The organism is Flavobacterium sp. I-STPP5a (assembly GCF_009764685.1).
Classification (GTDB): domain Bacteria; phylum Bacteroidota; class Bacteroidia; order Flavobacteriales; family Flavobacteriaceae; genus Flavobacterium.
Genome location: NZ_VHLM01000047.1, coordinates 1 through 215703, shown reverse-complemented (window position 1 = coordinate 215703; position 215703 = coordinate 1). Strand labels below are relative to the sequence as shown.

At 35.8% G+C, this 215703-nt stretch carries 168 protein-coding genes, 1 tRNA gene and 4 pseudogenes; 110 read left to right on the top strand and 63 right to left on the bottom strand.

Annotated features, from left to right (window positions below; genetic code table 11):
* Positions 1-475: 475 nt before the first annotated feature.
* On the top strand, positions 476-1030 hold the full coding sequence (locus FJV36_RS09095) for a transposase (protein ID WP_158728883.1): 555 nt from the start codon (positions 476-478) through the stop codon (positions 1028-1030).
* Between the two features lie 308 nt (positions 1031-1338).
* Here the strand turns inward: FJV36_RS09095 and trpS are convergent, their stop codons facing one another.
* On the bottom strand, positions 1339-2313 hold the full coding sequence (gene trpS, locus FJV36_RS09090) for a tryptophan--tRNA ligase (protein ID WP_158728182.1): 975 nt from the start codon (positions 2311-2313) through the stop codon (positions 1339-1341).
* Between the two features lie 247 nt (positions 2314-2560).
* Here trpS and FJV36_RS09085 point away from each other — a divergent pair, with 247 nt between their 5' ends.
* Entirely contained in the window at positions 2561-3322 is a 762-nt protein-coding gene (locus FJV36_RS09085; RefSeq protein WP_158728181.1) for a 1-acyl-sn-glycerol-3-phosphate acyltransferase, read from the top strand.
* Here the strand turns inward: FJV36_RS09085 and FJV36_RS09080 are convergent.
* The 7 genes from FJV36_RS09080 to FJV36_RS09050 form a co-directional block, all read right to left on the bottom strand.
* Positions 3306-4709 (bottom strand): hypothetical protein, encoded by a 1404-nt coding sequence (locus FJV36_RS09080; RefSeq protein ID WP_158728180.1) that lies wholly within the window; start codon positions 4707-4709, stop codon positions 3306-3308. The genes FJV36_RS09085 and FJV36_RS09080 overlap by 17 nt on opposite strands.
* Positions 4699-5247, bottom strand: coding sequence for an RNA polymerase sigma factor (locus tag FJV36_RS09075; RefSeq protein ID WP_158728179.1), 549 nt, complete (start codon positions 5245-5247; stop codon positions 4699-4701). Before FJV36_RS09075 ends, FJV36_RS09080 begins: the two co-directional genes overlap by 11 nt.
* 15 nt (positions 5248-5262) lie before the next feature.
* Positions 5263-5673, bottom strand: coding sequence for a hypothetical protein (locus FJV36_RS09070; protein WP_158728178.1), 411 nt, complete (start codon positions 5671-5673; stop codon positions 5263-5265).
* Positions 5674-5826: 153 nt separating this feature from the next.
* Positions 5827-6834 (bottom strand): recombinase RecA, encoded by a 1008-nt coding sequence (gene recA, locus FJV36_RS09065; RefSeq protein ID WP_086454890.1) that lies wholly within the window; start codon positions 6832-6834, stop codon positions 5827-5829.
* A gap of 183 nt (positions 6835-7017) precedes the next feature.
* Positions 7018-7527, bottom strand: a complete 510-nt coding sequence (locus FJV36_RS09060; protein WP_158728177.1) for an acyl-CoA thioesterase — start codon at positions 7525-7527, stop codon at positions 7018-7020.
* A gap of 36 nt (positions 7528-7563) precedes the next feature.
* Complete coding sequence (locus FJV36_RS09055; RefSeq protein ID WP_158728176.1) at positions 7564-7947, bottom strand: DoxX family protein; 384 nt, start codon at positions 7945-7947, stop codon at positions 7564-7566.
* Between the two features lie 5 nt (positions 7948-7952).
* Positions 7953-9101: a DNA polymerase III subunit delta' gene (locus FJV36_RS09050; RefSeq protein ID WP_158728175.1), complete on the bottom strand. Its 1149-nt coding sequence runs from the start codon at positions 9099-9101 to the stop codon at positions 7953-7955.
* 784 nt (positions 9102-9885) lie between these two features.
* Here FJV36_RS09050 and FJV36_RS09045 point away from each other — a divergent pair.
* The 10 genes from FJV36_RS09045 (at position 9886) to FJV36_RS09000 (ending at position 39779) form a co-directional block, all read left to right on the top strand.
* On the top strand, positions 9886-10326 hold the full coding sequence (locus FJV36_RS09045; RefSeq protein ID WP_158728174.1) for a hypothetical protein: 441 nt from the start codon (positions 9886-9888) through the stop codon (positions 10324-10326).
* 53 nt (positions 10327-10379) lie between these two features.
* The gene (locus FJV36_RS09040) at positions 10380-11678 is read left to right on the top strand and encodes a hypothetical protein (protein WP_158728173.1); all 1299 of its coding nucleotides are present in this window, start codon (positions 10380-10382) and stop codon (positions 11676-11678) included.
* 44 nt (positions 11679-11722) lie between these two features.
* Entirely contained in the window at positions 11723-13180 is a 1458-nt protein-coding gene (locus tag FJV36_RS09035; RefSeq protein ID WP_158728172.1) for a gliding motility-associated C-terminal domain-containing protein, read from the top strand.
* Position 13181: 1 nt separating this feature from the next.
* Complete coding sequence (locus FJV36_RS09030; RefSeq protein WP_158981035.1) at positions 13182-18884, top strand: type IX secretion system membrane protein PorP/SprF; 5703 nt, start codon at positions 13182-13184, stop codon at positions 18882-18884.
* A gap of 150 nt (positions 18885-19034) precedes the next feature.
* On the top strand, positions 19035-33548 hold the full coding sequence (locus FJV36_RS09025; RefSeq protein WP_158981033.1) for a T9SS type B sorting domain-containing protein: 14514 nt from the start codon (positions 19035-19037) through the stop codon (positions 33546-33548).
* 38 nt (positions 33549-33586) lie between these two features.
* Complete coding sequence (locus FJV36_RS09020; RefSeq protein WP_158728169.1) at positions 33587-34549, top strand: type IX secretion system membrane protein PorP/SprF; 963 nt, start codon at positions 33587-33589, stop codon at positions 34547-34549.
* Between the two features lie 237 nt (positions 34550-34786).
* On the top strand, positions 34787-35974 hold the full coding sequence (pgk, locus tag FJV36_RS09015; protein ID WP_158728168.1) for a phosphoglycerate kinase: 1188 nt from the start codon (positions 34787-34789) through the stop codon (positions 35972-35974).
* 285 nt (positions 35975-36259) lie between these two features.
* The gene (locus FJV36_RS09010) at positions 36260-38272 is read left to right on the top strand and encodes a LysM peptidoglycan-binding domain-containing protein (RefSeq protein WP_158981031.1); all 2013 of its coding nucleotides are present in this window, start codon (positions 36260-36262) and stop codon (positions 38270-38272) included.
* 47 nt (positions 38273-38319) lie between these two features.
* Positions 38320-39306, top strand: a complete 987-nt coding sequence (locus tag FJV36_RS09005) for a DUF4837 family protein (RefSeq protein ID WP_158728166.1) — start codon at positions 38320-38322, stop codon at positions 39304-39306.
* A 26-nt stretch (positions 39307-39332) separates the two neighbouring features.
* Positions 39333-39779 carry a GNAT family N-acetyltransferase gene (locus tag FJV36_RS09000; RefSeq protein WP_158728165.1) on the top strand — a complete coding sequence of 149 codons (447 nt, stop codon included), beginning with the start codon at positions 39333-39335 and terminating at the stop codon, positions 39777-39779.
* A gap of 1 nt (position 39780) precedes the next feature.
* Here FJV36_RS09000 and FJV36_RS08995 read toward each other — a convergent pair whose 3' ends face one another.
* Genes FJV36_RS08995 through rnpA form a run of 3 tightly spaced genes read right to left on the bottom strand, consistent with a single transcriptional unit; the run spans position 39781 to position 42673 of the window.
* Positions 39781-41418, bottom strand: coding sequence for a S41 family peptidase (locus FJV36_RS08995; RefSeq protein ID WP_158981029.1), 1638 nt, complete (start codon positions 41416-41418; stop codon positions 39781-39783).
* 4 nt (positions 41419-41422) lie between these two features.
* Entirely contained in the window at positions 41423-42250 is an 828-nt protein-coding gene (locus tag FJV36_RS08990) for a DUF4349 domain-containing protein (RefSeq protein ID WP_158728163.1), read from the bottom strand.
* 42 nt (positions 42251-42292) lie between these two features.
* Positions 42293-42673, bottom strand: a complete 381-nt coding sequence (gene rnpA / locus FJV36_RS08985; protein ID WP_158728162.1) for a ribonuclease P protein component — start codon at positions 42671-42673, stop codon at positions 42293-42295.
* Between the two features lie 115 nt (positions 42674-42788).
* On the opposite strand from rnpA, the gene FJV36_RS08980 reads away from it, so the two are divergent.
* The 3 genes from FJV36_RS08980 (at position 42789) to FJV36_RS08970 (ending at position 45265) form a co-directional block, all read left to right on the top strand.
* Complete coding sequence (locus FJV36_RS08980; protein ID WP_158728161.1) at positions 42789-43523, top strand: 1-acyl-sn-glycerol-3-phosphate acyltransferase; 735 nt, start codon at positions 42789-42791, stop codon at positions 43521-43523.
* Positions 43524-43533: 10 nt separating this feature from the next.
* Positions 43534-44523: an acyl-ACP desaturase gene (locus FJV36_RS08975; RefSeq protein WP_158981027.1), complete on the top strand. Its 990-nt coding sequence runs from the start codon at positions 43534-43536 to the stop codon at positions 44521-44523.
* 88 nt (positions 44524-44611) lie between these two features.
* Positions 44612-45265, top strand: a complete 654-nt coding sequence (locus tag FJV36_RS08970) for an HD domain-containing protein (protein ID WP_158981025.1) — start codon at positions 44612-44614, stop codon at positions 45263-45265.
* A 167-nt stretch (positions 45266-45432) separates the two neighbouring features.
* Here the strand turns inward: FJV36_RS08970 and FJV36_RS08965 are convergent, their stop codons facing one another.
* The 7 genes from FJV36_RS08965 to FJV36_RS08935 form a co-directional block, all read right to left on the bottom strand.
* The gene (locus tag FJV36_RS08965) at positions 45433-45837 is read right to left on the bottom strand and encodes a hypothetical protein (protein ID WP_144893552.1); all 405 of its coding nucleotides are present in this window, start codon (positions 45835-45837) and stop codon (positions 45433-45435) included.
* Between the two features lie 144 nt (positions 45838-45981).
* On the bottom strand, positions 45982-46764 hold the full coding sequence (locus FJV36_RS08960; RefSeq protein ID WP_158981023.1) for an enoyl-CoA hydratase/isomerase family protein: 783 nt from the start codon (positions 46762-46764) through the stop codon (positions 45982-45984).
* 9 nt (positions 46765-46773) lie between these two features.
* Positions 46774-48246: a PAS domain-containing sensor histidine kinase gene (locus FJV36_RS08955; protein ID WP_370514400.1), complete on the bottom strand. Its 1473-nt coding sequence runs from the start codon at positions 48244-48246 to the stop codon at positions 46774-46776.
* A 53-nt stretch (positions 48247-48299) separates the two neighbouring features.
* Positions 48300-48848, bottom strand: a complete 549-nt coding sequence (locus FJV36_RS08950; protein ID WP_158730151.1) for a CopD family protein — start codon at positions 48846-48848, stop codon at positions 48300-48302.
* 7 nt (positions 48849-48855) lie between these two features.
* Positions 48856-50190: an MATE family efflux transporter gene (locus FJV36_RS08945; RefSeq protein ID WP_158981021.1), complete on the bottom strand. Its 1335-nt coding sequence runs from the start codon at positions 50188-50190 to the stop codon at positions 48856-48858.
* Entirely contained in the window at positions 50191-51240 is a 1050-nt protein-coding gene (gene hemH, locus FJV36_RS08940; protein WP_086452797.1) for a ferrochelatase, read from the bottom strand.
* A gap of 98 nt (positions 51241-51338) precedes the next feature.
* The gene (locus FJV36_RS08935; RefSeq protein WP_158981019.1) at positions 51339-52214 is read right to left on the bottom strand and encodes a helix-turn-helix transcriptional regulator; all 876 of its coding nucleotides are present in this window, start codon (positions 52212-52214) and stop codon (positions 51339-51341) included.
* A gap of 227 nt (positions 52215-52441) precedes the next feature.
* Here FJV36_RS08935 and hemA point away from each other — a divergent pair, with 227 nt between their 5' ends.
* The 14 genes from hemA (at position 52442) to FJV36_RS08865 (ending at position 65905) form a co-directional block, all read left to right on the top strand.
* Positions 52442-53698 (top strand): glutamyl-tRNA reductase, encoded by a 1257-nt coding sequence (gene hemA / locus FJV36_RS08930; protein ID WP_158730148.1) that lies wholly within the window; start codon positions 52442-52444, stop codon positions 53696-53698.
* A gap of 64 nt (positions 53699-53762) precedes the next feature.
* Positions 53763-54683 (top strand): hydroxymethylbilane synthase, encoded by a 921-nt coding sequence (gene hemC / locus FJV36_RS08925; protein ID WP_158730160.1) that lies wholly within the window; start codon positions 53763-53765, stop codon positions 54681-54683.
* Complete coding sequence (locus tag FJV36_RS08920) at positions 54683-55363, top strand: uroporphyrinogen-III synthase (RefSeq protein ID WP_158730147.1); 681 nt, start codon at positions 54683-54685, stop codon at positions 55361-55363. The genes hemC and FJV36_RS08920 overlap by 1 nt, the downstream gene beginning before the upstream one ends.
* 54 nt (positions 55364-55417) lie before the next feature.
* Positions 55418-56443 (top strand): uroporphyrinogen decarboxylase, encoded by a 1026-nt coding sequence (gene hemE / locus FJV36_RS08915; protein WP_158730146.1) that lies wholly within the window; start codon positions 55418-55420, stop codon positions 56441-56443.
* Positions 56444-56554: 111 nt separating this feature from the next.
* Entirely contained in the window at positions 56555-57322 is a 768-nt protein-coding gene (locus FJV36_RS08910) for an META domain-containing protein (protein WP_199250930.1), read from the top strand.
* Positions 57323-57330: 8 nt separating this feature from the next.
* Positions 57331-57858: a GNAT family N-acetyltransferase gene (locus FJV36_RS08905; RefSeq protein WP_158730144.1), complete on the top strand. Its 528-nt coding sequence runs from the start codon at positions 57331-57333 to the stop codon at positions 57856-57858.
* The gene (hemF, locus tag FJV36_RS08900) at positions 57848-58753 is read left to right on the top strand and encodes an oxygen-dependent coproporphyrinogen oxidase (RefSeq protein ID WP_158730143.1); all 906 of its coding nucleotides are present in this window, start codon (positions 57848-57850) and stop codon (positions 58751-58753) included. The genes FJV36_RS08905 and hemF overlap by 11 nt, the downstream gene beginning before the upstream one ends.
* Positions 58754-58983: 230 nt before the next feature.
* Positions 58984-59445, top strand: a complete 462-nt coding sequence (tnpA, locus tag FJV36_RS08895) for an IS200/IS605 family transposase (RefSeq protein ID WP_158730142.1) — start codon at positions 58984-58986, stop codon at positions 59443-59445.
* A gap of 95 nt (positions 59446-59540) precedes the next feature.
* Positions 59541-60539: a porphobilinogen synthase gene (gene hemB, locus FJV36_RS08890; RefSeq protein WP_158730141.1), complete on the top strand. Its 999-nt coding sequence runs from the start codon at positions 59541-59543 to the stop codon at positions 60537-60539.
* On the top strand, positions 60539-60925 hold the full coding sequence (locus FJV36_RS08885) for a c-type cytochrome (RefSeq protein WP_158730140.1): 387 nt from the start codon (positions 60539-60541) through the stop codon (positions 60923-60925). Before hemB ends, FJV36_RS08885 begins: the two co-directional genes overlap by 1 nt.
* Before the next feature lie 170 nt (positions 60926-61095).
* Positions 61096-61566, top strand: coding sequence for a methylated-DNA--[protein]-cysteine S-methyltransferase (locus FJV36_RS08880; RefSeq protein WP_158730139.1), 471 nt, complete (start codon positions 61096-61098; stop codon positions 61564-61566).
* Positions 61567-61649: 83 nt separating this feature from the next.
* On the top strand, positions 61650-62363 hold the full coding sequence (locus FJV36_RS08875; protein WP_158730138.1) for a 3'-5' exonuclease: 714 nt from the start codon (positions 61650-61652) through the stop codon (positions 62361-62363).
* A gap of 118 nt (positions 62364-62481) precedes the next feature.
* Complete coding sequence (locus FJV36_RS08870; protein WP_158730137.1) at positions 62482-63921, top strand: nucleoside recognition domain-containing protein; 1440 nt, start codon at positions 62482-62484, stop codon at positions 63919-63921.
* Positions 63922-64303: 382 nt separating this feature from the next.
* Positions 64304-65905, top strand: a complete 1602-nt coding sequence (locus FJV36_RS08865) for a fumarate hydratase (protein ID WP_158981017.1) — start codon at positions 64304-64306, stop codon at positions 65903-65905.
* Between the two features lie 373 nt (positions 65906-66278).
* On the opposite strand, the gene FJV36_RS08860 is transcribed toward FJV36_RS08865, so the two are convergent.
* Positions 66279-68342, bottom strand: coding sequence for a M13 family metallopeptidase (locus tag FJV36_RS08860; protein WP_158981015.1), 2064 nt, complete (start codon positions 68340-68342; stop codon positions 66279-66281).
* Between the two features lie 228 nt (positions 68343-68570).
* On the opposite strand from FJV36_RS08860, the gene FJV36_RS08855 reads away from it, so the two are divergent.
* The 5 genes from FJV36_RS08855 to FJV36_RS08835 all read left to right on the top strand — a co-directional run bounded on the left by FJV36_RS08855 (position 68571) and on the right by FJV36_RS08835 (position 74268).
* Positions 68571-69236 carry an SCO family protein gene (locus FJV36_RS08855; protein WP_158981013.1) on the top strand — a complete coding sequence of 222 codons (666 nt, stop codon included), beginning with the start codon at positions 68571-68573 and terminating at the stop codon, positions 69234-69236.
* A 146-nt stretch (positions 69237-69382) separates the two neighbouring features.
* Positions 69383-69622, top strand: coding sequence for a FeoA family protein (locus FJV36_RS08850; RefSeq protein WP_158981011.1), 240 nt, complete (start codon positions 69383-69385; stop codon positions 69620-69622).
* Positions 69622-71721, top strand: a complete 2100-nt coding sequence (feoB, locus tag FJV36_RS08845) for a ferrous iron transport protein B (RefSeq protein WP_158730159.1) — start codon at positions 69622-69624, stop codon at positions 71719-71721. The genes FJV36_RS08850 and feoB overlap by 1 nt, the downstream gene beginning before the upstream one ends.
* A gap of 100 nt (positions 71722-71821) precedes the next feature.
* The gene (locus FJV36_RS08840) at positions 71822-74050 is read left to right on the top strand and encodes a TonB-dependent receptor (protein WP_158730132.1); all 2229 of its coding nucleotides are present in this window, start codon (positions 71822-71824) and stop codon (positions 74048-74050) included.
* Positions 74051-74139: 89 nt separating this feature from the next.
* On the top strand, positions 74140-74268 hold the full coding sequence (locus FJV36_RS08835; RefSeq protein ID WP_158730131.1) for a FeoB-associated Cys-rich membrane protein: 129 nt from the start codon (positions 74140-74142) through the stop codon (positions 74266-74268).
* Between the two features lie 420 nt (positions 74269-74688).
* Here the strand turns inward: FJV36_RS08835 and FJV36_RS08830 are convergent, their stop codons facing one another.
* The 3 genes from FJV36_RS08830 to FJV36_RS08820 all read right to left on the bottom strand — a co-directional run bounded on the left by FJV36_RS08830 (position 74689) and on the right by FJV36_RS08820 (position 76680).
* Positions 74689-75507, bottom strand: coding sequence for a ZIP family metal transporter (locus FJV36_RS08830; RefSeq protein WP_158730130.1), 819 nt, complete (start codon positions 75505-75507; stop codon positions 74689-74691).
* Positions 75508-75509: 2 nt separating this feature from the next.
* Complete coding sequence (locus tag FJV36_RS08825) at positions 75510-76157, bottom strand: metal-dependent transcriptional regulator (RefSeq protein ID WP_158730129.1); 648 nt, start codon at positions 76155-76157, stop codon at positions 75510-75512.
* Between the two features lie 121 nt (positions 76158-76278).
* Positions 76279-76680 carry a Fur family transcriptional regulator gene (locus FJV36_RS08820; protein WP_158730128.1) on the bottom strand — a complete coding sequence of 134 codons (402 nt, stop codon included), beginning with the start codon at positions 76678-76680 and terminating at the stop codon, positions 76279-76281.
* A gap of 88 nt (positions 76681-76768) precedes the next feature.
* On the opposite strand from FJV36_RS08820, the gene FJV36_RS08815 reads away from it, so the two are divergent.
* The 7 genes from FJV36_RS08815 (at position 76769) to FJV36_RS08785 (ending at position 84417) form a co-directional block, all read left to right on the top strand.
* Positions 76769-77113 (top strand): MerC family mercury resistance protein, encoded by a 345-nt coding sequence (locus FJV36_RS08815; protein WP_158730127.1) that lies wholly within the window; start codon positions 76769-76771, stop codon positions 77111-77113.
* Positions 77113-78348, top strand: a complete 1236-nt coding sequence (locus FJV36_RS08810; RefSeq protein WP_158730126.1) for a GTP-binding protein — start codon at positions 77113-77115, stop codon at positions 78346-78348. The genes FJV36_RS08815 and FJV36_RS08810 overlap by 1 nt, the downstream gene beginning before the upstream one ends.
* Positions 78349-78555: 207 nt before the next feature.
* Complete coding sequence (locus FJV36_RS08805) at positions 78556-79098, top strand: type 1 periplasmic binding fold superfamily protein (protein WP_158730125.1); 543 nt, start codon at positions 78556-78558, stop codon at positions 79096-79098.
* 27 nt (positions 79099-79125) lie between these two features.
* Positions 79126-80340 carry a hypothetical protein gene (locus FJV36_RS08800; RefSeq protein WP_158730124.1) on the top strand — a complete coding sequence of 405 codons (1215 nt, stop codon included), beginning with the start codon at positions 79126-79128 and terminating at the stop codon, positions 80338-80340.
* Positions 80341-80461: 121 nt separating this feature from the next.
* Positions 80462-82723, top strand: a complete 2262-nt coding sequence (locus FJV36_RS08795) for a TonB-dependent receptor (RefSeq protein ID WP_158981009.1) — start codon at positions 80462-80464, stop codon at positions 82721-82723.
* Between the two features lie 31 nt (positions 82724-82754).
* Positions 82755-83906, top strand: a complete 1152-nt coding sequence (locus FJV36_RS08790) for a lycopene cyclase family protein (RefSeq protein ID WP_158730122.1) — start codon at positions 82755-82757, stop codon at positions 83904-83906.
* A gap of 100 nt (positions 83907-84006) precedes the next feature.
* Positions 84007-84417 carry a BrxA/BrxB family bacilliredoxin gene (locus tag FJV36_RS08785; protein ID WP_086452817.1) on the top strand — a complete coding sequence of 137 codons (411 nt, stop codon included), beginning with the start codon at positions 84007-84009 and terminating at the stop codon, positions 84415-84417.
* 325 nt (positions 84418-84742) lie between these two features.
* Here the strand turns inward: FJV36_RS08785 and FJV36_RS08780 are convergent, their stop codons facing one another.
* From FJV36_RS08780 to FJV36_RS08770, 3 genes are all read right to left on the bottom strand, one after another.
* Entirely contained in the window at positions 84743-85162 is a 420-nt protein-coding gene (locus tag FJV36_RS08780; RefSeq protein WP_158730121.1) for a hypothetical protein, read from the bottom strand.
* Positions 85163-85164: 2 nt separating this feature from the next.
* Positions 85165-85395, bottom strand: a complete 231-nt coding sequence (locus FJV36_RS08775; RefSeq protein WP_158730120.1) for a hypothetical protein — start codon at positions 85393-85395, stop codon at positions 85165-85167.
* Positions 85396-85805: 410 nt separating this feature from the next.
* Positions 85806-86114, bottom strand: a complete 309-nt coding sequence (locus tag FJV36_RS08770; protein WP_158730119.1) for a hypothetical protein — start codon at positions 86112-86114, stop codon at positions 85806-85808.
* Between the two features lie 529 nt (positions 86115-86643).
* Here FJV36_RS08770 and FJV36_RS08765 point away from each other — a divergent pair.
* From FJV36_RS08765 to FJV36_RS08740, 6 genes are all read left to right on the top strand, one after another.
* The gene (locus FJV36_RS08765; RefSeq protein ID WP_158730118.1) at positions 86644-88011 is read left to right on the top strand and encodes a rhodanese-related sulfurtransferase; all 1368 of its coding nucleotides are present in this window, start codon (positions 86644-86646) and stop codon (positions 88009-88011) included.
* Between the two features lie 185 nt (positions 88012-88196).
* Positions 88197-89552, top strand: coding sequence for a regulatory iron-sulfur-containing complex subunit RicT (locus FJV36_RS08760; protein WP_158730117.1), 1356 nt, complete (start codon positions 88197-88199; stop codon positions 89550-89552).
* On the top strand, positions 89536-90015 hold the full coding sequence (locus FJV36_RS08755) for a gliding motility lipoprotein GldH (RefSeq protein ID WP_158730116.1): 480 nt from the start codon (positions 89536-89538) through the stop codon (positions 90013-90015). The genes FJV36_RS08760 and FJV36_RS08755 overlap by 17 nt, the downstream gene beginning before the upstream one ends.
* Before the next feature lie 9 nt (positions 90016-90024).
* Positions 90025-92334 (top strand): penicillin-binding protein 1A, encoded by a 2310-nt coding sequence (locus FJV36_RS08750; RefSeq protein WP_158730115.1) that lies wholly within the window; start codon positions 90025-90027, stop codon positions 92332-92334.
* A 133-nt stretch (positions 92335-92467) separates the two neighbouring features.
* On the top strand, positions 92468-93166 hold the full coding sequence (locus FJV36_RS08745; protein ID WP_158730114.1) for a CoA transferase subunit A: 699 nt from the start codon (positions 92468-92470) through the stop codon (positions 93164-93166).
* 99 nt (positions 93167-93265) lie between these two features.
* Positions 93266-93925: a 3-oxoacid CoA-transferase subunit B gene (locus tag FJV36_RS08740; protein WP_158730113.1), complete on the top strand. Its 660-nt coding sequence runs from the start codon at positions 93266-93268 to the stop codon at positions 93923-93925.
* Between the two features lie 651 nt (positions 93926-94576).
* Here FJV36_RS08740 and FJV36_RS08735 read toward each other — a convergent pair.
* From FJV36_RS08735 to FJV36_RS08715, 5 genes are read right to left on the bottom strand one after another with little or no spacing between them, the layout of a single operon-like run.
* Positions 94577-95506 carry a DMT family transporter gene (locus FJV36_RS08735; protein ID WP_233264611.1) on the bottom strand — a complete coding sequence of 310 codons (930 nt, stop codon included), beginning with the start codon at positions 95504-95506 and terminating at the stop codon, positions 94577-94579.
* A 1-nt stretch (position 95507) separates the two neighbouring features.
* Positions 95508-96311 carry an SDR family oxidoreductase gene (locus FJV36_RS08730; RefSeq protein WP_158730112.1) on the bottom strand — a complete coding sequence of 268 codons (804 nt, stop codon included), beginning with the start codon at positions 96309-96311 and terminating at the stop codon, positions 95508-95510.
* 10 nt (positions 96312-96321) lie between these two features.
* Positions 96322-98715: a M28 family peptidase gene (locus tag FJV36_RS08725; RefSeq protein WP_233264610.1), complete on the bottom strand. Its 2394-nt coding sequence runs from the start codon at positions 98713-98715 to the stop codon at positions 96322-96324.
* Between the two features lie 31 nt (positions 98716-98746).
* Entirely contained in the window at positions 98747-99097 is a 351-nt protein-coding gene (locus FJV36_RS08720; protein WP_158730111.1) for a hypothetical protein, read from the bottom strand.
* Positions 99094-100623 (bottom strand): bifunctional GNAT family N-acetyltransferase/carbon-nitrogen hydrolase family protein, encoded by a 1530-nt coding sequence (locus FJV36_RS08715; RefSeq protein ID WP_158730110.1) that lies wholly within the window; start codon positions 100621-100623, stop codon positions 99094-99096. The genes FJV36_RS08720 and FJV36_RS08715 overlap by 4 nt, the downstream gene beginning before the upstream one ends.
* Positions 100624-100808: 185 nt before the next feature.
* Between FJV36_RS08715 and FJV36_RS08710 the strand changes: the two genes are divergently transcribed.
* Positions 100809-101132: a single-stranded DNA-binding protein gene (locus FJV36_RS08710; RefSeq protein WP_158730109.1), complete on the top strand. Its 324-nt coding sequence runs from the start codon at positions 100809-100811 to the stop codon at positions 101130-101132.
* Positions 101133-101240: 108 nt separating this feature from the next.
* Here the strand turns inward: FJV36_RS08710 and FJV36_RS08705 are convergent, their stop codons facing one another.
* The 5 genes from FJV36_RS08705 to metG form a co-directional block, all read right to left on the bottom strand.
* On the bottom strand, positions 101241-102140 hold the full coding sequence (locus FJV36_RS08705) for a histone deacetylase (protein ID WP_158730108.1): 900 nt from the start codon (positions 102138-102140) through the stop codon (positions 101241-101243).
* Between the two features lie 50 nt (positions 102141-102190).
* Positions 102191-102820: a chloramphenicol acetyltransferase gene (locus FJV36_RS08700; protein WP_158730156.1), complete on the bottom strand. Its 630-nt coding sequence runs from the start codon at positions 102818-102820 to the stop codon at positions 102191-102193.
* 141 nt (positions 102821-102961) lie between these two features.
* Positions 102962-104218 (bottom strand): OmpA family protein, encoded by a 1257-nt coding sequence (locus FJV36_RS08695; RefSeq protein WP_158730107.1) that lies wholly within the window; start codon positions 104216-104218, stop codon positions 102962-102964.
* 282 nt (positions 104219-104500) lie between these two features.
* Complete coding sequence (locus tag FJV36_RS08690; protein WP_158730106.1) at positions 104501-105190, bottom strand: HAD family hydrolase; 690 nt, start codon at positions 105188-105190, stop codon at positions 104501-104503.
* Between the two features lie 67 nt (positions 105191-105257).
* Entirely contained in the window at positions 105258-107315 is a 2058-nt protein-coding gene (gene metG, locus FJV36_RS08685; protein ID WP_158730105.1) for a methionine--tRNA ligase, read from the bottom strand.
* 397 nt (positions 107316-107712) lie between these two features.
* Between metG and FJV36_RS16350 the strand changes: the two genes are divergently transcribed.
* Positions 107713-107883 (top strand): hypothetical protein, encoded by a 171-nt coding sequence (locus FJV36_RS16350; RefSeq protein ID WP_199250929.1) that lies wholly within the window; start codon positions 107713-107715, stop codon positions 107881-107883.
* Positions 107884-107988: 105 nt separating this feature from the next.
* Positions 107989-108528 carry a hypothetical protein gene (locus FJV36_RS08680; RefSeq protein WP_158730104.1) on the top strand — a complete coding sequence of 180 codons (540 nt, stop codon included), beginning with the start codon at positions 107989-107991 and terminating at the stop codon, positions 108526-108528.
* A gap of 107 nt (positions 108529-108635) precedes the next feature.
* Here FJV36_RS08680 and FJV36_RS08675 read toward each other — a convergent pair whose 3' ends face one another.
* Together FJV36_RS08675 and FJV36_RS08670 are read right to left on the bottom strand one after the other, a co-directional pair.
* Entirely contained in the window at positions 108636-110243 is a 1608-nt protein-coding gene (locus FJV36_RS08675; RefSeq protein ID WP_158730103.1) for a DUF1501 domain-containing protein, read from the bottom strand.
* Between the two features lie 12 nt (positions 110244-110255).
* On the bottom strand, positions 110256-112076 hold the full coding sequence (locus FJV36_RS08670) for a DUF1800 family protein (RefSeq protein ID WP_158730102.1): 1821 nt from the start codon (positions 112074-112076) through the stop codon (positions 110256-110258).
* Positions 112077-112431: 355 nt separating this feature from the next.
* Here FJV36_RS08670 and serS point away from each other — a divergent pair, with 355 nt between their 5' ends.
* The 7 genes from serS to FJV36_RS08635 all read left to right on the top strand — a co-directional run bounded on the left by serS (position 112432) and on the right by FJV36_RS08635 (position 119578).
* Positions 112432-113703 carry a serine--tRNA ligase gene (gene serS / locus FJV36_RS08665; protein ID WP_158730101.1) on the top strand — a complete coding sequence of 424 codons (1272 nt, stop codon included), beginning with the start codon at positions 112432-112434 and terminating at the stop codon, positions 113701-113703.
* Between the two features lie 78 nt (positions 113704-113781).
* The gene (locus tag FJV36_RS08660; RefSeq protein ID WP_158730100.1) at positions 113782-115572 is read left to right on the top strand and encodes a hypothetical protein; all 1791 of its coding nucleotides are present in this window, start codon (positions 113782-113784) and stop codon (positions 115570-115572) included.
* A gap of 116 nt (positions 115573-115688) precedes the next feature.
* Positions 115689-116003 (top strand): DUF4286 family protein, encoded by a 315-nt coding sequence (locus FJV36_RS08655; protein ID WP_158730099.1) that lies wholly within the window; start codon positions 115689-115691, stop codon positions 116001-116003.
* Positions 116004-116119: 116 nt separating this feature from the next.
* Positions 116120-116899: a 16S rRNA (adenine(1518)-N(6)/adenine(1519)-N(6))-dimethyltransferase RsmA gene (gene rsmA, locus FJV36_RS08650; protein ID WP_158730098.1), complete on the top strand. Its 780-nt coding sequence runs from the start codon at positions 116120-116122 to the stop codon at positions 116897-116899.
* Entirely contained in the window at positions 116889-118241 is a 1353-nt protein-coding gene (gene mgtE / locus FJV36_RS08645; protein WP_158730097.1) for a magnesium transporter, read from the top strand. Before rsmA ends, mgtE begins: the two co-directional genes overlap by 11 nt.
* An 88-nt stretch (positions 118242-118329) precedes the next feature.
* Complete coding sequence (gene proC, locus FJV36_RS08640) at positions 118330-119106, top strand: pyrroline-5-carboxylate reductase (protein WP_158730096.1); 777 nt, start codon at positions 118330-118332, stop codon at positions 119104-119106.
* A 34-nt stretch (positions 119107-119140) separates the two neighbouring features.
* Complete coding sequence (locus FJV36_RS08635; RefSeq protein WP_158730095.1) at positions 119141-119578, top strand: hypothetical protein; 438 nt, start codon at positions 119141-119143, stop codon at positions 119576-119578.
* A gap of 70 nt (positions 119579-119648) precedes the next feature.
* Here FJV36_RS08635 and nhaA read toward each other — a convergent pair whose 3' ends face one another.
* The gene (gene nhaA / locus FJV36_RS08630; RefSeq protein WP_158730094.1) at positions 119649-120809 is read right to left on the bottom strand and encodes a Na+/H+ antiporter NhaA; all 1161 of its coding nucleotides are present in this window, start codon (positions 120807-120809) and stop codon (positions 119649-119651) included.
* Between the two features lie 135 nt (positions 120810-120944).
* Here nhaA and FJV36_RS08625 point away from each other — a divergent pair.
* A pseudogene (locus FJV36_RS08625) lies at positions 120945-121883 on the top strand (2-hydroxyacid dehydrogenase); the annotation flags it as partial.
* 454 nt (positions 121884-122337) lie between these two features.
* On the top strand, positions 122338-122619 hold the full coding sequence (locus FJV36_RS08620) for a TM2 domain-containing protein (protein ID WP_158730093.1): 282 nt from the start codon (positions 122338-122340) through the stop codon (positions 122617-122619).
* 62 nt (positions 122620-122681) lie between these two features.
* Here the strand turns inward: FJV36_RS08620 and FJV36_RS08615 are convergent, their stop codons facing one another.
* Positions 122682-124484 (bottom strand): lysophospholipid acyltransferase family protein, encoded by a 1803-nt coding sequence (locus FJV36_RS08615; protein ID WP_158730092.1) that lies wholly within the window; start codon positions 124482-124484, stop codon positions 122682-122684.
* 206 nt (positions 124485-124690) lie between these two features.
* On the opposite strand from FJV36_RS08615, the gene FJV36_RS08610 reads away from it, so the two are divergent.
* The 3 genes from FJV36_RS08610 to FJV36_RS08600 all read left to right on the top strand — a co-directional run bounded on the left by FJV36_RS08610 (position 124691) and on the right by FJV36_RS08600 (position 127734).
* The gene (locus FJV36_RS08610; protein WP_158730091.1) at positions 124691-125452 is read left to right on the top strand and encodes an exodeoxyribonuclease III; all 762 of its coding nucleotides are present in this window, start codon (positions 124691-124693) and stop codon (positions 125450-125452) included.
* Between the two features lie 188 nt (positions 125453-125640).
* On the top strand, positions 125641-126582 hold the full coding sequence (locus FJV36_RS08605) for an OmpA family protein (RefSeq protein ID WP_158730090.1): 942 nt from the start codon (positions 125641-125643) through the stop codon (positions 126580-126582).
* 114 nt (positions 126583-126696) lie between these two features.
* On the top strand, positions 126697-127734 hold the full coding sequence (locus FJV36_RS08600) for an aldo/keto reductase (protein WP_158730089.1): 1038 nt from the start codon (positions 126697-126699) through the stop codon (positions 127732-127734).
* A 147-nt stretch (positions 127735-127881) separates the two neighbouring features.
* Here FJV36_RS08600 and FJV36_RS08595 read toward each other — a convergent pair whose 3' ends face one another.
* The 9 genes from FJV36_RS08595 to panC all read right to left on the bottom strand — a co-directional run bounded on the left by FJV36_RS08595 (position 127882) and on the right by panC (position 136836).
* Positions 127882-129849 (bottom strand): transglycosylase domain-containing protein, encoded by a 1968-nt coding sequence (locus tag FJV36_RS08595; RefSeq protein WP_158730088.1) that lies wholly within the window; start codon positions 129847-129849, stop codon positions 127882-127884.
* 137 nt (positions 129850-129986) lie between these two features.
* Positions 129987-130517 (bottom strand): hypothetical protein, encoded by a 531-nt coding sequence (locus FJV36_RS08590; RefSeq protein ID WP_158730087.1) that lies wholly within the window; start codon positions 130515-130517, stop codon positions 129987-129989.
* Positions 130518-130726: 209 nt separating this feature from the next.
* On the bottom strand, positions 130727-131128 hold the full coding sequence (locus FJV36_RS08585) for a heme-binding protein (protein ID WP_158730155.1): 402 nt from the start codon (positions 131126-131128) through the stop codon (positions 130727-130729).
* Between the two features lie 215 nt (positions 131129-131343).
* Positions 131344-131892, bottom strand: coding sequence for a YbhB/YbcL family Raf kinase inhibitor-like protein (locus FJV36_RS08580; RefSeq protein ID WP_158730086.1), 549 nt, complete (start codon positions 131890-131892; stop codon positions 131344-131346).
* A gap of 87 nt (positions 131893-131979) precedes the next feature.
* Positions 131980-132819, bottom strand: coding sequence for an AraC family transcriptional regulator (locus tag FJV36_RS08575; RefSeq protein WP_158730085.1), 840 nt, complete (start codon positions 132817-132819; stop codon positions 131980-131982).
* A gap of 33 nt (positions 132820-132852) precedes the next feature.
* On the bottom strand, positions 132853-134214 hold the full coding sequence (radA, locus tag FJV36_RS08570) for a DNA repair protein RadA (protein ID WP_158730084.1): 1362 nt from the start codon (positions 134212-134214) through the stop codon (positions 132853-132855).
* The gene (locus FJV36_RS08565; protein WP_158730083.1) at positions 134214-135362 is read right to left on the bottom strand and encodes an alpha/beta hydrolase; all 1149 of its coding nucleotides are present in this window, start codon (positions 135360-135362) and stop codon (positions 134214-134216) included. Before FJV36_RS08565 ends, radA begins: the two co-directional genes overlap by 1 nt.
* Positions 135363-135622: 260 nt before the next feature.
* Entirely contained in the window at positions 135623-135973 is a 351-nt protein-coding gene (panD, locus tag FJV36_RS08560) for an aspartate 1-decarboxylase (protein WP_086453096.1), read from the bottom strand.
* Positions 135974-135987: 14 nt separating this feature from the next.
* Positions 135988-136836 carry a pantoate--beta-alanine ligase gene (panC, locus tag FJV36_RS08555; RefSeq protein WP_158730082.1) on the bottom strand — a complete coding sequence of 283 codons (849 nt, stop codon included), beginning with the start codon at positions 136834-136836 and terminating at the stop codon, positions 135988-135990.
* A 108-nt stretch (positions 136837-136944) separates the two neighbouring features.
* On the opposite strand from panC, the gene FJV36_RS08550 reads away from it, so the two are divergent.
* The 7 genes from FJV36_RS08550 (at position 136945) to FJV36_RS08520 (ending at position 148173) form a co-directional block, all read left to right on the top strand.
* Positions 136945-137751 carry a glycogen/starch synthase gene (locus FJV36_RS08550; protein WP_158730081.1) on the top strand — a complete coding sequence of 269 codons (807 nt, stop codon included), beginning with the start codon at positions 136945-136947 and terminating at the stop codon, positions 137749-137751.
* A gap of 74 nt (positions 137752-137825) precedes the next feature.
* Positions 137826-139439, top strand: coding sequence for a DUF4270 domain-containing protein (locus FJV36_RS08545; protein WP_233264609.1), 1614 nt, complete (start codon positions 137826-137828; stop codon positions 139437-139439).
* Positions 139440-139448: 9 nt separating this feature from the next.
* Complete coding sequence (gene glmS / locus FJV36_RS08540; protein WP_158730079.1) at positions 139449-141296, top strand: glutamine--fructose-6-phosphate transaminase (isomerizing); 1848 nt, start codon at positions 139449-139451, stop codon at positions 141294-141296.
* Positions 141297-141664: 368 nt separating this feature from the next.
* Positions 141665-144424, top strand: a complete 2760-nt coding sequence (locus FJV36_RS08535; RefSeq protein ID WP_158981007.1) for a TonB-dependent receptor domain-containing protein — start codon at positions 141665-141667, stop codon at positions 144422-144424.
* Positions 144425-144455: 31 nt separating this feature from the next.
* Complete coding sequence (locus FJV36_RS08530) at positions 144456-146051, top strand: SGNH/GDSL hydrolase family protein (RefSeq protein WP_158730077.1); 1596 nt, start codon at positions 144456-144458, stop codon at positions 146049-146051.
* Between the two features lie 259 nt (positions 146052-146310).
* On the top strand, positions 146311-147822 hold the full coding sequence (gene atpD / locus FJV36_RS08525; protein WP_158981005.1) for a F0F1 ATP synthase subunit beta: 1512 nt from the start codon (positions 146311-146313) through the stop codon (positions 147820-147822).
* Between the two features lie 69 nt (positions 147823-147891).
* Entirely contained in the window at positions 147892-148173 is a 282-nt protein-coding gene (locus FJV36_RS08520) for a F0F1 ATP synthase subunit epsilon (RefSeq protein WP_158730076.1), read from the top strand.
* Positions 148174-148218: 45 nt separating this feature from the next.
* Here the strand turns inward: FJV36_RS08520 and FJV36_RS08515 are convergent, their stop codons facing one another.
* Entirely contained in the window at positions 148219-148761 is a 543-nt protein-coding gene (locus tag FJV36_RS08515; RefSeq protein WP_158730075.1) for a GNAT family N-acetyltransferase, read from the bottom strand.
* A 154-nt stretch (positions 148762-148915) separates the two neighbouring features.
* Here FJV36_RS08515 and FJV36_RS08510 point away from each other — a divergent pair, with 154 nt between their 5' ends.
* The 5 genes from FJV36_RS08510 (at position 148916) to FJV36_RS08490 (ending at position 154424) form a co-directional block, all read left to right on the top strand.
* Positions 148916-150052: an 8-amino-7-oxononanoate synthase gene (locus FJV36_RS08510; protein WP_158730074.1), complete on the top strand. Its 1137-nt coding sequence runs from the start codon at positions 148916-148918 to the stop codon at positions 150050-150052.
* Between the two features lie 75 nt (positions 150053-150127).
* A complete protein-coding gene (locus FJV36_RS08505) occupies positions 150128-151006 on the top strand; it encodes a TraB/GumN family protein (RefSeq protein WP_158730073.1) in 879 nt (292 codons plus the stop codon).
* A 189-nt stretch (positions 151007-151195) separates the two neighbouring features.
* Positions 151196-151813, top strand: a complete 618-nt coding sequence (gene bioD, locus FJV36_RS08500) for a dethiobiotin synthase (RefSeq protein WP_158730072.1) — start codon at positions 151196-151198, stop codon at positions 151811-151813.
* 57 nt (positions 151814-151870) lie between these two features.
* Positions 151871-153142, top strand: a complete 1272-nt coding sequence (bioA, locus tag FJV36_RS08495) for an adenosylmethionine--8-amino-7-oxononanoate transaminase (protein ID WP_158730071.1) — start codon at positions 151871-151873, stop codon at positions 153140-153142.
* 127 nt (positions 153143-153269) lie between these two features.
* Entirely contained in the window at positions 153270-154424 is a 1155-nt protein-coding gene (locus FJV36_RS08490; protein ID WP_158730070.1) for a beta-ketoacyl synthase N-terminal-like domain-containing protein, read from the top strand.
* Here the strand turns inward: FJV36_RS08490 and FJV36_RS08485 are convergent.
* A complete protein-coding gene (locus FJV36_RS08485) occupies positions 154410-154880 on the bottom strand; it encodes a regulatory protein RecX (RefSeq protein ID WP_158730069.1) in 471 nt (156 codons plus the stop codon). The two genes, FJV36_RS08490 and FJV36_RS08485, sit on opposite strands and share 15 nt — an antisense overlap.
* Positions 154881-155348: 468 nt before the next feature.
* Here FJV36_RS08485 and FJV36_RS08480 point away from each other — a divergent pair, with 468 nt between their 5' ends.
* The gene (locus FJV36_RS08480; RefSeq protein ID WP_158730068.1) at positions 155349-158513 is read left to right on the top strand and encodes a LamG-like jellyroll fold domain-containing protein; all 3165 of its coding nucleotides are present in this window, start codon (positions 155349-155351) and stop codon (positions 158511-158513) included.
* An 87-nt stretch (positions 158514-158600) separates the two neighbouring features.
* On the opposite strand, the gene bioB is transcribed toward FJV36_RS08480, so the two are convergent.
* From bioB to FJV36_RS08445, 8 genes and pseudogenes are all read right to left on the bottom strand, one after another.
* Positions 158601-159686, bottom strand: a complete 1086-nt coding sequence (bioB, locus tag FJV36_RS08475; protein ID WP_158730067.1) for a biotin synthase BioB — start codon at positions 159684-159686, stop codon at positions 158601-158603.
* Between the two features lie 197 nt (positions 159687-159883).
* Positions 159884-160339 carry a hypothetical protein gene (locus FJV36_RS08470; protein WP_158730066.1) on the bottom strand — a complete coding sequence of 152 codons (456 nt, stop codon included), beginning with the start codon at positions 160337-160339 and terminating at the stop codon, positions 159884-159886.
* A gap of 89 nt (positions 160340-160428) precedes the next feature.
* Positions 160429-161355, bottom strand: a complete 927-nt coding sequence (locus FJV36_RS08465) for a bifunctional riboflavin kinase/FAD synthetase (RefSeq protein ID WP_158730065.1) — start codon at positions 161353-161355, stop codon at positions 160429-160431.
* Between the two features lie 101 nt (positions 161356-161456).
* Positions 161457-161924 (bottom strand): T9SS type A sorting domain-containing protein, encoded by a 468-nt coding sequence (locus FJV36_RS16655; RefSeq protein WP_370514401.1) that lies wholly within the window; start codon positions 161922-161924, stop codon positions 161457-161459.
* A gap of 528 nt (positions 161925-162452) precedes the next feature.
* Positions 162453-163409: pseudogene (locus FJV36_RS16650) on the bottom strand (zinc metalloprotease); the annotation flags it as partial.
* 246 nt (positions 163410-163655) lie between these two features.
* A complete protein-coding gene (gene pth, locus FJV36_RS08455; protein WP_158730063.1) occupies positions 163656-164282 on the bottom strand; it encodes an aminoacyl-tRNA hydrolase in 627 nt (208 codons plus the stop codon).
* Between the two features lie 285 nt (positions 164283-164567).
* Positions 164568-165179, bottom strand: coding sequence for a 50S ribosomal protein L25/general stress protein Ctc (locus FJV36_RS08450; RefSeq protein ID WP_158730062.1), 612 nt, complete (start codon positions 165177-165179; stop codon positions 164568-164570).
* A 120-nt stretch (positions 165180-165299) separates the two neighbouring features.
* Positions 165300-166241, bottom strand: a complete 942-nt coding sequence (locus FJV36_RS08445) for a ribose-phosphate pyrophosphokinase (RefSeq protein WP_158730061.1) — start codon at positions 166239-166241, stop codon at positions 165300-165302.
* 287 nt (positions 166242-166528) lie between these two features.
* Here FJV36_RS08445 and FJV36_RS08440 point away from each other — a divergent pair.
* Positions 166529-166608: transfer RNA gene (locus FJV36_RS08440), tRNA-Leu, on the top strand.
* A gap of 39 nt (positions 166609-166647) precedes the next feature.
* On the opposite strand, the gene FJV36_RS08435 is transcribed toward FJV36_RS08440, so the two are convergent.
* On the bottom strand, positions 166648-167646 hold the full coding sequence (locus FJV36_RS08435) for a GntR family transcriptional regulator (protein WP_158730060.1): 999 nt from the start codon (positions 167644-167646) through the stop codon (positions 166648-166650).
* Positions 167647-167751: 105 nt separating this feature from the next.
* Here FJV36_RS08435 and FJV36_RS08430 point away from each other — a divergent pair, with 105 nt between their 5' ends.
* The 7 genes and pseudogenes from FJV36_RS08430 (at position 167752) to FJV36_RS08400 (ending at position 177519) form a co-directional block, all read left to right on the top strand.
* A complete protein-coding gene (locus FJV36_RS08430; protein ID WP_158730059.1) occupies positions 167752-168804 on the top strand; it encodes an aldose epimerase family protein in 1053 nt (350 codons plus the stop codon).
* Between the two features lies 1 nt (position 168805).
* Positions 168806-169909 carry a glycosyl hydrolase 53 family protein gene (locus FJV36_RS08425; protein WP_158730058.1) on the top strand — a complete coding sequence of 368 codons (1104 nt, stop codon included), beginning with the start codon at positions 168806-168808 and terminating at the stop codon, positions 169907-169909.
* A 2-nt stretch (positions 169910-169911) separates the two neighbouring features.
* A pseudogene (locus FJV36_RS16475) lies at positions 169912-170949 on the top strand (arabinogalactan endo-beta-1,4-galactanase).
* Between the two features lie 16 nt (positions 170950-170965).
* Positions 170966-173392 carry a DUF4982 domain-containing protein gene (locus FJV36_RS08415; RefSeq protein ID WP_158981003.1) on the top strand — a complete coding sequence of 809 codons (2427 nt, stop codon included), beginning with the start codon at positions 170966-170968 and terminating at the stop codon, positions 173390-173392.
* Positions 173393-173499: 107 nt separating this feature from the next.
* Positions 173500-174669 carry a galactokinase gene (gene galK, locus FJV36_RS08410; RefSeq protein ID WP_158730055.1) on the top strand — a complete coding sequence of 390 codons (1170 nt, stop codon included), beginning with the start codon at positions 173500-173502 and terminating at the stop codon, positions 174667-174669.
* A 108-nt stretch (positions 174670-174777) separates the two neighbouring features.
* The gene (locus FJV36_RS08405) at positions 174778-175836 is read left to right on the top strand and encodes a UDP-glucose--hexose-1-phosphate uridylyltransferase (RefSeq protein WP_158730054.1); all 1059 of its coding nucleotides are present in this window, start codon (positions 174778-174780) and stop codon (positions 175834-175836) included.
* A gap of 12 nt (positions 175837-175848) precedes the next feature.
* A complete protein-coding gene (locus FJV36_RS08400) occupies positions 175849-177519 on the top strand; it encodes a sodium/sugar symporter (protein WP_158730053.1) in 1671 nt (556 codons plus the stop codon).
* Positions 177520-177713: 194 nt separating this feature from the next.
* Here FJV36_RS08400 and FJV36_RS08395 read toward each other — a convergent pair whose 3' ends face one another.
* Positions 177714-178058 (bottom strand): toxin-antitoxin system YwqK family antitoxin, encoded by a 345-nt coding sequence (locus tag FJV36_RS08395; protein ID WP_086453174.1) that lies wholly within the window; start codon positions 178056-178058, stop codon positions 177714-177716.
* 226 nt (positions 178059-178284) lie between these two features.
* Here FJV36_RS08395 and aspS point away from each other — a divergent pair, with 226 nt between their 5' ends.
* The 19 genes and pseudogenes from aspS (at position 178285) to istB (ending at position 197486) form a co-directional block, all read left to right on the top strand.
* On the top strand, positions 178285-180030 hold the full coding sequence (gene aspS, locus FJV36_RS08390) for an aspartate--tRNA ligase (protein ID WP_158730052.1): 1746 nt from the start codon (positions 178285-178287) through the stop codon (positions 180028-180030).
* Positions 180031-180160: 130 nt separating this feature from the next.
* Complete coding sequence (locus tag FJV36_RS08385; protein ID WP_158730051.1) at positions 180161-180355, top strand: cold-shock protein; 195 nt, start codon at positions 180161-180163, stop codon at positions 180353-180355.
* 294 nt (positions 180356-180649) lie between these two features.
* Positions 180650-181015, top strand: coding sequence for an NADH-quinone oxidoreductase subunit A (locus tag FJV36_RS08380; RefSeq protein WP_158730050.1), 366 nt, complete (start codon positions 180650-180652; stop codon positions 181013-181015).
* A 127-nt stretch (positions 181016-181142) separates the two neighbouring features.
* On the top strand, positions 181143-181691 hold the full coding sequence (locus tag FJV36_RS08375; RefSeq protein WP_086453177.1) for an NADH-quinone oxidoreductase subunit B: 549 nt from the start codon (positions 181143-181145) through the stop codon (positions 181689-181691).
* 3 nt (positions 181692-181694) lie between these two features.
* Complete coding sequence (locus tag FJV36_RS08370) at positions 181695-182216, top strand: NADH-quinone oxidoreductase subunit C (RefSeq protein ID WP_086453178.1); 522 nt, start codon at positions 181695-181697, stop codon at positions 182214-182216.
* A 36-nt stretch (positions 182217-182252) separates the two neighbouring features.
* The gene (locus FJV36_RS08365; RefSeq protein ID WP_158730049.1) at positions 182253-183491 is read left to right on the top strand and encodes an NADH-quinone oxidoreductase subunit D; all 1239 of its coding nucleotides are present in this window, start codon (positions 182253-182255) and stop codon (positions 183489-183491) included.
* Positions 183492-183572: 81 nt separating this feature from the next.
* Positions 183573-184103 (top strand): NAD(P)H-dependent oxidoreductase subunit E, encoded by a 531-nt coding sequence (locus tag FJV36_RS08360; protein ID WP_158730048.1) that lies wholly within the window; start codon positions 183573-183575, stop codon positions 184101-184103.
* A gap of 1 nt (position 184104) precedes the next feature.
* Complete coding sequence (nuoF, locus tag FJV36_RS08355; RefSeq protein ID WP_158730047.1) at positions 184105-185472, top strand: NADH-quinone oxidoreductase subunit NuoF; 1368 nt, start codon at positions 184105-184107, stop codon at positions 185470-185472.
* A gap of 71 nt (positions 185473-185543) precedes the next feature.
* Entirely contained in the window at positions 185544-186593 is a 1050-nt protein-coding gene (locus FJV36_RS08350; RefSeq protein WP_158981001.1) for a 2Fe-2S iron-sulfur cluster-binding protein, read from the top strand.
* On the top strand, positions 186586-187638 hold the full coding sequence (gene nuoH / locus FJV36_RS08345) for an NADH-quinone oxidoreductase subunit NuoH (protein ID WP_158980999.1): 1053 nt from the start codon (positions 186586-186588) through the stop codon (positions 187636-187638). The genes FJV36_RS08350 and nuoH overlap by 8 nt, the downstream gene beginning before the upstream one ends.
* A 155-nt stretch (positions 187639-187793) precedes the next feature.
* Positions 187794-188339: an NADH-quinone oxidoreductase subunit I gene (locus tag FJV36_RS08340; protein ID WP_086453184.1), complete on the top strand. Its 546-nt coding sequence runs from the start codon at positions 187794-187796 to the stop codon at positions 188337-188339.
* Positions 188339-188851, top strand: a complete 513-nt coding sequence (locus FJV36_RS08335) for an NADH-quinone oxidoreductase subunit J (protein WP_144893352.1) — start codon at positions 188339-188341, stop codon at positions 188849-188851. The genes FJV36_RS08340 and FJV36_RS08335 overlap by 1 nt, the downstream gene beginning before the upstream one ends.
* 1 nt (position 188852) lies before the next feature.
* Positions 188853-189173 carry an NADH-quinone oxidoreductase subunit NuoK gene (gene nuoK, locus FJV36_RS08330; protein WP_066079401.1) on the top strand — a complete coding sequence of 107 codons (321 nt, stop codon included), beginning with the start codon at positions 188853-188855 and terminating at the stop codon, positions 189171-189173.
* A 6-nt stretch (positions 189174-189179) separates the two neighbouring features.
* Positions 189180-191060: an NADH-quinone oxidoreductase subunit L gene (gene nuoL / locus FJV36_RS08325; RefSeq protein ID WP_158980997.1), complete on the top strand. Its 1881-nt coding sequence runs from the start codon at positions 189180-189182 to the stop codon at positions 191058-191060.
* An 82-nt stretch (positions 191061-191142) separates the two neighbouring features.
* Complete coding sequence (locus FJV36_RS08320; protein ID WP_158730042.1) at positions 191143-192582, top strand: NuoM family protein; 1440 nt, start codon at positions 191143-191145, stop codon at positions 192580-192582.
* A gap of 121 nt (positions 192583-192703) precedes the next feature.
* Entirely contained in the window at positions 192704-194074 is a 1371-nt protein-coding gene (locus FJV36_RS08315) for an NADH-quinone oxidoreductase subunit N (RefSeq protein WP_158730041.1), read from the top strand.
* Positions 194075-194269: 195 nt separating this feature from the next.
* Complete coding sequence (locus FJV36_RS08310) at positions 194270-194986, top strand: DsbA family protein (RefSeq protein WP_158730040.1); 717 nt, start codon at positions 194270-194272, stop codon at positions 194984-194986.
* Between the two features lie 197 nt (positions 194987-195183).
* On the top strand, positions 195184-196731 hold the full coding sequence (gene istA, locus FJV36_RS08305; RefSeq protein ID WP_158730039.1) for an IS21 family transposase: 1548 nt from the start codon (positions 195184-195186) through the stop codon (positions 196729-196731).
* A gap of 17 nt (positions 196732-196748) precedes the next feature.
* Positions 196749-197486, top strand: a pseudogene (gene istB / locus FJV36_RS08300) (IS21-like element helper ATPase IstB).
* Between the two features lie 304 nt (positions 197487-197790).
* Here istB and FJV36_RS08295 read toward each other — a convergent pair.
* Positions 197791-198345, bottom strand: coding sequence for a hypothetical protein (locus tag FJV36_RS08295; RefSeq protein WP_158730038.1), 555 nt, complete (start codon positions 198343-198345; stop codon positions 197791-197793).
* Positions 198346-199022: 677 nt separating this feature from the next.
* On the opposite strand from FJV36_RS08295, the gene FJV36_RS08290 reads away from it, so the two are divergent.
* From FJV36_RS08290 to FJV36_RS08270, 5 genes are all read left to right on the top strand, one after another.
* Positions 199023-201200, top strand: a complete 2178-nt coding sequence (locus FJV36_RS08290) for a sensor histidine kinase (RefSeq protein ID WP_158730037.1) — start codon at positions 199023-199025, stop codon at positions 201198-201200.
* Positions 201200-201949 carry a response regulator transcription factor gene (locus FJV36_RS08285; RefSeq protein WP_158730036.1) on the top strand — a complete coding sequence of 250 codons (750 nt, stop codon included), beginning with the start codon at positions 201200-201202 and terminating at the stop codon, positions 201947-201949. The genes FJV36_RS08290 and FJV36_RS08285 overlap by 1 nt, the downstream gene beginning before the upstream one ends.
* Positions 201950-202248: 299 nt before the next feature.
* Entirely contained in the window at positions 202249-209151 is a 6903-nt protein-coding gene (locus FJV36_RS08280) for a gliding motility-associated C-terminal domain-containing protein (RefSeq protein WP_158980995.1), read from the top strand.
* A gap of 50 nt (positions 209152-209201) precedes the next feature.
* The gene (locus FJV36_RS08275) at positions 209202-210131 is read left to right on the top strand and encodes a type IX secretion system membrane protein PorP/SprF (protein WP_158730034.1); all 930 of its coding nucleotides are present in this window, start codon (positions 209202-209204) and stop codon (positions 210129-210131) included.
* Positions 210132-210145: 14 nt separating this feature from the next.
* Positions 210146-212104 (top strand): OmpA family protein, encoded by a 1959-nt coding sequence (locus FJV36_RS08270; RefSeq protein ID WP_158730033.1) that lies wholly within the window; start codon positions 210146-210148, stop codon positions 212102-212104.
* Positions 212105-212223: 119 nt separating this feature from the next.
* Here the strand turns inward: FJV36_RS08270 and FJV36_RS08265 are convergent, their stop codons facing one another.
* On the bottom strand, positions 212224-212883 hold the full coding sequence (locus tag FJV36_RS08265) for a hypothetical protein (RefSeq protein ID WP_158730032.1): 660 nt from the start codon (positions 212881-212883) through the stop codon (positions 212224-212226).
* Positions 212884-213239: 356 nt separating this feature from the next.
* On the opposite strand from FJV36_RS08265, the gene FJV36_RS16645 reads away from it, so the two are divergent.
* From FJV36_RS16645 to FJV36_RS08255, 3 genes are read left to right on the top strand one after another with little or no spacing between them, the layout of a single operon-like run.
* Positions 213240-213755 (top strand): hypothetical protein, encoded by a 516-nt coding sequence (locus FJV36_RS16645; RefSeq protein WP_370514399.1) that lies wholly within the window; start codon positions 213240-213242, stop codon positions 213753-213755.
* A 27-nt stretch (positions 213756-213782) separates the two neighbouring features.
* Complete coding sequence (locus tag FJV36_RS16640) at positions 213783-214478, top strand: DUF4113 domain-containing protein (RefSeq protein ID WP_347753183.1); 696 nt, start codon at positions 213783-213785, stop codon at positions 214476-214478.
* Positions 214469-214759, top strand: coding sequence for a LexA family transcriptional regulator (locus tag FJV36_RS08255; RefSeq protein ID WP_199250928.1), 291 nt, complete (start codon positions 214469-214471; stop codon positions 214757-214759). The genes FJV36_RS16640 and FJV36_RS08255 overlap by 10 nt, the downstream gene beginning before the upstream one ends.
* Here the strand turns inward: FJV36_RS08255 and FJV36_RS08250 are convergent.
* Positions 214752-215654 carry an IS1595 family transposase gene (locus FJV36_RS08250; RefSeq protein ID WP_158728025.1) on the bottom strand — a complete coding sequence of 301 codons (903 nt, stop codon included), beginning with the start codon at positions 215652-215654 and terminating at the stop codon, positions 214752-214754. The genes FJV36_RS08255 and FJV36_RS08250 overlap by 8 nt on opposite strands.
* Positions 215655-215703 lie beyond the last annotated feature (49 nt).

Sequence of the window (215703 nt, the reverse complement as noted above, 5' to 3'; positions counted from 1 at the left end):
TGCAACGAGTCATGACAACAAGGATTTACTTCGTCAGTTCGCTATCGCTCGGGCGCTATCCGTGCCCACACAGTGCATCAACAATCTAAAATAAGTCCAACATTACAACATCTAAATCATTGTCTAAACCCTATGGCTCGGATATGTCTCTACGTACGATAGCGCGGAATTGCATTCCGTGCCCACAATCAAAGTCAAATAATACAAGTAAAAACAAAAAGTAACAAGTAAAATTGTTGCTTTTTTGTTTTGAAATTCCCGATCGCGCGGATATGACGAGCATTCTCGATAGTCATAGCGCGGAATTGCATGCATAAGTGTTCGAAAAACCCGATAGCGCGGATTTGTAATCTGTGCCCAGAACGATGAGCACAAGCATAATCCGTAACCTCAAAACAAATTTACACGAAAACCAAAAAATAAAAGATATGTAATTGTTTTATTTGTAGCTTTTATTGTATTTTTAAATAAAAAAATGTCAACAAAATATAAAGCAACAACTACAGATCAGGCATATTTTATAACCATTACAACAGTAGGTTGGGTTGATTTATTTACTCGACTCAACCAAAAGTATAATATTATTAATGCTTTGCAATATTGTCAGGAGAAAAAAGGACTTGAGATTTATGCGTATTGCATTATGCACAGTCATATCCATTTAATGTGCAAAGCCACAAATGGTTTTATTCTATCTGATGTCATGCGTGATTTTAAAAAATACACTTCCAAGAAAATTATTCAAACGATTAAAGAGGAACCAGAGAGTCGCAGGGAGTGGCTTTTGGCCTATTTTGAACAAGCGTGTGCGCATCTTAAGAGAGACCAAAGCTATAAAGTATGGCAAGACGGCTATCACGCTGAAATAATAGAAACCAATTGGTTCATAAAACAAAAAGTGAATTATATCCATAACAATCCTGTAAAAGAGAAAGTAGTTAGCTCACCAGAGGATTACTATTTTAGTTCTGCTAGAAGTTATGCGGGCTTAGACAATGATTTAGATGTTGTAATGTTGGACTTATTTTAGATTGTTGATGCACTGTGTGGGCACGGATTGCAAATCCGCGCGATCGTGTGCATAGACATATCCGCGCTATCTGGTTCGCCCAGCAAGATATAACGTACAGCGGGACAACTCGTGTGGTGCGCAAAGAAGTGGTGCTTCTAGAAAAAAATCCCAGCTGCTCGAAGTATTCAAAAAAAAACGTTTTTAAAAACTTCAGGCAGCTGCGCGAATGTCTCTGACTTCGCGCCGTTTTAAATTGTATTGCACCGGAGATTCGCAGATTAAATATTATTTTAATATGCGCATCTGCGGTTATTTTAAAAAGGTAATTATATTTCGAATCCTAGTTTTTCGCGCACTTTGGCTAGTACACCATTGGCCACAGCCGATGCTTTTTGAGCACCAATTTTTAAAAGCGCATCTACCTCGTTAAGATTACTCATGTAGTAGTTGTATTTTTCTCTTTCGGTTTTAAAGGTTTCGCAAATCAATTCAAACAAGGCTTGTTTGGCGTGACCGTAACCGTAATTGCCGCCTAGATAATTGGCACGCATTGCTGCTAATTGTTCTTCTGTTGCCAATAAATCATAAATAGCAAAAGCATTGCAGGTATCTGGATTTTTAGGATCTTCAAGTGGTGTACTATCGGTTTCAATACTCATGACTTGTTTGCGTAAGGCTTTGTCATCCAGAAATATATTGATGATATTATTAGCTGATTTACTCATTTTTCCGCCATTAGTACCTGGAATCAACATGCTGTCTTCTTGAATTTTAGCCTCAGGAAGTACAAAGGTTTCGCCCATTTGGTGATTGAATCTTGAGGCTACATCACGGGTGATCTCTAAATGCTGCAACTGGTCTTTTCCTACTGGTACAAACTCGGCATCATACAATAAAATATCAGCGGCCATTAGCATAGGGTAGGAGAACAGTCCTGCATTGACATCATCTAGCCTGTCTGATTTGTCTTTGAAAGAGTGTGCCAAAGTCAAACGCTGGAACGGAAAAAAACAGCTCAAGTACCAAGACAATTCTGTCGTTTGTGGCACATCTGATTGTCTGTAAAAAACCACTTTTTCTACATTCAATCCACAAGCCAGCCAAGCTGCTGCTGTGCTATAGGTATTGGTTCGTAGTGTTGCTCCGTCTTTTATTTGGGTAACCGAATGCAAATCAGCAATGAACAAAAAAGATTCATTTTCGGGTTTGTTTGAGAGTGCTATTGCGGGTATAATTGCGCCAAGAAGATTTCCTAAATGTGGTGTCCCTGTACTTTGAACCCCGGTAAGTATTTTTGCCATTATGATTTTAACTTTTCCCGCAAAGTTCGCAAAGTTTTTTATTTATTAGTGCAAAATTGTAAATTTTAAAATTAGGAGCCCCGATTGTTATTTGCTTATTTTTTGAAAAGAAACAAACGATTCGGTTTCATAAATCAGCATTTTTTACAAAATAGATTTACATAGAAAACTTTGTTTTAATTTTTGAATAAAAAAACACAAGGTTTCCATGGAGCGTTTTACCATCTGATTTCTTACTTTTGGAGCTATGAAAGCAATCAAAAATATTTTTTGGGTTTTGTGGCGCATTTGGTTTTATATTTTGATGACCATTCCTATCCTAGTGATGTTTCCTTTTCTGGTGTTGTCTATAATTTCAGAGCGCGGATATCCTTACTTTTTTATAATGGCTCGCATTTGGGCCAAGTGTATCCTATTTGGTATGGGTTTTTATTATAAAATTGATGAAGACCAGGCTTTAATTCCACACAAGAGTTATATGCTTGTAGCCAATCATACTTCTATGACTGATATTATGTTGATGCTGGCTATTACCAAGAACCCGTTTGTTTTTGTTGGTAAAAAAGAACTCTCAAAGATTCCCTTATTTGGTTTTTTCTACAAAAGAACGTGCATTCTTGTGGATAGAAATTCATCAAAAAGCAGGTTAGAAGTTTTTAAGAGTGCCCAAAAAAGGATTCAACAAGGTTTAAGCATTTGTATTTTTCCCGAAGGCGGTGTCCCTGATGATGAATCTATTGTATTGGATACTTTTAAAGACGGTGCTTTTAGACTGGCAGTAGAGCACGGACTTCCTATTGTGCCTATTACGCTACCTGATAATAAAAAACGATTTTCATTTACTTTTTTGAGTGGTAGTCCAGGTTTAATGCGTGTTAAAATTCACCATCACGTTCCCACTACAGCTGTTGATGGCGTAGATCGAAAAGAAATTCGGGATCAAGTGCGTTCCACCATTTACCATCAGTTGTTGTTATTTGCAGCAGGATCTTCTAAAACTCATAGCTAATGCCGGTATAAACTCCCATTACCATCGGCTTAAAGTTACTGCTGTTGTTTGTAAAAGTATTGATTTGGTACTTGAGCATGGGCTCTAAACTGAGTTGAAATGATTTTATGAGTTTGTAGCGTACTCCAAAGCCAAAATTAGTACTAAAGTGTACCGAATTTAAATTGGTTGCACTGCCAAGGGTTCCATTGAACCCTTTAGATTCCAATCGGACTTCATTATCATTTAAAAGTAAAGTACTAATCCCTGCAATGAGATGTATTCCTATTTTTTTATCAATTACGGCATAGGACATTTCAAAAGGAATTTCAAAATAATTCATCTGTTGGTTTAGTGCTCCTACGTTGTTTTTTTGTAAGTTTTTCTCAAAACTAGATAGGGTAGTTGCGCCATTGTTGTTTGTAATTTCAATGGATGAAGAATTCCTGAAGTTAATGTTTGATACGGTATTATTTCGTAGTCCTGCTGTATAGGACACATTGTTTGTATTGTACCCTAACGCTAATCTGTTTATACCACTGCGCAGGCTCATTTTTTGGTTCAAAGCATAGTGTATACCAATCCCATAACTTGATGAGTTGTCATTCGTTTTTTTATTTTGAGCCAGTTGAGGATCCAGTGCAGATCCGCTGCTGTTTGTGTTCAAATATACGGCGGCAATAGTAGGTGTTATTTTCCATTTGTTACCCTTTGTTGGGTTAGATTCTGGAGTCGTATTTTTATTTTTTAAAATTTCTTCCAAAGTGTTTATTGTAGCGCTCACTTGTTTATTTGTAACTGCCTGCGTCTTATTAAACATTTCAGTGTCAGCAATTGGTTTCTTTGATTGCTCATTTTGTACGGCTGTGATTTCTTTTGTAACTACGCTGTTCTCTTGTTGTTGTGCTAATGCTAATCCTTCCGAATCTACCGTAACGTTGGTAATTACCGATGTATTATTTTTTTGGATATGAACGATATAATCCTTTTTATCCTTCTTTTGGTTCGAATTGATTTTAGGTCCAGTAACTCGTATATTATTTTTTTCATAATGTGTTTGTTTTGGTTGTTGGTTAGTCACTATTTGCTGCGGCTCCCTATCAAAGTGGTTTGGTTTGGTGGTGATCCTTTTTTTGTGGAGCATTTCTTTTTCACTGGTTTTTGATTGGTTTACGATCTTTATTACAGGTTTTGAGCCCTCATATTGTGTTTTTTGAACTAGCAATAACCCTACCAATAATGAGGCCGCAATTCCACTTGTTTTAAGCCAAAACGGTAATACCTTTCGTCTTTTTTTTCTTTTGTGTAAACTCAGTTCGATAGCTTGCCACACCTGTGGCTCAGGTTGGGCTTCAAAATCCTTAAATTGTTCTTGAAAATACTGGTCTATATTTTTTTTATCTTGCATTGTATTTTATTCTAGTAGTGTTACCGATATAAGAATTTATTTTTTCTCTCAAAATCATTCGGGCTCGGGCCAAATTTGACTTGGTTGTGCCGGTAGTGATTTTGAGTGTTTCGGCAATTTCCTTGTGAGAATATCCGTCAAGTACATAGAGACTAAATACTAAGCGGTACTGATCAGGTAATTCTTGTACCATTTTGAGTAGCGTTTCCAGTGCTATGGGTTCATCATCAATTGTAATTTCTTCTTCAGCTAAGTCGGTATCCACAATATTCAAAAACCGTACGTCTTTAAATTTTTGTAAGGCATTGTTAATCATAGCTCTTTTGGCCCAACCTTCAAAAGAACCTTTGTTGCTAAATTGATTTATTTTATCCAAGATGAGTATAAAACCATCATGCAAATTGTCTTGTGCATCTGCATAACTTTTAGAATATTTGAGGCAGACTCCAAAAAGTTTTTTTGCAAACAGTCCGTACAGCTCCTCTTGTGCTTGCGGACAGTCCTTTTTACAGTTTGCAATGATTTGATCTAACGCCACAATTTGATGTTCTATTTAGTTTTCCACTTTAATTTCCTTTTCTTCAAATTGAGATACTCCAGCAGCATCTTTGCCTTTGTAAAATTTAAAAATGTACGAACCCGAATTGGTTACATAAAATCGAAACGATACTTCAGATAATGGTGGTAAAGCCTTATCACAAATTTGATCTTTGTCTACTACAGTTTGTATGCCAATGGTTCTTACGTTGAGGTTTTTATCGTAATACAATCCTTGATATCCGTGGCAACTAGTTGGTCGTTGGTATTTGAGTGTAATGGTGTAGGTTTCTCCTAGCTTAAAAGAGGCAGGAACTTCATAACTAGCAACAGGCAATACCTCATAACTATAATTTGGGTATTCATTATCAGTGCTGCAAGACAGGAATGATGCCCATAATAGTGTTAAAGCAATAATTTTTTTCATCTTTTTACATTTTTAGAATTTGACACTTGTTTCAAAGGCGTGGGTTGAGTTGTAGCTTCGGCCCAAACATTTGTTTTTTTAAGTAGAGGTATCTTTGATAAAAAGGTTGCGTTTAAAGCAAAAAAAACCCGAAAAAATCGGGTTTTTAAAAAATTATTCTCCAGCTAATTCTTTAATTCTAGCTTTAATTTTAAGTTCTAGCTCATCGGCTAATTCTGGATTGTCTTTAATTAAGGTTTTAACAGCATCACGACCTTGACCTAATTTGGTTTCGCCGTAACTAAACCAAGAACCTGCTTTCTTAATAATTTCAAATTCAACGGCTAAGTCTAATATCTCACCTGTTTTTGAAATTCCTTCGCCATACATGATATCAAATTCTGCTACTTTAAAGGGCGGTGCCACTTTGTTTTTAACCACTTTTACTTTGGTTCTGTTTCCTAAAACATTATCACCATCTTTTATTTGTGTAGAACGACGAATGTCTAAACGTACAGATGCATAAAATTTCAAGGCATTACCACCCGTTGTAGTTTCTGGATTACCAAACATAACCCCGATTTTCTCTCTCAACTGGTTGATAAAAAATACCGTACAATTTGTTTTGCTTATGGTTCCAGTTAATTTTCTTAAAGCTTGTGACATTAATCTAGCGTGCAATCCCATTTTAGAATCACCCATTTCTCCTTCAATTTCACTTTTTGGTGTCAAGGCAGCTACGGAGTCAATTACTACAATGTCAATAGCACCTGAGCGAATTAAGTTTTCAGCAATTTCTAAGGCTTGTTCGCCGTTATCAGGTTGAGATATAATAAGGTTTTCAATATCTACCCCTAATTTTTCAGCATAATTTCTATCAAAGGCGTGCTCTGCATCTATAAATGCTGCAATTCCTCCTGCTTTTTGAGCTTCGGCAATAGCGTGCAACGTTAGTGTTGTTTTACCTGATGATTCTGGTCCGTAGATTTCAATAATTCTTCCTTTTGGATATCCATTTACACCAAGAGCTAAATCTACTCCTAAAGAGCCCGAAGAAATTACTTCTACTTCTTCAATAGCTTTATCTCCCATTTTCATGACAGTACCTTTACCGTAGGTCTTATCTAGTTTGTCAAGCGTAAGTTGTAACGCCTTTAATTTAGATTCTTTTTCTGTACTCATCTTCTCTTTTACCTTTTCTTTCATCTATTTTTTGTTTGTAACGCTATGAATTTAAGTGGTGTACGTGACGATCCACTATATTAGTGTTGTAATTGATATATTGCTTTTGTAAAAATACTTCTTTTTCAATTACAATTTTTTCTTTCGATTAAAATTTGAAATCTATTTTCTATTGTATCGTTATTAGGTAAACAAAGCCTTCAATTCTGTAGCGTCGTGTGGATTCATTTTTCCAGCCAAAACTAAGCTTAATTGTTTGCGACGAAGGGCTGCTTCAAAACGTTGTTTTTCTAGTTCTGTTTCTGGAACAATTTGAGGTATTTCTACAGGACGACCTGTGTCATCCACAGCAACAAAAGTATAGATGGCTTCGTTAGCTTTTGTTTTATTTCCAGATTCTCTATCCTCTACCCAGATATCGATGTAAATTTCCATAGAACTCTTAAAAGCTCTTGAAACTTTTGCTTCAACAGTAACTACGCTACCTAGCGGAATGGCTCTATTGAATGCGACATGATTTACAGATGCAGTAACTACAATTCGGCGGGAATGTCTTCTTGCGGCTATACTTGCAGCACGATCCATTCGTGCAAGTAATTCCCCTCCAAAAAGGTTGTTCAAAGGATTTGTTTCACTTGGTAAAACTAGATCCGTAAGTATTGTTAAAGATTCTGATGGATTTTTTGGTGTCATAGGTGTGTAAAAAAGTTTTATGTCGAAAAAAATAGTTTAGTTTAACCAATATACGGCTAAAATAGCGGGTATAAAATAAATTACGATTGTTCTTGCGCCGTCGTAATCCTTAGCCAAACGCTGTCCGAAAAGCAGCATTAGTAAAGTGATACAAGCAAATACAGCGCCGTAAAACCCAAAGATTCTTCCATTGTTAATGAACAGTTCGATACAGCCAACTACACATAATATTCCTGTAATTAGTTCTAGGACGAGAATATTTAGTAAAGCAAGAGGTACTTGATTTTTTAGCGGAGTATTTGCAAAATGACCTTTTAGCCACTCTACATTGTCTTTCCAATAAAAAAGCTTGTCATAACTAGACTGTAAAAATGTAATAGCAAGAAAAATTAAAATTAAAATGGAAGTAATGTTGTTCATAGATTTTATTTTTTATGAATTAAACGTGTTAATTTTATGGATAAATCGGTTAGAATAATTTTAGCATTACCATTACGCTCTATGTGATACATAGCATCTGAGAGTTCTTTGTAAATATCAAAAATGTTGTTTCCGTTTACAAAAGGAGCAAAGTTTTCTAGCTTGAATTTCTCGACCTTAGGCTCTATGTATACTAAAGTTTCTGCTTGATAGTTGATTAATAAGGCCTGACGGAACATTTCAATGCAAAATTGTAAAAACTTCTTTTGTGTTTCTCTTCCCAAGACTGCTATTTGTTCACTCCATTGTATCAAGTCTTGAATAGCTGCGGCATTTCCTTTTGCTCTAAAAGCGGCTCTTACCCAATCTACAAACCATTTTTCAAAAAAATCAGTTTCGCTATCTGGTTGCAGTAATTGTAGCGCTTTGTTGAAATTCCCCTGGGCTTGATGGGCTATTCTCTGAGCCGTTGGTGCATCAACCTTACATTCATTCACTAAGGCCTGTGCTATAATAGGTTCACTCAAACCATTAAAATGCAATACTTGACAGCGGGACCGGATGGTTTGTATAATATCTTCTTCTTTTTCAGAAATTAAGATAAAAACAGTCTTCTCACTTGGTTCTTCTAATAATTTCAACAATTTATTTGAGGCAGGAATGTTTAGTTTATCTGCCATCCATACAATCATGATTTTGTACCCACCTTCAAATGATTTTAAAGCTAGTGATTTTAAAATCTCCTGCGCGTCTTCAACCCTTATTTCGCCTTGCTTATTTTTTACGTCTAATTTTTTATACCAGTCAAACAAACTGCCGTATGGGTTCTGTTCTATAAACGCTCTCCACTCAGTAATAAAATCAATACTTTTAGGTTTAGCTTTAATTACGTCGTTGCTTACCGTTGGATAAATGAAATGTAAATCAGGATGTGCGTATTTTTCAAATTTGATGTTACAGGTATTATTGATACCACTGTTTTCGCTATCAGCGTTATTACATATAATGTATTGTGCATACGCAATAGCCATGGGCAATGTACCTGAACCCTCTGGCCCTACAAATAGTTGAGCATGTGGAATTCGTCCCAAACTAGCATTTTTTGTCAAATGACTTTTAATGTGTTCTTGTCCTAAGATATCTGAAAATTGCATGTAGCAAAGATAATAGAAAATGATTGAGTCATAAATTTTTCCTTTTTTAATTTTAATAAGTTTGTTTTTAAAAACTTGATACTTTTTAACGTACATTCTTCTTGCTATTTACAAGTCCATGTTTTTCTAGTGTACAACAATATTTATTAAAAAGTTTTTTGTGACTTTACCAAATTATTTCTATTTTTTCACTAATTGTATAGTGCTTTGAGTTTGTATTACTTTGAGTTTTGAAAAGGAATGATCGCCCTTTTGATATCTTTAATGAATTGTTTTTTCTTAGATTTTTCCTTTTTTTGAAGTTATTCTAATTTTTTTCAAGTTTATTTTTTTTTGGCATTACTTTTGCAAAGTGTTTATTAAGATGTATTTGCACACTCATTTTTTTTAAAGTAAAAATTAGAAGTGGTAAATATATTAGGAAAGTAAAATTTATTTTCTAAAAGGCGTAGTAATTAAGTTTTTTTTCATATATTTAGACGGTATACAGGTATAAATACGTGGTTTTAAGTTTTGTTTCATTATTTTTATTACGTAATAGACTGTTAAAAAGTGTGAAAATACGATAAATTCAATGTTTTTTTACACTTAAAAAGTATCAAATCTGGTTTTATTTTTAGTTTTAATAATTAAAGAAGCCAGTGAAATAAGGGGTTCACGAACTTGTTAATTAAATATTGTTAATAATTGATATTGAAAACCGAAATAATAAACAAAACGTATGTTACTTTAAGTTTAAATGATTAGATTTGTTACCTTAAATAAAATTTTTTAATATAATATTATGAAAGCGAAAGTTATTGTTTTAAGTTTTTTTTTATTGTCGACGGGTGCTGCATTTTCTCAAGCGAAAGTTGTAGAAAGAAGCATAATTAGCAAAGATGCTTCCATAAGAACCTTTCACGATTTAGATCAATTGAAATCCATGCAAAAAGGAGAGTTAATTGAGCTGTACACAGAGCGTGTTAAAGTTTTAGTCAAAATATTACCCAATATAGCTTTGGCAAAATTGCCTGGAGTAACCATTTCTGATTTAGGTATTCCTAATGATGCTGTGAATAAAAAAGCCCTTGAGGATGTTGCAGAAGGAACAACAACCTTTCTAACGGTGTCTGTTGATTTCCAAAAGAAAATGTTGCCTTATGCAGATAAAAATACTTTAGTAGCAGCTATACTATTTTTTGAAACTACAATGAAATCATTGCATGAATTTGAAGGTTTGTAATAAACACCTAACTTACATATTCCAAATACACTAATTAATTAAATTTTAATCCTATGAAAAATTTCACCCAAATTGCTACAATTTTTCTATTGGTAATTTCAAGTGTTCAGGCACAACAAGAAAAAGGAATTACAGGACTTAATAACTGGTTGAATAACTGGACCGAGTTTAAGCCCAACAAAGTAGATTACGGAGAAGCCAATCAAATATTAGCAGTAAACATAACTGCAAATACTAAATTGTACAAGAAAAATGTTTATCTACTTCAAGGTAATGTTTATGTGACCAATAACGCTGTACTTACAATTGAGCCTGGAACCAAAATTATTGGTGACTTTGATACCAAAGGAACCTTAATAATCACTAAAGGAGCTAGCATCATTGCTGACGGTCTTGAAACAGATCCTATTGTTTTTACTTCTAATCGCAGTTTGAGAAAAGCTGGAGATTGGGGCGGTATCGTAATCTTAGGAGATGCTCCATTAAATAAATTTGGAGGAGTAGCTGCCGTTAATACAGGTAGTGGTAGTGATTTTAATTCTGCTTTAACTTCTTACGGAGGTAACAACCCTGCAAGTAATTCTGGTATCATGAGATACGTTCGAATTGAATTTGCAGGAGCTAAACTTTCTAGTGGCGGTGGTAATTTAAATTCTCTTTTTCTTGCAGGAATCGGAAACAAAACTATTCTACAAAACATAATGGTAAGTTTCTCTGGAGGTAATTCTTTTGAAATCTTTGGAGGTGATACAAGTTTATCTCAAGTTGTTTCATATAAGTCTAGTAATGATGACTACCGTTTTAATTATGGTGCTCAAAGTAATTTGACAAATTCTCTTGCCATTCGTTCCTCTTTCTTATCTAGTAAAAACGGTTCTAGATGTTTAGACATTGCTTCTTATAACAAGAAGGAAGAAGTAGACTTTTCTAAAAAACAAACTATGGTAGTTGCAACTAATCTAACTCTTGTTAACAACAGTGCAAACATTAAAGTTGATATTGAATCTGGTTTAGTTAAAGAGGCTGTATATGTTGCTGAAAATGCTTCACTTAATTGCAAGCGTACTGTAATTTCTGGGTTTAAACCAGCTGTTTTATTAGATAGTAAAATTCAAATGAACGATGAAAGTCTAGTTAAAATTAAGTTAGAGTCAATGTACTTTAATAACTGTGCAGGAAACATATTTATTGTTGACAATTCAAACAATGAAGAGTTAGAGGCACATTATGGTCAAGCTAATTTTTTCAACTACTTTTCTAACGGAAGTAATTCAGAGACATTTATAGATTTTGCTAACGAAAAAAGACCTGATTTTCGTTTACAATTATCAAAAATTACAGCATCTAATTAAGGATGCTGTATTTAAATAGCAGACAAGTTGATGCAAAATTAGTTATGAAATGTAGACGCCCCCCTACTTTTTTTAAAGCCTACCAATTTTTATTTTTGTTGCTGTTTTTACTAGCAATCAACTCTGTACACGCACAATTTACTATAAATAGGCCTACTCTTGGTTTTACCAAAATTTGTGCTAATAGTAGTTTCAATACTTTTGAAGTAAGTTTTTCTTTTAACCCTGCAGGTTCATTAAACACTTCAAACCAATTTATACTAGAGCTGTCAGATGGAGCTGGAGATTTCTCAGCTCCATTGGCGCTTAGTTACTCAGAAAAACCACTTACTGCAACACCTTCTTCAAGAACCTTTGTTTTTGCAGTTCCTACAACCACTGGAGGTGAAAATTTTAGAATTAGAGTGCGAAGTACCTCTCCAGAAGCAACAAGCCCTTCTTCAAATGCATTTGCAGCCTATTATAAGGTGCAAGACACACAATATTCAATTAATAATTTTATTGCGAACGCAACCTATTGTAAAGGTGGTTCATATTTATTAACTATTGATAATCCGGGAATTGGAACTAATGAGTCGCCTTTAAAATATCCTTCGTTAACTTATAAATGGTTTAAAGAACCAAGTTCAGTTCCTATAGCGACTACACCTAGTCTGATAGTTACCACACCAGGAAAGTATTATGTAGAAACAAATTACGGAACCTGTACTTCTGATTCGTATTCAAATCGAGTTACTCTAGTTGAAGCTTCAGGTACAGTTGCAACTATAAATTCTAGTAAAGGAAATCCTTTTTGCTCTTCTGAAGGACCAACTATTTTGAGTACGCAAGCTGGGAATTCCTATCAATGGTTTTTAAATAATGTTAGCATACCTGGTGCAACAAGTCAAGAATATACAGCAAGCACATTAGGTACTTATACCGTACGTGTTGATTTTGGTGGATGTACTTCTACTGGTAGCATTAATTTAGAGAATGCTTCTTTTACAAGTTCCTTAAATGTTACTGACACAACCATTATTAATGAAGGGGAGACAAAGCAAATTGTAGCAACTACATCAGCAAATAATCCTACTTATGAGTGGTTTTTAAACGGTACATTAATAGCATCTGCAAGTACAAATACACTAAATGTAACTAAAGAAGGAAAATATTCTTTGACAATAACACAAACAACAGGCTGTATTTCAAAAAAGGAATTACCTTTTATCATCAATTACCCTTTTATTGATCCTAATGTGATTTTAATACCAAATTTAATAAGTCCTAATAACGACGACATCAATGATACGTGGATCATACCACAACAGTATCTTAGTGGGACCAATACCTCCGTGATGATCTTAGATGCTAGGGGCGAAATTGTCTTAAATACCAAAAATTATCAAAATAATTGGCCTGAAAATCGATTGGATTTTATATCCGTGAATCCCATTTATTACTACATCATTACAACAAAAGACAATATTATTAAAAAGGGTTCTATCACAGTAATTAGGTAACATGAAAAATATTTTTTTAAGTTTTTGTTTTTTTTTCTGTGTACTTCAGTCCATATATTCACAAGATAATGGGGTGGTTTCTTTTTTTGTACCAGTTAGAAATTCACTTAAATTCAATAAATTTTTAATCAATCCTGCTTTTAGTTTTGCTAGGGAGCAAAATTCCTATGCTACAATATTTAATAAACGAGAGTGGGTTCAGTTTGATGATGCACCGCAAACCTATCTAGCCAGTTATTCAGGACGGTTTAGAGAGAATAAAGGAATTGGAATTGCATTATTTCAACAAAATGAAGGGGTGCTTACTACTTTTGGTGGTGTAGCAAACTTTGCGCAAAACGTTTATATCAGTCAAGACAATAATCTTATTTTTGGTTTGAATGTTGGTTTTTACAAAAGTGGTATCAATGCAGGAGGTGTCGTTACCAATTACTCAGACCCAGCATTAGGTTTAATACCTTCAAATTCGTTACTCGTTGTAACTCCAGGAATCAATTACGGTACCGCTTTCTTTGATTTTGGTGTTGCTCTAAAAAATGCAGTTTTGTATAATTTACAAACTTCACAAATGGTGCAACAAGATCCGCAACGTTCTCTTCAGGCACATTTGATGTATACCGGTTTTATATACAGTAACGGTTTTTTTGATCGAAGTAAGTTTTCAGGTCTCTTACGAACTGAAATTAAAAAAGAACAAACTATTATTTCAGGCTTAATGATGTTTAATATCCCAAAAGGGATATGGGCACAAGCTGGATATAATACTTTTCACGGTGTTTCAGCAGGTATAGGTATTAACGTAACCTCTAGAATTGCTTTAGAATATAATTATGAAAAATCATTGGGTAACTTTACCCAATTTGGACCTTCACATGAAATTGTCTTAGCATACAAATTCAAGGGTAAATATAGTGATGAGGACGAGGAAGAAGGATCAATATTACCAAAATTCGAACCAAAATCGGTTCCAACCACACAACCTACTACAAAAGTAACACAAAAATCTGCTGCTGATATACAGAAAGAAAACGAGTTAAAAGCCGCTAAGGCCAAAGCTACTGCAGATGCAGCCTTAAAGGCAAGGCAAGATGCTGAAGCACAAGCCAAAGCGAAATCAGATGAGAATAAATTGATCCGTGATAAAGCAATTGCCGATGCTGCTGCAAAAGCTAAGCTAGCTGCTGACGCAAGAGCGAAAGTATTGGCTGATGCTAAGGCGAAAGTAGCTGTTCCAGATTCTAAAGCTAAACTAGCTGCTGACGCTAAAGCCAAAGCAGATGCCGAAGCCGCGAAAGAGATTGCCGCTGCCAAAGTTAGAGCCGCTGCAGAAGCTGCAAAGCTCAAACTAGCTGCTGATGCTAAAGCTAAGGTAGATGCTGAAGCCGCGAAACAAATCGCTGCTGCCAAAGTTAATGCCGCTGCAGAAGCTGCAAAGCTTAAACTAGCTGCTGATGCTAAAGCTAAGGTAGATGCTGAAGCATCCAAAACAGGTGGTGCTGCCAAAGTTAATGCCGCTGCAGAAGCTGCAAAGCTTAAACTAGCTGCTGACGCTAAAGCCAAAGCAGATGCCGAAGCCGCGAAACAAACTGCCGCTGCCAAAGTTAGTGCCGCTGCAGAAGCTGCAAAACTCAAACTAGCTGCTGACGCTAAAGCCAAAGCGGATGCCGAAGCTAGAGAAAAATTAGGAGCTGACGCTAAAGCTAAAGCAGATGCCGAAGCCGCGAAACAAACTGCCGCTGCCAAAGTTAGAGCCGCTGCAGAAGCTGCAAAACAGAAACTAGCCGCTGATGCTAAAGCCAGAGCGGATGCCGAAGCTGCAAAAATAGCTGCCGACGTCAAAGCCAAAGCAGATGCCGAAGCCGCGAAACAAACTGCCGCTGCCAAAGTTAGAGACGCTGCAGAAGCTGCAAAACAAAAATTAGCTGCTGACGCTAAAGCCAAAGCAGATGCCGAAGCTGCGAAACAAGCTTCCGATGCCAAAGCGAAAGCAGATGCTGAAGCTAGAGAAAAATTAGGAGCCGAAGCTAAAGCCAAAGCAGATGCCGAAGCTGCGAAACAAGCTACCGAAGCCAAAGCGAAAGCCTATGCCGAAGCTGCAAAACAGAAATTAGCTGCTGACGCTAAAGCCAAAGCAAATGCCGAAGCTGCGAAACTAGTTACCGAAGCCAAAGCAAAAGCCGATGCAGAAGTTGCAAAACTGAAATTAGCTGCTGACGCTAAAGCCAAAGCAGATGCAGAAGCTGCGAAACAAGCTGCCGATGCCAAAGCGAAAGCAGATGCTGAAGCTAGAGAAAAATTAGGAGCCGAAGCTAAAGCCAAAGCAGATGCCGAAGCTGCGAAACAAGCTACCGAAGCCAAAGCGAAAGCCGATGCCGAAGCTGCAAAACAGAAATTAGCTGCTGACGCTAAAGCCAAAGCAAATGCCGAAGCTGCGAAACTAGTTACCGAAGCCAAAGCAAAAGCCGATGCAGAAGTTGCAAAACTGAAATTAGCTGCTGACGCTAAAGCCAAAGCAGATGCAGAAGCTGCGAAACAAGCTGCCGATGCCAAAGCGAAAGCAGATGCTGAAGCTAGAGAAAAATTAGGAGCCGTAGCTAAAGCCAAAGCAGATGCAGAAGCTGCGAAACAAGCTACCGAAGCCAAAGCGAAAGCCGATGCGGAAGTTGCAAAACAGAAATTAGCCGGCGACGCTAAAGCCAAAGCAGATGCCGAAGCTGCGAAACAAGCTGCCGATGCCAAAGCAAAAGCCGATGCGGAAGTTGCAAAACAGAAATTAGCCGCTGACAATAAAACCAAGGTTGATGCCGAAGCCTCCAAACAAGCTATCGATGCCAAAGCAAAAGCGGATGCCGAAGCTAGAGAAAAATTAGGAGCTGACGCTAAAGCTAAAGCAGATGCCGAAGCCGCCAAACAAGCTACCGAAGCCAAAGCGAAAGCCGATGCGGAAGTTGCAAAACAGAAATTAGCCGCTGATGCTAAAGCCAAAGTAGATGCCGAAGCCGCCAAACAAGCTGCCGAAGCGAAAGCGAAAGCCGATGCCGAAGTTGCAAAACAGAAATTAGCCGCTGATGCTAAAGCCAAAGCAGATGCCGAAGCCGCCAAACAAGCTACCGAAGCCAAAGCGAAAGCCGATGCCGAAGTTGCAAAACAGAAATTGGCCGCTGACGCTAAAGCCAAAGCCGATGCCGAAGCTGCAAAACAGAAATTAGCTGCTGATGCTAAATCCAAAGCAGATGCCGAAGCCGCCAAACAAGCTACCGAAGCCAAAGCGAAAGCCGATGCGGAAGTTGCAAAACAGAAATTAGCTGCTGACGCTAAAGCCAAAGCAGATGCCGAAGCCGCCAAACAAGCTGCCGATGTCAAAGCGAAAGCAGATGCTGAAGCTAGAGAAAAATTAGGAGCCGAAGCTAAAGCCAAAGCAGATGCAGAAGCTGCGAAACAAGCTACCGAAGCCAAAGCAAAAGCCGATGCGGAAGTTGCAAAACAGAAATTAGCCACTGACAATAAAACCAAGGTTGATGCTGAAGCCTCCAAACAAGCTGTCGATGCCAAAGCAAAAGCGGATGCCGAAGCTAGAGAAAAATTAGGAGCTGACGCTAAAGCTAAAGCAGATGCCGAAGCCGCCAAACAAGCTACCGAAGCCAAAGCGAAAGCCGATGCGGAAGTTGCAAAACAGAAATTAGCCGCTGATGCTAAAGCCAAAGTAGATGCCGAAGCCGCCAAACAAGCTGCCGAAGCGAAAGCGAAAGCCGATGCCGAAGTTGCAAAACAGAAATTAGCCGCTGATGCTAAAGCCAAAGCAGATGCCGAAGCCGCCAAACAAGCTACCGAAGCCAAAGCGAAAGCCGATGCCGAAGTTGCAAAACAAAAATTAGCTGCTGACGCTAAAGCGAAAGCGGATGCCGAAGCCGCCAAACAAGCTACCGAAGCCAAAGCGAAAGCCGATGCGGAAGTTGCAAAACAGAAATTAGCCGCTGATGCTAAAGCTAAAGCGGATGCCGAAGCTGCAAAACAAGCTACCGAAGCCAAAGCGAAAGCCGACGCCGAAGTTGCAAAACAGAAATTGGCCGCTGACGCTAAAGCGAAAGCTGATGCCGAAGCTGCGAAACAAGCTACCGAAGCCAAAGCGAAAGCCGATGCGGAAGTTGCAAAACAGAAATTGGCCGCTGACGCTAAAGCGAAAGCGGATGCCGAAGCTGCGAAACAAGCTACCGAAGCCAAAGCGAAAGCCGATGCCGAAGTTGCGAAACAGAAATTAGCCGCCGAAGCTAAAGCGAAAGCTGATGCCGAAGCTGCGAAACAAGCTACCGAAGCCAAAGCGAAAGCCGATGCTGAAGTTGCAAAACAGAAATTAGCCGCCGAAGCAAAAGCGAAAGCAGATGCCGAAGCCGCCAAACAAGCTACCGAAGCCAAAGCGAAAGCCGATGCCGAAGTTGCAAAACAGAAATTAGCCGCCGAAGCAAAAGCGAAAGCTGATGCCGAAGCCGCCAAACAAGCTGCTGATGCTAAAGCTAAAGCCGATGCCGAAGCTGCGAAACAAAAATTAGCCGCCGACGCTAAAGCGAAAGCTGATGCGGAAGTTGCGAAACAGAAATTAGCCGCCGAAGCTAAAGCAAAAGCTGATGCCGAAGCCGCCAAACAAGCTGCCGATGCCAAAGCGAAAGCAGAAGCCGACGCTGCGAAACAAAAATTAGCCGCCGACGCTAAAGCTAAAGCCGATGCCGAAGCTGCGAAACAAAAATTAGCCGCCGACGCTAAAGCTAAAGCAGAAGCTGATGCCAAAGCGAAAGCAGATGCCGACGCGCAAGCTAAGTTGGCTGCTCTGAATAAACCGAAGGATGAAAATTCTAAATCAATGGATAAAATTGCTGAAACTCTTGACATAGCAGGTAGAACTCAGCAACAATTATTATCTCAATTGAACGAGAAAGTAAAACTGAAGGAAAAAGAGCTTCAAGATTTAAAAACAGAAAACGATTTAAGTGATAAAGGAATTGCTAGCGCGCCAAAACCGTTTAAGAGTGCTGCCGCTCAAAATGCTGAGCTTGATAACTTAAAAGCAGAAATTGCGATAGTAAATCAAAATCAGAATCAATTATTGAGTAACTTTAAGGCATTGTATGACGAGCGAATTAAAAAAGTTCCAAATAAGAATGATGCGCTTACGCTAAGCTACTTACAAAGTATCGAACAATTGAAGGCGGAACAATTGAAAGCGGAATTGTCAAATAAAAACTTACTTGCTGCCTTAGAGCAAATTAAAGTGGATACCGAAATAGAGAAAAAACGTCGTATAAAACGTGCGAATTTCCAAAATGAAGACGATCGTTTTGCAAGAGATCAGGAAACCTTAAAACGTATTAAGGAAAATACCAAAGTCAGTGCAATACCATTGAAACAAGAAGATTTTGATTTTGGTAACGAGCAGTTGAATATGCAAATTATCAAGAACATTAAAAATGTTGAAACAGGATATTATATAGTTTATGCGGTTCATGCAGACGTTGCAAAACGTGATGCTTTCCTAACCAAAACGGTTGCAGCAGGTGAAAGTAACGTGAATTTCTTCTTTGATGTGAAGTCTTCTAATTATTTCATCTATACGACACGATTTGATATTTTAGATGAAGCGACTAAAACAATAGAGTCAAGAGGAAGTAAACCGTATAATGCAAAAATGGTTGTTATAAAAGTTGAAAATTAATCGTGAATGAGGATTGGGATCTTTGGTTAATTTAATAAATGTAACAACCTGCAGAGAATATTGAAATTAGAATTTAAAAATAAATAAGAAGTATTAGTGTAGTGGATTTCCCCCAGTGCACTACACTGATACTTTATAAATACCACAGCTATGAAAAAAACTACTTTTTTAAAAGTAAGCCTACTTGCTTTTATGTTTATGCAAAGTTTTTTGTCCTTTTCGCAAAATCTTAAACCTTTCACAATTAGATTTGATAGAAATGTTAAAGGCGATCAATTATTAATTGGGAACAATATCCTGAGTGAAAATAACAATGATTTCAATGATGATAATGTGTACAATTCAGATGTTGACATGCAATATGTCAATATTGATAATGATAATACTACGTTTAGTTCCAGTAGTGCTGTTCTCAGCGTGCCTAATTCTAACGCGCCAAGCTCTCCTTGTTATAAAATACTATATGCTGGATTGTATTGGTCAGGAATTATTAAAGATGGTGATGTTTCGGTAGATAGAACTAAGTTTGCAACTATTAAATTCAAAACCCCAGGAGGTGAATATAATACTATTAATGGGGAATTAATTTACGATGCAATTAATCAGACTAATGGCGTTGGTGATGATAAAAGCAGACCCTATGCATGTTACGCAAACGTTACTTCTTTGTTGCAGCCTTTAACAAATGCTAATGGTACCTATACCGTAGCCAATGTTTTGTCGAGTATTGGTAAAAACGGAAACACTGGTTTATCTGCGGGTTGGTCGTTGTATATTGTTTATGAAGATCCTAATTTACCAGCACGCTCGATAACTTCGTATGATGGTTTTAGTGGGATTGGAGGGACAAATACTTTGGACATAAATGTTTCAGGATTTAGAACTATTCCTGCAGGCCCTGTTGTTGCAAGTTTTGCCTTTGCAGCCTTAGTAGGTGATAAAAAGATAAAAGGTGATTATTTGAATATTAATGGTGTGACTCAAAGTGCCGCTACAGCAACAAATCCGGTAACTTCATTGCGTGATGATGATAATTTTTTCAATAGCTCGGTTACTTACATCGATCCTATTACTAAAAAAACAGCCAATTTTGCAGCACTCAATCGTATTCCAGCGAGTAGTAATACTTTAGGTTATGATGCGGGTATTTTTATCATAAAAAATGACAACAATTCTGCAATAGGTAATGGTGCTACGAGCGCAAAAATAACTTTAGGAACTAAAGGAGATTTTTTCATTTATTATTTTAACGCTATAGCGGTTGAAATTATTGAGCCAAAAATCATTTTGACCAAAGCGGTAACAGATGGAGCAGGGAATCCAGCCAATAATACGTCGGTGGGATTAGGCGCTATTTTGAAATATGAACTTCAATTTCAAAATGTAGGTAATGATAACGCTAAAGGTTTTACAATAACTGATGTATTACCAGCTAATACTACTTTTAGGTATATCAGTAGTACTAATAATGATATTGAGCAAGTGCCCGCTGGTGTTACTCATACTTATAACGCAGCAACTAGGACGATTACGTTTACTATCCCAGATAATTTAGTTTTAAAAAATGGTAATAAAAGTATCCCCATTCGCTTTAAGGTAGTAGTGGTGCCTACTTGTTCTAATTTGACAGAGCCGTGTAATAACATTATAAAAAATACCGCCAGATCAAAATATACAGGTCAAATTAATACCAATGGTGGAGTAGGCTTTGGAGAAGCAAGTTTTCCGTCCTATTCTGGTTGTACTGTCAGTGCGCCAGATTCTACTAACTTTTTGGTAGGGTTAGACGATTGTAAAAAAAGAAGTAGTGTTTTGTGTGGTGATGATGTAACCTTATCGGCCACTGGTGGGTACGCTTCTTATTCTTGGTCGACCAGTCCTACCGGGATTCCAATAATAGGTACTGGCCAAACTCTTACGGTTGCAAAACCAGGTACGTACTACGTGAAAAATACGGCAAATCCGCCTTGTACGAATTTAGAGGAAATAATTACTGTAGCTGACTATCCCGCAAAGCCCGTAAATCCTTTAATCACTTATGCCGATAATAAAAATCCTTCTACTGGTTTAATTGATCAGTGTGTAAATGATGGTAGTTTATTGACTAAGATTTTCTTGTGCGGGGATGATGCCTTTAAAACTATTAATCTATCTTCTTTAGGAGCTACAAGAATCATATGGGAAACGACCACATGTGCGCGTCAAACTGGTTTGTCTGACTTATGTCCGAATGTAAGTCCGACATGTACATGGACATCGGCTGCCCCTGATGGGAATACTTTTACAGCTAACACTTCAGGACAATATCGAGTTTCTATATATTTTGGAGGCTGTTTTAGCCGCTTCTATTTTGATGTCTATAAAAATAACTTGAAGCCGACTGCTGATAAAATAGATATGATTTGTGGGAAAAGCGGAAGTATTACCATAAAAGGTGTAGGAAATGGATACGAATATAGTTTGACTAAAAACTCAGGATATCAGTCAAGCAATACCTTTCCCATTTCAACTGCAGGTGAGTATACAGTGTATATTAAACAAGTGGGTGTTACAACCAATCCTTGTATTTTTGAAGTAAAGGGTATTACTATTTATAAAATTGATTTTAACCCTATTGCACCTTTTATCACGCAACCTTTATGCCACGATGGAAAGGGGAGTATAAAGGTGTATGGTACAGCTTATACTAATGCACAATATACTTACGAACTGTTTAAAGGCGGTGTTTCCATTGAAAAAGTAATTAATAGTACTGCTTCAGAAAATGAATTTAAGAATAAAGATGCAGGAGATTATACCTATACGGTAACCACTTTAGACGGATGTAGTTATAATGGATCAGCCAAAATTATTGCACCTGATCCCGTAACCGCTGGCTATTCTATTACCAAATCCTTAACTTGTGTAAATGGAGAGATAACTGTTACCGCTCAGGGAGGAAAATCTCCTTATAAATATTCTGTAAATGGTGGCACATTTGTGACCAATAATGTAATTCCAGTATTATCACCCGGAGGTATTTATAGTATTAAAATAGTAGATGAAAATAACTGTCCTTTTACTATACCAAACTTTACAGTAAATCCTATACCTAAACCTGATTATAACACCCAAGGTTCTAATGTAAATTGTTATAATGATCGTACCGGAGTTATTAATTTTAACATGACCAATACTAATGGGTATACCGTAACCTATAGTATAGATAATGGATTGAAGTATGGTCCCTCGGGAGTATTTACTGGTTTATCTGCAGGAGTCTACAATACCATTTTAAAATACACATTGAATGGCGTTGATTGTTTTGATACCATGAAAACTATTACGATTACACAGCCTTCAACAGCAGTAACGGCATCAGCAGGGGTGTCTGAGTTAGCTGGTTGTGGACCCGCAGGTGAGGGAAGAGTGCGTATCACGAACCCTCAAGGAGGAGTAGGACCATATGAATATAGTTTTGACAACCAAGGTTCTTGGACCACAGTTAATAATGCCTTGAAAGCACCAGGCAATTATATATTGTATGTAAAAGACCGAAACAATTGCATCTTTCAAACTCCCGTAACCGTAGATCCTGCGCCAGCATCTCCAAATTTTAATATTACGACTTCTGTTGATTTTAATTGTGATGGTAGTGCAACAAGTACTGTAACGGTAAACAACCCAGGAAACGTAAATTATACGTATGATTATTTTATTGATAATGTAAAAAATAACAACACACCAAGTAATGTGTTTATAAACGTTCCGGCGGGACCACATGACATAAGGATTGAATATAAGTTAAATAATGTAACTACGTTTAGTAATTTATTATTTGAGAATTTTGGATATGGTAATGATACAGAATCTCCTGGAATTAATACTATTTTTTATTGTTTTGAAAGACAAGTAGTAGCCACACAATGTAGAAATAGTATTGAAATAAATGATGGTGATTATTCAGTAACCGCCAAAATTGAGAAGCCCTTTGGGGCTTGGAGACAACCAGGAGATCATACACCTCCTACTGTTCCTCCTACAGCCAAAGGTAGATGTTTGGTGGTGAACTTAGGAGACAAAATTTCTACAACAGATGTTATTTATAAAAAAGAAATTAAAGACATTATACCAAACCAACCGATAAATTTTGAGTTATTTGCAAAAAATTTGCTTAATAAAAGTAATCTTCAAATAGATGCAAGTTTAGCTGTAGCACTTGTTGATGCCTCTGGAGTTGAAATTTCTACTTTTACAACAGGTGATATTCCGAAAACAGAGTTATGGGAAAAATATCCAAAAACGCCTATTACTTTAGACCCTAAAGGAAATACAACGTTAACATTTATTATTCGTTCTAATAAAAAAGCTACCGCTGGTAATGATGTGGCGATTGATGATATCAGTGTCTTCCAACTGCCAAAAGCGTGTGTTACCTCAAGAACCACAAAAATTGAAGTACCAACAGGAAAAGCTTTTACTGCTGAAATTACTGGCACTAAAAACGTAGCTTGTAACGGCGGCTATGGTGAAATCACCATTAATGCTACTAATTTTGATCCAGTTAAGGGGTACCAATATTCACTAGATAACGGAACGAATTGGAATACAACTGTATTAACTACGTCGCCTTATACAATCACCAATTTAAGTCCTAGGGCATATACGATAGCTGTTCGCCCAATTGGGTCTTCTATTGCGGCTTGTACCAAAACGTTTCCTCCAGTAAACATTAGTCAACCAGCTCCAATTGTTGTGAATGCTACAAAAACTAAAGCGACTTGTCTTACTGGAGCGACCATTGATGCGAGAAGTACAACAGGAGGAACTCCAGCTTATAAATTTGAATTAATAAATACTGTGGCACCTAATACGGTGATCGCGTTTCCAGCTAATGGAGTTTTGCCCGATGTTGCTCCTGGTACCTATCTCATTAAAGCTACTGATGCCAATAGTTGTTCGAATCCAGCGGTATACAGCATTACAATTGATGCAGTACCAACTATATCCGCAGCAGTTGTTCCGAGCACAGCATTGTGTTTTGATCCGACTACTGGGGCGCAAATCAATGTGTCAATTACAGGAGGTGTGGCGCCATATAGCTACCAAACCAAGTTAAACGGAGGAGCTTTTAGTGCTTCTAGCGCGACGTTTACTACACTATCATTTACCCATACGGCTGCTGTAACAGGCAATTATGTCTTTAGAGTAACCGATAGTAACGGTTGTCCTGCTGAAACAGCACAACAAGTAATTAATGCTAAAGTAACCGCCAATGCGCAAGTAACTACAGATTTGGATTGTGATACAGCACCAAATGATCAAGCGATTATTTCTGGAACCATTTCAGGTGGAACGGCACCATTTACGGTGGTACTAACCTCTGGACAAACAACAGGAACACTTGTTGGACCTGTAGGGACTACTACTACTTTTACCTATACAACAGGTGTGTCAGGTACCTACCAATTTGAAATTACGGATGCTATTGGTTGTAAAACCACTACTTCTGCCACTATCAATGCAAAAGTTGCTGTGACTGCAAAAGCAACAGTAACCGATGTTAAGTGTAATGGTGAAAATAACGGAAGTGTCATTCTTGAAGCGTTGACTGGAGTGGCGCCTTATACTTTTGCGATCACTGCTGGTACCGCTACATTCGTATCGTCTACTAATACAACGGCAAATTATTCCGGTTTAGCGCCAGGTATTTATAAATATACTGTTACCGATAAAAAAAATTGTAAAGAGGAATTTTCATTTGAAGTAAAACAACCGGACGCTATAGAGATCAACGCTAGTATTAAAACGGCTTATACTTGCGATGGCCCAGCTACTATTGAGGTAATAGCTACCAAAGGAAATGGAGGATTTACTTATGTTTTGAAAAGAACCGTTGCGACGGTAGAAACAACAGTAGCTACCAACACCACAGGACTTTTCCCTAATTTGAGTGTAGTTGGAAGCTATACCGTAACGGCTACTGATGCTAAAGGATGTTTTCTTACTTCGGCTCCTGCTTTGGAGATTGTGGCTTTGAATCCGCCAATAAACCCTGTTTTTACTGAAAAACCAATTACTTGTAAGCCTACAGAATTAACCAGTGAGGTTACCATTAGTGTAACAGGTGGAAAAGGCAATTTGAAATATGAAATTACGGCTCCACTTGCTGCCGTTACCAGTATAACTAGTGCAACAACACCGGTTACTTTTACAGGATTAACAGCAGGAGCATCTGGTACCACTTATGCTTTTAAAGTGACGGACGAAAATAATTGTTCGGTTACGGGAACGTATACTGTAAAAGATGTATTGCCTGTAATTGTTAATGGTTCATTAGTAGCCAATGTTACTTGTAAAACGGCTGCGGACGGAAAGTTAAAATTCACCGTATCTGGTAATGCAGGAACGTTTACCTATGAACTTAGAAATAGCCTTAATGCAGTAGTCCCAATTGGGCAATCTACACAAACAGGAAATGTAATTGACTACATAGGTTTGGCGGCAGATACATATACCTTAACCGTAACTAATCCTAGTACGGAGTGTAAGGCTACAAAAGTTTTAAAAGTGGATGAGCCAAATGCAGCTTTAGCAATTACAGCTCCAACTATTTCACCTATTACTTGTTTAGTCAATGGTAAAGTGGTGATCAATACCGTTGGAGGCTGGGGAAATAACCGTTATACACTTAAACAGCCAGATGGTTCAGTTGTTGGTCCACAATCTACCGCAAGTTTTAATGTAACTCAGCCCGGTCCGTATACCATATCGGTTACAGATTTAAGTGGAAATGGATGTACCAAAACAGATACGTTTACGATGGCTGTTATTGTTACACCAAGTGCCACTATTGATTTGACATTGTCAGATTTATGCTATGATGCTGTTGGTAAAGCTACGATTGTGGTAACGCCTACAGTCCCTTCGCCAACTTATATGTATAGTATTAACAACGGAACGTATCAAGCAAGTGGAACTTTTTCAGGATTGAATCCAGGCAGTTATATTGTAAAGGTGAAAGATACTAGTACTGGATGTATTCTAACACTACCAGCTCAACCTATTGCTCAGGAATTAAAATTCAATGCTGTTCCAACTAAGTCTGCTAATTGTATTGGGCAAGATGTTGAAATTACAGGAACAGTTTCCGGAGGAACTCAGTCTTATACTTACACTGTAACGATAAATGGGACTTTGAATACAACACCAATATCAGTAACAGGAACATCATTCATTTTTACAGATGCAATTGCTACAACGGCTACAACTAATACTACTTATAAATTTGATTTAACCGATAATGTGGGATGTACTGCTACATCAACAGTGATTGTAGCTCCAAAAACAAATCCTGAATTTACTGCCACTCCAAATTCTACTATTTTATGTAATGGAGACGCAACAGGTTCTATTACAGTAACGATTGATCAGACTAAGGGAGCAAGTCCTTATGTTATAGACGTTGTAAATACAACTACAACAACTTCCTATGGTACAAAAACTACTGGTTTGCCAGCTGGTTTTTATACTGTAAAAGTTACTGACGCTAAAGGATGCTTTACAATTTTGACAGGAGTTGAAATTAAAGAGCCTAATCCTATAATTATTGATTTTGACACAAAGGATTTGGAATGTACAGGCGGTGGTGTTTCTCAAGGTGAAATTATTATAAATGGTGTTACTGGAGGTACAGGCTTATATAATTATTATGTTACTGGAATTAACTATAGTGAAGAGGAATTAGGCAAGAATGGTGGTTCTGCTGTTTTTAAGGTAGTTAATTTTGGATTGTATCAAATTAGAGTAGTTGATGCTAATGGATGTTCAGAAATAATTTCGAATGTTATAATTGCAGCTCCACCAGGTTATTTAGATATAAATATTGTAACAACAGCTACATGTGCAGGTGGTGCTGCTACTGTGACTGTTGGCTCGGCTTACTCTAGCACGGGGCCTTTTCATTTCAATAAATATACTGGACCTGGTCAAGTCTGGACAGCTGACGGTATTGGTGGGTGGCAAGGTGAGTCTCCTCCGGGTAGTAAGTCAACAACTTTTACGGATCTGATTCCTGGAATTACATATAGTTTTATTGTATATGATGAGATTACAAACTGTTATTATTATCAAACAGCAACTACACCTATACCTACTACAACGAGTTTAGTTTTGAATAATGTAGTGGCGAATAACAGAACTTGTTTTGGTTCAAATGATGGAAGTGTAAGTTTTGATATTGTAAACAATTATGCATCTTCTGTTGATGTTTCATATCAAGTTTATGAGGCACTTTCTAATTTACCAATAACAGGACTTACAGGAACTGGTTCTATAACCGCAGGTGCTACATTAAATATCGTTAGTTTAGGTATCCTACCTGTGGGTTCTTATTATGTTTTAGTTCAAGAAACTTCAGGTTCTAACACAGGCTGTGGTATTGCAACTTCAACTTTTAATATTAAAGAATCAGTAGAGCCATTAATATTAAATGCTAGTTCACCTACAAATGATAATTGCGGCAGTGATAAAGGTATAATTGAAGCTTTTGCTCAAGGCGGAACTGTTATCAAAGAAGATCTTACGACAACTCCACCCATAAGCGCTGTTCCTTATTTGTATCAAGTATTTGTTGATAATGGTACTCCTGGTGTCATTGATGCTTTATTAGATATTCCACCGACTGCTGCTTCATTTACAGTTGCTTCTCATACAAGTAATACATTTAATAAAGAAGCAGGTCATTATATCGTTTATGTAAGAGATGCTTATGGCTGTATTGAGTACAAGTTTGTTGAGGTAAAATTAGATCCTGAACCCGTCATTACAGCGGTAGTTAACAGTGCTTGTGCTGCTGAAGGTGCTTTTGTTATTGATGTAGTAAATACAACTGTTAATGGTATTGCTCCATATACTTATAGTCTAGATGGAGGTGAATTTGTTGCACAAACAGCCTTAAGTTTTCCTTACACCAATATTTCTTCTGGAGATCATACGGTTGAAGTTAAAGATTTTAATGGATGTAAATTTAAAGTAACATTGCCAAAAATTGCTGTACCTCTTGGTGTTAATGCAAGTTTTACAGCACCACCTACTTGTAAAGTAGCCAATGGTGAAATTACAGCTGTGGTAACAGGCGGATCGCCAGCTCCAGCGGCACCTGCAAATCATTTTGAGTATACTTTAATAAATAATACTGTTGTTACGACTCCAAATGTGATTCAACTTGATAATGCTGTGTTTACAAATCAAGCCGCAGGAAATTATACAGTTCAAGTTAAAGATTTAGTAACGGGTTGTGCGAAATCAACTACAGTAGATTTTTTAATTCCAACAGATGTAGATGTACTTATAACCGATATAAGTACAACTCCTATAGATTGTAATGCATTAAATGGTACCAACAATAATGGAACTTTAACGGTTAATTTAAGACCAGTAAATGACAATCTTGATTATACGTATGCCTTGTCCGGAACGTTGAATCGCCCAGCCCAACCATCAAATGTTTTCAAAGATTTAACTCCAGGAACTTATGATGTTACGGTTACATCCGGTAGAGGTTGTCAAGCTACTGTATCTGGTGTGATTATTGCTGATCCAGTCGCCGTAACGGCTACAGCTACTGCAACTCCTTTTAGTTGTGCTGTAGATCCTGCCAAGACAACTGCGGTTGTTGAAGGTTTTGGCGGTACTGGAACCTACACTTTTAGTACAGATGGGTTCAATTATTTTACAAGTAATAGTACACCAGTTGCCGATAATAAATACACTTTTAATTTAGTGGATAATAGTGCCATTCAAGATCCAATTTTTTATGTAAAAGATTCTAATGGATGTGTTCAAACAACAAAATTGACGACACCATTAAATCCATTACCTAAATTAATGTCAGCCAAAGCAACCCTATCTGCTATTGCAGGATCGCGAATGGATTGTCTTAATGGTAGAGAGTTGATTCAAATAGATGTAGTTGGTGGTGCTACTCCTACTAATTTTAGTTATCAAGTTGCTATTGATGGAGGAAATTATGGTGCGTTAGTACCAATTACCGCTGGTGCTACTTCATTCACTTATCCTGCTACATCAATAGGAAGTTTTTATGAATTTAAAATAACGGATAATACAACAGGTTGTAGTATTATTTCAAATGCGTATACCGTTCCAGTATTCAACACCATGACCGTAACCGCCAGTGCATTTAAAAATGTAGATTGTTTTAATTCGGCAACGGGTCAAATCGAAATTAATATTGGTAACTATACCGGTGATTATGATTATACTATTTTAAAAGGAGGGGTTCCTACAGCTTTTACAGGTTCAGGAAATACAGCAACGAATCCATTTGTACTTCCTCACGGTTTAGATGCGACTACACCAGTTTCTGAATACACGGTAGTGATTACACAAAAAGCATATCCAAGTTGTATAAAACCTTCTAATACTGTTATCATTACAGAGCCAGCGGCTTTAAATTTGTCTCGTCCTTTTGTTACTGTTAAAAATCAAAATTGTAAGACTTCAGGTGCAGTCGTTACTGTTGATGATACTAAAATTTCTGGTGGAAAAGGTGATTATACGTATGTTTTTGTACGCAATGGTACGGGAGCATTACCACCAGCTGCTGATTTCAAATTTACAAATACGGCAACATTTGCCACTTCTCAAATAGCACCATCAACGGATACGGTTGAGGTTTGGGTAAAAGATGCTAATGGTTGTTACAGTTTTGTAAGAGTACCGATTTCATTAGATTCAGCACCAACAGTTACAGCACGTGTAGCTAGTCAATGTCCGTCGCCAACGGGTTACACGATTATTGCAGTGGGTACAGGTGGTGTAGGAACTTTACAATACAGTTTGGATGGCAATAGTTTCCAACCATCATCTTCATTATCTGTAACTTCTCCTGGTGATTATACTGTTTGGGTAAAAGATGCCAATGATTGTATTGCAAATACAGCTTTAAAAGTAACGATTTTTGAGCCGTTACAATTACGTGCTGATGTTACCTTATCTACTTGTATAGCTGCAAATGGTGTGGTGACGCTAACCGGTAGTGGAGGATCTGCTATTCTAGCGAATTATGAATATAAAATTGGAGTTGGTGGTACTTATGGTTCTTCCAATGTATTCTCTGGTTTAGCAGCAAGTGCTACTCCTTATACTTTCTATGTTAGAGACATATCTACAGTGCCAGCTTGTGAAAAATCGGTAGACGTGACTATGTTGTTACCAAATCAAGACATTGATTTTACATTAGATGTAACTCAAGTTACCTGTAAAGGAGAAAATGATGGTACGATTACTGTAAAAATGGCTGCTTTAATACTTGGCGTAAATGATAATCCAAAGTATACGTATAGTTTGGCGGGAACCTCAATCACTGGAGTGCCAGTGAATGTTGGACCGCAAGACTCACCATTATTTAAGGACTTGGCAGCTTCAGATGTTAATGGATATACCGTAACCGTAACATCAGGAAGAGGTTGTAATGATACTGCAACGAGAATTATAGATGAGCCAGGATTAATTACGGTTCCAGCACCAGCAGTAGTGCAGTTTGGTTGTGCTTCAGGTAACAGTAGCAATCTTGCTACTATTACAGTAACGGGAGTAAATGGAGGTTCAGGAAGGTACTTGAACTATGAGTTTATCAAAATAGGAACGCCATCAAATACACAAGTTTATTTTGGTGATAACAACACTTACACCGTAACAGATTTAGCGGGTGGTTCTTATATAGTACAGGTTTATGATGATAAGGGATGTGTAGGGACAAGCACAACTCCTATTGATATTGCACCTTACATTAAACTAGAAACCGTGACAGTAAATGTAGATCAAGCTATAACATGTAGCGATCTTGAGAATATTACGGTTAGCGTTGCTACTACGGGTGGTCCAGCAACTAATTTAGAATATACTATTGTGTACAGAGATCCTATTACGGGAGCTTTTACAGGTTTATATCCTACTACAACTACTACTGATGGTAAGTTTACTGATTTACCTATAGGGGATTACAACATTACGGTACGCAACTTAGATACGGATTGTGAATTACGTGCAGTTCATATTGTAAACAATCCAAACACTTTTGATTTGGTGGTTAACGCTACTACTGATATAACATGTTTGGATGATAACAGTGGAACTGCACCGGTTAACAATGGAACAGCTACCATAACGCTGGTTGACGGTTTGATTACAACTACACCAGTTAATGGCAATGATGCAGGCGCCTTTACGTATACGCTTGAAGATGCGTTGGGTAACTCAATAGCAGGTGGGACTTCTACTAGTGCAGGACCTATTACGCTTACAGGTCTAGCAGCAGGATCATACAAGATTAGTGCTACCTTGTCTCAAACTCCTTCTTGTACGGTGACTAAAAACTTTACTATAGGTGCACCAGCAGCAGCTCTTGATATTACTGAAACCCATACCGAAATCACGTGTGCAACTGGAAATAATGATGGGTCTATATCTGTTGGTGCAAGCGGTGGTTGGCCAGGCGGATATGAATTTGAACTGGTAGCCCCTACAGCAGCACAAAGTGTAGCTTATGGAACTCAAACGGTATTCTCAGGCTTAACTGCAGGTTCGTATACGGTAAATGTGAGAGACAGTAAAGGATGTGTAAATTCTGAAATTGTAGTACTTAATAATCCAACAGAAATTGCTTTTGTAGCAGTACCTAGTAGTACTCTTGTAGATTGTATTAACGATACAGATGCTAGCATTAGGGTAACGACAGGACCTACTGGCGGATCTGGAAGTTATTTATACACCTTGATTAAAACTAATGCAGCTGGTGTGGTTACTACTAATGGACCACAAATGGATAATACTTTTGTAAATTTAGGTGCCGGTACCTACCAAGTACGTGTATCTGATTCTTGGTCTTGTGCTACAACATCAAGTAATATTGTGATCAATGAACCAACAAGAGTAACGGCAGCTTTAACATTGGCCACAGCCAAAACATGTGCTACTAATGCTACTTTAACACTTACAGCTGGTGGTGGAAACGCACCTTATGACTATAGCACTACAGCTGATTTTGCCATAGCAACTGCAATGACTAGTAATCCAGTGTCCTTCTCTGTACCGGTAGGAACGTATAGCTACTACATTCGTGATAATAAAGGTTGTATTAGTTTTGTTTCTAGCGATGTTAAAATTGATGAGATTCCTACATTAACCCTTGAATTGGACAGGCGAAATGCTAGGGTTAATTGTGCTGGTGACAGTTCAGGGGTAATTGTTGCTTCGGCCAAAGGTGGTTTAGGTAACTATGTGTACACACTTTTGAATGATGCAGGTAATCCGCTAGCATTTGTGCCTACACAAACTACACCAGGGAACTTTACCAATCTACCAGCCGGAAATTATGTAGTACGTGTAGTAAGTCAAGATTGTGCAGCCGTAAATTCTAATATTGTAATTATATCAGAACCTTTGCTTCCACTTAGTCATACTATAGCCGTAACACCTATTACTTGTGCAGGAGAAGGTAATGGTCGTATTGTTTTAACGGGATCAGGCGGAACTGGAATTATTAAATATGCAATTTCGCCTAGATTAGATCAATTCTTTGAATCAGGTATTTTTAATTCATTAAAATCAGGGTTCTATGACTATATTGTGCAAGATGAAAATGGTTGTTATATAGCGATAAAAGGAATTGAAATTAAAGAGCCAGGATCTGTATTTGTTAATGTGGTTCCTAATAGCTCATTTCCAGAAGTTTGTTCCGGTGACGCAGATGGCGCGTTTAGCGTGAACATTATAGGAGGAAATGCGCCGTATAGTGTGAGTTTGAATAATAGAAATGGTACCTACACTACTGGAGCGCTTACGCAATCACAGTTTGATTTCAACGGTTTATCAGGTAACAAACAAATGGTTTACATTAGGGATGCAAATGGTTGCGAAAGTGATATTACTATTTTACTTGGTGAACCAGTAATATTAAACCCAAAAGCTGAGGTAAACTATGATTGTGAGAATAACAGTCAAGTTAATTCGGTTACCATTTCGGAAGCAGATGGTAATTCGCCTGCTGATTTAGATTACTCGCTTGATGGATTAGCTGTCCAACTTAGTAATGTGTACAATAACTTGAGTGCTGGTAGGCATACCGTTGATGTAAGACATACTAACGGTTGTACCAAACAGGTAAGTTTTGTTGTAGATCAAATAAATCCAATTATGATCAGCTTATCAGATGGTGGATTGAATGAAATTGTCACAACAGTTTCTGGTGGTTATGGTAACTACCAATACAGCTTGAACGGTGAACCTCAAGGCAGTCAAAGTAATTTTATCATCTACAAATCTGGTGATTACAGTGTTACTGTAACAGATGCTAATGGTTGTACGGCTACAGCAACGCGTTTCTTTAAGTTTATTGACATCAAGATTCCAACTGTATTTACGCCAAATGGTGACGGAAACAATGATACTTGGGCACCAACAAATACAATCAATTACAAAGATCTCATCTTTGAAGTATTTGATAGGTACGGTCGTAAATTGGGTACCTACATAGAAGGTCAGTCATGGAACGGTAAATACAACGGAAATGAATTACCTTCGGGAGATTACTGGTACATCCTAAGATTGAAAGATGTAAAAGATCCTCGAGAATTTGTTGGTCATTTCACATTATACAGATAATATAGGGAACTACAGTTCTTCTCAAAAAATAAAGTAAAATGAAAAAAATCATCCTTTCAATGTTGCTCTTGGTTGTGGTTTCAAGCCACAGCCAAGAGTTAAACTTGCCCGTTTTTACGCAATATCTTGCGGATAACCCATTTGTAGTTTCTCCTACTTTTGCCGGTATTGGGGATAACTTGAGGATTCGTGCAAATGGTTTAACGCAATGGGTAGGAATTAAGGGCGCTCCAGATAACCAATCGATTTATGCTGATTTTAGAGTAGCGGATCAATCGGGTGTGGGAGTTTCTATTTACAATGATAGAAATGGAAGCACAATGCAACAAGGTATCAAAGCTTCATTTGCACATCATATAATTTTAGATTATTATTCTAAGCAGTATCTGTCCTTTGGTATCTCATACAACTTAAACACCTTTAAAATTGATGTTGATGCGTTGCAGCCTACCGTTATTGATCCCACGATTAATAACAACAGGTTTGTGGCCAACAACAACTTTGATCTGGGTTTCTTATACCGTAAAAAGGATTATTATGTGAGTTTCAATGCCAGTAACATTTTAAGCAAAGACATTGATCAATTTAGTGGTGTAGAGCCAAGCTTGGTTCGGAATTATCAAGTTTATTCAGGATATGTTTTTAGAAGTAGAACCTACAATAGGTCAGAGTTTGAACCTTCAGTGTATTACCAATATTTTGCCAGTGATAAACGTTCTAGTACGGATCTCAATATAAAATACCGTAAGTACGATCGTAATGACGATTATATTTGGGCAGGTGCTTCTTATAGATTCTTAAACGATCAAATTGGTAAACCCCTTAATGTAGGACCTATGCTAGGATTCAAGAAATCAAATTTTTATTTTGGGTATTCCTATCAATTAATTTTGAACCGTTTGGGGAGCTTTAACTCAGGGACACACGTTGTGACTATAGGGCTTGACTTCCTTCAAGGCGTAAGCGATTGCCCTTGCACGCAGAACCCAATTATTGATTAAACAATTCATAGTAAACATATTCAAAATCCGATTGTACTTACAATCGGATTTTTTTTGTTTTGGTGGCAAGGCTTGCCGCCAAGGTAACTTGTGCGCCTAACCATTTTTGTTTACCATCTTGAATGATAACGTTTTCGTTAGTAACTTAAATAGATTTTCGGTTTTCATCAATTTGTTCCCATCCTAAAAGTACTATATTTGTTTCACCTTGGAATATTAAACCCTAACAACATACACATGAAAACTGTACACGATTTCGATTTTAAAAATAGGAAAGCACTCATTCGAGTAGATTTTAACGTACCTCTTGACGAGCAATTTCAAGTAACCGATACCACTCGTATAGAGGCTGCTAAGCCTACTATTGATGCTATTTTAGCACAAGGAGGCAGCGTAATTTTAATGTCACATTTAGGACGTCCAAAAGGAGTTGAAGCCAAGTATTCATTGCAACATATTGTCCAAACCACTTCTGAAATTTTGGGTGTTGCTGTTCAATTTGCTTCTAACTGTGTAGGCGAAGTGGCGCAAGAGGCGGCAAAAAACTTGCAGCCAGGAGCCGTATTGGTTCTTGAAAATTTACGCTTTCATCCAGAGGAAGAGGCAGGAGACGTAGCCTTTGCAAAAGAATTAGCCAGTCTTGGAGATATTTATGTGAATGATGCATTTGGTACAGCACATAGAGCACATGCTTCTACTACGATCATCGCACAATTTTTTCCAGAGGACAAATGTTTTGGATTGTTGCTTGCCAAAGAAATTGAAAGCTTGAATAAAGTGTTGAAAAACAGCGAGAAACCAGTTACTGCGGTTTTGGGTGGTTCTAAAGTTTCATCTAAAATCACTGTGATCGAAAATATTTTAGATAAAGTAGACCACATGATCATAGGCGGTGGAATGACTTTTACTTTTGTCAAAGCACTAGGAGGTAAAATAGGGAACTCTATTTGCGAAGATGACAAACAAGACTTAGCACTAGAAATTTTGCGTTTAGCTAAAGAAAAAGGCGTTCAAATTCATATTCCTGTTGATGTTATAGCGGCTGATGCTTTTGCAAATGATGCTCAAACGCAAGTGGTGGATGTAAATAATATACCTGATGGATGGCAAGGTCTTGATGCTGGACCTAAATCATTAGAACTTTTTAAAGAAGTGATAATGGAATCTAAAACGATATTGTGGAATGGTCCACTAGGTGTTTTTGAAATGGAAAATTTTGCAAATGGAACCATCACGTTAGGGAATTATATTGCTGAGGCTACTGCCAATGGAGCGTTTTCACTTGTGGGCGGCGGCGACTCTGTAGCCGCAGTGAAGCAATTTGGATTGGAAGACAAAGTAAGTTATGTTTCTACGGGAGGTGGAGCCATGCTCGAGATGCTAGAAGGTAGAGTACTTCCAGGTATTGCAGCCATATTAGAATAAATATTATAACATTAGTTTATTGTAGTAAAACGATCTAGTATTGGCTACATGATACTAATTAGTGACTAGGCCTCAACAACAAAAAATGTTGTTGAGGTTTTTTATTTTTGCGGGTAAATAAGTTGTAGTATCTCATTTTCTTTCTTAAATCAATAGATTTTCCTTATAAATGTATCAATTATTTCATTTTTAACAGTTTTTAAAGACGGTTTTTAGAAAAAACCTATTAAGTTTGTAAATCTAGCTTTGTAATCATTTGAAATATAGGTCTTTGATCGTAAAAATATGAATATAAAAAATACCACAATTGTAATATTTTCTTGGTTTTCGGCCAGCTTGTTTGCGCAAGAAGCCATTGAAACCAAATCAATTTTAAAAATTGAATCTAAAATCTCGTACCTTGATTCCATCAAGAAAACTTTTGTTCGTGATAAAGTTGCTTCTCGCGTAGATAGTTTATGGATGAAAGAACTTACCGATTTGGATTTGTTTTCTTCATTCTCTGAGGATATAAAAAACACGAATCTTGATCTAGCCGTAGACTTTGAGTTACCTACAGATTTACTCAAGAAAAGACTGGCAGCCATGGATGCAAAGTCACCTTTTAATATTGAGTACAATCCGGGATTAGAAAACCTAATCAAATCTTTTTTAAAGAATAGGAAAAAATCCTTTGAACGCCTCATGGCAGTTTCTGAGTATTATTTTCCGCTAATGGAGGAAGCGTTGGCAAAGCAAAATGTCCCACTCGAAATTAAGTATCTTGCAGTGGTTGAGTCCGCCTTAAATCCAAAAGCGGTTTCCCGAATGGGCGCTACAGGATTGTGGCAGTTCATGTACCAAACCGGAAAACAGTACGGTCTTAAAATAGATTCGTATGTAGATGAAAGAAGTGACCCATTGAAATCTAGTAATGCAGCAACACAGTACATGACCAATATGTACAAGATGTTTGGAGATTGGGATTTGGTTTTGGCAGCCTACAACTCTGGACCAGGAAACGTTGCCAAAGCCATCAGACGTTCAGGCGGACAACAGAATTATTGGAATATTCGAAAAAATTTACCCCGAGAAACACAAGGCTATGTACCTGCTTTTTTGGCAACTATGTATATTTATGAATACCATAAAGAACATGGTATTGTTCCTAAAAGGGCCAAGATTAAACACTTTGCTACTGATACGGTAATGATTAAACGTCAAATTTCATTCAAGCAACTATCGGAATTACTGGATGTGACAGTAGCACAGTTACAGGTTTTAAATCCTTCGTATAAGTTAAACGTGGTTCCTTTTTATCACGATCAAACGCATTTTTTAAGATTGCCACAAGAAAAAGTAGCCGTTTTTACGTCGAATGAAGATAAAATATATGCCTACGCACAGTACCAAAAAGATAAAAATGAAAAACCCTTTATGTTAGCAAAAGCTAATGTAGTTAAAGACAGTGTAAAAGCGAATACTGCTATTCTTGCTGCAACCAAAAGCTTGTATCACAAAGTTAAAAAAGGTGACAATTTAGCCAATGTAGCTGAGAAATATGGAGTTACCATTGCCGAGATAAAAAGATGGAATAGGATTAAGGGCAACACTATTGCGTACGGGCGAAGTTTAAAAATTAATACAGATCCTACAGTTGCAAAAGAACTAAAGTTTGAACCTAAAAATGCGGTTTCTAAAAACACAGCATTGGCAGAAAACAAAGTAAATAAAGATGAAAAGGCTGTTGATGCGTCTCACACCGCTATAAGTTATGTAGTTCAAAAAGGTGATAACTTGGGAAGTATTGCTAAAAAGCATGATGTTACTATTGCCGACATTCAAAAATGGAATAGCCTTAGCACAGAGACTGTCCAAAAGGGAGTTGCATTGCAAGTAAGTCCTAAAGAAACGGATGTAAAACAAGATGCAGCAGCAAGTGTACTGCGCAAAGATGTTGAGTATGTTGTATTAAAAGGAGATAATTTAGGTGCAATTGCAACTAAATTTGGCGCCACGGTGCCCGAATTAAAATCATGGAATAATCTGCCTGATAATACGATTACTATAGGAAAATCTCTTATTGTTGCCAAAGATGAAATAGCAATCAATACTGATAAAGCAACTGTAGATTCTTTTAAAACAAAGAAAAATACGTCTGCTGCAAAAACTGCTTCAGAATATTTTGTAAAAAAAGGAGATTCCTTATTTAGTATTTCAAAAAAATATCCGGGTGTAACCATCAATGATTTGAAAAAGTGGAACGGTATTAGTGGTGAAGATATCAAACCAGGTATGAAGTTAAAAATAAACGGATAATACGGCTTTGTTCTTTATATTTGGGTTTTACTAAACAACACCCAACAATGCATCGATTTTATTGTTTCTTCATTTTTGCGGCACTTTCTATGTTTTCTTGTCAAAAGGATAACAGCTCGTTGCCGCGTATCACTACAGGTAAAATCAACACCATATCGGTGATTATTGAAGATCAGTTATGGAATGGCGAGGTGGGGGATACGATCAGGAATAAATTTGCTGCGCCCGTAATAGGTTTGCCGCAGGAAGAACCTCTTTTTAACATCAATCAATATCCAGTTAAACTTTTAGAAGGTTTCATGACCGATACCAGAGCCATTATTGTGGTAAAGAAAACGGAAGAGAATAAATTTGAAATCAAGAAAAATCAATATGCTAGTCCTCAAAATGTTTTTCATATTTCAGGAAGAACAGTAGGTGATATTGTGACAATCATGGAGCAAAATGTACCCCAAATGATCAGGATGATTAAAAATGCTGAAATTGCGGCGAGCCAAAAAATAAACAAACAATCTTTACTGGATCCTAAAATTATTGAGAATAAGTTTCATACGGCTATTCAAGTTCCTACAGGTTATGTGTATGTTTTACAAAAAAGAAATTTTTTGTGGCTCAAAAAAGAATTTATTGGCGGAAACACTAGTCTCTTGCTCTACCAAGTTCCTCTAGAAAAATATAGGAACGATAAAAATTGTAGTGCAAAGGTGATTCAATTGCGTGATTCTATAGGCAGCTTGTATATCAGCGGTAAAGAACCGCATACCAACATGATTACAGAGGAGGCGTATTCTCCTTATTTTTTTAAGACAAAACTCAATAAATACAACGCTTATGAAACTAAGGGAACTTGGCAACTTAATAATGATTTTATGTCAGGTCCTTTTATCAATTATGCAATAGTAGACACTACATACAACCGATTGCTAGTTTTAGAAGGTTTTTGTTATTCACCTTCAAAAGATAAAAGGGATTTAATGCACGAATTAGAGTCCATTATAAAATCGGCACAGATTATAAAAAAGAAGCGTAAATAGCTTTAATTTGCATAAAAAAACGGCACATGACACTACAATGGGAAATTAAAGCCTTTGATGCACTTACAGTTTTTGAGTTATATGATATTTTAAAGTTACGAAGCGAGATCTTTGTAGTTGAGCAAAACTGTGTGTACCTTGACTTAGACGGTAAAGATAAAGTAGCCTTACACCTTATAGGCGTTTATGACGGAAAAATAGTGGCTCATTCTAGATTGTTTCAACCCGGAATAAGTTTTGATTTTGCCTCAATAGGTAGGGTTACTATTCATGCCAATTACCGTGATCGCAAATGGGGACATGACCTGATGCGAGAGGCTATTGAGGGCATAGCGAAACATTTTGGCGAAAGCCAAATCACAATAGGAGCCCAGTTGTACCTAAAAAAGTTTTACGAAAGCCACGGTTTTGTACAAACCAGTGAGATGTATCTTGAAGATGATATCCCACACATAGAAATGCAAAAACAGTAAGTTACATTTTTAAGATCGTTTTGTAGGCAGCGGCATCGTTTAAAAGTGTCGTTGCTTTCTTGATTTCGATGTTGTTTTTGGTGTAATATTGATACAAACCTTCTTGGTATTGAAAACGTTTGATAATTTCATCAACCATTAAGCCCTTGATTTCTTTTTGATGTTTGTCTAGCAATGCATTTTCAGATTTTTGCAAGGTGGTCAATAATTGCTGGTACTCTACTTGAATGGATTCGTCTAACTTTTCTTTTTTGGCTACAGCCAAAGTATTTTTCAAAGCCACTTCGGTTTCTGTATCAAAGGAGAATTTTTGAGCTTTTAAATAATTTTTAAAGTCGGCATAATCAGCATCACTGATCACCGGAATTTGATTTCCTATAGATTGGTTTTTGTAATAATAACTGGTTACGTAGTTAAAGATTCCGTCGTTGCGAAGCAAGGCGTTTGTGATAGGACTAGATTTGGTTTCTTCTAAAACTACATCAGGTTGAATACCTCCGCCGTCATACACAGTTCTTCCTTTACGGGTTTTAAAAGCGTTAAAGTTCTTCTCTTCGGTCTTTAAAGCCATTCCGTTTTTGTCTTTTTTAGAATAATCCAATGCTTGAATGCATCTTCCAGAAGGAGTATAGTAGCGCGAAATGGTTACTTTGAGTTGGGTTCCATAAGTTAAATCAACAGGACGCTGTACCAATCCTTTCCCAAAACTACGACTTCCTACCACTACCGCTCGATCTAGGTCCTGTAACGCACCTGCAACAATTTCTGAAGCGGAGGCACTACGGCCGTTTACCAAAACAATCAAAGGTATGTCCAAGTCTGCAGGTTCTCTGGTGGTTTTATACGTGGTATTGTGTTTTTCAATTTTAGACTTTGTAGTTACAATAGTCTCGTTTTTGGCTACAAATAAATTGCAAATATTTACGGCTTCGTTCAGTAACCCGCCTGGATTGTCTCTTACATCCAGAATAATGCGTTCAGCACCTTCTTTTTTGAGTTGTTCTAGTGCTTCTTTGGTTTCAAAAGAGGCTTTTTTGTTAAAATGAGACAAGACAATGTAACCCGTTTTATCATCTATTTTTGCAAAAAATGGTACCGATTTAATTTCTACTTCATCTAGTACAATTTGTGTGGTATTCGGTTTGCCTTGTCTGAGGTATTTTACTGTGATTTTGGTATTTTTAGACCCCTTGAGTAATTGCGAGGCATCATCCTTGAAATCTGATAAAAGCACATCACCTATTTGAATGATCTCATCACCTGCTTTTAAACCGGCTTTGTCAGCAGGGAAATTTTTATACGGTTCTTTTATGATTAATTTGTCTTCTTTGCGGGTAAGTACGGCACCTATTCCGGTATATTCACCCGTATTGTTGATTTTAAACTTCACAACATCCTGCTCGTTAAAATAGACCGTGTACGGATCTAAGTTAGCCAACATGGCCTTAATGGCTTTGTCCATTAACTCGCCTGGATTAGTCTCATCTACATAATTGCGGTTCAATTCTTTGAAAAGCGTGGTAAAGATTTCGATTTGTTTGGCAATTTCGAAGAAATCATCTTTGAAACTGCTTCCAATGAATAAAAATGCCGAAGCAACAACGGGTAATATGAATTTTTTTTTGAGGAAAGAATACATGTTTTTATATTTTTTTTGACTTAAATCGTTTTCTAATAAAGTAACCTAAAGCAATCATAATGAGGATAAACGGCCAAATGCTGAGTAAATTGATAAACAAACTCGAAAGACTATTGAACCCTGATTTGATGGCAGTCCAAATTTTTGTTCCATATGATTCAGTAGCGCCACTAGCTTCGGCAATAGATCTATAAAATTCTACAGTGATGGTGCTATAAGAAACTTGATTTTGCATGTAGTTCAATTGCCCTTCTTTGGCTTCAATCTCTTCGCGAATAGCCGAAAGTTGTTTTTCAATTTCTAGCATTTCGGTAACCTTGTTTGCTTTTTTCAAAAGTTCCAGATATCGGTTTTCTAATACTTTTTTTGCTTTTAATCGGGCATCAAGGTCTATAAATTCAGCAGTGACATCCTGTGAAGTTATTTCTTTAGTGTCAAAATACGCAACTCCTTTTGAAATGGAAGCTATAAAAACATCAAAGTTTTGGCTTGGTACACGAACCGTTAGATTTCTAAAAACCGACTCGTAATCTTTGCCTTCATTGTCGTTTTGGATCGTTGCTTTACTATTTTTTACTGCATTTTGTATTTGGGCATATGTAGCTTCTAAATCATTGGTTTCAAAACGAAGGTTACCTGTTTTGATGATTTTTTGTTCTGTTTTTTCTTTTTCAGGCGAGTCCATTTTATCAGCACTGTAGTTGCCATTTTGTCCAGATTCTCTTTTTGCGGGAAGTTTAACAGCTGTGATTTTCATATCTAATTCAGCTTCTTCTTTTTTACAACTCCCCAAACACAAGAGTACAAGAATAAATAAGAGTATTGACTTCATAAATAGGTTGTTTTAATGCTAAAAATACAAAAAATAGAATTGCTACTCTTCTTTTTTTATTTGTAGCAAAAACTTTTCAAACAATTGAACAGTTTTAGTATTGATTTCTTGGTAAGTCAACCGGTCTTTGGTTTGATAAAAAAACATGAAGGAATACGGTTGATCAAGATTATCAAGCAACAAATGTTTATTTAGACGATAGGTTTCGCGCAGTACGCGTTTGAAATAATTGCGGTCTACAGCTTTTTTAAAATTCTTTTTAGATACGGAAACGCCTATTTTTATTTTTTCACTTTCGCCAAAAGTACCTGCTTTGTATACCAATCGCAACGGATATTTGGATACGGATTTACCCTCAGTAAATAATAGACCAATGGTTATTTTGCTTTTTAGTTTTTCGGTTTTAGGGTACTTGAAATTCATATATAGGGAACGTATTTTGGATAGCAAAGGTACAATTAAAGCTGTTTTTTGCGACTTATTCTAGATGAAATACCGCTAAAAATATATTTATTACTTTTGCAGAAATTTTTGAAGCATGCAAAAAATAATTTCGTACCCTATATCTGTTGTTTATTATTTCTGTTTTAGTCTGACATTACTTGTTTTTCATCCTATTCAATGGGTTTGTTTCAACGTTTTTGGCTACCAAGCGCATAAAAAGAGTGTGGATTATTTAAATTTTTGCTTGGTAAAATGCACTAATTTGCTTGGAACTACGTACACTTTTACAAATAGAGATATCATCCCAAAGGATGTACCCTTGATTTTTGTGTGCAACCATCAAAGTATGTACGATATTATTGCAATGATTTGGTATTTTAGACGTTTTCATTGTAAATTTGTGAGTAAGAAAGAATTAGGTAAAGGAATACCAAGTGTATCCTATAATTTACGCCATGGAGGTTCTGTACTTATTGATAGAAAAGATCCCAAACAAGCTATCCCTGCCATAAGAAGTTTATCAGAGTATATAGAAAAGCACAAGCGTTCTGCGGTTATTTTTCCAGAAGGAACCCGAAGTAAAACAGGGAAACCAAAAGAGTTCTCACTAACAGGATTAAAAATGCTGTGCAAGAATGCCCCATCGGCCTACGTAGTTCCGGTAAGCATTAACAACTCTTGGAAAATGGTAAAATTTGGTTTTTTTCCCGTTGGTTTAGGAAATCATCTTACCTTTGTAGTGCACGAACCGCTTGCTGTAAGCGAATATGATTTTGCTGATTTGATGGTGAAAACCGAAACAGCCGTTGTGAATGGAATAAAAATTTAATTTATATAAAATGTCAATAAAAAACATTCGATTAGAAGTAATGCAGTTTTTAGAGAAAAACGTAGATAGCTTTGTCGATCAGTATCTTATTCCTGTAGAGAAGATATGGCAACCCACAGATTTTTTGCCAGATTCCCAGAGCGATACTTTTTTTGATGAAGTAAAAGAACTACGTGAAATTGCTAAAGATTTGCCTTATGATTTCTGGGTAACACTAGTTGGTGATACCATTACAGAGGAAGCGTTGCCTACCTATGAGTCTTGGCTTATGGATGTAGAAGGAATAGATAATGTGGAGCGTAACGGATGGTCTAAATGGATCAGACAATGGACAGGTGAGGAAAACCGTCATGGTGATTTATTAAACAAGTACTTATACTTATCCGGTCGTGTAAACATGCGCGAAGTAGAAATGACTACACAGCACTTGATCAATGATGGTTTTGATATTGGTACTGGTAGAGATCCTTACAAAAACTTTATCTACACTAGTTTTCAAGAACTAGCTACCTATGTTTCACATAACAGAGTAGCTCAAATAGCTAAAAAATACGGAGACAACAAACTTTCTAAAATGTGCAAAATGATTGCAGGCGATGAAATGCGTCACCATCATGCATATAGTGAGTTTGTAAACCGAATTTTCCAAATTGACCCAAGCGAAATGATGCTTGCTTTTCAATACATGATGAAAGCAAAAATTGTGATGCCGGCTCATTTCTTGAGAGAATCTGGTGAAAAAATAAGTACCGCTTTTGAACAGTTTTCTGATTCTGCACAGCGTATTGGGGTGTATACCGCAGTAGACTATGTTGAAATTATGCGAAAATTAATTGACAAGTGGGAAATTGATAAAATAGGTGGTTTAACAGATGAAGCTGAAAAAGCACGTGACTATTTGATGAAATTGCCTTCTAGAATGGCTAAAATCTCTGAGCGTTTGGTAATTCCTCAAGAATCTCACATTTTCAAATGGGTTGAGCCAGCCTTAATACGCTAATTAATCCTACGAATACCCAATATAAATGTTGGATTTTAAAGTTTTAAAGCTTTAAAGTTCAACATTTTTTTTAAAAACAAAAGATACAATGACAAATCCTGATTTGATAAACAAGACGATTCTTTTTGTAAAAGAAGAATTAAAAAATGCCGAGGGCGGACACGATTGGTTTCATATCGAAAGAGTGTTTAAAAATACAGTGCTAATTGCTAGCATGGAAACTTGTGATAGTACTGTTGCCCAGCTTGGTGCGTTGCTGCATGATATTGCCGATAGTAAATTTCACGATGGGGATGAAACGGTAGGGCCTAGAGTTGCTCGAAAATTTCTAGAATCGGAACATGTTGACGAGGAAATTATTATGCACGTGGTTCAAATTATTGAAAACATCTCCTTTAAAGGTGGTAATGTTGAACGAAAGTTTTCCTCAATTGAACTAGATGTGGTTCAGGACGCGGATCGTTTAGACGCCATTGGAGCCATAGGAATTGCCAGAGCATTCAATTATGGAGGTTTTAAAAATAGAGCGTTGTATGACCCTGAAATAGCTCCAAACACCAGCATGACGAAGGAAGAATACAAAAAGAATAATGCTCCTACAATAAATCATTTCTACGAAAAGCTTTTGCTCTTAAAAGATAAAATGAATACCGAAACGGGAAAGAAGATAGCGCATGAAAGACACCAATACATGGAAGGTTTTCTAGCTCAGTTTTATGTAGAATGGGAAGGGGAGAAGTAAGTTAGCAGTGTACAGTATACAGTTTGCAGTTTGCTGTTTTTGAGATTGTTATCATTCAAAAAAAATGTAATTAGGACTTGCAATATATGCGTCCTACCAATTCATCCAGCTGTGTTTTGACAAATGCTGGTTTTAAACTTTAAAACCAGCATTTGTTATCAAAAATTTTATGCTGAAATCCCTTTTTCTTTCATTTCTAGAATCACATCCGATGCGTTTTTAAAGGTAGGTGCTTGCTCAATGATTGTGCCGACTCTTTTTTTATTGAGTTTAAACGTAATGTCGTTTTCTGTGGTGAAGAGTAAAGCCGTTAAAAAAGGGTTGTTCATATACGGAGCCAATACAATAAACGCCTCGTCAAGGGTATGGAAACTTTCTATTTCTTCGGTTTTGTAGCGCGCCGTTATGGACATACAAAACACATCGTTTTCTTGTAGAACAGGACGCACATAAATATTTTTCAATTCTGTATCACCAATGGTTTTGGCTAGGGTTAACTTTGCATACGTATAGTTATCGATACTTTCTTTTACTTTTTCCCAGAACAGATCAAATACAGGTTGGAAGGACATAATTAGAATTTAAAGAGTGAAATAATCACAAATGAAATGCAAAACTAAGCCTTGTGCGGCAAACAAATCCTTTTTGTGAAAAAAATTATTTAAAACAAGGTGTGTTTAAACTAAAAAGAGAACCAATCTGGTTCTCTCTTATTTTTATTTTCCAGTAAAAACTGCTTTTCTTTTCTCTAAGAAAGCCGTTGTTCCTTCTTTAAAATCTTCAGTTCCAAAACATTTCCCAAAGGATTTGATCTCTGTTTCGTATCCATTTTTACCTTCTTTGAAGTTAGCATTAACCGCTTTTATGGCTTTGCCAATAGCGTATGGAGAGTTCTTAATGATCTTATTGGCGATATTGGTACAAAATTCTATTAGTTCGTTTTCTGGAACCACATGGTTTACCAGTCCTATTCTATAAGCTTCATCTGCAGTAACCATTCCGGCAGTCATAATCATTTCCATAGCACGTCCTTTTCCTACTAGTTGTGGTAGGCGTTGTGTTCCTCCGTATCCAGGGATCACTCCTAGCGATACTTCTGGTAATCCCATCTTGGCATTTGCAGAGGCTACTCTAAAATGACAGGCCATGGCCAATTCTAATCCGCCGCCTAGCGCAAAACCATTTACGGCTGCAATAACAGGTGTTTTTAAATTTTCGATAAAATCAAATAATTTTTCTTGACCTTCAGCTGCAAGTTGGGATCCTTGTTCAATGGAGAAATTTGCAAATTCTGAAATATCAGCTCCTGCAACAAAAGCTTTTTCGCCACTCCCTGTTAAAATAATAGCACGAATCTCATTGTTTTTTGACAATAATTTAAAGGCTTTGTTCAAATCAGAAATGGTTGCCACATTCAAAGCATTCAACTTTGTAGGTCTATTGATGGTTAAAGTAGCAATGTTTTCTTGGGTAGTAACCAAAATATTTTCGTAGTTCATAAGTGTTTTTTAAGAGTTTATGATGGGGAGCGACACAATGAATGTGGTTCCTTTGCCAAATTCAGATTCAAAGATAATCGTTCCTTTGTAATTTTCGATAATGTTTTTTATAATTCCAAGACCAAGACCCATCCCGCTACTTTTGGTGGTAAATTTAGGTTCAAAAATCCTATGCGCATCGCTGGCTTGTATTCCTATTCCGTTATCTGATACGGTTATGAGTACGTTATTGTCTTCTTTTTTTATTTTTACAAGTACTTTTTTAAGTTCTTGTTGCTCCGGTATAGATTGAATAGCGTTTTTAGCAAGATTGGTAATAACTCGAATCAATTGTGTACGGTCAATTTTTGAGATAATCTCTGGAGACTCGCTTTGAAATTCAACATAATCTTCATTAAAAATATCCATGGTAAGCTCTACAACTTCAACTACATTCAGGGTTTCATTTTGTTGGGCAGGCATGGAAGCAAAGTTAGAAAAGGCCGAAGCGACCGCACTCATGGTGTCAATTTGCTGAATGAGCGTTTCAGAGTAGTCGTTCATTTTCTGTTTTACATTGGCATCCAATGGGTCAAACTTGCGTTGAAAGCTTTGAACCGTGAGTCTCATTGGCGTAAGCGGATTTTTAATTTCATGGGCTACTTGTTTTGCCATTTCTCTCCAGGCTTCTTCGCGCTCACTTTGTGCTAGTTTGATGGCGCTTTTCTCCAGTTCATCTACCATGGCATTATACGCCTTGATGAGTAAATTAATTTCTTTACTATTGGCCTCCAAAACAATTTTTTCGTTTTTTTGGTTTAAACTGGTTTCACTTAATTTATCCGAAATGGTTTTCAAAGATTTTGTAATGTAAGACGATAAGAAGTACGCTAAAGCAAAGGCCATGAGTAACATAAAAGTATACACCTGACCAAGTCTTACCAAGAAATTTTTAAGTTCATTTTCATAATATCCATCGTCTTCTACATAAGGTAAGTTTAAAATCCCGAGTGGCTTGAATTTATCATCTTTGATTTGGCTAAAAGCCGAACGATTTTTTTTGCCGTCAATGGTTTTAATGTCTACGTACCTTTTTTCAATGGAGGAACGCACCAGTTTCAAAATGTATTTGGGTACTGGTGGCGCTACTTTATCAACCGAAAAAGATTCTTTGGAAGATTTTAATAACTGACCGTTAAGGCTGTAAATATTAATTTCGACATTATGAATGTGTGCCAATTCATGAATTTTATCCTTAAAAATGAGGTCTAGGTTTGCTGCCGTTAAGGGATAAGTAGTGGTTGAGAGAATAAAATTGATGTGCTGTTTAACCGCATTTTCGTTCCGTTCCAGTCGCTCTTGGTGGTATTCTTTGGCTTCGTTTTTAAATTGAATGATCGAAATCGAAGCTAAAATAACGGAGGCCATCAATATCAATACAATCATGGACAGGAAAATCCTAATCCGCAAGGAAAGCATTGCTATTTTGAAGCTTTTGAACATTTTTTTTAGTTTACAGTCTCAGTCTCAGTACCGGTTGGGAACTGAAAATTCAACTATTTTCTTTCTCTAATTTTTTTGTAAAATTGGAAACCCAGCATTAAAATGACAGAGAATAAAATAATCCCAATTACTCCGTAAATCCAATTGAATGCATTTTTTAAAATCACTAAAAATACTACGGCAAAAAGTATAATTGTGGCGCCTTCGTTCCATAATCGCATAATATTAGAGGTGTATCTAACTTCGTTTCTTTGCAATTGATTAAAGATTTGGTGGCATTTAGCATGGTACAAATACAATAAAAACACAAATCCTAGTTTGACATGCATCCAAGGCATTTGGAGCCACGCCCGACCTAAATCGGTGAAAAACAACATCCAAAATGCAAATATACTAGCTAATACTGCCGATGGCCAAGTAATAATGTACCACATGCGGTACGTCATTATTTTGAATTGGTTTTGTAAAATTTCTTTTTCTGGTGAAGGTTTGTCTGCAGCTTCAATTTGGTAAACAAATAGGCGAACAATATTAAAAAGCCCCACAAACCAAGTGATTACAAAGATGAGGTGTAATGATTTTATGTAATTATAGTATTCCATAGTACCGTTATAGTAGTTTAGTATGTATTTCTTTTTTTAATAAATAGCCAGTCAATGCTGTTGATAAAACATCGGCAATAGGAAAAGCAATCCATACGCCAAAAATACCTAAAAAATTTGGTAGAATGAGCACTAGCGGGATGAGGAAAAATCCTTGTTTGCTTAACGTTAAAAGTAAAGCTTTTTTGGCATTGCCAATAGCTTGAAAATAAGCAGCGCCAATCAGTTGAATGGCAATAATGGGTGATGCTGCAAAAACCCATCGCAAGGCATTGGGTGTTTGGGCTATAACCTCGGGATCAGTGGTGAAAACTGATACAATTGGTTGAGCAAATACCAAGATAATCACAAATATTATTGAAGCCAAAACGGCTGCGTATAAAATAGATAACTGAACACTCTCCTTAACACGAGCAAAATTAGAAGCTCCATAATTGTAACCCGCAATAGGTAAAAATCCTTGTGTGATTCCAAGTATGGGAAACAAAGCAAACATTAACATTCTGCTTATGATTCCATAAATGGCAACGGAGTGTTCTCCGCCATAGGTGTACAATGTGTGGTTTAACAAAATTGATAAAAGACTAACGACACCTTGCCTGGAAAACGTAACAATGCTAAGGGAAGTTATTTGCTTGACAATGGATGCGTTGAATGAAAAATGTTTGAGATGCAATCGCAATTGACTCTTGAAAACAAAGTACCACACTACAAATAAAAAACAAGTAGTATAGGAAATGGCTGTGGCCAATGCTGCGCCAAAAATACCCATGTCCAAGTATTTTATAAAAAGAATATCCAGAGCAATGTTTACAAATGCTGGGATGATCATGGCTACCATGGCAAATTTTGCCTTTCCTTCAGCCCGAATGACATTATTGCCCATCATGCACAATGCTAGAAAGGGAACACTGATGATTATAGGAAAATAAAATTCTTGTGCGGGTTTAAAAATGGCTCCTTTTGCCCCAAAAAGTAAAAGCATTTCATCACTAAATATCAAACCGAATACCACAAAAACTGAGGCTAGGATGAAAGTCATCGTTATTTGGTTCCCAAAAGTTTGCAATGCTTTTTCTTTGTTGTTTGCACCCAAAGCACGTGACAAAACCGATCCGCCTCCTACGCCAATAGCCATGCCTAATGACGAAATTAAAAAAGTGATGGGCAATACAACGGTTACTGCAGCAATTGCAAGTGAGCCGATCCATTGCCCAACAAATATGGTGTCTATCAAAATATTAACAGACATAAAGAGAATCCCAATAGAGGAAGGAACCGCTTGTTTAATCAAGAGTTTTTTGATTGGTTGCGTTCCCAACTCATCGGTACTGGTATTCATTTATGCAGTAGTTTTTTCTAGCGTTGCTGTTGTAGATACGCCTGTCCATGTAGTAATCCAGTTTCCTACTGTTTTACACCAATCTTCATCGTCATTTAAACAAGGAATGGCCATGAATTTTTCTCCACCGTGGTGTAAAAATTCTTCATTGGCTTCCATAGCAATTTCCTCTAAAGTCTCTAAACAGTCTGATACAAAAGCAGGTGTCACTACAGCTAGATTTTTAATGCCGTTTTTTGGCATTTTGTTAACTTCGACGTCTGTGTAGGGAGTCAACCATTTGTCGCCCGCTAAACGTGATTGAAAGGTCTGGCTGTATTTTCCCTCTGGGATTCCTAGCAATTTAACCACTTGTTTTGTGGTTTCGTAGCATTGGTGTCGGTAACAAAATTCGTGAGCTGGTGATGGTGTATTGCAACAAGAGCCATCTATTTTACAATGTGATTTGGTGATGTCTGTTTTGCGAATGTGGCGTTCTGGAATTCCGTGGTATGAAAACAACAAATGATCGTAATCAAAACCTTCTAAATGTCCTTTTATAGAATCAGCTAAGTTTTTCAAATAATCCGGTTTGTTGTAAAAAGCTGGAACAATTGTGAATTTCATTTCAGGGAAATACTTTTTGCGGTGTTCCTCTGCCAGTTCTAGTATAGTAGTAGTTGAAGCCATTGCGTGTTGCGGATACAACGGAAAAAGCAATACTTCGGTCACCCCTTTATCGTGTAATTCTTGTAATCCGGATAAAAGCGATGGATTGCCGTAACGCATAGCCAGAGCAACAGGAACATCCACGAGTTTTTGTACTTTTTCGTGCATTCTTCTTGATATGACTACAAGTGGAGAACCTTCGTCCCACCAAATTCTAGCATACGCCGCCGCTGATTTCTTAGGTCTTGTTTGTAAAATGATTCCGCGTACTAGTAATGCACGTAATAAAAACGGAACGTCAATTACATATTTGTCCATTAAAAACTCATCTAAATACGGTTTTACATCTTTTGGAGTTGGACTTTCGGGAGAACCTAAATTTACTAATAATACACCTTTCATCTTGTCTTTTTTTATGAAGCAAAAGTAACTAAACCTGCTTTTTTATACTTTGTGATTAACTATTTTTTATTTATTGTTTAATATACGAAAACAATTGTTTACTGCATATTAGGGTTTATGGACATCAAATACTTTTTGGGTGTGGTAGCAAATTTCTTTTTGAATGCCGTTATAAAATGGCTTCCGGTGCTGTACCCTATTTTTAATCCCACTTCGTTTACGTTGTAGGAGCCACTATCTAGTAGTTTTCGAGCAAAATCCATTTTATAGTCAAATAAAAATCCGTAAACAGTATCACCATAAATTTGTTTGAAACCCATTTTTAGTTTTTTTAAATTCAAACCTATTTCATCTGCTAGTTCTTGTAAACCTGGTGGTTCAGCCATGTTAGCAATAATGATTTCTTTGGCTTTTTTTATTTTGATCACATTGTCTTCATCTATTAAAAAAGGACATTGCTCTGCATTTGGATCTTCGGTTCTATTGAAATAAAGGCTCAATAACTCATATCCTTTGCCTTTGTAATATAGGTTTTTTATAGATGGATGCAAGCTGTAATGAAACAACTGCGATAGCACTATTGCCATTGATGGGCTAATGTTTCCTTCGTTATAATATTTTTTATCTTTATTATCGGCGCTCAAAAAAGTAATATAATCTGCCTCGGTAGAGAATAGCGCATGGAATTTTTTGATTGAAATAATGACAGATATCACCCAAGAATTTGGAGCTAGTTCTAAATTTAGAGGTAATTCTTTTTGTGGATTATAAAGTAATAATGATTTTTCCTCTTTGAGTTCTAGAGCATAATTTCCTTGATTAAAAATAAATTTAGCACTTCCTTTTAGACCAAAATGAAACTGAATCAAGCCACTGCTTACCTCGCGTTGTGCATGGAAAGGGTTAATACCATCATTTTGAAACCGAATTAGCGTAAAATCGTCTTCAATTTTTATAATTTCTTGTGAACTCATAGCGGTATTTTTTTAATATAAAAATCATATTCAGGAAACGTATTTATTTAGAACAACTCTAAATAAAGAGATTCAAAGCACTTGATTTCATTACAAAAATAAGTTTTTTTGGTTAATAAATACATTTAGAATCAAAAAATCATTAAGCGATACAAAAAGAACTTCTAGCGTTATTTTTATAACTACTGTAGTACTAATTTTGTTTCACTTTTTGGAAAAGTGCAAATATGGAAAACAATAACACATCAAAGCATCAGTATTTTTACGCGGTTGGGTTAAGCTACAAGAAAGCCGATGCAGAGATCAGAGGGAAGTTTAGTTTAGATGGTGTTGCAAAAACTCGTTTGTTAGAGCAAGCTAAGAATGAAGGAATAGAGAGTTTAATAGTTACTTCAACCTGCAATCGTACTGAGATTTACGGTTTTGCAGAGCATCCATTTCAATTAATCAAATTGATTTGTGAGAACAGTCAAGGTTCAGTTGAATCCTTTCAAAAGGTAGGATTTGTTTATAAAAATCATGAAGCCATTAGCCATTTATTTCGAGTGGGAACAGGTCTTGATAGTCAGATTCTAGGAGATTTTGAAATTATTGCTCAAATCAAATCCAGTTTTTCACAGTCAAAAGGATTGGGCTTAGCCAATGCTTTTTTGGAACGATTGGTCAATTCTGTCATCCAAGCTAGTAAAAAAATAAAAACCGATACCGAGATAAGTTCCGGAGCTACATCAGTTTCTTTTGCGGCAGTGCAATACATTATCAAAAATGTTGAAGACATTGGTAACAAAAACATTTTACTTTTTGGTACGGGAAAAATTGGTAGAAATACCTGTGAAAACCTAGTAAAGCATACTAAAAACGAACACATAACCTTAATCAATAGAACTAAAGAAAAGGCTGAAAAACTGGCTGGGAAATTAAATCTTATTGTTAAGGATTACTCAGAATTGCATCTTGAATTACAAAAAGCGGATGTTGTTGTAGTAGCTACTGGTGCACAAAATCCAACAATTGACAAAGCGATTTTGAATTTAAAAAAACCACTGTTGATTTTAGATTTGTCAATTCCAAAAAATGCGCATGAAAACGTGGAAGAACTTGATGGAGTAACCTTAATTCATATGGATTATTTGTCGCAGTTGACAGATGAAACCTTGGAAAATAGAAAAAAACACATTCCAGCTGCCGAAGCGATTATCGAAGAAATTAAGGAAGAGTTCATCACTTGGACCAAAGGCAGAAAGTTTGCGCCAACAATTAATGCTTTGAAAGCAAAATTGAACGCGATTAAAGCATCTGAACTTGATTTTCAAAGCAAGAAAATATCAAATTTCAATGAAGAACAAGCGGAAATAATAAGCAACCGCATTATCCAAAAAATTACAACTCATTTTGCCAATCATTTAAAAGATGATAACACCATGGTGGATGAAAGTATTGAATGGATTGAGAAAGTTTTTAAAATAGGAGCAACGGCTAAATAAAGTTGGCGCCAGTAAAATCAAATCAGGAGAGAACTTCATTTCTCGTGGGTTTGAAAAAAATAAAATAGTGAACAAAACGATACGCATAGGAACCCGTGATAGTGAACTCGCACTTTGGCAAGCCCACACTGTTCAAAATAAGTTAAACGATTTAGGATACAAAACAGAAATTGTTGCCGTAAAATCTCAAGGTGATATCATTCTTGATAAGCCTCTTTATGAATTAGGAATCACCGGAATTTTTACCAAAACACTGGATGTTGCTATGATTAATGGAGATGTGGATATTGCGGTACATTCTATGAAAGATGTTCCAACTGCATTACCACACGGAATTGTTCAAGCTGCAGTTCTTGAAAGAGCCAACACTTTGGATCTTTTAGTTCACAAAGGAAACCTAGATTTTTTAAATCAAACAGGAACAATCGCCACAGGCAGTTTGCGCCGTCAAGCACAATGGCTTAATAAATACCCTAATCATACTGTAGTTGATTTGCGCGGAAATGTAAATTCACGCATGAAAAAACTACAAGAAAGTGACTGGAGTGGAGCCGTATTTGCAGCAGCAGGGCTAGAAAGAATTAATCTTAAACCAGAAGACTATATTGATCTTGATTGGATGATTCCCGCACCAGCCCAAGGAGCTATGCTGGTTGTAGCTATGGCAAATGATGAGTATTCTAGACAGGCATTGCATGAACTTAATGATATTGATACTGAAATTTGTACCCACATTGAAAGACAATTTCTTAAAACTTTAGAAGGTGGTTGTACAGCGCCCATTGGTGCTTTAGCCGTTTTTGTAGAAGACGATATTGTTTTTAAAGGTGTTTTGTTTTCTATTGATGGAAAAGAAAAAATCGAAGTAGAAAAAACCGTTCCGATGCAAGAATGGAAAAAGTTGGGGTACTTTTGCGCGCAAGAAATTCTTGAAAATGGTGGTGTAGCGTTGATGAAATCTATAAAAGAGAAATTAAAAAAATAATGGAGCAAATAAGTATTTTATCTACCAAAACACTTTCTGGAATTCAAAGAAAAGCGGTACTCGATGCCAACTTTGATCTCTTGGAACAAGATTTTATCGAAGTAACAAACACTCCATTTTCCCTTCAAAATATTCAAGAAAACCTCATTTTTAGCAGTCAAAACGCTGTTTTAAGTCTTATAGAACAAGACGGTTGGGAAGGTTTACGTACTAAAACTGCTTTTTGTGTAGGCATCAAAACCAAAGAAATACTGGAGCAAAATGGCTTCACGGTAGATGTTTACATGGATTATGCGTCAGAGCTAGCCGAAATTATCACCTTAATTTACAGTCAAAACAGCTACACTTTTTTTAGTGGTAATTTGCGTAAGGAAACCTTACCACTAGCACTAAAAGATGCTGGAATCGTGTTTAATGAAATTGAAGTGTATCAAACTAAGTTGGCACCATTTAAAATTTCAAGTTTAGAAAATTTTGCAGGGATCCTCTTTTTCAGTCCATCGGGAGTAGAGAGTTACTTGAAAGAAAATAAGCTAAAAAAAGAAGTTTGCTTTTGCATTGGCGAGACTACCGCCGCAGCTTTGAAAGGAAAAACAAAGAGTATTGTGGTGGCCGAAGAGCCCACTATTGAAGATTTAATTATCGGACTCATAGAATATTATACAACAGAAGGCGAATAACGCCCATCAAATAGATCAAAACAAACCCTCAAAGAGGAATTAAAAAATAGAATTATGTTAAAAAATGACTTGTTTTTAAGAGCACTAAAAGGAGAAACTGTTGAACGCCCACCGGTATGGATGATGCGTCAAGCAGGAAGGTATTTGCCAGAATTTAGAGCTTTGCGAGACAAATATGATTTTTTCACTCGTTGCGAAACACCAGAATTAGCTGCCGAAATTACGGTTCAACCTATTCGTAGAATTGCTCCAGATGCTGCGATTTTGTTCTCTGATATTCTTGTGGTGCCACGCGCTATGGGAATTCACGTGGAATTAAAAGACAATTTAGGACCAATTATCCCGAATCCTATTCGTACCATGGAACAAGTGAACCAAGTTTTCGTTCCGGATGTAAATGAAACTTTAGGATACGTTTTTGATGCGGTTAAGTTGACAAAAGAAATGTTGAACGATGAGGTGCCTTTAATAGGTTTTGCGGGTTCGCCATGGACTATTTTTTGTTATGCTGTTGAAGGCAAAGGCTCTAAAAGTTTTGATACTGCCAAAGGATTCTGTTTCTCAGATCCAGTAGCGGCGCACACTTTATTACAAAAAATCACCGATACAACTATTTTATACTTATTAGAAAAAGTAAAATCAGGTGTAAATGCAGTTCAGATTTTTGATTCTTGGGGTGGCATGTTGTCGCCAGTTGATTACCAAGAATTCTCATGGAAATACATCAACCAAATCATTGATGCCTTAGCTGAGGTAACTCCAGTTATTGTTTTTGGTAAAGGATGTTGGTTTGCTTTAAATGAAATGGGAAAAAGTAAAGCGTCTGCATTGGGTGTAGATTGGACTTGCTCACCTAGAAACGCACGTTATTTGTCAGGTGGAAACATCACATTACAAGGTAATTTTGATCCCTCTCGATTATTTTCTCCAATTCCAGTGATTAAGAAAATGGTTCATGAAATGATTGACGAATTCGGAAAAGACAAATATATTGTGAATCTTGGCCACGGTATTTTACCTAATATTCCCGTAGATCACGCCAAAGCATTTATTGATGCGGTGAAGGAGTACAATCAATAAAGATGCTATAAATCTAGAATACTTTTTATGATTTTAGAAGGTTTTTAAAAAAAATTCAAAAAAATGAGAAAGATATGCACAAAACTTCTGTTGCTTGTAAGCATAATAACAATGTCAGTAAGTGCCCAAAAAAAACAAAGTTCTTCAACTGAAGAGATTGCTTATCAAATAGTTTCTAATTATTTTGTGAAGAATACTTTCAAAAAAGATCATTTTGAAAACCCAAAGATAACAACTCAAAAAGAATTCGATGCTATATTTGGAGCGGCTGTTTTTATGGGTAAAAATGGCAAACCAACGATAATTAATTTTGCTAAACAATATGTAATTGCAGTAACCATAAAAGAAACAAGTTATATCACTTCAATTACTCCCGTAAGTTTAAAAAAAACAAATAAGAGAATAGTTTTTAATGCTTATATTAGTCAAGGAAGAAAAACATCAAGTACAATGAAACCTTTACTTCTAATAGCTGTCGATAAGAAGCATACTGGTAAAGTTGAAATTCAAATCACTCAAAAAACTGTTGAAGGTGAACAAGCTCTTAGCGGATTACCACTTTCATCTCAATGGATATTAGAATCTTTTAATGGTGATTCTAAGTTGGTTACCAAAAATACTTATATAACTCTAAATAAGGACTTGAGTGCTTTTTCAGGAAATGGTGGATGTAATATTATTAATGGATCTTTGAAAGTTTTAGGAAATAAAATCGAGTTCAAAAAAATGATAAGTACTAAAATGTTTTGTGACGTTATGGATCAAGAAAATAAATTTACAGCTTTACTAGCAATTGCAAATACATATAAAATAATTGGAGGACAATTGTTCTTGTACCAAGATGATAAACTATTAATGACTTTAGAAAGTTATAGATAAGAAATAAAATGGCAAATTTCGTTATAGACAAATTAGAGTTAACAGACTCAAATCAATTGTATCAATTTATGATTGACAATAATGAAAGATTGCAGCAATTTTTCCCATTAACGCTTTCAAGTAACTCCACACTTGAAAAATCTAGCGAATACATTGCAATTAAAAATAAAGAAATAGAAGAGAAGACAAATTTTACTTTTGCTATTCGAGATAAAAACAACCAACAAATTATAGGTTTAATTATCATTAAAAAGCTCGATTGGGATAAAAACCAAGGAGAATTTGCATACTGTATTGGTTCGGAATATGAAGGAAATGGTTTGACTTCATTTGCGGTAAAAGAAATGACAAATTTTGCTTTTGAGGATTTAGGTTTGAAAACACTTCAGATTATTGCTCATAAAAGTAATTTAGGAAGTGTGAAGGTTGCTGAGAATATCGGTTTCGTTTGGCAAAGCACCTTACAAAATGAATTTACTCCAATTAATGGAACTCCATTAGATATGGAATTATATGAATTGTACAATGAAAAATAAATTTTACACCTACATACAAAATCTCCAAGACCAGATTGTTGCTGGCTTAGAAGCCGTTGAAGGTCATGCCAAATTCAAGGAAGATCTTTGGGAACGTCCAGAAGGCGGCGGAGGAAGAACACGTGTAATCGAAAACGGAAATGTTATCGAGAAAGGCGGTGTGAATATTTCGGCAGTGCATGGAAAATTACCCGATTCGATGCAAAAATTATTTAACGTAGGCGAAGCCGATTTTTTTGCCTGCGGATTGAGTTTGGTTATCCATCCTAAAAACCCAATGGCACCCACTGTTCATGCTAATTGGCGCTATTTCGAAATGTACGATGAAAATGGAAACGTAATCCAACAATGGTTTGGAGGCGGACAGGACTTAACACCCTATTATTTATTTGAAGAAGATGCGATTCATTTTCACCAAACCTGTAAAACCGCTTGTGATAAGCACAATCTAGATTTTTATCCCAAGTTTAAAAAACAATGCGATGCCTATTTCTGGAACGCACATCGTAATGAAGCTCGCGGACTCGGCGGATTATTCTTTGATTACTGCAAAGCAACCGAGCAAATGTCAATGGAAAACTGGTTTAACTTTGTAACCGAAGTTGGTAATTCATTTTTAGCCGCTTATGTTCCAATATTAGAAAGACGAAAAAATTTACCATACACCGCAGAACAAAGAACTTGGCAAGAAATACGAAGAGGTCGCTATGTTGAGTTCAATTTGGTGCACGACAAAGGCACTTTATTTGGTCTAAAAACCAATGGAAGAATTGAGTCAATTTTAATGTCATTACCACCACACGTTCAGTGGGTATATGACCATCATCCAGAATCAGGAAGTGAAGAGGAGAAATTATTGAAAGTGTTGGAGATTCCTGTTGATTGGATAGTTTAGCTCCGTAGGAGCGCTATATTTATAGGAATATTATTTTTTTGATTGAGCACCTTCGGTGCGATATATTTATAGCAACCATCGGTGTGATATATTTATAGCGCCGCGTTATATTTGGACAAATAATATTGTTTTTATTTAGCTCCGTAGGAGCGCTATATTTATAGCAAATAATGTATGTAATTGAAATTGAATTCCGTAGGGATGACATATTTAACTAACATCAATTTATAATGGCAAACACCTATTCTCAAATATACATCCAAATTGTCTTTGCTGTAAAAGGAAGACAAAATCTAATTTCTAGTAAATGGAAAGATGAATTGTTCAAATATATTACTGGTATTGTTACAAATGAGGGTCAAAAATTAATTGCGATCAATGGAATGCCAGACCACGTTCATATTCTAATTGGCTTAAAGCCAAATAAAGCTTTATCAGATTTGGTGAGAGATATAAAAGCCAATTCATCAAGATTTATTAATGAAAAAGCTTGGATAAATGGTAAATTTGAGTGGCAAACAGGATTCGGAGCATTCACCTACAGTCATTCGCAATTGACTAATGTTATCAATTATATACAAAATCAAGAAGAGCATCATAAAATAAAAACATTCACAGAAGAATATGTAGAATTTTTAAAATTGTATAATGTAGATTTTAAAAATGAATATCTTTTTGATGATGTTAATTAGAGATAAATATGTCGCCCTTACCGGGCTTAAAGATAGTACGATAAAACAAATTACTATAAACATTACGCTCCTCTGGAGCTTGAAAAACTAAAGATATGTTCCCATTACAAAGAGGTCGCCGGTTAAGAGTAAACGAATCCATTCGTTCATTAGTTAGAGAAACTACATTAAGTCCAAGTGATTTTATGTTTCCTATGTTTATTGCCGAAGGCGAAAACGTACAAGTAGAAATTCCATCTATGCCAGGAATTTTTCGTCGTTCGATTGATTTAACAGTGAAAGAAGTGCAAGAATTATTCGATTTAGGAATTCGAGCAGTAAACATCTATGTAAAAGTCGACGAAAATCTAAAAGACAACGCCGGTACTGAAGCTTGGAACCCAAACGGACTCATGCAAAACGCCATTCGCGCTATCAAAACCGCTTGTCCAGAAATGATTGTCATGCCTGATGTGGCTTTAGACCCATATTCAATTTATGGTCATGACGGAATCATAGCAAATGGCGATGTTGAAAATGATTCTACCAACGATGCTTTGGTAAAAATGGCTGTTTCTCACGCACAAGCCGGTGCCGACTTTGTAGCGCCAAGCGATATGATGGACGGACGCGTACTACGCTTGCGCCAAGGTTTAGATGCTGCAGGGTATCATAACGTGGGCATCATGAGTTATTCTGCCAAATATGCTTCGGCATTTTACGGACCTTTTCGCGATGCTTTAGACTCTGCTCCAAAAGACGCTGATGTAGATGTTCCGAAAAATAAAAAAACCTATCAAATGGATTATGCCAATCGTCTTGAAGCCATCAAAGAAGCACTTTGGGATGTTGAAGAAGGCGCTGATATGGTCATGGTAAAACCCGGAATTGCATACTTAGATATCGTTCGCGAAGTAAAAAATGCAGTTCATGTGCCTGTAACGGTATATCATGTTTCTGGCGAGTATGCCATGATCAAAGCCGCTTCCGAAAGAGGTTGGTTAGATCACGACCAAACCATGATGGAGCAGTTAATGTGCATCAAGCGTGCAGGAGCTAGTTTAATTTCGACTTATTTTGCCAAAGAAGCGGCAATACTTTTAAATAAAAAATAATGAAAAAGATCCTTTGCATGATTGCTGTATGTTGCTTTCTATCTTGTAAAAAAGAAGAAACAAAGAAAGAATCCTTGTACCCAACAACTACTGAAGAAGTTGCTCAAACTCCAGTAGATTTAGGAAAAGAAATTTTTGAAGGAAAGGGAAATTGCATCGCCTGTCACCAAATTGACAAAAAAGTAGTTGGTCCCAGCTTACAAGATATTGCAGGTATTTATAAAAGTAAAAATGCCGATATGGTCACGTTTTTAAAAGGTGAAGGCGAGCCAATTGTAGACCCAAGTCAATACGAGGTGATGAAAGCTAATTTTGCACTCACAAAAGCCATGTCCGAAGAGGAATTGAAAGCGCTAGAATCCTACGTATATTCTCATGTAAAATAAAGTTTTTTAGGAGCTATATCCTGCTATCCGCTATATCTCTTGTGTTCGCTAGCGCTACCACAAGAGGATGCCGCTTCTATCAGGGCTAAAAACAAAGACCATTCGCAAGTACTAATGGTTTTTTTATGACCGTATGTAGTCTACACATATTATTTTTTTACCTTTAAAAAATGGAAACAGTCTACATCAATACTCCGCTAGGAATTGCTGCCATTACAGGTGATTTACATGGTGTTTCTGAAATAATAGTCTTAGAAGAGGGTGAAGTATCAGCTCAAATTCCCGTTTTTGTACAAGAGGCTGTACAGCAACTTCAAGAATATTTCGATGCCAAAAGAAAACATTTTACCTTTAAACTCAATCCAAAAGGAACTGATTTTCAACAAAAAGTGTGGAACGCATTACTCGATATTCCGTTCGGTAAAACAAGAACATATCTAGAACAATCCAAATTTCTTGGTGATCCAAAAGCCATTCGAGCTGTGGCTTCGGCGAATGGAAAAAATCCACTTTGGATTGTGGTTCCTTGTCACAGAGTTATTGGTAGTGATGGTTCATTAACGGGATATGCAGGAGGATTATGGCGTAAAAAATGGTTGTTAGAACACGAAAATCCTTCCCCGCAACATAGTTTATTTTAGTTGGTTATGAATATTTTTTTTATATTCGTTTAAGAATATCCGTGCAAATCTTTTAAATCAGCGTCATCTGCGTGCCATAAAAAATGATCGAAAAAATAAATCTCAACAACATTCTGTTTCTCGATATAGAAACCGTTCCAGAATCTGAAAATTACGATGATTTAGATCCGGAAATGCAATCCCTTTGGGAACACAAAACCCAATACCAACGCAAAGAAGAGTATTCTCCCGAAGATTTTTATGATCGCGCAGGTATTTGGGCCGAGTTTGGTAAAATTGTGTGTATTTCGGTAGGTTATTTTACCATCAAAGGTGACATTCGTAATTTTCGTGTAACGAGTTTCTTTGGCGAGGAGAAAAAAATACTTTCCGACTTTAATAATTTACTCAACAATCACTTCAATCAACCGCAGCATGTTTTGTGCGGACACAATGCCAAAGAATTTGATATTCCCTTTTTGGCTAGGCGAATGATTATCAATAATATTGCAATTCCAAACAAGCTGAATTTATTTGGAAAAAAACCTTGGGAAATTCCACATTTAGATACTTTAGAATTATGGAAATTTGGCGATTACAAACATTTTACTTCTTTGAAATTGATGTGTAAAGTACTCGGAATTCCTTCTTCAAAAGGCGATATTGATGGCAGTCAAGTAGGTCATGTTTTTTATGTCGAGAAAGACATTGACCGTATTGTTACTTATTGTGAGCGAGATACGATTGCTGTAGCGCAAATTTTTCTGCGTTTGCGTAGAGAAGAGTTGTTAATTGAAGACGAGATTATTCATGTGTAAGTAACTTGAATGGCAATATCAATGTCAAAATGAAATCTCAATTTAAAATTCTTTTATTGAAATTGACATTGCAATTGTTATTGATATCGATTTATTACATTTACAAAAATTATTAGTTATGGTATTGAGTAGATTTTGGTTGGTTATTTTTATTTCATCAATTGTTTTTGTGGTAGTTAGTTTGTTCAGTTCAAACACCTATACAATTGATTATGTATTGAATGGAAAAAAAGACGACCCGATTTTGATTTCTGAAAAAATGCCGGAGCAATTGCCGCTTTTCATCAAAGACAGTATCAAAAATGCACCAGATCAAACCATGATTGTTAATCGCGATACTTTAAACGCGGACACAACTTATGTTTTTAAAAATAAAACGGTAAAAATCTACAGTGGCGTACAAAAATCAGATGGTTTATTACCTACCTGCAAAAGTACTTTGCTGGATTTAGTATTACCATTAATGGCTTATTTGGCTTTCTTTTGTGGGTTGATGGAACTATTAATTATTTCAGGTGCTTCTGGAAAATTGGCCAAAGCCTTAAGTCCTGTTTTTGTAAAAGTATTTCCGAGCATTCCTAAAAACCACCCTTCGATTTCTTATATGACTTTGAATTTTGCAGCTAATTTTCTTGGTTTAGACTCAGCTGCAACGCCTTTTGGCCTAAAAGCCATGGAAAGTTTACAAGAAATTAATCCTGAAAAAGACAAAGCTAGTGATGCGCAAATTATGTTCATGTGCTTACACGCCTCAGGACTTACATTGATAGCTACTTCAATCATAGGCTATCGTGCTGCCGCAAATGCCAGTAATCCTGCCGATGTGATGTTGCCTTGTATTATAACGTCGTTCATTGGTACCATTGCAGCCTTTTTGATTGTTGGTATCAAGCAAAAAATCAATTTCAAGAGTGCCTCTTTGGTATTGGTATTAATCACATTGATTGCAGCAATTATCGGTTTGTTAATGTATGTTAATCAGCTGGATTTTGTGGGTAAAAACTACTTTACATCTAATCTGTCAGCTTTGATATTGATAGGTATTATCGCTTTTACTTTGATTTTTTCATGCTGGAATGAAAAGAAATTTACTGCAGCAAGCACTACTGTTTTTGATGCTTTTGTAGTGGGTGCTAACAATGGCGTGAAAACGGGGGTAACTATTTTCCCTTACGTTTTAGGGATGCTAGTGGCTATATCCTTGTTTAGAAATAGTGGTTTGTTTGAAATCATCAGTAACGGAATTGCTTTTTTATTCTCAAATTTGGGTGTAAGCAAAGAAATAACAGATGCTCTGCCAGTTGCTTTATTGCGTCCTTTTAGCTCTGCGGGTTCTAGAGGATTTTTGATAGATTCTATGAATACTTTTGGTCCAGATTCCTTAACGGCTCGTTTGAGTAGTATTTTTCAATGTAGCGCCGAAAGTACTTTTTACGTAATTGCGGTTTATTTTGGATCAGTTAATATCAAAAACACCCGTTACGCTTTAGGAACCATGTTATTGGTAGACGTGATATGTGTTATAACAGCAATATTTGTGGCGAGCTGGTTTTTTTAATCTAACCGATAAAATTTCTTAAAAATGTCACGAGACTGAGGCTCTCTATTTTATGTTGACTAATTATAACGGATTAAAATCCGTTGAAAAAACTAAAAACTAATAATTGAACTTTCGTAGGAACACAACATATTGTTAAATTTTGATTTGATTTCACACGAACCAATTATATACTAGGATTTTTAATCAATTTTTCATTCTTTTGAGGGATTCAATAATTACTTAAATACATATAAAAATGTCAAAATATACCAAATACATCGCCATCGGCTTGCTTATTCTTTTTTTACTAACAAGTATTTTAACGTAGTAGTTTTGGGTTGCTCTTAAAGTAACTTTTAAACTTACACCAACTATTTTATCTTTGTAAAAACATTACACCATGGACTTTATTTATCAGGATCCTTATCCTATTTTAAAAGACGATACACAATACCGAAAAATATCTTCAGACTACGTAAAAATGGAACTGCTTGGAGATAGAGAAATCTTAACCGTTGATCCAAAAGGTTTGGAGTTGCTTTCGCAAGAAGCTATGAAAGACGTTTCTTTTATGCTTCGTACTTCACATTTAGAAAAATTACGTGCCATTTTGGATGATCCGGAAGCGACAGATAACGACCGTTTTGTTGCGTATAATTTATTGCAAAATGCAGCAGTAGCTATTGACGGACAATTACCATCTTGTCAAGACACCGGAACAGCGATTGTAATGGCCAAAAAAGGAGAAAATGTATACACAGGTGTAGATGATGCTGAGTGGCTCTCAAAAGGGATTTTCAACACCTACCAAGAAAAAAACCTGCGTTACTCTCAAATTGTGCCTATCAGTATGTTCGAGGAAAAGAATTCCGGTTCTAATCTCCCTGCTCAAATTGATATTTATGCCAAAAAAGGAAATACGTACGAGTTCTTATTCTTAGCAAAAGGGGGCGGTTCTGCCAATAAAACCTATTTGTACCAACAAACGAAATCGCTTTTGAATGAAAAGTCGATGGATGCATTTGTACGTGCTAAAATCATGGATTTAGGAACTTCTGCCTGTCCGCCGTATCACTTAGCGTTTGTAATTGGCGGTACTTCAGCCGAGGCTAATTTAGCAGCAGTAAAAAAAGCTTCTGCTGGATATTTTGATCACTTGCCAACCACAGGAAACATGGCTGGTCAAGCATTCCGGGATTTAGAATGGGAGCAAAGAGTGCAACAAATTTGCCAAGAAAGTGCTATTGGAGCGCAGTTTGGCGGAAAATATTTTACTCATGATGTACGTGTGATTCGTTTGCCACGTCATGCTGCTTCTTGCCCTGTAGGATTAGGAGTGTCGTGTTCTGCTGATAGAAATATAAAAGGAAAAATTACCAAAGAAGGTATTTTTGTAGAACAACTTGAGGTGAATCCTGGGCGTTTATTGCCTGCAACTCCGCCACATTTAGAACCTGCTGTTGAGATTGATTTGAACCAACCGATGGCTGATATTCTTAAAAAGTTATCACAATTTCCAATTAAAACGCGTTTGAAACTAAACGGGACTTTGATTGTAGCGCGTGATATTGCACATGCAAAAATCAAAGAGCTTTTGGATGCGGGTAAACCTATGCCAGAGTATTTCAAAAATCATCCGGTGTATTATGCTGGTCCAGCAAAAACTCCAGACGGAATGCCATCAGGTAGTTTTGGTCCAACCACGGCTGGTAGAATGGATGTTTATGTAGAGGAATTTCAAAAAGCAGGTGGAAGTATGATTATGCTTGCTAAAGGAAATAGAACCAAACAAGTAATGGATGCATGTAAAACTTACGGAGGTTTCTACCTAGGTTCAATAGGTGGTCCAGCGGCTATTTTGGCTCAAGACAACATCTTAAAAGTAGAAGTAGTAGACTTTGAAGAATTAGGTATGGAAGCGGTACGTAAAATTACAGTGAAAAACTTCCCTGCTTTTATCATTACTGATGATAAAGGAAATGATTTCTTTGAAAATTTATAATGTAGTCGAAATATATATACATGATTTAATTTGTGGGTTTTGCATTCTATTATCCATATCGATAAAGAGGGTCTTATTTTTTTGAAAGAACTATTGTTACGTCATAAAAATGTTAGCACGGTTATTTTGCTGTAAAAAGTTAAGCATTTTTTAGCCCCGATGGAAGCGGCATCTCCCGGTTTAGAAAAACAAGGCTTTTTTGCCGTAGTTTTTATTTATCGGGAATACAGCGTACAGCGGGACAAGTAGTGTATGAAGCAAAAAAATGCTGCTCCTAAAAAACAACAGCGTTCCTCTCTTTAAAATTTGACTTGAGGCCATAAAAAAACCCATTCGCCTTAACGAATGGGTTTTGCATTTATAAGTTACTGAATTACCAGATTCTCACACGCTTTTCAGGTGCAATGTACATGCCATCATTTTCTTTGATATCAAAAGCTTGATAAAAAGTATCGATGTTTTGCAAAGGCACATACGCACGGTACATTCCTGGAGAGTGCGGATCAGTTTTTACTTGGTTTTTCAAGGCCTCATCACGCATTTTTGAACGCCAGATTGTTGACCAAGAAATGAAGAAACGCTGCTCAGGTGTGTAACCATCAATCAAGCCTGGATTTCCGTTTTCTTTCAAGTACAATTGTAAACCATCATAAGCTGCATTTACACCACCTAAATCACCTATGTTTTCACCTAGTGTAAATTTACCATCTACAAAAGTTCCTGGCAATGGCTCCAATGCGCTGTACTGTGCAGCCAAAGCTCCTGTTAAAGCCGAGAATTGTTTTAAATCATCAGCAGTCCACCAGTCAACTAGGTTTCCATCAGCGTTGTAACGCGATCCTGAATCGTCAAAACCGTGTGAAATTTCGTGACCGATAACGCCACCTATTCCGCCATAATTCACAGCTTCGTCAGCTTGGTAGTTGTAAAATGGTGGTTGTAAGATAGCTGCTGGGAAAACAATCTCATTATTAGATGGGTTATAATAGGCATTTACCGTTTGTGGTGACATGCCCCAACGCTCTTTATCTACTGGTTTGTTCAACTCAGCAATGTTTTCTTCAAAACGCCATTTGGCCATGCTCAAAGCATTTGAAAAAAAGCTTCCTCCTTCTTGTGGACTCTTGATTGTTAAAGCTGAATAGTCTTTCCACTTGTCAGGATAACCAATTTTGATTCTGGATTTGTTCAATTTAGCCAAGGCACTTACCTTTGTTTCAGCAGACATCCATGACAAATTGTTAATTCTATTTTCGAAAGCACGGAAGATGTTTTTGATCATTTTTTCTGCTTTGGCTTTAGCTTCAGCTGGGAATTTTTTCTCAACGTATAATTTTCCTAAAGCTTCACCTACGGCACCATTGATAGTTTGCAATGCTCTTTCGTCACGTGGTCTTTGGCTTACCGCACCTGTTAAGGCTTTCCCGTAAAACTCAAAGTTAGCGTTTTCAATATCGGTAGACAATTGGCTTGAAGCTCTGTTCAATAAACTCCAACGCATGTAAGCTTTCCACTCGTCAACTTTGTTTTCTTTCAACATCGTTTCAAGCGCCACCATGTATTTTGGTTGTGATACAATTACAGTATCAACTTTGGTTAAACCAATTTTAGTAAAATACGTATTCCAGTTGATTGATGGTGTTAATTTACTCAACTCCGCCAAAGTCATTGGGTTGTAAGACTTACGACGGTCTCTGCGTTCTACTCTGTCTAACCTTGGTCTAGACATGGCAATTTCAAGCGCTAAAATTCTCTCAGCATTTGCCTGAGCTACCGCTGGCTTATCGCCAAGAAACTGTAACATTTTAGCAACGTGAAGTACATATTTTGCACGTTTTTCTTTCGAGTCGGCATCTTCAGAAACATAATAGTCTCTATCTGGCAAACCTACTCCGCCTGGACCTACATTAATTACATTTCGGCTACTGTTTTTAGCATCGGTACCTACACCTGCTCCCATAAACCCAATACCACCGATTGGTTCCATTTCGATTAATAATGCCTCAAGATCTTTCACGTTCTTAACCGCATCAATTTTTTTAAGGAAAGGTTTTAATGGCGCAATTCCCATTTTGTTACGACCAACGGTGTCCAAAATAGACTTGTACAAATTAATCGCTTTACCTTGATCCGTATTTGATTTGTACTTTGGGTTTGTTGCTGCCTCTTTTAAAATAGCTAGCGCATCCGCATCTGTTCTTTGACGCAACTCATCAAAACTTCCCCAACGGGTTCTATCCGCTGGAATGGCAGTGTTGTCTAACCAAGTTCCGTTTACGTAACGAAAGAAATCGTTACTTGGCTTCACTTTTTTGTCCATGTAATTCACATTAATCCCTGGCTCCTTAGCCGCAGGATTACTTTGGGCTTGACCCACTGCAAAAGCCATCATTGCAGGAATCACAAAAAGCAGTTGCTTATTGTTGTTTTTTTTCATTTTAGTTAGTTTTTTAGTTATATAAACAAAGCTATTAATAATTTTATTGACAATTAAAGTTTCCTCAGATTATCACTAAACATTAGGGTTTGACGCAAAAAAATGAAAAAGGTTTAAAGTCTAAACCTTTTTTTTTAGTCTAAGAACAAGTTTCCACTAAAAATAAAAGTCTGTTAATTACAATACAAAACCATTTACGATTGTGTATTTTTGCACCAAAATAGAACCATGTTAGAAATCTTAAAAAAATACCGTTTATTTATTGGGGTTTTCATTGTGCTTTCAGCAATCATTTTATCCCTTTTCTACTCGGCATTAAAGCCCGAAAAATCACTTCCTATTTATAATCCAGCTGATGTTAATCCAGAACTGGTTGATAGCACTGTACAATACAAAAGTAAATACCATACTATTGCTGATTTTTCATTTGTAAACCAAAACGGAGAAACTATTACGCAGAAAGATTATGAAGGAACCGTGTATGTGGCTGATTTCTTTTTTACAACTTGTGGCTCCATTTGCCCTAAAATGTCAGTAAATTTAGAGGAAATTCAAAAAGCTTTCGCCAACAATCCTAAAGTTAAATTACTGTCACATACCGTTTTCCCAGAGACGGATAGCGTTCCTGTACTTAAGGCTTACGCCAAAAAACATAATGTGGACGATGACAAATGGAATTTGGTTACGGGTGATAAAAAAGAAATTTATGCTATGGCACGAAAATCCTATTTAGCTGTAAAAATGGGTAAGCCAAGTGAATTGTATGATATGGTTCACACCGAAAATTTTGTTTTGGTTGACACCAAAAAAAGAGTTCGAGGCTTTTATGACGGCACTGATAAGGAGGACATGAAGCGTTTGATAGAAGATATTCATTTTTTAATCCAAGAATAATTTAAATCAATCTTACATTTATACACACAATACATTTAATACATCTGTTTTGGACGATCTCTTGAGGGTTTATAATTGTTGGTTCAATAAGTTGTGTTTGTTGTAAAATGTGTATTTTTGCAATCTTAATTCAATCTAAATAAGTTTTGCTTACAACAATTCATTCGTTAAAGAAAGGCGACAAGGCCATCATAAAAGATTTCGACATCGATGCAGTTCCTTTAAAATTATTGGAAATGGGTTGCTTGCCAGGAAATACCGTCGAGTTATTACAAATTGCTCCTTTTGGGGACCCTTTGTTCCTAGATATCAATGGTTCACATGTAGCCATAAGGATTGAAACAGCCAAAGAAATAGAAGTTGATATTATAAAAATTAACTTATGATAAGCAAACAAAACATTAATGTTGCATTGATAGGCAATCCTAATGTTGGGAAAACCTCCGTATTCAATCAACTCACGGGATTAAACCAGCAGGTAGGGAACTATCCTGGAATTACAGTTGAGAAAAAAATAGGATTTTGTAAATTACCCAATAATATTAAAGCTAATATCCTAGATCTTCCGGGAACTTATAGTTTAAACGCAAGTTCTATTGATGAAAATGTTGTTATTGAATTACTTCTAAATAAAAACGATAAGTTATATCCTGACGTAGCACTTGTGGTTACAGATGTGGAAAATTTAAAACGAAACTTACTGCTTTTTACACAAATAAAAGACTTAGAGATTCCAACTATTTTAGTCATTAACATGGCTGATAGAATGAAATTTAAAGGAATCTCACTTGATATTCCATACTTAGAGCAACATTTAAAGACTAAAATTGCTCTAGTTAGTTCTAGAAAAGGTTACGGCATCGAGGAACTGAAGCAACTAATTGTAAGTTTCAAAACCATTTCGAGCGAACCATGTTTAAACGCTTCGGTAATTGACCCAAATTATTTTAACAGCTTACGAAAAGCCTTCCCGAACCAATTGCTATATAAATTATGGCTGGTTATCACACAGGATGTCAACTTCTTGAACTTAGAACGAAATGAAATTAGAAGTTCGTTTACCAAATCACATTCTGATTTAAAGCGTTTGCAACAAAAAGAAACTATCAAACGCTATCAATTCATAAACGATGTGTTAAAACTAGGGTTAAAAATTGACACGAGTATTGCCAAAGATTACCGCAGCCAGCTCGATCGCGTACTTACGCACAAAGTTTGGGGTTATGCGATTTTCTTTTTGATTTTGTTCGTAATCTTTCAATCGATATTTGAATGGTCAAAAATTCCGATGGATTTCATAGACACCTCTTTTGCCTCATTGAGTTCACTTGCCGCAGAGCAGTTGCCTGCTGGAGTTTTAACCGATTTGATTTCGCAAGGAATTATTCCTGGTATTGGAGGAATTTTAATTTTTATACCCCAAATTGCCTTCTTGTTTATGTTTATTTCCATCCTTGAAGAAAGTGGTTACATGAGCCGTGTGGTGTTTTTGATGGATAAAATCATGCGCAAATTTGGCTTGTCAGGTAAAAGTATAGTGCCCCTTATTTCGGGTACAGCCTGCGCTATTCCTGCAATTATGGCTACGCGTAATATCGAAAACTGGAAAGAACGATTGATCACTATATTGGTTACACCATTTACCACTTGTTCCGCTAGGCTGCCCGTTTATGCCATTATTATTGCACTTGTTATTCCTGACGAACGCTTGTTTGGTTTCTTGAACATGCAAGGAATGACCTTGATGCTGTTATACCTTTTGGGGTTTGGAATGGCTATTTTCTCGGCTTATGTTTTGAATAAAATTTTAAAAATACAAAGTAAAACGTATTTCGTCGTTGAAATGCCAAATTACAAACTTCCCTTGTTTAAAAATGTGGGCATCAATGTTATCGAGAAAACCAAAGCTTTTATAGTTGGAGCTGGAAAAATCATATTGGCAATCTCGATCGTTTTGTGGTTCTTAGCATCTTACGGACCCGGAGAAAAATTCAGTAATGCGGAACAAATTATTACTCAGAATACGATAAATAATCCATTACCAGAAGCTGAATTTGAAAATGCTGTAGCATCACAAAAACTAGAAAACTCTTATATTGGAATCATGGGAAAAGCAATTGAACCTGCCATTTCACCATTAGGATATGACTGGAAAATAGGTATTGCTATTATCAGTTCGTTTGCAGCTAGAGAAGTTTTTGTGGGAACATTAGCTACGATTTACAGTGTAGGAGGTAGCGAAAACGAGGTAACCATAAAAAACAAGATGGCTGCCGAAATCAATCCCGTAACTGGAGAAAAGATCTTTAACTTTGCCTCGGGAATCTCATTACTATTGTTTTACGCCTTTGCTATGCAATGCGCCAGTACGCTCGCAGTAACTAAAAAAGAAACCAATTCCTGGAAATGGCCTGCGGGACAATTAATTTTCATGTCGGGTTTTGCTTATGCGATTGCCCTAGTTGCTTATCAGATCCTAAAATAAAATATTCAACAAACGTTAAACTTCTATTTTTTATTATTCTTAATTTGTCTAAATAAGATTTGGATTTTACCTTTGCACTGTAGAATTAATCTAAATAAAAATGACAAGAAATTTAGTAGCACTTGCAATTTTTGCTTCGGCATCCATTTTTGCGCAAGAAAAAGAACTAACTCAAACCCAAAAAGATAGCATTGCTAGAGCATCGTCTCTAATAATCGATTTACAAGCGGTAACCGTTACCCCTTTTAAACAAAGCCCAGAAAGACAGCCAGAGGTTAAAGGAACCGTTCTTTTTTCAGGAAAAAAGAATGAAGTTTTAAAATTATCCGCATTTACCTCTAACTTGACTACCAACAATGCTCGCGAAGTGTTCTCGCGCGTCCCAGGTGTTACGGTTTGGGAAAACGAAGGATCTGGAATACAAATTAACATTGGAGTACGTGGTTTAAGTCCTAATCGCAGCTGGGAATTAAACACCAGACAAAATGGTTACGATATCTCATCAGATGTTTTTGGTTATCCAGAAGCGTATTACAATCCACCGTTAGAAGCAGTAGAAAACATTGAACTAGTTCGTGGTGGTGCTTCGTTGCAATTTGGCCCTCAGTTTGGCGGAATGGTAAACTATGTTTTGAAACGCGAGCAAAATAAAAAATTCACCTTTGAAACGCAAAATACAGGCGGTAGCTATAACTTAATGAGTAGTTATAACGCTATTGGTGGTAAAATTAACAAGTTTTCTTATTATGCCTACAACCATTCACGTAGTGCCGATGGATGGAGAGAAAACAGCCAATATAAAGTACGAAACTCACACGTATTTTTAGAATATGCCTTTACAGAAAAAACCAAATTAGCAGCAGAATACACTAATATGGATTACCAAATGCAACAAGCAGGCGGTTTGACAGACGCGCAATTTGCTGCAAATTCTAGACAATCTTTTAGAGAAAGAAACTGGTTTGGAACTCCTTGGAATTTGTTTGCTCTGACACTAGACACGCAATTATCTCCTTCTATAAAATCGAATACTAAACTTTTTGGTTTAATTGGAGAAAGAAATAGTGTTGGAATTACAGGAACACCAAACAATCCTGACACTAACGGAAATAGAAGAGTTGACCGCGATTTTTACAAAAATTTCGGAATTGAAAACAGAAACACTTATACGTACACCTTAGGCAAAAATAAAAACACTTTGGCATTTGGAGTTCGTGCTTACCAAGCACAAACGCAAAGACAACAAGAAGGAGCAGGAACTGCAGGATCTGATTTCGACTTAAGTACTTCAGCAAAATATCTGAGAGACCTCAATTTTAAGACACAAAACCTAGCCGTTTTTGCAGAAAATCAATTTAAAGTGACCGATAAATGGAGTGTTGTTCCCGGAGTTCGTTTTGAGCACATCACAGCTGATGGAGAAGGTCGATTTGGAATCACTTCTGGAAATGATGTTCCTTTTGAAAGCAAACAATTGGTAAGAAACAAAACTTTGTTTGGATTAGGAATGGAATATAAATTCGGCGCAACGAACTTATATGGAAACATCACACAAGCTTTTAGACCAGTTTTATTCTCAGATATTACTCCGCCAGCTGTAACTGATGTGATTGACCCAAACTTAAAAGATGCCTCAGGATACAATGCTGATTTAGGATACCGTGGTGTTGTGAAAGGCTTTTTGAACTTCGATTTTAGTGTGTTTTACCTGAGTTATAACAACCGTATTGGTCTCGTAAGACAATTTAGAAATAATAATAATACAACACAAGGTACGTTCTTATTCAGAACCAACTTAGGAGAAACCGTAAACAAGGGAATTGAAGGTTTTGTAAACGTAAATATCACTAAATATTTTGGTGTTGAAAAAACTTTCGGAAACGTAGATCTTTTTGTAACGACTAGTTTTATCGATTCCCGTTATACTGATTTTGAAATATTTACTGCATCAGGATCAGTGATTACAACCACTAACTTGAAAGGTAATCGTGTTGAAAACGCGCCTCGTTACATTCACAATGTTGGTTTGAGCTATAGTACTGACCACTTTTCGTCTACTTTGCAATACAAAACTTCAGGAAAAGTATTTACTGATGCTAATAACACAGTAGCGCCTTCAGCAAATGGTGTAACAGGGTTACTAAATGGTTATGAAGTAGTGGATTTATCAGCTGAATACAAGTTTTTAAAACGTTTCAATGTTCGTTCAGGACTTAATAACGTATTGAACAAAGATTACGCTACCCGAAGAGCAAGTGGATATCCTGGTCCAGGTATTTTACCAGGTGAAGGAAGAACATTCTTTGTATCTTTAGGAGCTCGTTTTTAATAAAAAACAATAATACACACTCTTTAATTAGAAAGTGATTACCAACTAAAAAGCAACCTCAACAGGTTGCTTTTTCTTATCTTTACAATATGGATATTCAAGAAATAGTAGCATTTGCTACTTTAATCGTTGCAGTCGCTTTTTTAATCAAAAAATTCTTTTTCAAAAAGAAAGCAAAGGATAAAAACTGTGGAAGTTCTGACTGCGGCTGCAATTAAACTATTTGATGTAGCCTATTTGTATGTCGTTACTCGCAAGCTTTCAATTTTTTGTTTTGCAACAGGCAAATATTTAGCGAACCATTTTTTATCAGCTTCCTTATTTTTTTCGGTTAAAGCCAAAGTTGTTTCTTCCATCTTGTATCTGTCCGTCGAAAACTTGCATTATACCACTAGATTTATTGGTCTAAATACAAGTGTTCAGCTGAGCGCAACGAGAGTAATTTACGACCCTTTTTAAAACAAATTGAAACCCTTATTGACTGCGACATAGCGTTTGCTTTATAGTTAATACGTTTACTTAGCAGGTTTTGAGCTTTGCGCCAAAACTAAACTGCTAATCATCATAAAAAGGAATAGAATGAACTATTTTACATGCTATAGTTTTTAGGTTAATAGGTTCTTTTAAAGTGCTTTTTTTTAGCCTAACGCCACATCTAGTGTCATCATCACAATAAATCCGCCGATAAAACCTAAAGTGGCAATGTCAGTGTTTTTATCTTGTTGGGTTTCTGGAATCACCTCTTCCACAACCACAAAAATCATAGCGCCTGCAGCAAAAGCAAGAGCATAGGGTAAAATAGGAGTGAAGAAAGTAACTGCAAAAGCGCCTAAAACAGCGGCAACCGGCTCTACTAATGCTGAAGACTGTCCGTACATGAAACTCTTCCATCGGCTCATTCCCATTCTGCGTAAGGGCATAGCAACTGCAATACCTTCTGGAAAATTCTGAATTCCAATCCCAATTGCTAGCGTAACAGCGCCAGCTATAGATGCCTCAGGAATTCCTGCTGCTACTCCACCAAAAAGAACTCCCACTGCCAAACCTTCGGGGATATTATGCAAGGTAATCGCCGAAACCAACAATGTGGTACGTTGCCATGGTGACTTGATTCCTTCGGTAACTTTAAAATTGATGTGCAAATGCGGTAACACTTTATCAATTCCGAAAATGAAGAGCGCACCAAGGAAAAAACCAAAAGCTGCAGGAACCACCTTAGCAAAGCCATCGCCACCTGTCATTTCTATTGCTGGAGCTAATAAACTCCAAAAACTGGCCGCAACCATAACACCACCCGTGAAACCAAGCATTCCGTCAAGAACGGTGCGGTTCATGGTTTTAAACATAAAAACAAAAGAGGCGCCTAACGCGGTTAGAAACCAAGTGAACAAACTTGCATACAAAGCGGCCAGTATTGGGTCGATACTCGTGAAATAATCTACTATAGATTGAAACATAATTATTTGATATATAAATTACTGGCTATTTTATTTGAAATGGTCATTTCTTTGGTTCCAACGCGAATTCGGAAAGAGGAATCAAAACTTTCCTTTTCGATAATTTGAATTGGTGTACCCAAAGCGATTCCCTGTTTGTCTAAATATTTTAAAAAATCTGACGAAGTATCTTTGACACCTACACAAATCCCGATTTGGTTTTTTTCGAATTCAGAGAGCAGTTGTTTTTCTACTTTTATTATACGTCCATTAGCATCAGGAATTGGATCTCCATGAGGATCTTCGGTAGGATTACCTAAGAAATCGTCTAATTTGTTAATAAGCAAATCTGATTTGATATGCTCTAATTGTTCCGCTAATTCATGGACTTCATCCCATGCAAAATCTAATTTTTCGACTAGAAAGGTTTCCCACAAACGGTGTTTACGTACAATCATTTTAGCTGCCAGTTTCCCTGTATCAGTTAATGAAACTCCTTGGTACTTGATGTAATTGATGCAGTTCTTTTCGGCTAACTTCTTTAGCATATCCGTGACAGATGAGGCTTTGGTATCCATCTTTTCGGCGATGGCATTCGTACTTACTGCAGCATTTTCAATAGCAGAAAGATGGTAAATCGTTTTTAAATAATTCTCTTCGGATAAAGTCATAACAAACAATTAAGGCATGGCAACAACTTTTTTGCTCAACTGCATAAAAAGCGCAAAACCTATATATTGACAAACTTACATAAAAAAGTTAATATAAAAAATATTTTTAGACAAGTCTAAACTATAAAGAACAAGTTGGGCAAAGGCCTGATAATGTGAAATTAAAATCGTGTATTAAATAGTTAGCAGGAAGACTAAATACGGGCTTCACTTCGTCAAGACACGTCACTGCTAAACATTTAGTACAACTGAAATGTATGTGATTGTGCGTATGCGAATGTTTTACGTCATGATCGTGCTCATGCTCATGATGGCAACTTGCATACTTTATGGTACCGTCATGATTTACAATTTTATGAATCACATCCTCGGCAATAAGCCTATCAAGTACCCTGTAGATTGTAACCCTATCACAAATATTTTGGCTTAAAGCTTGAATCTCGGTGTGTGATAAAGCCACCGACGCATTTTTAATAATATCTAGTATTGCTGTTTTAGCAGCTGTATTGCGGCTTGCTTTCATATTTTAAAATATATTAATGCAACATTGTTGCGTTTAAAATAAAATGATACATTTGCAACATTATTGCATTAATCAAAGGTACAAGAAAATGAAAAAATTACCAGTCTTAGCTTCAGATTTTTTGGGTGTAACTAGCGCTATTTTATGTTTAGTACATTGTTTAGCATTGCCAATCCTTAGCATGTTTCCTATGATGGTCCATCATAATCCCTATTTTGATTTGCTTTTTGCTTGCATTGGCCTTTGCGCAGCTATACCCGTACTGCGTGTATGCAAAACCTTTGTTGCCGTAATTTTAACTTTATCTTTCATAGTGTTGTTCTTAAGTATTTTATTGGAAATCATTTTTAATATAAACACTTTTCTAATCTACTTTGGCGGAATTGGCATCATAGCAGCACATCTTCTTAACATTAAACATCAAAAACACTAATGAAAAAATTACCCGTAACTGTTTTATCTGGGTTTCTTGGAGCCGGAAAAACAACCCTATTAAATCACATTCTTCATAATAAAGAGGGCTTAAAAGTTGCTGTAATCGTAAACGATATGAGCGAAGTTAATATCGACGCTAATTTAGTCAAAGCCGAAAATACCTTATCCCGTACAGAGGAACGATTGGTCGAGATGAGTAATGGCTGTATTTGTTGCACCTTGCGAGATGACCTCATGATCGAAGTGGAAAAACTGGCTAGGGAAGATCGCTTTGATTACCTATTGATAGAGAGTTCAGGTATAAGCGAACCCATTCCAGTAGCTCAAACTTTTTCTTTTATTAACGAGGAAGAAAATATTGATTTATCTCATTTTAGCTATATAGATACGATGGTTACCGTAGTGGATGCATTCAATTTTTTTAAAGATTTTGGTTCTGACCAAACCTTACAAGCACAGAATTTATCTGATATTGAAAATGATAACAGAACCATCGTGAATTTATTAGTAGACCAAATTGAATTTGCAAATGTTATCATTGTAAACAAAACTGATTTAGTAAACAGTAAAGAACTAAAAACTCTAAAAGCAACCTTTCGTAAACTAAATGCAGGAGCTACAGTGATAGAGTCACAGTTCGGACGAGTTCCTTTAAACGTAATTTTAAATACCCAATTGTTTAATTATGAAGAAGCTGAGACATCTGCAGGCTGGATTCGTGAATTAGAAGGATTTCACACACCAGAGACAGAAGCATACGGCATCAATTCTTTCGTTTTTAGAGAAGAGAAGCCTTTTCACCCAGACCGATTGTGGGAATTTCTACTTGAACAATTTCCCCAATCTGTTATTAGAAGTAAGGGTCTTTTTTGGATTGCCTCACGAGCAGACCAAGCCATAAACTGGAGCCAGGCTGGCGGTTCAAAAAAGGCCGAAGAAGCTGGAGTGTGGTGGGCAAGTATGCCTCTTGGCGAAAGAATGACCTTCGGAAATTTTGTAGAATTTCAAGATGTGATCGAAGAACGATGGACAGCAACGTTTGGCGATCGACTCAATGAACTCGTTTTTATTGGAATTGAAATGGACAAAGAGGCGCTACATACGCTCCTGCAAAACTGTATTTGTACTGATGAAGAAATCCAATCACTAAGGCAAGGTACTTTTTTAGCTGCGGATTGCTTTCCATTGGCAAGAACAACAACACCTACAGCAACTTATGCAACTTTGACGTAGCAATATTGTTTCTTGAATATAAGAGCAATTTTAATGATTATTTCTATTGCAAAAACTGTTTATAAAATATTTATTGCAACATTGTTGCGTTGTTAAAAATAATAAATATATTTGCAACACAATTGCATTAACGAATAAAAAAATAAAACATCTTACTTCATGAACAATCGAAAGTAACACTTTTTCAAATTTTTTACAATCGTTCTTTTGGCCTTAGTACTTAATTCCTGCTCCAATACTGACGATGTGATAGTAGCAGCAAATGAAGGAGAGTTCATCACAACTGTTCGGTTACAATTTGTACCGACCACTGCTGGAAAAACCATTGTACTTGAGTACAAAGACCTTGATGGCGAAGGAGCTAATGCACCACAAATTAGTATTAACAGTCCTTTTGAGCGATCTAAAACCTACAATGGTAGTATTACATTTAAAGACGATTTGGCTATACCGGCAATAGATATCACACCCGAGATAATAGCTGAAGCTACAGAACACCAAATGTTTTTTCAAACGACGGGTGTGCTTCAACCCATTACGTATTCTAAAAGTCCAAGTAATTTTGATAAAAATGGCAAGCCACTGGCGCTCGAGTTTACATTTACCACGACCACTGCAGCAAGTGGCACTTTGAGAGCCAGCTTAAGACACGGACCGAATAAAAATGCCTCAAATGTAGCGCTTGGCGACATTACCAATGCCGGTGGCGCAACAGATATTGAAGTTGATTTTCCAATCACAGTAGAATAGTAATTTTCAAAACCAAATAATACAACAATGAAAAACTCTTTAGCCTTATTGGCAACGCTTGCAGCATTTGCTCTAGTCACACAATCTTGCTCAAATGACGATAATACCGATACAGTAGTTGACGACAGTTCAGCTGAATTCAAACACTTGCGCATTTTAGTTTCGGATGAAACCACCACAGCAATGACCTTGGTAAATCCATTGCAAGGAAACAGCGTTTCATTTGAAGCCAAACACCCGAAATCAGCTTTGTACACGAGCGCTTCTGGGCGTTTTGCAGGCGTCATTCACCGCGAAAACAATTTAACAGAAACTTTTGATATTGGACTAGAGTTTCATGGTGATCATGTTGACATAAAAGGAACACCAAAATTTGGTGTTTTAACAGGTATGTCATCGAAGCCAACACATTTTAAAAGTAATTTTGGAGAAATCCTAACCTTCAATGATGGAGATGGTACATTAACAGTGGGTCTTGAATCGGAAATCCACAAAAATGGTGCTATAATGAAAACCATCACCACCGGATTAAGAGCGCATCATGGTGCTATGGCTGTATTTGCGAATGGTACATATGCTATTACTGAAAAAGACAATTCTATTCCTGGGACACTTCCTGAGCGAGTAAAAATAATTGACAAAATCGGCAAAGAACTTTTTGCCTCTACTATTGCAACCAAGGGAATTCATGGTAATGCAACAGATGGTGACCAAGCTGTTTTTGGTTCTGCTAGTGGCATTCTGGTGGTAAAAAATAATGGAGAACAAAGTTTAATTCCACATCCCGAAGGTTTTGGAACTGCATGGTTTGGAACAATACTTGAAACCAACAGCAAAGGTGAATTTGTTGGATATACAGCTGCAAAAGGAGCGTACTTGATTGATGTTATTGCTAAAACAGTTAAACCAATAATTGAAAATACCGATATCATGCAATGTAAAGTAAGCTACGACAATAGTAAACTTGGCATCTTGTTACATTCTGGAAATTTTATTTCATACGACTTAAATACACTCACTGTAGCTGCAGCTGAAAGAAATATCATTGCGCCAACTTTAAAAACAGCAACGCAAAAACCACAAATGGAATTCACACAACGATTCGTTTACATCACTGCACCAGCAACAGGCGAATTATGGATGGCCAACATTAAAAATAATAATGACATTAAAAAAATAAAAGTATCTAAAACACCATTTCGTCTCACTTTAATGGGATTTGAGAACAGTGGTGATCACTAAAAACTCTTTTAAATCCTGATCGTTTTGGTTAATAATTGGGGGTTTAAGCGGTTTGTTGTCATGACAAACCGCTTTTTTAAAAATTTATTTTTAGATTTGTCTAAAATTTAATTTATTTATCATGAAAAATACTATTACCGTATGCCTGCTGTTGCTATTTTTTCTTGGCTACAGCCAAAACAAAAAAAGCGTCTCGGGTAGGGTAACTTCTAACAATCAACCGATACCTGGCGCAACAGTTTCCTTGCTAAAAACTACTTTCGTCACTCAAACTGATAGTTTAGGACAGTATTTTTTTTCTGAAATTCCGAATGGTAATTACACTGTTCAAATAGTGGCAAACGGTTTTCAAACAAAAAACAAAAACGTCAACATAAAAAACCAGCAAGGAATAGTACTTCATTTTGAAATTACTAGCATCGAAAATCAATTGGATGAAGTGGTGGTATCAGGCACGCTAAAACCCGTAAAAAGGTTAGAAAATCCCGTTCCTGTTGAGATTATTTCGGCTGCTTTTTTAAAACAAAACCCAACCAGCAATGTCTTGGATGCCTTGCAAAACGTAAACGGTCTACGACCTCAAAACAATTGCAATGTGTGTAATACGGGTGATATTCGCATTAACGGACTTGACGGCCCTTACACCATGGTCACTATTGATGGGATGCCTATTGTGAGCGCTCTCGGTACCGTTTATGGCCTTTCAGGTATTCCAAATGCTATGATTGATAAAATAGAAGTGGTAAAAGGCGCGGCATCTACACTATACGGCAGCGAGGCGGTAGGCGGTTTGATTAACATTATTACTAAAAAACCGTTTGCAGTTCCTTTATTTACAGCCGATGTTTTTACTACATCTTGGCTCGAAACGAATGTTGACCTTGGTTATAAAGCCAATATTGGTCCAAAGGCTACTACCTTATTTGGTGTAAATTACTTCACTTACAACAATCCCATTGACAACAACAAGGACAATTTTACCGATGTTTCTTTGCAAAACAGAGCTTCTTTTTTCTCTAAAATAAACATCAACAGAACTTCAAAAAAAGAGCTTAGCCTTGTATCGCGATACCTTTATGAAGACCGCTGGGGAGGAGAAATGCAATGGAACAAGAGTTTTAGAGGCGGAAACCAAGTGTATGGCGAAAGCATTTACACGTCGCGCTATGAATTCCTTGGTAAATACGAGCTTCCTGTGGCCGAAAAAATGTTCTTTCAATTTTCGGTTATTGATCACGACCAAAACTCCGTTTATGGAAATGCTACTTTTTTAGCCAATCAAAAAATTGCGTTTGGCCAATTGTTGTGGGATAAAAACTGGGGCAATCACTCCGTACTCTTTGGCACAGCACTCCGATATCAATTCTATAATGACAACACGCCCGCAACGGCAACAGCGAATCATTCTAAAATTTACAGTGCTTTTGCTCAAGATGAAATCAAGCACAACGAAAAAACCAGTACCTTACTTGGGTTGCGTTACGATTACAATGACAATCATGGTTCCATTTTTACACCTCGTTTTGCTTTCAAATTCAAACCAACGCCAACAGATATCTTACGATTCAATTTTGGAACGGGTTTTAGAATAGTAAACCTTTTTACCGAGGATCATCAAGCTTTGTCTGGCGCTAGAGAAGTCGTGATACAATCTAACTTGAAACCAGAAACCTCATACAACCTGAACTTAAATTATCTGAAAAAATTCAAATTGACCAATGCGGGCGTGGTTAATCTCGAACTTTCGTCTTGGTATACTTATTTTACCAACCGAATTTTTGCGAACTACGACATCAATCCATATCAAATAATTTATGATAATTTAAACGGCAACTCAACTATTTTCGGGCTCAGCGCCAATGCTGATTGGGTTAGCCCGTTTGGGCTCAAAGCCAACCTTGGAACCAGTTATTATGATGCCATGACCACACAGGACGGCGTTAGTTTGAGGCCACTATTTACAGAAAGATATTCTGTGAGTTGGGGCTTTAGTTATGATATTTCAAACTGGTTTTTATCTTTTGATTATACAGGAAATCTAACTGGACCCATGCGTTTGCCGTTACTAAGCGAACTAGACCCGCGTCGAGAAATTTCTAGACCATATAGTATTCAGAACATACAAATGACTTTCAAAAAAATTCATAATCTAGAATTATACACCGGTATCAAAAACCTGCTTAATTGGACACCCAATCGTGGAAATCCGTTTTTGATTGCTCGCGCCAATGATCCTTTTGATAAAAATGTACAAGTTGACAATTCAGGAGCGGTAATCCCAACGGCTGATAATCCATTTGGGCTCACTTTTGACCCTACCTATGCGTACGGACCCAATCAAGGAAGACGTTTTTTTATCGGGCTGCGATATCATTTTGATTAATTTTTTGTTCTTAAAGTTGTATTTTTGAGCCATGAAACACCACGATTATATTTTTACCGGCGCAGGACTTTCGGCTTTAATGACGGTTTACAAAATGGTACAATCAGGATCGTTTGCAGATAAAAGTATTTTGTTACTGGATGAAAACTCCAAGAAAACCAATGATAGAACCTGGTGTTTCTGGAAAACAACCGATTCAATTTGGGAACCGGCTATTTCTAAAAAATGGGATTCGGCTTTGTTTGCCAATGCAGCTTTTCGCAGAGATTTAGACTTGCAACCGTATCACTACAATATGGTGAAAGGACTTGATTTTTACAACCAAGTTTTTGATTTGCTTTCGAAACAAACAAACGTCACTTTCTTGAATCAGAAAGTCTTGACTATTGAAGAATCCGAAACTATAATTTTGATACAAACGGAAAGCGAATCTTTTTCGTGCTCCAAATTATTCAATAGTATTTACCACAAACAAAAAGCGGAAAACCAAACTAAATATCCCGTTTTACAACAGCATTTTATAGGTTGGTTTATCAAAAGTGAGCAGGCTGTTTTCAATAATGAGCAAGCCACGTTCATGGATTTTTCGGTTGAGCAAAGAGGAAATACCCGTTTTATGTACGTGTTGCCCACTTCAAAAACCGAAGCTTTACTGGAATACACTTTGTTTTCGCACCAACATTTAAAAAAAGAAGAATACGAAAACGAAATCCAACAATACATTCAAAAATTGGGGATTACAAACTACGAAATTGTTGAAAAAGAAAAAGGCAGTATCCCGATGACGTGTTACCCTTTTTGGAAATCGAATACTAAAAACGTGATCAACATTGGTACTTCTGGCGGTTGGACCAAGGCGAGTACGGGTTACACTTTCAAAAATTCCGATAAAAAATCAAGTGAGTTAGTTGCCTTTTTACAAAGAGAAACCGACTTTACTAAGTTTCATAAAAAAACAAAATTCTGGTATTATGATTTGCTTTTACTAGACATTTTAGACCGCAAAAACGAATTGGGTTCCCATATTTTTTCTTCGATGTTCAAAAAAGGAAACCCAGCGGTGATCTTCAAATTTTTAGATGAAGAAACCACTTTAATTGAAGATATTCGGGTTATTTTAAAATGTCCGAAAATGTTGTTTATCAAAGCCATTTTTCACGTGGCTGCCAAAGCCATAAAATAACAATAAAACTATAACAAAACTTTATACTTGAACACTTATTCTTGAATGTAAACTTTGTAACTTTGCAGGACTTAATTACTAATGATTTAAAATAAAAGATATGTATCCAGAAGAAATGGTAAAACCAATGCAAGCAGAACTTACTGCAGCAGGTTTTCAAGATTTACATAGTGCCGAAGCAGTAGAAAACGCATTAAAAGCAGAAGGAACAACTCTTGTAGTTGTAAACTCGGTTTGTGGTTGTGCTGCACGTAATGCACGCCCAGGAGCAAAAATGAGTTTAGAAGGTGGTAAAAAACCAGATCAATTAATTACTGTTTTTGCAGGAGTTGACAAAGATGCAGTTGATGCAGCAAGACAACACATGTTCCCTTTTCCTCCATCATCGCCAAGTATGGCTTTGTTCAAAAACGGAGAATTAGTACACATGCTAGAGCGTCACCACATTGAAGGTCGCCCAGCAGAACTAATTGCTGAAAACTTAAAAGACGCTTTCAACGAGTATTGCTAATACCTGATAAAGTATAAAATTTAAAACCACGTTTCGGCGTGGTTTTTTTATTTGGAGCTACTTCCAGCTATTCGTTTCAATCTTTTTTTCCGCTAAAAAGCGGATAAAAAAGGATTTACACTGCTATCTGGGCTAGAAAATATTTAGTAGTAAAAAAAAAATTACTAACATTATACTCCTTAAAAAAGCTTTAGTTAAAAGGTAATGTTTTGTAGTGTGACTTAAAGATAAATGTACATGAAAATTAATGATTGATTTTAAAACAATATTAATCATTCTTTATCTATCATTATAAATTCCTTGATCTATATCTGGAAATATATCTTTATGAAGTACTTTGAATATATCTGTAAATAGTAATTAATAACGTTGTTAGTGCAGCTATTGGTGTAACTATCCAAGCAAACCTTTGCAAAAAGAAATTAATTTTTAAATCTAAAATTTCCTTCTCAAAACCCTTAGTTTTAATCTTTATAAATCCCGATGTACTGATATAAACAGATTTATCATTAAAATTAGCATATACGAGTTTCTCATTGTTCAAGAATTTTAAAGCATTGGTTAAGTTTAAAATTAATTTATCATTTACAGATTCATTAAAATCGAATTTCCCATTTGGAATTGATGTAAAATATTTTTTAGGATATATTTTTTGCGCTAACTCTTCAAACGTAAATGAATTATCATAATCTGTCGCTAGTACTTTTAATATTTCATCAAAATATTTGGCTGGATTTTTATGCATATTTAGAAATTAATGTTTTGGAAATTAGCTTTCCACTGATTACTAGATACCAATATAAAAGTAGTAAAATCAACTACCTCGTCTAAATAGGAATTACCAGTAGACAAATATTGTTCTAAATTTAGAATCTTATAAAACTTACCATCTACCAGCGCACAATTATCAAAAAATGGATACTGACAATTATCTCTGGTAACATAACTAATAACAATATAATATTCATTTTCTAGCATAGTGAAAAAAATTAAAACTATAAAAAATTTTGACACAAAAATTAACTACAATTAACATAAAGTAAAGTCTAGAATATTTTAAATATAAAGCAAATAATTATTCTTCTTTGTTAAAATAATTTATTGTTAATTATACCTTTCTTACTTTGAGGTCTTTTCTCCAAAAATGATGAAAATAGCAAGTATTATAACTAAAATAACTCCGTAAGTCATAGCGTTTTATTTTTTGATGGATATTTATTTTCGTCTAAGTATTATTCTTCACTAATTATTTTATTATATCCCGTGTATAGCCAATTAACAATCTGGCTAGCAATATTATTATTAGAAAGATCGTAGCTTTTAGAATTATTTAAACTTTCTACACATTCTATTCTAAATCTTTTATCTATAATTTTTATTCTCTCCTCCTATATATCAAAATTTTGGATTTTGGCCTGTATATCGGATATTGAATTCTTAACTCTTTGATAATTTGCATCATACCTCGCTTGTTTTGATGCCATAACTTCTCTAACCAAAGTTTCATTAACTGGACTGACAACTTTATTATAAATATTTCTCGGCTTTTGATTAACAGTATAATAATCCCAAGATCCAGTTAATTTATTATATTCTTTATAACCTGTCATGTAACCAGAACCGTTAAAATATTCGTAACGCCCGAGATACGAATTCCATTTTTCACTTGAATTTTGGCTATAAATATATGAGCACATCAATAAAAAGAATAAAAACATTAACTTTTTTATAGTATAAATATTAGATTACAAATATTAAACATAAAATTATTAAAAAACAAGAAAATAGGAAGAAAAATTGGGTGTTTAAAAATAAAAAAATCAGTAAAAAAGACAATGTACAAAAAAGTGTAACCTAACATAATAATCAGATTTTACTGTAGCAAAATACAGAGCGTGTAATCAAGTTTAAAAATCACCCACTCGCAAACGAATCTTTTTCTAAAACTTAAAACCATAATTGAGACTAAAAAACGCAACATATAACTGTAACCACTACTCCCCTAGCCCAGATTGCAGCGGCATCCTCTTGTTGTAGCGATAGCGAAAACAAGAGATATAGCGGAAAGCTGGAAATAGCTCCCAGAAAAATAAACCATTGAGACTTTAAGGAAAATTGAGAATCTATTTATTGATTGCAAACCTTAGTCCCTTTAAAACTTTGCGCCTCTGAACCTTTTTAACTACTTTTGCAAAAAATATATTTCTCACTTAAACTGTTTATAGCATGCAACTGTATAACACCTTAAGCGCAGAGGAAAGAGCCATCATGATTGATGATGCCGGAAAACAAAGACTCACTTTGTCGTTCTATGCTTATGCGCAAATTCAAGATCCAACTCAATTTCGAAACGATTTATTCCGCGCTTGGGATCCTTTAGTAGTTCTAGGCCGAATTTATGTAGCCAAAGAAGGTATCAATGCACAATTATCATTGCCTGCCGATAATTTTTATGCCTTCAAGGACACGCTTGAAGTATACGATTTCATGCAAGGGATGCGCTTGAATATTGCGGTGGAGCATGACGATCACTCGTTTTTGAAACTAACGATTAAGGTGCGTGACAAAATTGTTGCAGATGGTTTGAACGATGAAACTTTTGATGTGACCAACATAGGTGTGCACCTAAAAGCAAAGGAGTTCAACGAAATTCTAGATGATCCCAACACGATTGTTGTCGATTTTAGAAACCATTACGAAAGTGAAATAGGCTATTTTAAAGGCGCCATCACACCTGATGTAGATACGTTTAGAGAATCATTGCCAATTATCAACGAACAATTAAAAGAATTTAAGGAAGATAAAAACTTGGTGATGTATTGCACGGGCGGCATTCGTTGCGAAAAAGCATCGGCTTACTTTAAACACCAAGGTTTCAAGAATGTTTTTCAGCTGGAAGGTGGTATTATCAACTACGCCAAGCAAATAAAAGAAGAAAATCTAGAGAGCAAATTTATAGGTAAAAACTTTGTTTTTGATCATCGTTTGGGCGAACGCATTACAGATGATATTGTTTCTCAATGCCATCAATGCGGCACCGCTTGTGATGTGCATACCAATTGCGAAAACGAAGGTTGTCACTTGCTTTTTATTCAGTGTGAATCTTGCAAAGAAAAAATGTACGGCTGCTGTTCTGCTGAATGCGCTACGATTATTCATTTGCCAGAAGAGGAGCAAAAAGCCATTCGTCGCGGTATTAAAAATGGAAATAAGATTTTCAAAAAAGGAAAATCGGACAAGTTGCTTTTTAAAAATAATGCAGATCCTTTGGCAGCTATTCCCGACTTGACTGAACTGGCAAAACGCAAACCTGTTGCAAAAAAAACAGTGAAAATTAAAAAAGAATACCTGGGTAAAGGCGCTCATTTTTTCCCGAAGTCTAATGTTGGACAATTTTTCATTGAAGAAAATGAGTTGAAAATAGGCGATACGGTATTGATAAAAGGGAACACTACTGGAGAACAAATTCTAAAAATCGACAAAATGATGGTAAATGACACTGCACAACAAAAAGCCGTTGCTGGCGATACGTGCACGTTTCAACTCCCTTTCCGAATTCGATTGTCTGATAAATTATACCGCATTTTAGAGTAATCCCAAAACGCTATTTGAACTATTACCAACCCATTACAATTTAAATTGTGATGGGTTTTTTAGTATAAATTTATGAATTATTGCTCTAAATTGGCGTTGTTCCATAAAATTAAAAAATACTATCTTTACACATTAAACGTTTTAAGAACTTAAGTTGTGCTCGTCACAACACTACATATAAGATTATGGCATGTACAAGTTGTTCAACTTCTGATGGTGGCGCACCAAAGGGTTGTAAAAATAATGGGACTTGCGGCACCGATAGCTGCAATAAATTAACGGTTTTTGATTGGCTTTCGAATATGAGTTTGCCTAATGGCGACGCCCCTTTTGACTGTGTTGAAGTACGTTTCAAAAACGGAAGAAAAGAATTTTACCGCAATACTGAAAAATTAACCTTGAGCATGGGAGATATTGTTGCCACGGTAGCTTCTCCAGGACATGATATTGGTATTGTAACACTAACAGGTGAGTTGGTTCGCATTCAAATGAAGAAAAAAGGAGCGAATCCTAGCAGCAACGAAATTCCGAAAATTTATAGAAAAGCATCACAAAAAGACATTGATATTTGGTCTGCAGCTCGCGACCGCGAAGAGCCTATGAAAGTTCGCGCACGTGAATTGGCCATTGCTCAAAAACTAGAAATGAAAATTTCGGATATTGAATTTCAAGGAGATGGATCAAAAGCTACTTTTTACTATACCGCAAACGATCGAATTGATTTTAGAGCATTAATCAAAGATTTTGCTAAAGAATTCAGCACGCGTATTGAAATGAAACAAGTAGGTTTCCGTCAAGAAGCGGCTCGTTTGGGAGGGATTGGCTCTTGCGGAAGAGAATTGTGTTGTTCTACTTGGTTGACTGATTTTAGAAGTGTAAATACCTCAGCTGCACGTTACCAACAATTATCCTTGAACCCACAAAAACTAGCGGGACAATGCGGTAAATTAAAATGTTGCTTGAACTATGAGCTAGACACTTACATGGATGCCTTAAAACATTTTCCTGATTTTGACACGAAACTAGTTACTGAAAAAGGAGATGCCATTTGCCAAAAACAGGACATCTTTAAAGGGCTTATGTGGTTTGCCTATACCAATAATTTTGCCAATTGGCATGTACTAAAAATTGATCAAGTCAAAGAAATCATTGCCGAAAACAAGTTGAAAAACAAAGTTTCCTGCCTAGAAGATTATGCTATTGAAGTTATTGTTGAGCCAGAGAAAAACTTTAACAATGCTATGGGTCAAGAAAGTTTAACGCGATTTGACCAACCTAAACCAAGGAAGAAAAATAATAAAAAACGCAAACCTACTGGCGAAAACGCCATTGTAGCAAATGCAGGTAAACCGGCTGCTAACAAAATAACCAGCAATAAACCAGCAAATACAACAAATACAGCAAAACCTGCTAATAAAATAACCAATAACAAACCCGCAAATACGGCAAGACCTAACAATAACCGTCCTGCTCCTGCTGATAAAAAACCAGCAGAACCCCGCAAACCAATAATTATTACAAAAAATGTGGATAAGAAATAGCACCATACTCTTTTTGGTTACGATACTCTTCTTTTCTTGTGACAAAAAAAGGAGTTTTGATGAGTACCACTCAGTGGGCAATGCATGGCATAAAGACAGTACTGTTACCTTTAACTTACCTATACTTGACTCTACGCAACGCTACAACTTGTTTGTAAACTTGAGGGCGAATAACAATTATCAATTCAATAATTTGTTTTTGATAGTAGCTATGGAATTGCCTAATGGATTTACCAAAGTTGATACACTAGAATACCAAATGGCTGATGTTGATGGAACACTTTTAGGAGATGGGTTTTCGGATATTAAGGAAAGTAAACTTTTTTATAAAGAAAATGTTCGATTGCGATCAAAATACAAAGTACACATTAAGCAAGCAGTACGAGAAAACGGAAAAGTTCCGGGTGTAACAGCCCTTAACGGAATTACCGAAGTAGGATTTAGAATTGAAAAAAAAGAATAAATTAGTATTATGGCTATCAAAAAAAACAACAACCCAACAAGAAACGATGATAAAAGCATCGCGTATTATCAAAAGAAATTTTGGAAAATATTCTTCATAGGTTTAGGAAGCATAGGCTTGTTTTTCCTTTTCACTTCTTGGGGATTATTTGGCGCCATGCCATCCTTTGAAGACTTAGAAAATCCAGATTCTAACTTAGCTACCGAAGTTATTTCGGCTGACGGAGTGGTTATTGGCAAGTATTTTGAAAAAAATAGGTCTCAATTAAAATACGAGGATTTACCTAAAAATCTAGTTCAGGCACTTATTGCTACTGAGGATGCTCGTTTTTACGAACATTCTGGAATTGATGGTAGAGGAACCTTGAGAGCTATTTCAAGTTTTGGAACCAGCGGAGGAGCGAGTACTTTGACTCAGCAATTTGCTAAGCAATTGTTACACGGTGAAGGTTCTAAATTCTTACCTTTTCGAATTATACAAAAAGCACAAGAATGGATAGTCGCTATTCGTTTAGAAAGACAATACACTAAAAATGAAATTATTGCCATGTACTGCAATGTGTATGATTTTGGAAACAATTCTGTTGGAGTAAGTTCTGCTGCCAAGACTTATTTTTCTAAAGAACCAAAAGATTTAACCATTAGTGAATCAGCAATATTAGTGGGAATGTTTAAAAACTCTGGTTTATACAATCCTGTACGAAATCCGCAAGGAGTAAAAAACCGCCGAAATGTAGTGCTTTTGCAAATGGAAAAGGCTGACATCATCTCTACATCAGAAAAAGAAAGATTACAAAGCTTACCTATAAAATTAAACTTCAAACTCGAAACTCACAAAGATGGAACTGCTACCTATTTTAGAGAGTACTTGCGTGATTACATGAAAAAATGGGTTGAAGAAAATAAAAAACCAGACGGTACTGATTACGATATTTACAAAGACGGTCTTAAGATTTATACCACTATTGATTCTAGGATGCAGTTGCATGCTGAAGAAGCTGTAAAAGAGCACATGGCAAACTTGCAAGAAGAATTTTTTATTCAATCAAAAGACAATAAAAACGCACCATTTGTAAACATTTCAACTGTAGAAACGCAGCGTATTATTAATCAAGCTATGAAATCTTCTAGCCGCTGGTCTATCATGAAATCATTGGACAAAACCGATGAAGAAATCATAAAGTCATTTAGTGAAAAGACCAAAATGAAAGTCTTTACCTGGGAGGGAGAACGCGATACCATCATGACTCCTCTTGATTCTATCCGTTACTACAAACACTTTTTGCAATCTGGGTTAATGGCCATGGAGCCACAAACCGGAAACATCAAAGCTTGGGTAGGCGGTATCAATTACAAATATTTCCAGTATGATCACGTAGGGCAAGGAGCTAGACAAGTAGGATCTACTTTCAAACCGTTTGTTTATGCTACTGCTATAGAACAATTAAATATGTCACCATGTGACTCAATTGTTGATGGTCCGTTTATGATTAGAAAAGGGCGTCACCACGTAACCGAAGATTGGGAACCTAAAAACTCTGATAACAAGTACCGCGGAATGGTAACTTTAAAAAGAGGTTTGGCAAACTCGATCAATACCGTATCTGCAAAACTTATCGATAAAGTAGGTCCTGAAGCAGTAATAGATTTAACACACAAATTAGGTGTAAAATCAGAGATTGTAACCCAACCCTCCATTGCACTTGGTGCCGTAGAAATCACTGTTCAAGACATGGTAGCTGCGTACAGTACCTTTGCTAATCAAGGAGTGTACATGAAACCTCAATTTATCACTAAGATTGAAGACAAAAGTGGGGTGGTTATTTATGAGCCTATTCCAGAATCACACGATGTATTGAATAAAGACATTGCATACGCAGTGGTAAAATTACTTGAAGGCGTAACCGAAGGTGGTTCAGGTGACCGTTTACGAACCACTGGTGGTGGTAATGGAGACAACCGTTGGACGGGTTATCCGTATGCTTTTAGAAATCCAATTGCCGGAAAAACAGGAACTACACAAAACCAGTCTGATGGTTGGTTTATGGGAATGGTACCAAATTTAGTAACCGGAGTTTGGGTAGGTTGCGAGGATCGTTCTGCCCGTTTCAAGAGCATTACTTACGGACAGGGCGCTACTGCTGCTTTACCGATTTGGGGATTTTTCATGAAACGATGTTACGAAGATCCAGCGCTAAAAGTGTCCAAAGAACCTTTTGAAAGACCGTCTAACTTATCTATCAAAGTAGATTGTTATGTACCTAAAAAAGTAGTAGACACCACCGTTGTAGAACAAGACACAGAAGAATTTGAACTATAAATTTAAGCATTAAAAAAATGCTAGTAGTTACGGTAAACTAAGTTCACTTAATTTTTAGAAAAACAAGTGTTACGAACGGGTCTTTAACCAACAGAAGAACAAAATACAATTACATCAATAGCACCTTATTTTTATGATTAACAAAAAAGTAAATACCGTTCAAGATGCACTTCAAGGCATAGAAAATGGCATGACTATCATGCTAGGCGGTTTTGGATTATGTGGAATTCCAGAAAATAGTATTGCCGAATTGGTTCAAAAAAACGTAACCGATTTAACCTGTATTTCAAACAATGCCGGTGTAGATGATTTTGGACTTGGATTGCTTTTGCAAAAGCGCCAAATTAAAAAAATGATCTCATCGTATGTGGGTGAAAATGCCGAGTTTGAACGTCAAATGCTCTCCGGCGAATTAGAAGTGGAATTGACACCTCAGGGAACTTTGGCAGAAAAGTGCCGTGCTGCACAAGCGGGAATTCCTGCTTTTTTTACACCAGCAGGATACGGAACTGAAGTAGCTGAAGGAAAGGAAGTTCGCGAATTTAATGGCAAAATGCACATCATGGAACTCGCTTACAAAGCTGATTTTGCTATAGTAAAAGCTTGGAAAGGTGACGAAGCAGGAAATTTAATTTTTAAAGGAACTGCTCGAAACTTTAACTCTAGCATGGCTGGAGCTGGAAAAATTACTATTGCCGAAGTGGAAGAACTTTTACCTGTAGGCGCATTAGACCCTAATGAAATTCACATTTCGGGAATTATGGTTCAACGTATTTTTCAAGGAGAAACGTTTGAAAAAAGAATTGAACAACGAACTGTGAGACAAAAATAGTATTCAGTTTTCAAAGAATTATATGGACTTCATTTTTATGATTTAAGAATGCTCAAATTATAAAAACTCATTTGACTTACCTGTTTCAAAAATAAAATTATGGCTTTAACTAAAGAAGATATAGCAAAAAGAATTGCCAAAGAAGTACAAGACGGCTATTATGTTAACCTAGGAATTGGAATTCCTACCTTGGTAGCTAATTATGTTCGCACGGATATTTCGGTTGAATTTCAAAGTGAAAATGGCGTATTAGGCATGGGACCATTCCCTTTTGCTGGAGAAGAAGATGCCGACATCATTAACGCAGGAAAACAAACCATTACTACATTGCCAGGAGCCTCGTTTTTTGATTCTGCTTTAAGTTTCGGGATGATCCGCTCTCAAAAAGTTGATTTAACCATTCTTGGCGCTATGGAAGTTGCAGAAAATGGTGATATCGCCAACTGGAAAATTCCTGGTAAAATGGTAAAAGGAATGGGTGGCGCAATGGATTTAGTGGCTTCTGCCGAAAATATTATTGTAGCCATGATGCACGTAAACAAAGCAGGCGAATCAAAAATCCTAAAAAAATGCTCTTTGCCATTAACGGGTGTAGGCTGTGTTAAAAAGGTGGTAACAGAACTTGCTGTACTAGAAGTTACCTCAGCAGGATTTAAGCTTTTAGAGCGTGCGCCAGGTGTAACCGTAGAACATATCATTGCCTCAACAGAAGCAACACTAATCATTGACGGAGAAGTTCCAGAAATGACAATAGATTAATTTCGTATAAAATCTGTTAGGTCAGTTTTTAGTATTGATTAACTTGTTTACTGATGAAACAAAAATGCTACCAGGCTAGTTGTTTTTGTGTGTTTAAAAGTGTTGTTGTCAAATAGCAGTTAGTAGGTTGTTACGTAATTGATAATGTAAAAACGGTTAATTTTCCAAAAGCTAATTAAATAATTGGTCCATTTTTTAGTGGTAAACGCTAAAAAGATGTATTACAACAGGAACGCATAACCAATAAACAATATATAGAATTCAATTGTTTTGTAGTGTCATTTAAATGGTAAATATCGATCCAGAGATAGAGAATGTTCTATTCCGTCTTTGTAAATATATAGCCTATTGCACTTAGTATTTGTGAACACCTAACTCGTTTTTTGAAACTTGTTAGGTGTTTTCGTTTTTGGGCTTATGGATGGCCTTCATCGGATTTTGTATCGTGTACTTGCAGGATGCTTGGGATTACTTTTCTACTGAAAACCGATACGATCTTTCTAGCCCTGATGGCAGCGAAAATCCTCCTGTGCCAGACCGGAAACATTGGGATGGCACAGGAGATTGTAGCGTACAGCAGGACAAAACGACTGGAAAAGATGCTCGCCTGCTCCTAAAATCAAGAATAAGTGTTGTAAATTATTGGTGGTTTTATTCTTTAATACGGCCTTTTCGCAAGGCGTAATTAACTAAATACAAACCAAATAAAGTTACGCTACCACCTATGGCAATGGCGGCATTTAGGGTTTCTCCAAAGATTATAGCGCCAAGCAAAACTGCAATAATTGGGTTGATGTAAGAGTAAACACTACTGATAGAAGCCGGTAAATGTTGCAGCGCATAAATAAAGGCAATAAAAGTAAGTACCGAACCAAAAATAACCAAATACGCAATAGACCACCATGAAATTGCTGGGATCTCATGTAGTGGAACCGATATTCCTGCGGCACCTGTATAAGCAAACACTAAAATGCTAGACAAAAACATTTGGATTCCTAAACTAAAGTACGGATTGAAACTAGCCGCTTTTTGTTTCGTGTATAAGGTTCCAAAAGCCCATGTCAATGTGGAAATGATGGAGATTATGATGCCAAATTTAAAATCGGGAATCAAAAAATCGCTTAAATGATCATAAAAAATAATACAAACACCACTAAAACTAATTATTAAACCCAGAATAGAAAACTTAGACAAGCGTTCTCCTTGAAAGAAAGAAATAATAACAATCCATAACGGGACGCACGCCCCAATAATGGCACCAAGACCACTGCTGATGTACTTCACGCCCCACGTACTTAATGCGTTGCTCAAAACAAAGTTTAAAAAGCTCAGGATGATGATGGTTTTCCATTGTTTTCCCTTGGGCCATGGCGTTTTTTTGAACAAGAAATAAGAAATATAAAGGAATCCTCCCAAAAACTGCCTTATGGCTACTAGTTGCAGGGCGGGCATGTGTTTTACGCCTTCTTTTGAGGCGATCCAGGTGGTTCCCCAAAAAAAACTGATCCAACATAAGGCCAAAATGGGCAATCCAATAGCGTTTACTCTTGACGAAAAAGCGTTCTTAATTTTAGTTTTCACATTATATATTTGGTTGTGCAAAAGTATACTTTAAAACCGATTCGGTTTTAGAACTTGAAATAGTTTTTCCAGAAATTAGACCTTGTTGATCAAATTTTGGCAAAGCCAAATCATAGTCTACCGCTTTTTGAGTGTAATAGTCCTTTCTGCTAGGATGATATGGTGTAACTGCATTAAAGATTTCGCCCCAAACTTGTTGTGACAAAATAGCGTTGATAATCCCTATGCAATCCTCTTGATGAATTAAGTTTATGGGAGCATCTGGGTTTTCTAAATTTTCTCTGCCCGCCAGGAAATTTATGGGATGACGATCGGCACCAATGAGGCCTCCAAAACGAACTATTGTAGTTTTAAAATCAATAGAACTTTGTAAAAGTTGTTCGGTTGCCAGCAATTGCTTGCCACTTTCTGTGTCTGGATGTGGAATAGTTTCTTCAGTAACCAGTGTGTTTTGCTCCCCGTAAACCGAGGTAGAACTAATAAAAAGAACGTTTTCTACACCAGCTTTTTCAATATAAGGAATTAGATTTCTAATTTTAGAAACAAAATTTTCGGTTCCAGCTCCTCTAAGCTTAGGAGGAATATCTAGTATTAAAATAGAACAATCTTGCAGTAAACCAGCAATGTCACCAGATATAGAATGCTCATGGAGCGATATTAAAAAAGGATTTATTCCAGCATCTGCCAGAATTTGTAATTTCTCTGCGGATGTTGTTGATCCATTTATCTCATAGTTTTTTTTCAATAAGGCTTTTGCCAAAGGTAAACCGAGCCATCCGCAACCTAAAATGCTAATTTTTGTCATGATTTTGTGCTTACTTTGTTGTTAAGCTGTCTTGTACGGATTGTTTTTGGTATCGGCTGTAGCCAATAGGTGTTTTGAGTTTCACTGGTGGAGCTACAACAACAGGACTAGGTTTTATTTTTTGTCTAATGACAACTGCATCATTCAATACAAAAGGTGTAGGCATCATCCAGTTCTCTCTTTTTGCTAGTTCAAATACTGGGTTTGTGGTTAAATCAAAAGAGCTTTCTAGCAATTCCATATCAAATTTATTTCCAGATTCTATCTCAAATTGCAGTACTAGCGGAGCATTGTTTACTACATAATAGCTAACAATTTTTTTGCCTTTTCGTTCGTAATTTCCTTTTTTGTGTTCAAGTGCTGTTGCTCCGTTAGCTGTAAAGTTCTTGATTTTCATACCTTCATTGGCAAACACATCGTAGCGGTTTACATTTCTATTTGGAGCTATTTGAATTTTTAAATACCTTTTTGTACCAATAGTTCTATCATAAATAAAAGAAACTGTAGGTGGAGCAATTTTTTTTACGGGCGCAGTAGTCGTGAAAGTAAAACCGGAGTTGTATTTACTAAACAATGGAAGCTCATTAAGTGTTGAAGCCGTTTCGGGATTATTGCCTAAATACGTTTTGGTCCACGAGTCAAGATTGCTGTCATAAGTGGCCCATTTTGCCGTCTTTTTATCAGAATCATATACATAGAGCAAACTGTTTGATTTGGCTTTGCCAAATTCATAACCAGACTCATAATGTGCTTTGGCAAAAAAACCAACTGATACCATCAGAAATACTGCAGCCCAAATTCCTTTTTTGGCGTAAGTCCCAAAAACAAAATAAAGAATACCTACCGCTAATACGGTTAACACTGCACTGCCAAAAAGTACTTTTAATCCCAATCCCACCGGAAACATTTGGATAAAAGGAGTAATAATCAACAAAGCTGGAATACTCAATAGTAAGTTGACTGTTTTATTAGATTTTTGAGTTAGAACAAATATTCCAAAAACGAGCAGTCCAAAACAAACAGGAACTATCAAAAATCCTGCACCTGGTAAGTACACCGCTAGTAAACCATTGATAATAATCCATAGTGTAAGTGGTGCCACATAATGACTCATGGTGATCTTAGTACTTGAAAACCGAGCATAAAACGCCATGGTTATAGCCATTGATAGGCAAACAAATGCTGCAATGTATTCATGACCGTTATAGGTAAATCCGTTAAGCAAATCGTTGTATTGAGGATAGAGTACGAGTAGAAGTTTCCAACCTAAAAAGGTAACAAGTCCTGCTGTAAGTAGCGATCCAAAAAGAGGAATAAATCCTTTGCCAATATCTTGAAATGTTATTAGATGTTTAGCTCTTCCTATGAATATAAAAAATACCAGCATCACAAAGCAGCCTATAACCACTGGAATAGTCCAGCTAAATGGGTAATACACAAAAGTGTAAGGCAAACTAAAATAAACAAAATCCTCTTGAGACACTGGTTTGTTTAAATTTGTATTGGAAAAATGTTTTAGCAAAGGCATCAAATACGTACCTTGATGGGCAAGCGTGTTTAAATCAAGATGGGCAGTGTCATCTTGAGCGGTGTGGTAATTGTAATGATCGTCTATAAAAGCAAAATTGTACCCTTGTATGTTTCCTTGTTCTCTAAACACAGTCAAATCAGTATCGTTAGGTAACATTTTATAAATGCTGTACATCAAAGAGTTTGATACTGGAAATGTGGTCTTGGCCTCGGCAAATTCTTTTACTAATGCAGCATTGCCAGCATTAGTCTCCATGAGCATATAACTTGGTCCTGATGTACCTCTTGCTTCAAAGTTTAAAACAACTCCTACATCTTTGGCCCATTTGTGCTGGTTTACAAAAAGTGCAGCGCCGTTAAGTCCTAATTCTTCACCATCAGAAAACATGATGATGATGTCGTTTTTATGAGGTGTTTTGGTATACAAAAAAGCTCTTATTCCTTCAATAATAGTTGCTACACCAGACCCAGCATCACTAGCGCCTGGGGAGTAAGAATGTGGTGCACTATCATAATGAGAAAGCAGCAAGAGCGCTTTAGAGTTTGAAGAGCCTTTTATTCGTGCTAAAACATTTTTAGAATATACTAGATTTCCCCAATCACTTAGTGTATAACCTTCTTGAATGGAGGTTTCTAGACCTAAACTTTCAAGTTCTTGTTGTAAATAATTGGCAACTATTTCATGGTTTTTGGATCCTACATAATGCGGTTTTTGAGCGATAGCTTTTACTTGTTCAAAAGCCCGTGTTGCAGAAAAATCTACTAATGAAGTATCCTTATCTGTTGTCCATTGTGGCATCATGGTGAAATAAAGTGCTGCCAGTACAACAATAATAAAAGCACTCATGTAAATTGAAGAAAAATCTTTTTTCATTTTTGGTTAATAGATTTTGTGGTTGTGGTATTTAGATATCTTTTTTAACGAGCATGTAATAATCATTTTCTAAAACCATATAGCCTTGGTCATAGAGAAAATAGTAGGTGTTGCCCGTTTTTGTGTTGAGAATATTGGTAAAGTATTCAAAATCAAAACCTTTACTTACTAGTTTTGAACGGGTAGTTTTAGATTTTCCTTCGGTATTTAGTTCTGATAAAATGCGATAGTTTTTGCGCAACCTGTTGTTGATGTTGCGCATATAATTAGTACTATCCTTGTTTATTTTATTATTGTAAGCATTTCGACAAGCATCACTACAAAATTTCTTGTCCTCGCGTCCCACAATTTTTTCTCCGCATTCTAAACAGGTTTTATTCATGGATTTATTTTTTTGATGTCGTATAAATCAGTTCTACGGTCTTTAAGAATACGAACACTGCCGTGCTCATGCAATTCTTTTAGTAAATCTAAGTCTACATCTACAATAAGTGTCATTTCGGTATTTGGTGTCGCTTCGGCTTTGATTCCGTTACTAGGAAAAGCAAAGTCTGAGGGCGTAAAAACGGCAGATTGTGCGTATTGAATATCCATATTATTCACTTTTGGTAAATTCCCCACACAACCAGCAATGGCAACATAACATTCATTTTCTATGGCTCGTGCCTGCGCGCAATGCTTTACGCGGGTGTAAGCGTTTTGTGTATCGGTTAAGAAAGGAACAAATAAGATGTTCATACCTTCATCAGCCATCAAGCGGGAGAGTTCTGGAAATTCTACATCATAGCAAATCATGATTCCTATTTTGCCACAATCTGTATCAAAGGTTTTAATGGTAGAGCCACCCGTCATTCCCCAATGTTGTACTTCATTTGGTGTAACGTGGATTTTGGCATACATTTCAGAGGTTCCATCTCTTTTACACAAGAAACCAACATTGTATAAAGTACCATTGTCCAGGTACGGCATACTACCTGTAATGATATTGATGTTATATGAAATGGCTAATTCTTGAAAGCGTTTGTGAATGGGATCTGTATGTTTGGCAAGTTCCCGGATGGCTTCGGCCTCTGATAAATGATTGTAATCGGCCATTAAAGGAGCCGTAAAAAGTTCTGGAAATAGCGCAAAATCACTACCATAACCAGATACAACATCTACAAAAAACTCGCATTGTTCAAATAAGGCTTCAAGATTATTCAATTGGCGCATTTGCCATTGTACAAGTCCTAAACGGATTACGCTTTTTGCAAGGTTGATTAACTTTGGACTTTCGTCATAATAAATGTTGTTCCACTCCAGTAATACAGCAAATTCTTTGCTGTCACTATCGCCTTCGAGATAATTTTTCATCACCCGGATTACGTGAAAATCATTGCTTAATTGAAAAGAAAGTACTGAGTCGTGCATTTCTTTTCTTTTTACTTTATCAATATAATCTTTTGGACTAAGTGTGTCGGCGTGTTTTCCGTAATTAGGTATTCGCCCTGCAAAGACAATAGCCTTCAAGTTTAATTGTTCGCACAGCTCTTTTCGGGCGTCATAAAGTCTTCTTCCCAGTCTGAGACCTCTGTAATTGGGGTGAATAAAAACATCTATTCCGTATAAAATATCGCTTTTCTGATTGTGGGTTGAAAAGGTATATTTTCCGGTAATGTCTGAGTAGTTATGATTTTTATCGACTAAATTTTCATCAACGATAAGTGATAATGCAGAGCCAACAACTTTACCGTCAACCAAAATCACGAGCTGACCTTCTGGGAAAATACTCAATAATTTCTCAATGTGATGTTCTCGCCAGTAAGAACCAGTCATTTCTGGATAGGACTCTACCATAGATTTTTTAAGTTCTTTGTAGTCGTCAAATTTTAGATTTCGTAATTCTACTTTGTTAATTTTGGCCTGCATAATAAATTGATTTACAACAAATATAACTTTTTTTTTAACATTTACAAACGGTTACAAATAGTTACAACCGAAAGTAAATAGTTAGTAACCGATTCTTGTTTTGAAACTGTCGCATCTTTGCCCTGTTGATTCGAATGAACGATTTGACAAATTAACATACACACCAATAATTAAATTTACACGCCATGAAAAACAGAGTACAATTAATCGGAAGAGTAGGTCAAGATCCAGAAGTTAAAACACTTGAAGGAGGGAAAAAATTAGCCACCGTGAGCATCGCTACAAATGATGTGTATTACAAAGAAAACGGAGACAAAGTAGAACAAACAGAATGGCACCGGGTCACTGCTTGGGGAAAAACAGCTGAGATTATTGAAAAATATGTGACCAAAGGCAGAGAGATTGGAATTGAAGCAAAATTATCCCACAGAACGTACGAGGATAAAAACGGAGAAAAGCGTTATATTACTGAAATAGTAGCAAGTGAAGTATTGCTTTTAGGGAAATAGTATTCTTACTATTTTATAAAATGCACGGATTTCTTAATTGAGGTCCGTGTTTTTTTGTAATTAAATAGCATGAATCAGTTCTTATTGTTTTGATGTATTGCAATAGTTTTAAAAAATATCTTTTGCCATTCGATAGGTATTGGCATGGGCTTCAATAATGGTTTTTATATCGGGAGAGTAGCCGCCACCCATTGAAACTTGTACTGGAATTTGGAATTTGGAACACAATTCAAAAACCAACTCATCCCTTTTTTTACAACCATTAAGAGTACAGCCTAATTTTCCAAGTTTATCTGTGGCCAAAATATCGACACCCGCCAAATAAAATATGAAATCAGGTTTTTGCGTTTCTATCAATTGCGGAATTACAGTTGCTAGGGTTTGCAAGAACTCCGCATCGGTTGTTCCATCGTCAAATGCAATGTCTAAATCTGACGTTTCTTTCTTGAACGGATAATTTGTCTTGCCATGTGTAGAAAACGTAAATACTTTTGAATTGTTTTGAAAAATTTCAGCAGTTCCGTTTCCCTGATGTACATCTAAGTCGATGATTAAAATTTTTTTTGCGAGTTTAGTGTCCAATAAAAACTGTGCAGCAATGGCTTGGTCGTTTAATAAACAAAATGCTTCGCCATGATCTGTGTAAGCATGGTGCGTACCTCCTGCAATATTGAATGAGACTTTCGTGTCAAATGATTTTTGTGCGCCAAAAATAGTTCCTTGTGCAATGATAAGTTCGCGTTGTACTAGTTCTCTGGAGAGGGGAAAACCTATTTTACGCACTGCTTTTGCGTTTAAGGTAAGTTCTAGTAAATCTGTGACGTACTCTTTTTGATGAATTGCCAAAATGGGAGCTAAATCGCAAATTTCGGGTTTATAGAAGTCAGTTGGCAAAGCTGTTCCTTCATGCAACAATTGTTGCGGAAGCAGTTCGTATTTAAGCATGGGAAACCGATGCCGTTCTGGTAACGGATGCTGGTAAATAGGATGAAATGCTATTGGGAACATGGCGGAAAATGACTTTTAGTTACATGTATTAAACTCAAGCGATGCTTAGCTTATTGGTTCATCAATTCTTGAAAGTAATCTACAAATTGGCCAAGATGTAAACCGTCAATTAATCCGTGGTGAACGTGTATGGACATGGGCATGGTTTTTTTTCCATTGCTGTCAATTGTCATTTTTCCAAAGGAGATTTTTGGACAACTGTCAGGAAAACTAAAACTTCTTGCATGTGATAAAGAAGTAAAATCCAACCAAGGAATCGCCGAGAAATGGATGACATTATCATCATTAAAAGTTCGGGTAAAAAGGCCTGTGGTGGTTTGTATACGGTCAATTTCTGTGGCGGTATTGGTTTTAAAAACAGCATAATCCGTGTCGAATTCAATCAAGGAAAAGCCAAAAGTCCCGTCTTCTCTACCTATTGTTGCTGATGCATTGATGTGATCGTGTATTACAACGGTTTCCCCGTCAATGCGATATCTAAAATGTTCTATGGCATTTACTGCCAAAAGTGTTTTGTGAAGGTAGTAGCTAAAAAAGGAGGTGTTTAGCGTTTTAGCTTTGGCGTAAGCCAGTGAACAATCAATTTGCACGGTTGCCCCAAAAAAAGGCTCTTCAAATTGTTTGAAGAATTGAAAATGTTCTTTACGCGCCCAGTTATCGATGTCTAATAGTTGTTTCAAAGGGGATGGAATTAATTTTTTTTCCAAAAGTATTGCTAATTTTTAATTCAGCCATGCACTTGTAATTTCTTTGATTGTTAAATATAGAAAAAGCCCTAAAAGAATTTCCTTTAGGGCTTTTAAGCAATTATAAGTGGAGGATTATTTTACTCTGAAAGTAACTCTTCTTACTAATTTTCTAGCTGTATCTGAATCTTTTGCTACCGAAGCATCTTCACCAGCTGCAGCAACATTCAATCTTGAAGCATCAATATTAGCTTTAACTAAAACGTCTTTTACGCTGTTAGCTCTTGCTGTAGATAATTTATCATTGTACTCAGATTTTCCTAACTCGTCAGCATGACCAATAATGTCAACTGATGTAGATGGGTTGTTTCTTAAGTAAGTTAAGATAAAATCAATTCCTTCAGTAGATACGTTTGTTGGAGTAGATTTGTTGTAATCAAAATAAGTACCTACGTAACCTTCGTTGATTAAGTTTTTGATTAATGTACTGTTGTCTACGATAGCTGGTTTATCAGTGTTTTTTCCGTAAGTTTTTAAGAAATAGCTTTCTAATTCGTCAGGAATGTTGTTGTTATTCAAGTCGATAGATTTACCTTTAGTGTTAACCATTACACCACCAATAGTGTTAGGCTCTTGATCTAAATAATCAGCAACACCATCTTTATCTGTATCTAACATTGAAGTCTCGATATCAGCAATTTGTTGCTTTAATTTGTCAATTTCGCTGTTGTTATCAAGTACCCAGTCAGCATGTTTTTCGTTTTTACCTAAGTAAACAGTTAAACCTACAGTACCATTAAATAAAATTCCAGAGAATCCTCTTGCATTTGTAGTTGCAGAAGCATCAAAAGTAGCATCTTGTGAAGCATTAAGGATCGTTGTGAAATCACCTGTAAGAGCAATTCTGTTAGATAATTTAATTTGACCAGTAACACCTGCTATAAAATTACCCATTCTGTCTTTTAAAGCAGAATTTTGATCTTCTAATTGCGCTAAACCAAAACCAGCATGACCTAATAAACCTATTGTATTAGTCCAAGTTTCAAAGCTCATGATTCTACCTAAGTTTGCTACTGCTTGAAGGTTCGCTCTGTAGTATTTTGTGTCAAAATTTGCAGAGTTGCTTTTTCCTTCAAAACTGTTGTATCCAAAATCAGCTTTCAAACCAAATTTATTGTTAAACATGTAACGTACACCTAGATCTGCAACATAAGGGCTTGGAGTTGAAGTAGCGTAACCTAATCCTAATGGTCTTTGTGGTTTGTTAACACCGCCAGCTAATTCAATAGACCATTTGTTGTAATCTGTATTTTTTACTTCTTTAGTTTCAGTTTGAGCATTTACAGAAGAAACAGTACCTGCAAAAACTAATGCAAACATTAAATTTTTCATTATTTTATGATTTTTAAATTCGGTGCAAATTTACAACATAATCACAAATAAGAATTTTCAATCAGTTAAATATATAAAAGATAAAAAAAATTATATAAATTACGGATTACTTTGAGTTTTTTAGTGCGATTTAGATTCTTTTTTAAGAGAAAAATTTCAGATAGTGTCTTTATTTAGTAGTTTAACTAGGGTCGAAAATCCAAAAAAAAAGACTTTTGGGCTTATAAATTGCCCTAAGTCCTTAATTTTATAACATGAAAACGTCAATAAATCGTTATTTTTTCAACTCTTCAAGAGCGGTAAAACATCAGTTATAGTTGTAAAAGTATTGAAGTTTTCATGCTCTACTGTATGATCAATTTTTTCATGTGCCCAAGTGGTGTGAAAGGGAATATGAACAGCATATCCGCCTATGGCCAAAACAGGCAGAACATCTGATTTCAATGAATTACCAATCATGAAAAATTCAGAAGGTTGAATGTCTAATCGTTTAATCAAGTCTGTATAATCAATTTCTTGCTTGTCTGACATTACTTCAATATGATGAAAATAATGACCTAAACCTGAATTGTGTAATTTTCTACGCTGGTCTAATAAATCACCTTTGGTAGCCACCACCAGTTTGTATTTTCCGTGTAAGGCTTGTAGGGTTTCTTGAACACCATCCAGTAAAACGATAGGTTTCTCTAAAAGTTCTTTTCCGTACTGAATGATTTTTTCAATAATTTCAATCGGAATCGTGTTGTTCGAAATTGTCATTGCAGCCTCAATCATGGATAAAATATATCCTTTTATGCCATAGCCGTATAATTTTAAATTGGCAATCTCTACCTTAAATAATTCCTGCGACAATCCTTGATGTGACAAATAATCACTCATGAGTGCACAAAATTTCTCTTCGGTTTCTAGAAAATAGGTTTCGTTGATGAATAAGGTGTCATCAGCGTCGAAGGCAATTACTTTTAGGTTCATTCTTAATTTTGTATTACCACAGATTCGTAGCTTTAATTAATGAATCTGCGAATCTGTGGTTATTTTTTTAATTTATCATCTCGCCATTCCCCACACCATCCGTATCAGGATTTACAAAAACAAGTTTTCCTTCGGTATTTGTAGTCATCAAAATCATACCGTGACTTTCTACGCCACGTAAGTTTCTTGGTGCCAAATTCACTAAAACAGTTACGCGTTTCCCAATGATATCTTCTGGTTTAAAACTTTCGGCAATTCCCGAAACTATCGTTCGAATATCAATTCCAGTATCTACCTTTAAAATCAAAAGTTTATTGGCTTTTGGCATTTTTTCTGCCTCTAAAATGGTTCCTGTGCGGATATCCATTTTGGCAAAATCCTCAAATTGAATAAGTTCTTTTTGTGGTTCAGCCACTTTATTCTCGGCTTTGTTAGCTGTTTTGGTTGCTTCTAATTTATCGATTTGTTTTTGGATTTCTTCATCTTCAATTTTCGAAAACAGTAATTCGGCTTGACCAATTTGGTGACCAGCGGGTAATAAATTCCAATCTTCAAATTCCAAATTCCAATTGTTGATGTTGATATTCAACATTCTTGACAATTTTACAGAAGTAAAAGGCAAGAACGGCTCACAAAGCGAACTCAAAACTGCAGCAATTTGCAAAGCAACATACATTTGAGTTTTTGTACGTTCTTCATCAGTTTTAATCATCTTCCAAGGCTCTTCATCGGCCAAATATTTATTTCCGAGTCTTGCTACATTCATCATTTCACCAAGTGCTTCTCTAAATCTGTATCTTTCGATAGAACTTGAAATTACTGATGGATAGGCTTTCAATTCAGCCAAAGTTTGTTCGTCTACCTCAGATAATTTGTTAGGAGTAGGGACAATTCCGTCGTAATATTTATTGGTTAAAACCACCACACGATTGATGAAATTTCCAAAAATCGCTACCAGTTCATTGTTGTTTCTAGCTTGAAAGTCTTTCCAAGTAAAATCATTATCCTTCGTTTCAGGTGCATTTGATGTTAAGGCATAACGCAATACATCTTGCTGATTTGGGAATTCTTCTAAATATTCGTGCAACCAAACGGCCCAATTTTTAGACGTCGATAATTTGTTTCCTTCCAAGTTCAAGAACTCATTAGCAGGAACATTATCCGGTAAAATATAGTTACCTTCAGCTTTTAGCATTGCCGGGAAAATCACGCAATGAAATACAATATTGTCTTTCCCTATAAAGTGAACCAGTTTTGTGTCTTGATCTTTCCAGTACGGTTCCCAGTCTTTCCCTTCACGCAAAGCCCATTCTTTCGTAGCCGATATGTATCCAATAGGTGCATCAAACCAAACGTATAATTTTTTCCCCTCAGCGCCTTCAACAGGAACATCAATTCCCCAGTCTAGGTCACGCGTTACCGCACGAGGTTCTAATCCACCGTCAATCCATGATTTTACTTGGCCGTACACATTCGGTTTCCAGTCGCTTTTATGTCCTACAAGAATCCATTCTTTCAAGAAATCTTCGTAGCGATCCAAAGGCAAAAACCAGTGTTTCGTTGATTTCATGATAGGAGTTTCGCCTGTAATGGTTGATTTTGGATTAATCAAATCGGTAGCATTTAGCGTAGAACCACATTTTTCGCACTGATCGCCGTATGCTTCTTCGTTGCCACATTTTGGGCAAGTTCCCATTACAAAACGATCTGCTAAAAACTGATCTGCTTTAGCATCATACAATTGTTCGGTTACTTCTTCAATAAAATCGCCTTGTTCATACAATTTTTTGAAAAATTCCGAAGCCGTATCATGATGAATTTTAGCCGAAGTTCTTGAATAATTATCAAATGAAATTCCAAAATCCGAAAACGATTTACGGATAATACCATCGTATTTATCAATTACTTGCTGAGGCGTAATACCTTCTTTTTTGGCTTTCATCGAAATCGCCACGCCGTGTTCGTCGCTTCCGCAAACAAACAAAACGTCTCTTCCTTGCAATCTTAAATATCTTGAATATATGTCTGACGGTACGTAAACACCTGCCAAATGGCCTATGTGGATGGGTCCGTTTGTATAAGGCAATGCCGCTGTAATCGTATATCTTTTTGGATTCTGTATCATGTGTTGCTAATATTATTTTTTTATTTGTCACATGTAATTCGCATAGCACGAAGGGCTGAATGACCCATTTTATACTACGCTCATTTCATGATTCCATTTTATGGAGATGCAAAAATAAGCAATAGAATTTTATTTGAAGCTATTTCCCACTATCCGTTGCAATCTTTCCATTTTTAAAGAAAAAATGGAAAGGATTTTCACTGCTATTGGGGCTAGGGAAGTAGGTGCTTCAAGTCTATTTGTTATTTCGATGAACGAGGAATCTCCAGTTCGGGCCAACTTAATCCGACATTAAAATAGCAAAATGCCAAAAAATAGTTTCCTTTGTAAAGTTTTTAAGTTGGTGATTCTGGTAACAGTCTCAAACGACAAACTTTACTAATTAAGTTGCTACATCATGCCCAAAGGACCCGAAAAAAATACCAAAAATAAAGCGTTGCACACCAAATTACTCAACAGGAAAAAGGCAAAATTGCAAGAGGAAAAAGCAGCAAAAGCAGCACGCTTGAAGGCATTGGTAACCAAAATGAATCAGAAAAAGAACAATAATGAATCGGATGTCATTTAATTTTAAGCATAAATAAATCTGTGCTCATCTTTGGATAAAACAAATATTTCGATTCCTCAATCTTTTACCCGAAATTTGCAATCTATAATATAAAACGCAACTCAAATGGAATTCGGAAAAATCATCATCTCAGAAAACGCTGCTCAAAGTGAAAACCCACAAGACATTATTAACTCAAACATTTCGGTGATCAACTTAATGCGTGAAGAGAAAATTGATGACGATTTGATTCACGAAGATGCATTGATGAGTTATTATTTAGATTTTTACGTAGCGCAACATGTTGATGGCAATTTTGCACAATTCGTTCACCGCTCTGGATGGAATAAGGAATTAAATGAACTTATTGAAGAAGGTTTGGCCTTGATTGAAGCACCTAAACATCTAGAATTATTCCAGCAACAGTCTAAAAAAGTGAGTTTAATGAGTAGTGTGAAACTCAATAAATTTTTACAAGGAAAATTAGAAGGAGTTAATCTCACTAGAGATGCGCTCAATACCGATACTTTTTTTGAAATAGAAGAAAATATAGTAGAACTTAATGCTGCTTTTTTAATGTCGCACCCAGATCTTGAAGTGCTTTCAATAGATGATATGTTTGCAACTCTTGAAGCTTTTGTAGGTCACGAGATTAAAAGGGAGTAATTATTTTCATAGAAAAAACACAAAGGCACGCGGGGTCTTTTAAAGTAGAACGTATCGAATCTCTTTGTTTTATCTTTGTATTAAGTCAAAGTTTTATTCTTAATCTATCATGAAACAATCGCTTTTGTGTGGAATTTAAAGTTGTTGTATTCTATTTCCAAGATGTAGATTCCAGACGCCAAGATATTATTTGGTGAAAATGTTAAGGTATTACTGTTTACTCTAAACGATTTTTGGAAGATTTTTGTTCCTTGAATCGTAAACAACTGGACATTTATGAAATCATTTATGCTCTCTTTAAAATTTATATTGATAGTGTTGTTTGTAATTGGATTGGGATAAACAACAAAAAAGTGCTCATTGTCATAAGAAACGGTATCTAAAGTTGCGGTTTTAAATAGGGCTAATTTTGTAAAAGTGCCACCCAAAACTTCCGCAGTTTGTGCTTCACTCATACAAAGCCAATCTTGCATAATCGAAGAATAAATTTGTCTAAAGTCAAATTGCATTGCAACCTGGTCTGAAACGGTTGGGTTTAAAGGTATGTTTGGTGAGCTGCCTATCATACCTGAAACTGGATTTTGAGCAGTTATGGCACTAGATCCAGTATTCAAGGCGGCTCCAAAGAAAATTACAGGTGCTCCAGCTCCATGATCGGTACCAAGGCTTCCGTTGCTTTTAATTCTTCGACCAAATTCACTAAAAGTCATTCCTGTTACTAAATTTGATTTTCCCATTAACTCTAAATCTTGTTGAAATGCATGTATTGCCTGCGATAAAATACTGAGATTGGTAGCATGAGCACCTTTGGTCTTATCAACAACATCCACTTGACCACTGTGTAAATCAGATGTGTTAGGGTGATTGACAATGTAAATAGGGGTTTGTAGTCCGCCATTTATTAATTTGGCAACAATTTTTAATTGATCACCTAGCTTATTAGCACTAGGATATGTTGCGGTTTGTGACTGCGCGGTGTTAAAAGCAGTTTGTATAGCAGTGCGGTATACATTGCTTTGGTCTTTCATTAAACGTAAAAAAGTCAGCTCTGTTCCGTAGTCAGAATTAGGTGCGGGATCAGTAATTTGATTGATGACGTTCAAAAGAGTATTGGGATCCGGAGCATTATATCCCATGTTAATAGTAGGTCCTTGTAATGAAAAGGGCAAAGTAGAACCTATTTGAATAGCCAATGGATCAGGCATGTCACTATTAGGATAACCAAGGGGAAAATTTGGATATATGCTATCTAGTGATCGTCCTAGCCAGCCACTATCAAGGGTTTGATTGCTATTAGAAGCTGTAAACCAAATATCAGTTGCTCTAAAATGACTGAAACTTGGATTGGGATAGGAAACCCCTTGAATTATCATTAATTTCCCATTATCATGCAAAGTTTTCATTTCAGACATTGCGGGATGTAGGCCAGTAGTAGTATTATTAGCCAGTGGCAGAACAGAACTTTGGTTCATCAATATATTGGAACGTGCGTTATTTAAATTTGTCCATTTATCTAAAGGGAAAACGGTATTTAATCCATCGTTACCACCGTTCATTTGTATGATAACCAAAATTTTACCACAATTTACCGCTGCATTTGCCAAAACATCTAGTGCATTACTTTCAATCGAAGCTGATGCCATTACAGGAATTCCATTCAAAGCTAAGGGGATGGAGGCTAATGCACTTGTTTTTATAAAACTTCTTCTTTTCATAACTTCAAAAAATTACATTAATTGGTATTCAGCAAGTTGAGTAAGAGTCACAAGTAAGGATTTAAGTCGTGATTTCACACTATTTTTGTTGGTTGTATTTGATGTGTCATTGAGGTAAAGTGTCCACGCTGAGGTCCAGTAATCATTACTTGTTTGATTGGAAAGCAACGATTGTATTTTTATTTGCTCTTTTTGTGTACTACTAATATCAATGGGCAACAAGTACAGTATACATTCAGCAACTAATAAATCTGGATTAGCACAAATAGTAGGGCTAAATTGTTGAATAAAACCTATTAGATCTACTTCTATCCGGGTTGTGTGCGAGTTGTAAGTAAGATTGTAACCGTTGAAAATTCTATTTAAGAAATCGAACCTTTTTTGAGTGGTACTGGAATTGATCCAATATTCATGAAACGACGGATTTTGATAAAAAGCAACCCAACCGGAAACATTTGGGATTTTGCCCATAGTTTGCTCTAAACCGCTTAAAACAGTATTGTTGAAGTAATTCCAAACTCTATATTGCGCTTCAAAATTAGTTGCGTCTGTTACCGTATAATTCAAGTTAAAAGTCCGTAAACTACCAATGACTAGATCAAAAGGTGATTTGATGTAAACGCCTCTATTGGCCATGTCATAAAAATGTTGGCTTTTGAATAGTTGGTTTAATACAGGTTCGATTTCCCAATTGTTAGCCACAAATGTTTGTGCTAATGGAATAATTATGTTTGATTCTATCGTAGCATCAATATCATAATAGATAAAATAGCGGTATAATCGGCGGCAAATATATTCTGAAACTACTCTTGATTTTGTGAAAATCATATCAATCAAAGCATCTAACTCTGAAGCTCCAGCATTGCTAATGACGGTATTGTTAAAAAACGAGGAGAACTGCTTATTGCTCGTATCGTGAAAATTAGTGTCAAAATTAGTGCTTGGTGTTGCTGTATTTAAATTTATCACTCTCCATCCTGTTAAAACTTTTGCTGCTTGTATCACGTCAACTTCCGTATACTGGCTTAATGGGTCTTTTCCTAAAGTAAAAAGCTCCATGAGCTCTCGTGCAAAATTTTCATCGGGAGACGTTTTTGTATTGGCTTGATTGTTTAAATAGTACATCATGGCGGGCTGTGTAGCCATTTTTCTGATCAGTGTCTTGTAATTTCCAAGCGGATTATCTCGGAACATTTTCAGGTAGGAGTATAATATGCGACATGAATTACTTCCCGCGTGCGAAAATGGAGCACTGCGTACGGTTTCAAAATCTACTGGAATAAAATGATACCAAAACCATGTCATTTTTTCCTTAATAGTCGCATTTTGATTGCAAGCTAAGCCAAAACTCCATTGTGATAAAGACTCAATTCTTCTCGAGTTAGTTGTATTGGTTCCCACAGGTAATGGGTCATTTGTCCAGTCAGCTCCATAGGGCAAGTTGCTCTCATCTGGCGAATAATTATTGTATGAATTTACGGGAGGAGCTGGCGCAGTAATGTTGATGTTCAACACGGCATTGACCGCATTTGTCATATTTAAGGCGAGTAACGCATCAACGTCTGCTTTTTTAAAACCATAACCAGTACGTTTTAATAAATGCAGTACTTCTTGCTTGCCCCAACTGCCGCTGTAGGGATTTAATCCACTACTAACAGGAACTACTCTATCGGTAAAACCCGATTTTGTAGCACTTTTAACGCTTTGATATCTTCTGCCTTTAAATATTTTTCGGGAATATTTTTCAAATAAAGGATCTTTAACATCCTGATTTATTTTTGATTTATTTAATAGTAAACTAAATAAATTTCTTCGGTTAATAGTATTACTCATAACGATTTCAAATTTGATTTGTATAATCGACTCTCTACTATTTTATTATTTTCTACTTAGTTAAAATAGCTACTCAAAATTATGTTTTTTTACAATACGTTCAACGTACTATGAGTCTTGTAGTTAAATAATTTATGGTTCTTATTGTCTTAAAAGTTTATAAACGAATAATTAAAATTATACAAAAAACTTTCTCTACTATTTATTTTATTCAAATCTTTAGATGTGCAAAAAATGGCCGTGCAATTTCTCCTTATAATTCTCTTTTTTTGATAAAACTTTTATCTCTTACTATCAAACATTTCCTTAAATTTGCTACCGTTATTACAAAAGTTAGCGTTTAAAAAATCAAGCTATGTTACAAATTGCATTTATTAGAGAGAATCAAGAAAAAGTAATCAATGCTTTGGCCAAAAAAAATTTTGATGCCAAGAGTGTTGTTGAAGAAGTGGTACAACTAGATGAAAAACGTCGCACTGCGCAAGTAGAGCTTGACACTATTTTATCTGAATCTAATAAATTATCCAAAGACATTGGCGAATTGATGAAAGCGGGTGAGAAATCAAAAGCCGCAATCCTAAAAGAAAAAACAGTTTTAAATAAAGAGAAAAGCAAAGCGCTAGCTGAAACCGCTGAGGCACTTGCCGCTGAACTTTTAGAAAAATTATACACACTTCCTAATCTTCCAGCTGATATTGTTCCTGAGGGGAAAACTCCAGAGGAAAACTTAAACGTTTTTGAAGAAGGTGCTGTTCCAGTTTTGCATGAAGGAGCACAACCACATTGGGATTTGGTAAAAAAATACGACATCATTGATTTTGAATTGGGAGTAAAAATCACTGGAGCAGGTTTTCCAGTTTATAAAGGTAAAGGTGCTCGTTTGCAACGTGCCTTAATCAATTATTTCTTAGATAAAAATACGGCAGCGGGTTACAATGAAGTTCAGGTTCCGCACATGGTCAATGAAGCATCTGCTTATGGAACTGGTCAATTGCCAGACAAAGAAGGGCAAATGTACCATGACAAAACCGATGATTTGTACTTGATTCCAACGGCTGAGGTTCCTGTTACTAATTTGTTTCGTGATGTAATCCTTAACGAAAATGAATTGCCAGTATTGACTACGGCTTATACGCCATGTTTCCGTCGTGAAGCAGGTTCTTACGGTGCGCATGTACGCGGTTTAAACCGTTTGCACCAGTTTGACAAAGTCGAAATTGTACGTGTAGAGCATCCTGACAAGTCTTACGAAGCACTTGACGGAATGGTAGAACATGTTAAAGATATCTTGAGAGATTTGAAATTACCGTATCGTATTTTACGTCTTTGTGGTGGTGATATGGGTTTTGCTTCAGCATTGACGTATGATTTTGAAGTTTTTTCTACGGCACAAGACCGTTGGTTAGAGATTAGTTCGGTTTCTAATTTTGAAACTTTTCAATCGAATCGTTTGAAATTGCGTTTCAAGGACAAGGACGGAAAAAACCAATTGGCACACACCTTAAACGGAAGCGCGCTGGCCTTACCAAGAGTTATGGCTGGGATATTAGAAAATTACCAAACTCCTGAGGGAATTGTAATTCCAGAGGTTTTGCGTCCTTACTGCGGATTTGATATTATAAATTAATTAGTTTGCGGTTATCAGTCACAGTTGACAATGCTGTGACTGAAAACTGTGACTGCAACTAAAATACGAATATTGATAATGAAAAAGCTCTTTCTATATATCACTTTGTCATTCTCGCTATTTGCTTTTGCCCAAAACGAGCAATTAGCACAGTATTATTATGACAAAGGCGATTTTGAAAAAGCCAAAATCAGTTATGAAGAACTTTTAAAAGAGACACCTCAAAATTCACTTTATTTTTTAAGATCAATAGATTGTTTGCAACAATTGCAGCAGTTTGAAAACGCTCAAAATGCACTTCAGCTGAGGTATGATAAGTACCAGCAGTCAACCATTTTAGTAGAACTTGGCTATAATTATCAGTTGCAAAAAAACGAAAGTAAAGCAACGCCATACTACGAAAGAGCTTTAGAATCCATAAAGAAAAATCCAAATGATGTTTATGGTGTTGCCAATGCGTTTGAACGTAAAGTGCTCCTTGAATATGCATTAAAGGCCTATAAAACGGTCTCTGGAAAGGATGAAAATTATAATTTTAATTATCAAATAGGTTTGCTCTACGGACAAATGGCAAATATGGAGTTCATGGTGGCTACTTTTCTAGACGAAGCGTATACAAATCCAGAAAACTCCATCCGAATTCAAAACCAATTAGTACGCTTTATGGTTGATGAAGGTGATGCTAATTTTAATGAAATTTTGCGTAAAGCATTGATAATAAGAACTCAAAAAACGCAAGATATTTTCTGGAATCGTTTTTTAAGTTGGTTTTATGTCCAGCAAAAAGAATTTGATAAGGCATTTATACAAGAAAAAGCCATTTACAAACGCAATCCCGAAACGCTTGCTAATATTGTAAGTCTAGGACAACAAGCCATTCAAGAGGATAAAACCGATGCAGCTATTGAGATTCTAAATTTTGTGTTGCAAAACTCACAGGACAAGGAGTTATTGGTGCAAGCCAATACGTACTTAATTCGAATGAAAATTGAAAAAGCAACAGCTACTGATTACCCAGCAATCAATCTGGCACTAGAGGATTTGCTAAAACAATTTGGAATAAGTCCTTTTACGCTATCTTTGCAACTTATTCAAGCTCATTTCACAGCATTCAATTTAAAAAAGCCGGAAGAGGCTAAAAAAATTATTAAGTCTGCCCTTGAAATGCAACTTAATGAATATGAAATAGCACAAACAAAAATGGAATTGGCTGACATTTTACTTTATGAAGAAAAATTCAACCAAGCATTATTGTACTATTCTCAAATTGAATTGGATTTAAAAAATGATGTTGTAGCTCATGAAGCCAGTTTAAAAGCAGCCAAAACAAGTTATTTTAAAACTGATTTTGAATGGGCCTTGAAACAATTTAAGGAGTTAAAAGCGGCAAATACACAATTGATTGCAAATGATGCCTTAGAGTATTACTTGCTGATAAATGACAATAAGGTTGCTGATTCTACTCAAACGGCCTTAAAACAATTTGCAAAAGGAGATTACCTCTTGTATCAAAATAGAGATGAGGAAGCCATTGTTCAATTTCAATTACTGTTACAAAAAAAGGCAGGTGAGCAAGCTAATGAAATTGAAGCGGTAACTTTGTTGAGATTGGGTAAAATTTATGAAAAAAAATCCGATTTTGTTTTGGCTTTAAGCCAATACCAAAAAATAATAGAAACGCACAAAGAAAGCATTTACATTGACGAAGCCTTATTTTATGCGGCCGAAATAAACAATAAAAAACTACAACAACCTGAAATTGCTAAGCCACTATATGAAAAAATAATTTTTAACCATCAAGACAGTATCCATTTTGTGCCGGCCCGCAAAGAATATCGCATGCTAAGAGGAGACACTGTAATACAGTAAATGATGGTTACAAAACTAGGCTTTACATGATGGCAAGCCTTGTTCTAGAATATTAATTTTTTTTAACCCTACTATCCCTGGTAGGTTTTCCCTTTTTTTAGGGTCAGGGTCAGTTTATGATTATATACAACGTTACTACAAACATACATGAAAGCGTACACGATCAATGGATGATCTGGATGCAACACAAACACATTCCTGAAATCTTGTCAACTAGATTGTTTTCATCAGCCCGATTGGTTCGCGTATTGGTTGAAGAAGAAATGGGAGGAGTAACCTACTCTGTACAATATGAAACAGAAAGTAAGGAGACCTTGCAGCGGTATTATCAAGAGTATGCACCTGGTTTTCGTGAAGAAGGAGCTCGATTATTTGGAGATAAAATGCTAGCTTTTAGAACTGAACTTGAGTTGATTGGGGATTATAAATAAGTTGGGATAATCTTGTAAACGCCTAGTATACAGACTAAAAATGGATTGCAGATACAATATAAACTTTATGCCTAAGTGGCAAAACAAATACATACTGAAATAAGTTCAGCAAAAAAATGGAAAAAGTAACCGCCAAAAAACACTTAGGACAACACTTTCTTAAAGATGAAAGTATAGCTAAGGATATTGCTGATACGCTAAACCTAGAAGGGTATGATGATGTCTTAGAAATAGGTCCGGGAATGGGAGTTTTGACAAAATATTTATTGGATAAACCTGTAAATACCTACGTTATTGAAATTGATACCGAATCAGTAACCTATCTGGATGCTAATTATCCAAAATTGAAAGATAAAATTATCTCTAAAGATTTCTTGAAATACAACATCAATGAAATTTTTGAAGGGAAACAGTTTGCTATAATTGGGAATTTCCCTTATAATATTTCAACGCAAATTGTATTTAGAACATTAGAATACAAAGAACAAATACCAGAGTTTGCTGGTATGTTTCAAAAAGAAGTAGCAGAACGTATTTGTGAAAAGAAAGGAACAAAGGCGTATGGAATTCTCTCGGTACTGGTACAAGCTTTTTATGATGCGGAGTATTTGTTTACCGTAGACGAAAATGTTTTTAATCCGCCACCCAAAGTAAAATCTGGAGTTTTAAGGTTACGCCGTAAAAAAGATTATAGTTTGCCTTGCGGCGAAAAATTATTTTTCACAGTAGTTAAAACCGCTTTTCAGCAAAGGCGAAAAACGTTACGTAACAGCTTAAAGACCTTAAATTTGTCAGATGCTTTACGTGAGGATGAAATTTTTAACCTTCGTCCAGAACAATTAGATGTAGCACAATTTATTTCCCTTACTCAAAAAATAGAAGCCGATGGAGTTTAAAATCAGCAAAGTACTAATACAAGAATTAGAGCAACTCATTCAAAACAAGAACGACCAGCAACTGGAAGTGTTATTGAATGACATGCACCATGCTGATATTGCCGAAATTCTAGACGAGCTAGACTTTAATGAAGCTACGTACATCTTTAAAGTTTTAGACAGTGAAAAAACCGCCGAAATTCTTCTGGAATTAGAAGATGATTTGCGTGAAAATATATTAAGCAGGCTTTCGCCAAAGGAAATTGCGGAGGAATTAGATGAACTAGAAACCAATGATGCTGCGGATATTATTGCAGAGCTTTCGCAAGACTTAAAAGCCGAAGTAATATCAGAGCTTCAGGATGTGGAGCATGCCAAAGATATTGTTGATTTATTGCGCTATGACGAGGACACCGCAGGTGGAATTATGCATAAGGAGTTGGTTAAGGTCAATGAAAACTGGAATGTGCTTACATGCGTGAAAGAAATGCGCATTCAGGCCGAAAATATTTCCAGAGTACACTCCATTTACGTGGTAGATGATGAAGACCGTTTAAAAGGGCGTTTGTCACTTAAGGATTTGTTGACTACCTCGTCAAGAACGCCTATTAATGATGTTTATATCCGAAAATTAAACTCGGTTAAAGTAGATACTGAGGATGTTGAGGTGGCTCGTATTATGCAGAAGTACGATTTAGAAGCCATTCCTGTTGTGGACGAATTAGGAAGGTTAGTCGGTAGAATTACCATTGATGACATTGTAGATGTAATTAAGGACGAAGCAGACGAGGATTACCAGTTAGCAGCGGGTATCTCACAAGACGTAGAAGCTGATGATAGCATATTTGAGCACACAAAAGCACGCTTGCCTTGGCTGGTTTTAGCTTTATTAGGTGGTTTTATTTCTGTAAAAGTATTGGGGCTTTTTGAAGGTGCCATGCTACAACACGGAAACTTATTCTTTTTCACACCACTTATTGCGGCTATGGCAGGAAATGTAGGGGTGCAATCTTCGGCAATTATTGTACAAGGTTTGGCTAACAATACCTTGAGTGGTTCCTTGTTTAATAGGTTGATAAAAGAAGTTTCATTGAGCTTATTAAACGGCGTAATATTGGCGTGTATATTGTTTATAGGAAGTCATTTTTTATTAAATGTTGAGATTATTATTGGGGTTATTGTAACTACTGCGCTAATTTCAGTAATTATTATTGCGTCATTAATTGGAACTTCTATTCCGTTATTGCTTGATAAATTTGGGATTGATCCAGCTTTAGCAACAGGACCTTTTATTACCACTAGCAACGATATTTGCGGAATTTTAATTTATTTTTCAATAGCAAAAATGATTTTAGGATTCTAAAAAAGCTTAATTATTTAACTAACCAACACTTTTCCGTAATAATTCCCTTTCTTTTGAATGGGGTTAGAAGAGTAAAACCACAACCACTATGAAAGTACATATTATTGGAGGAGGAAACCTAGGTGTAGCAATCGCTTTGGGATTGTCTCAGTTTTCACCAGAAAACAAGATTACCATAACCAGAAGAAACGTGACCTCCATTACGTATCTGGAAAAATTAGGTGCCACTGTAACCAGTAATAATGTACATCAAATAGAAGAGGCTGATGTCATTATTTTGACCATAAAACCATACCAAGTAGATACGGTTTTGAGTGAAATTCTACCTTTTGTGTCTCAAAAAATTGTAGCATCAGCCGTTAGCGGATTATCTATAGAGAAATTACAAGAAAAAATAGGGAATACAAATAGTGCTATTCGGATAATGCCTAATATAGCGGCGCAATTTGGAGCATCGGCAACCTGTATTGCTTTTCATGAAAAAGATACGGATCAAGCGCAGCAAGTTGTATCGCTATTCCAAACATTAGGTACAGCACCTATTATTGATGAAAAATTGATGGATGCGGCAACGGTTCTTGCTGCCAGCGGAACTGCATTTGCCTTGCGTTACATTCGTGCTTCTATGCAAGCAGGTATCGAAATAGGATTTGATTGGCAAACGGCATTGGCCATTTCTGCTCAAACCGTTAAAGGTGCAGCACAAATGCTTTTAGAAGAAAAAATACATCCTGAACAATTAATTGATAGAGTTACTACGCCTCAGGGTTGTACCATTGCCGGGTTAAATGAAATGGAGATGCATGGTTTTAGTTCGTCCTTAATCCGCGGAATTAAAACTTCTTTGAAACAAATTAAAGGATAAAAAGTATCAACTATAACTAAAAAAATACTTGATTATGAATGCAGGGACTCTAATAATCAGAATGTCAAAAAGTGCTGATATTTACAACAAGTCTTATCATTACAATGTACAAATCGCAAATGAGTTAGACTGTGAAATGAACTATAAAAATAACCGTAAAGAAATAACGCTTGCTCCTGGAACTTATAGTTTGCTAATAGCTGACGGCAAAACACAGCAAACGCAAGAAATCACCTTAAAAGCAGGCGAAATACAAACCTATACTATCAATGCAAGTATTACTTATCAATTAGGTTTGGGTCTTATGATAGGAATTCAAGTGGTTTTTGGGGCTGTTTTATGTTATCAATTTGTTGTATTGAACAGATTTTTTTTACCTCAAATTATCATTTTTGTAGCAATACTATTTTTGTTTATACGAGATAATTTTGGCAATAGTTTTGCCTTGTTTTTTTCTAAAAAACGTTTTTAATAATCCAAAAAAAACCTCATTTTTAGTTCAAAAAATGAGGTTTTTTTGGTTTTGAAGCATATAGATAATCTTATATAGCTTTTTTAATTTTAAGCGGTTTTAGATTGAACTTGAGCCATAAAAACCCAATTGTTCCTGCAATAAAAGAGGCTATTAAAATGGCAATTTTAGAGTAAGTAATTACTTCTTCACCATCGTTTTTAAAAGCCAATAATGTGATGAAGATAGACATGGTAAATCCTATGCCTCCCAGCATTCCTGCGCCCAGAATACTACTCCATTTTAAATCCTTGGGCAGTGTACAAATACCTAAACTTACCGCTAGAAAGGAGAATAACCATATTCCCAAAGGCTTTCCTATAACAAGTCCTAAAATGATTCCTATCGTGTTGGCATGATTTAAACCTTCTTGCCAGTTAGCACTAATTGCAATTCCTGTATTGGCAATGGCAAACAATGGTAGGATAAAAAAGGCCACTGGATAATGCAAAAAGTGTTGCAAACGGTAAGAAGAAGTTTTTTTGCTTCCATCTCCAAATGGTATCACAAAGGCCAATAAAACTCCTGTTATCGTAGCATGAACTCCTGAATTTAACATAAAATACCACATTGCTGCTCCTCCTATTAAATAAGGGAAGAGTTGGTGCACGTTGCGTCTGTTACAAATAAATAAAACGCCCATGATAGCAAATGCAATTCCAAGATTGATGTAGTCAATACTATCCGTGTAAAATACAGCAATGACTATTATGGCTCCTAAATCATCAATGACTGCCAATGCGGTTAAGAATATTTTTAAAGAGGTAGGAACTCTTTTGCCTAAAAGCGATAAAATTCCTATTGCAAAAGCAATGTCTGTTGCCATCGGAATTCCGGCTCCGATTTGTGTAATCGTACCAAAGTTTAGTAGTAAAAAAATCCCTGCCGGTACCAGCATTCCCCCCAAAGCGCCAAAAATAGGCAAAGTAGCATCTTTAATACTAGATAATTCTCCTTGATATATTTCTCGTTCTAACTCTAAACCTATCAATAAAAAGAAAATGGTCATTAAACCATCATTAATCCAGTGGGTAATGGAATGACTTGCAATTTCGGTTTCCCAAAATGCAATATAATTGTTTTGTACTGCTGAGTTTGCTAATGCAATTGAAAGTAAAGTCACAAAAAGTAATAAGATACCTCCTGCTTTTTCACTTTCAAAAAAGGCTTTAAATGTTTTTGTTACTTTCATTTCCTGTTTTGAGTTTGCTTTGTACTGATACCATAAATACAAAGTACAAATTTACAATTTTAAAGGCTTATGGCATTCGTTTACTCCATAAACCGTATTTTTTTTGTTTATTTGAGTAATCAAATTTTAGAACATATGGCTATCAACATCCTTCACATAGACAGCAATCATCCTGTACTCTGGGATCAACTTCAAGCGGCTGGTTTTCATAATCACAGTGATTATATTTCTTCAAAGGAGGAAATTGAATCAAAAATTGAGGATTATCATGGAATCGTGATTCGGAGTCGTTTTAAAATTGACAAAATATTTTTAGACAAGGCAACAAATTTACAGTTTATAGCCCGTGTGGGTGCTGGATTAGAAAGTATTGATTGTGATTATGCTGCCCAAAAGGGCATTACGCTTATAGCCGCGCCCGAAGGTAATAGGAATGCTGTAGCAGAGCATTCGTTAGGAATGATTTTGTCATTGTTTAATAATTTAAATCAAGCCGATCAAGAAGTTAGAGCAGGGCAGTGGAACCGTGAAAGTAATAGAGGTCATGAGCTTGATGGTAAAACGGTAGGAATTATTGGCTACGGAAATATGGGGAAATCTTTTGCCAAAAAACTTCGAGGTTTTGATGTAAAAGTACTTTGCTACGACATTCTAGAAAACGTAGGCGATGCCAATGCGAAGCAAGTAACACTCGATACTTTTCAGCAAGAAGTTGATGTGCTAAGCTTGCACGTGCCTTGGACTGCAGAAACTGATAAAATGATTAATAGTACTTTTATCAACAACTTTGCAAAGCCATTTTGGATTATCAACACCTCACGCGGGAACAATCTAGTCACCCAAGATTTGGTAGCGGCTTTACAATCAGGAAAAATTCTTGGTGCGGGTCTTGATGTTTTAGAATATGAAAAACTTTCTTTTGAAACTCTTTTCAGTGACAAAAATACTCCCGAAGCGTTTCAATGTTTACTGCAAGCTAAAAATGTAATTTTAACACCTCATATTGCCGGTTGGACCTTAGAAAGTAAGGAACGATTAGCACAAGTTATTGTAGATAAAATCAAATTAAAGTATTTTGGTCAAGCCAAAGATATCGAGCCAGAAGAGCGCGTAACTGGAATTGGAGGTTTCTTTTTTAAGTCCAATGACCCTAAAGGTTTAACGGCTTGGTACGAAAAGCATTTGGGTTTAAAAACAGATCAATACGGAGCTACTTTTTTGTGGAAAGATAAGAACGGTGCGGATTGTTCTACGCAATGGTCGCCTTTTGCTGCAGATACTACTTATTTTGAACCAAGCAAAAAAGAGTTCATGCAAAACTTTAGAGTGCATGATTTAGCGGTATTATTGAAAAAATTAACACAAGAAGGTGTAACAATTGTGGGTGATATGCAGACTTATGAGTACGGAAAATTTGCTTGCATACTGGATTGTGAAGGAAATAAAATAGAACTTTGGGAGCCTATTTAATCGGTATTTTTATAAACTAGAATACATAAACTACTTAATTAACCAATATTGACTAACAATGGAAAATCAAAAATACGAAGCTTGGAATCAACCCCAACATAACCGACAAGATAATAAGAAACTTCCAGCTGGGTTGCTCGCTATTCTTTTAGGACCGTTAGCAATTCATAAGTTTTTTTTGGGTTACACCACCGAAGGAATTATTTGGTTATTGATTAGTTTGTTTACCTGTGGAACCGTAACTACTTTGTTAGGATTTATAGAAGGGATTATTTATTTAACAAAATCAGATGAAGAGTTTTATCAAACGTATCAAGTAGGTAAAAAGGCATGGTTTTAAAACATAAAAAATCCCGTCTTATCTTTTTAGGACGAGACGGGATTTATATAATGGTACTGATATTAATCTTCTTTTTCTACTAATTTTCGTTCTAGTTCGGCCTGAAATTCTTCCATTACTGGCTTCATAGTGCTTTCCGGGATGTCAGCTATTCTTATGTACATAAGGCCATCTACCGCGTTATTAAATAGTGGATCTACATTAAAGGCTACAACTTTGGCGTTTTGTTTGATGTATTTTTTAATCAAAACAGGTAAGCGCAAACTGCCAGGTTCCAATTCGTCAATTATTTTGTCAAATTTGTTCAAATCAGCTTCAGTCTCGTTGAAAATGAAATCTTTGTCGGCATCTTTAAGTTTGACTTTATATGCTTTTTTTGGATGAATATATTGCGCAATATAAGGATCATAATAATTAGATTTCATAAACTCAATCATCAACGATTTTGAGAAATCAGAAAATTGATTGCTAATACTCACACCGCCTAATAAAAATTTATGCTCTGGATAACGCAATGTAGTATGCATAATTCCTTTCCAAAGCAGGAAAAGCGGCATTGGTTTTTGTTGGTATTCTTTAATGATAAACGCGCGACCCATTTCTATGGATTTGTGCATCATGTCATATAATTCAGGTTCAAATCTAAATAAATCGTTGAGGTAAAAACCATTTATACCGTATTTAGGGTAAATTTCGGCTCCTAATCCCATTCGGTATGCACCTGCAATTTTGTTAGCTTCGTTATCCCACAAAAATAAGTGGTGGTAATATTGATCGTGCTTGTCAAGATCTATAGATTCATTAGTGCCCTCACCTACTTCTCTAAAAGTAATTTCGCGTAGACGGCCTATTTCATGAAGAATATTCGGGATTTTAGAAGCTCTTGCAAAAAATACTTCGTAGTTTTTACTTTGCAGTAAGCGGCAATCTGTGGTACGTAATCCTTCTACTTCCTTGATCATTTTGTCTTGGCTTGCAGCCGTAACAATCGTTTTTGGACTTTTAGGAATTTTTAACGTAGGAGTAGGTAAAAATGGGCTTTCTTTTTCAAATGGATTAGCCAGCATATAGGTCTTTTTCCTTAAAAACTCAGAGTATTCCTCAATAGTAGTGTGCTCGTTTTGCTCATTTACAGATATTGGTTTGCCTATACGTACTTTGATTATTCTACGTTTTTGGCTAAAAACTTCCGAGGGTAATTTTGCGGTTCTAAAAGTCCCACTAATTTTAGAAAGCAAATAAAATAACCTGCTGTTTTTTGCATGAAAATAGATAGGTACAACGGGAACTTGTGCTTTTCTGATGACCTTAATAGCGCCTTCTTCCCACGGTTTGTCTACCATTAACTTACCATCTTTATAAGTAGAGACTTCACCTGCAGGAAACATACCTAAAGGTTTGCCATCACTTAAATGACGAAGTGTTTCTTTAATTCCTACCACACTTGATTTTACATCCTTGTGATTTTCAAAAGGATTTACAGGCATGATGTATTTTTTTAGCGGAGCTATGCGGTGCAATAAAAAATTGGCGATAATTTTAAAATTGGGCTCGCGTTCTAACATTAATTTTAATAATAAAACCCCATCAATTCCGCCAAGAGGGTGGTTTGAGATGGTAATATAGGCGCCTTCTTTTGGTAATCTTTTTAAGTCTTCTTCGGGGATTTCGAATTTTATTTTTAAATCATCAAGAATTCCATTCAAAAAAGCGACCTCTTTTAAGTGTTTGTTTCTGTTATACACTTTATTCAAAGTAGAGATTTTTAGCACTTTCATTAATAGCCAGCCAGAAAAGGTACCTAAAACTCCGTACTTGTCTGCATTGATTGCTTTTGCAACTTCTTTCGCGGTAACTAGACCCATGTATTTTTTTTCTTTATTTTAGTGCAAGAAACAAAGATAGCAAAAATCTCCATTTTCTCTATTTTTCTACATCAAACTTCTACTTTTTTGTTACATTTGAAACGTATATTTTTAAAAAATATTTTAAAACTAATACATTAAATTGGGTATTAAGGCGCTACAGTAAGCCGGATGATCTTTATAGTTAATTTCAATTTTTTCCCCTAATGAGAATTATTTCATACAATGTAAATGGTATTAGAGCAGCCATTACAAAAGGTTTTCTAGAATGGTTGCAGCATGCAAATCCGGATGTTATTTGCCTACAAGAAATTAAGGCAACTGAAGATCAAATTCCAGTTGATGCTATTACGCAAGCAGGTTATCCTTATCAATATTATTATCCAGCTACAAAAAAAGGATATAGTGGCGTAGCAATTTTATCTAAGAGTAAGCCCAATAATGTCGTGCACGGAACCGGAATTGAGCACATGGATTTTGAGGGACGTAATCTTCGAGCTGATTTTGATTCGGTGTCTGTTATGAGTTTATACTTGCCTTCTGGAACAAATATGGATAGATTGGATCATAAATTTATGTTTATGGATGATTTTCAAAACTATATCAACGAACTCAAAAAAGAGATTCCAAACCTTATTATTTGCGGCGATTACAACATCTGCCATGAAGCAATAGATATTCATGATCCTGTGCGAAATAAAAATGTTTCTGGATTTCTGCCTCAAGAAAGAGCTTGGCTTGATCAGTTTATGAAATCTGGATTTGTAGATAGTTTTAGACATTTTAATAATGAGCCGCATCAATATTCGTGGTGGAGTTACCGTGCTGGAGCAAGAGGAAATAATAAAGGCTGGAGGATTGATTATAATCTTGTAAGTGAAAATTTAAAACATAAATTAAAAAGAGCTGTAATTTTAGCCGATGCTGTTCACTCAGACCATTGCCCTATTTTGGTCGAAATAGAGTAGTATTAGGAGCTTTTTTCCGCTCTTCGCTATAAATGTAATTCACTGAATTTCTATGTAAATAAAAGTTTAGTGAAGTAATTTAGTTGTTTTTAGGAGAAAACAACAATGATAATTGGGGTTGTAGGCTTGATCGTAGCCTCATTAATTTGGTGTAAACAATAATTGAATCAACATAAAAACGTAAACAAATGATAAAAAAAATTTCAATAGGATTGCTGGTGCTTGCACTATCAACTTCTTGTGTTTCTAAGAAAATATACAATGATTTAGAAAGTAAATTTACAGATCTAAAAAAAGAAAATAGAACTTTAGCTGATGAAAATGCTGCGCTATCGCAAGCTAAAAACCAACTCGAAATAGATCGTGACGCCTTAAAAGCAGATCTTGACAAATCTACAATTGCTCTGGCCAGAGCAGCAGCAGAGTTAGAAGCGAGTAAAAACCAGTATAGAATGCTCCAAGATTCTTATACTGCGCTAGAGAAAAATAGTGGAGATGCACTATTAAGCAACATGAAGAAAAATAGGGATTTGCTGGATCAGCTGGATGAGAAAGGGAAAGCCCTAGCGCAGGAACAAGAACGCTTGAGTAAGAATGCACAGCGCTTAAAAGAACTTGAAGATTTGATTGCTGCCAAGGAAGCAAGTATGAAAAAACTGAAAGAAACCTTGTCTAAAGCCTTAAATAGTTTTGAGGGAAAAGGCTTGACCGTTGAGCAAAAAAACGGGAAAGTATACGTGTCAATGGAGAATAAACTCCTCTTTAATTCTGGAAGTTGGGCAGTAGGTCCTGAAGGTAAAAAAGCAGTTGTTGAATTAGGAAAAGTATTAGGCGACAATCCAGATATTTCTGTACTTATTGAAGGTCACACAGATGATGATGCCTTTACAGCATCGGGTCCTATTGGAGATAACTGGGATTTGTCTACAAAAAGAGCTACCGCAATCGTTGGTATTTTAAGCGAAAATAAAAAAATTAACAAACAAAATCTAACTGCTGCTGGAAGAGGAGAGTTTTCACCTCTAGGAAGTAATGCCACTGCTGAGGGTAAAGCAAAAAACCGTAGGATTGAAATTATTTTAACTCCAAAATTAGATGCAATTGCAGAGATGTTGAATGAAATAAATTAAGATAGAGGCAAAGATTCAAAGAGGCAAAGGTTCAGAGTTTTTACTCGACATTTTTGCTTTTGTCACTTTGTGCCTTTGTACCTTTGTACCTTTTTATCACTGAATCTTTAAAAAATGAAATACACTACTTTACCCAATACTGATATAAAAGTTAGTAAAATTTGTTTGGGTACAATGACTTTTGGTCAACAAAATACTGAGTCTGAGGGTCACGCCCAAATGGATTATGCACTAGAAAACGGAGTTAATTTTTTCGATACTGCGGAGATGTATTCTATTCCAGCGAACAAAGAGACTTACGGAAGTACTGAGAGGATTATAGGAACCTGGCTGAAAAAATCAGGTAAAAGAGAAGAGATAATCTTAGCATCTAAAATTGCGGGTCCTAATCCTAATTTTGGGTATATGAGAGAAAAGTTAGATTTCTCACCAGCGAGCATCAAGTATGCTTTAGACGAAAGTCTAAAACGACTGCAAACCGATTATCTGGATGTGTACCAATTACACTGGCCAGAGCGCAAAACGAATTATTTTGGGCAACGCGGCTACACAGTGCAAGAGGATGCTTGGGAAGATAACATTCACGCTGTCTTGGAAACTCTAGATAGTTTTGTAAAAGTTGGAAAAATCAAGCATATTGGGTTGTCAAATGAAAACCCATGGGGAATCATGCGTTTTTTGGAAGAAAGTAAATACAACAATTTGCCAAGAGTAAAAACGATTCAAAATCCCTATTCATTGTTGAACCGTCTTTTTGAAAATGCTTCGGCGGAAGTTTGTCTGAGAGAAAATGTTGGTTTATTGGCGTATTCGCCGATGGCATTTGGTATTTTATCTGGAAAATTCCTAACGGGTGAATCACATCCAAAAGCACGCCTTACTTTATTTCCGCAATACTCTAGATACAATAGCGAGCAAAGTAGCCAAGCCACTCGTTTATATCATGAAATCGCAACTAAAAACGGATTGACCTTGACAGAACTGTCTTTGGCATTTATAGAACAGCAGCCTTTTGTAACTAGTACAATCATTGGGGCGACAACATTAGAACAGTTAAAAGAAAACATAGACACGATGCAAGTAACACTTTCGGAAGAGGTTTTAAAAGCAATTGATGCAGTACAAGCTGCAATTCCAGATCCGGCACCGTAACTCAAAAAATAGTGTTAGTTTAAGTACAACTAGTTATATTTAGTAGTGCAAACTTTGGTTTATTGCTTGTCATTCTGGGCCTTCTTATCAAAAACTCCAGTAGAAAATGAGTCTTTTCTGCTGGAGTTTTTAGTTTCTAGAGCAGATTTAGAAATCAAACTCAGACTCTTCGGCAAGTGAATCTACTTTTATCAAGGTTGAGTCTAGTACTTTGAACTTTATAAAAGAACGTGCAGGTCCTGAGATATAAATAGGTGTTGAAGTATACAAGGTGTCTTCTGGAGTAAAGAGTCCTCTTCGAAGCATTATTTTTGTCAAAAAAAGTTCTTGTTTTGTCGCAAAATCTTTTAACAATCCTTGATCGTTAAACTGATACATGAATTTCTTTGGGCTAGGAATAATTCGAGCCAAGTATAAGCATTCGTTTAGTGACAACTCTGCTGGTATTTTCTGGAAATAAAACTGACTTGCTTCGCCAATTCCGTATACATTTGGACCCCATTCGATAATGTTAAAGTACACTTCCAGCATGCGTTCTTTACTTACAATCCTATTGTTTTCAAGGATGTAAACTAATAAAATTTCTTCAAGCTTGCGCGAAAGTGTTTTTTCTCTGCTCAAAAAAGCATTTTTCACCAGTTGCATACTGATGGTGCTAGCGCCACGAGCAAACTTTTTGGTTCTAATATTTTTTACAATCGATTGTTTGAAGGCCTCACTGATAAAGCCGCGATGAGAGAAAAACGAAGGGTCCTCAGTAGTTAAAACTGATTTTTGTAAGTAAGGCGAAATTTGATCTAATGGGGTGTAGTTAGGGTTTGCGGTACCCACAAGAACAGGTCTTTGCAATACGTTATTAATCAAGGCGCGGTATACAAACTCTCCATTGAGCTTAGTCAAGTTGGCGTCGCCATATTTTGTAATTTTTAAATTTTCTTTCTTTAAAGTACTGTCAAAAACTAGACGGTTGGGTTTGTTTTGATTGAAAGCAAAATCCAATTTATAAGAGAAAGTTCCGCTCGCTTCCATGCCTTTGAAATGCGTAAACAAGCCTTCGGGTAAGGAGGTTATGAAATCCTGAGCCTTCATTTTTGGGATGTTTACCTTGAGTTTGTAGAGCGTGTCAAGAGCAGTGTCATAGGCTAGGTAGGGATGGAATTTTATCTTATTGAGTTGTACCGTTGAGGTACTGTCAATAGAAACGAAATCAGATCCTAATAAGAAACGGTAGTCAAACTTAGCATTTTGCAGCACTACATCTTTATTGGCTATTTTTGGATGATTGATTTTTAAATTGGCAATTGCCATAAAGCCATCAATGTGCAGCTCATCGCCATCTTTTTCAATGTTTTCAAGATTTAAGCGGATGGTGTTGAAACTTGTTTTCAAGTTGAAACGTTCATCAAAATAAGGGAGTTTAATCGCGCCTGTATCTTTGTTTGCAAACTGAATGTCTGCTTTTTTATTTCTTGGATCCGCAAAACCTTTTAGTTTCCACTGTTGTGAGATGGTGTTGGTTTGTACTTTTATGGATGTCTCCAATTGTTTATTCGCTAAACGTAGTTTTTGGAAATTGATGTTTGTTTTATTGCCATTATCATCTATTTTAAAAGCGAGATTGTCTAGTACCATATCTGTAGGAACTAAATTCAATATTTTGGTGATAAGGGCATAAGCAAATTTGGCGTAATCCCTCTTTTCATTGGTTTTTTCAGCTGAGGGATCCTTTTTTAAGAACGCATCAAAGTTTCTTTTTTTTCCTTTTTTTACCAGTTGAATGTAGCCATTTTGTATATCTAATGTTCCCAGTTGCACCTCGCCAGAAATTAGTTTTAAGAGGTTAACCGTTGTTTTTATTTTTTCAATTTTAACAAGTGTATCAGCATCTTGAGGGACTAGCGTAATTCCATTCATACTAAGGTCAGACAAACCATCAAATGAGGCATTTTCAACCGTAAAACTACTGTTGTATTCTACCGTCATTTCATTTGAAATTTTATCCAATGTTTGTTGTAAAACGGCATCTCTGAATACAAAAAATGCGCCTACAATAAGGCATATCACCACGAGAAGTATCTTAAAAAAAAGACCAATTTTTTGTTTGGTGGTTTTCATGTTTACTGTATTGATTTGGGGTGGCTAAAATAACAACTTTTTTGATCAATAGTAGGTTTAATTGTAAAGATTAATAAACTATTAGCGTATAGATTGTTTAGGGCTGTGTTGCTTTTCGAAAGGGTTGTGGGTAAAAGTTATTTTTTTTGAAATTCTTCTACTAAGTCTAGCAATAGTAGGTCTGCTTTTTGTTTTTGTGTACCGTATTTTATTTGCAGTGGAGAGCCTTCGCCCATTCGGGTATAATATTCCACTGCTTTATTGGCAAAAAAACGTTTGTGAAAATGAGATAGTTCGGGAACTTGCGGGTATTGTTCATGAAAAAGCATTTCATAATAGGCCTGCCATTCCCTTTCGTTTTTATCATGTATAGTGTTTTCAGGCGTTTTTTGTGCCACGTGAATCATCTCATGCAGGAGTAAGTTGAGCATTAAGGGAAGTGGATATTCAAAAGTATTCTCTGGTATCCGAATAATTTGTGGTTCACCCAAAGCACCTTCGGTTGTCATTAGGATGAATTCAGGCTTTGCTTTTTCTCTGAGTTCAAAACCTTTAAAGTTGGGGTGTGTAAGGCCGTATTCTTCCATCAAGAACTGTGCTGCAGCAATAGTTTCTCCCATTTCATGAAAGGAGTTTACAATTTGTAGTTGGTCTTGATAGGTTTTCATTGTAGGGTATTAGTGCGGTTTATTTCGGTTTTTATGGATGCCAAATGCATGGTAAATATACTTTATTTGTTTTTATTAAATAGACTGCAGTCAAAATGTAGTTGATTTTTATTTCTAGTCAAGTTATTATTTGATCTTCTCTGACTACAAATAAAAAAGCCTAACAAAGCAAAAGTTTGTTAGGCTGTCTTAGTATGTAGTTTTGTAGGTTACAGGATCGCTTTGGCTCCAAAGTCAGCTACAAGATGATCGTCTTCTACGGTGCTGCCGCTTACTCCAATAGCTCCTATTGCTTCACCATCATTGTTTTTGATAACAACACCTCCGGGAAAAGTAATCAATCCGCCATTACTGTGCTCGATGTTGTATAACGGAGCATCAGGTTTTACTAACGGCGTTAAAGTTGCAGTATCCATGGTGAACCATGCAGATGTTTTTGCTTTTTTGAATGAAATGTCAATAGATCCTATCCATGCGCCATCCATTCTAGCAAAAGCAACTAAATTTGCACCTGCGTCTACTACGCAAATGTCCATTTTAGTTCCAATTTCTTCTGATTTGTTTTTTGCTGCAGCAATTACTGCTTCTGCTTGTTGTAACGTAATGTTCATTTTTGTATTCATATTTATTTTTAAATTGGGTACGTAATTCAATTGGGGCAGCGCTTAAAGCTTCGCTACTTGTGCATTTTAGTTTTAGTGCTTCGGCTAATTCGTCTAATGGTGCTTTGGTCATGCTGCTAACTTCACCCGTTAAAGGATGGTTGATTTTGAAGATTCTAAATCCATCACCAACGGAGTCAAGTGCTACTTTGACTTCACATTTATTATCTTTTATAGTGTGCTACAATAGTTGCTTTTGCAAGGGTGTTGGCCCATAAATTGTAACCAACTAACTCTGGGTTAGCAGTAGCCTCTAGTCCTAGTTTGTCTGTTTTTAGTGCGTAAACGGTGAAAATATAGGTATGAATACCATGACCTACTGGTGGACATGGACCTCCAAAACCAGTTGCCCCAAAGCTTGTAGTACTTTGTATAGTTCCTGCTGGCATTAAATTTAAGGCTGGATTTCCTGCTTTTGAAACAATTTCATTCACATTGGTAGGGATGTTAAAGGCTACCCAATGCCACCATCCTGCTCCTGTAGGTGCATCTGGATCGTAACAAGTAATGGCAAAACTCTTAGTTCCTTCAGGAGTATTTTCCCAACTTAATTGTGGCGAGGCGTTGTTTCCGTTACAGCCAAATCCATTAAATTCATTTTGAATGGTAAAGGATCCGCCCATATCTTTACTGCTTAGTGTAAATGTTTTTTGAGCAAAAAGCGTACTTGTAAATAGAAGTACTGCTGATAAAAATAAAATTGATTTTTGCATGGTGAATGGTTTTAAATTACAATGCAAAAGTCATTAATATGGAGGCAAACTCTAAATCTAAAAAGTTCAAAAAATGTTGTTAAAAGTTCAAATGTTGATTTGTGATTGTTTGGGAGTAGTTCCGAATTTATTTTTATACGCTTGAACAAAACTCGATAAATTTTCAAAACCTATTACTTCGTAGACATCAGAGGCGCGCATTTTCTTGTTTTGCAACAAGTAAGCCGCATGCTCTAATCTTTTTTCTTGAAACCATCGGATTGGACTTGTTTGAAATTCCTTGTCAAAGTTGCGTTTAAAAGTGGAAACACTCATGTTGCATAAAAACGATAGCTCTTGGATGCTTAAATTGTTCAAAGCATTTTTGTGCATCGTGTCTACAAATGATTTTGCCGATGGATTTTGGTGATTTGTAAAATTCAATAAAAAATCGATTCCCTTCATTTGAACGAGATAAAGAAGGATTTCCTCAAATTTCAACGGCAGCATTTTGTTAATAAAGTCAATAGGTTGCGACTGAAGGTGAATTAAACTCTTAACAATATTTTGAATCACACGATCGTATTCTGTGATAATAAAAGGATCGTTATTTTGCTTGTGATTGTTCTTGTAATCGTATTTTTTTAGAAAGTCTTCAACGGCTTTGTCCGAAAAAAAAAGCAGCATACTTCGGTAATTTTGACTCATAGAAATGCTTTCGCTCATCAAGCAATTACCTGCTTTGATAATGACAAATTTATCGTTTTCTATGCGTGTTGTATGGTTTTGAGTAACAAGTTCTTTTGTTCCGTTGAGCAGAAAACTAAAAACATTTTTAGAAAGCTGCACCTTGTTTTTGATGATACTTTTCGAAATAAAATATTCATGCAGTTGTAGTTCACTATCATTGTCGGTTTCTATTTGGTCAGGTAAAAATTGAATTTCCATGTTCTAATTATATTTTTTCTACAATACATATAGTTATCCAAATAGCTCACTTGCCACATCTTCTATTTTAGCGACCATCCTAATTTGTATTCCTGTATTTTTTAAAGTGATTTTATTGTATTTGGATACAAAAATGGTCGAAAATCCTAATTTTTCCGCTTCTTGAATGCGCTGATCTACTCGGTTTACTGGACGTATTTCACCAGAAAGTCCTACTTCGCCTGCAAAACAAAAATCTTTGTTGACAGGAATGTCTTCATTTGAAGATAGAATGGCAGCAACCACGGCCAAGTCAATCGCGGGGTCGTCGACCGAAATTCCGCCTGTAATATTCAAAAATACATCTTTGGCGCCTAGCCTAAAACCAGCTCTTTTTTCGAGTACTGCCAAAATCATGTTGAGTCTCTTAGCATTGTATCCTGTAGTGCTTCGCTGCGGCGTCCCGTACACTGCGGTGCTTACGAGCGCTTGAATTTCTATCATTAAAGGTCTCATGCCTTCAAGAGTGGATGCAATTGCGGTTCCTGATAGTTCTTCGTTTTTATGCGAAATTAATATTTCAGATGGGTTGGCTACTTCGCGCAGGCCGCTACCTAGCATTTCATAAATTCCTATTTCGGCCGTAGAGCCAAAACGGTTTTTCAGAGAGCGTAAAATACGGTATACGTGATTTCGGTCTCCTTCAAACTGCAACACCGTGTCTACCATGTGTTCTAGAATTTTAGGACCAGCTATGTTTCCGTCTTTTGTAATGTGCCCAATTAAAATGACAGGAATATTGGTTTCTTTGGCAAATTTTATCAGCTCGGCGGTGGTTTCCCTGATTTGAGAAATACTTCCGGGTGTCGATTCAATATAATCCGTATGCAAAGTTTGAATGGAATCTATAATTACAATCTCTGGCTGAATGGCTTCAATTTGTTTAAAGATATTTTGTGTTTTTGTTTCAGTAAGAATGTAGCAATTATCACCGCTTGGGGTAATCCTTTCCGCACGCATTTTTATTTGTTTCTGACTTTCCTCGCCAGATACGTACAGGGTTTTGTAAGGTAGTTTTAATGAAATTTGTAGCAAAAGTGTACTTTTTCCAATGCCTGGTTCACCGCCTAATAAAATCAACGAACCTGGAACAATACCGCCACCTAAAACACGATTCAATTCGCCATCAGTAGTATCCATGCGAATCTCTTGCGCCGAATCAATTTCATCTATGCGCAGTGGTCTTGGTGCTTTACTAGTGGGAGTGGGCTCGCTTTTCCAAGCCACTTTTTCTTGTTTCTGGATAATTTCTTCGGCAATAGTGTTCCATTCTTTGCAAGAATTGCATTGTCCTTGCCATTTAGCATATTGTGCGCCACAGTTTTGGCAAAAAAAAGTAGTTTTTACTTTTGACATTATTTTTTTGGTATTTTAGTAGTCATATCCTCGTATTTCTCAAGCATCATTGTTTTAGTCAAATCACCTATTTCTTCTTGTTGAGATGCTGTTTGATAATATTTTGCAGCGCGTTTTGGCTCACCTAATCTTTCATACATTAAACCTAGCTCATAATCCGAAAGCATTGATTTTGGGTAATTAACTGTGGCAATTTCGGCAAGTTGTCCCAGTTCTGAGTAGGCTTTATTTTTTATTATTGCGGCTTCAATAGCTTTAAAATCATTGAGTCTTACTACTGTTCTTAATCCTAAATGTTCATAAAGGGTATCGTATCGAGCTACTAAGTAATCCACATATCCTGAAGGTAAACTGGCTATTTTTTCACTAAATTCAAGGGAAGAAATTGGTTTGTACGCATCAAAAAAATGGTATAAAGCATTAGGAATTGCTTGTAATACTACAGCGTAATGGGATGTGTTTTTGAAGTTGTCAAATTTATAATGGACCAGAGGATTCTTAACTTCTTGCAAATTTGTATCCAGATTTTTGATTCCGTTTTGAATCTTTCGAATATCACCTTCACCATTTGCTTGATAATAAAAAATAGATTTTTTAGTTTTTGAAAGTTCATCAGGTAATCTTTCCTGCATACCTTTTGTAAGTTCAGGTGCTAGTGAAATATAGGCTTGAAACAGCGGATTTTCTTTATACAGAAAATAGTTTAAAAAACCAGCGGTAGTATCATGTCCAGCAATAATTCGAAACGATGCTGTGGGATATTTTTTGTCTAAATAAGGAATTAATTCTCCTCCAATAAAATTAAAAAACTGACTTCCTTTGCCGGTAAGTTCATCTTCTACTTCATCGTGTGAACAATCTGCAATGCGTTCATTTTTTTGATTTTGATGTATGCCTACAATGATAGTTTCGGGTAGGTCATCCCAGTAGGCACCATATTGCAATGCCCCGTAAAAAGGATCAAATAAATATTCACCATCGAGTATAATGAGAACAGGATATTTTTTAGTTGGATTTTTCTCTAAGGAAAGAGGTATGCTTAAAGTAAGTTCTCTTGCCTCGCCGAGTATTTGAGAATCGAATGTAAAGGATGTTTTTTGAGAAAAAACGGCCACACTAAATAACAGTAATAGTAATGTTTTTTTCATTTGTAGGTTTGATTTGGGAGTACGTAATAATGGGATCATTTGCAAAGCAAGATACTATAATATTTGCTTTTATGATAGGTCTTCTCTTTTTTTATATTGAGGCCGTTATTTCGATGTAAATTGTGGGATTTTGTATTTTTTTTGAGTTTATACTATATTATATTTCAAAAAAATAGACGTAAAAAAACCATAAACTTCACCTTATTCTTGTTGGCTGTTGTTTATGGTTTTAGAAACTTTAAAATAGCTAGCTGATATTTTTATGTAAGTGAATTGTCATTTTCGTTAGGAAAAATAACCCAAGGTTTGAATGTTTTGGCTTCTTCAAAGTCCATGCCTGCATACGAAATGATAATAATGATATCATCTTTTTGTACTTTTCTAGCTGCTGGACCGTTAAGCGTTATTGTTCCGGAGTTTTTTTCTCCTTTGATGGCGTAGGTTTCAAAACGTTCGCCGTTATTGATGTTTACAATTGAAACTTTCTCACCTTCAATAATGTTAGATGCTTCTAACAGTGATTCATCAATGGTGATCGAGCCGATATAATTTAAATCTGCTCCGGTTACTTTGACGCGGTGAATTTTTGATTTTAAGACTTGGATTTGCATGCTACAAAGGTAAATTAATTTAATGAAATGGTATCAATCAATCTAATATTATTGACTATTACCGCTATAAAAGCTCTGTATTTTTTATTTTTATTTTTTCGTGTGCAGGTTAACAGCGTAGCTTCGTCTGCAATGGTAAAATATTCAAGATTGAATTGTTGGTTGTTTTTAAAAGCTTTTTCAACCCACTTTGATATTGTTAGGGTGCTATTTTTTGAAAACTGCTCTTTTGCAGAGCTTAAAACTTTGTAAATCAGAGCGGCTTGTTCTCGTTCTAGAGGTGTTAATCGTTCGTTTCTGGAACTCATTGCAAGATTGTTGGCTTCTCTGTGTATGGGACAACCTATTACATTTACGTCAAGATTGTTTTTAGAAACCATTTTTTTTACAATTTGTAATTGTTGGAAATCTTTTTCGCCAAAGTAAGCGTTAGTAGGAGTAACAATCTCAAACAAACGTTTTACAATTGTTCCTACACCATTAAAATGACCAGGTCTAAACTTGCCTTCCATTTGGTTTTCTAGCCCATCAAAATCAAATGATTGGGAAGTTGGTTTTCCATCATAAATATCTTCAACAGTTGGCGCGTACAAAATAATGCTATCGTCTAGATTTGTAAGTTTTTTAACATCTTCTTCCAGTGTTCTAGGATATTTTTCCAGGTCTTCTGGATTGTTAAACTGTGTAGGATTTACAAAAATACTAACCACTGTAGTGTCATTTTCTTGCAATGATTTTTTCATCAAAGCTAAGTGTCCTTCATGCAAAGCGCCCATTGTAGGAACAAATCCAATAGTCTTTTGACTATCTTTAATAGATTTTAAATAGTCCATCAAAGGTGCTTTTCCATTGAAAATTGGCATGGCAGTATTATTAAAATTAAATGCAAACTTACTATTTTAGTTAATAACTGCATAAAATTTTGTAATTTTGCGTGGTTTTTATTGCCAATAAATAAAGTAAATTACAATATGAAAGATAAGAGGATATTATATGTATCATCTGAAGTGGTGCCGTATCTCGCTGAAAACGAGGTCTCTTTAATGTCTTATGACGTTCCGAAAATGATTAATGATCAAGGTGGACAGATAAGAATTTTTATGCCAAGGTATGGAAATATTAACGAGAGAAGACATCAATTACACGAGGTAATTAGACTTTCGGGGATGAATTTGGTAGTAAATGATTTGGATATGCCCTTGATTATAAAGGTTGCATCTATCCCAAAAGAACGTATACAAGTTTATTTTATTGATAACGATGACTACTTTAAAAGAAAAGCAACTTTTGCTGATGAAGATGGTGTGATGTATCCTGATAACGATGAGCGCGCTATTTTCTTTGCAAAAGGTGTTGTAGAAACAGTTAAAAAACTCAATTGGGTTCCAGATATTATACATGTACATGGATGGTTAGCCGCTATGTTGCCTGTTTATATGAAGCATTTTTACAAAAACGAAGCGTTGTTTTCAGATACTAAGATTGTAACCTCTGTTTACAGTCAGTCTTTTGATGGTACTCTTGATGTGGAAATGATTAACAAAGTAAAGTTTGATGGTGTTCCAGAAGAGGCAATTGCTGATCTTGAAATTCCTAACTACGAGAATATTATTAAAACTACGATTAAACATTCTGATGCAGTGATTATCGCTTCTAATTCACTCTCGCCAAGTTTAACAAAATTTATAGAATCTTCAGGAAAACCTTTTTTACCTTTCGCACCGAAAGATGCATTCGCCGAGGCGTATACAAATTTCTATATAAACGAAATGCTTTAAATTAACCCTTTTTTATACATATGATTAATAATTCTTTATTCAAGAAAGTGTTTCTTGGTTTAACTGTTATTTTTATGGCTTCATGCGATAAAGATTTCAATGAAATTGGTGGCGATTTATTAGGAGATAATAATTTTGAACTCAATAAACAATCGTTCAGCGTAACTGGTTACAATCAAAAAACGGGAGTTGTACAGTCTAATAATTTAGATTTGAACCCGCTTGGAATTTATAACAGTAGTATTTTTGGTGAAACCACGGCTAATTATAATACACAACTTACACTAGCTGAAGCGGTAACTTCAGTTGGTGCAAACCCTTTTATTGAGAGTGTGGTGTTAACGGTTCCTTACTTTGTTGATAATAGCCAAACAAAAATTAAGAGTGGTAGTCCTAGTACATTTGTTTTAGATTCAATTTATGGTCCTGAAAAAGCTATTATGAAATTGAGTGTTTATGAGTCTGGGTTTTTTATGCGCGATATCGATCCTGTTGGTGGGTTTCAACAACTTCAACGTTATTACTCAGATCAAAATTCAGATTTTGATAATTTTAAAAAACCAAATCGTTTAAACGATAGTTCAGATAAAGCGCAAAATGATGAGTTTTTCTTTAATGCTACTGCAAAAGAGACTACTACTAAAGACACGGTTACAAAGGTTGAAACAACTACTTATGGTCCGCCTGAAATGCAGTTGAATTTGAATAAAAGTTATTTTAAAACCCGAATTATTGATGCTATAAACTCAGGAAAATTAGCTAATAATGATGTTTTTAAAAATTATTTTAGAGGATTGTATTTTAAGGTAGAGAAAGCGGGTACTAGTCCGGGGAATTTAATCATGCCTAAATTTAAAGAAGGTAAAATCACAATTAAATACAATGAAGATCTAGTAACAACAGTTGGAGGAGTTACTAAAACCACTCGTGTTAAAAAAGTAATACAACTTAATATGACGGGTAACACTGTTAGTTTATTGAGTAATAATTTTTCTGGTAGTGGTGCTGCTTATGAAAATTTGCCATTTACTGGTAATTCTGCTGCAGGTGACGATAGACTTTATTTAAAAGGAGGAGAAGGATCTTTAGCTGTGATAGAACTTTTTGATAAAACAGATTTAAAAGGGTATACTTCTAAAGGAGTTCTTACGGGGCCAAACAATATTTCGGATCAATTAGATGATCTAAGATTTCCTGCGGATGGAAAAAAGCGATTGGTCAATGAGGCTAATTTAGTATTTCATATTGATGCTGCCGCAATGGCTAGTGGTGTAGAGCCTCAAAGAATATATTTGTACGACTTTACAAACAACCGAGTAATGGTTGATTATGCTGCAGATGATACTGATAAAACTTTGGATGCCAAGAAAGGAAAAGTTATTTATGGCGGTCAATTAGTTAAAAATGCAACCACAAAAAGAGGTGTTACTTACAAGTTTAGAATTACCAATCAAATTCGGAATTTAATCAATAACAAAGACTCTACTAATGTAAAGCTTGGGCTTGTTGTTACTGAGGACATTAATAAATCAACCTCAAGTAAAGTGAAGTTGGCTAATTCGTTTATACGAGAAGTCCCTACGGGATCGGTTATGAATCCATTGGGAACCGTTTTATATGGTGGGAATAGTTCTGTTCCTGCAGATAAGAGATTAAAACTTGAAATTTATTTTACAAAACCTAATTAAGAAAAGAACATGTGTGGAATCGTTGGATATATTGGATATAGAGAAGCTTACCCTATAGTTATTAAAGGGCTAAAGAGACTTGAGTACAGAGGGTATGATAGTGCTGGTGTTATGCTTTTTGATGGAGAAAATTTAAAAGTTTCAAAAACGAAAGGTAAGGTAGTTGATTTAGAGCAAAGAGCTTCTCAAGAAATAACCACCAACGGAAGTATTGGTATTGGGCACACCCGTTGGGCTACACATGGTGTTCCTAATGATGTGAACTCACACCCTCATCTTTCAAATTCAGGGGATTTAGCCATTGTTCATAATGGAATCATTGAAAATTATGCTCCCTTAAAAGCGGAGCTTACAAAAAGAGGGTACATTTTTCATTCGGATACGGATACCGAAGTTTTGGTTAATTTGATTGAAGAAGTGCAAAAAAAAGATAGTTTAAAACTAGGTAAAGCAGTTCAAGTAGCCTTAAATCAAGTGGTAGGAGCTTATGCTATTGCAGTATTTGACAAAAAAAATCCTAATGAGATTGTTGCAGCCCGTTTGGGTAGTCCACTAGCTATTGGTGTAGGAGAAGGTGAATTTTTTGTTGCCTCTGATGCATCTCCGTTTATAGAGTTTACCTCAAATGCTGTTTATTTAGAAGATGGTGAAATGGCTAACATTAGGTTGCATAAACCAATGAAAGTGCGTAAAATAAAAGATGATTCACTTGTAAATCCTACTATTCAGGAGCTCCAAATGAATTTAGAGCAAATTGAAAAAGGTGGTTATGATCATTTCATGATGAAAGAGATCTATGAACAGCCAAGTGTAATAAAAGATACTTACCGTGGTCGCTTGCATGCTAATGAAGGGTTGATTCAAATGGCTGGTATAGAGGATAATTTAGAAAAATTTTTAAACGCAGATCGTATTATCATCGTAGCTTGCGGAACTTCATGGCATGCTGGATTGGTTGCCGAATATGTTTTTGAGGAATTTGCAAGAATACCTGTAGAAGTGGAATACGCTTCTGAATTTAGATATAGAAACCCAATCATAAACAAAAAAGATATTGTTATTGCAATTTCACAATCTGGTGAAACAGCCGATACTATGGCTGCAATAAAATTAGCCAAAGAAAATGGTGCTTTTGTTTTTGGAGTTTGTAATGTTGTTGGTTCGTCCATATCAAGAGAAAGTCATGCTGGTGCTTACACACATGCAGGGCCAGAAATTGGAGTGGCTTCTACAAAGGCTTTTACTACGCAAATTACAGTGTTGACAATGATAGCTTTGAGATTAGCAAAGGCTAAGGGTACTTTATCTCATTCAGCTTTTCACGCATATTTAGAAGAGCTTGAAATCATACCTGAAAAAGTAAAAGAAGCTCTTGAAACTAATGCAAAAGCTCAAGAAATTGCTTCTATATTTAAAGATTCCGCTAACTGTTTGTATCTTGGTCGAGGGTATAATTTCCCAGTAGCACTTGAGGGGGCTTTAAAGCTAAAAGAGATTTCATACATCCATGCTGAGGGATATCCTGCTGCTGAAATGAAACACGGACCTATAGCATTGATAGATGAATCAATGCCGGTGATTGTTATTGCGCCTAAACAGGGTCATTATGACAAAATTGTAAGTAACATACAAGAAATTAAATCTCGTAGTGGAAGAATTATAGCAGTTGTTACAAAAGGAGATACACAAGTTAGAGATCTCGCTGATTATGTAATTGAAATACCGGAAACTTCTGATGCGCTATCGCCTTTAATTACTACTATACCGCTGCAATTATTGTCGTATCATATTGCTGTAATGCGTGGTTGTAATGTGGATCAACCTAGAAACCTAGCTAAATCTGTTACTGTTGAATAAGTAGTTTTTAACTATATCTATACTAACCCTGAAATTAATTTTTCGGGGTTTTTTTTTGTTTGGATTGTCAACTATTTATAATAAAGATGGGAATTGTCCTTTAAAATCTGATTTTTTGTGGATTTTTTCACTTTTATGTAATATCTAAAAATTAATAGAATAATTATCAAATATGTATTTATTGTATGCGTGCATAATGAATATCTTTTTTTTAGGCATAAAATTTAACATAAAAAACAATTATTGTAAATATGAAATAACCGCAATTCAGTCAAATTAACTGCTGAATATGAAATTTTTTCGTTGCTTTTTTAATAATATCAAAAATATTTGTACTTTGGCTTTATAAACCAACTAATTATAGACCAATGAGAATGTATTTACTTTTTTTGACATTGTTTTTTTGCAGCCTATCGTTTGCACAAAGTACAATTTCAGGTGTTGTTACAGATAGTAACAACCAGCCAATTCCTGGAGCCAACATTAAGGTTGTTGGAGAGTCTGCAGGTACTACAAGTGATGTAACAGGTGCGTTTGCATTAAAGTCATCGAAAAGACCGCCCTTTGTGATAGAGGTCACTACTGTTGGTTTTACTTCGCAAAGAGTGTCTATTACTTCAAGTAGCCAAAAAGTTGCTGTAAAATTATTAGCGGATGAAAACAAGCTTGATGAAATTGTAATTTCTGCTTCAAGAACTCCAGAGCGTGTTCTTGAGTCTCCAGTTACTATTGAAAGAATGGGGATTGCTGAAATCAAGAAAACAGCTTCACCTTCTTTTTATGATGGTTTAGAGAATATGAAGGAGGTTCAAATGAATACATCTAGTATGTCTTTTAAGTCTATCAATACGAGAGGTTTTGCTACAGTGGCCAATACCCGTTTTATGCAATTAGTAGATGGTATGGATAATTCTTCACCATTATTAAACTTTGTGTTAGGTAATTTGATTGGTGTTTCTGAAATTGATGTGCAGTCTGTGGAGTTGTTACCGGGAGCGTCTAGTGCTTTATATGGTGCCAATGCATTTAATGGAGTTCTATTCATGACAAGTAAAAGCCCATTTACTAGTGAAGGTATTAGAGCGTATGCTAAATTTGGTCAAACTAGCCAAAAAGCAGCTGGAACAAATGATTATGTTGATTATGGAATTCGCATGTCTAAAGCTTTTAATAAGTATTTTGCAGCCAAAGCAAATTTTGCATACATGCGAGGAACTGAATGGCATGCTGTAAACTATGATGATAAAACGGTAGCTGGTAGAGATAGATCTCATTATGGTTATGATGGTATCAATGTTTATGGTGATGAAGCTGCAATAGTGATTCCTGCTCCTACTTTGCCGAGTGATAAAGTTTCAAGAACAGGTTATAACGAGGTTGATTTGACAGATAATAAGGTATCAAATACGAAAATAGACGCGTCTTTGCATGTTCGCCCTTTTGGTGACGAAAGATTAGAAGTGATTTTTCAAAGTAAATTTGGTTATGGTAATACAGTTTACCAAGGTGCAAACCGTTATTATTTGAATAACTTTTTCATGCAACAGCATAAATTAGAATTCAAAGGGAAGAATTTCTTTTTGAGAGGGTATACTACTACTGAAGATGGTGGTCAGTCCTATGATATGTTGTTTACTGGTATTAATATAAATAGAAAGTGGAAGTCAGATCAACAATGGTTTACGGAATATGGTTCTACATTTGCTAATTCTACACTTGGGGGCATGTTGCCAGCAGATGCTCACAGAGCGGCTAGAGCAAAAGCGGATCAAGGAAGATTCTTGCCTGGAACTCCTGAGTTTAAAAACGCGTTTAACCAAGTAACAAATGAAGCAAGTGTTTTGTCTGGTTCTAAGTTAGTTGACAATTCAAGAATTTATCACTCAGATGCCAACTATAATTTCAAAGATTTAATCAAATTTGCTGAAATTCAGGTTGGTGGTTCTTATAGAGAATATCAGTTGAATTCATTTGGTCGTATTTATACAGATGCTTCGGGACCTATAAATTATAATGAATATGGAGCGTACACGCAAGTGATGAAAAAGATGATGGACGATCGTTTGAAGCTAACGGCTTCTCTTCGTTATGATAAAGCCCAAAATTTTGATGGGAATTATTCTCCTAGAGTTTCTGTTGTGTATTCTGCAGGGCAAAACAAAAATCATAATTTTAGAGGATCTTTTCAAACGGGTTTTAGAAACCCTTCTACGCAAGATCAATATATCGGGTTTAATGTTGGTAGTGCAATCTTGTTGGGTTCAGCACCTGATAACTTGACTCGTTTTGTAGAGACATTGCCTATATCAGGAGCTATAGGGCAGGGGTTTGCTGGTGGAAGTACAGTTACAATTAATGGTACTAACGCTTATAATAATTCCTTTACTGCTACTTCTGCGGCTGCTTTTGCGGCTGCAAGAAATCCAGCGTTATTGCAAAAAACTAATTTTGGCTTGGTTAAACCAGAGGAGGTTAAAGCAATTGAGTTAGGGTATCGTTCATTTATCAATAAAACTTCTATAGATTTAAATGGATATTATAACGTTTACAATAATTTTATTGGAAACTTAAATGTAGTTACTCCGTTGTATGGTACAGCTATCGATGGCGGAGGACTTACAAGCGTAGCAGGTCAACAAGCTATCCATGCGCTTTCGAATGGAAATACTAGAATTTTTCAGCTGTATACAAATACGGCTTTAGAAATAAAATCACTAGGTTTCGGTATAGGATTGTCTAGAAAAGTATATAAAGATTTTGAAGTAGGTGCAAACTACAACTATGCTGAGTTTGATTTTGATCAGTCTAAAGATGCTAGTTTTGAGGCAGGTTTCAATACGCCAAAACACAGAGTTAAGGCTTCTGTTGGAAATGAGAAATTATTTAAAAATTTCGGATTTAATGTAAGCGGACGTTGGAACAGTGAATACTTATGGCAATCTTCATTTGCTGATGGTACCATTGACGCAGCGACAGTTATTGATGCGCAGTTGAACTATAACTTTCCTGCTTTGAAATCTACGTTAAAAGTTGGAGCTTCAAACATAGGAGGTAAGGAATACGGTCAAGTGTTAGGGGCTGGACTTATAGGGCAGCAATATTTTGCTTCATGGACAATTAACCCGTAAGGTTTAAATTAACAGTAAAAATCAAAGAAAAATGATAAAAAATTTCAAATGGCTATTATTTGCTTCGCTTGCATTTGTAGCATGTAATAATGAGGATGAAGTTATTGTAGGATCTAATACATCTGATGGTAAACCTTTAACAGCCGGTTCTGCAACTTTCACGAAATATGTTGCCTTGGGTGACTCGTATGCTGCAGGTTTTAGTGATAATGCTTTGTTTATTGAAGCGCAAAAAGGAGCTTACCCTAATATCATGGGACAACAATTTACATTAGCGGGTGGAGGTGAATTTAAAACTCCTTTAATGGCTGATAATGTGGGAGGATTGTTGTTTGGAGGTAATGTGATTTTGAATTCAAGATTATATTTACTTTTACGACCAGCCCCGCAAAGTCCTGTTCCAACAAATGTTACAGGCAGGCCTTCAACAGAAGTTACTACGAAGCTTACAGGGCCTTTTAGTAATTTAGGGGTTCCTGGCGCGAAAAGTTACCATTTAGTGGCTCCTGGATATGGAAATGTAGCTGGTGTTGCAACAGGTGCTGCAAATCCATACTTCGCTCGATTTGCTACATCAGCTTCGACAACGGTTGTTGCTGATGCAGTTGCTCAAGATCCTACTTTTTTCTCGTTGTGGATTGGTGGTAATGATGTGCTCGGGTATGCGACTTCTGGAGGTTCAGGAAGAAATCAAACGGGTAACATGAATCCTGCGACCTATGCTAGTAATGATATTACAGACCCAACTGTTTTTGCTAGCGTATACAACAATATTGTCACTGCATTGACTGCCAAAGGTGCTAAAGGAGTAGTGGCAAATTTGCCATATGTAACGGCTTTGCCTTTTTTTACTACTGTACCATTTAATCCTCTTACCGCATCTGTATTGGGGGGTGGAAATGTGGCGGTCGGTACTGCTACAATTCAAGGTTTAAATGCGCAATTGTACGGACCTTTGAAGCAGGCTTTAACTGCTTTTGGTGCGGGATCGCGTATAGAGTTGTTGTCTACCACAGTGGCAAATCCACTTTTAATTGTTGATGAAAGTTTGCCTAATCTTTCTGCACAATTGACTGCAGCTTTTACTCCTAGTCTGGGCGCTGAAAGAGCTGCTATTTATGGGCAAGTTTTTGGTCGTGCGAGACACGCAACTAGCGAAGATTTGGTTGTGCTGACAGCTCAGTCTGCAATAGCTGCTGCTCCAACAGCTGAGAATTCTGGACTTGGTGTAGCACCATCTGCGCCTTTAAATGCTTTTGGTGTAACGTTTCCAATGCAAGATGTTCATGTGTTAACAAAATCAGAAGTTGCAGAGGTTAAAGTTGCGACTGATGCTTATAATGCCACTATTAAATCTGTTGCCGACGCAAAAGGTTTAGCGTTTGTTGAATTAAAAGGGGTAACAGATCAATTAGCATCTCCTGCTGGAATTGTTTATAATGGATTTACTACAACTTCTACATTTGTTACAGGAGGAATGTTCTCTTTAGATGGGGTACATCCTAGTCCTAGAGGGTATGCAATTATTGCAAATTTGTTTACGAGCGCAATCAATGCTAAGTTTGGTTCAAATTTCAAAAATAAGGATGTGGGGTTGTACCGCATTCTATATCCAGCCTCGTTGTAATTGTTATATTGATTATGAAACATAAAAGACCACTTACGCTTTGTAAGTGGTCTTTCTTTTTTTTTGACAATAATGTTGTCATTTTTCTTTTTTTTAGTTGTTTAAGAGTGATCTACTAAAAATATCCATTTTTTCTAAAAAATAATTGATTTTATATTTTAAAAAATTATCTTTGCACACTGAAAAAAGCATTTAATCGATACGTTTCGATTGGAACTATTTCATAAACCTAAATAGCTATTTAATAAATACATAAGTAATGTCGAAAGTAATAGGAAAAGTTGCCCAGATCATTGGACCAGTAGTTGACGTAGTTTTCAACGGTAAGGATGTTGAACTTCCAAAAATTTATGATTCGTTAGAAATCACAAAAAAAGATGGTACTTTGTTAGTACTTGAAGTACAATCTCACATTGGTGAAAACACGGTTCGTACCATTTCGATGGACTCAACAGATGGTTTGAGTAGAGGTTATGAAGTAGTTGGAACAGGGAATCCTATCCAAATGCCAATTGGAGCAGATGTTTACGGACGTTTGTTTAACGTAATTGGTGACGCTATTGACGGTTTGCCAGAATTACCTAAAACAGGTGAAAACGGAATGTCAATTCACCGTCAGGCACCTAAATTCGAAGACTTATCAACTTCTTCTGAAGTTTTATTCACGGGTATCAAAGTTATTGATTTGATTGAGCCTTACTCAAAAGGGGGTAAAATTGGATTGTTTGGTGGTGCTGGTGTTGGTAAAACAGTATTAATTCAGGAGTTGATTAACAATATCGCAAAAGGTCACGGTGGACTTTCAGTATTCGCAGGAGTAGGAGAAAGAACACGTGAGGGGAATGACTTGCTTCGTGAGATGTTAGAGTCAGGAATTATAAAATATGGTGATGAGTTCATGCATTCTATGGAAAATGGAGGATGGGATTTATCAAAAGTAGATTTGCCAGGAATGAGAGAGTCTAAAGCTACTTTCGTTTTCGGACAAATGAATGAGCCTCCAGGAGCTCGTGCTCGTGTAGCACTTTCTGGATTATCTATTGCGGAGTATTTCCGTGATGGAGCAGGAACGGATCAAGGTAAGGATGTATTGTTCTTTGTGGATAATATCTTCCGTTTTACTCAAGCGGGTTCTGAAGTATCGGCACTTTTAGGTCGTATGCCATCTGCGGTAGGATATCAACCAACATTAGCTACAGAAATGGGAGCGATGCAAGAGCGTATCACATCTACAAACAAAGGGTCTATTACATCTGTACAAGCGGTTTACGTTCCTGCGGATGATTTAACTGATCCAGCTCCGGCTACAACTTTTGCTCACTTAGATGCAACAACAGTATTGTCTCGTAAAATTGCTGAGTTAGGTATTTATCCTGCGGTTGATCCTTTAGATTCAACTTCAAGAATCCTTACTCCTCAAATTTTAGGTGATGAGCATTATGACTGTGCACAAAGAGTGAAAGAGATTTTACAAAAATACAAGCAATTACAAGATATTATTGCGATCCTTGGTATGGAAGAGTTATCAGAAGATGATAAATTAGCCGTTTCAAGAGCGCGTCGTGTACAACGTTTCTTATCTCAACCTTTCCACGTTGCTGAGCAATTTACTGGATTAAAAGGTGTTTTAGTAGATATCAAAGATACTATCAAAGGATTTAATATGATTATTGATGGTGAATTAGATCACTTGCCAGAATCAGCATTCAACCTTAAAGGTACGATCGAGGAAGCTATAGAAGCTGGAGAGAAAATGTTAGCGGAAGCATAAATTAGTATTCGGTGTTCAGTCTCAGTATTTTGTACTGAGACTGTGAACTGAGACTGTAAACTAAAAAATATGTTATTAGAAATAGTTTCACCAGAAGCAAAATTGTTCTCGGCAGAGGTTACCTCAGTAACGTTGCCAGGAGTTGATGGTAGTTTTCAAATATTGAATAATCACGCTCCAATAGTTTCTATTTTAGAAAAAGGACTTGTAAAAATTTCAGCTTCAAATTTCAAATTTGCTAAAGAAGTTGCGGCTAAATTCACTATGATTGATGCTCAAAATTATACTTTGGAGATTAACTCGGGTACCATTGAAATGAAAGACAATAAAGTAATTGTTTTAGTTGACTAAGATGATTTCAAATAAATAGAAAACCTCGCTAATTGCGGGGTTTTTTTATGCCCATTCCCAAATCATAATATGCCAAGTAATGTCCTGTTCCTGGTATGTTTTTAAGGTTGTAAATCCCACTGCTTGATGGGCGTGTAATGATCTCGTATTGACGGATGCTACTTCGGTAATAAGACAGTCAAACTGATTGCTTAATTCGTCTTTGTAAAATAGGTATATTTTTTTAAAGATACCTAATCCTCGGTAAGCTTTGGCAATACATATTTGTCCCATTATAATATAGTTTTTATGGTGAGGCACTAGATTTTGAATTTCATCAAACATGGGTTCTAAGGATTTCATTGTGTCTTTAAAACTTGGTTTCATCACAAGTGCGTAACCTATTACGGTGTCATTTGTTTTAGCAATGCAATGTGGACATGCGTTATTCATTTGTTGTAATAATTCAAAAGTATGCTCAAGTGTTACAAAGCCCTCTTTCGTTTTCTCTTCTGCAGTTATGTTATTGGATAGATTTTGCTGTTGTAGTGTGATAATCTCTTGTAATTCTTTTGAATTTGATGCCCTTTGGAATTGAATGTTCTTCATGGTCTTGTGGTTTAGTGCTTTAGTGGTATTGCAAGTTAAAAATATTGAAGCTTTCTTTTGTTTTATCATGACTTTTTTTGATATCGTAGGATAGTGATTTTAGTACCTATTTCTAATATCTTTATTCAACAGAAAATGCTTAATTTTGTGTTCTATGAAAAAAATTCCAGAGCATTTATCTCAAAAACTTGAAATTAGAAAGGAGCAAAATGCCTTGCGCACATTACCCACGCTGCGAAGAGAAGTTGATTTTTCATCAAATGATTACTTAGGGTTTTCACAATCAGAAATAATTTTTAACGAGACGCATCAGTATTTAATTACCAACGAAATCATTCAAAACGGCGCAACGGGATCTAGATTGATTTCTGGAAATCACAAACTTTATCAAACGACCGAGGACTGCATTGCTGCATTTCATAAATCAGAAACGGCATTACTTTTCAATTCAGGTTATGATGCTAATCTTGGTTTTTTTGGATCAGTGCCGCAAAAAGGAGATTTAATTCTATACGATGAGTTGAGCCATGCTTCCATACGAGACGGGATTCAATTATCAAGAGCCAAGGCCTATAAATTCAATCATAATGATTTTGAAGATTTAGAAAAATTAATTCTACGAAATCCTAATACAGTTATTTACATTGTCACAGAATCGGTTTTTTCTATGGATGGGGATTGTCCTAATCTTGAAGAATTAATTTTGGTTGCAACCAAACACAACTGTTATTTAGTAATTGATGAAGCACATGCATTAGGTGTTTTTGGGGATAAAGGAGAAGGTTATGTGCAAATGCTTGGTTTGCAAGATTATGTTTTTGCAAGGATAATGACTTATGGTAAAGGTTTGGGTTGTCACGGTGCTGCTATTTTAGGATCGCAAAGTTTACGGGATTATTTAGTAAATTTTGCCCGAAGTTTTATTTACACTACAGGACTTTCGCCGCATGCTGTTGCTTCTATCTTAATTGCTTATGGGCATTTAAAACAGGATTCAAATTCAATTTTAAAATTGAGAAAAAATATCGTTTCATTCAATCAACAAAAGAACTTGTTAGGATTAAAACCTCTTTTTGTTCGCAGTAAATCAGCAATACAATCTGCTATTATTCCTGGTAATGAAAAAGTAAAAGCTATTGCAGGTCAATTGCAAGAAAAAGGTTTTGATGTAAAAGCGATTCTTTCCCCTACGGTGCCAGAGGGACAAGAGCGTCTTCGTTTTTGTTTACACAGTTATAATTCTACTCAAGAAATTTCGGCCGTGATGCATTGTATCTACTCACTTTTATAATTTAGTTTCGTTTTTTTTGTAACGTTTTCTGAATATAATTACTTATTTCATGTAAATAGATAAACAAAAAATAAAATGAAAAACGTAATTAGAAGATCATTATCAGCTCTTGCAATGCTTTTAATATCGCAAGTAAGCATAGCGCAAAGCAATAAAAAAGCAGCAATTCCAGAAAATGAAAACTCATTATTATGGGAGATTTCAGGTAACGGAAATGCAAAACCGTCTTATCTTTATGGTACAGTACACATGATTTGCAATGATGATTATTTTCTTACGGATAAAACAAAAAAAGCGTTAAATAATGCCGATAACTTGTTTCTTGAAATTGATTTGAATGATCCTAATGAAATGGCTTATTTGCAAAAATCGGCAATGGGTGCAGAGCCTTTAAGCAAAAAACTTACAGCTCAACAACTTGCAGACTTGGATTCTATCTTGAAAGAAAAAACAGGTATGACTGTTCAACAGGTAGATAATTTTAGTTTGTTTACTGTAATGAGTTTGATTACCATGAAATCTTTTGGGTGTACCAATTTGAAATTCTATGAGATGGAACTATCAAGTATTGCTAAAGCGGGGAATAAAAAATTAGGAGGATTAGAAACGGGTGAGGCGCAAATGCAATTCATGGGTAAAGCCTATAATGATGACCAAATGATTGCTATGTTAAAGGAATCAAAACTTGAAGATACCCAGAAAATGGTTCAGTCTTATAAAAATGAAAATTTAGTAGAGTTGTACAGCCAAATCACAAACCCTAAATTTCTAAACGAAAATTCAAAAAAATGGTTGCTTGAAGAACGCAATACCAATTGGGTTGAGAAAATGCCGAGTCTTATGAAAGAGAAAAGTTCTTTTTTTGCAGTAGGTGCAGGACATTTATTAGGTGAAAAAGGAGTGATCAACTTGCTAAAAAAAGCCGGTTATACCGTAAAGCCGATATTGAACTAAAGTTGAATTTAAATCGAATAGTAATTTTTAGATTGGTAAAACAAAAATTATGATTATCAATTTTTTGTGTTGATGTAAGAGTTGAATGCTTGGCATCAATTTATGATAGATGTTATAAGATTTAAAAGAATATTAGAAATAAGCCCATCTTTGTGATGGGTTTTCTATTTTTGTAAAAATTCATAATCTATGAAATTATTTATAACAGGAATAGGAACCGATGTAGGTAAAACTATTGCAGCAGCAATTATTACAGAGGCGCTTGAGGCAGATTATTGGAAGCCTATTCAAGCCGGAGATTTAGACCACTCAGACAGTCATAAAGTGAAATCCTTTTTGTCAAATTCTAAAACAGTATTTCACCCCAATGCTTATGCCTTAAAAACTCCAGCAAGTCCGCATTATGCCGCAGCTTGTGATGGTGTTGTCATTGATTTACAAAAAATAGTGGAACCAAAAACGGATAATCACCTTGTGGTAGAAGGTGCAGGTGGTGTATTTGTACCAATAAATGATACAGATTGTGTGATAGATTTGATTCAATCTGACTATAAAGTCATTGTAGTTTCTAGACACTATCTGGGGAGTATCAATCACACATTATTAACGATTGAGGCGCTTCAGAACAGGAAAATTGAAGTGGCGGGAATTCTTTTTTCGGGTGATGAAAATAATGCTACCGAAACCATTATCCTTTCTAAAACAGGTTTAAACTGTATTGGCAGAATTGAACAAGAACCTTATTTTGATCAAAATGTAATTAAAGAATACGCTGATATGTTCAGGGAAAAGCTATTGAGTTTGTAACATTTTTGTAAAATACGTTGCCATCTCTATGTATCTTTGCGAAATATATTATTTGACATGACATTAACTGAAAGAGACCAAAAACATCTTTGGCACCCTTACACACAACATAAAACAGCTGCAGTTCCTATTGCAATCAAAAGAGGTAAAGGAGCTTTACTTTGGGACGAAAATGATAAAGAATACATCGATGCCATTGCCTCATGGTGGGTGAATCCTTATGGGCATAGTAATACATTTATTGCCGATGCTATTTACAAGCAATTAACAACTCTAGAACATGTTCTTTTTGGAGGTTTTACGCATGAACCAGCCATTGTTTTAGGGGAGAAATTACTTGAGATTTTACCTAAAAACCAACAAAAAGTATTCTTTTCTGATAACGGCTCTACTGCTGTTGAAGTTGGTATCAAAGTGGCGTTGCAATATTTTTTTAACAAAGGAGAGCAACGTACTACGATCATTGCATTTGAAAATGCTTTTCATGGTGATACTTTTGCGGCGATGGCTGCTAGCGGAATTTCATTTTACACCCAAGCATTTGAAGGAATGTTTATTGATGTAGTGAGAATTCCCGTGCCCGTTCCCGGAAAAAAGGAAGAAAGTTACCAAGCTTTACGCGAGCAAATAAAAAACAACAAGTGTGCCGCTTTTATCTTTGAACCTTTAGTGCAAGGCGCAGCTGGAATGGTAATGTATGAGCCGGAAACACTAGATGTTTTGTTGCAAATTTGTAATGATAATCGCGTTTTGACCATCGCTGATGAAGTGATGACTGGTTTTGGAAAAACAGGTAAAAACTTCGCGATGGATTATGTGGTAACAAAACCAGATATCATGTGCTTGTCTAAGGCGCTGACTGGAGGTACTATTCCAATGGCAATAACAACTTTTACGCAAGACATCTTCGAAGTTTTTTATGATGATGATATTAATAAGGCATTGTTTCACGGACACACCTTTACAGCAAATCCTACCGGTTGTGCTGCTGCTTTAGCCAGTTTAGAGTTGTTAAATACTCCCGAGATGCAAGCTAATTTGGTTCGGGTGAATCAAAATCATTTGGATTTTCAAAGTAAAATTAAGGGGCACTCTAAGGTTACAACAACGCGAGTCTTGGGAACTATATTTGCTTTAGAAATCAAAACAGAGGGTGAAGCTAGTTACTATGGATCATTGCGAAACAAACTGTATGATTTTTTTATTGAAAATGGTGTGATTTTAAGACCTGTTGGGAATATTGTTTACATATTGCCTCCATACATCATCACTGATGATCAGTTGCAAAAAATTTATCAAGTAGTAGAAGAGGTCTTAGAAATAGTATAAGTTCTTGAAGAATTTTTTTCTTAATTATAAATGAAGTCACAAAAAGTTTCGAAATTGTTATTTAGGCCTTAACCTTAGCAAACTTTGTGTAAAACTTTGCGACCTTTGCAATCAAATCAAAAGTATCTTGTCACAAATTATATCCATTACAGCGCTTTCGTCCGTTTCCCCGTTAGGGAATAATCTTGAAATAGTATGGGAGAATTATCTAAAGGAGCAACATTGTTTTGTAAACAAAGTAATTGATAAAACACCAGCGTTTGTAGCGCCTTTGGATAGTGTTTCGGCTGCTAAAGTGGAACTTTTAAAACAGTCTGATATAAAATATAAATTCCTTGATAATTCAGTTTTGTATGCTATTGAGGCTTCTCGTAACGCAATACAGCAAGCGGGCTGGGGTGAAAATGATGTATTCGGAATCAATATTGGTTCATCACGTGGTGCAACTGATTTATTTGAAAAACACCATCAAGAATACTTAGAAACAGGAAAGGCGCAAACACTAGCATCACCAACCACTACTTTGGGTAATATTTCTTCTTGGATAGCACATGATTTGCAAAGTACAGGGCCTGAAATTTCCCACTCCATCACTTGCTCTACGGCTTTGCACGCTGTTTTAAATGGTGTAGCATGGCTGAGATCAGGAATGGTTGATAAATTTTTGGTTGGAGGTAGTGAAGCTCCATTGACTGATTTTACAATTGCGCAAATGAAAGCATTGAAGATTTATTCCAGATCTAATGAGTTGTACCCAAACCGCGCTTTAGATTTGGATAAAACACAAAACACCATGATTCTAGGTGAAGGTGCAGGAGTTTGTTGTCTGGAAATGGGTAAGAAAGAAAACGCATTAGCATACATTGAGGGAATTGGCTATGCCACTGAAATTTTAGAGCATAATATTTCCATTTCTGCTGAAGCTGTTTGCTTTCAAAAATCGATGGCAATGGCTTTAAAAGATACTGCATTATCAGATGTTGATGTAATTGTCATGCATGCACCAGGAACTATAAAAGGGGATTTGACAGAGTATAAAGCAATCCAAAAAGTCTTTGGCGAAAGCCTGCCATTAGTAACTACTAATAAATGGAAAATCGGTCATACGTTTGGTGCGTCTGGAATTCTAAGCATGGAGTTTGCCATATTAATGATGCAGCACAATACGTTTGTGGGAGTTCCTTTTGCGAAAGCGCAGAAACAAAAAAGACCCGTAAAAAAAGTTTTAGTGAATGCAGTAGGTTTTGGCGGTAATGCGGTAAGTGTTTTATTGAGCCTCTAATTCTTTTGCTTTTTCATAAATCAAGTTACTTTCAAAACCTTTTCGGAGTAAATAATCACAAAATTTCTTTCTCTTTTTTTGAAGATTGGTTTCTTTGATGCTGTCCCAGTTTCGTGTGGCTATCTTTTCAAAAGTATCTAAATACTCCTCATTTGATATTTCTTTTAGCGCGAGATTGATGTTGTATTGACCAATGTTTCGGAATTTAAGTTCGTTCACAATTCTGTTTTTTCCCCAAAATTTAATTCGATGCTTTCCTCTAGCAAAACTGCAAGCAAACCGACTCTCATTCAAGAAATTATCCTGTATAAGTTTGACAATGATGATGTCTATTTCATCAGTATCCATTTTCATGGTTCGTAGTTTTTGAACTACTTCGTCATGGCATCGTTCCTGGTAAGCGCAATAATGTTCTATTTTTTTAATAGCTTCTTTTATAGAGAATACTTCTTTCATGATTGAGGTTAATTTGTAAACAAAAATGCAACAATAGTATCTAATAACCTAGCGCATCAATTTTTGTAAAAACTAACTTTATGTGATAACCTTACATAAAAAACATGTGATTAAACTATAAATTGTTTAGAAACAGATTTTAATGTTTGCAATTTCAATCTAAATCCGATTGGTAAAATTATTCGTAAATAAGATTAAGTTTAAAACAATTTTGAATTCATTTTAAGAGATATCGAGGAGCATTTTTTTGTATCAAATTTTAAATTTATTATTTAGTTAACCTTAATTAAATGGCGGCTTTGATAAGGTATTGCTAATGTTGAATTTGAGCACTTCATCGTTAAAACAAGTAGTATATCGATTAATTTGTTTTTAATTTAAAACGTGATTGTATATTTCAAAAATTTAGATTTTATTAAATTCTGAGCCCTAATATAAATTAAGATTAACCTTTCAAAAAACTGTCTTATGAATAAAAAAATACTCATCATAATCTTTTTTCTATTTCTTTTACTTCCGGCTTTTGGGCAATGTGTTAGCTATACAGCTTCAATTTCAAGTACAAATTCATCTTGCAATATAATTTCTCCTGGAGCAATTAAATTGAAAGTTACAATATCGGGTGGGGTAAGTCCTTTTACAGTAGTTTATAGAAATGAAATAACAAATGTACAGACTACGGTTCTTAATTACACAAGCAATTCTGATATCGTTATCAATGATGTACTTACTCAAACAACACCATTTACATTGGTTTCGGTAACTGCAAGTAACAGTTGTCCAGCTACTTTACAAAATCCAAATACAAGTGTTTTGTTTTATAAAGTTCCAGCCGTTCCTACGGCAAACATAACTAATGCCTCTTGTCCGAATGATTCTAATGGTAGTATAGCTATTACGAATCAATTTTATCCATCATCTTTATTGTTTAATGGTGTGAAGACAACAACAGCTGCAACTCCAGCAGATCCTCACGTTGATTTGGGTGGAAGATTATTATCTAATAGAAGCCGGTTTTCAGCAGAAGGCTGGATAAAATTTGATAAAACCAAGTATAGAAACAGAATGTCATTATTTGGGCAAAACGATGTTGTTGAGTTTGGCTTTGAGGGTGATAATTTATTGTGTTATACTGCTGGAGGTGGGACTGTTACATCTCCATTAGCAAATTATCCAAGTGATAACGCTTGGCATCATATTGCAGCTGTGGGGAATGGTACATCTTTAAAGCTTTATGTTGATGGAAATGAAGTTGGATCTGTAAATAGGACAACATCAAATTACGGTAATAACACAACCTATTCAACAAAAATAGGTTGGGGAGTTTTAGATGTTGGTGGTATTGGTTTTATAGGTGAGATTTCAAATGTGGGTTTTTGGAGTAGAGCGCTATCTATTGATGAAATAAAAGGTTTGGCTTCGGGGTTTACACTATATAATTCTAAACAAGTAGGATTGTTGGCTGGATATAATTTTACTGAAGGTTCGGGAACAACTGTTGCTCCAATAAGTAGTACAACACCCGCTCCTAGTAATGGAGTTTTTAATGGAGTAACATTGCCTCTTTGGGTAGATCAAAGTACATACAATTGGACATCTAGTGTAGCAGGTTTTACTCCTTCAACAAGTAAGTCTTTAACAGGACTTAAACCTGGGGTATATAATTTAAATATTACAGTTAATCAAGGGTGTTCAAGAACAACTCCTTTTACTGTTGGTGCTACAAATAATGTTACAACTCCTTTAATTGGAGTAATAACAAAGCCAAACTGTATTACATCTACAGGAGGTGTACGATTAACTGGTTTGCCTTCGGGTTCTTGGACATTAATAAGAACTGGTTCGTCTGGCCTATCAATTAATGGTTCAGGTTCAGAAACTACTATATCCGGTTTAGCACCAGGAACCTATCAATTTGCTGTTGCAAGTGGGGGCTGTACTTCATTGCCTACAGGAAATGTGATAATTGATCCCGTAACCACCACTACTTACACCGCGTCTGGATGGTCAGTGACGCCTACTATTGATATGCTGGGTGTTATTAATTCAAATATTCCTATTACTACCAATGTGGAGCTTTGTAACTGTACAGTAAATGCTACAGATGCAGTGGTTGCATTTGGGAAAACTCTTAAGTTAAGGGACAAATTAACCGTGAATGGTAGTCTTACTTTTGAAAACACTGCCAATTTGGTTCAGGAGAATAATGTAGTAAATACAGGAAATATCAAATATCAAAGAGAGACAACACCAATAAAAAAGTTTGATTTTACCTATTGGTCATCACCGGTTTCTGGACAAAAGCTATTTGATCTTTCTCCGTTAACGAATCCTGGAAAGTATTATTCTTTTAATTCTTCAACGGGAGCGTATGCGGCAGAAAATCCGCAAAATCTTATGGGCAAAGGTATAGGTTACATAATTAGAGCGCCAGAAAATACAGCGACTCCACCCGCACCATTAAGTCCTTATTTAGCCATTTTTGAAGGAGTTCCGCACAATGGTACAATAACTTTAAGTCCAGTGCTACCTTTTAAAGCGTATTTAATAGGAAATCCGTATCCATCAGCGCTAGATGCTGATGCGTTTATTGCTGCAAATGCTAATGTGCTTTTTGGAACCTTGTATTTTTGGACACACAATACTGCTCGTGGAGTAGGTGTGAATAACCCGGGATCAGGATATTATGCGTATTCTGCAGATGATTATGCTACTTATAATACCACAGGTGGTGTAGCTGTGGCCGCGAGTGATTCTAATAAGGATATATCAAATCCTTATAGGCCTACTGGGAAAATTGCCGCAGGACAGGCCTTTTTTGCAAGTACTATAGAAAACATGATTGGTACATCAATTCTTTTTAATAATAGCATGCGTTTAGGCGTGGGTAATACTATTCTAGACAACAGTCAGTTTTTCAAAACTACTTCTTCTAAGTCTAAAACTGCTTCAAGTGTTGAAAGACATCGTTTGTGGTTGAATCTAACCAATGCACAAGGTGCTTTCAAGCAAATGCTCGTTGGTTATATTTCTGGCGCTACAAATAATTATGATACTACCTTTGATGGTACAAGTTATAATGGAAATAAGTTTTTGGATTTTTATAGTGTGAACAATAACAAAATGCTAACGATTCAAGGTAGAGCGCTCCCATTTGAAGAAAGTGATGAAGTTCAGTTAGGGTATAGTTCAACAATCCAAGGCAGTTTTTCAATAAGTATTGATAAGGTTGATGGGGTATTGGCTTCTAGAAAAATTTACCTTGAAGATAAAATTAAAAACATAACGCACGATTTAAAACAAGGTCCTTACACCTTTGAAACAGCAACGGGTACTTTTAATACTAGATTTGTTCTGCGTTACACAGATAAAACATTAGGAGTTGATGACATCGATTTGAAAAAGAAATCGGTAGTTGTTTCGGTAAAAAACAAGCTAATAAAAGTAGAATCAGGAGCTGAGTCGATAGATAAGATTTTTGTATACACTCTTTCGGGTGCTGTTGTTTACGAAAAACAAAAAGTTGATGCTGCAATATTTACAATACCTAGTTTATCTGTTGCACAACAAGTGTTAATTGTAAAAACAGTTTTACAAGACGGAAGTGTAACTACAACTAAAATTATTTATTAAATTATTCAGTTTTTGCCCAACATAAAAAAACTCCATTTTATTAAAATGGAGTTTTTTTATGTTGGGCAATATTATTATAAAATCATTTTATTTTTCTTTGCCAGAAGCTTCAAGGTTTCTTTCAATAGTGTGTCCTGGTCTTGACCATTTAGGTTTCTCGCCAAGAGGAGCATGTTGAGAATCTTCAGCCTCTACTGTTTGAGGTTGTGACACTTTTGTGAAAGGTTTTTGAGGATTTAAGCCCAGCATTTCAAACATTTTCATGTCCTCATTTACATCTGGATTAGGTGTTGTCAATAATTTGTCACCTGCAAAAATAGAATTGGCACCTGCAAAAAAGCACATGGCTTGACCTTCACGGCTCATGTTCATTCTTCCTGCTGATAATCGTACTTGAGTCTCAGGCATTATGATTCTGGTAGTCGCTACCATTCGAATCATTTCCCAAATTTCAACTGGTTTTTCTTCCTCCATCGGAGTACCTTCAACGGCAACTAGCGCATTTATGGGCACTGATTCTGGTTGTGGATTCAATGTAGAAAGCGCTACAAGCATACCAGCTCTGTCTTCAATGCTTTCTCCCATTCCTATAATTCCACCACTACATACTGTTACATTTGTTTTGCGTACATTTTCAATGGTTTGTATGCGGTCTTCAAAACCACGAGTAGATATTACTTCTTTATAGTATTCTTCACTAGTATCAAGATTGTGGTTGTATGCGTATAAACCTGCTTCTGCAAGGCGTTGTGCCTGGTTTTCGGTAATCATACCAAGCGTACAACATACTTCCATGTCTAGTTTGTTGATGGTGCGTACCATTTCAAGAACTTGGTCAAATTCTGGTCCGTCTTTTACGTTTCTCCAAGCAGCGCCCATACAAACTCTTGATGATCCACTTGATTTTGCACGTAATGCTTGTGCTTTTACTTGGCTTACAGACATTAAGTCGTTGCCTTCAATCTCTGTGTGGTAGCGGGCTGCTTGCGGGCAATAGCCGCAATCCTCTGGGCAACCACCGGTTTTTATAGATAGCAGTGTAGATACTTGAACGACATTAGGGTCATGAAGTTCTCTGTGAATTGTGGCTGCTTCATAAAGCAAATCCATTAGGGGTTTGTTGTATATTGCTATTATTTCGTCTTTTGTCCAATTGTGTCTTTTAATGCTCATAGATACCTATTTTTGATCCATCAAAAGTAGTTAAATAGTTCTAAAGTAGCAATGCTAACTTTTCGAAAAGAGTAAAGCAATGCAGTAGGGTGATTTTTTACAATACAATTAAAACGCGGTAGTTTATCTTTTAATTCAGCTCTTTGCCGGATTTAGAGGTGTCATGTGGTGTCTTGTTGTATCTAAAAAAAAGTTATTTATGATTTGGCTCCATGTTTATCACTGGAGTAGCGTGTATCCCAGTACAGCAACAGCATAAATGTTACTATTACGGCAGAGCTTATTCCTTCAAATAAAAGTGAAATGGAATAGGTCATAATGGTAGGTTCTCCACCAAATAGGAATGTTTTTGATAATGATCCAATATATGCTTCTCCGCCTTTTGCATAGCTGTATGCTATTAGTGCAACTATGCTAAGAATAACTCCTGTTAAAGCAGTTACAAAGGCAGATGCCGCATTTGAAACTAAAACTGTATTTCCTTCAGCGTAATTTTCTTTTAAAGTTCTATTGGTGCCAAAAAAAATAAAAAGCACATTAAAAACTCTCAATATAGGGTTGTCTGCTAGTCCTAGTAGTTCCATTGCTAAAAAATATAGGCCTATTCCTAAAATAATAATCAATCCGTTTAATAATTCTTTTGGAAGTTTCATATTGCAAATTTTATATTAATTTATAGTGTTGAATAACAAAGAGTAACACTCAAATTTAATAAAAAAAAAGTAATAATTATGTTAACGAATTATTTATTAAAATAATTTTTTGCAACTATTTTATCTTTTTGCAATTGTTCTTGTAGCAAATGTAAGGAACTAAACTTTTCTTCGTCTCGTATGCGATTTAAAATTGAGATTTTTAGTTCTTGATCGTATACATCATCCTCAAAGTCTAGGAGATGGATTTCTATCGATTGTTCTTGTCCTCCTACAGTAGGGTTTGTGCCTATATTCATCATGCCTTGTATTGCTTTAGAATTAATGATAGTTTGTACAAGATATACTCCGTTTTGCGGGATTAATTTGTACTTTTCTTCTATCTTTAAATTTGCAGTAGGGAATCCTATGGTGCGCCCCAGTTGTTTTCCTTTTACAACTGTTCCAGTAATGAAATAGGAATAACCTAGATAGTCGTTCGCAAGTTGTATATCGCCGTTAAGAATGGCATTCCGAATTTTTGTTGAACTTACAGAAATTTCGTTGAGTTCTTGTACAGATATTTGGGATACTTCAAAACCATATTCTTTTCCAAAATCTATTAAATTGTCAATATTCGCAGTTCTATTCCTTCCAAAACGATGATCATGGCCAATGATGATTTTTTGAATATGAAATTTTTCTACCAGAACCGTTTTTACAAATTCCTCTGCGGTTAATTGTGAAAATGCTTCGTCAAAGGGGTGAATGACTAAGTTTTCTATCCCAATTTCTTCCAGTAATTCTTGTTTTTCCTGTATGGTGTTAATTAGTTTAATATTGGAATTTTCATGTAAAACCATTCTTGGATGCGGGAAGAAAGTGAGAACAACATTTTCATATTGGTCATTTGGGGTGTTTTGTGTGAGCTTCTGCAAGATTTTTTTATGGCCTATGTGTACACCGTCAAACGTGCCAAGGGTTAGAATTGTTTTTTTGGTAATCAGGAAGTCGTTTATAGAATGAAAAATCTTCAAAGCAAGTGTTTTATGATGCCGCAAATTTACGTTATCCAATTGATATAATTAAAAAAGGATTGAAAAGTTCAATCCTTTTTTAACTCTTGAAATCTCTTTAATTATTTTTTAAGAAATGAAATTGTCTTGATCTCGATTTCATTTTTGGCGAGTTTTAAAAAGTATGTACCCGCTGGTAAGCTAGCTACATTTATCTGAAGATTATCCTCTCGCGCTATTTTTTTTGATTTTATAACTTGACCAAGTATATTTATGATCGTGTAGCTGTCTGGTCTATCTCTATTCTTCTCTACAAAAAGATTTAAAAAATCAGTTGTAGGGTTTGGATAAAGTTTTATGCTATTAAAATCAGCAACTTCAGGAGTTGACAAAGAGTTGATTCTGAAGCTTTTTGAATCTGCATTGAGAAATTGACTACCTGAAATTACTGTAGCTCCTGTAGCAGTTTCTATTTTATAGTAACCTGTTCCAAAGTCGCAGCAAATGCCATCTCCTTCTGAATCTTCTATAGTGAAAATATAGCAGTCATTGTCGGCAAGATTTAGCGTTGTTTGTATTGGAGTGGGCATCGCAGAACTTCGTGGTGTGGTGTTGTAAGGGCCGCCGTTGTACAATATTGTGCCATTAGAATTTGTTAGTTTCCAAGTAGTTTCTGCTCCAAAATAATCACATTGTAATGTGAGTGTCATTGCCGTTGGAGCAAAATTGTTTACAATGTCAAAAACTTTACTATCACTGTCATTTACATTGTTGTCATCTGTCTTGCCATTCATACTAAGTATCGTTGAATTAAAAGTGTGGCTGCCGCCAGTAGTGGTCATGGTATTCAAGGCTAGTTCCTGTGATTGGTTGGTAGCTAAATTACCAGTCCAATTTAAAATTTGAGTGCTGGTATTGTCAATTCCGTACCGTATTGATACAGCTGTCAAATTTGCAGTTCCTTTATTTGTAATATGTATCACTGGAACTAAATTATTGCTGCAAGTAGTTGTGCTTATGCTTACAACACCGGTGGCCGCATCATTTGCGAATTTAGGATTTAAAGCGTCAGATGTTTGTAATGATTTTCTTCTAATAGAATTATTGATCACTGTTATCATTCTCGCTTTTTGATCGTTTGTAAAAATGTTCATGCATTCGTCATTGGTATAATCCATATAATTTTCTACCATGTCAACTCCCGGTGAATTGGGGCAAGAGTCTACGTTTGATGGACAACCTTCATTTTCTATCGCTGCATTAGGCGTGTCTTGGCAATAATCGTCAGAAGTACAGCCGTCTTCGCCTTCCCCTGCGTCACCCCAAATATGACGTAAGCCTAGCCAGTGGCCTACTTCATGAGTTGCAGTACGACCTTTGTCGTATCCTGGTTGATAGTTTCCATTGGCAAAATAGGTTGAAGAGCCAAAATATTTGTATCCAATAACCACTCCGTCTGTAGTACGTCCTCCTTCATTGTTACTTAAGCCAGATAAACCTGATGCGCTAGGTAGTTGAGCATAACCTAATAAATTAGTTCGGGTTAAATTGACTACCCAAATATTGAAATACTTGTCAGGATTCCACTGTGTTTGTGGTTTTACTATAGCATCTATGTCGTCAGTAGACCAGCTTGCTGCGCCTAGATTTACACGGGTAATGCCGTTTGTTGCTATGCCATTGGGGTCTTTATTAGCTAATTCGAACTCAATTTCAACATCAGCACCTACAGGATTAGTGTTAAACCCTGGCGTGCCTGATTTTTTCCTAAAGTCTTCATTTAATACTCTAATTTGTGAAATTACTTGTTGATCAAGAATATTTTCATTAACGCCCTCGGCATCTCCATTGCTAATAATATGTACTACGACTGGTATGGTAATTACGCCATTTGTTTTTAAGTTTTTTGAGGTTCTGCTTTTTGCGTTTTCTTCTAATTTTGGGCGGATCCACTGCTCAAATTCATCGGTTGATAATCTGTTTGGATCTTTTAGTTTTAAGTATTCCTCGTATTCAGTAGTGGCACATCGTATTATAGTGCCTGGCTTATAAGGTTTGCTTTTACCAAAGAGCATGTTTGCATCTTGGCTTTTTACCTGTGCAAAAGTCCAGCTGCTAGTACAAAAAGCAGTTAGTAGTAGGAAAGTAATTTTTTTCATGATTATGGTTTTTTGGGGCATGGGTTGCGCATTGATGTATATACGGGCATTTTGAATAAAAAGCTTTCAGCGGTACTTAATTTATAAAATGGGATGTATTTTCAATAAAATGCGACCATATAAATTTATAAAAAAATCCTTTTCGTTTTACATTACTCTTAGTTATTTCCCGTTAAAGGAAGTCATGGTATTTTCTAATCCTGCAGTCCCAAAAGATTTTATAATCTCAGAACCCATTTCCAGTCGTTCCGGAAGTGCTGTTTTCTCAGTATCGTCCCAGTCACCAAGGACATAATCAACTTGTTTTCCTTTTTTGAATTCATCGCTTATGCCAAAACGGAATCTTGCGTAACTTTGTGTGTTTAGTACCAAGTTGATATTCTTAAGGCCATTGTGTCCGCCATCGCTTCCTTTTTGTCTTATGCGGATGGCTCCAAACGGTAGATTTAAATCATCTGTAATAACTAAAATGTTTTCAAGCGGAATGTTCTCTTTGTCCATCCAATATTGAACCGCTTTCCCGCTAAGATTCATATAGGTGTTGGGTTTTAATAGTAAAAAGGTTCTGCCTTTAAATTTGTATTCGGCTAATGTGCCTAGTTTTACGGTCTCAAATTGTATTCCTTCTTTTTTAGCTAAAAAGTCAACGATTTTAAACCCGATGTTATGTCTTGTGTTTACGTACTCAGCCCCAATGTTGCCTAGTCCGACTATTAAAAATTTCTTCATGATGGTGCTACTGTCCTCTGATTTTGTGGTTGCGAATAGGTTTGAAATCCATTTTATCATGGTACAAAAGTAAGCTTAATTCAATAAAATGACTATGCTGTAGCTAATATTTTAAGGGTTTATGCGGCTCAGGTCTGAAATGCAAAAAATAGTGTGTAATAGCCCCGATTGTAGTGAAAATCCTTTTTGTGCGCTTTTTTTGCGTGCAAAAAGATTGCAACGGAAAGCGGGACAAAATAGCTGTAGAAGAATTTTAGCTGCTTCTAAAATATCTTAAAAAACTGAAAGCAAAAAAAAGCGCCAGTTGCATAACTGACGCTTTCTTGAATTTTGACTGAAAAAAAATTATTTTTTCTTTCCTTTTGCAGGAGCTTTTGCTGCTTTTGCTGCTTCTTGAGCTGCTTTCATAGCTGCACGAGAAATCTTCACTTGACAAATAACGGTGTTGTCTGGGTGCATGATTTTGAAGTTTTCAGCTGGTACTTTAGTAACATATAATTTGTTACCCATATCAAGTGGAGTAATATCAGCTTCAACAAAATCAGGAAGATTTTTAGGAAGCGCTCTTACTTTTAATTTACGGTTGTTCATACGTAAATCACCACCTGCCATAACACCTTTAGATTTTCCAACAATTTTCACAGGAACTTCAATAGTAATTTCTTTGTCTTCAAAGATTTGAAAGAAGTCAATGTGTAAAATTTTGTCAGATACTGGGTGTACTTGAATGTCTTGAAGTACAGCATTGTAAGATTTTCCGTTTCCAAGATCGATCTCAACTGTGTGCGCGTTTGGAGTGTAAATCAAGTTTTTGAATGCCATCACTTCTGCTGAGAAATGAACTGCTTGACTTCCTCCGTATAATACGCAAGGAACCAATCCAGCATTACGTAAGGCTTTAGTAGCTACTTTGCCCACGCTTTCTCTTTCTGATCCTTTAATTGTAATCGATTTCATTTTAAATATTTATATAGTTATTAATTAAACTCTTTTTTTAAGTCCGGAGCTGTTAGTCCTAAGTTCTTAGCTATTTAACTAAGGACTAATTGCTAAGGACTAATCACTAAGGGCTAATAATTACATGATAAACTTTCCGCTAATCGAATTGTTGTGGTGTACCATGTGCATTACTTCGGCAAAAAGTGGAGCACAGCTCAACACTCTTATTTTGTTTGACTCTTTCTTTAACGGAATAGAATCGGTAACTATTAATTCGCTCAATTTAGAGTTTTCAATTTTTTCGTACGCATCGCCAGATAAAATGGCGTGTGTGCAAATAGCGCGTACGCTCAAGGCACCTTTTTCTATCATTAAATCGGCGGCTTTCGCCAATGTGCCTCCGGTATCAATCATGTCATCAACAAGAATTACGTTACGACCTTTAACTTCTCCTATTAATTCCATAGTGTCAATTACGTTGGCTGCTTTTCTTTGTTTGTAGCAAATTACTACATCTGACTCTAAAAATTTAGAGTAAGCATACGCTCTTTTTGAGCCTCCCATGTCAGGTGAGGCAATAGTCAAGTTTTCTAATCCTAAGCTTTCTACATATGGTAAAAAGATGGTTGAGGCAAACAAGTGGTCTACTGGTTTTTCAAAAAATCCTTGAATTTGATCAGCATGCAAATCCATGGTCATTACTCTTGTTGCGCCTGCAGCGTCTAATAAATTAGCTACTAATTTAGCTCCTATCGGAACTCTTGGCTTGTCCTTTCTATCTTGTCTTGCCCATCCAAAATAAGGAATCACAGCTGTTATGTGTCTAGCTGATGCACGCTTTGCTGCGTCAATCATTAACAGTAATTCCATCAAGTTATCAGCAGTAGGAAATGTAGAGCATACTATAAATACGCGTAAACCTCTTATTGATTCTTCATAAGAAGGTTGAAATTCCCCATCACTGTACTTTGATGTAGTGATTTTACCTAGTGGTATTCCGTATTCTTTTGCAATTTTTTCAGCAAGATAAACACTTTGTGAACAAGCAAAAATTTTAGCTTCTGGTTCTAGGTGTGACATTATTGTGTGTTGTTTTTTATCTTTGGTTGCTAGATATTTTTTAATTAAGCTGTTGCTTAAAGCTTATTGATCTATTTGCCTAAGATGTAGTTAGTTGTGTGTTTCGTTTTTTAACGAGGTGCAAATTTAGAAAATATATTCAACACTGAAAGGAAAAAATTAAGTATTTTTTGTTGAACATTTAATTAATTTTTTTACATTTGCACCGTGTTAAAGGAAAAGATACTTAGTTACCACTAGTTATCTCTTTATTGCGTGAAGCAACTGTTGTTGTTTCTGTCTGCTAAGCCCGGATGGCGGAATTGGTAGACGCGCTGGTCTCAAACACCTGTGGGAAACCGTGCCGGTTCGACTCCGGCTCCGGGTACAAAAACCGCTTCGTAAGAAGCGGTTTTTTTGTTTTATATCACAACGAGTTCCTCAATATCAAATCACTTTTGTTTTCTATTTGCTCTTTTTTACCTTTTAAAATCATTTGTGCTAACAGTTGCCCCATCATTTCAAAATGGGTTGAAATGGTTGTGATTCCGTTTTCTACTACTTTTTTTAGCGGGGTTTCATTATAGGAGATAATTCCGTAGTGAGTGCCCAATTGTAAATTTTGAATTTTTGCCTTTTCTATTACACTAACTAAATCCCTGTCACTCGGAATAATATACACCTCGCCAGCTGTGATATTTCTGTTTTTAAATTCGGTTATGATTTCATATTCAAAAGCGTGATCGTTGCAAAATTTTTCAAAGCCTATTTTCATTCCTAGTGGTTCACGGAATCCTGGAAAAATCATTATTAGTTTTTTGTATTTGTTCAGCTTTGATTTTCCTTTTAATAGGCCTTCATAAATATCTTTTACAAAGTTTTGGTACACTGCAGGATAGTTTAATAATTCTTGATTTGTTTGGTCAAGAATATAAACGTCCTGAACTGGTAGGGTTTTTATAATTGATGCAGCTTCTTCAAGATTGGTTGGCATGATAATGTATTTTGTATAATTACCGTTGCTGTCATGAATTAGTTTTTGAAAAACGGGAACGTTAAAATGATGAAAAAAAATATCAACCTGAGCTGTAGTTCCTATGTTTTCGAGAAAGGAATTGTATAAGTCTTCTTTAAAAATGTTTAATTCGTCAAAGAGTAAAAATATCTTTTGTTTTATGGATACTTCAACGCTTTTTACATAATAGCCTTTGCCAGGAATGGCATAAATTATCCCTCTTTTTTTTAACTCATCATAGGCAAGTAAAACGGTATCTCTAGACAAAGAGAATTCTAAACGCACTTTATTTACTGATGGAAGTCTGTCTCCTTTTTGTAATAATTCATGTTGTAGAGCTACTTCAATAGAGGTTATGATTTGTTGGTATTTAGGAATGCCTTTATTGTTTTGAATGCTGATTAGTTTCATGTAAAAAGTTTTTTTCAAGTTGCAATATACAAAAACTGGTAGGTACTGGTATGTAATACTTAACAATTATTTTACTTTTGGTTTTTCACATTTCATAATTTATTCATGAAAATAAAACACATATCACATTTTAATAGGGTTTCTGTGCTGAAATCATTTTGTTCTATGCCTAATTGTGATGAGTTCTCTATGTGTGAACTTGTCAACAGTAAGGGAATGCAAATGAAGGTGATGAGTTATGGAGCTACACTTACATCTTTAAAAGTGCCTTTAAAAAATGGTAATTTGGTTGACGTAGTTTTGGGTTTTGAAACCCTAGAGGAATATATAAAATCCTATGATTTGCCAAGTGCTCCTTATTTTGGTGCTATTGTGGGAAGGTTTGCAGGAAGGATAAGTAATGGCGAATTCAAGCTTGGTGGAAAATCTTACTTGATAAATAAAAACAACAATGGAAATTCGTTACACGGAGGTAGCATTGGCCTAAGCCAAAGAAATTGGAAAATAAAGAGTAAAAAAGAAGGTAAAAATCCATCTGTTACGTTCGCCTATTGCAGTAAGCATAACGAAGAATTTTTCCCTGGAGACGTTGTGGTTGATGTGACCTATATGCTTACCGATGAAAATGAAATGATCGTAGAGTATGTGGCACATGCATCACAAGACACTATTTTAAACCTGACACATCACAGCTATTTTAACCTAGATGGGCATCACAATTCTGTTGTTGATCAGGAGATGTGTGTTAATTCACAAAGAATATTAGAAACCACAAGTTCAGGAATTCCCACCGGTCGATTTTTGAATGTTGCTAATTGTCCTTTCGATTTTACAAATAGCAGAAATTGTCCCGCTACAATAGATACTACTTTTGTTTTAAACAAAGAAAAAGAGTACGCTGCTTCTTTGTACAGCAGCGATAAATTATTAAAAATGTCTGTTTACACCAATCAACGTGCTGTACATGTATACGTAGGCGGGAATTGTTTTGGACAGATAAATGGGAAAGATAACGCGGCATATCACCCTACTAGTGGGATTTGTTTTGAAACTCAAAATTTCCCTGATGCTCCTAATCATGATCATTTCCCGAGTGCAATTCTCAAAAAAGGGGAGTTGTATTACCATAAAACTATTTATAAATTTAAATCTTTTTGAGATGAAAAAATACTTTAAAAACTCGGCATTGCTTTCGCTTGTCATACTTGTTTTTTCTTGTTCTGATGCTGGTGACAGTAGTGCTACAGTAACTCCTGTTGCAAAACCACCTGTGGTTACTGAGGAGTTTATCAAAGCCGCCGATATTTCGTATTTGCCAGAAATAGAAGCTGCGGGAGTAGTTTTTACTAACAACGGAAAAACAGAAGACATGCTAACCACACTAAAAAGTGTTGGTTGTAATACCATCCGAATTCGTTTGTGGAAAGATCCAGTAAATGGACATTCTGGTTTAACCGAGGTAAAAGCCCTAGCACAACGAGTAAAACAAGCAGGCTTAAAAGTTTGGTTAACCGTTCACTATTCTGACTATTGGGCTGATCCTGCGGTTCAAACCACTCCAGCTGCTTGGAAAAACGTATCTTTTACTGATTTAAAAGCTGCGGTAGTCACTTACACCACAACTATTTTGACCGAAATTAACCCAGATATTATTCAAATCGGGAACGAAATCAATAGCGGATTGCTTTGGCCACAAGGTAATTTGATCAATCAAGAAGCGCAATGTATAGATTTGTTAAAAACCGCAAGTGCTACCATTCGAAGCAAAGCGCCAAGTACCAAAATTATGATTCACTATGCAGGCGTTTCGGCTACAGATACTAATTGGTTTTTTACTAAAGTAAAAAGTGTTGATTATGATTATATCGGTTTGTCGTATTATCCTCTCTGGCACGGGAAAGATATGGCTGCGGTAAAAACGACCATTGATGCCTTAGGAAAAAACTTTTCTAAGAAAGTGTTGATTGCAGAAACAGCCTATCCATTTACCTTAAGTTGGAATGACTGGACAAATAATATTATGGGTCTAGAATCACAATTGATATCTGGATTTCCTGCGACTCCCGAAGGACAAAAAAGTTTTGTTTTGGCGATTAAAGATTTAGTAAAATCCTCTACTTACGGACAAGGGTTTGCCTACTGGGGAGGCGAATGGGTTTCTTTCAAAGGCAACCAAGCTACTAATGGATCTACCTTCGAAAATCAGGCATTTTATGATTTTTCAAATAAAGCATTGCCCGTTTTACAAGCCTTTACCAATTAATCATGATTGCCACTGTTAGAATTTTTCAAAGAATAGTGCTACTGCTTCTTTTTATAAGTAGTACCACTATTGCTTTGGGACAAAAGAAAAATAAATTGGCTTTCGCCAAAGGAGCCGACGTGAGTTGGTTGCCGCAAATGGAAGCTACTGGTTATCGTTTTTATGATACGGACGGAAAGGAAAAAGATTGTTTGCAATTGCTAAAAGAACGCGGAATGAACACCATTCGTTTGCGTGTATTTGTCAATCCAAGTCAAAACAAAGCCAGTGGTCACTGCAGTGCTGCCGAAACGGTTGTTATGGCTTTGCGTGCTCAAAAAGTCAAAATGCGCATTATGATCGATTTTCATTATAGCGATACTTGGGCCGATCCCGCCAAACAGGCCAAACCTGCTGCTTGGGCCAACCTACCGTTCGATGCGTTACAAAATAAAGTCTATGAACATACATTTGATGTGTTGACTGCTTTAAAAAAAGTAGGTGTCACTCCAGAATGGGTTTAGGTGGGGAACGAAATTCCAGGCGGAATGCTTTGGCCAGATGGGAGTACGAACAATTGGGCTCAACTAGCGCAATTGTTGAATAAAGGATACGAAGCGACTAAAGCTGTGAATGCCAAAATCAAAGTAATTGTGCATGTAGATGAAGGGAACAACAACGAAAAATTCCGTTGGTTTTTTGATAAAGCCACAGAGCATCAAGTAAAGTATGACGTTATTGGTCTGTCTTACTATCCGTTTTGGATCAAAAAAGACTATTCAGAAACCGTAGCCGATTTACAAAAAAACCTAAACGACATGGCTTCTCGTTATCAGAAAGAGGTAATGGTTGTTGAAGTTGGCGGTGTTGATGAACAAGTACAAAACACCAAAGAACTTCTAGCTGCTACGATCAAAGCCGTAAGAGCTGTTCCCGATAATAAAGGCTTGGGCGTTTTGTATTGGGAGCCGCAAGGAGCCAAATCTTGGAGTGGTTATGGCTTGAGTGCTTGGCAACAAGACGGAAAACCTTCGCCTGCATTGGATGCTTTTAAAGAATAATTATAGCTATTTACAAATGAAAAAAATACCCTCTTTTTTGCTGGTTTTTATAATCTTCACTACCATGGCTTTCTCTCAAGCGCGAGTGGTTAAGGTATTAGATACCCATTGGAAATTTCAAAAAGGAAATTTTGAAGACGCTTTTAAGGCAAACTTCAACGACTCGAAATGGGAATCGGTTACTGTTCCGCATGATTGGGCAATTTATGGTCCTTTTGATAAAAATGTAGACATACAGAAAGTTGCCATTGTTCAAAATGGAGAAAATGTAGCTACCGAAAAAACAGGAAGAACCGGAGCTTTACCACATATTGGTACTGCGTGGTATCGCAATACATTTAGTTTGCCTAAAGATACCAAAGGTAAAAAAATACTATTGCTTTTTGAAGGCGCTATGAGCGAACCTCAAGTGTATTTGAATGGGAAAAAAGTAGGAGAATGGGCATATGGCTATAGTTATTTTTATTTTGATGTTTCCCAATTCATTCAAGAAGGAGACAATACATTAGCCGTAAAATTATCCAATAAAGAATTTGCCTCCCGTTGGTATCCCGGAGCTGGTTTGTATCGAAAAGTAAGTGTGATTATCAAGAACAATGAAAGCATTGACCAATGGGGTCAGTTTATAACGACACCTTTTATCAGCGATGCTGTTGCCAAAGTCAATATTAAGACCAAAGCTTCTGGTGAAAATATGCGTTTGGTGACCACTATTTTTGATGCTGAAGGAAAGAAATTAAATTCAGAGGAATCAACTACACCATTCGGGAAAGAGTTTGATCAAAATATAAAAGTAGAGAATCCAAAACTGTGGAGTCCTGAGACGCCTTATTTGTACAAAGCTGTTACTCAATTATATGTTGGTAATGAATTGAAAGACGAGCTTACCACCCAATTTGGAATCCGAGAAATAAAGTATGAAGCCAATAAAGGATTTAGCCTTAATGGGAAAGTGACCAAATTCAAAGGGGTTTGTTTGCATCACGATTTGGGACCTCTTGGTGCTGCCGTAAACAAAGCCGCTTTGCGTAGACAGTTTACCATTTTAAAAGATATGGGATGCAATGCCATTCGCAGTTCGCACAATATGCCTTCTTTCGAGCAATTGGAGTTGGCAGACGAAATGGGGTTTTTGTTTCTGGCAGAGAGTTTCGACGAATGGGTTTTACCAAAAGTAGATAACGGCTACCATCGCTTTTTTGATGAATATGCCGAAAAAGACATTGTGAATTTGGTGCAAGCCACACGTAATCATCCTTCTATTGTGATGTGGAGTTCAGGAAATGAAGTTCCAGATCAGTGGGGAGAAGCGGGTGTAAAACGAGCCAAATGGTTGCAAGAAATATTTCATAGAGAAGATCCAACTCGTCCAGTGACCGTTGGAATGGATCAGGTAAAAGCGACTATGGAATCGGGTTTTGGAGCCTTGCTAGATATTCCAGGATTGAATTATCGCGTGCATTTGTATGATGAGGCATTTAAAAAATTTCCGCAAGGATTTATTTTAGGTTCCGAAACGGCATCAACCGTGAGCTCTAGAGGGATTTATAAATTTCCTGTGGTACAAGAAAAAATGAAGCTGTATCCAGACTTTCAATCTTCATCGTATGATTTGGAAGCCTGCAGTTGGTCCAATGTTCCTGATGAAGATTTCGTACTTCAGGATGATAAATCTTGGGTAATTGGTGAATTCGTTTGGACAGGTTTTGATTATTTGGGCGAACCGACACCTTATGACGAAAGCTGGCCGTCTCGTAGTTCTTATTTTGGAATTAACGATTTAGCAGGCTTACCGAAAGACCGTTATTATTTGTACCGAAGCCGTTGGAACACCAAGGCAACTACGCTACACATCCTACCCCATTGGAATTGGGAAGGTCGTGAAGGACAAACAACTCCTGTTTTTGTGTACACCAGTTACACCAGTGCTGAACTTTTTATCAATGGCAAAAGTATGGGCGTACAGACCAAAAACAAGAACACGCCGCAAAACCGTTACCGCTTGATGTGGATGGATGTAAAATATGAACCAGGAACGGTAAAAGTCGTAGCTTATGATGACAATGGCAAAGTGGCTGAAGAAAAGGAAGTCCGAACCGCTGGTCAACCGTACCAAATTGTTTTGGATGTCGACCGAAAAACGATCACAGCCGATGGCGAGGATATTTCGTTTGTGACGGTTTCTGTAGTGGATAAAAATGGAGTTCCTTGTCCAACAGCCACGAACCAATTGAAATTTAAAGTGTCTGGAGCGGGTACGTATCGCGCCGCTTGTAATGGAGATGCGACTTCACTCGAGATGTTCCATAAAGACACGATGAAATTGTTTAGCGGAAAATTGGTAGTACTTGTACGATCGAAAACTACCGATGGAACCATCCAATTGGAAGTGAATGGAGCTGGATTAAAGGCGGGTAAATTGACTTTGGAAGCAAAGAAATAAATAGATAAACAAGAGGTATGCCTACTTATCATATTTCAAATACAAAATTATTGCAAAGACATTAAAGCGAGTTTTTGCGATGCAACACTTTAATAATTTCAAGAGTAATGAATGATTCATTAATACAAAAAACAACCGTTTTTTTTCAGGAAAAATTTGGTAAAGCACCCGAAAAAATAGTGCTTTCTCCAGGAAGAATTAATATCATTGGAGAACATGTAGATTACAACGATGGTTATGTATTGCCTGCTGCTATAGATAAGATCATTTGCTTTGCTTTCGAAAAAAGTAACGCTACAACTTCTAAAATCGTTGCTATCGATTTGAATCAAGAATTTGAAATCGATTTGTCGAAAGACATTGAACTCAGTTCAACCGTTTGGAACAATTATATTTTAGGAGTTTTGAAACAACTACAAGATAATGGTTTTGATTTTAGTGGGGTTAATTGCGTTTTTAGTAGCAATATTCCGGTAGGTTCTGGATTGTCATCTTCGGCTGCATTGGAGTGTGGTTTTCTATTTGGTTTAAACGAACTTTTTGATTTGAAAATTAAGCCTATTGATATTGCTTTAATGGGTCAAAAGGCAGAACATTGGGTGGGAATCAATTGTGGTATTATGGACCAATTTGCTAGTGTGTATGGACTTGAAAATAAGGTCATCAAATTGGATTGTAATACTTTGGAATTTGAGTGCCACAACGCTGATTTTAAAGACTATGCTTTGGTGTTATTTGATAGTAACGTGAAGCATTCCTTGTTTATATCGGCGTATAACAAAAGAAGAGAAGAATGCGAGGAAGGTTTGGCGATTATTAAAGCTAATTTTCCTGAAATCAAAAGCTTCAGAAATTGTACCGAAGCGCAATTGTTGACTTTGAAAGACAAAATGGATACTGTTGTTTTTTCACGTGTGCATTATGTAGTAAAAGAAATTGCTCGTGTGTCTAAAGCTTGTGAAGCTTTGGATGCGGGAAATATTGAGCTTTTGGGGCAATTACTTTTTGAAACACACGATGGTTTGTCTAGAGAATACGAAGTGAGCTGCCCCGAGTTGAATTACTTGGTCGAATTGGCCTTAGCCGAAGATGCCGTAATAGGTTCCCGATTGATGGGCGGAGGTTTTGGCGGTTGCACCATTACTTTGATTAAAAAAGGAAAAGAAGAAGCCGTTAAACAAAAATTCGCTCAATTGTACCAAGAAAAATGGAACATAGAATTGAAAATTTATGATGTAAAAATCGGAAACGGTATATCCTTATATGAGCCATCATAACTAATAAAAAATTTAACGCTGATTCCACAGATTTGCACAAATTTTTAAGCACAAAATTAATCTGTGATAATTAGTGAAATCTGTGTCAAAAAACATAAAATGAATAGCATGAAAAATTTTGATATCAACGAAGATCCTCATAGGCGTTTTAATCCCTTAATCAACGAATGGGTTTTGGTTTCGCCTCATCGTTCGAAAAGACCTTGGCAGGGCCAAAAAGAAACCATTTCGGTTGTTCAATTACCAGAATACGATCCCCAATGTTACTTATGTCCGGGGAATGTGCGTGCAAATGGTGAAGTGAATCCACCATACGATTCTTGTTATGTTTTTGAAAATGATTTTGCCGCCTTAAAGCAAGAAGAGATCTTTTTTGAGGAGAATGAAAAACATACTTTTTTTAAGGCAAAACCAGAACGCGGTATTTCAAAAGTGGTTTGTTTTTCTCCCAAGCATGATTTGACATTGCCTCAAATGGAAGTCGAGAATATTGAGAATATTGTAACAACTTGGCAAAAAGAATATGCTACTTTAGGCGCTTTGAATTACATTAATCATGTTCAAATTTTTGAAAACAAAGGCAGTGTAATGGGCTGCAGTAATCCGCATCCGCACGGTCAAATATGGGCACAATCATCTTTGCCTACACAAGTCGAAAAAACGCATAATAGCTTTAATCAGTATTTTGAAAAACATGATCGAACCTTATTGCAAGATTATGTTCAAGAAGAATTGAAGGTGCAAGAGCGCATCGTGATCGAGAATGAGCATTTTGTCGCTTTGGTACCTTTTTGGGCAATTTGGCCTTACGAAACTATGATTGTGAGCAAACGCAACGTGTCTAAAATTACTGATTTTAGTGCAGCTGAGGTTACAGATTTTGCTATTATTTTAAAACAATTAACAACTAAATACGATAATCTTTTCGAAACCTCATTTCCGTATTCTTCAGGGATTCATCAAGCACCGACAGATGGAGAGGAACATCCAGCATGGCATTTTCACATGCATTTTTATCCGCCTTTGTTACGCTCTGCCGTAGTAAAGAAATTTATGGTAGGTTACGAAATGATGGGCGAGTCACAGCGTGATATTACTCCAGAGAAAAGTGCTGAGGTATTAAAATGTCAATCAAATATTCATTATAAATCTGTTATCCAAAACTAAAAATTTTAACCAATGCAAACATTAGCCACCCAAGATTATATTGTCTTTTTGTGTTATTTCATCCTGATTGTAGGGTATGGAGTGTGGATTTACAAAAAGAAAAAGAAAGAAGAAACCAGTAGTAAGGATTATTTCTTAGCCGAAGGATCACTCACTTGGTGGGCTATTGGTGCATCATTAATAGCCAGTAATATTAGTGCGGAGCAATTTATTGGAATGAGCGGAAGTGGTTTCAAAATGGGATTAGCAATTGCTACGTATGAGTGGATGGCGGCTTTTACGTTGATTATTGTTGCTGTTTTCTTTATTCCAGTGTATTTGAAAAACAAAATTTTCACAATGCCTCAGTATTTGAATCAAAGGTATAATAGCAATGTGGCCATGATTATGGCCGTATTTTGGTTGCTATTGTATGTTTTAGTAAATCTTACCTCAATATTGTATTTAGGGGCTCTTGCAATTAGTAGCATTTCTGGTCTTGATATTACTTTATGTATGATTTTCTTAGCCTTTTTTGCAGTAATGATCACATTGGGCGGAATGAAGGTCATTGGATATACAGATGTGATTCAAGTTTTCTTCTTGATATTAGGAGGATTGGGAACTACTTACTTAGCCTTGAATTTGGTAGCCGAAGAGTTTGGTACAACAGGAGTTATAAATGGTTTTAACCTTATGACTACCGAGGCAAACGACCATTTTCATATGATTTTTGAAAAATCTAATCCGAATTATATGGATTTGCCTGGTCTATCTGTTTTGATTGGAGGAATGTTGATCATTAATCTTAATTATTGGGGTTGTAACCAATATATTACGCAACGTGCATTAGGAGCTGATCTTAAAACGGCTCGAAACGGAATTTTATTTGCGGCTTTTTTGAAATTGTTAATGCCAATAATTGTAGTATTGCCTGGAATAGCAGCTTTTGTGTTGTATCAAAATGGGCATTTTGGCACCGAAATGCTTCAAGATGGAACCGTAAATCCAGATCGTGCTTATCCAGTGTTGTTAAATTTATTACCAGTAGGTTTAAAAGGGCTTTCTTTTGCTGCACTTACTGCTGCAATTGTAGCTTCGTTGGCTGGAAAGGCGAATAGTATTGCAACTATTTTTACATTAGATATTTACAAAACCAAATTAAACGTTGATGCCGATGAGAAGAAACTTGTTAGCATTGGTAAAAAAGCAATTGTAGTTGCTATGCTGATTGCTGTAGTTGTGGCTCCATTTTTAGGAATTGATAAAAAAGGAGGATTTCAATACATTCAGGAATATACAGGATTTGTAAGTCCTGGAGTTTTTGCCATGTTTATTTTAGGTTTCTTCTGGAAGAAAACAACTTCAAATGCGGCTTTGTTTGCAACCATTGGTGGTTTCTTAATGTCGCTTGCTTTCAAATTTATGCCAGCTGTTGTTGATTTGTCATTTTTACATTCAACGGGATTTGCGGTTCCAAATGCAGATGGTGTTTTTGAAATTCCTTTTATTGACCGTATGGGATTTGTGTTCTTGATTTGTATCGTTGGGATGTACGCCATAAGCATGCACGAAACTGCGCGCGGAGTTAAAACTAATGGTTTAGAAATAGACCGTACCATGTTTAAAATGTCACCTGGTTTTACTGTTGGGATGTTGGTGGTATTATTTCTGATAGCGGTATTTTACACCATTTTTTGGTAAATGATAATCCTGTTCTGAATTTCAAAAGAATATTTTCAGAGCAGGCTTTCATATCTTGATGAGGTTCATTTTGATTAATAAATTAGATCTAATGAACGTCATTTGAAATTACCTTGTAATTTGGTACTGATTCTAAATCAAAAAAAAAGCTTTCGAGTACATCGAAAGCTTTTTTTAACCTTTATAAAAACGAATTAATTGTTTACTAGGGCGTCTTGTTTCCAAGTTTTAACAGATGCAATTCTACTGTTTGAATATTCTACTTCGTTTAGTTTGTTTCCATTCCAAAAAAGCCATTTTCCAATTTTTTCTCCATTTGCATAAGTAGCAACACTAAGTTTGTTTCCGTTTTCATCAAATGAAGTCCAAATTCCTTCTAGTTTTCCGTTTTTGAAAAATCCTTCTTGTTGTACTTTTCCATTTTCAAAGTAGTAAGTTGTTTTTACTAATTCTCCAATGGCTTCTAGTTTTGGATTACTTTCTTGAGCTGATGCGATTCCTGTAAACAGTAATACGGCAAAGATGATATATTTTTTCATGATGTGGGGGTTTTAAAATTCATATTAGCTTAACAAAGATAAAAAGTATTTTACAATAAAAAAACTTTATGTTAACAATTTGGTAACATTGAACTAAAGTTTAACATTTGAGCTCAAAAGGTTTAAAAATCATAGTGCTAAAAATTCTTATTTCACAATTCATTATTCATAATTAGTCCTAAATTTGCACACAAGTCTAAGGACAAAACAAACTAAAATTTTGAAGATGTATAGAAGTCATAATTGTGGCGAGTTAAATGCCTCGCATACCGGTATTAATGTAACTCTTGCGGGTTGGGTTCAAAAATCACGTGATAAAGGGTTTATGAATTGGGTTGATTTAAGAGACCGTTATGGAATAACACAATTAATTTTTGACGAAAGTCGTACTGAAAAATCTGTTTTTGAATTAGCAAAAACTCTTGGCCGTGAATTTGTAATTCAGGTTAAAGGAACTGTTATTGAGCGTGAAGCTAAGAATAAAAATATCCCTACTGGTGAAATTGAAATTCTGGTAACTGAATTAACAATTCTAAACGCAGCCTTAACCCCTCCTTTTACTATCGAAGATGAAACAGATGGTGGAGAAGACATTCGAATGAAGTACCGTTACCTTGACATCAGACGTAATCCTGTTAAAAACAGTTTGCTTTTTCGTCACAAAGTAGCTATGGAAGTACGTAAGTATCTTTCGGATTTAGATTTTTGTGAGGTGGAAACACCTTATTTAATAAAGTCTACGCCAGAAGGAGCTAGAGATTTTGTAGTACCTTCTCGTATGAACGAAGGACAGTTTTATGCTTTGCCACAATCTCCTCAAACGTTCAAGCAATTGTTAATGGTGGGTGGAATGGATAAATATTTTCAAATTGTAAAATGTTTCCGTGACGAAGATCTTCGTGCAGACAGACAGCCTGAGTTTACACAAATTGATTGTGAGATGGCATTTGTTGAGCAAGAAGACATTTTGAATGTTTTTGAAGGACTAACGCGCCATTTGTTAAAAGAAATAAAAGGTGTTGAGGTTGAAAAATTCCCAAGAATCACCTATGAATATGCCATGAAAACGTACGGTAATGACAAACCAGACATCCGTTTTAGAATGCAGTTTGGGGAGTTAAATCAATACGCTCAACATAAAGAGTTTCCAGTTTTTAATGCTGCCGAATTGGTGGTGGGAATTGCAGTGCCAGGAACAGGAAATTATACCCGTAAAGAAATTGATGCATTAATTGACTGGGTAAAACGTCCGCAAGTTGGAGCTAGTGGTATGGTTTACGTTAAATGCAATGATGATGGAACTTACAAATCATCAGTAGATAAGTTTTATGATCAAGAAGATTTGTCTCAATGGGCTAAAATTACTGATGCAAAAGCAGGAGATATGATTTTTGTGTTATCAGGTCCAGCAGATAAAACAAGAACACAATTATCAGCTTTGCGTATGGAACTTGCTACACGTCTTGGATTGCGTAAGCCAGATGAGTTTGCTCCGCTTTGGGTAGTTGATTTTCCTTTGTTAGAATTTGATGAGGAAAGCGGTCGATACCATGCTATGCACCATCCTTTTACATCACCAAAACCAGAGGACATGCACTTGCTAGAAACTAATCCAGGGAAAGTTCGTGCTAATGCCTATGATATGGTTTTGAATGGTAATGAAATTGGCGGTGGATCTATCCGTATTCACGACAAAGCTACGCAGCAGTTAATGTTTAAGTATTTAGGCTTTAGTGAGGAAGAAGCTAAGGCTCAGTTTGGTTTCTTAATGGATGCTTTTCAGTTTGGTGCACCTCCTCATGGTGGATTGGCTTTTGGTTTAGATAGACTTGTTGCCATATTAGGTGGGCAGGAAACTATTCGAGATTTCATCGCATTCCCTAAGAATAATTCAGGAAGAGATGTCATGATTGATGCGCCATCTGTTATTGATGATTCACAATTAAAAGAATTACATATAAAATTAGCATAGCTTTGTGTGATGTTAATATAGTTAGAAAACGTTGAATATCAATATTTTTACAAAATAAAAAGATAAGAACGCATTTCGTATTGTATTAAATATTACATTTGCTACATTATAAATTATTATTACAATTACAATGCGTACAGGTACAGTAAAATTTTTCAATGAATCTAAAGGTTACGGATTCATTACAGACGAAGAAACAGGAAAAGACATTTTCGTTCACGCTTCAGGAATCAACGCGGAAGAATTGCGCGAAGGTGATAGAGTTAGCTATGTAGAAGAAGAAGGAAGAAAAGGAAAAGTTGCTGCAAATGTAGCAGTGATCTAAGCATAAAAATAATTTTTTTTGCCTACGAAAGTTTAAAACGTCCCGAGTATATCGGGACGTTTTTTTTTATTAGATAATGGAGCTCATAATAAAAATTTCAACAAGTACATGGTTGATATTTGTTTTTAATTCCTCCTCAGCTTTCGTATTCATTAAAAGCAGTCTCCTTATTTATAATTAATAAAAATTGCAAATTTACAACGTTGTAGTTGGCATGTATTTTTAAAAAATTATTGTTATTTAATAATTTGAAAGTTATCTTTGTTGCTTATTCTTATACGTAAAAATCATAATATGCAATCAGATCAATTGAATTACATTCCTATCTTGATGCAGTTTCTTTTAGCTGTAGGTTTTGTTGTAGGAACTATTATAGTTTCCGGAAAATTAGGCCCTAAAAGATCCTCTGAGGTTAAAGATAAAAATTTCGAATGTGGTATAGAATCCGTTGGTAATGCTAGGATTCCGTTTTCAGTTAAATATTTCCTTGTAGCTATCCTTTTTGTTTTGTTTGATGTGGAAGTTATTTTCTTATATCCTTGGGCAATCAATTTTAAAGAATTGGGTATGGAAGGAATGGTGAAGATGATTGTATTCATGATGTTGCTTCTAGTTGGATTTTTCTACATCATTAAAAAGAAAGCCCTAGAGTGGGAATAAAGTTTAATTAGGACTTAGAAATAACGAATTGTAAAGATTTCAATTTCTAAAGTATTATAAAAGAATGTTTTTAAAATTTAAATTGTGAACTCATAATTCATAATTCATAATTCATAATTTTACAAAGATGAGTAATTCAAATGTAAGTATGGTTGCCCCTCCAGAAGGTGTTGTTGGTGAAGGGTTTTTTGCTACAAAACTTAATGATGTAGTAGGCTTAGCTAGAGCAAATTCGCTTTGGCCATTGCCATTTGCTACTTCTTGCTGTGGTATAGAGTTTATGGCAACAATGGCATCGCATTATGATTTAGCACGTTTTGGATCAGAGCGAGTGAGTTTTTCTCCACGTCAAGCGGATATGTTGCTTGTTATGGGAACAATATCAAAGAAAATGGCTCCTATATTGCGTCAAGTTTATGAACAAATGTCAGAGCCTCGTTGGGTAATTGCAGTTGGAGCTTGTGCATCATCAGGTGGAATTTTTGATACCTATTCTGTTTTACAAGGAATTGATAAAGTAATTCCTGTAGATGTTTATGTTCCTGGATGTCCTCCAAGACCAGAACAAATTGTTGATGGAGTAATGAGATTGCAAGAATTGGTAAAAACAGAATCTGTAAGAAGAAGAAGTTCTCCTGAATACCAAGAATTATTAGCTTCCTATAATATCAAATAAATAATGGCGCTAGAAACGATACAAATACAAGAAAAATTAGTCGAAACTTTTCAAGAGGCTGTTTTTGAATTCAAACAAGAAAAAGATATTTTTTCATTTGAAGTAAATGCTGAAACGATTACAGCCGTTATTTTATTTTTAAAAAACGATCCTACATTACGTTTTCATTTTTTAACTGATTTATGCGGAATCCATTATCCTGATAATGATGAAGATCATCAGTTTGCTGTTGTGTACCATTTGCACAATTGGTACGAAAATAAAAGAATCAGAATCAAAGCATATCTTAACGGAGAGAAACCAGAAATTAAAACGATTTCAAACATTTTTTTAAGTTCTAACTGGATGGAAAGAGAAACTTATGATTTTTACGGAATCAATTTCATAGGACATCCACAGTTGAAACGAATTTTGAATATGGATGAAATGATTTCATTCCCTATGCGAAAAGAGTTTCCAATGGAAGATAGCGGAAGAACAGATAAAGACGATCGTTTCTTTGGAAGAACAACCGATAATTATTAAAAAAAGCACACTTTTATAATTTTTCACATTAAATAAATGTCAGAACTATTATTACCACCAGAGCATCGTTATGCCAAAAGAATTGCGGAACAGTTAAATGAAGATGGTAGCGAACTTTCGATTCTAAATTTAGGTCCTACGCACCCTGCAACACACGGTATTTTTCAAAATATCTTGTTGATGGATGGAGAGCGCATTCTTGAAGCTGAGCCAACAATTGGATACATTCACAGAGCATTTGAAAAAATTGCTGAAAACCGACCTTTTTACCAAATTACTCCATTAACGGATAGAATGAACTACTGTTCATCTCCTATCAATAACATGGGTTGGTGGATGACTCTTGAAAAATTACTCGATATTGAAGTGCCAAAAAGAGCGCAATATTTAAGGGTTATTGTCATGGAATTGGCTAGAATTACCGATCATATTATTTGCAACTCGATCTTAGGAGTTGATACTGGGGCTTATACAGGTTTCTTATATGTTTTTCAATTTAGAGAAAAAGTATATGAAATCTACGAAGAAATTTGTGGTGCTCGTTTGACAACTAACATGGGTAGAATTGGTGGTTTTGAAAGAGACTGGCCAGAAGAAGCTTTTAGAAAACTAGATGTTTTTTTAGAAGAATTTCCTGTGGCTTGGAAAGAGTTTGAAAACTTATTTGAAAGAAATAGAATTTTTATTGATAGAACGGTTAATGTAGGAGCTATAACTGCAGAGCAAGCAATGGCTTATGGCTTTACAGGTCCTAATTTACGTGCTGCAGGAGTTGATTATGATGTGCGTGTAGCACAACCTTATTCTTCATACGAAGATTTTGATTTTATTGTACCAGTAGGAAAATCAGGTGATACATATGATCGTTTTTGTGTGCGTAATGCAGAGGTTTGGGAGAGTTTGAGCATTATTCGTCAAGCGTTGGATAAAATGCCAGCAGGTAACGAATACCATGCTGATGTACCTGATTATTACTTACCTCCAAAAGAAGATGTATATAACAACATGGAATCTTTAATTTATCACTTTAAGATTGTTATGGGTGAGGTTCCGGTACCAGTGGCCGAAATTTACCATCCTGTTGAAGGAGGAAATGGTGAAGTTGGTTTTTATTTGGTAACTGACGGAAGTAGAACTCCATATCGTTTGCATTTCCGTAGACCTTGTTTTATATATTACCAAGCGTATCCAGAAATGATTAAAGGTTCGTTATTATCTGATGCGATTGTTATTTTGTCGAGTTTAAATGTAATTGCGGGAGAGTTAGACGCTTAGTAAAATTATAAATGATGAATTTTAAATTGTAAATTATTCAAAACATTTAAAATTTATAATTCAAAATTTAAAATATTTAAAATGGAAAGAACACAATACAAACAAGAAATAAATATGACTGAAGCCTTGATGACTCGCATCAATGAGCTAATAAGTCATTATCCAGAGGGCAAACAAAAATCAGCTTTACTACCTGTTTTGCATGAAGTTCAAGATGCTCACAATGATTGGTTGAGTATTGAATTGCAAGATAAAGTAGCGGAAATTCTTTCGATAAAACCGGTTGAGGTGTATGAAGTGGTTTCTTTTTATACTATGTTCAACCGTCGACCAGTTGGTAAATACATGTTTGAATTTTGCCAAACATCACCTTGTTGTTTGAACGGAGTAGAAGATTTGATGGATTATACTTGTAACAAACTTGGTGTAAAAGTAGGGGAGCCTACACAAGATGGTCTTTTTGAAGTTAGAGGAGTGGAATGTTTAGGTGCTTGTGGATATGCCCCCATGATGCAATTGGGTGATTTTTACAAAGAACATTTGACAAAAGACAAAGTAGATCAGTTAATTGAAGATTGCAAGAACAATACAATAATGCTACACGATAAATAATATGTCACAGAAAATATTATTAGATAAAGTAAATATTCCAGGAATTAAGACCTATGAAGTATATCGTGCCAATGGAGGATATGCATCAGTTGAGAAAGCCTTGAAGAGTTTAACACCAGATGAAGTTGTAGAAGAGGTGAAAACATCTGGACTACGTGGTCGAGGTGGAGCTGGGTTTCCTGCTGGAATGAAATGGAGTTTTATCGACAAAAAATCAGGAAAGCCAAGACATTTAGTTTGCAATGCGGATGAGTCTGAACCGGGAACTTTCAAAGATCGCTATTTGATGGAATACATTCCGCATTTATTGATCGAAGGGATGATCACTTCAAGCTATGCATTGGGAGCAAATCTTTCATACATCTACATTCGTGGAGAATACATGTGGGTTTATAAAATATTAGAGCGAGCCATTGCCGAAGCTAAAGCTGCAGGCTGGTTAGGGAAAAATATTTTGGGTTCAGGCTATGATCTAGATTTATATGTACAAATAGGTGGTGGTGCATACATTTGTGGTGAAGAAACGGCACTTATTGAATCATTAGAAGGAAAAAGAGGAAATCCTCGAATCAAGCCGCCATTTCCTGCAATTTCAGGACTTTGGGCAAATCCAACGGTTGTAAATAATGTAGAAACTATTGCTGCTGTGCCTTGGATCATAAACAATTCAGGAGCAGATTATGCGAAGATAGGAATAGGAAGATCAACAGGTACCAAATTAATTTCGGCTTCGGGACATATTAAAAATCCTGGTGTTTATGAAATTGAATTGGGTTTAAGTGTTTACGAATTCATGAATTCTGATGAGTATTTAGGTGGAATGAGTTCAGACAGACCTTTGAAAGCATTTGTACCGGGAGGAAGTTCAGTTCCCGTTTTACCTGCTGATTTGATTTTTAAAACTGCCAATGGCGAGGATCGTTTAATGACCTATGAATCACTTAGCGATGGAGGTTTTGCAACAGGTTCTATGTTAGGTTCAGGTGGATTTATAGTTTACAATGATACGGCTTGTATTGTAAGAAACACTTGGAATTTCTCTCGTTTTTACCACCATGAAAGTTGTGGACAATGTTCTCCTTGTCGTGAAGGAACGGGATGGATGGAAAAGGTATTGCATAGAATAGAGAATGGTCACGGTCGTGAAGAAGATATCGAATTGCTATTGAGTATTCAAAGTAAAATAGAAGGAAATACAATATGTCCGCTAGGTGATGCGGCAGCTTGGCCAGTAGCAGCAGCAATTCGTCACTTTAGAGATGAGTTTGAATACCACATTCGTTTCCCAGAAAAAATAAAAAATAGAGATCATTTTGTTGCGGAGCCTTTTTCAAGTGTAAAACATTTAGTAGCGAAGCAAACAGTATAATTCGTTTCAGGTTGCAGTTTTAGGTTAATTAACTTGAAACATGAAACTTTAAACGTGAAACTAATATAGAAATGAAAGTAACCATAGACGGTCAAAGCATAGAAGTAGAACCAGGAACAACAATCCTGCAAGCAGCACGTATGATAGGTGGAGATGTAGTTCCGCCAGCGATGTGCTATTATTCTAAACTAAAAGGAAGCGGTGGAAAATGCCGTTGTTGTTTAGTAGAAGTTGCAAAAGGAAGTGAAGCTGATCCTAGACCAATGCCTAAATTAATGGCATCATGTGTAACTGGTTGTATGGACGGAATGGAAGTGAATAGTAAATCATCTCCACGTGTACAAGAAGCCAGAAAATCAGTAACAGAGTTTTTGTTGATTAATCACCCATTAGATTGTCCGGTTTGTGATCAAGCTGGAGAATGTGATTTGCAAAACTTAAGTTTTGAACACGGAAAGTCAGAATCAAGATTCATTGAAGAAAAAAGAACATTTGAACCAGAAGACATTGGTCCGAATATTCAATTACACATGAACCGTTGTATTCTTTGCTACCGTTGTGTGATGGTTGCTGATCAATTGACAGACGAGCGTGTACATGGAGTTATGGATAGAGGAGATCATTCTAATATATCAACATGTATATCAAAAGCGGTTGATAATGAGTTTTCTGGAAATATGATCGATGTGTGCCCAGTTGGAGCTTTAACAGATAAAACATTTAGATTCAAATCTAGAGTTTGGTTTAGTAAGCCATACAATGCACATAGAGATTGTCCTACCTGCTCTGGAAAGACTACAGTATGGATGTTTGGTGATGAAATTCAACGTGTTACAGGAAGAAAAGACGAATACCATGAGGTAGATGAATTTATTTGTAATGGATGTCGTTTTGATCACAAAGACTTAAAAGATTGGAATATTGAAGGACCAAGAGCTTTTGAAAAAGACTCGGTAATCAACCAAAATAAATATAACAGAAAGTTACAGAAAGTTGAAATTGCTACGGAGGAAACCATTTTAAAAGGTAGAGAAACGGATCGTAAAAAAATTAGTATGGCGCAAATTCCATTGACACAAGAAGATATTATGAATCAAAAAAGCTTGGGTAATAATGGATAGCGTATTTATCATAGAAAAAAGTGTTGTTATACTTGTTGTTTTTGCTTTAACAATGTTAATGGCCATGTACTCAACATGGGCAGAACGTAAAGTAGCTGCTTGGCTTCAAGACCGTGTAGGTCCCAATAGAGCTGGGCCTTTTGGTCTTTTTCAGCCACTTGCAGATGGTTTAAAATTATTTTCTAAGGAAGAATTTGAGCCTAATACTCCCAACCGATTTTTGTTTTTTGTAGGTCCAGCTATTGCTATGAGTACTGCTTTAATGACTAGTGCGGTAATTCCTTGGGGAGATAGATTGCATCTGTTTGGTAGAGATATTTTACTTCAAGCAACTGATTTGAATATTGGTTTGTTGTACTTTTTTGGAGTAGTATCAGTGGGTGTTTACGGAATCATGATTGGTGGATGGGCCTCTAACAATAAGTTCTCTTTGATGGGAGCTGTTCGGGCTGCATCACAAATGGTATCGTATGAAGTAGCCATGGGACTTTCTATGATTGCTTTATTAATGATGACAGGTACTTTAAGTTTAAGAGAGATATCTGCGCAACAAGCAGGGATGAATTGGAACGTATTTTACCAACCTTTATCATTTGTTATTTTCTTGATTTGTGCTTTTGCTGAAACAAACAGAACTCCTTTTGACTTAGCTGAATGCGAAAGTGAACTTATTGGTGGGTATCATACGGAATATTCCTCGATGAAAATGGGTTTTTATTTATTTGCAGAATATGCTAATATGTTCATTTCTTCGACTATTTTAGCGGTCTTGTTTTTTGGAGGGTACAACTATCCAGGAATGAGTTGGGTTGTGGAGAATTGTGGTGTAAATATTGGAAATATACTAGGTTTTGCTGCATTATTTGTAAAACTATGTGGTTTTATCTTTTTCTACATGTGGGTAAGATGGACTATTCCAAGATTTAGATACGATCAATTAATGAATTTAGGATGGAGAATATTAATTCCGCTATCGATCATTAATATTATGATTACCGGAATTGTAATTTTGAGAGCAGATATTGCTGCTTATTTAGGATTTTAAGCCCCTAGCCCCTAAAGGGGATTTAATAAGGAATATTTATAATTTATACCGAAAAGCCCTAGCCCTGATAGTAGTGGAAATCCTTTTTTGTTTTTTCTTTAAAAACAAAAAAGATTGAAACGAATAGCAGGATTAGCTTCAAATAAAAATAGAAAATGTCAATAGAAAGTATATCCTTATCGGGAAGAAAAAAGTTAGTCTCTAACAAAGAGATGACTTTTTGGGAAAGAATGTATCTTGTAGCGATTATCAAGGGATTGATAATTACAATCCAGCATTTATTTACTAGAAAAGTTACCATTCAGTACCCTGAGCAAGTACGAAAAATGAGTCCCGTGTATCGTGGACAGCACATGTTGAAACGAGATGAGCAAGGTAGAGAAAATTGTACAGCTTGTGGTTTGTGTGCTCTTTCTTGTCCTGCTGAGGCCATCACGATGAAAGCCGAGGAAAGAAAAGCGGATGAAAAGCACTTATACCGTGAGGAAAAATATGCTTCGATATATGAAATCAATATGTTGCGTTGCATTTTTTGCGGGTTGTGCGAAGAGGCTTGTCCGAAAGACGCAATTTACCTAACCACATCTAAGGTTCTTGTTCCGGCTAGTTATGAGAGAGAAGATTTTATCTTTGGTAAAGATAAACTAGTGATGCCGCTTGAAATGGCAATTCAAAATGCTCAACTAAAAAACGCTAACTAATGTCTACAATACTTATAATTTTTTGTGTATTGGCTGCTATCACTTTAGCAACTGCTTTTTTAACCATCTTTAGTAGAAACCCAATACATAGTGCTATCTATTTAGTGATTTGTTTCTTCTCTATTGCAGGTCATTATTTGTTATTAAACTCGCAATTCTTGGCCATTGTTCACGTTATTGTATATTCAGGAGCGATCATGATTTTGTTTTTGTTTACGATCATGTTGATGAATCTGAACGAGGAAAAAGAAGTTCACCGACCGAGAATTACACGATTGGGAGCGATAGTTTCTTTTTGTTTGATTTGTTTAGTATTGATTGCGATTTTTATCAATTCAAAACCTATTGTAGGGGAGTATGTAACTACGGGTGAAGATTATCAATCTATAAAAGTATTGGGTAAAATACTCTTGAATGAATATATGGTTCCGTTTGAATTTGCTTCTATATTACTATTGGTTGCGATGATAGGAACTGTGTTATTGTCTAAAAAAGAAAAATTGCAAAAATAAAATGAATAATATTTTAAACCATATTGGTATAGAAAACTATATTTTCCTGAGCGTAATACTTTTTTGTATTGGTGTTTTTGGAGTGTTGTACAGACGAAATGCTATCATTGTATTTATGTCAATTGAAATTATGTTGAATGCCGTTAACTTGTTATTTGTTGCTTTTTCAACGTACCATCAAGATGCGCAAGGACAGGTTTTTGTGTTTTTCTCTATGGCAGTTGCTGCAGCAGAAGTGGCAGTAGGATTGGCCATTCTAGTTTCTATTTTTAGAAATTTAGGTTCTATTACAATTGATAATTTAAAAAACTTAAAAGGATAAATGGAAATGAATACCAATATAGCTTTAGTTTTAGTTCTCGCTCCTTTTTTAGGATTTTTAATTAATGTTTTCTTTGGCAAAAGCCTAGGTAAAACAGTTTCTGGAATTGTAGGTACGCTTGCAGTTTTCATTTCTTTTATTGCTGCTAGTTTTTTCTTTGGTGCAAATGCAGCGCAGCCAAATGGTTTTCGAATTTCACTTTTTGATTGGATTCAAATCAGTAATTTTAAAGTTGATTTCGGATTTTTATTAGATCAACTTTCTATTTTATGGTTGCTTTTTGTAACAGGAATTGGTTCTTTGATTCATTTGTATTCTATCAGTTATATGCATGACGATGAAAATATGCACAAGTTTTTTGCGTATTTAAATTTGTTTGTATTTTTTATGATCACACTGGTTGTAGGAAGTAATTTATTAGTCATGTTCATCGGTTGGGAAGGCGTAGGTCTTTGTTCGTATTTGCTAATTGGTTTTTGGTATAAAAACCAAGAATACAATGATGCAGCTAAGAAAGCATTCATCATGAACCGTATTGGTGATTTAGGTTTATTGATAGGTATATTCATTGTAGGTAATTTATTTTCAACGTTAGATTATACTACTTTAAAAACGGCAATTGCTGGTGCAACCAATCTTGATTTATATTGGTTAACAGTAGCGGGTTTTGCATTGTTTATAGGTGCTTGTGGTAAATCGGCACAAATTCCTTTGTATACTTGGTTGCCTGATGCAATGGCAGGGCCAACACCAGTTTCAGCATTAATACATGCTGCTACGATGGTAACTGCTGGTATATTCATGATCACGAGATTGAATTTTGTATTTGATTTGTTGCCAGAAGTACAACATGTTATCGCTATAGTAGGTGCTACAACAGCTCTTGTTGCTGCCACTATTGGTTTAGTTCAAAATGATATTAAAAAAGTATTGGCCTACTCAACGGTATCGCAATTAGGTTTGATGTTCTTAGCATTAGGTTTAGGAGCTTATGAAGTTGCGGTTTTTCACGTAATCACGCACGCTTTTTTCAAGGCTTGTTTGTTTTTAGGTTCAGGATCAGTTATTCATGCTTTGCACGGAGAACAAGATATGCGCAATATGGGTGGCTTGAAAAAAGCAATGCCAATTACTTTTGTAACGATGTTGATTGCTTCTTTAGCAATATCTGGAGTTCCATTATTCTCTGGTTTTTTCTCGAAAGACGAAATTTTATTGGTAGCATTCCATCATAATATCCCGTTATGGGTAGTTGCTTCTATTGCTTCTATAATGACTGCATTTTATATGTTCCGTTTGATGTTTTTAACATTCTACAAAGAATTTAGAGGTACTGCTGAACAAAAGCATCATCTGCATGAAAGTCCTGCATTAATTACTGCACCCTTAGTTATTTTAGCAATATTAGCTACAATTGGTGGTGTGATTAGTTTGCCTGGAAACAGTTGGTTGAATCATTATTTGATTCCAATTTTACCAAAATTAGCTGCCGCAGAACACCATCTTGGAACTACAGAATACATTTTAATGGCAATTGCTGTTGTTGGTGGATTGGTAGGAATAGGAATCGCTTACAGTAAATATATCAAACAAAATTCGGTTCCTACTTCAGATGAAAGCATCACTGGATTTGCAAAAGTACTTTATAACAAATATTATGTTGATGAAGGATATGATTTGTTATTTGTGAAGCCAATTAATGTATTATCTCGCTTTTTTAGAGATACCGTAGAAACGGGATTATCAGCAATTGTTTTCGGTTTTGGAAAAGTAACAAATGAAATCAGTTACCAAGGTAAAAAAATTCAAAGTGGAAGTATTGGATTATATCTTTTTGTTTTTGTTTTAGGATTGTGTGCTATTGTATCCTACTTGTTTCTGGTTTAGTGTTAGATTATAAATTTCAGTAATATTAAATATCTTTTAAAAGTCATGATGAGTGGCTTTTGAAATCATTAAAAATTTTCAAATGAACGTATCTCTAATTTTAATTATACTTTTGATTGGTGCCTTTGCAACCTTATTAGTTGGAAATAAGTTAGCTTCAAAAGTAGCTTTGTTTTTTGGGTTAGTTTCAGCTGTAGCTTCTTTTGTGTTGCTCAATCAATATAATGCTGGTGTAAATATTAATTTTATAAGTCCATGGATTAGTAAGCCAGCAGTTTCTTTTGCATTAACTGCAGATGGATTGTCTTTAGTGATGTTATTATTAACTACTATTTTGACACCTATTATTATTTTTTCATCATTTGGAAATCAATATCAAAACTCGAAATCTTTTTATGCATTGGTCTTGTTTATGTCCTTTGCTATGGTGGGTACCTTTTTAGCTTCTGATGGATTGCTTTATTATATCTTTTGGGAATTAGCGTTAGTGCCTATTTATTTTATAGCTCTTATTTGGGGTAACGGTAATTCTGATGAACGTAAAAAAGCTGTTGTAAAGTTTTTCATTTATACCTTAGCAGGATCTTTGTTTATGTTAGTGGCTTTTGTGTATTTGTACCAAAAAGCTGGTAGTTTTTTAATTCAAGATCTTTATGCTTTAAATTTATCGAGATCAGAGCAATTTTGGATTTTTCTAGCCTTCTTCTTGGCGTATGCTATAAAAATTCCTTTAATACCTTTCCATACTTGGCAAGCTAATGTGTATCAAAAAGCTCCAACTGTAGGAACCATGCTTTTGTCAGGTATCATGTTAAAGATGGGTTTGTATAGTGTGATCCGTTGGCAATTACCATTAGCACCAGTTACGGCTCATGAGTACAAATACTTACTTATTGGTATAGGGCTTGTGGGAGTTGTGTATGGTTCTATCGTAGCATTAAAACAAAGAGATTTAAAAAAATTATTAGCGTATTCCTCTTTGGCACACGTTGGTTTGATCGCTTCTGGTACTTATGCTTTGAACCTTGATGGTTTTAGAGGTGCAGTTTTACAAATGATTGCTCACGGGTTTGTTGTGGTAGGTTTGTTTTTTGTTGCTGAAATCATTTCTAGAAGATATGAAACAAGAGTAATTTCAGAAATGGGAGGTATTCGTGTACAAGCACCAAAATTTACTTCTTTGTTTTTAATTTTAGTTTTAGCATCGGTGGCGTTGCCTACTACGTTTAACTTTATAGGTGAGTTCACAGTTTTATATAGTTTGTCCACAGTAAATATTTGGTTTGCAATTGTAGGTGGTACTACAATTATATTAGGGGCTTACTACATGTTAAAAATGTTTCAACACGCTATGTTGGGTGAAACTAACTCTAAAGTTTTTACAGATGTTACAGCAAGTGAGACCGTATCGTTGTTAATTATAGTTGGTGTTTTATTCTTTTTTGGGATGTATCCAAAACCAATTAATGATTTGATAACACCAGCATTAGAACAAATTCTTTTGTTAACGCAAAGGTATTAGTACGCAAGAAGCATAACATTTTAGATCAAAATAAAAAAATACAAATTAATTAGGTTTATAGATTTTAACATTAGTTGTTTTTTCATTCTATTGTGTAAATCCTAAATCAAACAATCAACAAATGAATACATTAATAGCTATAATAGGATTAGGTGTTTTATGCCTTTTGTTCGAAATTTTTAACCTTAGAAAAGCAATTGTACCAATTTCTATATTGGGTTTATTAGCAGTTTTGGGCTTAACAGTTTCTGAGTTTAATACGGCCGAAAGTTATTACAACAATATGATTGCAGTAAGTACATTCTCATCTGCGTTTTCATGTTTGTTTATTGTTTTGACAATTTTTTTAATTGCCCTAGGTCATAATTTTTATGAAAATCACCAATCTAAAATTTCCGATTTTATTGCTATTAAAATTTTCTTATTAGCTGGTGCGGTAGCTATGGTTTCTTTTGGGAATCTTGCAATGTTCTTTTTAGGGATCGAAGTTTTATCAATTGCTCTTTATATTCTTGCTGCTAGTGATCGTATGAATTTAAAAAGTAATGAAGCTGGAATGAAGTATTTCTTGATGGGATCTTTTGCTTCTGGGATTATTCTTTTTGGAATTTGTTTGATATATGGCGCAATGGGTAGTTTTGATGTTATTGAAATTTCTGAGCTTTCTCGTTCTGCGGAATTACCAGTTTGGTTTCCTATTGGTATTGTATTGGTAACAATCGGAATGTTATTTAAAGTAGCTGCAGTTCCATTTCATTTCTGGGCACCGGACGTTTACGAAGGTTCTCCAGCGTTGACAACAGCATTGATGAGTACTTTGGCCAAAGTAGTTGCTATGGCGACTTTATACAAATTATTATCAGTAATGAATGCAGATGTTTCAGAGTCATTCAAAATAGTAGTAGTTATTATTTCTATGGCTTCGATGACCGTTGGTAATATTATGGCTTTAAGACAAACGAATGTAAAACGTATGTTGGCTTTTTCAGGGGTTTCTCATGCTGGTTTTATGTTGATGACTTTGTTGAGTTTGTCTACTTCTACAGGAAGTTTGTTGTATTATGCCTCAGCGTATTCTTTATCTGGAATCGCTGCTTTTAGTGTAATTTTATACGTTTGTAAAAATAGAGACAATGAAGATATTGTAAATTTCCACGGATTAGGAAAAACGAATCCATTGTTAGCAGCCATTCTTACGGCAGCTTTACTTTCGATGGCTGGTATACCAATTTTTGCCGGATTCTTTGCTAAGTTGGTTTTATTCAATCAAACGATTCAAGCGGGTTACTTAGCATTAGTAATCGTAGCGGTTGTGAACTCTATTATTAGTGTTGGTTACTACTTCAAATTAATTTTAGCGATGTACACCAAAGAGCCAAACGAAGAACGAAAAGGAACTCCGGTTATCATTTACGCAGTTGCTGTTATAGCAATTGTTTTGAATATCGCATTAGGGTTGTTCCCTTCATTTATTTTGGATTTATTGGCATAAGCCAAATCTTTATAATTATACAAAAACCATCAAGAGCAATTTTGATGGTTTTTTTGTTTAAAGGTGTTTTCTTCATTCGAATAAATATTTACTATTCCTGTATCTATAATTAAATGCTAAAACTCAAAAAGCTAAAAACTGAATTGATTAATTTTGTATTACAGAATTAATTTTCAATTTAATTAAAAAATAAAGATGGGAAATACATTAAAAATACAAATCTGGTCGGATATCATGTGTCCTTTTTGTTATATAGGGAAAAGAAGAATAGAAGATGCTTTACAAAATTTCGAACATAAAGATGCAGTTGAAATTGAATGGAAAAGTTTTCAGTTAGACGCTGGCTTTGTTGCTTCTCCTGGTGATAACTTGGTAGACCATTTAGCTGAAAAATACCGAAAAGATAACGATTGGGCACAAGAGATGCTTGTTAATATGACTCAAAATGCTAAAAATTCAGGATTAGATTTCCATTTTGAAAAAGCGGTTATGGCCAATTCCTTGAATGCACATCGCTTGTTGCATTTGGCGAAAAAATACAATTTGGCAAATGACTTAGAAGAGTTATTGTTCAAAGCCTATTTGACGGATGGCAAGAATATAAATGATTTGGATACATTGAGAGCATTAGGACTGGAAGTAGGACTGTATGCTGAATCCATCGATGAAGTATTGCATTCTAATGCTTTCGCCAATGAAGTTCAGCAAGATATTGATGAGGCGCAATTTATCGGTGTTCAAGGTGTTCCGTTCTTTGTTTTCGATAATAAATATGCGGTTTCGGGTGCGCAACATGTCGATACATTTGTGAAAACATTAGAGAAAGTATGGGGAGAAGGTAAGTTTGATTCTAAAGTTACGGTGTTGAACACTACTGATGGTGACAGCTGTGGGTTAGATGGGTGTGATTAAATGTAGAATATTACTTTTTTTTAGTGTTTTGAGACTATATTGGAAAAACCGGTCAAATTGACCACCAGTTTCGGAGCAAACTGACCACCACTTTCCAGTTCAAATTGACCACCTAATTTTGGGGTACAATTGATCATCAAAAACTACTTACTTTTTCATGTTGTTAGCACCATACATTCGTTAAAAAAAGACGGATTATGGCAAACAAAATAACAGACATGAGTAAAATTAGAAAAGCAATTAAGTTCTACTGTAACGGAAAAAGTAAGTTATTCATAAGTAAGTACTTATCTCTTTCTAGAAATACGGTAAAGAAGTATATTTCTTTATTTGAAGTGCTAGGATTAAGTTTTGAAGTAATTAGTGAAAAAACTGATGCTGAGTTAGAACTTTTGTTCTCACACACTACCGTGGAATCAATCAGTCCCAAACTGCAGCTTCTTTATGATTTTTTTCCTAAAATGGAACGCGAACTAAAAAAAGTTGGCGTTACCATACAGCACATGTGGGAGCAATATATTGTCCTAAATCCTAATGGTTACCGAAGCTCGCAATTTGGACATCATTATAAAATATGGAGCAAACGAGTCAATCCAGTGATGCACATGAATCACAAAGCGGGTGATAAAATGTATGTGGATTATGCTGGAAAAACACTCTCCATCATTGATAAAGACACGGGAGAAATTAAAGAAGTACAATTTTTTGTAGCCATATTAGGAGCCAGTCAATACACCTATGCCGAAGCTTCCATGAGCCAACAAAAGGAAGATTTTGTTACATCGGTAGAAAATGCTATGCGTTTTTTTGAAGGTACTCCTGCGGCAATTGTTCCGGATAATTTAAAATCTGCAGTGATAAAAAGCAGTCGTTTTGAACCCACCATTAATGAAACCTTGGCTGATTTAGCCGAACATTACCAAACTACAATCTTGCCTGCCAGGGCTTATAAACCCCGAGACAAATCATTGGTTGAAGGAGCTGTTAAGATCTTGTATCGAAGGATTTATGTAAATCTAAAAGAAACTAAATTCTTTTCTCTGGAAGAATTAAACCAGCAAATATGGGATTTATTGGATGCTCATAACAGTCGAAAACTCACAGGACGTCCGTACTCTCGGATAGAATTATTTTTAGAAGATGAACAACAAAAACTAAGTCCATTACCACAAGAACGTTTTGAAATCAAATACCAATCCTTTGCAACAGTAATGCAAAATGGGCATGTTCAATTAAGTCAGGACAAAAATTACTATAGCGTTCCGTATCAATATGTCAAGAAAAAAGCGAAACTATTGTATACCAAATCAACGGTAGAGATCTATCACAAATACAATCGAATAGCCATCCATCCAAGGAATTACAAACCTTATATCTATACCACAATCCCGGAACATATGGCTAGCACGCATCAATTTGTAGCTCAGTGGAGTGCTGCCCGCTTCATTGATTGGGCCAGTAGTATTGACGAGTCAGTAGCAGAATATATTATGCAAATAATTGAAAGTAGAAACCATCCTGAACAGGCTTATAAAAGTTGTTTGGGAATATTAAACTTCGAGAAAAAGGTAGGGAAAGAGCGATTAATAAATGCCTGTAAGCGGGCACTTGATTTTAAAATTTACAATTTTAAGACCATTCAAAATATTTTAGAAAACAACTTAGATCATATCGAATTTGAACAAGAACCTGAGCAGGAACTTCCAATTCACGCTAACATAAGAGGAAAACAGTATTATAATTAAATTAAAACACAGTAATCATGAATGAATCCACAGTAACAAAAATGAAACAAATGAAGCTTTACGGCATGCACAATGCTTTTAAAACAGCCATTGAAAGCGGAAAAACAGACCATTACACGCTCGATCAGTTTGTATCGATGCTTATTGATGCCGAATGGGATGAAAGGCACAATCGGCGTATTGCCCGCAGTATCACCAACGCCCGATTCCATTACAAATCAAATATTGAAAGTATCAATTTTGACCAAACCCGTAATCTGGATCGAAATACCATACTGCGTCTGGCAGAATGTGAATTTGTCGAAAAAAATGAAAACATTTTAATAACGGGAAGCACTGGTGTAGGCAAAAGTTATTTAGGCACAGCATTAGGTTATCAAGCCTGTATCCAAGGTTTTAAAGTAAGTTATTTTAATACTTCGAAGCTGTTTGCTAAATTAAAAATGGCCAAAGCAGATGGTTCTTACCTGAGAGAATTGGCCAAAATAGAACGGCAAGATGTTATTATATTAGACGATTTTGGACTCCAAGCTTTGGATAGCAGTAACCGAATTACCCTTTTAGAGATCATTGAAGACAGGCATAATAACGGTTCTATAATTGTAACATCACAAATCCCAGTGCAAGGCTGGTAGGACATCATTGGAGAAAAAACCATAGCTGATGCAATTTTGGATAGGCTGATACATCAATCTCATCGACTCGAATTACATGGAGAATCTATGAGAAAAAAAAGAGGGATAAACAAAGGATAATATTTAAGTATATTTGAACACTAATTAACAGATGAAAAACAGTAGTTTTTAATGAAAAATGGGGTGGTCATTTTGCCCCGGAATTGGGTGGTCATTTTGAATTGGAATCAGGTGCTCACTTTAAATTGGAATTGGGTGGTCAATATCACTGGAATTTGCACAATGACCTAACAGGATGTTTATTTTTTGTTCCGATGAAAAGATTTTACAAATGTTTCTACGAATTTTATTAATGAAGTTTTCTGCTGTTTTTCTTCAGTGTTTACATGCTATATCAAAGTTAATAATTTTTGAAAACACTCTCTTAGTTTTGACTTAAATCAGTCCACTTTTTTGCTGACGATTTACAGTTTATTTTTGGTAATAATTTTTTAGAAAAAAGTAAATATTTTAACGTTTTGTTTTCTATAAGATAGTTAATGTTTATTGCCATTTCACTTGCACTATCATAATCATTATTTAGTTTAAAAATATCGAATGAATTTAGAAAATGATTAACTGATTTATCATTTTGATCTAACATCAAATAGTATTTTGCTGTGGCATATTGATAATATGCATATGATAAACTTTTTGTATTTATAGGTAGAATTTCCTCTGCTTTTTTGAGGTTTTGTTTTATCCCTTCTTGGTTTTTTAAATAGTTGTTTGAAAGTGAGAGTAGAGAATATAGTAGTACTTTTTCCTGTTTATTGGCTTTATTTAATCTTTTTGTTAATTCTTCTATAATTGTATTTCTATTTTCAAATCTATTCTTAAAAATATCAATACTGCTTTGAATTTTTTGAGCACTACTATTTTGAAAGAAAAGCAAAATTAAAGTGGTTATATCCCGTTGGGTGAAATTATTTTTTACCACACTTCGATACCTCAGTGCAGGCTAGAATCATAGAATTTGTAGTTTTTTTTAAGAGAAATAAATAGACGTTTTACTATTCACATAGCTCATCTATGTGAGAAATAGTGCTATTTCTGTTTTTTTCTATGTTGATTTGCTATTAATCTATGGCTCTATGTGGTTTAGTTTTTATTTTATTAGAATTTCACCCAACGGGTTGGTTATAATAATTTTATATGACTATCCGTGACTAGTACCATTCCACAGAATAAATTAGTTGTTGAATGTTTTTCACAAATATGATCCTTTATGATCTTTGCGTCTTCGCGACTTTGCGAGCCAAATTTCACGCAAAGGCGCAGAGACGCAAAGTATATTGTCATTATTTAGACTGTTGGTATGAGTTACGGACAGTCATATAATTTTATACATTTATTGTGGAATTATTTATTTTCAAAATAAATTTCTTTCATGTATGTATGCATTCAAAAGTCAATATATAGTATTGAATTTTGACATATTCTTTTATTTTAATATTGTGTAGTATTTGAATTACAAAAAATATCAACTTTGTACTACATTTTTTTATTGGATGATTATTTAATTTTGTTTTTTATTAAATTTTGAAGTATATTAACGTTGTCAAAAATCAATCGTCTGTCTAAACTATCAATAATATAAAAATCAATAATAAGTATTTGTTATCAAAAATCAGTAGTGTCTTTGGTTGCTATATTTTTACATTTGAAATTATTAATGAATTTATGAATATCTCCAAAAGATTAATTTTTATTCTGTTGCTTATAAACTTAAGTGTATCAAAAGCGCAAAATATTTATATAGAAAAAGATCAAGGTAAGTCTACCGTAAAAAAGACAAATGAAAACTTGAAAATTGATAATCTTTTAAGTGAAGCAATTACACTTCAGGGTATTGATATTGTTAAAGCAAAAGCTAAATGTGATGAAGCATATCGGTTATTAAAAAAGTCTAATTACAGCAATGGTGTTTTGCAATATTATTTAGTAAAATCATATGAGTGTTTGCTATTAAATGAACTAAACAAAGGTGTTTATTTTGCCAGAAAAGCACAAAAAACAGCATCTTTACTTAACAATTATAAAAAGCACATTAAAGGTTGTGCATATGAAGCAGCTTGTTTAGAACCAATGAGCTCAGATTACAATAAAACAATCAAATATATAAACAGAAAATTAGATTCTATTAAAGCACTTAAGCATTATAAAGAATGTGAAGAAATTGGTGATTTATATCTTCAATTAGGAGGAACATATTCAAGAAAAGAAGAATTTGAAAAGGCAATTAATAATCTAAAAAAAGCAAATTCAATTTATGAAAAAGAAAAAGACTTAAAAGGTTTGAAAACATGTTATTTTGAATTTGCAGAATTATATCAACTAACAAATAATATAGAAAATGCTATCACATTTATTGAAAAAAATTTAGAGTTAATAAAAAAGGATTCAATAATTAATAAAAAAAAATACTCAAGATCATTAGCTAAATTAGCAGAATTCCACCATTCATTAAATGAACCTGAAAAAGCATTGGTGTTTTCAGAAAAAGCAATGGAAATTCAAAATGGTATTAAAAATTATGATTTAGATAAATCTTATGTTTTAAATATTAGTTTGGCTATATATTATACATTAGAAAGGTATAATGAAATTATTAAATTAGCTAATAATGCATTACTTAATAAAAACATTTTTACAGAACAAAAATTTGTGTTGAATTTATACATCGCAATGTCCTATGTTAAATTAGGTAATTCTCAAATAGCTAAAAATTATATAGATAGAGCTGAAAAAATTGTTAATGATAATCCCGATTTAGTATTGAACAAGCCTAGCTTGGCAAGCTTATATGATTTTGCAGCAACAATTCATTTTAATTTAAAACAATATGAAAAAGCTTATTTTTATTTAGATAAATATGTAGTGTTAAAAGAAGAAATTAATAGCGAACAAACTAAACAAAATATTATTAAACTTGAAACGGAATTTCTTACAGTACAAAAAGAAGCAGATATTAAACAATTAAAAATTCGTGAAAAATTAAACGCATTAGAAATTGAAAAAAAAGAAAACAATTTCTTTAGAGCAGTTTTTTTAAATCTAATAACTATTATTTTTATTATAATTCTTGCGTTTTTATTTAAAAAACAGAAAAATAAAAATAAAGCTATTGACAGCAAAAACACATTGTTGAATGAAAACAAGTTAATTCTTGAAAAAACATTAGCAGAAAAAAATATCCTTATAAAAGAAATTCACCATAGAGTAAAAAATAATTTGCAATTAGTAATGTGTTTATTAAATATTCAATCAAGAAAAAATAACAATGATGAAATTAATGATTTTATTGAGAAAGGGCAAACCAGAATTTCCTCTATGTCATTAATTCATCAAAACTTATATCAATCTGATAATTTAGAAAAGGTGAATTTTCATGATTATTTATTGGAGTTAATAGAATCAATAAAAAACTGTTTAAATGATAGTAAAAAAATAGAATTCAATGTTAATGTGCAAAGCATTAGTTTTGATATACAAACTGCAATACCTCTTGGTTTAATAATAAATGAATTAGTATGTAATTCTATTAAGTATGCTTTTCCAAATGAAGCTTATGGTAAAATAAATATTCAAATTACATATATTAAATCTGATGAAAAATACATTCTTTTTTATAGTGATGATGGTATAGGTATGGATATTAATGTTAATAATAAGCCTAAGTCAATAGGATTGAAATTAATAAAATTATTAACAGAACAGTTAAATGGAACTATTAAAACAAATAGTTTAAACGGATTAGAGTATGAAATAATTTTTAATAACGATAAACAATAATGGAAAAGACAATTCTTGTAGTTGAAGATGAAACAATAATAGCATTAGATATAAAGGAAGTTTTGGAAGGAGAAGGTTATGATGTTATTACAGTTAAAACAGTAGAAAAAGCAATTGAAATAATAAATGATGAAAAACCTTGTTTAGTATTGTTGGATGTTAATTTAAAACAAGACAAAGACGGTATTGATTTGGGGAATTATTTACTAAAGAATGACAAAATACCATACATATATATAACATCATATTCAGATAAATTAACAATTGATAGAATTAAAGTTACCCGACCTCACGGATGTATAGTTAAACCATTTAAAACAGTAGATATTATTGCAACCGTTGAAATTGTTTTAAATAATTTTATACACAGTAAAATTGATCCTAAAAGAAACGATGAGGAAGTTAATAATAACATTCCTTTTAAAATCAAAGAGACAATTTCATATATTAATGAACATATAGTAAAAAAAATTGAAATTTCTGAATTAGCAGAATTAACCCCATGGAAAACTCATCATTTTATTAGAGTATTTACACAGTATGTGGGTATTACACCATATCAATACATTTTGCAAAGAAAAATTAAAAGAGCTGAAGCATTATTAATAGAGACAAATTTTCCAATAAACGAAATTGCTTATGACTTGGGATTTCAGAGTTATAGTAATTTTTGTAATGCTTTTAAGAAAGTAAACAACAATCAAACTCCTGAAAATTTTAGAGCCAAAAAACAAGTTGAAAACTATTAAATAGTATAAAATTAAACAAAGTTAATAGAAGAGCATTCAAAGCAGATTTGAATGCTCTTTTGTGCTTGTATTTTATGTAATGATTAATGATAAACTTCAAAATATTAATATCAAGAATCAGTTTTATATAGCAATAATCAGTACTAAGAAACCTTTTGTTAGAAGTACTTTTGTTTGTTCATAAAGTATGTATAGAGAAAAAATTGATATTCTAGTGGATCTTGTTATAAAGTCCACAGTCAATTTTTGATGTAGATATTTTATTGAAAGTTAAATAAATGTTAAACTGAATTAATTAAATGAAAACAAATTTACTGATTTCAACAAAAATAACATTACTTGTAATGTTTTTCTTGTTACCCATAATGGAGTTTACAGGTTTTGATGCATTTGCACAAACTGTTACTGGAGTTCCTAGCAATACAGGCTGTCCAACCAGCGGTATCGTAACAGCAAGTAGTACTGGACTTGGAGCAACACCACAGTATCAGTTGCTCAAATCTGGAGTGGTAGTCGCTCCCGTTTCTGGGAATGCTACTCAATTTGCCAATACTAATGTATTTACAGATTTACTTTCGGGTAGTTATACTGTTAAAGGTAGAGCCACGAGTGGAGGTACTGTTTACACGAGTAGTGCCATAACTGTTACTGATGGCTATACGGCAATGGCAGTTACCACTCCTAGTAAAGTAGCAAGTTGTATAGGTGGCACATCAGTACTAACTAGCACCATAAGCGGAGGCAAAGCTCCTTTTATTTACAAAATTGCTACACAAGCAGCACCAAGCACCTATCTAGAAACTAGTACTAGTATTAGTAGTGCTAACTATAGTTTTGCTGCTAAAGCAGCAGGAAGTTATATAGTAAGTGTTACCGATGCTTGTGGACAAACAGTTACTGGAGCAGCCTCGATAACTGACCCAACAATTAGTATTGCAGATATTAAAATTGGTTCTTCTATTTTTATTGATAGAACTGCTGCAGGCAACTGTACAACCCCTATAATAGCTAGAAATGAATTAGGCTTCACTTATGTATCGAATAATCAATCCATTTCTGCTGCCGATGCATCATTATTTACCTATAAAATAAAATTTCAAGGGCAATTATATGGTCAGGATACTAATGCTGATGACTATTCCGATATAGGAGGGACAGGTTTTTCTCCACTTGCTCGTATTTCTAGAATGCCTTTAATAGCAACAAGAGATTTGATAAATACTGAATTTGGAAATATGTTTATTGTGCTTTCTGATGCTTGTGGAAACACAAAGGAATTTCCTATTAGAGATTACAACACGACTAATTCATTCATAACTGCTAGTAATTGTAATGGTGCAGGATATGGAAAAATTTTCCATGGCTATGGAATGTATTGTTTACCAATTAATTTAACTTTTACAAACGCTGCTAATCCTGCAGATGTTGTTACCGTAACGCAAACAAGTTCGCAACAAACATTCTCAGGGTTAACTACTGGTGCAACTTATAATTTTACATATATAGATGCAGCAGGCTATACAGCTGGTTTGTATAAAAGTAGCACTGTAGTGGTCCCAGCAGCCTCTGGTTTTGGTGTTACTCAAAGTACTTTTGGGACACAAGAAAATTTGAATTATTTAAATTATGGTAAAGCAATTTTATCTTTTGCTACTTTCCAAAATGGCGATACTTTTACGTATACGGTAACAACTTCTAGCAACCCATTAGTGACTGTTGGTTATTCTAACAACGCAACGATTAATGCTCAAGGAAATGTTGAGCTACCTCGAGTCAATCCATCAGACCCTTTAGGCTATTGGCCAAAAGGCACCTATACATTGGCAATTACAACTGCTTGTGGCACTACTAATGTAACTGTTACTGTTAAAGGCTATACTGCAAGTCTATCAGGTAATACCGTAACACCCGTTTGTGGCGGGTTTAATTATGTAATGAATGGTACTTTTGATGTACAAAGTGCTTATCAAGTAATTATAGTTTCAGGGCCAGCAAGTGTTGGCCAAACTAGAGATTTAGCAAGTACATCTGCTTCTTTACCTTTTAATAGTTTGGCTTATGGTACGTACGTTTTTGGTTTACGCATAAAAGGGGGAACAACCAATGTGCTAACCCAAACTGTTACGTATAGTGCGGCCAATACTATTGCAGTAGACACTGATAGTACTGGTGGGTATGTATGTAGTGCTGGTGCTACTAATGGCGTATTAACAATTGTTGCAACAACTAATTCACCCGCCCCAGGCAATACCTTAGAGTATGCTTTGAGCCTTGATGGTGGTGCTACTTATGGCGCCTTCCAAGGAGGCAATACTTTTTCAGGCTTAGGTAGTGGTACGTATTTCTTCAAAGTAAAAGACGGTTGTAATAATATTATAGTACGATCAACGCAAATAGGTCTAGCGGCTGCTCCAACAGCTAGTGCAGATGGCAAAACTACACCAGTTGTTTTTTGTAATTTACCTAGCGGCAGTATTCAGTTAGATGTAGATATTTTAGGTGCTGATGGTTATTTATGGGCTGGTCCGGGCATTACGGCAGCTAACCAAAATCTTAAAAATCCAGTAATAGATTATAGTGCTTTATCAGTAGGTACTAATACTATAACTTGTACTATTACACTTGGAGCACCTTGTAATACAACAACGGTTTCTAATTTAATTATTAATGTTAATCCATTGCCAAATGTTGTCATTACAAATCCGGCGGCAGTGTGTTATGATAACAAAGTTGATCTTACAGCAGCTGGGGTTACCACTGGCAGTGATGCTGGATTAACGTACACTTATTTTACTGATGCAGCAGGTACGACAACATTAGCAAATCCAACAACAGTGGGTGTAAGCGGTACTTATTATATTAAAGGAACTAAAACTACTACAGGATGTGAAAAAATAATGCCTGTAACAGTAACCGTAAATCCGTTGCCAATTGCTACAATTACGTATCCAAATGGTCCATACTGTACTAGAGGTACAGCAACAGTAACTCAAACGGGAATTACAGGAGGAACCTACACATCAGATGCTGGCGTAAGCATCAATGCAAGTACTGGAGCAATCAATTTGTTATTAAGTACTGCAGGAAGTCATACCGTTACCTATAGTTTTACTAATGGTACTTGCGCCAATACTACAACAGCTATTATAACTATAAAAGCCACAACATTACCAACTGCACTAGCAGATATAACAGCGCAATGTAGTGCAACACCAATAGCTCCAACATTAACCGACACATGCGCCGGCTTACTAACAGCCACAACTACAACTGCTTTCCCAATAACAACACAAGGAACAACAGTAGTTAAATGGACTTTTACTTATGGTGGAGGTTACACACAAAATGTAAATCAAAATGTAATTATTGATGATACAGTTGCTCCGGTTGCTCCAACTTTAACCGATGTAACAGGCAATCAATGTAGTGTAGCATCATTAACTGTGCCAACTGCTACTGATGCTTGTGTTGGTTCAATAACAGGAACAACGACTACAGTTTTTCCTATTACAACACAAGGAACAACAGAAATTACATGGTCATTTGACGACAATAACGGAAATATTTCAACAGCAACACAAAATGTGATTATTGATGATACTGTTGCTCCAGTAGTCCCAACTTTAGCAGATATTACAGGTTCGTGTAGTGTTACGCCAACAGCTCCAACTACTACAGATGTATGTGCAGGGACCATAACAGGAACAACGACTACAGTTTTTCCTATTACAGCAGTTGGTAAAACTGTTGTAACATGGGCTTTTAATGATGGCAATGGAAATAGCATTACAGCTAATCAGAATGTTATCATTACTAATACTACAAAAGTGGGTACAGAAACGACATCTTGTGCATTAGATGGTTCTGGATATACATTAACAATAGTAGTAAGTGGTCAATCTCCATTTACCGCAACAGGTACAGGAGCCCCAGGTACATGGAGCGGAACAACTTGGACTTCTAGTAAAATCACAAAAGGAACTAACTACAATGTAAGTATTCAAGATGTTAATGCGTGTAATACTTTAGTAGTTTCGGGCACTGCTCCTGTTTGTTGTGTCTTTGAGGTTACTTGCCCAACATTTCCATCAACTACAATTGCTTGTTATGCAGCAATGCCAACCGCAACTACACTAACTGAGGCTCAATTTGAAGCATTAGGAAATGCAGATGGAGTAATTGGAAATATCCCTTGCGGAGTGATAGAAATCAAGGCTTCAAATGCAACAAGTCCAGCTTGTGAAGGTTCGGTTATAAGAACCTATACAGTAACAGAATATAGTGATGCTAATAGTAATGGTATTAGAGATTTAGGTGAAAATACAGTTTTAAATACACAAAATTGTACGCAGACTTTCACGATAGACCACACCATTAAACCAGTAGTTCCAGCAGATGGCGCTAGCACAGTAGAATGTTTGGCATCGGCAACGGTACCAACAGCGCCAAGCACCGTAGTGGATGTTTGCGGAACAAGCCTCACAGGAGTATTGGCATCGACAGTAGATTCGCCAGCAACACTAACATGCGAAGGCACTAGAACTTACAACTATACCTTTACCGATTGTTCAGGCTTAGTATCGAATTGGAAATACGTTTACACGATAGACCACACCATCAAACCGGTAGTTCCGGCAGATGGAGCGAGTACAGTAGAATGTTTGGCATCGGCAACAACACCCACAGCGCCAAGCACCGTAGTGGATGTTTGCGGAACAAGCCTCACAGGAGTATTGGCATCGACAGTAGATTCGCCAGCAACACTAACATGCGAAGGCACTAGAACTTACAACTATACCTTTACCGATTGTTCAGGCTTAGTATCGAATTGGAAATACGTTTACACGATAGACCACACCATCAAACCAGTAGTTCCTGCAGATGGAGCAAGCACAGTAGAATGTTTGACATCGGCAACAGCGCCAACAGCGCCAAGCACCGTAGTGGATGTTTGCGGAACAAATATCACAGGAGTATTAGTATCGACAGTAGATTCGCCAGCAACACTAACCTGCGAAGGCACTAGAACCTACAACTACACCTTTACCGATTGTTCAGGCTTAGTATCGAATTGGAAATACGTTTACACGATAGACCATACCATCAAACCGGTAGTTCCTGCAGATGGAGCAAGCACAGTAGAATGTTTGGCATCGGCAACGGCACCAACAGCGCCAAGCACCGTAGTGGATGTATGCGGAACAAGTATCACAGGAGTATTAGCATCGACAGTAGATTCGCCGGCAACACTAACATGTGAAGGCACTAGAACCTACAACTATACCTTTACCGATTGTTCAGGTTTAGTATCGAATTGGAAATACGTTTACACGATAGACCACACCATCAAACCAGTAGTTCCAGCAAATGGAGCAAGCACGGTAGAATGTTTGGCATCGGCAACAGCGCCAACAGCGCCAAGCACCGTAGTGGATGTTTGCGGAACAAGTATCACGGGAGTATTAGTATCGACAGTAGATTCGCCAGCAACACTAACATGTGAAGGCACTAGAACCTACAACTATACCTTTACCGATTGTTCAGGTTTAGTATCGAATTGGAAATACGTTTACACGATAGACCACACCATCAAACCGGTAGTTCCAGCAAATGGAGCAAGCACGGTAGAATGTTTGGCATCGGCAACGGCACCAACAGCGCCAAGCACCGTAGTGGATGTTTGTGGAACAAGCCTCACAGGAGTATTAGTATCGACAGTAGATTCGCCGGCAGTATTGATAAATAATGGGACTAGAACCTATAATTATACTTTTACCGATTGTTCAGGATTAGTTTCTAATTGGAAATATACCTACACTATTAGTGACACAACAGCACCTGCGACTCCAACTATTGCTAATGTAACAGGACAGTGTACCGCAACAGCAACAGCTCCAACAACAACGGACAATTGTGCAGGCACTATCACAGGAACCACATCGGATGCTTTGACGTACTCGACCCAAGGAACCCATATAATTCATTGGACATTCGACGATGGAAATGGCAACAAAACATTGGTAAATCAAAATGTGATTATAAAAGATATAACAGCACCTGCGACTCCAACTATTGCTGATGTAACAGGACAGTGTACCGCAACAGCAACAGCTCCAACGACAACAGATAATTGTGCAGGCACCATCACAGGAACCACATCGGATGCTTTGACATATTCAACTCAAGGAACTCATATAATTCATTGGACATTTGACGATGGAAATGGCAACAAAACATTGGTGAATCAGAATGTGATTGTGTTGAATACTATTATTGTTCCGATAAGTGGAGGTAATCAAACACAATGTATAACGAGTCCAGCGCAAACGCTAAAAGCTACCGCAACAGCTTCGGCTGGGACCACTATAGTTTGGTATGATTCGTCAACAGGAGGAAAAGTAGTAAGTTCTCCTTGGTTAAATACTGTAGGGACAATTACTTATTATGCCGAGAGCATTGATAGTAAAACAGGTTGTTCAAGTTTGACAAGAACACCAGTAGTATTAACATTATATAATTGTTCCATTTCCATCATTAAAACGGCGGAATTCATCGACGAGAACAAAGACGGTTATGCACAAGCAGGGGAAACCATTAAATTTAGTTTTGAGGTCACCAACACAGGTGATGTAGCCTTAACCAATGTAACGGTAACAGATACTGATTTAGCAGGATTGATATTGACAGGTAGTCCAATTGCTGTTTTAGCAGCGGGAACTTCAAATGGCACAGCATATTCTGCTACTTACGCCATCACACAGGCGGACATTATAAAGGGATCAATAAGTAATCAAGCTAAGGTAACAGCTACAACTCCATTAAATACCATCGTGACAGATTTATCAGATGACTCGAATAACCTAGAAGACAAACCGACTGTTTTAGGTATTTCAGGCTGTGCGATAGAAGTGTTTAATGCAGTGTCCCCAAATGGAGACGGAAACAATGATGTCTTTTATATTCGAGGACTAGAATGTTATCCAGATAATACAGTAGAGATTTACAACCGTTGGGGGGTATTAGTATTCGAAAGAACTGGATACAATAATGCAGACAAAGCCTTTAAAGGAATTTCTGAAGGACGCGTGACTGTTAAACAATCCGAAGAATTACCAGTAGGTACTTATTACTATATTTTCAAATACAAAGACACCGATTCAAATGCACACCAAAAAGCAGGTTATTTATATTTAAATAGATAAAAAAAATAACTCCCGAGAGAACACTATCTCTCGGGATTAAAAAAATAAACATGAAAACAATAATTAAAACAGCAGTCTTTCTACTGGTATCTGTTGCGAGTTACGCCCAGCAAGATGCCCAGTTCACGCAATACATGTATAACACCATCAATATCAATCCAGCCTATGCGGGTTCGCGAGAGACAATGAGCATTTTTGCCTTGCATCGTACACAATGGGTAGGATTAGATGGCGCACCCGTGACCAATACAGCATCCATAAATACCCCTATAAATGGTAGCAATGTAGGACTTGGGGTTTCTATTGTTAATGATAAAATAGGACCATCGGATGAAAATAATATTTCGGCCGATTTTTCCTACTATATCAATACGTCAGAGGATTTTAAACTCTCCTTCGGATTGAAAGCATCAGCAAACCTTTTGAATGTCAATTTTGATAAATTGAATCAGTATGATCCAAATGATTATAGTTTTGAAAACAACATAGACAATAAGTTTTCACCAAATATAGGTGTAGGACTTTACTGGTATTCTGATAAAACCTATATAGGACTATCTGTACCTAACTTGCTCGAGACACAGCATTTTGATAGGTATGCAGGTGTAGGGTCTGGTTCTTATATTGCACGAGAGCGTATAAACTATTACTTAACTGCAGGTCACGTTTTCGATTTAGACTACAATCTAAAGTTCAAGCCAGCAATGATGACAAAACTAGTTCAAGGAGCACCTTTACAGGTAGATTTATCGGCCAATTTTTTGATCAATGACAAGTTTACAGTAGGAGCAGCTTACAGATGGAGTGCAGCCTTGAGTGCAATGGTAGGATTTCAAGTATCTGATTCATGGTTTATTGGATATGGATACGATATGGAAACAACACGTCTTGCAAATTATAATTCTGGATCTCATGAAATATTTCTTCGCTATGAAATATTCAACAAGTACAACAGAATTACATCACCTAGATTCTTTTAATTTAATATAACGTTATGAAATTAAGCGCCAAACATTTCGTATGCTGTACAGTTTTTTTAGTGTCAACATTAGTGGGATACACTCAAAAAAAAGGTGTGACAATCGCTGATAAAAAATTTGAAAACTATTCTTATGTCGATGCTATAGCTATCTACGAGAAAGTAGCAGAGAAAGGATACAAAGACGAGAAAATGTTTCGAAAATTAGGGGATTCCTATTTTTTCATAGCCGATTTGATAAAGGCAGAGAAATGGTATACTGCACTTTTTGACATGAATGCAGTACAAGAGCCGGAGTACTACTATAGGTATTCCCAGTCGTTGAAAGCAGTAGGAAATTATTCTAAGGCCGATAAAATGCTAGAGCAATTCATAGCAAAATCGGCTGGGGACCAGCGTGGGAAACTCTTCGCAAGTCAACGAGATTACCTGAAAGATATCAAGGAAAATTCGGGGCTTTACGAAATATTCGATGCAGGAATAAACTCTGCCTACTCAGATTATGGAAGTGCTTATTACAACAATACCATACTTTTTGCCTCCGCAAGAGATACGGGTGGAGTAGCTAAGAAAGTGTTTAAATGGAACAATGAATCCTTCACCAACTTGTACAGCTCTGAGATAAGTACACAAGGTAGTTTAGTCAAGCCAGAAATTTTCAATAAAAACATCAACAGTAGGTTTCATGAGTCAACCCCCGTTTTTACAAAAGACGGCCAAACCATGTATTTTACACGCAATAATTATCTAAACGGGAAAAGGCAAAACGATAGTAGACGAATCATTTTGCTAAAACTTTACAAGGCTACAAACGAAAATGGAAAATGGGTTAATGTAGAAGAACTTCCTTTTAACAGCAACGAATATAGTGTAGCACATCCAGCATTGAGTGTAGATGAAAAGACATTGTATTTTGCATCAGATATGCCGGGCACTAAAGGTATGTCAGATCTTTTTAGTGTGAGTATCAATTCAAATGGTACTTACGGTGTCCCAAAGAATTTAGGACTTCCAATAAATACAGAGTCTAGAGAAACATTTCCTTACATTGCACAGGACAACAAGTTGTATTTTGCTAGCGATGGACACCCAGGGCTAGGTGGATTAGACGTATTTGTAACAGATTTATTAGCAAACACAGGAAGTGCAACCATAGAGAACATTGGCGCCCCGATAAATAGTACCCAAGATGATTTTTCATTTGTGATTGATGCAGAGAACAGAAAAGGATTTGTAACCTCTAACCGTGAGGGAGGACTAGGTTCAGATGATATTTATAGATTCAATAAATTACCCGTTCCAGTATGTGTTCAAGTACTTCAAGGCGTAATCAAGGATCAAGACACAGGATTAGTCATGGCAAATGCCAAGGTAAGTTTGTTTGATGCTAATTTTAATCTTATCAAGGAGATCACAACTCTATTATCTGGAGCATATACATTTGAGGTTGAATGTGGGAAAGTGTATTATTTAAGAGGAGAAAAGCCAGAGTATGAAACTAAAGAGAACAAGATTGTAATAGCAAAAGTATCAGGAGAAACACAAGGACCATTAGAATTGGAGCCACGTAAAAGAGCAGTCGATGTGGGTACAGACTTAGCCAATACCTTGAATATTCCAATTCTTTATTTTGATTTAGACAAGTCATTCATACGAAAAGACGCAGCATTTGAGCTCGAAAAAGTATTGGCAGTAATGCAACAATACCCAAAGATGACAATAGATATTAGATCACATACAGATTGCAGACAAACCATTGCATACAACCAAGCACTATCTGATAGAAGAGCGAATGCAACAAAAGCATGGCTGATAAAAAATGGAATAGCTGCAAATAGATTAACCGCCAAAGGATATGGAGAGTCACAACTTGTAAACGATTGTGGATGTGAACCAACGAACAAATCAAACTGTACAGAGGAGCAACATCAAGCCAATAGAAGAAGTGAGTTTTTAATTGTTTCGATGCAATAAATATTCTCTAAACAACAAAAATCAAAAAAGGATATCCATAACGGGATAGCCTTTTTTGTTGGTTGAAGAATTATAAAAAACCATAGGATAATTGCTCCTATGGTTTTAGTTTATAAGTTCTAATTCTTTCTATTGATTACTATAGGAGCATTGTTAGATTGTTGATCTTCAATTTTATTTTTTGAATTAGTAGATCTGTAATAATAAGAATCCTCATCAGACGAGTTTTGATTGTTACTATAGTCTACAGAGTTTGAATTTTGACCATAGTAGTATGATTTTCCTCCTTTTACAGTACCTATCATGTCTATAATTTGTCCTCGGCGGTTGTAGATGATTTCTAATCCGCCCACACGCTCTAGAGCAAATCTATTGTAAGTCATGTAAACAGATCCTATTCGCTTCACTCGGTCGTTAGCATCGTAATTGATAAATACATTACCTACTTGTCTCACACGACCTAGATTGTCATGTTCAATTCTCACTCCATAATTGATAGGACGATTTTTATTAGGTGTTCCATACGTTCTATTGACTCTACTGTTTGAGTTTGCTTTGTAATACATTTCACTGCGAGTTGTTGGTCTGGTATTAAAATCCAATTGACCATCAGGAAATACATAAAAGGCAATGCCTCTTTCTATGAATTCTACAGGTTCGTCATTGTCAAAAAGAGAAGACGATTTTATAATTACAGAGAAATCTTTTTTCTCTGTTGCGTTGGCAACACTACCTCCAAATACGAAGATACTAGCAACTAAAAGGGTAATTTTTTTCATGATACTTCTATTTTGAATTTTGCCTACTCTTGAGCTTTTCGGCTTTCGCTTTAACTGTTTAGTTGAATAGGGATATTCAAGTAGTGTGCCAAAAAAAAGTACCTGAGACCTATAATTAGTATTTTAAATGCTGCTGTTGTAGTTTTTAGATTCTTTAAAACGCAGGTTATCAAGTGTGTGTAAAATTAGTTTTAGAATAAAAATATTTTAAAAAGAGTCGTTATTTTTATTTTTTTAAGCAAACAGAATCTAACTACTTATCAATAGTACGTAAAATTAACTTCTGTTAGGAACACGCTTCAACTGATATTAAGTAATTTGTAGTATGTATGCACCAGTAGATTGTAACAATTTTTATGCCTCATGCGAACGCGTTTTTCAGTCGAAATTCAACGGGAAACCTGTTGCAATCTAATAATGATTGTTGTGTCATATCATATAGTAATGAAGCGAAGGCGGTAGGAATAGGAATGAGAGCGCCCGCTTTTCAAATAAAAGAAATTGTAAAACAGCATGATGTGCAATTATGGTCGTCAAATTATTCCTTGTATGGTGATTTGAGCAATCGAGTAATGAAGATTTTAGAGCAGTTTACACCAAATTTAGAGATTTATAGTATTGATGAAGCTTTTTTAAACTTTGACGGATTGTCAATTGAGGGCTATCACCAGTATGGGATTCAAATGAAGAACCGAGTACACAAATGGGTGGGTATTCCGGTTTGCATTGGCTTTGCCGAAACCAAAGCATTATCAAAAGTAGCCAATAAAATTGTTAAAAAATTCCAAGATAGAACGAAAGGTGTTTACGTTATTGACAGAGAAGAGAAACGAGTAAAAGCGCTTAAATGGACTAAGATTGAAGATGTTTGAGGCATAGGACATCGACTGAATAAGAAAATGAAAACTAGCAATATAGCAGCCGCTCTTGACTTTACCGCACCACAACATGAGGCTTGGATAAAGAAAGAAATGGGTGTACTGGGAATGCGTTTAAAGTATGAACTAGAAGGTAAATCAGTATTAGACCTAGAGCCTATTGCTACCCAAAAAAAGAGTATTGCTACTACCGGAAGTTTTCCTAAACAAATTGCGGAGTTTGATTTATTACGAGAGCGGGTAGCTACTTTTGCGGCGCAATCTGCCGAGAAATTACGTAAGCAAAAATCATGTTGCCACACCATAATAGTCATGCTAGTTGTAGACAAACACAGCATACAAACATCTAAATATTATTTTAATTGCGCCGTAACATTGCCTTATGGGTCTAATTCTACATTGACCATTGCCAATGCTGCGATAGCCTTACTTAAAAAACTTCATGCGGGTAATGAGCACTTAAAATTTAAAAAAGCAGGTGTAATTGTTACTGAACTTATTGATGAAAATAAAAAACAGTTTGATCTTTTTGAGGAAGAAAACCCCAAACACTTGCAACTAATGAAAGTAATTGATGGGTTGAATGCTAAAATAGGCGACAAGAAAATAAAACTAGCATCGCAGAATTTAAGTTTGACCTGGAATATGAAACAAAACCATTTGTCACCTAGATACACCACCAGTTTTAAAGATATACTTGAAATAAAATGCCAGTAAACAAAACATCTAAACTTACTTTTTACTTTCCTGATTTTGAAAGTGGATTGCGCATTCCTTTTATAAACGAAGGGGTTTCAGCAGGATTTCCATCGCCAGCTGCTGATTTTATGGAAATGAGTATCGATTTGAACAAACAATTGAGTGAAAACCCGCTGGCTACTTTTTATATTAAGGTCAAAGGAAACTCTATGATTGATGCAGGTATTGATGACAAGGATGTACTTGTTGTTGACCGAAGCTTAGAGCCACAAAATAATAAAATCGAGTTACTTACTTAATGACTACGATTTGCTTCCAACCCTGATGCGGATGTGAGACTAATCGTTTGAATATATTATCAAAAATAGAATCTTTGTAAATTGACCTGTTCAGTCGATAAAAATATTCATCTAAATATTTTTGGAGATGTTCCTTTTTGACGTGTGATTGAATCGTTCTTATTGCAGTTTTTACCTGATGAATAATAGTGTGCATTTCTTTGAAGTTTTTCCCAGGAACGCTTTTTTCTTGGACGATGTTATAGCTCTTTGCTATTATTTTGTAAGCTGTCCATTGGTCTGTTTTAATATTCGCATCTTTACTTATATGCTCGTCAAATAATGGTTTTATTGACTTTGCAGAATAATCATCAATAACATTTGCATAACCTCTTTTTATCTTTCCTTCATCTGTCAGCTCAACAGCACAAGCAACTTTTGCCTTTTTGCTATCGTAACTTCTACCTTGTTTTCCTGTTTCTTTTCCGCCAACTACAAATTCATCAACTTGTACATTTCCTGTCATTGGATACTGTTTTGAGGACTTCATCGCAAGTCTTACTTTTTGCATAAACAACCAAGAAGTCTTTTGAGTTATTCCATAGCGTTTTGCCGCTTGAGTTGAGGATATTGATTTGGTTGTACAAGTCATTTCAAAGGCAATACAAAATGCTTTTTGAATTCCAAATTTAACTCTATGAAAAAGAGTTCCTGCCGTTGCACTCTCTTTATATCTACATTTGGTACACTCTCTTTTATTGTGTTTTTCAAAATAAACATACTTCGTATTCTCGCAACGTTTACATCTATAGCCGTCTTTCCACTTCTCATTGGCTATAAATTCACGGCAACTTTGGTCGTCTGGGAATGTCTTTATGAACTCTAAAATATTCTCCCCCTGAAATATACTTTCCATATCCTTGTATTTACTATAAATATAAGTGTTTTTTAAGTAAGTAACTCTA

Excerpts from the sequence above, each read along its gene's own strand:
- FJV36_RS08800 (WP_158730124.1), top strand. The coding sequence starts at position 79,126 with ATGAAAAACTCTTTAGCCTTATTGGCAACGCTTGCAGCATTTGCTCTA.
- FJV36_RS08340 (WP_086453184.1), top strand. The coding sequence starts at position 187,794 with ATGTCAATAGAAAGTATATCCTTATCGGGAAGAAAAAAGTTAGTCTCT.
- FJV36_RS08865 (WP_158981017.1), top strand. The coding sequence starts at position 64,304 with ATGGACTTTATTTATCAGGATCCTTATCCTATTTTAAAAGACGATACA.
- FJV36_RS08450 (WP_158730062.1), bottom strand. The coding sequence starts at position 165,179 with ATGAAATCGATTACAATTAAAGGATCAGAAAGAGAAAGCGTGGGCAAA.
- atpD (WP_158981005.1), top strand. The coding sequence starts at position 146,311 with ATGTCGAAAGTAATAGGAAAAGTTGCCCAGATCATTGGACCAGTAGTT.
- FJV36_RS09095 (WP_158728883.1), top strand. The coding sequence starts at position 476 with ATGTCAACAAAATATAAAGCAACAACTACAGATCAGGCATATTTTATA.
- FJV36_RS08575 (WP_158730085.1), bottom strand. The coding sequence starts at position 132,819 with ATGGAAATTCAATTTTTACCTGACCAAATAGAAACCGACAATGATAGT.
- FJV36_RS08760 (WP_158730117.1), top strand. The coding sequence starts at position 88,197 with ATGGCATGTACAAGTTGTTCAACTTCTGATGGTGGCGCACCAAAGGGT.
- istA (WP_158730039.1), top strand. The coding sequence starts at position 195,184 with ATGGCAAACAAAATAACAGACATGAGTAAAATTAGAAAAGCAATTAAG.
- FJV36_RS08990 (WP_158728163.1), bottom strand. The coding sequence starts at position 42,250 with ATGAAGTCAATACTCTTATTTATTCTTGTACTCTTGTGTTTGGGGAGT.
- trpS (WP_158728182.1), bottom strand. The coding sequence starts at position 2,313 with ATGGCAAAAATACTTACCGGGGTTCAAAGTACAGGGACACCACATTTA.
- FJV36_RS08375 (WP_086453177.1), top strand. The coding sequence starts at position 181,143 with ATGAGTAATTCAAATGTAAGTATGGTTGCCCCTCCAGAAGGTGTTGTT.
- FJV36_RS08615 (WP_158730092.1), bottom strand. The coding sequence starts at position 124,484 with ATGGGTCTAGTTACCGCGAAAGAAGTTGCAAAAGCAATCAATGCAGAC.
- FJV36_RS16645 (WP_370514399.1), top strand. The coding sequence starts at position 213,240 with ATGCCTCATGCGAACGCGTTTTTCAGTCGAAATTCAACGGGAAACCTG.
- FJV36_RS08810 (WP_158730126.1), top strand. The coding sequence starts at position 77,113 with ATGAAAAAATTACCCGTAACTGTTTTATCTGGGTTTCTTGGAGCCGGA.
- FJV36_RS08755 (WP_158730116.1), top strand. The coding sequence starts at position 89,536 with ATGTGGATAAGAAATAGCACCATACTCTTTTTGGTTACGATACTCTTC.
- FJV36_RS08335 (WP_144893352.1), top strand. The coding sequence starts at position 188,339 with ATGTCTACAATACTTATAATTTTTTGTGTATTGGCTGCTATCACTTTA.
- FJV36_RS08480 (WP_158730068.1), top strand. The coding sequence starts at position 155,349 with ATGAATAAAAAAATACTCATCATAATCTTTTTTCTATTTCTTTTACTT.
- FJV36_RS09060 (WP_158728177.1), bottom strand. The coding sequence starts at position 7,527 with ATGACACCAAAAAATCCATCAGAATCTTTAACAATACTTACGGATCTA.
- FJV36_RS08855 (WP_158981013.1), top strand. The coding sequence starts at position 68,571 with ATGTTAGAAATCTTAAAAAAATACCGTTTATTTATTGGGGTTTTCATT.
- FJV36_RS09085 (WP_158728181.1), top strand. The coding sequence starts at position 2,561 with ATGAAAGCAATCAAAAATATTTTTTGGGTTTTGTGGCGCATTTGGTTT.
- FJV36_RS08445 (WP_158730061.1), bottom strand. The coding sequence starts at position 166,241 with ATGTCACACCTAGAACCAGAAGCTAAAATTTTTGCTTGTTCACAAAGT.
- FJV36_RS08400 (WP_158730053.1), top strand. The coding sequence starts at position 175,849 with ATGCAAACATTAGCCACCCAAGATTATATTGTCTTTTTGTGTTATTTC.
- FJV36_RS09040 (WP_158728173.1), top strand. The coding sequence starts at position 10,380 with ATGAAAAATTTCACCCAAATTGCTACAATTTTTCTATTGGTAATTTCA.
- FJV36_RS08265 (WP_158730032.1), bottom strand. The coding sequence starts at position 212,883 with ATGAAAAAAATTACCCTTTTAGTTGCTAGTATCTTCGTATTTGGAGGT.
- FJV36_RS09055 (WP_158728176.1), bottom strand. The coding sequence starts at position 7,947 with ATGAACAACATTACTTCCATTTTAATTTTAATTTTTCTTGCTATTACA.
- FJV36_RS08350 (WP_158981001.1), top strand. The coding sequence starts at position 185,544 with ATGAAAGTAACCATAGACGGTCAAAGCATAGAAGTAGAACCAGGAACA.
- FJV36_RS08515 (WP_158730075.1), bottom strand. The coding sequence starts at position 148,761 with ATGAAGAACATTCAATTCCAAAGGGCATCAAATTCAAAAGAATTACAA.
- FJV36_RS08595 (WP_158730088.1), bottom strand. The coding sequence starts at position 129,849 with ATGAAAACCACCAAACAAAAAATTGGTCTTTTTTTTAAGATACTTCTC.
- FJV36_RS08635 (WP_158730095.1), top strand. The coding sequence starts at position 119,141 with ATGAATGCAGGGACTCTAATAATCAGAATGTCAAAAAGTGCTGATATT.
- FJV36_RS08875 (WP_158730138.1), top strand. The coding sequence starts at position 61,650 with ATGATCGAAAAAATAAATCTCAACAACATTCTGTTTCTCGATATAGAA.
- FJV36_RS08610 (WP_158730091.1), top strand. The coding sequence starts at position 124,691 with ATGAGAATTATTTCATACAATGTAAATGGTATTAGAGCAGCCATTACA.
- hemE (WP_158730146.1), top strand. The coding sequence starts at position 55,418 with ATGTTAAAAAATGACTTGTTTTTAAGAGCACTAAAAGGAGAAACTGTT.
- hemF (WP_158730143.1), top strand. The coding sequence starts at position 57,848 with ATGAAAAATAAATTTTACACCTACATACAAAATCTCCAAGACCAGATT.
- serS (WP_158730101.1), top strand. The coding sequence starts at position 112,432 with ATGTTACAAATTGCATTTATTAGAGAGAATCAAGAAAAAGTAATCAAT.
- FJV36_RS08715 (WP_158730110.1), bottom strand. The coding sequence starts at position 100,623 with ATGCAGGCCAAAATTAACAAAGTAGAATTACGAAATCTAAAATTTGAC.
- FJV36_RS08385 (WP_158730051.1), top strand. The coding sequence starts at position 180,161 with ATGCGTACAGGTACAGTAAAATTTTTCAATGAATCTAAAGGTTACGGA.
- FJV36_RS08720 (WP_158730111.1), bottom strand. The coding sequence starts at position 99,097 with ATGAATAAAACCTGTTTAGAATGCGGAGAAAAAATTGTGGGACGCGAG.
- FJV36_RS08730 (WP_158730112.1), bottom strand. The coding sequence starts at position 96,311 with ATGACAAAAATTAGCATTTTAGGTTGCGGATGGCTCGGTTTACCTTTG.
- FJV36_RS08690 (WP_158730106.1), bottom strand. The coding sequence starts at position 105,190 with ATGAACCTAAAAGTAATTGCCTTCGACGCTGATGACACCTTATTCATC.
- FJV36_RS08675 (WP_158730103.1), bottom strand. The coding sequence starts at position 110,243 with ATGAAAAGAAGAAGTTTTATAAAAACAAGTGCATTAGCCTCCATCCCC.
- hemH (WP_086452797.1), bottom strand. The coding sequence starts at position 51,240 with ATGAAAGGTGTATTATTAGTAAATTTAGGTTCTCCCGAAAGTCCAACT.
- radA (WP_158730084.1), bottom strand. The coding sequence starts at position 134,214 with ATGTCAAAAGTAAAAACTACTTTTTTTTGCCAAAACTGTGGCGCACAA.
- FJV36_RS08530 (WP_158730077.1), top strand. The coding sequence starts at position 144,456 with ATGATAAAAAATTTCAAATGGCTATTATTTGCTTCGCTTGCATTTGTA.
- FJV36_RS08710 (WP_158730109.1), top strand. The coding sequence starts at position 100,809 with ATGAAAAACAGAGTACAATTAATCGGAAGAGTAGGTCAAGATCCAGAA.
- FJV36_RS08585 (WP_158730155.1), bottom strand. The coding sequence starts at position 131,128 with ATGAACATTACGTTACAACAAGCAGAAGCAGTAATTGCTGCAGCAAAA.
- FJV36_RS09050 (WP_158728175.1), bottom strand. The coding sequence starts at position 9,101 with ATGCAATTTTCAGATATCTTAGGACAAGAACACATTAAAAGTCATTTG.
- FJV36_RS08835 (WP_158730131.1), top strand. The coding sequence starts at position 74,140 with ATGGATATTCAAGAAATAGTAGCATTTGCTACTTTAATCGTTGCAGTC.
- FJV36_RS08740 (WP_158730113.1), top strand. The coding sequence starts at position 93,266 with ATGGCTTTAACTAAAGAAGATATAGCAAAAAGAATTGCCAAAGAAGTA.
- FJV36_RS08255 (WP_199250928.1), top strand. The coding sequence starts at position 214,469 with ATGCCAGTAAACAAAACATCTAAACTTACTTTTTACTTTCCTGATTTT.
- bioB (WP_158730067.1), bottom strand. The coding sequence starts at position 159,686 with ATGAGCATTAAAAGACACAATTGGACAAAAGACGAAATAATAGCAATA.
- FJV36_RS08485 (WP_158730069.1), bottom strand. The coding sequence starts at position 154,880 with ATGAAAGAAGTATTCTCTATAAAAGAAGCTATTAAAAAAATAGAACAT.
- FJV36_RS09000 (WP_158728165.1), top strand. The coding sequence starts at position 39,333 with ATGACACTACAATGGGAAATTAAAGCCTTTGATGCACTTACAGTTTTT.
- FJV36_RS08680 (WP_158730104.1), top strand. The coding sequence starts at position 107,989 with ATGGAATTCGGAAAAATCATCATCTCAGAAAACGCTGCTCAAAGTGAA.
- rnpA (WP_158728162.1), bottom strand. The coding sequence starts at position 42,673 with ATGAATTTCAAGTACCCTAAAACCGAAAAACTAAAAAGCAAAATAACC.
- FJV36_RS08765 (WP_158730118.1), top strand. The coding sequence starts at position 86,644 with ATGCAACTGTATAACACCTTAAGCGCAGAGGAAAGAGCCATCATGATT.
- FJV36_RS08965 (WP_144893552.1), bottom strand. The coding sequence starts at position 45,837 with ATGTCCTTCCAACCTGTATTTGATCTGTTCTGGGAAAAAGTAAAAGAA.
- FJV36_RS08770 (WP_158730119.1), bottom strand. The coding sequence starts at position 86,114 with ATGTGCTCATATATTTATAGCCAAAATTCAAGTGAAAAATGGAATTCG.
- FJV36_RS08970 (WP_158981025.1), top strand. The coding sequence starts at position 44,612 with ATGACAAATCCTGATTTGATAAACAAGACGATTCTTTTTGTAAAAGAA.
- aspS (WP_158730052.1), top strand. The coding sequence starts at position 178,285 with ATGTATAGAAGTCATAATTGTGGCGAGTTAAATGCCTCGCATACCGGT.
- FJV36_RS08830 (WP_158730130.1), bottom strand. The coding sequence starts at position 75,507 with ATGTTTCAATCTATAGTAGATTATTTCACGAGTATCGACCCAATACTG.
- pth (WP_158730063.1), bottom strand. The coding sequence starts at position 164,282 with ATGATAAAATGGATTTCAAACCTATTCGCAACCACAAAATCAGAGGAC.
- FJV36_RS08820 (WP_158730128.1), bottom strand. The coding sequence starts at position 76,680 with ATGAAAGCAAGCCGCAATACAGCTGCTAAAACAGCAATACTAGATATT.
- FJV36_RS08320 (WP_158730042.1), top strand. The coding sequence starts at position 191,143 with ATGAACGTATCTCTAATTTTAATTATACTTTTGATTGGTGCCTTTGCA.
- FJV36_RS08470 (WP_158730066.1), bottom strand. The coding sequence starts at position 160,339 with ATGAAACTTCCAAAAGAATTATTAAACGGATTGATTATTATTTTAGGA.
- FJV36_RS08365 (WP_158730049.1), top strand. The coding sequence starts at position 182,253 with ATGTCAGAACTATTATTACCACCAGAGCATCGTTATGCCAAAAGAATT.
- FJV36_RS09025 (WP_158981033.1), top strand. The coding sequence starts at position 19,035 with ATGAAAAAAACTACTTTTTTAAAAGTAAGCCTACTTGCTTTTATGTTT.
- FJV36_RS08815 (WP_158730127.1), top strand. The coding sequence starts at position 76,769 with ATGAAAAAATTACCAGTCTTAGCTTCAGATTTTTTGGGTGTAACTAGC.
- FJV36_RS08395 (WP_086453174.1), bottom strand. The coding sequence starts at position 178,058 with ATGAAAAAATATATCATCTTTGCCGTATTACTGTTTACAGGAATCGCA.
- FJV36_RS08425 (WP_158730058.1), top strand. The coding sequence starts at position 168,806 with ATGAAAAAATACTTTAAAAACTCGGCATTGCTTTCGCTTGTCATACTT.
- FJV36_RS08795 (WP_158981009.1), top strand. The coding sequence starts at position 80,462 with ATGAAAAATACTATTACCGTATGCCTGCTGTTGCTATTTTTTCTTGGC.
- tnpA (WP_158730142.1), top strand. The coding sequence starts at position 58,984 with ATGGCAAACACCTATTCTCAAATATACATCCAAATTGTCTTTGCTGTA.
- FJV36_RS08920 (WP_158730147.1), top strand. The coding sequence starts at position 54,683 with ATGGAGCAAATAAGTATTTTATCTACCAAAACACTTTCTGGAATTCAA.
- FJV36_RS08725 (WP_233264610.1), bottom strand. The coding sequence starts at position 98,715 with ATGAAAAAAGATTTTTCTTCAATTTACATGAGTGCTTTTATTATTGTT.
- hemB (WP_158730141.1), top strand. The coding sequence starts at position 59,541 with ATGTTCCCATTACAAAGAGGTCGCCGGTTAAGAGTAAACGAATCCATT.
- nuoH (WP_158980999.1), top strand. The coding sequence starts at position 186,586 with ATGGATAGCGTATTTATCATAGAAAAAAGTGTTGTTATACTTGTTGTT.
- FJV36_RS08620 (WP_158730093.1), top strand. The coding sequence starts at position 122,338 with ATGGAAAATCAAAAATACGAAGCTTGGAATCAACCCCAACATAACCGA.
- FJV36_RS08280 (WP_158980995.1), top strand. The coding sequence starts at position 202,249 with ATGAAAACAAATTTACTGATTTCAACAAAAATAACATTACTTGTAATG.
- FJV36_RS08775 (WP_158730120.1), bottom strand. The coding sequence starts at position 85,395 with ATGCTAGAAAATGAATATTATATTGTTATTAGTTATGTTACCAGAGAT.
- FJV36_RS08910 (WP_199250930.1), top strand. The coding sequence starts at position 56,555 with ATGTCAGTAAGTGCCCAAAAAAAACAAAGTTCTTCAACTGAAGAGATT.
- FJV36_RS09020 (WP_158728169.1), top strand. The coding sequence starts at position 33,587 with ATGAAAAAAATCATCCTTTCAATGTTGCTCTTGGTTGTGGTTTCAAGC.
- FJV36_RS08360 (WP_158730048.1), top strand. The coding sequence starts at position 183,573 with ATGGAAAGAACACAATACAAACAAGAAATAAATATGACTGAAGCCTTG.
- FJV36_RS08590 (WP_158730087.1), bottom strand. The coding sequence starts at position 130,517 with ATGAAAACCTATCAAGACCAACTACAAATTGTAAACTCCTTTCATGAA.
- FJV36_RS08505 (WP_158730073.1), top strand. The coding sequence starts at position 150,128 with ATGAAAAACGTAATTAGAAGATCATTATCAGCTCTTGCAATGCTTTTA.
- FJV36_RS08825 (WP_158730129.1), bottom strand. The coding sequence starts at position 76,157 with ATGACTTTATCCGAAGAGAATTATTTAAAAACGATTTACCATCTTTCT.
- FJV36_RS08860 (WP_158981015.1), bottom strand. The coding sequence starts at position 68,342 with ATGAAAAAAAACAACAATAAGCAACTGCTTTTTGTGATTCCTGCAATG.
- FJV36_RS08655 (WP_158730099.1), top strand. The coding sequence starts at position 115,689 with ATGATTATATACAACGTTACTACAAACATACATGAAAGCGTACACGAT.
- FJV36_RS08600 (WP_158730089.1), top strand. The coding sequence starts at position 126,697 with ATGAAATACACTACTTTACCCAATACTGATATAAAAGTTAGTAAAATT.
- FJV36_RS08935 (WP_158981019.1), bottom strand. The coding sequence starts at position 52,214 with ATGAGTTCACAAGAAATTATAAAAATTGAAGACGATTTTACGCTAATT.
- FJV36_RS08790 (WP_158730122.1), top strand. The coding sequence starts at position 82,755 with ATGAAACACCACGATTATATTTTTACCGGCGCAGGACTTTCGGCTTTA.
- FJV36_RS09045 (WP_158728174.1), top strand. The coding sequence starts at position 9,886 with ATGAAAGCGAAAGTTATTGTTTTAAGTTTTTTTTTATTGTCGACGGGT.
- nuoF (WP_158730047.1), top strand. The coding sequence starts at position 184,105 with ATGTCACAGAAAATATTATTAGATAAAGTAAATATTCCAGGAATTAAG.
- FJV36_RS09035 (WP_158728172.1), top strand. The coding sequence starts at position 11,723 with ATGAAATGTAGACGCCCCCCTACTTTTTTTAAAGCCTACCAATTTTTA.
- FJV36_RS08995 (WP_158981029.1), bottom strand. The coding sequence starts at position 41,418 with ATGTATTCTTTCCTCAAAAAAAAATTCATATTACCCGTTGTTGCTTCG.
- nhaA (WP_158730094.1), bottom strand. The coding sequence starts at position 120,809 with ATGAAAGTAACAAAAACATTTAAAGCCTTTTTTGAAAGTGAAAAAGCA.
- pgk (WP_158728168.1), top strand. The coding sequence starts at position 34,787 with ATGAAAACTGTACACGATTTCGATTTTAAAAATAGGAAAGCACTCATT.
- hemA (WP_158730148.1), top strand. The coding sequence starts at position 52,442 with ATGGAAAACAATAACACATCAAAGCATCAGTATTTTTACGCGGTTGGG.
- FJV36_RS08520 (WP_158730076.1), top strand. The coding sequence starts at position 147,892 with ATGTTATTAGAAATAGTTTCACCAGAAGCAAAATTGTTCTCGGCAGAG.
- FJV36_RS08955 (WP_370514400.1), bottom strand. The coding sequence starts at position 48,246 with ATGTTCAAAAGCTTCAAAATAGCAATGCTTTCCTTGCGGATTAGGATT.
- FJV36_RS08285 (WP_158730036.1), top strand. The coding sequence starts at position 201,200 with ATGGAAAAGACAATTCTTGTAGTTGAAGATGAAACAATAATAGCATTA.
- bioA (WP_158730071.1), top strand. The coding sequence starts at position 151,871 with ATGACATTAACTGAAAGAGACCAAAAACATCTTTGGCACCCTTACACA.
- FJV36_RS08565 (WP_158730083.1), bottom strand. The coding sequence starts at position 135,362 with ATGAAAAAAACATTACTATTACTGTTATTTAGTGTGGCCGTTTTTTCT.
- proC (WP_158730096.1), top strand. The coding sequence starts at position 118,330 with ATGAAAGTACATATTATTGGAGGAGGAAACCTAGGTGTAGCAATCGCT.
- bioD (WP_158730072.1), top strand. The coding sequence starts at position 151,196 with ATGAAATTATTTATAACAGGAATAGGAACCGATGTAGGTAAAACTATT.
- FJV36_RS08605 (WP_158730090.1), top strand. The coding sequence starts at position 125,641 with ATGATAAAAAAAATTTCAATAGGATTGCTGGTGCTTGCACTATCAACT.
- FJV36_RS09080 (WP_158728180.1), bottom strand. The coding sequence starts at position 4,709 with ATGCAAGATAAAAAAAATATAGACCAGTATTTTCAAGAACAATTTAAG.
- FJV36_RS08545 (WP_233264609.1), top strand. The coding sequence starts at position 137,826 with ATGGCTTCATGCGATAAAGATTTCAATGAAATTGGTGGCGATTTATTA.
- panD (WP_086453096.1), bottom strand. The coding sequence starts at position 135,973 with ATGCAAATCCAAGTCTTAAAATCAAAAATTCACCGCGTCAAAGTAACC.
- FJV36_RS08415 (WP_158981003.1), top strand. The coding sequence starts at position 170,966 with ATGAAAAAAATACCCTCTTTTTTGCTGGTTTTTATAATCTTCACTACC.
- FJV36_RS08370 (WP_086453178.1), top strand. The coding sequence starts at position 181,695 with ATGGCGCTAGAAACGATACAAATACAAGAAAAATTAGTCGAAACTTTT.
- FJV36_RS08310 (WP_158730040.1), top strand. The coding sequence starts at position 194,270 with ATGGGAAATACATTAAAAATACAAATCTGGTCGGATATCATGTGTCCT.
- FJV36_RS08510 (WP_158730074.1), top strand. The coding sequence starts at position 148,916 with ATGAAAAAAATTCCAGAGCATTTATCTCAAAAACTTGAAATTAGAAAG.
- FJV36_RS08705 (WP_158730108.1), bottom strand. The coding sequence starts at position 102,140 with ATGTTCCCAATAGCATTTCATCCTATTTACCAGCATCCGTTACCAGAA.
- panC (WP_158730082.1), bottom strand. The coding sequence starts at position 136,836 with ATGCCAATTTTCAATGGAAAAGCACCTTTGATGGACTATTTAAAATCT.
- FJV36_RS08695 (WP_158730107.1), bottom strand. The coding sequence starts at position 104,218 with ATGAAAAATTTAATGTTTGCATTAGTTTTTGCAGGTACTGTTTCTTCT.
- nuoK (WP_066079401.1), top strand. The coding sequence starts at position 188,853 with ATGAATAATATTTTAAACCATATTGGTATAGAAAACTATATTTTCCTG.
- FJV36_RS08750 (WP_158730115.1), top strand. The coding sequence starts at position 90,025 with ATGGCTATCAAAAAAAACAACAACCCAACAAGAAACGATGATAAAAGC.
- nuoL (WP_158980997.1), top strand. The coding sequence starts at position 189,180 with ATGAATACCAATATAGCTTTAGTTTTAGTTCTCGCTCCTTTTTTAGGA.
- FJV36_RS09005 (WP_158728166.1), top strand. The coding sequence starts at position 38,320 with ATGCATCGATTTTATTGTTTCTTCATTTTTGCGGCACTTTCTATGTTT.
- FJV36_RS08785 (WP_086452817.1), top strand. The coding sequence starts at position 84,007 with ATGTATCCAGAAGAAATGGTAAAACCAATGCAAGCAGAACTTACTGCA.
- FJV36_RS08870 (WP_158730137.1), top strand. The coding sequence starts at position 62,482 with ATGGTATTGAGTAGATTTTGGTTGGTTATTTTTATTTCATCAATTGTT.
- rsmA (WP_158730098.1), top strand. The coding sequence starts at position 116,120 with ATGGAAAAAGTAACCGCCAAAAAACACTTAGGACAACACTTTCTTAAA.
- metG (WP_158730105.1), bottom strand. The coding sequence starts at position 107,315 with ATGATACAGAATCCAAAAAGATATACGATTACAGCGGCATTGCCTTAT.
- FJV36_RS09030 (WP_158981035.1), top strand. The coding sequence starts at position 13,182 with ATGAAAAATATTTTTTTAAGTTTTTGTTTTTTTTTCTGTGTACTTCAG.
- FJV36_RS08780 (WP_158730121.1), bottom strand. The coding sequence starts at position 85,162 with ATGCATAAAAATCCAGCCAAATATTTTGATGAAATATTAAAAGTACTA.
- recA (WP_086454890.1), bottom strand. The coding sequence starts at position 6,834 with ATGAGTACAGAAAAAGAATCTAAATTAAAGGCGTTACAACTTACGCTT.
- FJV36_RS08550 (WP_158730081.1), top strand. The coding sequence starts at position 136,945 with ATGAAAGATAAGAGGATATTATATGTATCATCTGAAGTGGTGCCGTAT.
- FJV36_RS09010 (WP_158981031.1), top strand. The coding sequence starts at position 36,260 with ATGAATATAAAAAATACCACAATTGTAATATTTTCTTGGTTTTCGGCC.
- FJV36_RS08580 (WP_158730086.1), bottom strand. The coding sequence starts at position 131,892 with ATGCAAAAATCAATTTTATTTTTATCAGCAGTACTTCTATTTACAAGT.
- mgtE (WP_158730097.1), top strand. The coding sequence starts at position 116,889 with ATGGAGTTTAAAATCAGCAAAGTACTAATACAAGAATTAGAGCAACTC.
- FJV36_RS08435 (WP_158730060.1), bottom strand. The coding sequence starts at position 167,646 with ATGAAACTAATCAGCATTCAAAACAATAAAGGCATTCCTAAATACCAA.
- FJV36_RS08980 (WP_158728161.1), top strand. The coding sequence starts at position 42,789 with ATGCAAAAAATAATTTCGTACCCTATATCTGTTGTTTATTATTTCTGT.
- FJV36_RS08880 (WP_158730139.1), top strand. The coding sequence starts at position 61,096 with ATGGAAACAGTCTACATCAATACTCCGCTAGGAATTGCTGCCATTACA.
- FJV36_RS08315 (WP_158730041.1), top strand. The coding sequence starts at position 192,704 with ATGAATACATTAATAGCTATAATAGGATTAGGTGTTTTATGCCTTTTG.
- FJV36_RS08745 (WP_158730114.1), top strand. The coding sequence starts at position 92,468 with ATGATTAACAAAAAAGTAAATACCGTTCAAGATGCACTTCAAGGCATA.
- FJV36_RS09070 (WP_158728178.1), bottom strand. The coding sequence starts at position 5,673 with ATGAAAAAAATTATTGCTTTAACACTATTATGGGCATCATTCCTGTCT.
- FJV36_RS08660 (WP_158730100.1), top strand. The coding sequence starts at position 113,782 with ATGAAAAAGCTCTTTCTATATATCACTTTGTCATTCTCGCTATTTGCT.
- FJV36_RS08405 (WP_158730054.1), top strand. The coding sequence starts at position 174,778 with ATGAAAAATTTTGATATCAACGAAGATCCTCATAGGCGTTTTAATCCC.
- FJV36_RS08945 (WP_158981021.1), bottom strand. The coding sequence starts at position 50,190 with ATGAATACCAGTACCGATGAGTTGGGAACGCAACCAATCAAAAAACTC.
- FJV36_RS16350 (WP_199250929.1), top strand. The coding sequence starts at position 107,713 with ATGCCCAAAGGACCCGAAAAAAATACCAAAAATAAAGCGTTGCACACC.
- FJV36_RS08840 (WP_158730132.1), top strand. The coding sequence starts at position 71,822 with ATGACAAGAAATTTAGTAGCACTTGCAATTTTTGCTTCGGCATCCATT.
- FJV36_RS08670 (WP_158730102.1), bottom strand. The coding sequence starts at position 112,076 with ATGAGTAATACTATTAACCGAAGAAATTTATTTAGTTTACTATTAAAT.
- FJV36_RS16655 (WP_370514401.1), bottom strand. The coding sequence starts at position 161,924 with ATGCCCACTCCAATACAAACAACGCTAAATCTTGCCGACAATGACTGC.
- glmS (WP_158730079.1), top strand. The coding sequence starts at position 139,449 with ATGTGTGGAATCGTTGGATATATTGGATATAGAGAAGCTTACCCTATA.
- FJV36_RS08430 (WP_158730059.1), top strand. The coding sequence starts at position 167,752 with ATGAAAATAAAACACATATCACATTTTAATAGGGTTTCTGTGCTGAAA.
- FJV36_RS08975 (WP_158981027.1), top strand. The coding sequence starts at position 43,534 with ATGTCAATAAAAAACATTCGATTAGAAGTAATGCAGTTTTTAGAGAAA.
- FJV36_RS08250 (WP_158728025.1), bottom strand. The coding sequence starts at position 215,654 with ATGGAAAGTATATTTCAGGGGGAGAATATTTTAGAGTTCATAAAGACA.
- FJV36_RS08275 (WP_158730034.1), top strand. The coding sequence starts at position 209,202 with ATGAAAACAATAATTAAAACAGCAGTCTTTCTACTGGTATCTGTTGCG.
- galK (WP_158730055.1), top strand. The coding sequence starts at position 173,500 with ATGAATGATTCATTAATACAAAAAACAACCGTTTTTTTTCAGGAAAAA.
- FJV36_RS08905 (WP_158730144.1), top strand. The coding sequence starts at position 57,331 with ATGGCAAATTTCGTTATAGACAAATTAGAGTTAACAGACTCAAATCAA.
- FJV36_RS08885 (WP_158730140.1), top strand. The coding sequence starts at position 60,539 with ATGAAAAAGATCCTTTGCATGATTGCTGTATGTTGCTTTCTATCTTGT.
- FJV36_RS08535 (WP_158981007.1), top strand. The coding sequence starts at position 141,665 with ATGAGAATGTATTTACTTTTTTTGACATTGTTTTTTTGCAGCCTATCG.
- FJV36_RS08950 (WP_158730151.1), bottom strand. The coding sequence starts at position 48,848 with ATGGAATACTATAATTACATAAAATCATTACACCTCATCTTTGTAATC.
- FJV36_RS08380 (WP_158730050.1), top strand. The coding sequence starts at position 180,650 with ATGCAATCAGATCAATTGAATTACATTCCTATCTTGATGCAGTTTCTT.
- FJV36_RS16640 (WP_347753183.1), top strand. The coding sequence starts at position 213,783 with ATGAAAACTAGCAATATAGCAGCCGCTCTTGACTTTACCGCACCACAA.
- FJV36_RS08270 (WP_158730033.1), top strand. The coding sequence starts at position 210,146 with ATGAAATTAAGCGCCAAACATTTCGTATGCTGTACAGTTTTTTTAGTG.
- FJV36_RS08960 (WP_158981023.1), bottom strand. The coding sequence starts at position 46,764 with ATGAACTACGAAAATATTTTGGTTACTACCCAAGAAAACATTGCTACT.